We start from the raw sequence: 225,997 nt of genomic DNA, 5'->3' as shown, positions 1-225,997 counted from the left end.
CGCCAGCGCCCAGGTTGATCAGCAGGTCGCGGTGAAGGCCGGCATCCTCGGCGATGCCCAGTGCCACGGTGGCATCAGCGTGCAACTCCGCGAGGTCATGGGGCACGAACGCCTCGCCCTTGAAGCGCCATAGACGTTGGTCCAGTTCGCTGCGTTGCTCGGCGTCCTGGCAGTGCAGGTAGACCCGGTGGCCAAGGCGCCAGGCTTTGTCGCACAGCTTGCAGGCGAAATCGAGCCGCGCCGACAAGGAATCGGTGGGCAGGATGTAGAAATCGACTTTGCTCATGGTGGTGTCTGCCGGCCGGTGGCGCACAAGGCGCCACCGGTCTCACGGCATCAGGCGCCAGCGCGGTCCAGCAGGTACTGGGTCAGCAGCGGGACCGGGCGGCCAGTGGCCCCCTTGTCCTTGCCACCGCTGATCCAGGCCGTGCCGGCGATGTCCATGTGCGCCCAGTTGTAGGCCTTGGCGAAGCGCGACAAGAAGCAGCCTGCGGTGATGGTGCCGGCCTTCGGCCCACCGATGTTGCCCATGTCGGCGAACGGGCTGTCCAGTTGCTCCTGGTATTCGTCGAACAGCGGCAGCTGCCAGGCGCGGTCGTCGGCGCGTTTACCGGCATCGAGCAATTGGCCGACCAGGTCGTCGTTGTTGCCCATCAGGCCCGAAGTGTGGCTGCCCAGGGCAACGATGCAGGCGCCGGTCAGGGTAGCGATGTCGATCACTGCCTGGGGCTTGAAGCGTTCGGCGTAGGTCAGGGTATCGCACAGCACCAGACGGCCTTCGGCATCGGTGTTGAGGATTTCGACGGTCTGGCCGCTCATGGTGGTGACGATGTCACCAGGGCGGGTAGCACCGCCGCTCGGCATGTTCTCGGCGCAGGCCAGCAGGCACACCAGGTTGATCGGCAGCTGCAGTTCGAGTACCGCACGCAAGGTGCCGAACACGCTGGCGGCGCCACACATGTCGTACTTCATTTCGTCCATGCCGGCGCCTGGCTTGAGGCTGATGCCGCCGGTGTCGAAGGTGATGCCCTTGCCCACCAGCACGAACGGTTTGTCGGCCTTCTTGGCGCCCTGGTAGTTGAGCACGATCAGACGTGGCGGCTGGTCGCTGCCCTGGCCCACGGCGTAGAACGCGCCCATGCCCAGGTCCTTGATCTTTTTCTCGTCGAGCACTTCAACCTTGAGGCCTTTGTGCGCTTTGCCCAGCTCCTTGGCCTGCTCGGCGAGGAAGCTTGGGTGGCACAGGTTTGGCGGCAGGTTGCCCAGGTCGCGGGTGAAGGCCATGCCGGTGGCGATGGCGTTGGCGTGCTTGACCGCGCGCTCGACTTCGGCCAGGCCGGCCTTGTCGGCCAGCAGGGTGACCTTTTTCAGGGCGCGCGGCTCGGCTTTCTGGCTTTTGAAACGGTCGAACGCGTATTCGCCGTCGAGTAGGGTCTCGGCCAGCAGGCGGTACTTACCGTAGTGGGCGTCGCGGTTGCTGACGGCGATGTCGTCCAGGGCCAGCACCGCATCACCACCGTTGAGGCCTTTGAGTACGGCAGCGACGCTGGCGACCAGTTTGCGCCAGGCGCGATCGTCCAGGGCTTCGTCCTTGCCGCTGCCGACCAGCAACACACGCTCGGCCTTGAGGCCAGGCAGGCTTTGCAGCAGCAGGGTTTGCCCTGGCTTGCCGGCCAGGTCGCCACGCTTGAGCACGGCGCTGATGGCCCCCTCGCAGGCTTGGTCGACGGCCTTGGCAACAGCGCCGAGCTTGCGGCCTTCACCAACCGGTACCACCAGCGTGGCGGTTTTTACGGATGCAGCAGCTACGCTTTTTACAACCAGTTCCATGTCAGGGTCCCCGAATGATCAATACAGTTGGCGCTTTGTGTTCCAGCGCTCTGGGCGGGCCAGGCCGCGTGGTCGCGTACCCGTGGAAAAGCTGCCAGTTTGAGCCTGCGTCAAGCCTGCTGACAACCCTGTTTTGCGGCTTCATGCGCGGCCAAGTGACAGGGGCGGTCAATCACAGGATAATGCGCGCACTTTACATGGAGGTTCGCCTATGGCGAACCGACATTGGTCTTGGCTGTACTAAGTCATTGTTTGGCGCCAATGTTTGGCAGTCCGCCCTGACAACCCAGGAGTGTCTGGTTTGATCGTCTTTCGTTATCTCTCCCGCGAGGTCCTGGTGACCTTGAGCGCCGTCAGCGCAGTGCTGCTGGTGATCATCATGAGCGGGCGCTTCATCAAGTACCTGGCCCAGGCCGCCCAGGGCGTGCTCGACCCGAGCGTGCTGTTCCTGATCATGGGCTTTCGCCTGCCAGGCTTTCTGCAACTGATCCTGCCGTTGGGGCTGTTTCTCGGCATTCTCCTGGCGTATGGCCGTTTGTACCTTGAAAGCGAGATGACCGTGCTTTCGGCCACGGGCATGAGCCAGCAGCGCCTGCTTGGCATGACCATGGCGCCGGCTGCCCTGGTGGCCTTGCTGGTGGCTTGGCTGAGCCTGAGCCTGGCGCCCCTGGGCGTGGCTCAGGTGCAGCAGATCATCAGCCAGCAGGATGCCCTGACCGAGTTCGATACCCTGGTGCCAGGGCGCTTCCAGACCCTGCGTGATGGCTCGCGGGTGACCTACACCGAAGAGCTGTCGGACGATCGCATCAACCTGGGCGGGGTGTTCATCTCCGAAAAACGCTTCAACCAAGACAAGACCAAGGACCGGGCACCCTCCGTGCTGGTCGCCGAAAAGGGCCACCAGGAAATCCAGGCCGACGGCAACCGCTACCTGATTCTCGAAAACGGCTACCGCTACGACGGCAACCCAGGCCAGGCCGATTACCGCGCGATCAAGTACGACACCTACGGTGTACTGCTGCCCAAGCCTGAAGTCAGCGAGGAAGTGACCGATCGCGAAGCCATCCCCACCTCGCAACTGATCGGCAAGAAGGGCTTGCGTGAACGTGCCGAGCTGCAATGGCGCTTGTCGTTGCCGATTCTGGTCTTCGTCGTGACCCTGCTGGCGGTGCCGCTGTCCCGGGTCAACCCACGCCAGGGCCGCTTCCTCAAATTGCTGCCGGCGATTCTTCTGTACATGGCCTACCTGACAATGCTGATTTCCGTACGCGGCGCCCTCGAGAAGGGCAAATTGCCGATCGCCCTGGGCATGTGGTGGGTACATGGCCTGTTCCTGCTGATCGGCCTTGGGCTGATGTATTGGGAGCCGATGCGCCTCAAGCGTGCCGCACGTCGTGCGGAGGTGGCCCATGGTTAAGCTGGATCGTTACATCGGCATGAGTGTGCTGATGGCCATTCTGGCCGTGCTGGGGATCATCCTCGGTCTGGCTTCGTTGTTCGCCTTCATCGATGAGATGAGCGACCTGAGCGACACCTACACGGTAATGGACGCTGGCTGGTTCACGCTGCTCACCGCGCCGCGCCGTCTGTACGACATGTTGCCAATGGCGGCACTGATTGGCTGCCTGATCGGCCTTGGCAGCCTGGCCAGCAGCAGTGAACTGACCATCATGCGTGCGGCGGGGGTTTCCATCGGGCGCATCGTCTGGGCGGTCATGAAACCGATGCTGGTGCTGATGCTGGTGGGTGTGCTGATTGGCGAGTACGTGGCCCCGGTCACCGAAAACAAAGCCCAGGCGGACCGTTCCCTGGCCCAGGGTGGTGGTGAGGCGCAGAGCTCCAAACGCGGTATGTGGCACCGCCAGGGCGAAGAGTTCGTGCACATCAACGCCGTGCAGCCTAATGGCCTGTTGCTGGGTGTGACCCGCTATCGCTTCGACAGCGAACGCAAGATCGTCACCTCCAGCTTCGCCCGCCGGGCGCAGTACAATGACGACCATTGGATGCTCAGCGATGTGCGCACCACGTATTTCCGTGGCGACCACACCGAAGTGGTGAAAACACCAGAAGAACGTTGGGACGTTTCGGTCACCCCGCAACTGCTCAACACGGTAATCCTGGCGCCGGAATCGCTGTCCATCACCGGGCTGTGGGATTACATCCACTACTTGTCCGACCAGGGCTTGAACAATGCCCGCTACTGGCTGGCGTTCTGGACCAAGGTGCTGCAGCCTGCGGTGACCGCGGCGCTGGTGTTGATGGCGATTTCCTTCATCTTCGGCCCGTTGCGCTCGGTGACCCTGGGCCAGCGGGTATTCACCGGTGTGCTGGTGGGCTTCGTGTTCCGCATCGCCCAGGACTTGCTTGGCCCTTCGAGCCAGGTGTTCGGCTTCCCGCCGCTGCTGGCCGTGGTGATACCGGCTGCGATATGTGCGTTGGCAGGGTTGTGGTTATTGCGCCGGGCAGGTTGATGGCCTGAGCGATGTACAAAAGCCGACCCCAGGGTCGGCTTTTTTATTTCTTCTGCTTCGGCACCCGCACCAGCTGTGTCTCGGAATAGATGTCATGCCAGCCGCGTTTGCGCTTGTCGATCAACGCCCAGAAAAACCCCAGCCCCAGGCATAGCCACGAAGCGATCGAGACCACGAAGCGCAACAGCGCCTGCCACAGGCTGATGGCACTGCCATCGGCGTTCTGCACCCGCAGGCCCCACACCTGCATGCCCAGGGTCTGCCCGCCGTGGGTCCAGAACTTGGCAAAAAAACCGAACAGCGCAAACAGCAGGATCGTCGACAGCAACGGGTCGCCATCGAGTGCCCCGGCATCGGTCAGCGTACGCATGCGGGCCTCGCCGATGATCGCCATCTGGATCATCTTGTAAGCGCCGGCCGTCACGATCAGCAGCGCGGTGCACAGCAGGAAGTCATAGAACATCGCCGCCAGCCGGCGGCCTAGTCCAGCAGGTGGGAAGTTACCCTGAGGCATGAGGGGGGGCTTGGACATTACGCTGCAGCTCCAGATGGCAAAGGCTCATTTTAGGGAACTGCAGGCAAAAAAAAGCCCCTGCGCGTCAACGCAGGGGCTCTTTTTTATGGATTATCAGGCTTCTGGCTGTACTTCGTCAGCCTGCATGCCTTTTTGGCCTTGAACGGCTACGAAGGTAACCTTCTGGCCTTCTTTCAGGCTTTTGAAGCCGTTGCCCTGAATGGCACGGAAGTGTACGAACAGATCCGGACCGCTCTCTGGGGTGATGAAGCCGTAACCTTTTTCGTCATTGAACCACTTGACGGTACCGTTCTGACGCTGTGCCATTTTCTTATTTCCTATGAATCTATTAATTTGATAACAGTTACTTTCACATTGTATTGGGTGAAAGCTTACTGGGCTGGGTTGCTGGAAAGTAAGAGACGTCGAACGGGTTGTAGCAGATCGCGGCTACTGGCCCAGGTCACGAACTGTTGCGACCCATGCAAACACAGTGCAGTGACTCTACGCCAACTCCAGCGCGAAAAACAAGCCCTTGGTCGTATGGAAAACAGGCCTTTCGCCGATAGCCGAACGGTTTGTCTTAAACGGCATGGCGCCTGGGCTGGCGCCATGTTCATTCGTTATTACACAGGTTCGAAATCGAATATGGCAAAGCTGTTCGCACACTTCATGTCATGCATTCAGCCGCGATAGTAACGCTGTGCCACGAAAGGCATTTTGCTGACTTTCAAGGCAACCTTCTTGCCGCGCACCAATGCAAACAGTGGTGTGTCTAGCGCGCCATGTTCGATATCGACATAACCCATTGCAACCGGTGCGCCAAGTGTTGGGCCAAAGCCACCACTGCAGACTTTGCCCACAGGGTTATCGGATGCATCGACAATCTCTGCGCCTTCTCGTACAGGTGTGCGCTCTTGTGGCAGCAAGCCGACGCGCTTGCGTTTAACACCTTGCTGTTGCTGGCCAAAGATGATGTCAGCACCTGGGAAGCCGCCAGCGCGTTCACCGTCGGCGCGGCGCACTTTGGAGATGGCCCAGAGCAGGCTGGCCTGGATCGGCGTGGTCTCGGTGTCCATGTCGTGGCCATACAGGCACAAGCCGGCTTCCAGGCGCAGCGAGTCGCGGGCACCCAGGCCGATCGGTTGCACTTCGGGCTCTGCCAGCAGGCGGCGGGCCAGGGTGTCGGCAGCGTTGGCCGGCACGGAAATTTCATAGCCGTCTTCACCGGTGTAACCCGAACGGCTGACGTAGCACTCTTCACCGAGCAGGGTCACCGGGCGCAACTGCATGAAGGTCATGCCGGCCACTTCCGGGGCCAGGCGTTCCAGCACCTTGACCGCCGCCGGGCCTTGCAGGGCCAGCAGGGCGCGGGCTTCGAACAGTGGCTGAATCTCGCAGCGGCTGCCAATGTGCTTTTGCAGGTGAGCCAGGTCCTGGTCTTTGCAGGCGGCGTTGACCACCAGGAACAGCACGTCATCGCCGAGGTTGGCGACCATCAGGTCGTCGAGGATGCCGCCCTGCTCGTTGGTGAACATGGCATAGCGCTGCATGCCCACTGGCAAGTCGATGATGTCCACCGGCACCAGGCTTTCCAGCGCCTGGGCAGCGTCGCTGCCTCGCAGGATGATCTGGCCCATGTGCGAGACGTCGAACAGGCCAGCCTGTTCGCGGGTGTGCAGGTGCTCCTTGAGCACGCCCAACGGGTACTGCACCGGCATGTCATAGCCGGCGAATGGCACCATGCGCGCACCCAGCTCGAGGTGCAGGGCGTGCAGCGGGGTCTTGAGCAGTGTTTCGGACATCGGTGACTCCTTGGTGTTGTTATCGGGTCAACATTCGATGATGTTGACGGCCAGACCGCCGCGGGCGGTCTCCTTGTATTTGCTTTTCATGTCGGCGCCGGTCTGGCGCATGGTACGGATGACTTTGTCGAGCGACACAAAGTGCTGCCCATCGCCGCGCAGGGCCATGCGCACGGCGTTGATCGCTTTCACCGAGCCCATGGCGTTGCGCTCGATGCAGGGTACCTGGACCAGCCCGCCGATCGGGTCGCAGGTCAGGCCCAGGTTGTGTTCCATGCCGATCTCGGCGGCGTTCTCCACCTGTTGCACGGTGCCGCCCATGACTTCGCACAGGGCGCCGGCAGCCATCGAGCAGGCCACGCCCACCTCGCCTTGGCAGCCGACTTCGGCGCCGGAGATGGAGGCGTTTTCCTTGTAGAGAATGCCGATTGCCGCCGCCGTGAGCAGAAACCGCACCACCCCGTCTTCGCTGGCGCCCGGTACAAAGCGCATGTAGTAGTGCAGCACCGCCGGGACGATGCCAGCGGCGCCATTGGTAGGCGCGGTGACCACACGCCCGCCGTAGGCGTTTTCCTCGTTTACCGCCAATGCATAGAGATTGACCCAGTCGAGCACCGACAGGGCATCGCGCAGGCTGGCTTCCGGGTGTTGGCTGAGCTGTCGATACAATGCCGGTGCCCGGCGCTTGACCTTGAGCCCACCCGGCAGGATGCCTTCATGGCGGTAACCGGCCTCGACACAATCCTGCATCACCTGCCATATACGCAGCAGGCCGGCGCGGGTCTCGGCCTCTGGGCGCCAGGCCGCCTCGTTGGCGAGCATCACCTGGCTGACTGACAGGTGCTGCGCGGTGCAGTGCCCAAGGAGTGCCTTGGCGGTCTTGAACGGGTAGGTGAGCGGTGTGCTGTCCTCGACGATCCGGTCGTGGCCGGCAGCGTCCTCGTCGACCACGAAACCGCCGCCAACCGAGTAGTACTCGCGGCTGCGAATCTGCAGGCCGGCTTGGTCGAAGGCGCGGAAGATCATGCCATTGGGGTGGTAAGCCAGTGGCTTGCGAATCATTGCCAGGTGCTGTTTTTCAACGAAGACGATGTCGTGTTCGCCGAGCAGGCGCAGGTGGCCGCTGTCGCGGATGGCCTGCAGGCGGGCGGGGATGGCTTCGGTGTCGACGGTGTCGGGGTGCTCGCCTTCCAGGCCGAGCAACACCGCTTTGTCGCTGCCGTGGCCTTTACCCGTGGCGCCGAGCGAGCCATACAGCTCGGCCTTGACGCTGACCGTGCTGGCCAGTAGGCCGTCGCGGCGCAGGCCTTCGGCAAAACGTGCGGCGGCGCGCATCGGGCCGACCGTGTGGGAGCTGGAGGGGCCGATGCCGATCTTGAACAGGTCGAAGACGCTCAGTGACATGCTGCTTCCTCCTTTTAAACCGTTGGGGCTGCTGCGCAGCCCTTTCGCGACGCAAGGCCGCTCCCACAAGGGAACTCGGTGCGGCCCCGGTGGGAGCGGCCTTGCGTCGCGAAAGGGCCGCGCAGCGGCCCCAGGGTTCTACAGACCGCCTCAGGCGTCCTGGTAGCTCTCGATCGACGGGCAGGCGCAGACCAGGTTACGGTCGCCGAACACGTTGTCGACGCGGCCGACGGGTGGCCAGTACTTGCTTTCCACCAGGCTCGGCAGCGGGTACACCGCCTGCTCACGGCTGTAGCCGTGGGCCCATTCGCCCACCAACTCCGCTGCCGTGTGCGGTGCGTTTTTCAGCGGGTTGTCGTCCTTGTCCAGGCTGCCGTTTTCGACGGCGCGAATTTCTTCGCGGATCTGGATCATCGCGTCACAGAAGCGGTCCAGCTCTTGCTTGGACTCGCTTTCGGTCGGCTCGATCATCAGCGTGCCGGCCACCGGGAACGACATGGTCGGGGCGTGGAAGCCGAAGTCGATCAGGCGCTTGGCCACATCGTCGACGCTGATGCCGCTGGTGTCCTTGAGCGGGCGCAGGTCGAGGATGCACTCGTGGGCAACCAGGCCATTGCTACCGGTGTATAGAACAGGATAGTGCTCTTCCAGGCGGCGGGCGATGTAATTGGCGTTGAGGATGGCCATTTGCGAGGCGCGCTTGAGGCCGGCACCGCCCATCATGCGGATGTACATCCAGGTGATCGGCAGGATGCTGGCGCTGCCGAAGGGTGCGGCGCACACCGCGCCCTGGTGGTTCTCCAACTGCGCATGGCCTGGCAGGAACGGCGCCAGGTGCGACTTGACGCCGATCGGGCCGACGCCCGGGCCGCCACCCCCATGGGGGATGCAGAAGGTCTTGTGCAGGTTCAGGTGCGAAACGTCGCCGCCGAACTTGCCTGGGGCACACAGGCCGACCATGGCGTTCATGTTAGCGCCGTCGATGTAAACCTGGCCGCCGTTGTCGTGGATGATCGCGCAGATTTCGCCGATCGCTTCCTCGAACACGCCGTGGGTCGACGGGTAGGTGATCATGATGGCCGCCAGGCGCTCGCGGTGTTCGAGGGCTTTGGCACGCAGGTCCTCGACATCGACGTTGCCACGGGCATCACACGCGGTGACGACCACGCGCATGCCTGCCATGTTCGCGGTCGCAGGGTTGGTGCCGTGGGCCGAAGAGGGAATCAGGCAGATATCGCGATGGCCTTCGCCGCGGCTACGGTGGTAGGCGCGAATGGCCAGCAGGCCTGCGTACTCGCCTTGGGAGCCGGCGTTGGGTTGCAGCGATACCGCGTCGTAGCCGGTGGCGGCGCACAGCATGGCTTCCAGCTCGGTGGTCATCTGCAGGTAGCCCTGGCTCTGTTCGGCCGGGGCAAACGGGTGCAGGTTGCCGAACTCGGCCCAGGTGACCGGGATCATTTCACTGGCAGCGTTGAGCTTCATGGTGCACGACCCCAGCGGGATCATGCTGCGATCCAGCGCCAGGTCCTTGTCGGCCAGGCGGCGCAGGTAACGCATCAGCTCGGTTTCGCTGTGGTAGCGGTTGAATACCGGGTGTTCGAGGATCGCCGACTGACGCAGCAGGCCGGTTGGCAGCAGCGAGCCAGTGCTGGCGGCGAGGGCGGCGAAGTCCGGTTGCGGCTGGTCGCCGGCCAGCAGTTGCCAGAGCGCTTCCACGTCAGCCTGGGCGGTGGTCTCGTCGAGCGACAGGCCAACATGGCCAGCATCGATCTGGCGCAGGTTGATGCGCTGGGCGCGGGCGTTGGCATGCAGGCTGGCGGTGGCCTCGCCGGTCGCCAGGGTCAGGGTATCGAACGCGCTGTCGCCGACGACCTGAACGCCCATGGCCTTGAGGCCAGCGGCGAGGATAGCGGTCAGTGCGTGGGTGCGCTGGGCGATGCGCTTGAGGCCGACTGGGCCGTGGTACACGGCGAACATGCTGGCGATGTTGGCCAGCAGCACCTGGGCGGTACAGATGTTGCTGGTGGCCTTTTCACGGCGGATGTGCTGTTCGCGGGTTTGCATGGCCAGGCGCAGGGCGGTCTTGCCAAAGCGGTCGATCGACACGCCGACCAGGCGGCCTGGCATGTCGCGCTTGAACGCGTCACGGGTGGCGAAGTAGGCCGCATGCGGGCCGCCGAAGCCCAACGGCACGCCGAAGCGCTGGGCGCTGCCGATGGCCACGTCGGCCTCGAACTCGCCCGGTGGGGTCAGCAGGGTCAGGGCCAGCAGGTCGGCAGCGACGGCAACCAGGGCATTGGCGGCGTGGAAGCGCTGTACCAGTTCGCGGTAGTCGAACACCTCGCCATTGCTGGCCGGGTATTGCAGCAGCGCACCGAAGAAGGCGCTGACATCGGTCAGTTCACGTTCGTCGCCGACCACGACGTCGATACCCAGCGGCTCGGCGCGGGTGCGCAGCACGTCGAGGGTCTGCGGGTGGCAATGGCTGGAGGCGAAGAAGGCATGGCTGGCCTTGTTCTTCGACAGGCGCTTGCAGAAGGTCATGGCCTCGGCAGCGGCGGTGGCTTCGTCGAGCAGGGAGGCGTTGGCGATCGGCAGGCCGGTCAGGTCGCTGATCAGGGTCTGGAAGTTCAGCAGTGCTTCCAGACGGCCTTGGGAAATCTCTGGCTGGTAAGGGGTGTAGGCGGTGTACCAGGCCGGGTTTTCCAACAGGTTGCGCAGGATCGGTGCCGGGGTGTGGGTGTTGTAGTAGCCCTGGCCAATGTAGCTCTTGAACAACTGATTGGTGCCGGCGATGGCTTTCAGCGCAGCGAGGGCGTCGGCTTCGCTCTGGCCGTCTTCGGCACCGAGCACGCTGGTGCCCTTGATGCTGTCGGGGATGACCGCAGCGGTCATGGCGTCCAGGGAATCGAAACCCAGGGCGGCGAGCATGGCCTGTTCGTCAGCCGCGCGTGGGCCGATGTGACGGGCGATGAATTCGTTGGCGGTGCCGAGGTTGATGGTCATGGTGCGGTTCCTCAGGCGTCGTCGTTGGCTTTGAGCAGGCGGTCGTAAGCGTCCTGGTCGAGCAGGGCGGTGACTTCGCTCATGTCGGCCGGGGTGAAGCGGAAGAACCAGCCTTCGCCCATCGGGTCTTCGTTGACCAGTTCCGGGCTGTCTTCGAGCTGGCCGTTGACTTCGACCACTTCGCCGGTCAGCGGCATGTACACGCCGCTGGCGGCCTTGACCGATTCGACGGTGGAGGCTTCGGCACCTTTTTCGTACTGCTGCAGCTCAGGCAGTTGCACGAAGACCACATCGCCGAGGGCGTTCTGGGCGTAGGCGGTGATGCCCACGGTGACGCTGCCGTCGGCTTCGACGCGCAGCCATTCGTGATCTTCGGTGAAACGCAACTCGCTCATGGGAATTCCTCGGGAAGCAGGGCGTTGGGCGCGGTGGCTCCGCGCTCTTGGGTTGGAATATCCCTAGCAATAATGCGGCCAGTAGGAAAAAGTTCTTATAAATCAATGATTTGATTATATTTTGCGAGAAGGCTTTCATTCTTCTGGAATGAAATCGATACAGAAGGCGGGGGGAGGAAAAGGGTTTGAGGATCAAACCCTTGTGTAGACGCACTCGAGAGGGGTTGTATCGAAATCAGTACGGTGTAGTGATTTCGATACGTTGTTAAAGCTTCAGCCAGCCGTGAAGAACGGCAAGGCCAAATACAACTTGATCACGATCACATTGATGATATCGATGAAGAACGCACCCACCATCGGTACTACCAGAAAGGCGATATGCGAAGGCCCGTAGCGTTGCGTCACGGCTTGCATGTTGGCAATGGCGGTCGGCGTGGCTCCCAGGCCAAAACCGCAATGCCCAGCCGCTAATACAGCTGCGTCATAGTTACTGCCCATGACCCTGAACGTAATGAAGATGGCAAACAATGCCATGACCAGTGCTTGCGTAGCCAAAAGAATAAAGAACGGGAACGCCAGTGCCGCCAAGTCCCATAATTTAAGCGACATCAACGCAATCGCCAAAAACAGTGAAAGACTGACATTACCCAGCACTGAAACTTCACGCTCGAACACACGATACGCGCCCAAGGCTGAAAGCCCATTGCGCAATACTACGCCGACGAACAACACACAAACGAAGGTTGGCAATTCAAGTGCAGTGCCCTTTAACAGGCCGTTCAACAGTGAGCCCGCCAGCAAGCTGACGGCAATCAGCGCGAGGGTTTCGATAAAGCTGGCTGAGGTGATCAGGCGCTCTTCGTTCGGTTGTTCAAAGCCCCTGGGCTGTTGTGGCTGCGCTTGCGCTATGCCGCTGGTTTGTACGCGCTTGACCAGCAAGCGCGCGACCGGGCCACCGATCAGGCCGCCCAACACCAGGCCGAACGTTGCAGCGGCCAGTGCCAGCTCGGAGGCAGAGGCCAGGCCAAACTGCTCACTGAACGTTGCGCCCCAGGCGGCGCCTGTGCCATGGCCACCGGACAGGGTAACCGAACCGGCCAGCAGGCCCATCAGCGGGTCGAGGCCCAATGCCGTGGCCAGCCCGATGCCCATGGCATTCTGAACCAGCAGCAGGCCAGTCACCACCAGCAGGAAGATGGCAACGACACGCCCACCCTTTTTCAGGCTGGCAAAGTCTGCACTCAAACCAATGGTGGCGAAAAACGCCAGCATCAAGGGCGTTTGCAGGGAAGTATCGAACTGCACGTGGATATCAAAGTGCCGCAGCCCTAACAGGCAAAACGCAACGACCAAACCGCCGGCGACGGGCTCTGGTATGTTGTAGGTGCGTAATAAACCCACGCGTGCGACCAGGCCGCGGCCTAATAAAAGTACTAAAGAAGCCGCTACCAAGGTGCCGTAAAAGTCGAGTTCAAACATCAGGGTGCTCTTTTTATATCCACAGGCGAGCGGCCATTCTACGCAAGCACAGTTGGGTAGTATCGGTGCACCCTGTAGGACAATACTGAAGCGCTTCCGGACTTTTCAACAACCTTCATGGCTTTTGGGGAATACCGTACTTGCGCAGCCGCTGCGCAATGGCGGTATGCGAAGTTTGCAGCCTGCCTGCCAATTGCCGTGTCGAGGGGTAGCTTGCATACAAACGCTGCAACAGCTCCCGTTCGAAATCCCCCACGGCCTGCTCCAGGCTTGCCACTTCGCCATCCTGGCCACGGGCCACCGAGGTGCCGGCAATATCCAGGTCGCCAATGTCCACCAGGTTGCTCTCGCAAATGGCCGCAGCGCGGAAAATCACGTTCTGCAGCTGGCGTACGTTGCCCGGCCAGGGGTTGGCCAACAGCGCCGAGTGGGTGGCTGGCGTGAGGCGGCAAGGCGGGCGCTGAATTTGCGTGCAGGCCTGCTGCATGAAGAAATGCGCCAGCATCAGGATGTCCTGGCCACGGTCGCGCAGCGGCGGCACCTGCAGGTTGAGCACGTTGAGGCGGTAGAACAGGTCTTCACGGAAGGTGCCTTCGGCCACCATGTGCTCCAGGTCGCGGTGGGTGGCGCTGATGATGCGTACATCCACCTTCACCTCGCGGTCGCCACCTACGCGGCGGAAGCTGCCGTCGCTGAGAAAACGCAGCAACTTGGCCTGCAGGTAGGGTGACATTTCGCCGATTTCGTCGAGAAACACCGTGCCTTGGTTGGCCAGCTCCATCAACCCCGGTTTGCCACCCCGCTGCGCGCCGGTAAAGGCGCCTGGGGCATAGCCGAACAGCTCGCTTTCGGCCAGGCTCTCGGGTAGCGCGGCGCAGTTCAGGGCAAGGAACGGCGCGGCGTGTCGGCTGCTGATGGCATGGCAGGCGCGGGCCACGAGTTCCTTGCCGGTGCCGGTTTCACCGTGCACCAGCAAGGGGGCATCGAGGGCTGCCACACGCAAGGCGCGGGCCTTGAGGGTACGGATGGCTGGTGATTCACCCAGCAGGGCGTCGAACCCTTCGGCGTGGTCGTGGTGCAAGGCCGACAGGCGCTCACCCATGCGTGTCGGTGGATACAGGGTCAGCAGGCCGCCAGCGTTGGTGATCGGCGTGGCGTCGAGCAGCAGGCTCTGGCCGTTGAGCTGCATCTCACGCATCGGCAGGTGGAAGTTGTTGTCCTGCAGGGCCTGTAGCAGGCCGTTGTCGCCGAACAGTTCGCCCACCGAGCGCCCGGCCGACTCGCGCCCGCACAGGGCGATCAGCGCCGGGTTGGCCAGCAGCACCAGGCCTGCGCTGTCCACGGCCAGTACCGGGTCGCTCATGGCAGCGAGCAGGGCGTCGAGTTGCAGGTGGCGGCGTTGGCCTGGGAGGATGTCGACCACATCCACCGACTGCACGCCGTGCACTTCGAACAAGGCATCGTGCAGCTCTTCGAGCACGGCGGGGCTGAGGGTCGGGGCGTCGATGTAGACGTTCGGCGGGACCATCTCCACGGCGTCCAGGTTGAGGTTGCGGGCACCGAGCAGGGCGAGGACTTCCTGGGTGATGCCGACGCGGTCGATGAAGCTGACGTGGATGCGCATGGGGAGGGTTGGGGTGGTGGCCGGGGAGGGCGGTAGTATGCCTTAACATTGCCGGGGCCGCTTTGCGGCCCTTTCGCGACGCAAGGCCGCTCCCACAAAGTTGACGCATTCTCCTGTGGGAGCGGCCTTGTGTCGCGATAGGGCTGCAAAGCAGCCCCAAAATTCTGAACTCACTCCAGATGTTCAGGCTTGATCGCGTCGCCTGATTTCACGTCCAGCTTTTCGCGAATGTCCGCGAACATATAGTCGTAGAGTTTGTGCGGTGAACTCAGGTTCTCGAATTTCTTCGGCGGGGCCAGGTAAGACTGAGCCTTGCGGGTCAACAGCATGAGGAAGCTGGGCAACACCTGGTCCTTGGGCAGGAAGAACTTCTCCTCCACCGTCTTGCCTTCGATGCTGCCATGCATGTGGAACTGAATGCCTCTGCCTTCCCTGGGATCCGACACTGCCTCGTATTCGATGTTCAGGTCATAGCTGTGGTCATTGGTGTTCAGCGCGGTGCGCTCGATGTGTACATGACCGGGGTGGTACTGGGCCATGGCAAGCTCCTTTGGAAGGTCGAAAATGGCGGGCGCCAGGCGCCCGCCCACTGCATTCAACGGTAGCTGATCCCAGGCTTGGCGGTGGAAACCCGGGTGCCGGCGGTGCCTTTGACGATGTCTTCGATGTTCTCCAGCGAGCTGATCACCGCCACTTTGCCGGTGTTGCGGGCAAAGTCACTGGCAGCTTGCACCTTCGGCCCCATGGAGCCGGCGGCGAAGCCCAGGCGCTCGAGTTCGTCAGGGTGGGCCTGGGCAATGGCTTTTTGCGTAGGCTTGCCCCAGTCAATGTAGGCCGCATCGACGTCGGTGGCGATTATCAGAAGGTCGGCTTCCAGTTGCTCGGCCAGCAGTGCCGAGCACAGGTCCTTGTCGATGACCGCTTCGATGCCTTTGAGCTTGCGGTTTTCATCGTACATGGTGGGGATGCCACCGCCGCCGGCGCAAATCACGATGCTGCTCTTTTCCAGCAGCCACTTGATCGGGCGGATTTCGAAGATGCGCTTGGGTTTGGGGCTGGCCACCACACGGCGGTATTTGTCGCCGTCGGGCTTGACCACCCAGCCTTTTTCCTTGGCCAGGCGCTCGGCTTCTTCCTTGCTGTAGACCGGGCCGATGAACTTGGTCGGGTCTTTGAAGGCCGGGTCGTTGGCGTCCACTTCGACCTGGGTGAGCAGGGTGGCGAACGGCACTTCGAACGCCAGCAGGTTGCCCAGCTCCTGTTCGATCATGTAGCCGATCATGCCTTCGGTCTCGGCGCCGAGCACGTCCAGCGGGTAGGCTTCGTCCGGCTTGTATGACAGCGCCTGCAGCGACAGCAGGCCCACCTGGGGGCCGTTGCCGTGGGCGATGACCAGTTCGTTGCCGGGGTGAATCTTGGCGATCTGTTCGGTGGCGGTGCGGATATTGGCGCGCTGGTTGTCAGCGGTCATGGGCTCGCCGCGACGCAGCAGGGCGTTGCCGCCCAATGCAACAACGATACGCATGGGGAATGTCCTTTATCGGAAATGTTGACGATCGACGCCGACCCTGTGGGAGCGGGCTTGCCCGCGAAGGCGTCAGCTCGGGCAACGAGGTGTTGCGGCTGGCCTATTCGCGGGCAAGCCCGCTCCCACAGAGATCAGGCGTGGCCTTTAAAGGTCAGCCAGGGTCGAAACCAGGATCGCCTTGATGGTATGCATGCGGTTTTCCGCCTGCTCGAAGGCGATGCAGGCCGGCGACTCGAACACGTCATCGGTCACTTCAATGCCATTGGCCAGGTCCGGGTACTGTTCGGCGATCTGTTTGCCGACCTTGGTGTCGGAGTTGTGGAAGGCCGGCAGGCAGTGCATGAACTTGCTGCGCGGGTTGCCGGTGGCCTTCATCAGCTCGGCATTCACCTGATAAGGCTTGAGCTGCTTGATGCGCTCGCCCCAGGCTTCGATCGGCTCGCCCATCGATACCCAGACGTCGGTGTGCACGAAGTCCACGCCCTTGACGGCGGCTTTCGGGTCTTCGGTGAGGGTGATGCGTGCGCCGCTTTCTTCAGCGTACTTCTTGCAGCGCTCGACCAGGTCGTCATGCGGCCACAGCGCCTTGGGCGCGGCGATGCGCACGTCCATGCCGAGCTTGGCGCCGATCAGCAGCAGCGAGTTGCCCATGTTGTTGCGGGCATCGCCCAGGTAGGCGTAGCTGATGTCGTGCAGCGGCTTGTCGCTGTTTTCACGCATGGTCAGCACGTCGGCGATCATCTGGGTTGGGTGGTATTCGTCGGTCAGGCCGTTGAACACCGGCACACCGGCGAACTTGGCCAGTTCTTCGACGATTTCCTGCTTGAAGCCACGGTACTCAATGGCATCGTACATGCGCCCAAGTACGCGGGCGGTGTCCTTCATGCTTTCTTTGTGGCCGATCTGCGAAGAATTGGGGTCGATGTAGGTGACGTTGGCGCCCTGGTCATAGGCGGCGACTTCGAAGGCGCAGCGGGTGCGGGTCGAGGTCTTCTCGAAGATCAGGGCGATGTTGTTGCCCTTCAGGTGCTGCTGTTCGGTACCGGTGTACTTGGCGCGCTTGAGGTCGCGGGACAGGTCCAGCAGGTAGCGCAGCTCGCGCGTGGTGTGATGTTCGAGGCTGAGCAGGTTGCGGTTGTGGATGTTGAACGCCATGACGATTTCTCCTTGAGTTCGGTGATGTGCCCGGCCGCGGTCTTGTGGAGGCGGCCGGGTGTGATGGTCGTTAGTAGTCGATCGGGTCGCGCACGATCGGGCAGGTCATGCAGTGGCCGCCGCCACGGCCTCGGCCCAGTTCGCCGGCGCTGATGGTGATGACCTCGATCCCTGCCTTGCGCAGCAGGGTGTTGGTGTAGGTGTTGCGGTCGTAGCCGATGACCACACCCGGCTCGATGGCCACCACGTTGTTGCCGTCATCCCACTGTTCGCGCTCGGCGGCAAAGCTGTTGCCGCCGGTCTCGACCACGCGCAGCTTGTCTTTCTTGCCCAGCAACTGCTCGGATACCACCTCGAGGAACGAGGCATCCTGCGGCGCGATATTCATGCCATAGGGCTTGCTGGAGTCTGGGGTGATGATGAATGGCTTGATCTCTTTCACCACCTCCGGGAATACCGTTACCAGGTCGCGGTCGCAGAAGCTGAACACGGTGTCCAGGTGCATCGCTGCGCGGGACTTCGGCAGGCCTGCGACGATGACTTTCTCGGCCGCACCTTTCTCGAACAGGTTCTGAGCCAGTTGGCCGATGGCATGGCGCGAGCTGCGCTCGCCCATGCCGATGAGTACGATGCCCTTGCCGATCGGCATCACGTCGCCGCCTTCAAGGGTGGCGTTGCCATGATCCTTGTCCGGGTCGCCATACCAGACCTGGAAGTCGGCACCGGTGAACTCCTTGTGGAACTTGTAAATGGCTGTGGTCAGCAGCGTTTCCTGGCGTCGCGCAGGCCAGTACATCGGGTTGAGCGTCACGCCACCGTAGATCCAGCAGGTGGTGTCACGAGTGAATTGGGTGTTGGGCAGCGGCGGCAGAATGAAGCTGGAGTGACCCAGGTACTTGTTGTACATCTTGATCACTTCGGCGCCTTCGCTTACTGGAAGGTCCTGGCCCGCCACGCCGCCAATCAGGAACTCCGCCAGGTGGCGTGGTTCCAGCCCTTCGAGCCAGTTACGCACCTCGTTGGTCAGGCCGACACCCACGGTGTCAGAGGTGATCTTGCGGTCCAGGATCCACTTGAGGGCTTCTGGTTGCTGCACGATGTCGGTCAGCAGGTTGTGCATTTCCAGCACATCGACGCCGCGCTCGCGCATCTTGGTGACGAAGTCGAAATGGTCGCGCTTGGCCTGGTCGACCCAGATCACGTCGTCGAACAGCAGTTCATCGCAGTTGCTCGGGGTCAGGCGCTTGTGCGCCAGCCCAGGGGAGCAGACCATCACTTTGCGCAATTTGCCGGCTTCGGAGTGGACACCGTACTTCTGTTTTTCAGCGGACATTGTTCATTCCTCCATGTGTGCGAAGACGTGGGTCAAAGGGTCAGGAAGCCGTCGTACAGGCCATAGGCAGCCACCAGGGCGCCGACGACCACGGCCGCGAAGATCAGTTTTTCCACGTTGGTGAAGATAGGTTGGCCAACCTCGCGCTTGGCCTTGGCGAACAGGATGGCCCCAGGGGCGTACAGCAGGGCCGAGAGCAACAGGTACTTCACGCCGCCGGCGTACAGCAGCCAGATGGCGTACAGCAAGGCGATGGCGCCGATGAACAGGTCCTTCTTGCGTTCGGCCAAGGCTTGCTCGTAGGTTTCGCTGCGCAGTGCCAGCAGGAAGGCATAGGCCGCCGACCACAGGTAGGGCACCAGGATCATCGAGGTGGCGAGGTAGATCAGCGACAGGTAGGTACTGCTGGAGAACAGCGTGATGACCAGGAAGATCTGCACCATGGCGTTGGTCAGCCACAGGGCATTGGCCGGCACCTGATTGGCATTTTCGCGGCGCAGGAACTCCGGCATGGTGTGGTCTTTGGCGGCGGCGAACATGATCTCGGCGCACAGCAGCACCCACGACAGCAGGGCCCCGAGCAGCGAGATGATCAGGCCGACGCTGATGAGCACTGCGCCCCAGTGGCCGACCACATGTTCAAGCACGGCGGCCATCGACGGGTTCTGCAGCTTGGCCAGTTCCGGTTGGGTCATGATGCCCAGCGACAGCACGTTGACCAGCACCAGGAACAGCAGCACGGTGACGAAGCCGATGACGGTGGCCTTGCCCACGTCAGCGCGTTTTTCCGCCCGTGACGAGAAGATGCTTGCACCCTCGATACCGATAAACACCCAGACGGTGACCAGCATCATGTTGCGCACCTGGTTCATCACGCTGCCCAGTTCCGGCGTGCCCAAGCCCCAGATATCGGCGGTGAACACGTCGAGTTTGAAGGCGAACAGGCAGATCAGGGCGAACAGCACCAGCGGCACAATCTTGGCTACCGTGGTGACCAGGTTGATGAACGCCGCTTCTTTGATCCCGCGCAGTACCAGGAAGTGCACGGCCCAGAGCAGGATCGAGGCGCCAATGATCGCAGCGGGGGTGTTGCCCTCGCCGAAGATCGGGAAGAAGTAACCGAGGGTGCTGAACAGCAGCACGAAGTAACCGACGTTGCCGAGCCAGGCGCTGATCCAGTAACCCCAGGCCGAAGAGAAGCCCATGTAGTCACCGAAACCGGCCTTGGCGTAGGCGTACACCCCGCCGTCCAGGTCAGGTTTGCGGTTGGCCAGGGTCTGGAACACGAACGCCAGGGTCAGCATGCCGACCGCAGTGATCGCCCAGCCGATCAGCACCGCGCCAACCCCCGCGCTGGCCGCCATGTTTTGCGGCAGCGAGAAGATCCCGCCGCCAATCATTGAACCCACTACAAGTGCAACTAACGCACCGAGCTTTAGTTTTCCGGATGAATCAGACATTTAACAACTCCTGCCAGGAGAAAGTTGACGACAGAGTAAATCCGACGCCTGCGCCATTCGCTGACTTGGGTCAGTTCATGGGCACGTAAAGTAGGAAAATTCCTTCACGTGGCTCCTGGAGAGTGCCGACAGCTCTGCTGCAGGCCTTGCACGCTGGCACCTCCATGTCCTTCTAGAGCAAACGCTCTGTTCGGCCTGCGATGCTTGAAGCTAGCTGTTTTTGCTGCTTTCGCAAATTTTTCACAAAAAAATCGAGTTTTAACAGTTTCTTCCCTAGTTGCTGGGCAGCTGCTAGTTTTTAACAGATTGCTGGCATAGACAAAGCAGTTATGAGTGCTATAGCTTTTAGGGCACTTATCAATATAAGTCACAGCGTTTATATAGCCTTCACGGCTATTTCAAACGCATGACAGGGTGTGAAAAAAGGGAGGCACATGAGCGAACCGGGACAGAAGCTGCGCCTGGGCGCGCTGATCGCACTGGTGGTGGGCTCGATGATCGGTGGCGGGATCTTCTCGCTGCCGCAGAACATGGCAGCACGCGCCGATGTCGGTGCGGTGCTGATCGGCTGGGGCATCACTGCGGTCGGCATGTTGGCCCTGGCGTTCGTGTTCCAGACCCTGGCCAACCGCAAACCCGAGCTGGACTCGGGGGTGTATGCCTACGCCAAGGCGGGCTTTGGCGACTACATGGGCTTCTCTTCGGCCTGGGGATACTGGATCAGCGCCTGGCTCGGCAACGTCGGTTACTTCGTGCTGCTGTTCAGTACCCTGGGTTTTTATTTTCCGGTATTCGGCGAAGGCAACACGCCCATCGCCATCGGCTGCGCCTCGCTGCTGCTGTGGGCGGTGCACTTTCTGGTGCTGCGCGGGATCAAGGAAGCCGCCTTCATCAACCAGGTGACCACCGTGGCCAAGGTGGTGCCGTTGCTGATTTTTATCGTTATCGCAGCCTTCGCCTTCCGTGCCGATATCTTCACCCGTGATATCTGGGGCTTGAGCAACCCGCAGTTCGGCAATGTGCTGGATCAGGTGCGCAACATGATGCTGGTGACTGTGTTCGTGTTCATCGGCATCGAAGGCGCGAGCGTGTATTCCGGGCGTGCGCAGCGCCGCTCGGATGTGGGCAAGGCCACGGTGATCGGCTTTCTGGGCGTGCTGGCGCTGCTGGTGCTGGTCAACGTCCTGTCGCTGGGGGTGATGACCCAACCGGAGCTTGCCGGCTTGCAGAACCCGTCGTTGGCGTCGGTGCTGGAGCACATCGTCGGCCCGTGGGGCGCGTTGCTGATCAGTATCGGCCTGGCCGTTTCGCTGCTCGGCGCCTTGCTTTCATGGGCTCTGCTGTGCGCAGAAATCCTCTTTGCCACCGCACGCGACAAGACCATGCCGCGCTTTCTGGCCAAGGAAAACGCCAACCATGTACCGGCCAATGCCTTATGGCTGACCAACTGCATGATCCAGGGTTTCCTGCTGATCACGCTGTTTTCGGCAGGGACCTACACCAGCCTGATCTACCTGGCCTCGTCGATGATCCTGGTGCCCTACCTGTGGTCGGCGGCTTATGCGGTGCTGTTGGCGCTGCGCGCAGAAACCTACGCAGGGCAAGTGGCCTTGCGGCGCAAGGACCTGCTGGTGGCAATGGTTGCCTTGTTGTATGCGGTCTGGTTGCTGTACGCCGGTGGGCTGAAGTACCTGCTGCTGTCGGCATTGTTGTATGCCCCGGGGGTGATCCTGTTCGCCAGGGCCAAGCACGAGCAAGGGCAGACCCTGTTCACCACATGGGAAAAGCTGATTTTTGCCGCGGTGCTGGCAGGTGCTGCGCTGGCGGCGTACGCGCTGTATTCAGGGCTGTTGAGCTTGTGACCCGGCAGGGCATGCCTGTTCGGGGCGCGACCAGATCCACAGGTTGCCCAGGGCCATGCCGCCGATTGCCAGAAACACCGGCCAGTGATGGTCGAGAAAGGTCAGCATCAGGCCCGCGCACAGCAGCATGCTGATCGTCGCGCTGACTTTGGCACGGCGCTGGATCACCTTGCCATTGCGCCAGTTGAACAGAATCGGCCCGAACAACCGATGGCTCTCCAGCCAGGCCGAAAGGCGCGGTGAACTGCGGGTGGCTGCCCAGGCTGCCAGCAGGATGAATTCGGTGGTCGGCAAGCCGGGAATGACGATCGCGACCAGGCCTATGCCCAAGCTTAAGTAAGCCAGGATTCCATACAGCAGGCGGGCAAGTTTCGAGCGGGCAGGTTGGGTCATGGTCTCACTGCGAAAAACGGTTCGGCCACCGGTGGGGTGGCCGGGCAGAGCGTGTCAGACCAGCGCGGCATTCGCAGCATAGGCGTGTTTGAGCAGCTCGGTGAAGCGCTCGAAGGCGGCGACCGCACCCCGTTCTGCAGCGGCCTCTTCTTCGGCCGACAGCGCCAGGCCATCGAGGATACGGGTGAACTGTTTCCAGCCTTCGGCACGGCCGCCGGCCGGTTCGCCCAGGTGGCGGGCACCGAAGCTGTCGGACAGCTCCAGGGCCACGGCACGCTTGATCAGAAACGCAGCGCCCAGTTTGGAGCCTTCGGAGACGAAGATCCAGCCCATGGCCTCGCCCAGGCTCGGATTTTGTACCGCGCCGGCTACGGGGCCGGGCACGTCGGTGTCGAGGTCGGCGAGGTCCAGGCAGGCCTGCTCGGCGCGGCAGCGCTCGGCCAGGTCGGGGACGATGGCGATCAGTTGTGGGTCGTTGTACAAGGCCTTGAGTTCGGACTGGAACAGGTACTGGGCGACCACGAAGCGGGCAAAGCTTTCACGGCTGTCGAAGGGGGCGTGGGACTTGACCAGGGCATCCAGCTCGGCGTGCGGGGCGTGGGTGATCTGGTTGAGGCGCTGGGAGCGCAGGGCTGGGCGTTCGGTCATGGGGGCAGTCCTTGGAAAAAGGGGCATCTAGATACAAGACGAAATAGCGCGGGCGGGACAGTAAAAAAACTGGGTTTTTGTGTTGAATGTGCCGGCCTCTTTGTGGGGCTACCCGCGAAGAGGCCGGCGCTGGCCAGCTCAGGTCAGATATCCCACACCACATTGATGCCAAAGTTACGCCCCGGCATGGTCAAACGGTCCATGTTGGCTGGCTGGGTCACAGCCGCCTCACCCTGGCCGTCGTAGCTGCGTACCGAATCCCACTGCCAGTATTTCTTGTCGGTGAGGTTGTACAGGCCCGCGTTGATGGTGACGTCGTCGGTCACCTTGTAGAAACCGGTCAGGTCCAGCACGCCATAGCCCGGGGTGCGGAACTTGCTGCTCGAACCGTCGGGTGCGTAGAAGTGGGTGTCGTCCACGCGGGTCTTGCGCTTGACCAGCGTCCAGCTCAGCAGGCCGCCGTAGTTTTGCTGCTCGTAACCCAGGCCGAACACGCCCTTGAGCGGGTTGACGGTGTTCAACGGCTGGCCGGTGTCATCGTTGCGGCCGTAGGCGTAGGCAATCGAGCCTTGGGTGTACAGGCCTTGCGGGGCACCGAAGTGGTCCAGGTTCAGGCGGCCCTTGACCTCAGCGCCCTTGATGGTGGCGTGCTTGATGTTGTTGGCCTGGAAGGTCTGTTCCAGGTTGGCGCTCTGCACGGCGTCTTCATCGATGAAGTCGCGGTACTTGTTGTAGAACACCGCCACATCGAAGTTGCCGGCGTCGAAGTTGCCACGCAGGCCGGTTTCGTAGCTTTTGCTCTTTTCAGGCTCAAGCCCTGGGTTGCCCTCTACGCGGTAGCCTTGCTCCAGGTTCTGGAAGCGGCCGTACATGGACTTGGCAGTGGGCGTGCGGAAGCCTTCGGCGTACTGGCCGTACCAGGTGTAGTTGTCGTTGAACGCGTAGGTCAGGCCAAACTTGGGCGAGACGCGGTGCCACTTCTTGTCCGAGTCGTCCTGGGAGGTGGGCGCGGTGCCGGTGGACTCCAGGCCACGCAGGAAGGCGTCGGTGAACTTGGGCTCCATGTGCGTGTAGTCATAGCGGGCGCCTGGCAGGAAGGTCCAGTTGTTCCAGCGGATCTCGTCCTGGACGAACAGGCTGTAGGTGTTCACGGTCGGGTCCGGGAAATCGCTGACCAGGGCCTGGCCATCGCGGGCGCTGTCCTGGCCGATGGCTGTGCAGCTGCCGCCAACGTTTACGCAGGTGCCCGAGCCACTGCGGGATCCGGTGACTTTTTCATGCTTGAGCGTGGTGCCGTAGGTCAGCAGGTGATCGGTCTCACCGATGCTGAAGGCTTTGTCCAGCTGGGCGTCGAATACCCATTGGCGGTCCTTGTAGGTGGTCTGGCGGTCCCGAAGTACCTGGCGACCTGAGGCGACATACAACTCATCGGTGGTCTGATCGGTCTTGGCAATCTGGTAGTTGAGGCTCCATTTGACATGGTCGGCAACCATGCTATCGAGACCGAACTCATGATTGATACCGAAGCGCTCGCGGGTCACCGTATCGTTGCCTTGGCGCATGCGATAGGAGTTCATAGCGCCGAAACCTGGAATGAACGGCCCACCCACCGCACTGAGAATGTTCTGGTCGCGGTCATCCTTGTAACGCTCGTAGGTGAACCCCAGGCGCGCGTCGTCGGCGTAGTTCCAGCCCAGTTTGGCCAGCACGTTGGTGGTGCGTACGTCTTGTGGGTTGGCTTCGGTGCGGGCCAGGCCGTCACCGCTGTGGCCACCGTAGGACTCGTTCTCATGGCCGTTGCGTTGGCTCAGGTGCAGCAAACCGTCGACGTCGCCTTGGCGGCCGGCCACGGTGGCGGAGGTCAGCCAGCTTTCGTCGGCCGAGCTGTAGCCGGTCTTCAGGCGGGCGCCGACGTCCTTGCCGGGTTTGATGATGTCGTCCGGGTCGAGGGTGAAATAGCTCACCGCACCGCCGATGGCGTTGCTGCCGTACAACACCGATGCCGGGCCGCGCAGGATCTCCACGCGCTTGACGATCTCGGGGTCGACGTAGTTGCGCTGGGTCTGGGCGTAGGGGCCGTAGAAGAAGCTGTCGGGGATCGACACACCGTCGATCTGGGTGAGGATCCGCTCACCGTCGATGCCGCGGATGTTGTAGCCGTTCAGGCCGCTGCGCTGGCCGGTACCGGCCACGGAAACGCCCGGTTCGTAACGCACCAGGTCCTGGATGTTATTGACGTTCTGGCGGTCCAGTTGCTCGCGGGTCTGCACGCTGACGGTGCTCGGCACCTGGCTGACGTCTTGCGCGCTGCGGGTGGCGCTGACGGTCACCTGCTGCAGGGCGATGACTTTGCCGGTGGTCTGGCGTTCGAGCACCACGTTGCCGTTACCGATCTTGCGATAGCCAAGGCCGGTGCCCTGCAGCAGGCGCTTGAGCGCCGCGTCCGGTGGCAGCGAGCCCTGCACCCCTGGCGAGGCCACGCCATCGGCCAGTTCGGCACTGAAACCGACTTGCCAGCCGGTGACCTGGCTGAAGGCATTGATGGCCGATACCAGTGGTTGCTGGCCGATGCTGAAGCGGTAGTCGCCCATGCGCGGGCTGCTGGCCTGGGCCGGTTCGGCGGCCAGGGCCGGCAGGCTGCAGGCGCCGCAGGCGAGCAGGGCCAGGCTCAGCAGGGACAATTGCCCTGTACGGCGGGAAAGTGTGGACGGGCGAGTTGGACCTGTGGACATCGAAAGCGCTCCCAGACGCGCGAACTGTTATAGGTGATGACTGTTCTTGTTATCAAACAAGAATCAGTTGCATTGGCTATAACGAGACGGGCGGGGTAGCGCGATCGCGTAAAAATAAATGATCGCAGTCGCAGCATCTGCAGCGGCAATCAGTTGAGGATGACCACAGCGGGGTATTCGTGCAGCCGGGCAGAGGTGATGTGCGCCAGGGCGCGCAGGGTTTCCAGGGGTTGGTCGAGGCGATAGTTGCCGGTGACCGCGACGTCTTCCAGGCCGGCGTTGCGGTTGATGATCCAGCCCGGGTAGTAGCGCCTGACCTCGGCCAGCACCTGGCTCAACGGGCAGTTCTCGAACACCAGGCGGCCATCGACCCAGGCCAGGTCCTTTTGCATGTCTGCGCGCTGGCGCTGGCCGAAGCCCTGGGGGCCGACGCTGATGCTGTCGCCGGCACTGAGGCGGATGCGCTGGTCGCTGGCGGCTTGCAGGTCGACATCACCGCGCTGTACCCGCACCTGGGCTTCGCCGTCGAGGTAACGTACGGCGAAGTCGGTGTCACGCACCTGTGCTCGGAGTGGGCCAGCCTGGACCTCAAGCGGCACTTGCGCGCCTTCGGGGACCTGGAAGTAGGCCTCGCCCTGGAGCAGGCGGGCGACCTGGCGCCCTTCGCGCAGGTCGCTGGCGAACGCTGAATTGGTGTTGAGCAACACTTTCGCGCCGTCGTCCAGTTGCAGGCGCTGACGTTCGCCCACCACGGTCAGGTGATCGGCCTGCAGCCGCACGGGCAGGTTGCCGAGGGTGAACAGGCCAACCACCAGCACCGCAGCGGTAGCCAGCGGTTTCCAGTGGCGGCGCAGGCGCCCGCGCAAGGAACGACGCTGGCCCTGATGCATCTGCACGGCCGCCTGGTGCAGCGGCATGCCATTCCACAGCGCTTCTGCTTCGACATAGGCTTCGGCGTTTTCCGCTGCGGCACTGAGCCAGGCTTCGAAGGCCTGGGTGTCGTGGGCATCGGCGCATTGCAGGCGTACCAGCCAGTCCAGTGCCTCGTCCATGGCACGGGCACGGGCGTTGGGCCCTGCAGGTGTCGGGGGAGGGACGGGGCGGTGGGTCACGGTGAATCCTTGAAAGGGTTATTCACGAATGATCAAGGCTAAGGCGGGGTGTGGCAAGCGCTTTGCGTTGCCCAGGTGGCCGGCGGTCGCATCACTTGAGCCGGTCGGCGACGCCCATGCAGATGGCCATGATCAGTTTCAGTTCCTTCTGTACCGTGCTGGCCGAGACGTTCAATTGTTCGGCGATTTCCAGGTAGGTGGCGCCATGCAGGCGGCTGAGGATGAAGATGCGCTGTTGGCGCTCGCTCAGTTGGTTGAGGCTGACACTCAGGTGCTTGAGCAATTGTTCGGCGTGGGCGGCGTCTTCGCTGCTGCTGGTGGGCGCAGCGACACTGTGCAGAACCTCGTCGGGCACGTCGTCGACCAGCATGCGCGATTGCACCCGGCGCGCGCGCAAATGGTCGAGGGCAAGGTTGCGGGCGGTCTGGAACACGAAGGGTTCGATATGCTCGATGGGCCGTTCGCTCAAGGCGCGGGAAACCCGCAGGTAGGTTTCCTGCAGCAGGTCCTCGGCTGTGCTGTGGTTACCCACCATGCGTTGCAAGGTACGCAGCAGGGTCAGGCGCTGGACGAGGAAAACGGAGTTGAACCGGGACTGACTCACGGGGGGACCTGGCCGACGAAAGGTTAATGATAATGCTTATCATCTGTACCAAAGGTCAAGTCTGGAAGTGTGTAGAAAAGGTAAAGATTGTCGTGCGGCCCCATCGTCGGCAAGCCGGCGATGGGGCCGAAGGGCTCAACGCGCGCTGCACAACGCCAGGCAGTTATCCAGCATCCGGTTGGAGAACCCCCACTCGTTGTCGTACCAGGCCAGCACCTTGAGCATCCGCCCGGTGGCCCGGGTATGGTTGGCATCGAAGATCGACGACAGTGGGTTGTGGTTGAAATCGCAGGAAACCAATGGCAAGGCGTTGTAGCCCAATACCTTGGAATGTCGGCTGGCCTCCAGGAACAGCTGGTTGACCTCGTCAGCAGTGGCTTCGCGTTTGAGGTTGACGGTGAGGTCCACCAGCGACACGTTGATCACAGGCACCCGTACCGCCATGCCGGTCAGCTTGCCGGCCAGGTCCGGCAATACCAGGCCCACGGCTTCGGCGGCGCCGGTCTTGCTGGGGATCATCGACTGGGTGGCCGAGCGCGCACGGTACGGGTCGCTGTGGTAGACGTCGGTCAGCGCCTGGTCGTTGGTGTAGGCATGGATGGTGGTCATCAGGCCTTGTTCGATGCCGAACTCGCGGTGCAGCACCTGGGCGATTGGCGCCAGGCAGTTGGTGGTGCAGGAGGCGTTGGAAATGATCTGGTGCGAAGCGCGCAGCACGTCGTGGTTAACCCCATAGACCACGGTGGCGTCAGCGCCCTTGGCCGGTGCCGAGATGATCACTTTGCCTGCGCCTGCAGCCAGGTGCGCAGCAGCCTTGGCACGCTCGGTGAACAGCCCGGTGCACTCGAACACCACGTCGATCGCCTCGGCCTTCCAGGGCAGTTCGGCCGGGTTGCGGATGGCACTGACCGCGATACGGTCACCATTGACCGTGAGGCTTTCATGATCGGCTTCGACGCTGGCGTCGAAGGTGCCGTGCACGCTGTCGTACTTGAGCAGATGGGCGTTCATGGCGCTGTCGCCCAGGTCGTTGATGGCGACGACCTGCAGGTCCTGGCGGTAGCCTTGGGTATACAGTGCGCGAAGGACATTGCGCCCAATGCGGCCGAATCCATTGATGGCGATGCGAAGGGTCATGGCATTACCTCTGGCGGTTCGAGTGAGGCCTGTGGCACAAAGGGGCTTCACTGAAACGGTTTTGTTGTTGGAATTACAAGATTATTCACTATCAGATAGAAAACAAGCCTTTTTAGTGGCAGTATTTTGTTTAAACATACAACGAGTGGTTGGGTTGACCTCTCAGCGTTGCATCCAAGGCCCTTTTCTTGAGCCTAGGTCGCAATCGTTTGGAGGGGAAATGCCCGCTAAGCCGCCCATACAGTTAGCCTGGAGTCCAGTACATGCACCCGCGCATCCTTGAGGTCACCCAACGGCTGGTCGAACGCAGCCGTGCCACCCGTGAACGCTACCTGCAGCTGATTCGCGGCGCGGCCAGTGACGGACCCATGCGTGCCAGCCTGCAGTGCGCCAACTTCGCCCATGGCGTGGCCGGTTGCGGCACCCAGGACAAGCAAAGCCTGCGCCTGATGAACGCGGCCAACGTGGCCATCGTCTCGGCCTACAACGACATGCTCTCGGCGCACCAGCCGTACCAGCACTTCCCCGAACAGATCAAGCAGGCCCTGCGCGAGGTTGGCTCGGTCGGCCAGTTCGCCGGCGGCGTGCCGGCCATGTGCGATGGCGTGACCCAGGGCGAGCCGGGCATGGAACTGGCCATCGCCAGCCGTGAAGTGATCGCCATGTCCACCGCCGTCGCCCTGTCGCACAACATGTTCGACGCCGCGCTGATGCTTGGCATCTGCGACAAGATCGTCCCCGGCTTGATGATGGGCGCGTTGCGCTTCGGGCACTTGCCGACCATTTTCGTGCCGGGTGGCCCGATGCTTTCGGGTATCTCCAACAAGCAGAAGGCCGACGTACGCCAGCGCTACGCCGAAGGCAAGGCCAGCCGTGAAGAGCTGCTGGAGTCAGAGATGAACTCCTACCACAGCCCAGGCACCTGCACCTTCTACGGCACTGCCAACACCAACCAGCTGGTGATGGAAGTGATGGGGCTGCACCTGCCGGGCGCTTCGTTCGTCAACCCTTACACTCCCTTGCGTGACGCATTGACCGCCGAGGCGGCGCAGCAGGTCACGCGCATGACCAAGGCCAGTGGCAGTTTCATGCCGCTGGGCGAGATCGTCGACGAGAAGGCACTGGTCAACTCGATCGTCGCCCTGCACGCCACGGGTGGCTCCACCAACCACACCTTGCACATGCCGGCGATCGCCCAGGCGGCAGGCATCCAGTTGACCTGGCAAGACATGGCCGACCTGTCCGAAGTGGTGCCGACGTTGTCCCACGTCTACCCCAACGGCAAGGCCGACATCAACCATTTCCAGGCGGCGGGTGGCATGGCCTTCCTGATCCGCGAGCTGCTCGATGCCGGGTTGCTGCACGAAGACGTCAACACCGTGGCAGGCCACGGCTTGCGCCGCTATACCCAAGAGCCATTCCTCGACAACGGCAAGCTGGTCTGGCGTGAAGGGCCAGAGCAGAGCCTGGACGAAAGCATCCTGCGCCCGGTGGCGCGGCCGTTCTCGGCCGAAGGTGGCCTGCGGGTGATGGAAGGCAACCTGGGGCGCGGGGTGATGAAAGTCTCCGCCGTCGCCCCCGAACACCAGGTGGTGGAAGCCCCGGCGCGGATCTTCCACGACCAGCAGTCGCTGGCCGATGCCTTCAAGGCCGGTGAGCTGGAGCGCGACTTCGTCGCCGTGGTGCGTTTCCAGGGGCCGCGTTGCAACGGCATGCCCGAGCTGCACAAGCTGACACCGTTTCTGGGTGTGCTGCAGGACCGTGGCTACAAGGTTGCGCTGGTCACCGATGGGCGCATGTCTGGCGCCTCGGGCAAGATCCCGGCCGCCATCCATGTTTGCCCCGAGGCCTATGACGGCGGCCCGCTGGCGCGCGTGCGCGAGGGTGATATCGTGCGGGTCGATGGTGTCGCCGGCACGCTGCAGGTGAAAGTGTCGGCCGAAGAACTGGCCAGCCGTGACCTGCCGCCGGCGCCTCAGGGCAACGACCTGGGCTGCGGGCGCGAACTGTTCGGTTTCATGCGCATGGCGTTCAGCCCGGCCGAGCAGGGCGCCAGCGCCTTTACCTCGGCTTTGGAGAACCTCAAATGAAGGACCTGCTGGTTGGCGACATCGGTGGCACCAATGCCCGTTTTGCGTTGTGGCGTGACAACCAGCTGTATCAGGTGAAGGTCTTCGCAACCGCTGACTACACAAGCCCCGAGCAGGCCATCGAGGCCTATCTGAACGATCAGGGCATCGTCCGTGGTGGCCTGTCGGCGGTGTGCCTGGCGGTGGCGGGGCCGGTTGATGGTGATGAGTTCCGTTTCACCAACAACCATTGGCGCCTGAGCCGTAGTGCGTTCTGCAATACGCTGCAGGTCGAGCGATTGATGCTGATCAACGACTTCTCGGCCATGGCGCTGGGCATGACCCGCCTGCAAGAAGGGGAGTTTCGCGAGGTGTGCCCTGGCCATGCCGACCCGCTGCGGCCTGCGCTGGTGATCGGGCCCGGTACCGGCCTTGGCGTCGGTAGCCTGTTGCGCCTGGGCGAGCAGCACTGGCAGGCGCTGCCGGGCGAGGGTGGGCACGTCGATCTGCCGGTGGGCAATGCCCGCGAGGCGGCGATCCATCAGCAGATTCACGGCCAGATCGGTCATGTCAGTGCCGAAACCGTGCTCAGCGGCGGTGGCCTCGTGCGTTTGTATCAGGCCATGTGCGCGCTGGATGGCGACACGCCGCGACACAAGACCCCGGCACAGATTACCGATGCCGCTTTGGGCGGTGAGCCACGGGCGCTGGCGGTGGTCGAGCAGTTTTGCCGGTTCCTTGGGCGCGTGACAGGTAACAATGTGCTGACCCTGGGCGCGAGGGGTGGGGTTTACATTGTCGGAGGTGTGATCCCGCGGTTCGCCGAGCTGTTCCTGCGCAGCGGGTTTGCTGCAAGCTTTGCCGACAAGGGTTGCATGAGTGGGTATTTTGCCGGGGTGCCGGTGTGGTTGGTGACGGCGGAGTTTTCGGGTTTGCTGGGGGCCGGGGTGGCCTTGCAGCAGGCGCTGGATCACTGATGTGTGAATGGGTCGCGAAGCGGCCCCCTCAGCAGGCAAAAGACCTGCGATAAACAAGAGGGCGGGACACCTTGAGTACTGCCGGAAAATCGATCCTGATGGTCGACGACGATCAGGAAATTCGCGAGCTGTTGCAAACCTACCTGAGCCGTTCCGGTTTTCAGGTCCACGCCGAGGCCGATGGGCAGGGCTTTCGTCAGGCCCTGGAAAACACCCCCTGCGACCTGGTGATCCTCGACGTGATGCTGCCCGACGAAGACGGTTTCAGCCTGTGCCGCTGGGTACGCCAGCACCCGCGTCAAGCGCGGGTGCCGATCATCATGCTCACCGCCAGTTCTGACGAAGCCGACCGGGTCATCGGCCTGGAGCTGGGCGCCGACGATTACCTCGGCAAACCCTTCAGCCCGCGTGAACTGCAGGCGCGGATAAAAGCCTTGCTGCGCCGTGCCGAGTTCGGCCAGGCGGCGCCGAGCAGTGCCGTGCTGGCATTCGACGACTGGCGCCTGGACACGGTCAGCCACCGGCTGTTCCACCGTGATGGCGAAGAGGTGATCCTGTCGGGCGCCGATTTCGCCCTGCTGAAACTGTTTCTCGATCACCCCCAGCAGATCCTCGACCGCGACACCATCGGCAATGCCACCCGTGGCCGTGAACCCATGCCGCTGGACCGTATCGTCGACATGGCGGTCAGCCGCCTGCGCCAGCGTCTGCGCGACACCGAAAAACCACCACGGCTGATCCGCACCGTGCGTGGCAGTGGCTACCTGCTGGCTGCCCATGTCTGCTGCGCTTCCTGAGCGGCGCTGGCGCCTGCTGCCGCGCTCGCTGCTGGGGCGCATGCTGCTGCTGACCTTGCTGGTGGTGCTGCTGGCGCAAGGCCTGTCCAGCGTCATCTGGGTCGCCCAGTTGCGGGCCAGCCAGCTGCAAGGGCTGCGTGCCAGTGCCAGCAGTCTGGCCCATTCGATGACAGCCAGTGTCAGTTACTTCCGGTCGCTACCGGTGGCCTATCGGCCGATGGTTCTGGACCAATTACGCAGCATGGGCGGCACGCGCTTTTTCGTGTCGCTCAACGACAAGCCGCTGGACATGCCGGTGCTGCCCATCACCCCGCGCAAGCAGGCGGTGATCGAGGTGTTCCAAGCGGTGCTGCACGAGCGCTTGGGGCCGCAGATGGAAGTCTCGGTGGCATTCGTCGCCCCGGATGACCTGCGGATTTTCAACAGTGGCTTGAAGCTCGATGAGCTGCCGCGCTCCTGGGCGCATTATTCACTGACCCTGGAGCCGCTCAATCCCCCGGTGCTGGTGACACAAATCCGCCTGGGCGAGGGCGAGTGGCTGTACATCGCCTCGCTGCTGCCCGAACCCTACACCAGCCTTGAGGCCGAGCGCCTGCCACGCCAGCAGATCGGTTTCATCGTGCTCACCACGGCTTTGCTGTTGTTGTTCATCGGCCTGCTGGTGCACTGGCAAAGTTGGCCGCTCAAGCGCCTGGCACGGGCCGCGCGGGAGATGTCGCTAGGTGCCGACGTGGCGCCCGTGGCCGAAGGCGGCGGCAGCGAGGTGGTCGAAGTGGGGCGGGCCTTCAACAGCATGCGCGAGCGCATCAGCCGCTACCTGACCGAGCGCAGCCAACTGTTCAGCGCCATTTCCCACGACCTGCGCACGCCGATCACGCGCCTGCGCTTGCGCGTCGAACTGCTGGAGGACGAACGCCTGCAGGCCAAGTTCAGCCAGGACCTGGACGAGCTGGAGCTGTTGGTCAAAGGGGCGTTGCAGTGTGTGAAAGACACCGACATCCACGAGAACATCGAGCCGGTAGACCTCAACCAGGTGCTGGAAATCCTTGCCGAGCCTTATCTGAGGGATGGCCGTATCACCGTGGATGGGCAGGCATTGGCACCCTACTTGGGCAAGCCGCTGGCGTTGCGCCGCTGTATCGGCAACCTGATCGACAACGCCCTCAAGTACGGCGAGCGGGCACGCTTGCGGGTCATCGACAGTGCCGAGGGGTTTGTCTTGCAGGTCGATGACCAAGGGCCGGGTGTACCGCAGCAGCAGATGGAACAGGTATTCGAGCCGCACTTCAGGCTGGCCGGGCAGCAGCAGGGGTATGGGCTGGGCCTGGGCATTGCACGCAATATTGCCCATAGCCATGGCGGTGAAGTGAGCTTGCTCAACCTGCGCGAGGGTGGCTTGCGGGTGACCCTGTATCTGCCGCGAGGGCTGGATTGAGTGCGCTGTCGTTGGTGCCGCCAATGTCACCAAACGATGACATTCACGCATCGCTTCGTTACCTGGCGAGTCGAGCTTGCTGATTAGACTGCAGGTAACGCAAGCGACCGACTTGCACGGCATAACAACAAGAAAGGTGCTTCGATGAATTCCACGCTCCGTCTCGCTGCCGCGATCTCCCTCGCTTCCCTTTTCCCCCTCAGCGCCCTGGCCGCCGATGTCAAAGGCAGCGTCGAGGTCGTGCACTGGTGGACCTCCGGTGGTGAAAAAGCCGCCGTCGATGTGCTCAAGGCGCAAGTCGAGAAAGACGGTTTCACCTGGAAGGACGGCGCTGTCGCCGGTGGCGGCGGTGCCACGGCCATGACCGTGCTCAAGAGCCGCGCGGTGGCTGGCAACCCGCCAGGCGTCGCTCAGATCAAGGGCCCGGACATCCAGGACTGGGCGGCTACCGGGCTGCTCGACAACGACGTGCTCAAGGACGTGGCCATCCAGGAAAAGTGGGACTCGCTGCTCGACAAGAAAGTCGCTGACGTTGTGAAGTACGACGGTGACTACGTCGCCGTGCCGGTCAACATCCACCGCACCAACTGGCTGTGGATCAACCCCGACGTCTTCAAGAAAGCCGGTATCGAAAAGGCCCCCGCGACCCTCGACGAATTCTACGCTGCCGCCGACAAACTCAAGGCCGCCGGCTTCATCGCGCTCGCCCACGGTGGCCAGCCGTGGCAGGACAGCACCGTGTTCGAAAGCGTGGCGCTCTCGGTGATGGGCGTGGAGGGCTACAAGAAGGCCCTGGTCGATCTGGACGGCGCCGCACTGACCGGCCCGGCAATGATCAAGGCGTTGACCGAGCTGAAGAAGATCGCCACCTACATGGACCCGGACGGCAAGGGCCAGGACTGGAACCTGGAAGCGAACAAGGTTATCAACGGCAAGGCCGGCATGCAGATCATGGGTGACTGGGCCAAGAGCGAGTGGACTTTGGCCAACAAAGTCGCCGGCAAGGATTACCAGTGCGTACCGTTCCCCGGTACGGGCAATGGCTTCCTGTACAACATCGACTCATTGGTGGTGTTCAAACAGAACGATGCCGGCACGTCAGCCGGCCAGCAGGACATCGCCCGCAAGGTATTGGGCACGGAATTCCAGAAGGTGTTCAGCAGCAACAAGGGCTCGATCCCGGTGCGCAACGACATGCTTGCTGACATGAGCAAGTACGGCTTCGACGCCTGCGCCCAGACCTCCGCCAAGGACTTCTTGGCCGATGCCAAGACGGGCGGCCTGCAGCCGAGCATGGCACACAACATGGCCACCACGCTTGCCGTACAGGGCGCCTTCTTCGATGTGGTGACCAACTACATCAACGACCCCAAGGCCGATCCGGCCGATGCGGCGAAGAAACTGGCAGCGGCGATCAAAGCCGCCCAATAACCCCCTTCGCGGGCAAGCCCGCTCCCACCGGTTGGGCGCTCTGTCCATGACCTGCGGTGAGCTGGGCCTGTGTGGGAGCGGGCTTGCCCGCGAAGCGGTGCGCAGCGCCGCCCAGACTTCGGGATCATTTTCATGACCACAACTACCGCCCAACTGCGGGCCTCACCCCTGGACGCTCTACAGCGCTGGCTACCCAAATTGGTACTGGCCCCGAGCATGTTCATCGTCCTGGTGGGCTTCTACGGCTACATCCTGTGGACCTTCGTCCTGTCCTTCACTACCTCGACCTTCCTGCCCACCTACAAATGGGCGGGCCTGGCGCAATACGCCCGGCTGTTCGACAACGACCGCTGGTGGGTGGCGAGCAAGAACCTGCTGGTGTTCGGCGGCCTGTTCATCGCCATCAGCCTGGCCATCGGCGTGTTGCTGGCGGTGCTGCTGGACCAGCGCATTCGCCGCGAAGGCTTCATCCGCACCATTTACCTTTACCCCATGGCCCTGTCGATGATCGTCACCGGCACCGCCTGGAAGTGGCTGCTCAACCCCGGCATGGGCCTGGACAAACTGCTGCGTGATTGGGGCTGGGAAGGTTTTCGCCTGGATTGGCTGATCGACCCCGACCGGGTGGTGTATTGCCTGGTGATCGCTGCCGTGTGGCAGGCCTCGGGCTTCATCATGGCGATGTTCCTCGCCGGCCTGCGCGGCGTCGATCAGTCGATCATCCGCGCGGCGCAAATGGATGGCGCCAGCCTGCCGCGCATCTACTGGACCGTGGTGCTGCCGAGCCTGCGCCCGGTGTTCTTCAGCGCGCTGATGATTCTCTCGCACATTGCCATCAAGAGCTTCGACCTGGTGGCGGCGATGACCGCCGGCGGCCCTGGGTACTCGTCGGACCTGCCGGCGATGTTCATGTACTCGTTCACCTTCAGCCGTGGCCAGATGGGCATGGGCTCGGCCAGCGCCATCCTCATGCTCGGGGCGATCCTGGCGATCCTCGTGCCTTACCTGTACTCGGAGCTGCGGAGCAAACGCCATGCATAGCCCTGTCGACAAACCGGCGCTGAGCATCAGCCGCCTCGCCATCCACGCGGTACTGCTGCTTGCCGTGCTGCTGTATCTGGTACCGCTGGTGGTGATGCTGCTGACCAGCTTCAAGACCCCGGAAGACATCAGCACCGGCAACCTGCTGAGCTGGCCGACGGTGGTCAGTGGCATTGGCTGGGTCAAGGCCTGGGGTACGGTAAACGGGTATTTCTGGAACTCGATCATGATCACCGTGCCGGCGGTGCTGATCTCCACCACCCTCGGCGCGCTGAACGGCTATGTGCTGTCGATGTGGCGCTTTCGCGGTTCGCAGCTGTTCTTCGGCCTGCTGCTGTTCGGCTGCTTCCTGCCGTTCCAGACCGTGCTGCTGCCAGCCTCGTTCACCCTCGGCAAACTCGGCCTGGCCAGCACCACTGGCGGCCTGGTGCTGGTGCATGTGGTCTACGGTCTGGCCTTCACCACGCTGTTTTTCCGCAACTTCTACGTGAGCATCCCTGATGCGCTGGTCAAGGCCGCGCGCCTGGACGGTGCCGGGTTCTTCACCATCTTCCGGCGCATCATCCTGCCGATGTCGACACCGATCATCATGGTCTGCCTGATCTGGCAGTTCACTCAGATCTGGAACGACTTCCTGTTCGGCGTGGTGTTCTCCAGTGGCGACTCGCAACCGATCACCGTGGCCCTCAACAACCTGGTCAACACCAGCACCGGGGCCAAGGAATACAACGTCGATATGGCGGCGGCGATGATCGCCGGCCTGCCAACCCTGCTGGTCTATGTGGTAGCAGGCAAGTATTTCGTCCGCGGCCTCACGGCCGGCGCCGTCAAGGGGTAAGTCATGGCAACGCTTGAACTTCGCAATGTGAACAAGACCTACGGCAGCGGCCTGCCGGACACCCTCAAGGACATCCAGCTGTCGATCAAGGACGGCGAGTTCCTGATCCTGGTCGGCCCCTCGGGTTGTGGCAAATCGACCTTGATGAACTGCATCGCCGGCCTTGAGCACATCACCGGCGGCGCGATCCTTATTGATGATCAGGACGTCAGCGGCATGAGCCCCAAGGACCGGGACATCGCCATGGTGTTCCAGTCCTACGCGCTGTACCCGACCATGAGCGTGCGCGAGAACATCGAATTCGGCTTGAAGATCCGCAAGATGCCGCAGGCTGCCATCGACGAGGAAGTGGCGCGTGTGGCCAAGCTGCTGCAGATCGAGCACCTGCTTGCCCGCAAGCCTGCGCAGTTGTCCGGTGGCCAGCAACAGCGCGTGGCCATGGGCCGGGCGCTGGCGCGGCGGCCGAAGATCTACCTGTTCGACGAGCCGCTTTCCAACCTCGACGCCAAGCTGCGGGTCGAGATGCGCACCGAAATGAAGCTGATGCACCAGCGCCTGAAAACCACCACGGTGTACGTCACCCACGACCAGATCGAGGCCATGACCCTGGGCGACAAAGTGGCGGTGATGAAGGACGGCATCATCCAGCAGTTCGGCACACCGCAGCAGATCTACAACGACCCGGCCAACCAGTTCGTCGCCAGTTTCATCGGTTCGCCACCGATGAACTTCATTCCGGTGCGCCTGACCCGTCAGGACGGGCGCCTGCTGGCGCTGCTCGACAGCGGCCAGGCCCGTTGCGAGCTGCCCTTGGGCGTGGTCGACGATGAGTTGGAAGGGCGCGAGATCATCCTTGGCATCCGCCCGGAACAGATTGCCCTGGGCACGGGGGAGGGCAATGGCCTGCCTGGCATTCGCGCCGAGGTGCAGGTGACCGAGCCTACCGGGCCTGACCTGCTGGTGTTCGTCACCCTCAACCAGACCAAGGTCTGCTGCCGTCTGGCACCGGATGTGGCGTGCCGGGTTGGCGACAGCCTCAACCTGCAGTTCGACCCGGCGCGGGTGCTGTTGTTCGACGCAGCCAGCGGCGAGCGCCTGGACGTCAGTACTGCCAACGCTTCTGTGAAAGACAACGTGACTCACTTCAAGAGCCGTTGAATCGTCTACACCATCAATAAGAAAAAAGAGGACGCAAAGGGATGGAACAGCGCAATCGCATCAGGACCTTGGGCTCGTTGGCCTTGCTTGCCTTGGTTGGCAGCAGTGGGGCGCAGGCCGCCGAGGCCTTCTCCAGCGAGTCGAAATGGATGACCGGCGACTGGGGCGGCAGCCGCACCGAACTGCTGGAGAAAGGCTACGACTTCACCCTCGACTACGTGGGTGAAGTGGCCGGTAACCTCAACGGTGGCTATAACGACGACAAGACCGCGCGCTACAGCGACCAGTTCGCCCTTGGCGCGCATTTGGACCTGCAGAAGATCTTTGGCTGGCACGATGCCGAATTCAAATTGGCGATCACCGAACGCAGCGGCCGCAACCTGTCCAACGACCGCATCAGCGACCCGCGTGCCGGGCAGTTCAGCTCGGTGCAGGAAGTGTGGGGGCGCGGCCAGACCTGGCGGCTGACCCAGATGTGGGTCAAGCAGAAGTACTTCGACGGGGCGCTGGACGTCAAATTCGGCCGCTTCGGCGAGGGCGAGGACTTCAACAGCTTCCCTTGCGATTTCCAGAACCTGGCGTTCTGCGGCTCGCAGGTGGGCAACTGGGTCGGCGGCATCTGGTACAACTGGCCGGTCAGCCAGTGGGCGCTGCGGGTCAAGTACAACATCACGCCGGAATTCTTCGTTCAGGTCGGCGCCTTCGAGCAGAACCCCTCGAACCTGGAGACCGGCAACGGCTTCAAGCTCAGCGGCAGCGGCACCAAGGGCGCGATCCTGCCGGTGGAGGCGGTGTGGTCGCCCAAAGTTAATGGCCTGCCGGGTGAGTACCGCCTGGGTTACTACTACAGCACGGCCAAGGCCGACGACGTGTTCGATGATGTCAACGGCAACCCCCAGGCATTGAGCGGTGGGGCGTTTAAATCGCATTCGAGCAAACACGGCTGGTGGGTGGTGGCGCAGCAGCAGGTCACGGCCCATGGCGGCGACGTCAACCGGGGCCTTAGCCTGTTCGCCAACTTCACCGTGCACGACAAGGCCACCAATGTGGTCGACAACTACCAGCAGGTCGGCCTGGTGTACAAAGGCGCCTTCGATGCCCGCCCCAAGGACGACATCGGCTTTGGCGTCGCGCGGATCCACGTCAACGATGACGTGAAAAAGCGCGCCGAGCTGCTCAATGGCCAAAGCGGCATCAACGACTACGACAACCCAGGTTTCGTGCCGCTGCAGCGCACCGAGTACAACGCCGAGCTTTATTACGGCTTCCACGTCACCAACTGGCTGACCGTGCGGCCCAACCTTCAGTACATCAAGAGCCCCGGCGGGGTGGATGAGGTGGACAACGCGCTGGTCGCGGGGTTGAAGATTCAGTCGTCATTCTGAGCCTGTTTGTTGTAAATTTACGCCAATCCATTTTCGGCTCCCGGCATCCACTGGCTTGCAGTGGTTGTCGGGGATAGGCCGAGACAGCGCTATCTCAAACAACAAGAGCTCTGAACCATGCCCGAACATCCGCTCCATCGCTTCTTTGCCTCGCAACGGCCCAGGCCGACATTCGAGTGGGAGCGTTACCAGCAGCGCGATGTGCTGATCATCGACCATCCCCGTTGCCAGGCGGTGTTCAGCCGGCAGGGCGGACAACTGCTGCACTTTCAACCGGCCGGCGAACGGCCCTGGCTATGGTGCGCCGAGCAGTGGCCGCAGGTAGGGGCGATTCGCGGTGGCGTACCGGTGTGCTGGCCGTGGTATGGCCGCCATCCCAGCGAAGACCTGTGGCCGGCCCATGGCTGGGCGCGCCTGCTCGACTGGAAGCTGGTCGACAGCCGGGAGGATGAGGAGGGCGTGACGCTGAAGTGGCGCCTGGACCTGTGCGATTGGCAGGTTGACCTGCATGCGCGGCTAGGCAGCCGTATGGAGCTGAGCTTGAGTACCGAGCACCAAGACAGCGAGCCGTGCCAACTGAGCCATGCGCTGCTGGCCTACTGGCGTATCAGTGACGTGTCCGAGATAGCGCTGTCTGGGCTTGAGGATATCGAAGGTTACGACCGCCTGAACCGGCAGGCCTGCCGCGAGGAAGGTGCGCTGAAGCTCAAGGGCGGGTGCCAGAAAGTCTACCCGGGTACCCCGCGGGTGCAGCTGCAAGACCCGGCTTGGCAGCGCGAATTGTGCATCGACACCGGTGACAGCGATGACACTGTGGTCTGGCACCCCGGCAATCGACCGCTGATGGGGGTGACCGGCCGCGAATGTCAGGGCTTCGTCTGTGTCGAAGCCGCCAGCGGCAGTGGCGAGTTCCTGAGCCTGGCGCCGGGCCAACGCGCCCATTTGCGCTTGCAGGCGCACCGGCTCAGTTGAGTTCGTCGTCCTCGATCGGGTAGCGGCTGGCGTTGAGGCTTTCTTTGATTTTGCGCAGGTGCGGCTGGAAGTCCACGCCCCGGCGCAGGGTCATGCCGGTGGCCAGCACGTCGAGCACGGTCAGCTGGATGATCCGCGAGGTCATCGGCATGTAGATGTCGGTGTCTTCGGGCAGCGGAATGTGCAGGCTCAGGCTGCAGGCTTGGGCCAGTGGCGAACCCGCTGCGGTCAGGCCGAGCACCGAGGCACCGTTTTCACGGGCCACGCGTGCCACTTCGACCAGCTCGCGGGTGCGGCCGGTGTAGGAGATGATCACGAACAGGTCGCCGGTGTGGGCAACCGAGGCCAGCATGCGTTGCATCAGCACGTCGGCGTGGGCCGACACCGCCAGGTTGAAGCGGAAGAACTTGTGCTGGGCATCCAGCGCCACCGGGGCCGAGGCGCCGAGGCCGAAAAAGTGGATCTGTCGGGCCTGGATCATCATGTCCACGGCGCGGCTGACCTGCTGCGGGTCGAGTTGCTGGCAGGCGCTGTCGAGCGAGGCGATGGCGCTGCCGAAAATCTTCTGGGTGTAGGCTGCAGGGTCATCGTCGGCCTCGACGGCGCGGCTGACATAGGCAGCGCCACTGGCCAGGCTCTGCGCCAGTTGCAGCTTGAGCTCGGGGTAGCCGCTGACGCCGAACGAACGGCAGAAGCGGTTGACGGTCGGTTCGCTGACCTTGGCCGCCTGGGCCAGCGCAGCAATGCTGAAGCGGGTGGCTTGTTGCGGGTTGAGCAGGATGACTTCGGCGACTTTGCGTTCGGCCTTGTTCAGCTCGTCGAGGCGTCCCTGGATCTGTTCCAGGAGGTTTCGCACGCGGTCCATGGGTGTGTCCTTGGGTCGGGAAGGCAGCCGGCTGACGGAGCAGCGGGCCTTTTGCACGGTCGTCTATCGTACTGTCGGTGCGGTTGGCGCACCACTTATCTGTAATACTCGTCGGTAATGTTGTTAGTTTTACTACATTACCCCTTGAAAACCGTATGTGAAAGCGGTATTCCTAGACCAACTTTAGGAAAGAACCAACATCATGGCTGCGATCAGTGTCGAACCTTGCACCTTTGCCCTGTTTGGCGCCCTGGGCGACCTGGCATTGCGCAAGCTGTTTCCTGCCCTCTATCAGCTCGACCGTGCCAATCTGTTGCACCCGGACACACGCCTGCTGGCGCTGGCCCGTGAGAGCGGCAGTGCGCAGGATCATCTGCACACCATCGAGGCGCACCTGCGTCGGCATGTCGCCGACGCCGACATCGAGCCCGCTGCGCTGGGCCGCTTCCTGGGCCGACTGAGCTACCAGCATCTGGATTTCCTCCAACCTGAGGGTTACCAGGCGCTGGCCGAGCAGTTACCCGGCGAGCTGCCATTGATTGCCTACTTCGCCACGGCGGCTGCGGTATACGGCGCCATTTGCGAAAACCTCGAGCGGGCCGGCCTGGCACCGCGTACCCGTGTGGTGCTGGAAAAGCCGATCGGCCACGACCTGGAGTCGTCGCGTCGGGTCAACGATGCCGTGGCACGGTTCTTCCCCGAGAGCCGGGTCTATCGCATCGACCACTACCTGGGCAAGGAGACCGTGCAGAACCTGATCGCGCTGCGCTTTGCCAACAGCCTGTTCGAAACCCAGTGGAACCAGAATTCGATCTCCCATGTGGAGATCACCGTGGCCGAAAAAGTCGGCATCGAGGGCCGCTGGGGCTATTTCGACAAGGCCGGCCAGCTGCGCGACATGATTCAGAACCACCTGTTGCAGCTGTTGTGCCTGATTGCCATGGACCCGCCCAGCGAGCTCTCGGCCGACAGCATTCGCGACGAGAAGGTCAAGGTACTCAAGGCCCTCGCGCCGATCACCGGCGAAGGGCTGAGCACCCGTGTGGTGCGCGGTCAGTACATCGCAGGCTACAGCGACGGTAAGCCCGTACCCGGCTACCTCGAAGAAGACAATGCCAACGCCCAGAGCGACACCGAGACCTTCGTCGCCCTGCGCGCCGATATCCGCAACTGGCGCTGGTCTGGCGTGCCGTTCTACCTGCGCACCGGCAAGCGCATGCCGCAGAAGCTCTCGCAGATCGTCATCCACTTCAAGGAAACGCCGCACTATATCTTCGCCCCGGAACAACGTTTGCAGGTCGGTAACAAGTTGATCATCCGCCTGCAACCGGACGAAGGCATTTCTTTAAGGGTGATGACCAAGGAGCAAGGCCTGGACAAGGGCATGCAACTGCGCAGCGGCCCGCTACAACTGAATTTTTCCGATGCCTGGCGCAGTGCGCGGATTCCGGATGCTTACGAACGCCTGTTGCTTGAGGTGATGCGCGGCAACCAGAACCTGTTCGTGCGCAAGGATGAAATCGAATATGCCTGGAAATGGTGCGACCAGTTGATCGCCGGTTGGCAGAGCGCAGGTGATGCGCCCAAGCCTTACGCGGCAGGGTCCTGGGGGCCGATGAGCTCAATCGCACTGATTACACGAGATGGGAGGGCGTGGTATGGCGATATCTAAACTGCAACTGCCAGCGGCGGTGAAAGCGCATGAACTGGCAGATGCCAGGACCCTGGCGGCGACCTTGGCCCGTGACGTGGCCGAGCGGCTGCGGGCGGCGATTGCCGCCAAAGGCCAGGCCTGTGTGGTGTTGTCCGGTGGGCGCAGCCCGGTGCCGTTTCTTGAGCGGTTGGCCGCCGAGGCGCTGGACTGGTCGAAGGTCACCGTGAGCCTGGCCGATGAGCGCTGGGTGCCGGTGGAGCATGCCGACAGCAATGCCGGCTTGCTGGCCCGTCACCTGCTCAAGGGCGCGGCGGCCAAGGCGCGCTTCATTGGCTTGTATCAGCAGGCCGAGAACCTTGAGCGCGCTGCGGCCAGCGCCGACCAGGCACTGGCAGATCTTCCGGCCATCGACGTGTTGGTGCTGGGCATGGGCGACGATGGCCATACCGCCTCGCTGTTCCCTAACAGCCCCAATCTGGACGAAGGCCTGGACCCGAACACCCCGCGCCGCTGCCTGCCAATGCTGGCGCCCAGTGTGCCGCACCAGCGCCTGTCGCTGACCCGCGCGTTGCTGGCCAGTGCCGCGTTTACCGCGCTGGCCGTGCAAGGCCAGGGCAAACTCGCTACCCTGCGCGCCGCGCTGGCGGGCAACGACCTTACCGAAATGCCGATACGCGCCTTTCTTCACGACCCCCTGGACATCTACTGGTGCCCATGAGCCAAGGATCCACTGTCATGACCACCCTTGAATGCCCACAGACTCTGCTCTCGATGGCCGACAAAGCCGCCCGGATCGACGCGATCTGCAACAAGGCGCGCATCCTGCCGGTGATCACCATCGCCCGTGAGGAAGACATCCTGCCCCTGGCCGATGCTTTGGCTGCAGGCGGTATTCGTACCCTTGAGGTGACCCTGCGTTCACAGCACGGCCTGAAGGCCATTCAGGTGCTGCGCGAGCAGCGCCCAGAGCTGTGCATCGGTGCCGGTACCGTGCTCGATCGCAGCATGTTCGCGGCGGTCGAAGCGGCTGGTGCGCAGTTCGTGGTCACCCCAGGCATCACCCAGGACATCCTCGAAGCCGGTGTGGACAGCAACATTCCGCTGCTACCGGGTATCAGCACACCGTCCGAGATCATGATGGGCTACGCCTTGGGGTATCGCCGGTTCAAGCTGTTCCCGGCGGAAATCAGCGGTGGCGTGGCGGCGATCAAGGCGTTTGGCGGCCCGTTTGGCGACATCCGCTTTTGCCCGACTGGTGGGGTCAACCCGGCCAATGTGCGCAACTACATGGCGTTGTCCAATGTGATGTGCGTGGGCGGGACCTGGATGCTCGACAGCAGTTGGATCAAGAACGGCGACTGGGCGCGGATCGAGGCGTGCAGTGCCGAGGCAATGGCGTTGCTGGACGCCAACTGAATTTGTTGTGTGCTTTACGGCTTATGGGGCGCTTGGTCGGCGCCCCTTTTTTTTGCCTGCAGGTTTTGTGTTGATGGTACTGGCCTCTTCGCGGGGCAAGCCCGCTCCCACAGTAAACCTCCGTAGATCCACCATTCCTGTGGGAGCGGGCTTGCCCGCGAAGAGGCCAGTACAGGCATAAAAAAGCCCGCATCAAGGATGCGGGCTTGTGACCATCAAACTACAGCTTACGCCGCTTTAGCCTCTTGCTGGCTCAGCGACCGGTTCAGCGCGCTGAACAGTGCCTTGAAGCTGGCGGTGGTGATGTTTTCATCGATACCCACGCCATGTACCGGACGTCCCCCGGCCACACGCAGCTCGATGTACGCAGCCGCCTTGGCATTGGTGCCTGCACCAATGGCGTGTTCGTTGTAGTCCATGATTTCCACGGCAATCGGCAGGCCGGCCACCAGGGCTTCCAGGGCACCGTTGCCCTTGCCGCGCCAGTGCAGGGTGGTCTCGCCTTCACCGGCGACTTCCACTTCCACGGCGCTGTGGCCGTTTTCTTCCTGCAGGCGGTGGCTGACCAGCGCATACGGGGCGTTGGCCTGCAGGTATTCCTTCTGCAGCAAGCTGTAGATCTGCTTGGCGGTCATTTCCAGGCCCAGGCGGTCGGTTTCACCCTGTACCACCTGGCTGAACTCGATCTGCATGCGGCGTGGCAGGCTGATGCCGTACTCCTGTTCGAGCAGGTAGGTGATGCCGCCTTTGCCCGACTGGCTGTTGACGCGGATCACCGCCTCGTAGCTGCGGCCGATGTCGGCCGGGTCGATCGGCAGGTACGGCACTTCCCACAGCTCGCCTTCCTGCTGCTTGGCGAAACCTTTGCGGATGGCGTCCTGGTGCGAGCCGGAGAACGCGGTGTGGACCAGGTCGCCCACGTACGGGTGACGTGGGTGCACCGGCAGTTGGTTGCACTCTTCGACGACCTTGCGCACGCCATCGATATCGGAGAAGTCCAGCTGCGGGTCGATGCCCTGGGTGTAGAGGTTCAGCGCCAAGGTCACCAGGTCGACGTTGCCGGTGCGCTCGCCATTGCCGAACAGGCAGCCTTCGGCGCGGTCGGCGCCGGCCATCAGGCCCAGCTCGGTGGCGGCGATGCCGGTGCCGCGGTCGTTGTGGCAGTGCAGGCTTATGATCACGCTGTCACGGCGGCTGATGTTGCGGCAGAACCACTCGATCTGGTCGGCGTAGATGTTCGGTGTGGCGACTTCCACGGTGGCCGGCAGGTTGAGGATGAGCTTGTGCTCAGGGGTTGGGTTCCACACCTCAATGACGGCGTCGCAGACTTCTTTGGCGAACTCAAGCTCAGTGGCGCTGAAGGTCTCTGGCGAGTACTGGAAGGTCCAGTGAGTTTCTGGCTGCTGGGCGGCGTACTTGACGAACAGCTTGGCCGCGTTCACCGCGATGTCCTTCACGCCTTGCTTGTCCTGGTTGAAGACGATGCGGCGGAACGACGGGCTGGTGGCGTTGTACAGGTGGACGATGGCTTTTTTGGCACCGCGCAGCGATTCGAAGGTGCGGGCGATGAGGTCTTCACGGGCCTGGGTCAGCACCTGAATGGTGGTGTCGTCCGGGATGTGGCCGTCTTCGATCAAGGTACGCACGAAGTCGAAATCGGTCTGCGAAGCGGAGGGGAACGAGGCTTCGATTTCTTTTACGCCGACCTGCACCAGAGTCTTCCAGAAACGCAGCTTCTTCTCCGCATCCATCGGCTCGATCAGCGACTGGTTGCCATCACGCAGGTCCGAGCTGCACCAGATCGGCGCTGCAGTGATGCTTTTCGACGGCCAGGTGCGGTCAGGCAGGTCGATGGTCGGGAAGGCGCGGTATTTCTTCGAAGGGTCTTTGAGCATGGTCATGGAAGCAATCCTTTTGTATGCGGCCGAGATCGGGCCTGCCGAGCAGTAACGAGATGAAAAGGCGAGGCGACGCGATTCACCCTGGTAGTCGGGCACTGACCAGGCAGAGGCTGCGATGTTGTCGGAGCAGAATGAGGGTGCTGGAGGTTTTCATGCCTCAACCCTAACCAGTGGGGTGAGGGATGGCAAGTGTTCGTAGAAAATTGAGAGGAATGCTTAAAAAAAGTGGGATGGCGAGATTTTGTAGCGCTTTTTACTGCAAGGCTTTGAGGTTTTTGCGCGGTACTTTTTGATGGCGCAAGACGAGGGAAGTCAGGGTGTTTGTGCCAGCCTCTTCGCGGGCAAGCCCGCTCCCACAGGGATCTGCGGCGTCGCTAGCCCTGTGAGAGCGGGCTTGCCCGCGAAGAGGCTGGCGCCGATCTCAGGGTTGAAACGCGCCAATGAAGATGGCTGGATCTACCCGCGCATCATTCAAGCTGACATTCCAATGCATGTGCGGCCCGGTCGCCCGCCCGGTCGAGCCAACCCGGCCCACCACATCCCCGCGACGCAGCGCCTGCCCCACCTTCGCATCGATCTTCGACATGTGGCAGAACATGCTGATAAAACCCTGGCCATGGTCGACAAACACGGTACGGCCATTGAAGAAGTAATCACCCACCAGGATCACCTTGCCATTGGCCGGGGTCTTGATCGGCGTGCCGGCGGGCACGGCGAAGTCCAGCCCGGCATGCGGGTTGCGCTCTTCGCCGTTGAAGAAGCGGCGCACGCCGAACTTGCTCGACAGCGGGCCCGTGACCGGCTTGTCGAGGATCAGGTTGCTTGGCAGGGCCGGGCTGAAGCTGCGGTAGGCCTTGATCTGCTCGGCCAGTTCGCGGTCGATGCGCTTGAGGTCGGCCGGGTTCGGGTTGACCTGGCGCGTGTTCTTCAGGGTGATGCGCTGCTCGGGGTACTGCTTGCTGCCGACTGTGAAGGGCAGGCTGCGGCCACCTTGGCTCAGCACCGCGGTGCCGGGTTTTTGGGTCAGCGGGATGCCGACGATCGCCAGCCAGTTATCCTGTTCCTTGACCACCAGCACCGGCTTGCCGTCAAAGCGCGCGTTTGGCGCTGTGCTGCCGGGCCCCAGGTCGACCACTGCCACGCCGCCGGGCACCGGTTTGTTCAAGGCGCGGGTGATATAGCTGGCCTGGGCGCCGCTGGCCAGCAACAGCAGGGAAAGGGCGAGCAGGGGCGCGAACAGGCGGGGCATGAGTCAGTCCAGTAGTGAGAGGGTGACGGGCGTCAGGTGGTTGTCTTCGACGCGCACCTGCAGTTCGCCCTCATTGAGGCGGGCGGTCAGGCGCTGGCCGTTGTGGGTTTGCTCGGCGCTGCGGATGGCCTGGCCACGCTCATCGAGCAGGATGCTGTAGCCGCGGGCAAGGGTGGCCAGCGGGCTGACCACTTGCAGCGTCTGCAGTTGTGCCTGGAAGCGCTGGCGGCGGTCCTTGAGCACGTCGCGCATGGCCCGCGGCAGGCGTTCGGCGAGGCTGTCCAGGCGCTGGTTCAGGAGCTTCAGGGTACGGCCCGGGTGTTGCGCGGCCAGGCGGGTGTCGAGGCGCCCCAAGCGCTCGCGGCGCTGGTTGAGGTTGAGCATGAAGGCACGGCGCAAGCGCATGTCCAGGTCGTCCAGGCGCTGGGCTTGCTGGCGTAGCCGCTCACCCGGATGGCGCAGGCGTCGGGCCAGCGATTCCACGCGCAGGCGGTCGTGGCTCAGGCGGTTTTGCATGCGCAGCAGCAGGCGCCGTTGCAGGCCGTCGAGGCGCTGCTGCAGGCCACTGTTGTCAGGGGCCAGCAGTTCGGCGGCGGCCGATGGCGTGGGGGCGCGTACGTCGGCGACAAAATCGCAGATCGACACATCGGTCTCATGGCCGACGGCACTGGCGATGGGCGTGACGCAAGCGGCCACGGCACGTGCCACGGCTTCCTCGTTGAAGCTCCACAGGTCTTCCAGCGAGCCGCCGCCACGGGCCAGGATCAGCGCATCGAAACCAAGGCTGTCGGCCAGTTGGACGGCGCGTACGATCTGCGCGATGGACTCGCGGCCCTGTACCGCTGTGGGGATCAGGTTCAGTTCAACCTGCGGGGCACGGCGGCCGAATACGCTGATGATGTCGCGGATCACCGCACCGGTGGGCGAGGTGATGATGCCGATGCGCTGCGGGTGGGCCGGCAGCGGCTTCTTGCGCTCGGCGCTGAATAGGCCCTCGGCGCCAAGTTTTTCTTTCAGTGCCTCGAACGCCAGGCGCAGGGCGCCATCCCCGGCAGGTTCGACACTGTCGAGAATCAGCTGATAGTCGCCACGGCCTTCGAACAGCGAGACCTTGCCGCGTACGCGCACCGCCAGGCCGTCGCGCAGGGCCTGGCGGACGCGGGTGGCGTTCTGGCGGAACAGCGCGCAGCGCACCTGGGCGCCGCTGTCCTTGAGGGTGAAGTACATGTGGCCGGAGGCCGGGCGGGCGAGGTTGGATATCTCGCCTTCCACCCAGACACTGCGGAACACGTCTTCCAGCAGCACACGAGCGCGGCCGTTGAGCTGGCTGACGGTAAGGACCTCGCGGTCCAGGCCGAGTCGTTCGAAGGGGTCTTTGATCATGGCGGGCATCATAAAGGACATCGGGTGGTGGCGGGAATTGGGTTGGGGCTGGCAGGTGTAGGGCGGTGGATTTTTAGCGCCTTTGAGATCGAGCGCCGCCCGCGCGGCGCATCGCGACGCAAGGCCGCTCCCACATTTGTTTCGGGCCAATTATTCCTGACAAATTCGCGCGCGGCCCCTTGGCGCCCACCTCAATATCGAGTTGGACAAACAAGGCGGTCGCGCGCCCATGCCACAGGCCTGACTGGCCCGAAACAAATGTGGGAGCGGCCTTGCGTCGCGATGCGCCGCGCGGGCGGCGCTCGATCTCAAGAGCGCAGAAGATCTACCGTCATGCACCACTGCCTCCCATCACGCCCCCTGCATCGCCGCCAAAAACTGCTGCACCATCACCCCTGCATCCCGCCTGCACGCCAGTGCCACAGTACTCTCACAAACCTCCCCCAGCGCCACGAACCTGACCGATGCCGGCGCAATCTCGCGCATGCATGCCGGCAACAGCGCCACCCCGAACCCCGCCTGAATCAACTGCAACTGCGTAGTCTTGCGTGAAACCACCTGGGCCGCCTGCGGAAAGAACCCTGCATTCATGCACAGCGAGGCCGACAAGTAGCTCAACCCGCCGCGATCGCGGTGAGGAATGGAAATGAACCGTTCCCCACGCAGTTGCTCCAGTTGCACGACCGGCGCTTCAGCCAAGGGGTGCCCGGCGGCGACGGCCAACAATAAAGGCTCGCTGAACAATTCATGCAGCACCACGCCCTCATGCTGGCGCAGCACCGGCAGGCGCAGCAGGCCGATATCCAGCCGCCCAGCTGCGATATCCTCCAACTGCGCCTCCGAGGATTGCTGCGCGATCTCCAGTGCAATCCCTGGGTTGCCTTGCAGGTAGCTGCCCAGGCGAGCCAGCAGTGGCCCGGTCAGCGGCACGGTGCTGGAGTGGTTCAGGCGCAGGCTGCCTTGCAGGCCGTCGCCCATGTCGCGGGTGATGCGCTCGGCCTGTGCCAGGTCGGCCAGCAAGCGGCGGGCACGCTGCAAAAAGGCGTCCCCCGCGAGCGTCAGACGTGGCAGGCGTGCGGTCCGCTCGAACAGCGGCGTGCCCAGGTGCTGCTCCAGCTCCTTGATCTGCCGGCTCAGCGCCGACTGGGCGATGTAAAGCCGCTCGGCGGCGGCGCTGAAACTGCCGCTCTCGGCGATTTCCACGAAGTAACGCAACTGGCGGATCGACGTCATGTCATGCCTTTTCGAGATGGGTGATGGCGCAAACGCATATTAGTCGGCATGGCTCATGGCTGGCTAACCTTTGCATGACTTTTCAGGAACACACGCCATGCTCACCCAATTGTCCTTTTCCGGCCTCGACTGGCTGCCCATCCTGCTCGGTGTTGGCCTGGCCTACATCGTCTTCGGTATTGCCGGTTTCGGCACTGCACTGGTCGCAGCCCCGGTGCTGATCCACTTCATGCCGCTGTCCCGGATCATCCCGCTGTTGGTGCTGCTGGACTTCGTTGCGGCATTCGGCAACCTGCTGCCGTCGCGCCGGGATGTGGTGCGCGGTGAGTTGATGCGCCTGCTGCCCTTCATGGCGATAGGGTGCACCCTGGGGGTGGTGTTTTTGCTGCGGCTCAAGTCCGACCTGCTGCTGTTGCTGATGGGTTTGTTCGTCAGCGCCTATGCGTTCTATAACCTGGCGGTGAAGGTGCGCCCGGCGAACCTGTCCGGCGTCTGGGCGGTGCCCATGGGTACGGTAGGGGGCTTGTTCGGCGCGTTGTTCGGCAGTGGTGGTTTTCTTTATGCGCTGTATCTGAGCGCCCGCCTGGAGGCGAAAGAGCAGGTGCGGGCTACCCAGAGCGCGCTGATCAGTTGCAGCACGGTCGTACGCCTGTCGCTGTTCCTGCTCGCCGGGGTTTACGCCGACAGCAGCCTGCTGCTGCTCGCGGCCTGCCTGTTACCGGTAATGTTCATCGGGCTGTGGGTGGGGCGCCGGCTGACCCTGAAACTGTCCCGCGAGGCCTTTGTGCGCCTGGTCACCTGGCTGGTGCTGGCCAGCGGCTTGGCCATGATCGGTCGCTACCTGAGCCTGTGAGCGGTAGAATTGTTTCATTACCGCAGTTCGCAGGCTTGCTTCCTTAATGAACACCCAGTGCATCATCGTCCCCAAGCTTTCCACCGTCCCGGCCCACGAAGCCCGCGCCCGGGCGATCGTGCGCTGGCTGGTGCGCGAGAAAATCGTCGAAGAGCAACTGACCACCTGTGGCCGCACCGGCAACCGCATGGGCCATGCCTTGGCCGAAGGTGCACGCAAGGTGGCCCTGCATCCTGAGAAGCTGCCATTCGGTGAGCAGGCCAACGGCCTGGAGATCATGCTCAAGCGCTGCATCTACACCCCGACCGACGGTTTTCTTGAAGAAGCCGGCTGCCCGGAGTGCCGCCGTGAAGTCGGCGAGCCGCTGTTCGAGAGCCTCGAAGAGTGGATGCCAAGGGTCAGTGACAATTTCACCTGCCCGCTGTGCGGCTTCGAAGACGACATCAATGGCTTTCTTTACCTGCAGCCATGTGCCTTTTCCAACCTGGGGTTCATCTTCAACAACTGGGGCGAGGCCGGATTTACTCAGGCCTTTCTCGACAGCTTCGCCGACTGGTTGGATCAGCCAGTGGCCGTGGTGCAGGTAAAAGTGCCACAAGGCTGACCGAAGGCCCTTATTTTGCATTGAGCGGCGCGCCGTGGATGAGTATAATGGCGCGCTTCCATTTTTCCCGCCCGGGAGCCCCCGCGATGCTGCGTATCAGCCAAGAAGCCCTGACTTTCGACGATATCCTCCTTGTACCTGGCTACTCCGAGGTACTGCCCAATGAAGTCAGTCTCAAGACCCGTTTGACTCGTGGCATCGAGCTGAACATCCCTCTGGTTTCCGCCGCCATGGATACCGTGACCGAAGCGCGTCTGGCCATTGCCATGGCTCAGGAAGGCGGCATCGGCATCATCCACAAGAACATGACCATCGAACAGCAGGCCGGCGAAGTGCGCAAGGTCAAGAAGTTCGAGGCTGGCGTGGTCAAGGACCCGATCACCATCGAAGCCGACGCCACCGTGCGTGACCTGTTCGACCTGACCCGCCTGAACAACATCTCGGGTGTTCCGGTGCTGGAAAACGGCGACCTGGTCGGTATCGTCACTTCCCGTGACGTGCGCTTCGAAACCCGTCTGGATGCCAAGGTTCGCGACGTGATGACGCCTAAAGAGCGTCTGGTCACCGTGCGCGAAGGCGCCAACAAGAACGAAGTCCGCGAGCTGCTGCACAAGCACCGCCTGGAAAAAGTCCTGATCGTCGACGACAAGTTCAGCCTCAAGGGCATGATGACCGTCAAGGACATCGAAAAAGCCAAGGCCTACCCGCTGGCCAGCAAAGACGACCAAGGTCGTCTGCGCGTCGGCGCGGCAGTCGGCACCGGCAAGGACACCGGCGAGCGCGTAGCCGCGCTGGTTGCCGCCGGCGTTGACGTGGTGGTGGTCGACACCGCCCACGGTCACTCCAAAGGCGTGATTGACCGCGTACGCTGGGTCAAAGAGACCTACCCGCAAGTGCAGGTGATTGGCGGCAACATCGCCACCGGCGCTGCGGCCAAGGCCCTGGCTGAAGCTGGCGCTGACGCCGTCAAGGTCGGTATCGGCCCAGGCTCGATCTGCACCACCCGCATCGTCGCCGGTGTCGGCGTGCCGCAAATCAGCGCCATCGCCAACGTCGCCGCCGCACTGGAAGGCACGGGCGTGCCGCTGATCGCCGACGGTGGCATCCGCTTCTCGGGTGACCTGTCCAAGGCCATCGTTGCCGGTGCTTCCTGCGTGATGATGGGTTCGATGTTCGCCGGTACCGAAGAGGCCCCGGGTGAAGTCGAGCTGTTCCAGGGCCGTTCCTACAAGGCCTACCGCGGCATGGGCTCGCTGGGTGCCATGGCACAGGCGCAGGGCTCTTCCGACCGTTACTTCCAGGACTCCTCGGCCGGCGCCGAGAAGCTGGTACCGGAAGGCATTGAAGGCCGCGTACCGTACAAAGGTGCCCTGGCTGCGATCATCCACCAGCTGATGGGCGGCCTGCGTTCGTCCATGGGTTATACCGGCAGCGCGACCATCGAAGAGATGCGCACCAAGCCGGAATTCGTACGCATCACCGGTGCCGGCATGGCCGAGTCCCACGTGCATGACGTGCAGATTACCAAAGAAGCCCCTAACTACCGCGTAGGCTGAGGCTTCCAGCAACAGTTGCACGCGGGGCTGTCACGACAGCCCCGCGTCGTTTCCGATTTCCACTGACGAGATTGAGTCATGGCCCTCGACATTCACGCTCACCGCATCCTGATCCTCGATTTCGGTTCCCAGTACACCCAACTGATCGCCCGCCGCGTGCGCGAGATCGGTGTCTACTGCGAACTGCATCCGTTCGACATGGACGATGAAGCGATCCGCGAATTCAACCCGCGCGGCATTATCCTCGCTGGCGGCCCCGAGTCGGTCCACGAAGCCAACAGCCCGCGCGCACCGCAGGCGGTGTTCGACCTGAACGTACCGCTGCTGGGCATCTGCTACGGCATGCAGACCATGGCCGAACAGCTGGGCGGCAAGGTTACCGGGTCCGACCTGCGCGAATTCGGTTATGCCCGCGTTGACGTGGTCGGCAAGAGCCGCCTGCTCGACGGCATCGAAGACCATGTGGACGCCGATGGCGTACTGGGCCTGGACGTCTGGATGAGCCACGGTGACAAGGTCACCCAGATGCCTGGCGACTTCCACGTGCTGGCCAGCACCCCGAGCTGCCCAATTGCCGGCATGTTCGATGACGCGCGCGGCTACTACGGCGTGCAGTTCCACCCAGAAGTGACCCACACCAAGCAGGGCGGCCGTATCCTCTCGCGCTTCGTCCAGGACATCTGCGGCTGCGAAGCCTTGTGGACCCCGTCCAACATCGTCGAAGACGCCATCGCCCAGGTGCGTGAGCAAGTCGGTTCGGCCAACGTCCTGCTGGGCCTGTCCGGCGGCGTTGACTCCTCCGTGGTTGCCGCGCTGCTGCACCGCGCCATCGGCGACCAGTTGACCTGCGTATTCGTCGACAACGGCCTGCTGCGCCTGCACGAAGGCGACCAGGTGATGGCCATGTTCAAAGAGAACATGGGCGTCAAGGTGATCCGTGCCGATGCCGAGGAGCAGTTCCTGGGTAACCTGGAAGGCGAAGCGGACCCGGAGAAGAAGCGCAAGATCATCGGCCGCACCTTCATCGACATCTTCGATGCCGAAGCCAGCAAGCTGGACAACATCCAGTTCCTCGCCCAGGGCACCATCTACCCTGACGTGATCGAGTCGGCCGGCGCCAAGAGCGGCAAGGCCCACGTGATCAAGTCGCACCACAACGTCGGTGGCCTGCCAGAGGAAATGAACCTCAAGCTGGTCGAGCCGCTGCGCGAGCTGTTCAAGGACGAAGTCCGCAAGATCGGCTTGGAACTGGGCCTGCCGTACGACATGGTCTACCGCCACCCGTTCCCAGGCCCAGGCCTGGGCGTGCGGATTCTCGGTGAAGTGAAGAAGGAATACGCCGACATCCTGCGTCGCGCTGACCACATCTTCATCGAAGAATTGCGCAAAGCCGACTGGTACCACAAGACCAGCCAGGCCTTCGTGGTGTTCCAGCCGGTCAAATCGGTTGGCGTCGTTGGCGACGGCCGTCGTTACGCCTGGGTCGTGGCCCTGCGTGCCGTCGAGACCGTGGACTTCATGACCGCGCGTTGGGCACACCTGCCGTACGAGCTGCTGGAGACCGTCAGCGGCCGCATCATCAACGAAATCGAAGGCATCTCGCGCGTCACTTACGACGTATCGAGCAAGCCGCCGGCCACGATCGAGTGGGAATGATTTCGCGCCCGGCCACGGCCGGCGTCCGATAGCAGGAAGCTAGCAAAAGCCCGCTTGATTGCGGGCTTTTGCGTTTTACCGAGCGCTGCTATCGATCCCGAGCTGCAAGATCTCATCGCCCGCTTCATCGTGCTCGCCTGTCGACGTCCACCCCAGGTGGCGATAGAACCCATAAGAGCGCGCGTTCGGGTCGCTGGAGCACGCCAGGAACAATCGCTCGAACCCCAGTTCCCCCAGGTGATCGACGACCATCTGGAGCAAGCGTTTGCCGATCCCTTGGTCCTCATATGCCGGCAACAGTGCGAGCACGGTGACCTCGCCGCTGTCCTTGTCAGCGAAGCAGTAGCCCACCATCTGGTCGTCCTTGCAAGCCACGAAGCCTGGGCCGCTGCCATCGCGAATGCTGCTGCTCCAGGAATCGACGGTGATGCCCAGGGCGCGCAGGTCTTCTTCGGTGAACGCGTTTTCTCGGGTCAATGCCCGGAGGGTCATACAGGTTGCGGCATCTTCAGGTGCTGCGGGGCGAAAGGTTATGGCGGTCATACGTCTGGCCTCACGTTGAAAACGCCATTGTGCGTAGACGACTGCCTGCGCGTCTGTGAGCAAACGTAAGCCGCCGGCCGCCATTGAGTGTGAATACGATTGTTCACAGACGTTAAGGCTGCCATTGCGCACACTACGCTTCCTCGGATTTGCGCAAGGACAAACGCAATAGCACGCAACGTTCCTCATGTAGTGGTGGTGGGCGGCGGTATCATCGGCGCCTCCATCGCCTGGCACCTGGCCCGGCGGGGTGCCCCGGTCACCGTGCTTGAACGCGAGCGGGCCATTGCCCGGGGTGTCACCGGGCACTCGTATGGTTGGGTGGGCACCGGCAGCCGCCTCCCTTCCGAGCACCCGGCAGGCTTTGCCCTGGAGCAGCGTGCCCTGGCTCAATTTGCGCAGCTGACGCAAGCGCTCGGGCCGCTGCCGGTGGCAGCGCAAGGTGGTTTGATCTGGCTCGACAGCGAGCAGGAGACCTTGGCCATGCTTGCCGAGCAGCAGGCGGCCGGGGTGTCGATGATGGCGGTGGGGCGCGAGCGCATCCGCGAGCTGGAGCCCGGCTTGGTGCAGCCTCCGGACATGGCAATTTGGTCACCGGACGATTTTGCGGTCGAGCCTGATGCACTGGCTGAGCGTTTGTTGGCGGCAGCCCAGGGCGAAGGCGCCAAGGTGCTTGAGGCGTGCGAGGTACTGGCGCTGGAGGTGCAGGGGGCGCGCATTACCGGTGTGCGTACCCACGCGGGCATCGTGCCGGCGGATGTCGTCGTACTGGCCAATGCCATGGGCGCCCAGAGCCTGGCCCGGCAACTGGGGCAGGCTCTGCCCATCCACGAAGCGCCTGCGGTGCTGCTGCGGTTCGATGCCGCACAGGTGCCGCTGCGCCATCTGCTGTACGGGCAGTCGCTGGAAGTGCGGCCCGGTCGGGGTGGTGGGCTGCTGTCGGCAGCTGACTTCCCGGGTGAAGCGGGGATGGCCGAGCTCGGTCGTAGCAGCCTGCAAGCGGTTGCCAGTTTGTTTCACCCCAGTTGCGAACTGTCGCTGCGATCAATCCAGGCAGTGTACCGGCCAAAAACCGACAGTGGCCTGCCACTGCGTACGTTCCTTGAGGGGTTCGAAGGGCTGTACGTCACGGTCGCTCACCCAGGCGTTATTCTGGCGCCGCTCATGGGCAGCGAGGCCTGCGAAGACATCCTCAAAGGGCAGATGCCATGACGACCCTGCCAGCAGGCTGGCGAGAGGCCCATGGCGTTGTGGCGATGGAGGTTCAGGCGCTTGGCGAGTCTGGGGCCAGTGTCTTGCGCCTGCGCCGGCAATGCGCCGACGATCTGTTCCTCAAGTCCGAGCCCGTTGCGGCGCTGGCGGAGCTCCCAGGGGAGGTCAGCCGCCTGCGCTGGATGGCGGGGCAGGGCATGCCGGCGCCTCGGGTCGTCGATGCCGTTACTGAACAGGGACGGCACTGGTTGTTGATGACAGCAGTGCCAGGCCAGAGCTTGGCCGAGTCGGCTAAGCGTACGCCAGCGGCCACGGTTGCCCTGATGGCCGAGGCACTGCGCCAGCTGCACCAGCGACCGGCCGGGGAGTGCCCGTTCGATCATGCGCTGGCGGCGCGGGTGAGGTTGGCGCAAGCGCGCATGACGGCTGGCCTGGTCGATGAGGCAGACTTCGATGAAGAGCAACTTGGGCGCACGGCCAGTGACGTGTTCGCCGACCTGTTGGCGGCGCGCCCGGCGAAGGAGGACCGGGTGGTGACCCATGGCGATGCCTGTCTACCGAACCTGATGGCTGAGGGCGCACGCTTCAGCGGTTTCATCGACTGTGGCCGCCTGGGTGTGGCCGACCGTTGGCAGGACTTGGCGTTGGCAACCCGGGATATCGCCGCTGACCTGGGGGATGAGTGGGTGGCGCCCTTTCTGGCAAGTTATGGGGTTGAAGCGGATCCTGCCCGGATCCGCTTTTATCGATTGCTGGACGAATTCTTTTGACGCTGCGCGCAGGTATCAGGCCCAGACCTCCCTGCGACAAGACTTCACTTAATCTTTCCCATTTGCAGGTGTATCGTATTCGCCCTTCATCGCCAGCCCTGCTGGCAGCTTGATTGCGCCGAAACGAGGTACCCGCACCGATGTCCTTCACCCGTCGACAAATGCTCAAAGGCCTCACCGGCCTGGTTGTGGTAGGCCTGGGCGCCGGAGGCGCGGCGCGGTACTGGCTGGGCAAGGTCGAGGACGAGAATGCCGGGCATGACTACGAGCTGATCGCCGCACCGCTGGAGGTCGAGCTGGTGCCGGGCTTCAAGACCGAAGCTTGGGCGTTCGGCTCGTCGGCGCCGGGCACCGAGCTGCGGGTACGCCAAGGCACCTGGCTGCGGGTGCGTTTCATCAACCACCTGCCGGTCGAAACCACCATCCACTGGCACGGCATCCGCCTGCCGCTGGAAATGGACGGCGTGCCGTATGTGTCGCAACTGCCGGTCAAGCCGGGCGAGTACTTCGACTACAAGTTCCGTGTGCCGGATGCCGGCAGCTACTGGTACCACCCGCATGTCAGCAGTTCCGAAGAGCTCGGCCGCGGGCTGGTCGGGCCGTTGATCGTCGAGGAGCGCGAGCCTACTGGGTTCTTGCATGAGCGCACGATGAGCCTGAAAAACTGGCACGTGGATGAGCAGGGCGCTTGGCTGCCGTTCAGCATCCCCCGCGAGGCCGCACGTAATGGCACGGCCGGGCGGCTGATTACCATCAACGGCCAGGCCGATTCGGTGACCGAGTTGCCAGCTGGCCAGGTGGTGCGCTTGCGCCTGCTCAACCTGGACAACACCTGGACCTATCGCCTGAACCTTAAGGGCAACTGCGAGGCCCGGATCTACGCGCTCGACGGCAACCCAGTCACCCCGCGCCCGCTGGACGACGATTATTGGCTGGGGCCTGGCATGCGCATCTGCCTGGCTATCCGCATCCCCGAGGCGGGGCAGGAAATCTCTCTGCGCGACGGTTTCGTGCGCCTGGGCACTTTGCGTTCGGTCGCCAGCAGTGACGCCCCCAGCGACTGGCCGCCCGCATTGCCGCCAAACCCAGTGGCCGAGCCGGACCTGGAGAACGCCGAGAAGCTCAACTTCAATTTCGAATGGGTGGGCAAGGTTTCGGTCAACACCGAGAACGGCAAGCCACCAAGCTTGTGGCAAATCAATGGCCAGGCCTGGGACATTACCGACAAGACCTGCGCCGACCGGCCCATCGCCACACTGCAGAAGGGCAAGAGCTACATCTTCGAGCTGAAGAATATGACCCAATACCAGCACCCGATCCATTTGCACGGGATGAGCTTCAAGGTGATCGCCTCCAACCGCCGGGAGATCGTCGAGCCGTGGTTTACCGACACTTACCTGCTGGGCAAGAACGAACGCGCCCAGGTGGCGTTGGTCGCCGATAACCCAGGCACCTGGATGTTCCACTGCCACGTTATCGACCACATGGAAACCGGCCTGATGGCCGCGATTACGGTGGTCTGATGCGCCCGCAGATCATCGATCGCAGCCGCGATCAGGAATTCATGCGCCTGGCCCTGGCACTGGCCGCCGAGGGTGCGGCCATGGGCGAGGTGCCGGTGGGGGCGGTGCTGGTGCAGCATGGCCAGGTGATCGGGCAGGGGTTCAACCGGCCGATTTTCGACAGCGACCCCAGTGCCCATGCCGAAATGGTCGCCATCCGGGCTGCGGCCAAGGCAGCGAGCAATTATCGGCTGCCGGGCAGCACCCTGTACGTGACCCTGGAACCGTGCAGCATGTGCGCGGGGTTGATCGTACATTCGCGGGTGGCGCGGGTGGTGTATGGGGCGCTGGAGCCCAAGGCGGGGATTGTGCAGAGCCAGGGGCAGTTCTTTGGCCAGGCTTTTTTGAATCATCGGGTGATGGTGGAGGGCGGGGTGCTGGCCGAGGAGTGCGGGCAGATCCTCAGTGACTTTTTCAAGGCTCGGCGGGCCAAGGGTTAGCCTGTACCGGCCCCTTCGCGGGGCAAGCCCGCTCCCACAGATACCCTATAACCTCCAGGAAGTCGGGATCCTGTGGGAGCCAGGGGCAGTTCTTTGGCCAGGCTTTTTTGAATCATCGGGTGATGGTGGAGGGCGGGGGTGCTGGCCGAGGAGTGCGGGCAGATCCTCAGTGACTTTTTCAAGGCTCGGCGGGCCAAGGGTTAGCCTGTACCGGCCCCTTCGCGGGGCAAGCCCGCTCCCACAGATACCCTATAACCTCCAGGAAGTCGGGATCCTGTGGGAGCCAGGGGCAGTTCTTTGGTCAGGCTTTTTTGAATCATCGGGTGATGGTGGAGGGCGGGGTGCTGGCCGAGGAGTGCGGGCAGATCCTCAGTGACTTTTTCAAGGCTCGGCGGGCCAAGGGTTAGCCTGTACCGGCCCCTTCGCGGGGCAAGCCCGCTCCCACAGATACCCTATAACCTCCAGGAAGTCGGGATCCTGTGGGAGCCAGGGGCAGTTCTTTGGCCAGGCTTTTTTGAATCATCGGGTGATGGTGGAGGGCGGGGTGCTGGCCGAGGAGTGCGGGCAGATCCTCAGTGACTTTTTCAAGGTTCGGCGGGCCAAGGGTTAGCCTGTACCGGCCCCTTCGCGGGCAAGCCCGCTCCCACAGATACCCTATAACCTCCAGGAAGTCGGGATCCTGTGGGAGCGGGCTTGCCCCGCGAAGAGGCCAGTACAGGCTTACATCGGCGGCGACTGCTCCGCCGGCTTGTCCTTGTTCACACCGGGTACATGCAAATTGCCCTCGGCCATCTGGCCTTCGAGCTGCGGCTGGGTCACCCAGGTGAGGATGTCGTAGTAACGGCGGATGTTGGCCACGAAGTGCACCGGCTCACCACCGCGGGCATAGCCGTACTTGGTCTTGCTGTACCACTGCTTCTGCGCCAGGCGCGGCAGCATCTTCTTCACGTCCAGCCACTTGTTCGGGTTGAGCTTCTCGCGCTTGGCCAGGGTGCGGGCGTCTTCCAGGTGGCCGCTGCCGACGTTGTAGGCGGCCAGGGCGAACCAAGTGCGGTCGGGTTCCTGGATGCTGTCGTCAAGCTGCTGCTTGATCAGCATGAAGTACTTGGCGCCACCCTGGATGCTCTGTTTCGGGTCCAGGCGATTGGACACGCCCATGGCCTGCGCGGTGCGCTGGGTAAGCATCATCAGGCCGCGCACGCCGGTCTTGGAGGTGACTTCCGGCTGCCACATGGATTCCTGATAGCCGATGGCCGCCAGCAGACGCCAATCAACCTGTTCAACCTTGGCGTAGCTCTTGAAGTGCTTCTCGTACTTGGGCAGGCGCTGCTGCAGGTGCTGGGCGAAGGTGTAGGCGCCGACGTAGCCCAGTACATCGACATGGCCGTAGTAGCGGTCTTTCAGGCGCTGCAGGGTGCCGTTCTTCTGCGCTTTGTCGAGGAACTCGTTAACCTCGTTGAGCAGGCTGTTGTCCTCGCCGGCAGCCACTGCCCAGCGCTGGTCGCGGGTGTCGCCCAGGTCGAAGGCGACCCGTACGTTGGGGAAATACACCTGGTTCATCGCCAATTCGTTGGAATCGACCAGGGTCAGGTCGATCTGCCCTTCATCGACCATGCGCAGCAGGTCGACCACCTCGACGGCGTCGGATTCTTCGTATTCCAGGCCCGGGTACTGTTTTTTCAGCGCGGCCAGTTGGTCGGCATGGCTGCTGCCCTGGAGCACCATGATCTTCTTGCCGACCAGGCCCTTGGCTTCGGTGGGGCGGGAGCGGCCGTTGCGGTAGATGACCTGAGGGGTGACTTCCAGGTACGGGTGGGAGAATTTTGCCTGGGTCTTGCGCCGCTCGCTGCTCACAAGGCCCGCGGCCGCCAGCACCGGGCCTGAGGGCTTGCCCAGTTCGTCGAACAGTTGGTCGAGGTTGTCGGCCGTCTCGATCTCCAGCTTCACGCCGAGATCATCGGCGAAATGCTTGACCAGTTCGTACTCGAAACCGGTTTCGCCGTTACGGTCCTGGAAATAGGTCGCCGGGCTGTTGCGGGTGATGACGCGCAGCACGCCATCCTCCTTCACGCGCTCTAGGGTGCTGGGTTTTTCAACACAGGCACCGAGCATCAGAAAGAGTCCGGTTGCGATGAGCCATCTGGCGCAGCGCTGGCGCAAAGCAGTGTGGGCGAACATAGCTTGCAGTATACGCAAAGGACAGGCGGCGCCATATCTCGACAACAGATAGCTTGTCTGGTAGCGGTTTTTTCGCTAGGCGCGTCAGGGCGCCATGGACAGGCTGAAAAACCGGCAATTTTTCTGACCCCGAAGTCCGGTTCCGCCGCCCGGCAGCATTGCCCTCTGGCGGGTGCCGAAAGCCGCGGAATTAGGCTAGAATGCACGGCCTCTAAGCACACCCCTTCCTGAGGCTGTCCCGACGATGTTGATCCTGCGCGGCGCTCCTGCCCTTTCTGCCTTTCGCCACGGTAAATTACTCGAGCAACTGAGCCAGAAAGTCCCCGCTGTTACTGGTTTGTATGCCGAATTCGCCCACTTCGCCGATGTCGACGGCGAGCTGACCGCCGACCAGCAGCAGGTGCTGGGCCGTCTGCTCAAGTACGGCCCGAGCGTCCCGGTACAGGAGCCGACCGGCCGCCTGTTCCTGGTCGTACCGCGCCTGGGCACCATTTCGCCCTGGGCCAGCAAGGCCAGCGACATCGCCCACAACTGCGGCCTGCAGTCGATCCAGCGCCTGGAGCGCGGCATCGCCTACTACGTTGCCGGTAACCTGAGCGAAGCCGATGCCCTGGCCGTCGCCGCCGAGTTGCACGACCGCATGACCCAGCGCGTGCTGGCCCAGCTGGAACAGGCATCCGACCTGTTCAGCCACGCCCAGCCCAAGCCGATGACCTCGGTCGACATCCTGGGCGGTGGCCGCGATGCGCTGGCCAAGGCCAACGTCGACCTGGGCTTGGCCCTGGCCGAAGACGAGATTGACTACCTGGTCGCCGCTTTCCAGAACCTTGCGCGCAACCCGAACGACATCGAACTGATGATGTTCGCCCAGGCCAACTCCGAGCACTGCCGCCACAAGATCTTCAACGCCAGTTGGGACATCGACGGCCAGGCTCAGGAAAAGAGCCTGTTCGGCATGATCAAGAACACCTACCAGATGCACAGCGAAGGCGTATTGTCGGCTTACAAAGACAACGCCTCGGTGATCGTCGGTAACGTTGCCGGCCGCTTCTTCCCGAACCCTGAGACCCGCCAGTACGGCGCGGTGCAGGAGCCGGTGCACATCCTGATGAAGGTCGAGACGCACAACCACCCGACCGCCATCGCGCCGTTCTCCGGTGCATCTACCGGCTCCGGCGGCGAAATCCGTGACGAAGGCGCCACCGGTCGCGGCGCCAAGCCCAAGGCTGGCCTGACCGGCTTCACCGTGTCCAACCTGCGCATCCCAGGCTTCGAACAGCCGTGGGAGCAGGCATACGGCAAGCCTGAGCGCATCGTCGACGCACTCGACATCATGGTCGAGGGCCCACTGGGTGGTGCTGCGTTCAACAACGAATTCGGTCGCCCGGCACTGACCGGCTACTTCCGTACCTTCGAGCAGGCGATCAACACCCCGCACGGCGAAGAAGTGCGCGGCTACCACAAGCCGATCATGCTCGCAGGCGGCATGGGCAACATCCGTGAAGAGCATGTGCAGAAGGCCGAAATCACCGTCGGCGCCAAGCTGATCGTGCTCGGCGGCCCGGCCATGCTCATCGGCCTGGGTGGCGGTGCGGCTTCGTCGGTCGCCACCGGCGCCAGCTCCGCCGACCTGGACTTCGCGTCGGTACAGCGCGAAAACCCGGAAATGGAGCGCCGTTGCCAAGAGGTCATCGACCGCTGCTGGCAGCTGGGTGACAAGAACCCGATCGCCTTCATCCACGACGTCGGCGCCGGTGGTATCTCCAACGCCTTCCCTGAGCTGGTCAACGACGGTGGCCGCGGTGGCCGCTTCGAACTGCGCAACGTGCCCAACGACGAGCCGGGCATGGCCCCGCACGAAATTTGGAGCAACGAGTCGCAGGAACGTTACGTGCTGGCCGTCAGCGCCGTCGATTTCGACCGCTTCCAGGCCATCTGTGAGCGTGAGCGCTGCCCGTTCGCCGTGGTCGGCGAGGCGACTGAAGAGCCGCACCTGACCGTCACCGACAGTCACTTCGGCAATACGCCGGTGGACATGCCGCTGGACGTGCTGCTGGGCAAGCCGCCGCGCATGCACCGTTCGGTCACCCGTGAAGCCGAGCTTGGCGATGAGTTCGACCCAAGCACCCTGTCGCTGGCCGATTCGGTCAAGCGCGTGCTGCACCACCCTGCGGTGGCCAGCAAGAGCTTCCTGATCACCATCGGCGACCGCACCATCACTGGCCTGGTGGCCCGTGACCAAATGGTCGGCCCATGGCAGGTGCCGGTGGCCGACTGCGCCGTCACCGCCACCAGCTTCGACGTCTACACCGGTGAAGCCATGGCCATGGGTGAGCGCACCCCGTTGGCCCTGCTCGACGCCCCGGCGTCTGGCCGCATGGCCATCGGCGAAACCCTGACTAACCTGGCGGCTTCGCGGATCGAAAAGCTGTCCGACATCAAACTGTCGGCCAACTGGATGTCCGCTGCCGGCCACCCAGGTGAAGATGCCCGCCTGTACGACACGGTCAAGGCCGTGGGCATGGAACTGTGCCCTGAGCTGGGTATCACCATCCCGGTCGGCAAAGACTCGATGTCGATGAAGACCAAGTGGAGTGAAGAGGGCGTCGAGAAGAGCGTGACCTCGCCAATGTCGCTGATCATCACCGGCTTTGCCCCGGTCACCGACATCCGCAAGACGCTCACCCCTGAACTGCGCATGGACAAGGGCGAAACCGACCTGATCCTGATCGACCTGGGCCGCGGCAAGAACCGCATGGGCGCCTCGATCCTGGCACAGACCCACGGCAAGCTGGCCAATGCTGCACCGGACGTCGACGATGCCGAAGACCTCAAGGCCTTCTTCGCCGTGATCCAGGGCCTCAACGCCGACGGCCACCTGCTGGCTTACCACGACCGTTCCGATGGTGGCCTGATGACCACCGTGCTGGAAATGGCCTTCGCCGGCCATTGCGGCTTCGACCTTGAACTGGACACCCTGACCAGCAAGCCAGAAAAAGTCGCCGCCATCCTCTTCAACGAAGAGCTGGGTGCGGTGATCCAGGTTCGCCAAGATGCCACCCCGGACGTACTGGCTCAGTTCAGCGCCGCTGGCCTGGGTGAAGACTGCGTCGCGGTGATCGGCCAGCCGATCAACAACAGCGAAGTGGTCGTGCGCCTGAACGGTGAAGAACTGTTCAAGGGCGACCGTCGCCTGCTGCAACGCCAGTGGGCCGAGACCAGCTACCAGGTTCAGCGCCTGCGTGACAACGCCGAATGCGCCGACCAGGAATTCGACGCGCTGCTCGAAGAAGACAACCCTGGCCTGTCGGTCAAGCTGGGCTTTGACGTCAACGACGACATCGCCGCGCCGTACATCAAGAAAGGCGTGCGCCCGCAAGTGGCGATCCTGCGTGAGCAGGGCGTCAATGGCCAGGTCGAGATGGCTGCCGCCTTCGACCGCGCAGGCTTCGCCGCCATCGACGTGCACATGAGCGACATCCTCGCTGGCCGTGTCGATTTCGAAGCCTTCAAGGGCCTGGTTGCCTGCGGTGGGTTCTCCTACGGTGACGTGCTGGGTGCTGGTGAGGGCTGGGCCAAGTCGGCGCTGTTCAACGCCCGTGCCCGCGATGCCTTCCAGGCCTTCTTCGAGCGTACCGACAGCTTCGCCCTGGGCGTGTGCAACGGTTGCCAGATGATGTCCAACCTGCACGAGCTGATCCCGGGCACCGAGTTCTGGCCGCACTTCGTGCGTAACCGTTCCGAGCAGTTCGAAGCCCGTGTGGCCATGGTCGAGGTGCAGAAGTCCAACTCGATCTTCCTGCAGGGCATGGCCGGTTCGCGCATGCCGATCGCCATCGCCCACGGCGAAGGCCATGCCGAGTTCGCCAACGAAGCGGCACTGCTGGAAGCCGACGTGTCCGGTTGCGTGGCCCTGCGCTACGTCGACAACCACGGCAAGGTCACCGAAACCTACCCGGCCAACCCGAACGGCTCGCCGCGTGGTATCACCGGCCTCACCAGCCGCGACGGCCGCGTGACCATCATGATGCCGCACCCGGAGCGTATGTTCCGCGCTGTGCAGAACTCCTGGCGCCCGGATGAGTGGCAGGAAGATGCCGCGCTGATGCGTATGTTCCGCAACGCGCGGGTTTGGGTGAACTAAGGCGTGTACAAGCTCGCCTTCTTCGTCCCGGCCAGCCACGTCGATGTGGTCAAGGCCGCCGTGTTCGCCGCCGGTGGCGGGCGTATCGGCGACTACGACCACTGCGCCTGGCAAACCCTGGGCCAAGGCCAGTTTCGCCCGTTGGACGGCAGCCAGCCGTTTCTCGGGCAAACCGGCCAGGTCGAGGTGGTCGAGGAATGGAAGGTGGAGCTGGTGGTGGCTGACGACCTGATTGCTCAGGTCGTTGCCGCGCTCAAGCAGAGCCACCCGTATGAAACGCCAGCCTATGAAGTCTGGCCACTGGCTGACTTCTAGACCGCATCCAGGCTCTTCGCGGGCAAGCCCGCTCCCACAGGGATATCACAGGGCTTGAAGCTTGTGATATCCCTGTGGGAGCGGGCTTGCCCGCGAAGTGGCCCTACACTCCAGTCACCATTTCTTTGCCAGGCTCGGGCCGCTTCAACCCGCCACACGCCAACAACCCCACCTCGAACAGCACCCACATCGGCACCGCCAGCATCGTCTGCGAAAACACGTCCGGTGGCGTCAGAATCATCCCCACCACAAAGCACCCGACGATCACGTAGGGCCGGCTACGGCGCAGTGTCGCCACATCCGCCAACCCCACCCAGACCACGATGAACGTCGCCACCGGGATCTCGAACGCCAGCCCGAACGCCAGGAACAGCGCCATGATGAAGTCCAGGTACTGGCTGATGTCGGTCATCATCGCCACGCCATCGGGCGTCACGCTGGCGAAGAAGCCGAACATCATCGGGAATACCAGAAAGAACGCGAACGCCATGCCGGCATAAAACAGCAGGATGCTCGACACCAGCAGCGGCAGGGCAATCCGCCGTTCGCGGCGATACAGGCCTGGCGCCAGAAACCCCCAGGCCTGGTGCAACAACAGCGGCATGGCGACAAACAGCGCGCACATCGCGGTCAGCTTGAAGGGTGTCAGAAAGGGTGAGGTGACACTGGTCGCGATCATGCTGGCGCCTTCCGGCAGGAAGCGGCGCAGGGGTTCGGAGATCAGTGTGTAGAGGGTCTGGGCGAAGGGGAACAGGCCGGCGAAAACCAGTGCGATCAACCCCAGGCAACGCACCAGGCGCTTGCGCAGCTCACGCAGGTGCTCGGTCAGCGGCATGCCCGCCGCAGGGTCCATGGCAAGGCTCATGAAACACTCTCCCTGGGTACTGCGACGGTTGCCGCGTCATTGGCCGAGGGGGCGGCAAGGCTGATGCCCTGACGAATCTCCTGTTCCAGGCGCTGCAAGGGCGCGCTGTCGAGGTTGGGCAATTCGATCTCCCGCTCCATCTGCGTGCGCAGGCCATGCATGGCCCTGCGCGCCTGGCCCAGGCCGCGCCCAAGCGTACGTGCCGCTACCGGCAGCCGCTCGGGGCCCAGCACCAGCAGTGCGACGATGCCGACCAGCAGCAACTCGCTGAAGCCTACCTCGAACATCAGGCCTGACGGTCCGGTGGCGTAGCCTGGCCGGCCAGCGGTGCCTGCTGTTGTACGTGAGCCGGGCCGGGCGAGCTGGCGTCGTTGTCACCGCCCATGGACTTGCGAAACCCCTGGATCGCCTCGCCCACATCGCTGCCCAGGCCCTTGAGGCGCTTGGTACCAAACAGCAGGAATACGATCATCAATACGATCACCAGTTGCCAGATTCCAATGCCACCCATTGCGACCACTCCTGTAAGGCCATGAAAAGGAAGGGCAATCCTGCCTCGTGCAGATGACGTGAACATGACGGAACGTGCCATTGCCATCTGCCTGCAACACCCGGCGTGTTGACTGGCGCTTTTACGGGCCATGAGAGGCGCCTGCAGATGGGCGGTAAACGACAGCAGGGTGCGGCCTTGCTGATGGTGATGGTGGTGTTGGCGATGCTCGCGGCAGGCATGGCCTGGCTGGTGGAGGATGGCCGGCGTCAGGTCGATGAAGTGCGCCTGTTGCAGCAGCGGGTGCAGGTCAGGGCCATGGAGCAGGCCGGCTTGGCTTATGCCGAACAGGCGCTGCGCGACCCGGCCTGGCGGCTTAGCCCGTTGTTCTGGCAGGCCTTGCGCGGGCAACCGTTGGACTACGATTTTGGCGCAGGCCAGGCGCAACTGCGGGTGCGCGACCAGCACACGTGCTTCAACGTCAACGCCTTGCTCGGGGCTGATGGCGAGCGCGCCGAGCGCCAGCTGCGCCGCCTGTTGGGCGACGACATGGCGGCAGAGCGCCTGGTCGATGCCCTGGCCGATTGGCTCGACACTGACAGCGATACCCGCCTGCAAGGGGCCGAAAGTGCCCAGTACCTGCGCCAGCAACCAGCGCGCCTGGCGGCTAACCAACCGATGCTCGACACCAGCGAGCTGAACCTGCTGCTGGAGCCGGATGCCACGCGTCAGGCCCGCTACCCGATGCTGTGCGCCCTGCCGCAAACAACCGGCTGGCGCTTGAACGCCAATGCCTTGGGGCTGGAGCATCTGCCCATGCTCGAGGCGTTGTACGAGGGGCGCTACCCACGTGCGCTGCTCAGCCGCATCGTCAGTGGCCGGCCGGCGTCGGGGTATGTGGATGCCGCAGCGCTGCGCCAGGCGTTGGGGGCGGTGGATGATGAGACGTTCGAACGGTTGAGCGAAGGATTGCTGCTCAACAGTGGGCATTTTCTGTTGCAGCTGTCGTTCGAGGAAGAGGGGCGGGTGATGCGCAGCGCGTTTCAGGTCGAGGCGCTGGGGGTGGTGCAGTGGCATGCGCGGGTGCCGGCGCAGCAGGTGCGGGTGAAGAGTCGTGAGCCGATACTCTGGTAAACCTCGCCGGCCTCTTCGCGGGGCAAGCCCGCTCCCACAGGTACCCCACTGCCCTTGAGACTAGCGGGGTACCTCCCACAGGTCCCCCACTGCCCTTGAGACTAGCGGGGTGCCTCCCACAGGTCCCCCACTGCCCTTGAGACTAGCGGGGTGCCTCCCACAGGTCCCCCACTGCCCTTGAGACTAGCGGGGTGCCTCCCACAGGTCCCCCACTGCCCTTGAGACTAGCGGGGTGCCTCCCACAGGTCCCCCACTGCCCTTGAGACTAGCGGGGTGCCTCCCACAGGTCCCCCACTGCCCTTGAGACTAGCGGGGTGCCTCCCACAGGTCCCCCACTGCCCTTGAGACTAGCGGGGTGCCTCCCACAGGTCCCCCACTGCCCTTGAGACTAGTGGGGTACCTCCCACAGGTCCCCCACTGCCCTTGAGACTAGCGGGGTGCCTCCCACAGGTCCCCCACTGCCCTTGAGACTAGCGGGGTACCTCCCACAGGTCCCCCCACTGCCCTTGAGACTAGCGGGGTGCCTGTGGGAGCGGGCTTGCCCCGCGAAGAGGCCGGTACAGCCAGCGCAAGGCTGGCTGACCAGCGCCCGGTCAGACCGTCCCGATCTCCCCGCCATCATCACGCTGAATCACCACTGTCGAAGCCCGCGGCCTTACCGTGCCCCCTGCCGGGGTAGCATCGGTAGCCTTGTCGGTATATGGCCAGTTCTCCGGATGCTGGATGTTCACGAACATCGACTTGTTGTCCGGGCTGAAGGCAATCCCGGTCACCTCGCAGCCGTTCGGCCCGACAAAGAAGCGCCGCAAATCCACCTGGTTTTGCGCGTTGACCGGCACTTGCTTGCCCGTGGCATCCACCAGATCGGTAGGGATCACCGCCAGCAACTGGTCATTGGTGTAATCGGTCAGGGTGGTTTCGCCGTTGTCGGTCTCGAACCACAACACCCCACGGCTATCGAAACTCATGCCGTCGGGGCTGGCGAACTGGTTCAGCTCGGTCAGGCCGGAACGGTTGATGTCAGCAGTACCGGCGGCATTGGCGCCAAACACGAAAATGTCCCAGGTGAAACTCAGCTGATCGTCGCTTTCGTGCCAGCGGATAATGTGGCCGTGACGGTTCGGGCCACGCGGGTTGGCGGCGTCGACTTTTTCCGGGGTACGCGCACTGTTGTTGGTCAGGGTCAGGTAGACATCGCCATTGAGCGGATTGACTGTGGTCCATTCCGGGCGGTCCATTGGGGTCGCGCCCACGGCATCACCAGCACCACGGGTGTTGAGGATGATGCCCGGCAGGTCACCGTACAGCGCGCCAAGGGTGCTGCCGGCGCTGGTGGCGGTGGCCACGTCGAGCAACAGCCATACACCCGTGCCGTCGGCATTGAAGCGGGCCACGTAGAGCTTGCCCTGGTCCATGTATTTGGCACCGGTGGCCAGGCGGTCGGCTGGGCTTGCATCGGCGGCGTCCCACACGGCGGTGGAGACGAACTTGTACAGGTACTCGTTGTTCGAGTCGTCGCCCATGTACCAGACCAGCGGCTTGCCGGCCACCGGCAGGCCTGGGCAGCAGCCTTCGTGGCGGAAGCGGCCTAGCGCCGTGCGCTTGGTGGCCAGGGTGGCGCTGTTGTAGGGGTCGATCTCGACGATGTAACCATAGGTGCTGGCTTCGTTGCGGTAGTCGTCGGCGGCGCTGGCGCCTTTGACGGTCACATCGAAACGGGCGAATTCGTCATTCACCTCGGTGCTGTCACCGGCGGCGCTTTCCCATTTGTACTGGCCGTTGGAAGTGCCGACACCAATACGGCGCTGGTCTTCAGGGCGGGTGCCTTTGTTGACGAAAATGCCCGGCCAGTTCTCTTCGCAGGTCAGGTAAGTGCCCCAGGGGGTGTAGCCGTTGCCGCAGTTGTTGTTGGTGCCGCGGCAGTGAGTGCCGCCAGTGGAGTACTTGGTCTTGACGTGGTCGGTACCGCGCAGCGGGCCGGTGATCTCCATGCGCGAGGCGGTGGTGAAGCGGCGGTTCAGTGGGTCGTTGTCGACCACCTGCCAGCGCCCACTGACTTTTTGCAGGCGTACTACGCCGGCGCCGTGGGCGTTGATCTCTTTGCGGATCTCTTCGGCCGGGCGCTTGCCGTTGACGTCAGTGGTCGGGCCAGCCGGGTGCAGGGCGGCCGCGTCGATGTACTCGAAGTTGATGGCCAGCAAACCGTCTTCGGAGCTGCCATTGATAGGGAAGAAGTGCATGCCGTCGTGGTGCATGCCCATGGCATTGGCCTGGTCGGTCGAGGTGTTGCTGCCATCGGACTTCCACGGGTTGGCATTGCTGTTCAGCGGCGTGCCCCATGGCGCCAGCACGTAGGCGCTGTAGCCTGCCGCGACGACACAGGCATCGGTACGCGAGCCTGGGATGGACTGGAAACCCAGTGCCAGTTTCGGGACTTCCGGTTCGGTTACAGGTGGCTCGGTCACCGGCGGTTCGGTGACAGGATCATCGTGATCGGAACCGCCACCACCGTCGAAGCAGCCTGTCAGGCCGGTACCGGCGATCATGGCGATGGCGGCGCCCAGGCTGCCGCGCATCACGCTGCGGCGGCTCAGGTAAGCGTCCATGACGCTGGCCATCGGCAGATTGCCGCTGTGGTTCCGGTCCAGGTTGTCGCCGGTATCTCGACTCATCAGGGTGTCCTTATGTTGGCTGAGTTGAAAGAAACCGCGACTGTAGAGCGCAAGTATGATGATTCCTTGGCAGAAATGTGAAAGCGCGCTTAAAACTGCACGTTCTTACGTTCGTGCCCGACAGATCGATTTGGAATCGTTGTCGGATTTCTGCCATCAAACTGTCATGCGAACGCCGCAACATCCGGGGCCCAACGTGAACTTGGATAAGGATGGCGGGCTCGATGGCAAGCAGTGTGAACAGGCGCGAAGTGATCAGCTGGATGGGTGTCGGTGCCTTGGCACCGTTGCTCGGCGCCTGTTCCGCCTTGCCAGGGCAGCGCGGTGGCAACGCCAGCCTGGATTTGCTTTATGTCGCTGACACCCTCGATGCCCGCCAGCTCGGCCTGGCCGTAGTCCCGGCGACGCGCCTGGGGCCGGTCAGCCACCTCGGGCGTGCGCCGTGGATGACCGGCACCAGCGCCAGCACCGCTTTCCCGCAACTGGCGCCGCTGCTCGATGCCGGCCGGGCCGATGAGGCCAACCTGGGCGGCTATGCGGTATTGGCAGCGCTGCTGGAACAGTTGCGTGGCGAGGCCGGGGCGGGCAACAGCCTGACCCTGGAGAACGGCCAAGGCTGGAACGGCAGTGGCCTGGCCTACCTGACCCAAGGTGAAAGTGGCGTGCAGGGCAGCCAACTGCTGGGCAGCGAAGTGCGCGTCAGCAGCGACGAGCGGGTGCTCTGGCCGCAGCGCAGCACGGCACTCTACGCTCAGTCTCCTGCCATTACGCTTGGCGCAGGGCTCGCCGATGAACACCGCCAAGGCCTCGGCCTTGAACCCCTGCACTTGTTCGAGCGGGGCGGTGCGCGCATTGCCGTGGTCGGTGTGACCGACCCTTACGCCCAGGACCAGAAAGCCTCCCTTAAACAGTGGTATCAATCTTTGCTGCCGGTGTTCGAACAGGCCCGGCGCGAGGCGGACCTGGTCGTGGCCATGGCCGATGTCGGTACCGGGCCGGGTCTGTGGCTGGCTGAACGGCTGCCGGCAATTGACGTGTTGCTGTGCGCGCGCGGCCAAGACCTGTGGCCGGCGCCAGTGCTGGCCACCCAGGCCAGCGGCCGCCGCGTGCCGGTGTTGTTCGCCGGGTGCCGGGGCAGCGGGGCGTTTCGCTTGCGCTGTCAGCAGGTGGCTGGTCAATGGCAGTTCGAGGGTCGGTTCTTCCCGGCGTTCGAACACCAGCTGGCACCGGCTGCGCAGGTGCGTGCCGGGCAGTTGCAGGCGCAGTTGCGCCAACAGCGCGCTGGCCATGCGGCGTGGCTCGATCAACCGCTGGCCCGGGCGCCCCAGAACTTGTGGCGGCGTGACACCCGTGGCGGCAGCTGGGACCGCCTGCTGCATCAGGCTCTGGCCGATGACGGCAGCATGCCCGTGCTATTGCCGGGCCTGCGTTACGACTGCCCGTTGGCCGCAGGTGCAGCGATTACCCGCGAGCACTTGATCAGCCTGACTGGGAGTTACCCGGCCCCGGTGGTCGAGGCCCCGGCCCGGCAGGTCGAGCAAGTGCTGGAAAATGCCGCTGAACAGCTGTTCGGCGACCCGCTGCTGCTGGATAACAGCCAGGACCTGCCGCGCTGGCAAACCCAAGCCTGGGGCGTCAGCTACAGCCCGCAAGGCAAGCGCATCACCGGCCTGGAGCCGGTCCAGGGGCTGTGCCGCACGTTCGGCCTGCAGTTCGAGTCGCAGGCTGGCGCACCGCTGTGGCAACGGGTAGAAGCCTGGCTGGCGCGTCAGCAGCCGGACTGGCAACTGGCACCGCTGCAATTGCCCCAGGTGCGCTATGTACAGGGCCACCCCGGTTGGCATCCCCGGCAGATGGCTTCGTGAACTTCGCTTCACGGCTGCTCACCGGCGCTTGCCTGACCCTGGCCGGCTGGCTCGCTGCACAGTGCGTGCTGCAACTGGGCCGCCAGCCACAACCGGCCAGCCCCTCCAAGGCGGTTGAAGTTCAACTGCCTGGGTTGATGGTTGGCCTCTGGCAGGCGCCCGCCGACGACGGCGCGATCGCCATGACCCGTTTGCCGCTGCATTACCTCGGCGGCCTCAAGGCCCAGCCGTTGTCGGCCAGCGTGGTGGTACTGCGCTACGGCCAGCAGGTGCGCACCCTGGCTCGCGGCCAGCGCCTGGCGCCAGGGATCGTGCTGCAGGACATCGACAGCGATGGCCTGATTTTCAACAACCAGGGGCGGCGTGAACGCCTGCCCTGGCCGCCACGCCCCGCCGTGACCGGCTTCAAGCGGCAAGGATGAACGATGCCTGTTAGATACTGCATGGCGGCTGCACTGAGCCTGGCCCTGGCCGTGGGCCTGCCCAGCGCTTGCGCTGAAGAGCCGGTGTTCGATGACAACGGCACGCCGATGTATGAGGTGAACTTCGTCGACACCGAACTGGGCGAGTTCATCGACAGTGTGTCGCGCATCACCGGCACCACGTTCATCGTCGACCCGCGGGTCAAGGGCAAGGTCACCGTGCGCACGGTCGATCTGCACGACGCCGATGCCATCTATGACATCTTCCTCGCGCAGCTGCGTGCCCAGGGCTACGCCACGGTCGATCTGCCCAACGGCAGCGTGAAGATCGTTCCCGACCAGGCTGCGCGCCTGGAACCGGTGCCGGTGGAGCCTACCGGGCAGCAGGGCGCGGGCAGCGACAGCGTAGCCACGCGGGTATTCGATTTACGCAACGCCGCCACCGAGCAGGTGCTGGGCATCCTCAAGCCCCTGATCGACCCACGGGTAGGGGTGATCACCCCGTACCCGGCCGCTCACCAGTTGGTGGTTACCGACTGGCGCAGCAACCTCGAACGCATCGCCAGCCTGCTGCGCCAGCTCGACCGCCCCAGCGAAGCAGTGGGCAGCGTCAGCACCCAGGTCATCTACCTGCGGCACGCCACTGCCAGTGAAGTGGTCAAGGTGCTGCGCGGGCTCAGCCAGGAAGGCGTGGCGCCGGCAGAAAGCGCGGGCGAAGGGGAGGTGAAGGACAGGCCGGTGATGGCCAGCGCCGGTGGCTCGGGTATTCGCCTGGAGTACGAAGAGGGTACCAACGCCGTGGTCATGGTCGGCCCCGACAGCGAGCTGGCTGCCTACCGTGCCATCGTCGAGCAACTGGACATCCGCCGTGCCCAGGTGGTGGTCGAGGCGATCATCGCCGAGGTGTCCGACAGCAGTGCCCAGGAGCTGGGTGTGCAGTGGCTGTTCGCCGATGAGAAGTTCGGGGCCGGTATCGTCAACTTCGGCAGCAATGGGGTGAACATCGCCAATATCGCGGGGGCGGCTGCCAGCGACGACAATGAGGCACTGGGCAAGCTGCTGTCTGCCACCACCGGTGCCACCGCCGGCATTGGCCACTTTGGTGGCGGTTTCAACTTCGCCATGCTGGTCAATGCGCTCAAGGGCAAGAGCGGTTTCAACCTGCTGTCCACTCCGACCTTGCTGACCCTGGACAACGCCGAGGCGTCAATCCTGGTCGGCCAGGAAGTGCCCTTCGTCACAGGCTCCGTAACGCAGAACAACGCCAACCCCTACCAGACCATCGAGCGCAAGGAGGTGGGGGTAAAGCTGCGGATCAAACCGCAGATCAACATCGACAACAGCGTGCGCCTGGACATTGTTCAGGAGGTCTCGTCGATTGCCGAATCCAGCGCTGCCAGCGATGTGATCACCAACAAGCGCGAGATCAAGACCAAGGTCATGGTCGAAGACAACGGCCTGGTGATTCTGGGCGGGCTGATCAGCGACGAGCTGAGCACCAGCAACCAGCGGGTACCACTGCTCGGTGACATCCCGTATCTGGGCCGCCTGTTCCGCTCCGATGCCAGCAAGAACACCAAGCAGAACCTGATGGTCTTCATCCGCCCGCGCATCCTGCGCGACGGGCCGAGCCTGGCCGGGCTCAGCGAAGACAAGTACCGCACCCTGCAACAGACCACCCCGCTGCAACTGCCGGACCTTGCTGGCGCTGAAGGCGGCACGCCGCTGCTGCAGGTGTTCCCCGCAAGCAGGGCGCGCCTGGAAGGAGGCACCTGGTGATGCTGCCCTACCGGCTGGCACGCCAGGCGGGCCTGGCCATGACCCCGATGCAGGGCGGCTGGCAATTGTGGCTGCGCCGCGACGCCGACAGCGACCAGTTGCAGGAGCTGCTGCGGGTGCATGGCCAGCCCAGTGCGCTGACCTACCTGGAGCCTGCGGCCTTCGACGAGCAACTGGGCCAGCTCTATCAGGCAGGCGATGCGGCCACCGAAGCGCTGATCGAAGGGATTGGCGACCAGGTTGACCTGGACAGCCTGATGAGCGAAATGCCGCGCATCGAGGACTTGCTCGAAAGCGATGACGAGGCGCCGGTGATCCGCCTGATCAACGGCCTGTTCGGCCAGGCCCTGCGCCTGCGTGCCTCGGACATTCATATCGAGACCTTCGAGCAGAGCCTGGTGGTGCGCCTGCGCGTCGACGGCCACCTGCGCGAGGTGCTGCGCCCGCCACGGGCGCTGTCGGCGATGCTGGTGTCGCGGATCAAGGTCATGGCCCGGCTGGACATCGCCGAAAAACGCCAGCCCCAGGACGGTCGCATCACCTTGCGGGCAGCCGGACGTGAGGTGGACGTGCGCGTCTCGACCCTGCCTGGCATCCACGGCGAGCGGGTGGTGATGCGTGTGCTCGACAAGCAGGCCAGCCTGCTGGCGCTGGACAACCTGGGTATGCCGGCAGCGGTGCTCAATGGCCTGCGCAATTGCCTGGCGCGGCCCAATGGCATCGTGCTGTCCACCGGCCCGACCGGCTCGGGTAAGACCACCACGCTGTACGCCAGCCTCAACAGCCTCAATGATGGCAGCCGCAACATCCTTACCGTCGAAGACCCGGTGGAGTACGCCATCGCCGGTATCGGCCAGACCGCGATCAACCCCCGCGCAGGGCTGACGTTTGCCACTGGCCTGCGCGCCATCCTGCGCCAGGACCCGGATGTGATCATGCTGGGTGAAATCCGCGACCAGGAGACCGCCCAGATTGCCGTGCAGGCCAGCCTTACCGGCCACCTGGTGCTGTCGACCCTGCACACCAACAGTGCCGTGGGCGCGGTGACCCGCTTGCGCGACATGGGCATCGAACCCTTCCTGATCGCATCGTGCCTGCGCGGTGTGCTTGCGCAGCGCCTGGTGCGGCGGCTGTGCCAGTGCGCGGTGGCGCAGCCGCTACAAGCGGCCGAGCGTGACCTGTGGCCTGAACTGTGCGCGCTGGGCAGCAGCTATCACGCCGTGGGTTGCGAGCAGTGCCAAGGCAGCGGCTATGTCGGGCGCCTGGGCCTGTACGAATTCGTCGAGCTGGACGCGGGCCTGATCGCGCTGCTGTACGACGGCGCCAGTGAACAAGCCATGCAGGATTACCTGGCTGATCGTCGGCGCAGCCTGGTCGCCATGGCCAGCGATTGCCTGGCGCGTGGCGAGACCAGCCTGGCCGAAGTGCTGCGCGTGGTGCAGGGCTGAGCCATGCCGACCTATCGTTATCAAGCCATCGACCTGGCCGGCAAGGCCCACAAGGCCAGCTTGCAGGCCGACAGCGAGCGCCATGCGCGCCAGCTGTTACGTGAGCAGGGCCTGTTCGCCCGCCAGTTGCAGCGCCAAGAGGCAGGTACCCGGCAACCCCGCCGCCAGCGCTTGAACCGCGCACAGCTGTGCGAACTGACCCGCCAGTTGGCGACCCTGACCGGTGCGGGCATTCCGTTGGTCGATGCCTTGGCCACCCTCGAACGGCAACTGCGCCAGCCGGCCTTGCACAGCGTGCTGGTGGCCTTGCGCGGCTCGCTCGCCGAAGGCCTGGGGCTGGCACGTAGCTTGGCGCGCCAGGGGGCGCCGTTCAGCGGCCTTTACTGTGCGCTGGTCGAAGCAGGCGAGCGGTCCGGGCGCCTGGCCCAGGTGCTCACGCGGCTGGCCGATCACCTGGAGCAGGTGCAACGGCAACAGCACAAGGCGCGTACCGCGTTGATCTACCCCTGTGTGCTGATGGGCGTGTCGCTTGCCGTGGTGATCGGCCTGATGACCTTCGTGGTGCCCAAGCTCACCGAACAGTTCGCCCACGCCGGGCAGAGCCTGCCGCTGATTACCGCATTGCTGATCGGCGTGAGCCAAGGGCTGGTACACGCTGGGCCCTGGCTGCTGGGGTTGGCGCTGGCAAGTGCGCTGCTTGCCAGCTGGCTGCTACGCAAGCCGCAGTGGTGCCTGCGACGTGACGCGTGGCTGTTGCGCCTGCCCCGTATCGGCGGCCTGTTGCAGGTGCTGGAAAGCGCGCGCTTGGCGCGCAGCCTGGCGATTCTTAGCGGCAGCGGCGTGGCCCTGCTCGAAGCCCTGCAAGTGGCCACCGAGACGGTCGCCAACCGGCGCATCCGCCTGGCCATGGAGCACGTGCGCCAGCAGGTGCAGGGCGGCACCAGCCTGCACCGTGCGCTGGATGCCTGCCAGCAGTTTCCGCCGTTGCTGGTGAACATGGTTGGCAGCGGCGAGGCCAGCGGCACCTTGGCCGACATGCTCGAACGCGTGGCCGACGACCAGGAGCGCGGTTTCGCCCGCCAGGTGGACACCGCCATGGCGCTTTTCGAACCGCTGATGATCCTGGTGATGGGCGCCGTGGTGCTGTTCATCGTACTGGCGGTGCTGCTACCGATCATGCAACTCAATCAGGGCCTGCAACTGTGAACACAAGGAGTACTTCCATGCAGCATCGACGTAACCGTCAGCGTGGCTTCACCCTCATGGAGATCATGGTGGTGATCTTCATCATCGGCCTGCTGATCGCCGTGGTCGCCCCCAGCGTGCTGGGCAACCAGGACAAGGCCATGCGGCAGAAGGTCATGGCCGACCTTGCCACCCTCGAACAGGCGCTGGACATGTACCGGCTGGATAACCTGCGGTTTCCGAGCAGCGAGCAGGGCTTGGCCGCGCTGGTGAAAAAGCCGACCCAGGAGCCATTGCCGCGTTCGTGGCGCAGCGATGGTTATGTACGCCGCTTGCCGGAAGATCCGTGGGGTACTCCCTATCAGTACCGCATGCCGGGTGAGCATGGGCGGGTGGATGTTTATTCGTTAGGCGCCGATGGTGTGCCGGGCGGTGAAGGCCAGGATGCCGACCTGGGTAACTGGGCGCTGTAAAGCATGTTAGATAAGCCTGATATGGCCCTTCGCGGGCAAGCCCGCTCCCACAGGATACATACAGGCTTGAAGACCTGTGCCGAACCTGTGGGAGCGGGCTTGCCCGCGAAGGACCGCATAGCGGTCCCAATAGCACCCGGTCATCAGCAAGGCTTCAGCCTGATCGAACTGCTGGTGGTGCTGGCCATCGCCGGGCTCATGACCGGGCTCGCCGTGGCGTCGCTCGACAGCGGCAAGGCCAGTGCCGATCAGGCCTTGCAGCGGCTGGCTGCGCACATGCACGTGCAGGCCGCCGAGGCGCGGCACGCCGGGCAGTTGCGCGGGCTGCGCTGGACCGGCCAACGCCCGGAGTTCGTGCGGCGTGAGCGCGATGGCTGGGTTGTCGAACAGGTCAGCCTGGGCGATTGGCCCAAGGGTTTGCATCCCGACTGGCCAGCCAGCCCGCAGCCGCGCCTTGTGTTCACGCCGCAGGGTTGGGCGCAGCCGGGTTCCGTGCGCTGGCGCTGGGCTGAGGGCAGTCAGCACTGGGCCTGGCGCCGTGATGGCCGCCTGCAGACGGCGGCTGTGCCATGAAACGCCAGCAGCGTGGTTTCACCCTGCTGGAAGTGACCGTTGCCCTGGCCATTGCCGCAGTGTTGGCGGTGATCACCAGCCAGGTCCTGCGCCAGCGTCTGGCGGTGCAGGACAACCTGCAGCAGCACCGCCTTGGCCTGCTCTGCGCCCGCGAGCTGCAGGCCCGTTTCACCGTCGAGCAGTACTGGCCGGCCAGCAATCAAGTGGGCGGCGAACTGAACCAGGGCGGCCAGGTGTGCCATTGGCAACTGAAACTGCGCCGCACCGGCGTGCGCGACCTGCGCAGGGGTGAACTGTTGCTGTTCGGCGACCGCGACCAGCGGCTGCCGCTTGGCCAATACAGTGTGTTTCTGGAGCGCCCATGAAGCGGCAGCAGGCAGGCCTGACCCTGATCGAACTGATGGTGGCTCTGGCCCTCACCGCGCTGCTCGGCGTCATGCTGGCAGCGTTGGTCAATGGCTGGCTGAAGGTGCGTGAGCGGTTGCAGGTGAGCAGCCAGGAAACCTCGGTGCTGGACTTTTGCCTGGCGCTGGAGCGGCGCTTCGACAGCCCGGTCCTGCGCCGTGTGTATGAGCAGCGGCTGCCCTTGGCCAGCCGTTGGTTGGACTGGCAACCGGCGAGCCGGCAACTGCTGTGGGTGGCCGCGACAGGCCTGCCGGAAGCCGAAGGCGGGTCGCGTTTGCAGCGCCAGCGCTTGCGCTTCGAGGCGCGGGAGCAACGCTTGCTGCTGGAAAGCTCGGCGGACTTGTATGCCGCCTCGGCGCCACGCTGGGTGCTGCGTGAACAGCTTGGGCGGGTGAGCGCGATGAACATTCTTTACCACCAGAGTGGCCGCTGGCTGCCTTGGCCTTCCGATCAACCCGCGCACCCCGGCCGTGGCGTGCGCCTGGAACTGCAACGTGATGGAGCACCGTATGCCTGCACCTTCGTTCTTCCCTGGGGGCGCTCATGAACGTTGACTGGCGTCGACGCTCACCGGCACGACCTTGGCTGCTGTTGCGTCCAGGCAGCCCTTGGGACTGGTTACTGGTCGGGGGCGATGGCGTGCAACGCCAGGGGCAGGGCGAACCGCCGGCGAATCTACAAGCGCGGGTGGCGTTGATCGTGCCTGCCGAGCGCTGCAGCCATTTCCAGTTGGCCGCGCCGCCAGGGCTCAAGCGTGAAGAGTGGCCGCTGCTGCTTGAAGACCGTTTGCTGCAAGGCGCGGATGAGGTGGTGTGTGGGTATCTGGGCCATGCGGCCGGGCAAGCCCGGTTACTGGCCGTGGCGCGTGAGCAGTTGGACGGCTGGCGTGGGCAATGTGCCGAGTGGGGGCTGGTGGTCGAGCGGTGCTGGGCCGAATTCCAGTTGCTGCCTGTACCCGAGCCGGGTGCAGCCTGGTGGTGGCAGAAAGAAGGTGGGGTCAGCCTACTCAAGGGGCTGAGCGAAGACGCTGCTGAGCACTGGCTGGCCTGGCCTGAGTCGATGGGCGAGGTGTTGCTCGAACCCTGGCCCCAGCTACGCAGGCTCCCCCTGGAAGGCAGGTGGCCGGCAGCATTGGCAGCGCTGGACAGCGTGCCTGGCCTGTTCGAGCAGAGGCGGCGCCGTTCGCTGGCGGGGCCGTCACGGCAGCAGTGCCAGCTTATTGCTGCATGCCTGCTGCTAGCGTGCACCTGGGGCGGCTTGTGGTTGGCCCAGCAATGGCGCCAGGCCCAGCTTTGGCAGGCCCAGGTGATTGCCGTGACAGGTGAGCAGGCGGGGCCCAGGCAGGCCGCTCAGTCGCTCAAGCGCCTGCGCGAGGCCGACCTGCAGCAGCAAGTGCGCCTGCGTCAGCTCGACGACTTACAGCAACGCTTGCACGCCTGGCTGCGTGAGCATCCCGGCTGGCGCCTGCAAGCGGTGCGCTTTGATGGCCAGCGTTGGCATGTGCGGCTGGAGGGGGAGGGCGCCGCACCACCTTGGCGCGAGATGGCCAGTGCTGTAGGGGCTCAGTTGCAGGTCAGTGGCGGCGAGTCGTCGCCAAACGTGGTGTTCGACCTGGAGGTGGCGGCATGAGCAGGGCCTGGATGCCGCGGCACCGTTTGCCGTTGGCCGTGTGCCTCATCGCGCTGCTGTCGAGCGTGCTGGTGGTGCGCGAAGGTGTGGCGCAATGGCGCGTGCTGAGCCAATGGCGGGCGCTGGCGGAAGCTGCGGTGGGTTTGCAGGGTGGCGCGACGTTGAACCTTGAGCGCCTGCGCGCGTCGGCACAGGCCCGGCGGATCGAGTTACTGGAGGTGGTCACGCAGGGCGAGGCCTGGCAAATGCGCGGTCAGGTAGGCGATGAGCAGGCCCTGCTGGATTGGGTACGCGCGCTGCAGGCCGAAGGCGCGCTGCCCTTGCAGTGGGGGTTGGAGCAAGACCCTCAGGGGATGCGCTTCGACCTGGTGCTTCGACCATGAGCCGGGGCGGCGTGGCGTGGTTGCTACTGGTGTTTGGCCTGACCTTGCTGGTGCACTTGCCGGCCAGTTGGCTGGTGCGTGGCTTTGGGTTACCGGCGGCGGGTGTGAGCGGCAGCCTGTGGCAAGGGCAGGCTGCCCAGTTGGGGCCGTTCGGGCCCTTGCAGTGGGCCGTGCAGCCTTGGCGTTTGCAGGGGCAGGGCGCGCTGGGGTTTCAGGGGCAGGCGTGGCACGTGCACGTTCACGGCTGGCCCTGGCGCTGGGCGCTAGAGGTGCGGCCAGCAGCGGCGCAGGCGACTGTGCCTGCAGCGTATCGTCTGGATGGACAGTGGCAGGGTTCGGTGCGGGTGCAGGGTTCGGGGTTGCAATGCCTGGCCAGCGATGGACGCCTCACGGTGGCGGACCTGGCATTGAGTGAGCCTTGGTCGCTGGGGTTGGGGCAAGGCTGGGTCGAGGTGCAGTGCCGAGGGGGCTGGCGCCTGCTGGGGCAGTTGCTGCAGCCAGGGCAGCATCAGCTCGATATGGATGCAGATGTGCGCGGGCGGCAGGCGCAAATCGCCATCGCGTTGCAACCCGATGCTGCCCTGACCCCGCTGCTGCGCGGCGCGCAGTGGCTGGGGCCGGAGGCAACGACAGGGCAGCGGCGGGTCAGTTGGTGATCAGGTCAGTCCGCCTTGCCGCCTTTGGCCGACTGCAACCGCGCGCCCACCTGGCGAGCGTCAGCATCAGTACGCCGCCTATGCGGATGTCAGGCGGGTTAGCATTTGAATGTGCGAAAGCTCCTACACGGTGAGTGGGTTTGTAGGACGTCAGGGACGAATCTCGATCAACGTCCCGTCCTTGACCAGTTCCCAGACTTCCTGCATGTCGCGGTTACGCATGGCGATGCAACCATCCGTCCAGTCCAGGGTATGGAAGTACCACTCCGGGTAGTCGTCGTTGATCGGCGTTCCATGGATCATGATCATGCTGCCGGCGCTCACGCCCTCGCGGGTGGCGCGGGCGGCGTCGCTGATGTTCGGGTAGTCGATGTGCATGGCCAGGTTGAAACGGTCGCTCTGCTTGCGCCAGTCCAGCCAGTAGAGGCCCTCTGGGGTTTTCTTGTCGCCTTCGCGCTCCTTGGCGCCCTTGGGCTGCTTGCCCAGGGAAATTCGGTAGGTCTTCAGCGGTTCGCCACGGCTGATCAGTTGCAGGCGGCGCTCGGACTTGATCACCAGCACCTTGTCGATGAGTGGCTGCATGGCGGCCTGCGATTGCGATTGCGCAGGCACCGGTGGTTGCGGCTTGCGAATGATGGTCTCGGTGAAGGCAGCCTGGGACACCGAGGTAACGCAAAGGCAGAAAAAGGCAAACAACCAGCGCATGAAGCAGCACCTGCAGGCTTAAGTAGTGGGCGAGACGTTCATCGGCGGCAGGTACTCATGGCCTATGGGGTAGTGCTGCCCGATGCGGTCGCGATAGTAGCATTCTAGTGTGCGTGTGACGGTGCGGAAAGCCAGCTCGCCCCACGGTATCTCATGTTCTTCGAACAGCCGCACTTCCAGGCTTTCGACGCCCACATCGAAGCGCAGGTCGGCAAGTTCGGCGCGGAAGAACACATGCACCTGGTTGATGTGCGGCAGGTCGAACAATTGGTAGAGGCTCATTGGCCCGACCTGGGCACAGGCTTCCTCGACAGTTTCACGACGGGCGGCCTGATCGAGGGTCTCGCCGTTCTCCATGAACCCGGCGGGCAGGGTCCAGTAGCCACGGCGTGGCTCGATGGCGCGGCGGCACAGCAGCACCTGGCTGCCCCAGGTCGGCAGCACCCCGGCGACGATGTTTGGGTTCTGGTAGTGGATGGTCTGGCAATACGCGCAGACATACCGCAGGCGGCTGTCGCCCTCGGGGATCTGCTGAATGACCGGCTGGCCGCACGCGCTGCAGAATTTCATGCTTAGCTTCCCTTATGACAGGGCTATCTTGGCGCGATGGCCCGGTGGCCGCAAGCGTACGGGACTTGGGTGCTTCGCGGCTTTGGTGCATCATGCAAGACAGGCCTTGGATACGAGAGTGCGCAATGCTGGACGAGCTTCTTCGCCGAATGAGCAACCATGAACCCGCATCACTGGAAACCGACCGAAGGTTTCCCGAAGCGGCGGTACTCTTGCCCATTACCCGCAGCGAAGCGCCCGAACTGGTCTTGACCCTGCGCGCCAAGGGGCTGTCGACCCACGGTGGCGAAGTGGCCTTCCCGGGTGGCCGCCGCGACCCCGAAGACCCGGACCTGGTGTTTACCGCCCTGCGCGAGGCCGAAGAAGAAATCGGCCTGCCGCCAGGGCTGGTGGAAGTGATCGGCCCGCTGAGCCCGCTGATCTCGCTGCATGGCCTGAAAGTGACGCCATTCGTCGGGCTTATTCCCGATTACGTCGAATACCGCGCCAACGATGCGGAGATCGCGGCAGTATTCACCGTGCCGCTGGAATTCTTTCGCCAAGACCCGCGTGACCACACCCACCGTATCGATTACCAGGGGCGTAGCTGGTACGTGCCCAGTTACCGTTACGGCGAATACAAGATCTGGGGGCTGTCGGCGATCATGATCGTCGAGCTGGTCAACCTGCTGTACGACGCCGGCATCAGCCTGCATCAACCCCCGGAGCGTTACATCGAAATCTGAGCGGGGCCCACCCTGCCGTCTGCTTCAAACCGCCGCCGTTTATCCTGAGGAGCGAGCATGAAATATCGCCTGGGCGACCTGCGGGTCGACAGCCATCCCACCAGTTGGATCGCACCCAACGCCACTGTGATCGGCAATGTGCGCCTGCAGGCCCGTGCCAGCGTATGGTTTGGTGCTGTATTGCGGGGTGACAACGAACTGATCGACATCGGCGAGGACAGCAATGTCCAGGACGGCACTGTGATGCACACCGACATGGGTTCGCCGTTGACCTTGGGCAAGGGGGTGACGGTCGGCCATAACGCCATGCTGCATGGTTGTACGGTCGGCGATTACAGCCTGATCGGCATCAACGCGGTGATCCTGAACGGGGCACGCATCGGCAAGCATTGCATCATCGGCGCCAACGCGCTTATCCCCGAGGGCAAGGAAATCCCCGACGGGTCGTTGGTGATGGGTTCGCCAGGCAAGGTGGTGCGCGAGTTGAGCGAGCAGCAGATGCGCATGATCGAGGCCGGCGCCGCGCACTATGTGCACAATGCCCAGCGTTATGCGCGTGACCTGGTGGTGGATGATGAGTGAGGCGGTCAAGGTCGAGCGCCCGGTGGCGTCGCCGTGTGTGAGCATCTGCGCGCTGGACGAGCAGGATATCTGCACGGGTTGCCAGCGCACGGTGGCCGAGATTGGCCGCTGGGGGCGGATGGATAACACTGAACGCCGCGCGGTGTTGAAGCTGTGCCATGAACGGGCAGTGGCTGCCGGCATGATTTTGTAGGAGCGGCTGCCGCTGACCCCAAAATCAAGTAACCTGTGCGGCTTGTCTGACGGTTACTGCTCATGTTCTTTCTCATCGCCTATATCAGCAGCGTAGTGCTGATCAACTACGCCTTTTCCAGTGCCCCACACCTGGACATCATCTGGTCCGCCTGGGGCGGCCTGGTGTTCATCCTGCGCGACATGGTCCAGACCCGCTTCGGGCATGGCGCCCTGATCGCCATGCTGGTGGCCCTGGTGCTGTCATACGTCACCTCGGAACCGGCCATCGCACTGGCTAGCGCCACCGCCTTCTTTATCTCCGAACTGATCGACTGGCTGGTGTTCAGTGTCACACGCCGGCCCCTGCGTGACCGCCTGTGGCTGAGCTCGGCGCTGAGCATTCCGGTCGATACCTTCATTTTCTTCGGCATGATCGGTGCCCTGACCCCAGCTGTGATCGGCACGGCGATGGCCTCGAAGTTCGCCGGCGTCACCGCGGTGTGGCTGGCCATGGCATTTCGCGCCCGGCGGGCTGCTGCGGTCGGTTGATGGTGTAGAATACGGGTCCTTTTTCAGCGGGCGGCGCTTAGCCTGGCGCAGCCCCGGACGCCTTCGAGGACCTGAAATGACCCGTATCGGAACCCCATTGTCGCCCACCGCCACCCGTGTACTGCTCTGCGGCTGCGGTGAGTTGGGCAAGGAAGTGGTGATCGAGCTGCAGCGCCTGGGCGTCGAAGTGATCGCCGTGGACCGCTACGCCAATGCCCCGGCCATGCAGGTGGCGCACCGCAGCCATGTGGTCAACATGCTCGATGGCGTCGCCCTGCGCGCAGTGATCGAGGCCGAGAAGCCGCATTACATCGTCCCTGAAATCGAAGCCATTGCCACCGCGACCCTGGTCGAGCTGGAAAACGAAGGCTTCACCGTAGTGCCCACCGCCCGTGCCACCCAGCTGACCATGAACCGTGAAGGCATCCGTCGTCTGGCCGCCGAAGAACTGGACCTGCCGACCTCGCCGTATCATTTCGCCGACACCTATGAAGACTACGCCAAGGCCGTGGCCGACGTCGGCTACCCGTGCGTGGTCAAGCCGGTGATGAGCTCGTCGGGCAAAGGCCAGAGCCTGCTGCGCAGCGATGCCGACCTGCAGAAGTCCTGGGACTACGCCCAGGAAGGCGGCCGCGCCGGCAAGGGCCGAGTGATCATCGAAGGCTTCATCGATTTCGACTACGAAATCACCCTGCTGACCGTGCGTCACGTCGGTGGCACCACTTTCCTGGAGCCAGTCGGCCATCGTCAGGAGAAAGGTGATTATCAGGAGTCATGGCAGCCTCAGGCCATGAGCCCCAAGGCCTTGGCCGAGTCGCAGCGAGTGGCCAAGGCGGTCACCGATGCCTTGGGCGGTCGCGGTCTGTTCGGGGTGGAGCTGTTCGTTAAAGGCGATCAGGTGTGGTTCAGCGAAGTTTCGCCGCGCCCGCACGATACCGGCCTGGTGACGTTGATCTCCCAGGACCTGTCGCAGTTCGCCTTGCATGCCCGCGCTATTCTTGGCCTGCCGATCCCTGTGGTGCGTCAGTTTGGGCCGTCGGCGTCGGCGGTGATTCTGCCGGAAGGCCAGTCGCAACAGACCAGCTTCGCTAACCTGGGGGCCGCGCTGAGCGAGCCGGACACGGCCATTCGTCTGTTCGGCAAGCCGGAAATCAACGGTACCCGTCGCATGGGCGTATGCCTGGCGCGTGATGAGTCGATCGAAGCGGCGCGGGCCAAGGCGACCCGGGCTTCGCAGGCGGTCAAAGTCGAGTTTTGATCTGATTGTGTAAGGGGCTGCTGTGCAGCCCATTCGCGGGGCAAGCCCGCTCCCACAGGAAAGACCGTACCCTCGGGTTCAGCGCTGTGGGAGCAACTGTCTTCTTGTGGAAGCTGGCCTTGCCGGCGATGGGGCGCGTAGCGCCCCAGGCCCGGCTGTGCCGGGCATCGCCAGCAAGGCTTGCTCCTACGAATGAGCTATTTGCTCCTTCCAGGGCGTTCCGGTCTTGAGCATCGCATTTAGCCTCACTATCAATACTCGCATACACGCCACCACCGATACTTTCGCGCACTTCCCCTGGGCTCGCAGTGCTTTGTAGCGCTCGCAGAAGTCCTTGTTGTGCCGTATCACCACCCAGCAGGCCATATAGAGCGCCCGCCTGACTTGTGAGCGCCCCCCCCAGATTGAACGCTTGCCCGACTGCTTGCCGCTGTCCTGGTTGAACGGCGCAACACCGACCAAGGCGGCAATTTCCTTCTTATCCACCTGGCCCAGCTCTGGCAGCAAGGCCATCAGCTTTCCGGCAGTAATCAGACCAATTCCTTTGACTTGAGTGAGCTGTTTAACCCGGTCATCAGGCAAAGCTGCTGCCTGCTGTGCGATCTCTTGTTCCAGCGCTCGAATTTCACCCTTCAGATAGGCGATGTGTTGTTCCAACCGCAAACAAACACTGGGAGCCCGCGCCTGCTTCAGGCGCCGCTTGTCATCGTCGCGCTGTTGGACGAAGCGATCCCGCTGCATAAGCAGTTCGCGCAGCAAGGCCCGCTCGGGTGTCATCACCTGGCAAGGCCGTGGGGGCATAACTTCAGCCAGGTGAGCCAAAACAGCTGCGTCAATGGGATCGGTCTTGGCGCGTTTACCCATCGACTTGGCAAAGTCCCGGGCACGACTGGGATTGATCCGGCAAACCGGAAAATCGGCATCCTGCAGCGCTTTGAGGACATTGCACTCGTAGCCACCGGTAGCTTCGAGCAAGACCATTGAAACTGCATACCCGCCAAGCTTTTCGACGAGCAGTTGGAATCCCTTCAAGTCATTGGAAACACTGAAGTTCACCCCCTCAGGGCGGATGTGAACAGCAAGTGTGGCACTGGAAACATCGATGCCGACAGAGGAAGACATGGCCAAACCCTCTTAAACTCAAGGAGTGAGAGCGCTTTGGCTTGGCCCACGCTTGTGATTCGAGATTACGCCCCTCATCCAACTGTTCGGGCTCTCGCCAAAGTGGAACGGTGAATGGCAGCTTTTGCTCCCACACGTGCTCTGGGCACCTCGGGCTATCAGCTTGCCATTCACCGCTCTCACTTCAGATTCTATTCCCTCTCCAAGACACAAGCGGGCTTGCCCCGCGAATGGGCCGCAAAGCGGCCCCAGAGTCTCACAGCTCTGTATTGCGGGTCTCTTTCAAGCACAGCACCGCAATCAAACTGATCACCGCCGCCACCGACACATACCCGCCCACCCAGCTCAAGCCGCCCATGCTCACCAGCTTCTGAGCAAAGAACGGCGCCGCTGAAGCCCCCACGATTCCCCCCAGGTTGTACGCCGCCGACGCACCGGTGTAGCGCACGTGTGTGGGGAACAACTCGGGCAGCAACGCGCCCATCGGGGCGAAGGTCACACCCATCAGGAACAGCTCGATGGCCAGGAACAGCGCCACGCCCGTGGTCGAGCCCGAGGTCAGCAGCGGCTCCATGGTAAAGCCCGACGCCACGGCCAGCAGGCCGCCGACGATCAGCACCGGCTTGCGCCCGTATCGGTCGCTGAGCCAGGCCGACAGAGGTGTGGCCAGGGCCATGAACACCACCGCGAAGCACAGCAGGCCGAGGAACGTTTCCCGGCTGTAGCCCAGGGTGGTCACGCCGTAGCTCAGCGAGAACACTGTCGAGATGTAGAACAGGGCGTAGCACACCACCATCGCCGCGGCGCCCAGCAGGGTGGGCATCCAGTATTTGGAGAACAGGTCGACCACCGGCATCTTCACGCGCTCATGGCGGGCGATGGCCTTGGCGAATACCGGGCTTTCCTCAAGCTTGAGGCGCACATACAGGCCGACCAGTACCAGTGCGGCGCTGAGCAGGAACGGGATGCGCCAGCCCCACTCACGGAACTGCTCGTCGCTGAGCACCAGGGCCAGGGTCAGGAACAGGCCATTGGCCGTCAGGAAGCCGATCGAGGGGCCCAGTTGCGGGAACATGCCAAACCAGGCGCGCTTGCCCGGCGGTGCGTTCTCGGTGGCCAGTAGCGCCGCACCGCCCCATTCGCCACCCAGGCCCAGGCCTTGGCCGAAGCGCAGCAGGCAGAGAATGATCGGCGCCCAGACGCCAATGCTGTCATAGCCGGGCAGCACGCCGATGGCCGTGGTGGAGACGCCCATCAGTAGCAGCGACGCCACCAGGGTCGATTTACGGCCGATGCGGTCGCCAAAATGGCCGAACAGCGCTGAGCCCAGCGGGCGGGCGAGGAAGGCGATACCGAACGTCAGAAAGGCCGCAAGCATTTGCGCGGTGCCCGACCCGGACGGGAAGAACACCGGGCCGATCACCAGCGCGGCGGCAGTGGCGTAAACGTAGAAGTCGTAGAACTCGATGGCCGTGCCGATGAAGCTGGCGGTGGCCACCCGCGCGGGCGAGTTGACCGGCGCGGCAGGCGCTTGGGCATAGGTGCTGCTGGTGGTCATTAATTAGGTCCCTAACAGTCTGGTCGTGCTCCATGGGCTTGATCCGCGACTGCGCGCGCCATCCAAGGGCAGGCACGGTTGCGCGGACGCCGGAGCGTATTGTTCTTTTGCTCGCCCGACTGACGATAGCCCAAGGGGGATAGGGGCGGGGGCGGGCACTGTTCGGGGTGTTGAAGCAGGACCGCGGGGCGTGTCAGTGGAGCGGACTGGCCGTGTGGCGCCGGGTGCGGGTAGCAGGCGGGACGGCGGGGCTGGGTAAGCGTGACCCGAGTATAGCTATCGGGTCACGGTCCACACCAGTACCTTGCTGGCGCAATTGTCCTCTGTTTCGAGGATTTCCAGGCGATATCGGCCGATCTTCAGGCAAACAGCGCTTTCCGGGATGCTTTCCAGCGCTTCGGTGACCAGCCCGTTGAGGGTCTTCGGCCCGCCATCGCAAGGCAGGTGCCAGCCCAGGGTGCGGTTGATCTCGCGCAGCGAGGCGGTGCCTTCGATGACGAAGGTGCCGTCGCCCTGGGGGTGTACGTGCGGGTTGTCCAGCCCCTGTTCGTCTTCGAATTCGCCGACGATTTCTTCGAGGATGTCTTCCAGTGTGACGATACCCAGCACTTCGCCGTATTCGTCCACCACCACGCCCAGGCGCCGTTGCTGCTTGTGAAAGTTCAGCAACTGCAACTGCAGGGGCGTGCTTTCTGGGACGAAATAGGGTTCGTAACAGGCGCCGTGGAGATTCTCCAGGGTCAACTCTGCCTTGGGCAGCAGGTGGCTGATCAGTTTGGTGTTGAGGATCGCTTCAACCTGGTTGATATCGTTGTGATAGACCGGCAGGCGCGTGTGGCGGCTGACGATCAGCTGCTCAATGATGCGTTCGATCGGGTCATCCAGGTTGATGCCATCGACTTCGTTGCGCGGCACCAGGATGTCGTTGACGGTGATTTTGTCCAGCGACTGCAAGCCGTCGAGCAGGCCATGGCGTGCAGGCTCGTGCTCCTCGTCTTCGTCGAAGTCGTCATCCTGCTCCGGGTGCAGGGCCACCGCCGTAGGTTGTGCGCGGAACGGGCGCAGAATCAGCTTGGCGCAACCGTCGAGCAGGCAGGCCAGTGGCTGCAACAGGGCAAGGGGCACCTTGAGCAGGCTGGCACCCAGGCTGACGAACGCCTGCGGGTTGCGCCGCGCCAGGCGTCGCGGCAGGAACTCGGCAAACACCAGCAAGGCCAGGGTGGCACCCAGGCCGGCCAGCCAGAAGCCGTGTTCGCCGCTGTAGCGCTGGCCGATCAGGCAGGCAAGGCCCAGCACCAGCAGCTTGCCCAGGCTGGCGCACAGCACCAGCGCCTGGGCGGGCAGGGGGGCTTGCCCGTCATCGCCAGAGCGCAACGAACCGTTGAGCTGCAGGCGGGCGGCATCCACGGCGCTGAAAAGCGCCGACCAGAGCAGTGCCAGTGCCAGAGTGCCGAGTAGCGGTGCGTACGGCAGGGTGTCCATGGGCGGCCGTCAGATATGCAAGATGAATTCGCGAACCAGCTTGCTGCCGAAATAGGCCAGCATCAGCAGGCAGAAACCGGCCAGCGTCCAGCGGATCGCCTTGTGGCCACGCCAGCCCAGGCGGGTGCGGCCCCACAGCAGAACACTGAACACCACCCAGGCGACGCAGGCCAGCAAGGTCTTGTGCACCAGGTGCTGGGCGAACAGGTTGTCGAGGAACAGCCAGCCAGAAATCAGGGACAGCGACAGCAGGCACCAACCGGCCCAGAGAAAGCCGAACAGCAGACTTTCCATGGTTTGCAGCGGTGGGAAATTGCGGATCAAGCCGGACGGGTGCTTGTTTTTCAGCTGACGGTCCTGCAGCAACAGCAGCAGCGACTGGAACACGGCAATGGTGAACAGGCCGTAGGCGAGGATCGACAGCAGGATATGCGCAAGGATGCCGGGTTCTTCGTTGACCAGCGGCACGGTACCGGGGGGCGCGAACTGGGCCAGCAACGCGGTGACCGCGCCCAGCGGGAACAGCAGCACCAGCAGGTTTTCTACCGGGATGCGCAGGCAGGCCAGCAGCGTCAGGGTAATGACCGCAACGGCGATCAGGCTGGCGGCGCTGAAAAAGTCCAGGCTCAGGCCCAGCGGGGTGATCAGCTGGAAGAACAGGGCACCGCCCTGGACGATCACCGCGAGGGCGCCGAGCAGGCCGAGCAAGCGTTTGTCGGCTTTGCGGCCCTGGGCCAGGTGCGAACCCTGGTAGAGGGTCGCGGCTATATAAAGGCCGGCGGCGATCAGGTTGGGGATGAGGCTGGGTGAGGAGAACATAAGTCCTGGTTGGCGAGCCTTAAAGAGACGGAGTTTGGCATAGATCGCGCTGCTCTAGGAAGACTGCGGGACAGTACCTGCGAAGCGGCGGGTTTGGTCACCGACTATCCACCAAGGTGTGCGCCGTCGCTGCACTTCGCTATAATCGCCGCCTTGCTGTGCCCAGGGTGTGTACATTTCCCCCTTGGGCGCCTGACAAACCTCGGCTTTTACTGGGCCTGAAAGGATCACCATGTTCGAAAACCTGACCGACCGCCTGTCACAGACGCTGCGCCATGTCACCGGCAAGGCCAAGCTGACTGAAGACAACATCAAGGACACGCTGCGCGAAGTGCGCATGGCGTTGCTCGAGGCCGACGTTGCCTTGCCGGTGGTCAAGGATTTCGTCAACAGCGTCAAGGAACGTGCAGTCGGTACCGAGGTGTCGCGCAGCCTGACACCAGGCCAGGCCTTCGTGAAGATCGTCCAGGCCGAGCTCGAAAGCCTGATGGGCGCGGCCAACGAAGACCTCGCACTGAATGCCGCACCACCTGCCGTGGTGCTGATGGCTGGCTTGCAGGGCGCGGGCAAGACCACCACCGCTGGCAAGCTCGCGCGCTTCCTCAAGGAGCGCAAGAAGAAGAGCGTGATGGTGGTGTCGGCCGACGTCTACCGCCCGGCGGCGATCAAGCAGCTGGAAACCCTGGCCAACGACATTGGCGTGACCTTCTTCCCGTCCGACATCAGCCAGAAGCCGGTCGCCATCGCTGAAGCGGCGATTCGCGAAGCCAAGCTCAAGTTCATCGACGTGGTCATCGTCGACACCGCCGGCCGTCTGCACATCGACACCGACATGATGGCCGAGATCAAGGCGCTGCATGCCGCGGTCAAGCCGGTCGAGACCCTGTTCGTGGTCGACGCCATGACCGGCCAGGACGCCGCCAACACCGCCAAGGCCTTCGGTGAAGCCCTGCCGCTGACCGGTGTGGTGCTGACCAAGGTCGACGGTGATGCCCGTGGTGGTGCGGCCCTGTCGGTACGCGCCATTACCGGCAAGCCGATCAAGTTCATCGGTATGGGTGAGAAGACCGAGGCCCTCGAGCCGTTCCACCCCGACCGCGTCGCCTCGCGCATCCTCGGCATGGGCGACGTGCTCAGCCTGATCGAGCAGGCCGAGCAGACCATCGACAAGGCCAAGGCCGACAAGCTGGCCAAGAAGCTGAAGAAGGGCAAGGGCTTCGACCTCGAAGACTTCCGCGACCAGCTGCAACAGATGAAGAACATGGGCGGCCTGGGTGGCCTGATGGACAAGCTGCCGAGCATCGGCGGGGTCAACCTGTCGCAGATGGGCAATGCCCAGGGCGCGGCCGAAAAGCAGTTCAAGCAGATGGAGGCGATCATCAACTCCATGACCCCGGCCGAGCGCCGTGACCCAGAGCTGCTCAGCGGTTCGCGCAAGCGCCGCATCGCCATTGGCTCCGGCACCCAGGTGCAGGACGTCGGCCGGCTGATCAAGCAGCACAAGCAAATGCAGAAGATGATGAAAAAATTCTCTGCCAAAGGCGGCATGGCCAAGATGATGCGCGGCCTTGGCGGCATGATGCCAGGCGGCGGCATGCCGAAGCTGTAATCCCTATTCCGAGCGCTTGTCTTTTATCGGATAGGCGCTCAGAACCCCCGCCTAGGCGGGGAGCGGCCACGAAAACCGTGGCTTAACCGGCAGATCTGGACGGCATGGCGAGGCCTTGCCGAAAAAGTCATTTGCAAATGTCCGTGTATTCCCCGAGAATATGCGGCCTTTTGGGCACGCATGTGCCTATTTGGCTTTCAGATTTGCAGCACCGACTGCAGTACCAACTGCAGCACCGACTATAGGAACGATGTTCACATGGTAACCATTCGTCTGGCCCGTGGCGGCTCGAAAAAGCGCCCTTTCTACCACCTGACCGTGACCAACTCGCGTAACGCCCGTGACGGCCGTTTCGTTGAGCGCGTTGGCTTCTTCAACCCGATCGCATCGGGCGCCGAAGTCAAGCTGTCGGTCAACCAAGAACGCGTCACCTACTGGCTGAGCCAGGGCGCGCAGCCGTCTGAGCGTGTTGCTCAGCTGCTGAAGGACGCTGCCAAGGCCGCTGCCTAAGATATATGAACGCGACGCCAGAAAAGGCTGACGACCTCATCGTCGTTGGCAAGATTTTTTCGGTTCACGGCGTTCGCGGCGAGGTGAAGGTGTATTCCTTTACCGATCCGATTGAAAACCTGTTGGATTATCCACGCTGGACGCTCAAGCACGAAGGCAAGGTAAAACAGGTAGAGCTGGTCAGCGGTCGTGGCTCCCAAAAGGGCCTGGTCGTGAAACTGAAAGGCCTCGATGATCGTGATGAAGCCCGTCTTCTGAGTGGTTACGAGATCTGCATACCGCGGAGCCTTTTGCCCAACCTGCCCGTCGACGAGTACTACTGGTACCAGTTGCAGGGTTTGAAGGTCATCAACCAGGACGAACAACTGTTCGGCAAGGTCGATCACCTGTTGGAGACCGGTGCGAACGATGTAATGGTGGTCAAGCCGTGCGCAGGCAGCCTGGATGATCGCGAGCGTCTGTTGCCCTATACGGAGCAATGTGTGCTGGCAATCGACCTGGAAGCAGGCGTGATGCGGGTTGAATGGGACGCGGACTTCTAAACGATGGGTAACCTTCGCGTAGACGTCATCACGTTGTTCCCCGAGATGTTCTCGGCCATCACGGAGTACGGCATTACCAGCCGCGCGGTGAAACAGGGGTTGCTTCAGGTGACCTGCTGGAATCCGCGGGACTACACCACAGATCGCCACCATACCGTGGATGATCGGCCGTTTGGCGGTGGTCCGGGCATGGTGATGAAAATCAAGCCTCTGGAAGACGCCCTGGTTAGCGCCAGGCAAGCGACCGGAGCATCGGCAAAGGTGATCTACCTTTCGCCGCAAGGCCGCAAGCTGACTCAGCAGGCGGTCAAAGGCCTGGCCGAACAGGAGTCGTTGATCCTGATCGCCGGTCGTTATGAAGGCATCGACGAGCGCTTTATCGAGGCTCATGTCGATGAGGAGTGGTCGATTGGCGACTATGTGCTTTCCGGTGGCGAGCTGCCGGCCATGGTACTGATCGATGCGGTTACGCGGCTGCTGCCCGGAGCTTTAGGGCATGTGGACTCGGCGGAGGAAGATTCTTTCACCGACGGTCTGCTCGATTGCCCGCACTACACCCGACCTGAGGTGTATGCGGATCAGCGTGTTCCCGACGTGTTGCTAAGTGGCAACCATGCACATATCCGGCGTTGGAGGATGAAGCAGTCCCTTGGTAGGACCTTCGAACGACGCGCCGATCTTCTGGAAAGTCGCTCGCTTTCTGGAGAAGAGAAGAAGCTGCTCGAGGAATATCTCCGCGAGCGGGACGATAGTTAAACGTATCGATGGTGGATCACGTATCCATCTTAGGAGCACAGCATGACCAACAAGATCATCCAGCAGCTCGAAGCCGAGCAGATGAGCAAGGAAATCCCAACCTTCGCACCGGGCGACACCGTTATCGTCCAGGTTAAAGTGAAGGAAGGTGAGCGTTCCCGTCTGCAGGCGTTCGAAGGCGTCGTTATCGCCAAGCGTAACCGCGGTCTGAACAGCGCCTTCACCGTGCGCAAAATCTCCAGCGGCGTTGGCGTAGAGCGTACCTTCCAGACCTACAGCCCGCAGATCGACAGCCTGGCCGTGAAACGTCGTGGTGACGTGCGTAAAGCCAAGCTGTACTACCTGCGCGACCTGTCCGGCAAAGCCGCTCGCATCAAGGAAAAACTGTCCTGAGTGCAGTTTGACCGGTGGCCCAGGCCGCCTTGCGAGAAAAAAAGCAGCCTTCGGGCTGCTTTTTTGCGTTTTGAAACCCAAGCAAAGCGATGTGACCAGACATGACAACCCGAGACCAGGAAATCCAGCGCCGCACCGAACTGTCGGTAACCCGCGTGACCAAGGCGGTGTTCCCCAACACCACCAACCACCACAACACCCTGTTTGGCGGCACCGCGCTGGCCTGGATGGACGAAGTGTCGTTCATCGCTGCCACGCGTTTCTGCCGGTTGCCACTGGTGACCGTGTCTACCGACCGAATCGACTTCAAGCACCCGATCCCGGCAGGCTCGATCGTCGAGCTGGTGGGTACGGTGATCAAGGTGGGCAACACCAGCTTGCAGGTGCAGGTGGATGTGTTCGTCGAGAACATGTACCTGGATGGCCGTGAACGGGCGATCCATGGCGTGTTCAGCTTTGTCGCCATCGACGAAGACAAGCGCCCGGTGCCGGTGCTGCCTGCAGCCTGAGTTTCACCCCTGCGAGGTGACCGTGTCCGTGACCGGTGCTGGTTCGATCAACGCCACCAAGGTCCAGCCGGGTTGCGGGGTGAGCGGGATGTCAGGGCTCGATACATGCACCCAGCCATGGCTGTCACGGGCGAACAGCAGGTGCGCGCGCTCGCCATGCAGCGCCTGGTAGTTCTCCCAGTCAAAGCCCTCAGTCAGGTTTGTGCTGTAAAGCTCGGCGCCGTGGTGTAGGCGGCCGGCCAGTTGCTGATAGGTCATCGGGCTTGCTCCCAGCAATTGGCCACGGTGCTCCTCGCTGGCGCGATGCTTGTCGCTACGCTGCTTCTCCAGGCCGCTGGCCAGCACGTACAGCCGGCCGTGACCGAAATCATGGCGAAAGCGGGCACAGGCCAGCGCATTGATCTCGCCGGCTGGGGATAGCCCCAGCAAATGACCGAGGCCGACCAGATCCAGGTGTGCATCGGCATGCTGCGACGCCGGGTTGCCAAAATAGGTCGGCAGCCCGTCCATGCGCGCGGCGCGGATGTTTTCCCAGCTCGAATCGGTCAGCAACACCCGGCAACCCAATTGCTGCAGGGCTTTGCCTAGGGTGCGAGCAGGCCCATTGGCACCGACGATGAGAAAGCCGCTGGGCGCGGGCTCCGCTACCTTGAGCAGGCGCGCCAGGGGCCTGGCCGTGGCGCTCTGCAGCACCACAGTGCCAATGATCACGGCGAAGGTCAGCGGCACCAGCAGCAACGCATCCTGGTGGCCAGCCTCATGCAGCCGGATGGCGAAGATCGCTGAAACGGCTGCGGCGACGATGCCGCGGGGGGCGATCCAGGCCAGCAGGGCCCGTTCGCGCCAGTTGAGTGAGGAACCCAGCGTTGACAGAAACACATTAAGCGGCCGCGCCAGCAACTGGATCACCAGCAGCAGTGCCAGTACGGCCGGGCCCAGGCCGAGCAAGGCATGCAGGTCGAGGCGTGCGGCCAGCAGGATGAACAGGCCAGAGATCAGCAAGACGCTGAGGTTTTCCTTGAAATGCAGGATCTGCCGCACATCGACCCCGCGCATGTTGGCCAGCCACATGCCCATTACCGTCACTGCCAGCAACCCCGACTCGTGGACGATCTGGTTGGCAGCGATGAAGATGCCCAATACGGCTGCCAGCGAAGCCAGGTTGTGCAGGTACTCCGGTAGCCACTGCTCACGCATGATCTGCCCCAGCAACCAGCCCCCGGCGGCGCCCAGGGCACTGCCGCAGAAGATCACCCCGGCAAAGGTGCTCAGGCTCTGGCTCAGGCCGTTGCCATCGGCACTGGCGATGATGAAGCTGTAGACCACCACGGCCAGCAGGGCGCCAATCGGGTCGATGACAATGCCTTCCCAGCGCAGGATATTGGCGATCGTTGCCTTTGGGCGCACCACGCGCAGCATGGGCACGATCACCGTCGGGCCGGTCACCAGCGTCAAGGTGCCGAAGAGGATTGCCAGCGGCCAGTCAAAACTCAGCAGCCAGTGAGTCGCCAGCGCGATCACCAACCAGGTCGACAGCGCACCGAGGGTGACCAGTCGGTGCACCACGCTGCCGATTTCGCGCCACTGCGATAGGTGCAGGGTCAGGCTGCCCTCGAACAGGATCAGCGCCACTGCCAGCGATACCAGCGGCATGAGCAGCGGGCCGAACAGGGCTTGCGGGTCGAGCCAGCCGAGCAGTGGCCCGACGGTGATGCCGGTCAGCAGCAGAAAGAGGATTGCCGGAAGCTTCAGGCGCCAGGCCAGCCACTGGCAGGCGAGGGCGGCGGCACCGATGCCGCCAACGCTGAGAAGGATCTGCTGTTCGTTCATGCGGGCTCCCTATGCCAGCGTTGTTATGAAAGACTAAGCATCATTTCGTCGTTTGCCACCGAGTTTTCATGCCTGCCCTTGACCACCCCTTGATCGACCAATTTCTTGATGCCCTGTGGCTGGAAAAAGGCCTGTCCGATAACACGCGTGTTTCTTACCGCAGCGACCTGGCGCTGTTCAACGGCTGGCTGCAGGAGCAGGGCGTGGCCTTGCCCGACGCGGGGCGCGAGTTGATCCTCGATCACCTGGCCTGGCGCCTCGACCAAGCCTACAAACCGCGTTCCACTGCGCGCTTTCTCTCTGGTTTGCGTGGTTTCTTTCGCTACCTGCTGCGGGAAAAGATGATCGCTGTCGACCCGACGTTGCAGGTGGAAATGCCTCAACTGGGACGGCCTTTGCCCAAATCCCTGTCGGAAGCCGACGTCGAGGCACTGCTGCTGGCCCCGGACCTTGGCGAAGCCATCGGCCAGCGCGACCGCGCCATGCTCGAAGTCCTGTACGCCTGTGGTCTGCGCGTCACCGAGCTGGTCAGCCTGACGCTGGACCAGGTCAACCTGCGCCAGGGCGTGCTGCGGGTGATGGGCAAGGGCAGCAAGGAGCGCCTGGTGCCGATGGGGGAGGAAGCCGTGGTGTGGCTGGAGCGCTACCTGCGCGATGGCCGCCCCGAGCTGCTGAACGGGCGCCCGAGCGACGTACTGTTCCCCAGCCTGCGCGGCGAACAGATGACCCGCCAGACCTTCTGGCACCGTATCAAGCATCAGGCACAGGTGGCCGGGATCGACAAATCACTGTCGCCGCACACCCTGCGCCACGCCTTCGCGACTCATCTGCTCAACCACGGCGCCGACCTGCGCGTGGTGCAAATGCTGCTGGGCCACAGCGATTTGTCGACCACGCAGATCTACACCCATGTGGCCAAGGCCCGTCTGCAACAGCTGCACGCCCAGCATCACCCGCGTGGATGAATGATTTTCATGTTCCGCCGACCGGTACTCGCAGACCCCTTCACGGCTAGCGTGTTGTGGTAGGCTTGGGCGGTTTGCACCAAGGGCCGCACGGTCGCCGCGTTTTTTCCGCAGGCGACGCCCTCCGGCCCCTGTCCGCCTTCAGGAGTTCCCATGCGCGTGACCCAGATGTTCGCCGCCGCCGCGTTGGCGCTGGCCAGTACTTTTGCCGTTGCCGCGGCAACCGACAGCAATGCCGGTGCCGAGCAGGCCATTCGCAAGTCGTTGCAGAACCTCGAACTGGAAGTGCCGGTAGAAAGCGTTGCCAGTAGCCCGCTCAACGGCCTTTATGAGGTCAAGCTGCAGGGCGGCCGTGTGCTGTACGCCAGTGCTGACGGCCAGTTCGTCATGCAGGGTTACCTGTACCAGATCCAGGACGGCAAGCCGGTCAACCTGACCGAGAAAACCGAGCGCCAGGGTGTTGCCAAGCTCATCAATGGCATTCCAGCCGCCGAGATGGTGGTTTATCCTGCCAAGGGCGAGACCAAGTCGCACATCACCGTGTTCACCGACACCACCTGCCCGTACTGCCACAAGCTGCACGCCGAAGTGCCGGAGCTGAACCGCCGCGGTATCGAAGTGCGCTACGTCGCCTTCCCGCGTCAGGGCCTCGGCTCGCCGGGTGATGAGCAGTTGCAGGCCGTGTGGTGCTCCAGCGACCGCCGTGCGGCGCTGGACAAGATGGTCGAGGGCAAGGAAATCAAGGCCGCCAAGTGCGCCAACCCGGTCAGCAAGCAGTTCCAGCTGGGCCAGTCGATCGGCGTCAACGGCACGCCGGCGATTGTCCTCGAAAGTGGCCAGGTGATCCCGGGCTACCAGCCGGCGCCGCAAGTGGCCAAGCTGGCCCTGGCCGGCCAGCAGCAAGCAGCCAAGTAATCAATTCAGTACGCCGTCGTCATGGGGTGACGGCATGTTTCACGGTCGGCGCAGGTGCCGGCCGTTCAATGGGGAGTTCACAGTGAAACCGGTCAAAGTAGGCATCTGTGGGTTGGGGACCGTCGGTGGCGGAACCTTCAATGTACTTCAGCGCAACGCCGAGGAGATTGCCCGCCGTGCCGGGCGCGGTATTGAAGTGGCACAGATCGCCATGCGCTCGCAGAACCCGAACTGCCAGATTACCGGTACCCCCATTACCGCTGATGTGTTCGACGTTGCGACCAACCCGGAAATTGACATCGTCATCGAGCTGATTGGTGGCTACACCATCGCCCGCGACCTGGTGCTCAAGGCCATTGAGAACGGCAAGCACGTCGTCACCGCCAACAAGGCGCTGATCGCCGTGCACGGCAACGAAATCTTTGCCAAGGCCCGCGAGAAGGGCGTGATCGTCGCCTTCGAAGCCGCGGTTGCCGGTGGTATCCCGGTGATCAAGGCCATCCGCGAAGGCTTGTCGGCCAACCGTATCAACTGGCTGGCCGGCATCATCAACGGCACCGGTAACTTCATCCTTACCGAAATGCGCGAAAAGGGCCGTGCCTTCCCCGACGTCCTGGCCGAGGCCCAGGCCCTGGGGTATGCCGAAGCCGACCCGACCTTCGACGTCGAAGGGATCGACGCTGCACACAAGCTGACCATTCTGGCGTCCATCGCCTTTGGCATCCCGCTGCAGTTCGACAAGGCCTACACCGAGGGCATCACCCAACTGACCACCGCTGACGTGAACTACGCCGAGGCCTTGGGCTACCGCATCAAGCACCTGGGCGTGGCACGTCGCACTGCTGAAGGTATCGAGCTGCGCGTGCACCCGACGCTGATCCCGAGCGACCGTCTGATCGCCAACGTCAACGGCGTGATGAACGCGGTCATGGTCAACGGCGATGCTGCGGGCTCGACCTTGTACTACGGCGCCGGTGCCGGCATGGAGCCGACCGCATCGTCGGTGGTGGCCGACCTGGTCGATGTGGTCCGTGCGATGACCTCCGACCCGGAGAACCGTGTGCCGCACCTGGCCTTCCAGCCGGACTCGCTGTCGTCGCACCCGATCCTGCCGATCGAGGCGTGCGAAAGCGCCTACTACCTGCGCATCCAGGCCAAGGACCACCCCGGTGTTCTGGCCCAGGTGGCCAGCATCCTCTCGGAGCGTGGTATCAACATCGAGTCGATCATGCAGAAGGAAGCCGAGGAACAGGACGGCCTGGTGCCGATGATCCTGCTGACCCATCGTGTGGTCGAGCAAGGCATCAACGACGCCATCGTTGCCCTGGAAGCCCTGCAGGATGTGATCGGCAAGGTCGTGCGCATCCGCGTTGAACAGCTCAATTAACGAATAATGCCGTCGGGCCGCGCACGCGGCTCCGGCCCCAGCATCGAAGGTTTGCACCATGCGCTATATCAGCACCCGTGGCCAGGCACCGGCCCTGAATTTCGAAGATGTCCTGCTGGCTGGCCTGGCCAGCGACGGCGGCCTGTACGTCCCTGAAAACCTGCCACGCTTCACCCAGGAAGAGATCGCCTCCTGGGCTGGCCTGCCGTATCACGAACTGGCCTTCCGCGTGATGCGCCCGTTCGTGGCTGGCAGCATCGCCGATGCCGACTTCAAGAAGATCCTCGAAGAAACCTACGGTGAGTTCGCCCATGCCGCAGTCGCCCCGCTGCGTCAGCTGAACAGCAACGAGTGGGTCATGGAGCTGTTCCACGGCCCGACCCTGGCCTTCAAGGACTTTGCCCTGCAACTGCTCGGGCGCCTGCTCGACCACGTGCTGGCCAAGCGTAACGAGCGCGTGGTGATCGTTGGCGCCACCAGTGGTGACACCGGCTCGGCCGCCATCGAAGGCTGCCGCCGTTGTGACAACGTCGACATCTTCATTCTCCACCCGCACCAACGCGTGTCGGAAGTTCAGCGCCGCCAGATGACCACCATCTTCGGCGACAACATCCACAATATCGCCATCGAAGGCAACTTCGACGACTGCCAGGAGATGGTCAAGGCCAGCTTCGCCGACCAGTCGTTCCTCAAGGGCACCCGCCTGGTGGCGGTCAACTCGATCAACTGGGCGCGGATCATGGCCCAGATCGTCTACTACTTCCACGCAGCCCTGCAGTTGGGCGGCCCGGCCCGTTCGGTGGCGTTCTCGGTGCCAACCGGCAACTTCGGCGACATTTTTGCCGGTTACCTGGCGCGCAACATGGGCCTGCCGATCAGCCAGCTGGTAGTGGCCACCAACCGTAACGACATCCTGCACCGCTTCATGAGCGGCAACCAGTACGTCAAGGACACCCTGCACGCGACCCTGTCGCCGTCGATGGACATCATGGTGTCGTCCAACTTCGAGCGCCTGCTGTTCGACCTGCACGGGCGCAATGGCGCCGCCATCGCCGAATTGATGGCCAACTTCAAGCAGGGTGGCGGTTTCAGCGTCGACGAAGACCGTTGGACCGAAGCACGCAAGCTGTTCGACTCGCTGGCAGTCAGTGACGAGCAGACCTGCGAGACCATCGCCGAAGTGTTCGCCAGCACCGGCGAAGTGCTCGACCCGCACACCGCAATCGGCGTCAAGGCCGCCCGCGAGTGCCGCCGCAGCCTGGACACGCCGATGGTGGTGCTGGGTACCGCGCATCCGGTCAAGTTCCCGGAAGCGGTAGAGAAAGCAGGCGTTGGCAAAGCCCTGGAATTGCCTGCGCACTTGGCCGACCTGTTCAGCCGCGAAGAGCGCTGCACAGTGCTGGCCAATGACCTGAAGACCGTGCAGAACTTTGTCAGCCAACACGGTAATCGCGGTAAGCCGCTTTAAGCGCGTTGATATCCGGGGCCGCTTGGCGGCCCTGGATTATCGAAATTTCCACCAGATTTTTCAGATGTTTCCTATTTAAGCGTTTTGGAATGTTGCCTAGATTTGCCAGTCCTTCCCTCAGGAGTGGCTCATGTCCAGGCCCTACGTGTTGATTCACCAGGCACGCCCTTCCCATCAAATCCTCCTGCACCAGGCATTCAATGCCCAAGGTATTTTCGATGTGCGCATCACCGAAGAGGCTGTTGGCCTGCACGCGTGCCTGAACGCAGACCGTTGCCCTGACTTGCTCATCCTCGACCACGCCATGCCCACAAGAGCGGGGCTTGCGCTCCTGAAAAAGCTTACCGGTACTCGCCCTTTGCGGGGTTTGTTGTTCGTCGGCCAAGCAGCTCCCGGCCAGCAGAACCTTGCTCAGGAAGCGAAACAGCGGGGCTTCTGGGTAGTTGCCGAGCTCCCCTGGCCGTTGTCCATGGCGCAACTGCAGCGTGCGCTTGGGCGCCTGGGCGGGCGTATTCAAACTGTCACGTCTGCCCCGCATGCTCACTGAAACAGCTGCGGCGTCTCGAACTTTGCGCTGCGCTTGTTGGTCAGTACCTCCATAGCCCACCACGCAGCGAGTGATCCGGATGGAAAGAATCTGCAGACTGCTGAACGAAGCCCTGACCCCTTACCAAACCCACCTTGGCATTGCCGATGCCAGTGGCAATCGCCAATTGACCGTCTTTGACAAGCTGGCAGGCATCACCCTGCAGCGCTCGGTCAGCCTGCGCCAGTTACAGGAACAAAGCCTGCTCATTGACGTGGTGGACGGTTTGCACCGTGATCTGCAGATTGCCGAAGGGCGCTTGCAGCCCTGTGTGATTGCAGCGTTGCAGCAGCGACAGCAACCCCAGGGAACCTTTGCCTGAGTGAGTTATCAGACACCGTAAGGGCAGCCAGCCAGCACTTTGCTCCGGTGGTGGCAGGCTGTCACGGGAAGCCCTCCAGGGCTTTCGATTGGCCCCGGGCGTCCTCCCCAGCGTTCCGGGGTTTCTTTTTTCTGGAGCGCTACGGTTGTTTGAAAAACTGCTTGCTCTGTTCCAGATACTCTTCCTGCAACGCAGGGTCCAGCCACCGTGCATACAGCCCCGGCAAGGTGTCCCGTCGCAGCGCGGGCAACAGTTGGTCGATATGGGCAATGGCCTCGCGCCCCAGTGCCGAGGCCGAGCAGCCCACATGCAGAAACTGATAGCGCTTCACCCCCTGCACAGGATGAAAATGGTAGTCAGCCAGTGATCCACCTTGCTGCTGGATCAGGTAACGCACTTCTGGCCAGTACCCCATCACCATGGGCAGGCGTCCCAGTTGCTGCATCTGCAACTGGTTGGCGGTGGCATCGTTGCCGTAGTGGCGGCTGAGCACCGACTCTGGCAACTGGCGCAGGATGTCGTCAATCTGGGTACCATAGCTGCGCTCGGCGACGATACCGAGCTTCAACGGGGTATGGCTCATCAGGCCGTGCAGATCGACCTCGTTGTCGGTAAGAAACGGCGCAACCAGTGCCTCACCTTCTTTGCGCACCACCAGGCCGCCGCTCACCACACCCAACGACGGCATGGAAAAGTGCACGTATCGGGCCCGTTCCGGCGTCCATAGCAGGGTCGGGTCGCAGGTGAAGCTGCTCTGGTCCTGAAGCATCTGGATGCCGCGGGCACGGTTCACCCGCACGATACTGTGATCGTACTCAGGCATCTGTTCGATCAGCAGCGGCAGCAGGCGATCAACGACCCCCTGGCCTTTTTCCGGGCCTTCGAAAATGGTGAAGGGCGGCAGGTCTCGAACCAGCCACAATATGCGCTCTTTGGCAGTGACGTGCGGCACGGCCAGTGCAGGCAGCAGCCCGCACAGCAAAAGCAGGGTGCGTGACCAGCGGGCAGTTCGCATCGGCGGCGGCAGGCGTCAGACCGCGCCTGCTTCGCGCAGGCCGGCAATGGCGGCCGCGTCGTAGCCCAGGGCGGTGAGCAGTGCGTCGGTGTGTTCTCCTAGCGCGGGCCCGACCCATTCGGCAGACCCGGGTGTTTCAGAAAGCTTGGGCACGATACCCGGCATCTTGAACGGTTTGCCGTCTGGCAGGCGGGCCTGCAGGAACATCTCCCGCGCCAGGTATTGCGGGTCGTTGAACATGTCCTCGGCCGAATAAATGCGGCTGGCCGGCACTTCGGCGGCGGTGAGCACCTGCATGAGCTGCTCCAGCGGCAGGCTGTTGGCCCAGCGGTCGATTACCCCGTAGAGCTCGTCTCGGCGCAGGTCGCGGCCATCGTTGGTGGCCAGTGTGGGGTCATCGGCCAGGTCGGCGCGGCCAATGGCCTGCATGAAGCGTTTGAAAATCGCATCGCCGTTGGCGCCGATCTGCACATGTTTGCCATCGGCACTGGTGTGGATGGAGGAGGGCGTGATGCCCGGCATGATGTTGCCAGTGCGCTCGCGGATGAAACCGAAGACATCGAACTCCGGGACCATGCTTTCCATCATGGCGAAGATGGCCTCGTACAGCGCCACATCCACCACCTGGCCCTGGCCACCATTGACTTCACGATGACGCAAGGCCATCAAGGCACCGATCACGCCCCACAACGCGGCGATCGAGTCACCGATGGAGATGCCCGTGCGCACGGGCGGGCGGTCGTCGAAGCCGGTGATGTAGCGCAGGCCGCCCATGGACTCACCCACGGCGCCAAAGCCTGGCTGGTCCTTCATCGGCCCGGTCTGGCCGAAGCCCGACAGGCGCACCATCACCAGGCGCGGGTTGAGGGCGTGCAGCACATCCCAGCCCAGGCCGAGTTTTTCCAGCACGCCGGGGCGGAAGTTCTCGATCAGGATGTCGGCCTCGGCCAGCAAGCGCTTGAGGATCTCGCGGCCGTCCGGGTGCTTGAGGTTGAGGGTGAGAGACTGTTTGTTGCGAGCCTGCACGAACCACCACAGCGACGTGCCTTCGTACATCTTGCGCCATTTACGCAGCGGGTCGCCGCCGTCAGGGGACTCGACCTTGATCACCTCGGCGCCGAATTCGGCACAGATGCGCGACGCGAACGGGCCAGCGATCAGGGTCCCGAGTTCGATGACTTTCAGGCCGGCGAGGGGTTTGCTGGGCGTAGACATGGGGCATCCGTGGCAACTGGGCAGAGCCGTGGTTTTATCATAGCTCCGAAGCGGCAGATACTGCCGCGGCGCAACGAGGGGCAGGATCGGTTAGACTGTGTCACTTTTCTTTGCGCAAGAAGCCCGTCGACATGGCCCAGCCGTCCACTACCTACAAATTCGAACTGAATCTGACCGACCTCGATCGCAACGTATACCAAAGCGTCAAGCAGACCATCGCTCGTCATCCTTCGGAAACCGAAGAGCGCATGGCCGTTCGTCTGTTGGCCTACGCGCTTTGGTACAACGAGAACCTGTCGTTTGGTCGCGGTCTGTCGGATGTCGATGAGCCGGCGTTGTGGGAAAAGAGCCTCGACGACCGTGTGCTGCACTGGATCGAAGTCGGCCAACCCGACGCCGACCGCCTGACCTGGTGCTCCCGTCGCACCGAGCGCACCAGCCTGCTGGCCTACGGCAGCCTGCGCGTGTGGGAAGGCAAGGTGGTGCCAGCGGTCAAGGGCCTGAAAAACCTGAACATCGCCGCAGTCCCCCAGGAGGTGCTGGAGACCCTGGCCACCGACATGCCGCGCAGCATCAAGTGGGACGTGATGATCAGCGAAGGCACGGTGTTCGTCACCGACGACCGCGGCCAGCACGAAGTGCAGCTGGAGTGGCTGCTCGGTGAGCGTGGCTGACCTTACCCTTTCCTGATTGCCGAAGACCTCATGCGTATCGAACCTCGCCCCCTGCCGTCGACCCTGCCATTGCTGGGTAACCTGCCACCCTTGCTGACCCGCCTGTATGCCGCCCGTGGTGTGCAGAGCGAGGCCGAGCTGGACAAGAGCCTGGCGCGGTTACTGCCGTACCAGCAGCTCAAAGGCATCGAGGCGGGGGTGGACCTGCTGGTCGAAGCCCTCGACCAGCGCCAGCGCATCCTCATCGTCGGCGACTTCGACGCCGATGGCGCCACCGCCAGTACCGTTGGCGTGCTGGGCCTGCGCTTGCTGGGTGCTGCCCACGTCGACTACCTGGTGCCCAACCGCTTTGAGTTCGGTTATGGCCTGACGCCGGAGATCGTCGAGGTCGCGTTGCAGCGCCAGCCGCAGTTGCTGATCACCGTCGACAACGGCATCTCCAGTGTCGATGGAGTGGCGGCAGCCAAGGCGGCCGGGCTCAAGGTGCTGGTCACCGACCACCACTTGCCGGGTGAGCAGTTGCCCGACGCCGATGCGATCATCAACCCGAACCAGCCGGGCTGTGACTTCCCGAGCAAGTCGCTGGCCGGGGTCGGGGTGATCTTCTATGTACTTATGGCCTTGCGCGCACGCCTGCGCAGCCTGGGGCGCTACGACACGCAAGCACAGCCGAACATCGGCGAACTGCTCGACCTGGTCGCGCTGGGCAGTGTCGCCGACGTGGTGCCGCTGGACGCCAACAACCGCATTCTGGTGCACCAGGGGCTTGAACGTATTCGCGCCGGCCGCGCTCGGCCGGGGCTCAAGGCGATTCTTGAAGTGGCCCGCCGTGATCACCGGCGTATCACCTCGACCGACCTGGGTTTCATCCTTGGCCCGCGTTTGAACGCGGCGGGGCGCTTGGACGACATGAGCCTGGGCATCGAGTGCCTGCTGTGCGAGGACGCGACCCTGGCCCAGGACATGGCCCAGCAGTTGGATGACCTTAACCAGGATCGCAAGTCCATCGAGCAGGGCATGCAACGTGAGGCGCTGGCCCAGCTCAAGGACCTGCCGGTCGAATCCATGCCCTACGGCTTGTGCTTGTTCGATGCCGACTGGCACCAGGGCGTGATCGGGATCCTCGCTTCACGCCTGAAGGAGCGTTACCACCGGCCGACCATCGCCTTTGCCGATGCCGGCGATGGCATGCTCAAAGGTTCGGCACGTTCGGTGCCAGGGTTTCATATCCGTGATGCGCTGGATGCGGTGGCGGCGCGCCATCCGCAACTGATCAGCAAGTTCGGCGGTCATGCCATGGCGGCAGGGTTGTCGCTGCCTGAGGGCAACTTCCCGGCCTTTGCCGAGGCGTTTGACCAGGAAGTGCGGCGTCAGCTGCGCGAAGAAGACCTTACCGGGCGACTTCTGTCGGATGGCAGCCTGGCCGTGGAGGAGTTCCACCTCGACCTGGCCAAAGCCCTGCGCCAAGCCGGGCCATGGGGGCAGCATTTCCCTGAGCCGCTGTTCCATGGTGTGTTCCAGCTGGTCGAGCAGCGTGTCGTCGGCGAGCGGCACCTGAAGGTAGTGCTCAAGAGCGAGTGTGGTTCGGTCCGGCTTGATGGCATTGCCTTCGGCATCGACCGCGAGGTGTGGCCGAATCCGACGGTTCGCTGGGTGGAACTGGCCTACAAGCTGGATGTGAACGAGTTTCGTGGCAATGAAAGTGTGCAGTTGATGATTGCCCACATGGAGCCGCGCTGAGGGTCTCGCGGGGTTCGCCTTGATTTTTGTGGTGTGGCGGAGATCGAGCGCCGCGCGGGCGGCGCTCAATCTCACAGGCGCCGCTCCATCAAGCCAAACCCCAGGGAACCTTCCCCCCTACCAATCTGGTCTAGTCTGATTAATGACCGGTACCGGGCCACGGACGTGCAATTGAGTGTTCGGGCCGGATCACCATTGGAGTCCTTGGGAGGTGCCCTCATGAGCCTGCTGCTCGAGCCTTACACCCTGCGTAAGCTGACGTTGCCCAACCGCATCGCGGTCTCGCCGATGTGCCAGTATTCCGCAGTCGATGGCCTGGCCAACGACTGGCATCTTGTCCATTTGGGGTGCCGCGCCGTCGGTGGTGCCGGGTTGGTGATCACTGAAGCCGTGGCGGTGACCGCCGATGGCCGCATTACCGCCGAAGACCTTGGCCTGTGGAACGACGGGCAGATCGCCCCGTTGCAACGTATCACCCGTTTCATCACCGCCCAGGGGGCCGTGCCGGGCATCCAGCTGGCGCACGCCGGGCGCAAAGCCAGCACTTATCGCCCATGGCTGGGCAAACAGGGCAGTGTGAAGTTCGAAGACGGAGGCTGGCAGCCAGTAGGCCCTTCTAAGATCGCTTTCGACCCGCAACACACACCGCCACACGAGCTGACCCAGGACGAGATCCAGGGCGTGATCGCGGCCTTCGTCGCCTCGACCGAACGCGCCTTGAAGGCCGGTTTCAAGGTGGTCGAAATCCATGCCGCCCATGGCTACCTGTTGCACCAGTTCCTGTCACCGTTAAGCAACCAGCGCCGCGACGAGTACGGCAGTTGCTTCGAAAACCGCATCCGCCTGACCCTGCAGGTGGTTGAGGCGGTGCGCAATGTCTGGCCTGCCGAGTTGCCGCTGTTGGTGCGGGTATCGGCAACCGATTGGGTCGAGGACGGTTGGAACCCGGATGAAACCGTCGAACTGGCCCGTCGCCTGAGAGGGTTGGGTGTGGACCTCATCGATGTGTCCTCTGGCGGTACCTCGGTAAACGCCGAGATCCCCACCGGCCCCGGCTACCAGACCCGCTTCGCCGAACGCGTGCGCAAGGAATCGGAAATCGCTACCGGTACTGTGGGCATGATCACCGAGCCGGCCCAGGCCGAGCACATCTTGCGTACCGGCCAGGCCGACGTCATTTTCCTCGCCCGCGAACTGCTGCGCGACCCGTACTGGCCGCTGCATGCCGACGACGACCTGGGCGGCAACAAGGCCACCTGGCCGGCGCAGTATCAACGGGCTACCAGCCGGGCTAACCCGATTCATGAGTCGGATTTGCGGGATTGACGTGCAGCTTCAGCTGTAAGCGGCATTGCTGAGGATGTCGCTTACCCATTGATTGATGCTTTTCTCCGCAAGCTCGGCTTTTGCTGCCACGCTGGCATGAAGAGAGGGCTCCAGGCGCAAGCTGAGCTTACCGGAGTAGGTTTTCTGCGGTTCGCGGCCGAGGCGTTCGCAAGTTTCAAGATAGTCGTCAACGGCTTCTTCGAATGCCTGGCGCAACTCGTGGATCGATTCGCCATGAAAACCGATTACGTCGCGTATGCCTGCAACGTGGCCGATCAGCAACTGGTCTTCGTCGCTATATTCGATGCGAGCGGCATAGCCGCGGTAGGTCATGACATTCATGGTATTACTCCTGCCTGCTCAAGGAACTGGCGGGCGCCTCTTAATTGATAGGGCTTGGCGTGCTTGTCCGGGTGAGGGCGGTGGAAGGTCGCAACCGCTCCATTGAGTTCAAAACGAACGCGTGAGCCCCTTCCCTCAATCACTCGAGCGCCAAGCGAGATCAACAGTGATTCCAGGCGGGCCCACTCCAGTGTCTTGGAGACCGGTTTTTTGAGAACCGTCTCGAGCGTACTTTTTTGATGGTTATTCATGGTATCAGGCTATGATACCACTCGGCCAGGTTCAACGGATGGGATGTAGGAGCGGGGAGATCGCCATTGAAGGACAATTCTGTATGTGACTATTGGCATTGATCGAGGGAGCGGTGAGGCCACCCCGATCAACGCATCAGTTCAATGCTTGATCATCACATGCCGCACACAGGTGTAGTCCTCCAGCCCATACACCGACATATCCTTCCCATACCCCGAATGCTTCTGCCCGCCATGGGGCATTTCGCTGACCAGCATGAAGTGGGTGTTCACCCAGGTGCAGCCATACTGCAGGCGCGCCGCCAGGCGATGGGCGCGGCCCGTGTCGCGGGTCCACACTGATGACGCCAGGCCATAGTTGGAGTCGTTGGCCCACTCCAGTGCCTGAGCCTCGTCGGTGAAGCGGGTTACCGAGACCACCGGGCCAAATACCTCGTTGCGCACGATCTCGTCATCCTGCAGGGCGTCGGCCAGTACCGTCGGCTCGAAAAAGAACCCGTCGCCAGCAATCGGCTTGCCGCCGGTCACCAGGCGAATATGCGCTTGGGCAATGGCGCGTTGCACCAGGCCGGCGACCTTGTCGCGGTGCTGCGCGCTGATCAGTGGGCCCAGTTCAGTGTCTTCGGCATCCTGCAGGCCAGGCTTGAGGCTGGCCACCGCTTCGCCCAGGCGCTGCACGAATTGCTCATAGATGCCGTCCTGCACATACAGGCGGCAGGCTGCGGTGCAGTCTTGGCCTGCGTTGTAGAAACCGAACGTGCGGATGCCGTCGATGGCGGCGTCGATGTCGGCATCGTCGAACACCAGCACCGGTGCTTTGCCGCCCAGTTCCATGTGCATGCGCTTCACGCTGTCGGCGGTGGCGCTGATGATGTGCGCGCCGGTGGGGATCGAGCCGGTCAGTGACACCATGCGCACTTTCGGGTGAGTGATCAGTGGGGTGCCGACGGTTTGGCCACGGCCGAAGAGGATGTTGAGCACACCGGGTGGCAGCAGGCCTTGGGCCAGCTCGCCCAGACGCAACGCGGTCAGCGGCGTCAGTTCGGACGGTTTGATCACCACGGTGTTACCGGCTGCCAGCGCGGGTGCGACCTTCCAGGCCAGCATCATCAGCGGGTAGTTCCACGGCGCGATCGAGGCGACCACGCCCAGCGGGTCGCGGCGGATCATTGAGGTGTGCCCCGGCAGGTACTCGCCGGCCGCCGAACCGCCCAGGCAGCGCGCCGCGCCGGCGAAAAAGCGGAAGACATCGGCGATCGCCGGGATTTCGTCATTCAGCGCAGCGCTGTAGGGCTTGCCACAATTCTGCGATTCGAGCCGGGCCAGTTCCTCGCCATGTTGCTCGATGGTGTCGGCCAGTGCCAACAGTGCCTGGGCGCGGTCCTTGGGGCTGGCCTGCGACCAGCTGTCGAAGGCCAGATCGGCGGCGCGCACGGCGCTGTCGACCTGCGCTTCGGTGGCTTCGTTAATCTGCGCCAGGGCGCTGCCCAGGGCGGGGTTGAGTACGGTCCAGGCTGGCCCGTCGCCAGCGACCAGATGACCGTTGATCAGCATGTGCGTTTGCATGGGGGACTCCTCCAGGGTCATTTGCCACTGCCCGCCACGCTTTCTCCGCCGCGGGTCAGGTAATAGGCGCCAAGGATCGGCAGCATGGTCACCAGCATCACCAGCATGGCGACCACATTGGTCACGGGCACGTCGCGTGGTCGGCTGAGCTGGTTGAGCAACCAGATCGGCAGCGTGCGTTCGTGGCCGGCGGTAAAGGTGGTGACGATGATTTCGTCGAACGACAGGGCAAAGGCCAGCATGCCGCCCGCCAGCAACGCCGAGCCGAGATTGGGCAGGATGATGTAGCGGAAGGTCTGCCAGCCATCCGCTCCAAGGTCCATCGAGGCTTCGATCAGGCTCTGCGAGGTCCGCCGCAGGCGGGCGATGACGTTGTTGTAGACGATCACCACGCAAAAGGTCGCGTGGCCGACCACGATGGTGAACAGGCCAGGCTCGATGCCCAGGCTCTTGAACGCCGAGAGCAGGGCGATACCGGTGATGATGCCGGGCAGGGCAATCGGTAGGATCAGCATCAGCGAAATGCCCTCCTTGCCAAAAAAGCTGCGCCGGTACAGCGCCGCCGAGGCCAGGGTGCCGAGCACCAGGGCAATCAACGTGGCCAGGCAGGCGACCTGCAGCGACAGCTTGATGGATTCGAGCACATCCGGGCGCGCGAAGGCCACGGCGAACCATTTGAGGGTGAACCCTTTGGGGGGGAAGCTGAACGCCGCATCTTCGGTATTGAACGCGTAGAGGACGATGATCAGGATCGGGAAGTGCAGGAACAGCAACCCGCCCCAGGCCGCCAGGCGCAGGCCCGTTGATGCTTTTTCAGAGTGCATCGAATGCCCCCAGGCGCTTGACGATGGACAGGTAGACCGCAATCAGCACGATGGGCACCAGGGTGAACGCGGCGGCCATCGGCATGTTGCCGATCGCCCCCTGTTGGGCGTAGACCATGCTGCCGATGAAGTAACCGGGCGGGCCGACCAGCTGTGGCACGATGAAGTCGCCCAAGGTCAGGGAGAAGGTGAAGATCGAGCCTGCGGCAATGCCTGGGATCGACAGCGGCAGGATCACCTGCCAGAACGTTTGCCCAGGCCTGGCCCCCAGGTCCGCCGACGCCTGCAGCAGGGACGGTGGCAGGCGTTCGAGCGAGGCCTGGATCGGCAGGATCATGAACGGCAGCCAGATGTACACGAACACCATGAAGCGCCCCAGGTGCGATGTCGACAGGGTGCTGCCGCCTACGCCTGGCACCGTCAGCACCGCTTGCAGCAGGCCATCCAGGTGCAGCACCTGGACGAACCACTGGGCCACGCCGCCCTTGGCCAGCAGCAGGGTCCAGGCATAGGTCTTGACGATGTAGCTGGCCCACATCGGCATCATCACCGCGATGTAGAAAAATGCCTTGGTCTTGCCGCTGGTATAGCGCGCCATGTAGTAGGCGATAGGGAAGGCCAGTACCGCGCTGGCCAGCGACACCGCCACTGCCATGCCCAAGGTGCGCAGGATGATGTCGAAGTTCGACGGGTTGAACAGCGCCGCAAAGTTGCCCAGGGTCAGGTCCGGGGTCACCGCCATGGTGAAGTCGTCGAAGGTATAGAAACCCTGCCACAGCAGGTTCAGCAACGAGCCCAGATAGATCGCCCCGAACCAGGTCAGCGGCGGGATCAGCAACAGCATCAGGTAGAGGTTGGGGCGCCGGTACAACAGGTTGGAAAACCGGCGCAGCGGACCTGGGTTGGCACGGGGCGCGGTCATCTTAGCGGCCCTCGTCGAGCACGGTTTCCTGGAGTGCCGTCATTGCTTCACGGGGCCAGCGCGCCAACACCCGCTGGCCGGCCTGCCAGGTGTGCGCCTGTGCCTGCCAGCGGTCGTTGGCCTGGCTCACCGTCAGCAGTTGGCCGCTGTCCAGCAGCAGTTCGAAGCGGGTGGCACTGCCTTGGTACTGCACATCGTGCAGCAGGCCGCTGACCTGCACCTCATGGTTGGCGGCGGCCTGTTCGCCCAGGCGGATATGTTCGGGGCGGATGGAAAACGGTGCGCAGCTGCCGTTGAGTTGCTCGGCCAGCTCGCCACGCACCACGTTCGAGGTGCCGACGAACTCGGCAACGAAGGTAGTGGCCGGCTTCATGTACAGGTTACGCGGGGTGTCGACCTGTTCGATGCGGCCGCGGTTGAACACCGCGACCCGGTCGGACATCGACAGCGCTTCGGTCTGGTCGTGGGTGACGAAGATGAAGGTGATACCCAGCTGGCGCTGGAGCTTTTTCAGTTCGCCCTGCATCTGCTCGCGAAGTTTCAGGTCCAGCGCCCCGAGCGGTTCGTCGAGCAGCAGCACCCGTGGGCGGTTGACCAGGGCGCGGGCGAGGGCGACGCGCTGGCGCTGGCCGCCGGACAGCTGCGCCGGTTTGCGCGCACCGTAACCGGCCAGCGCCACCATCGCCAGAGCCTCGTCGGCGCGAGCATGGCGCTCGGCCTTGGCCACGCCCTTGACCTTGAGGCCATAAGCGATGTTGTCGCGCACGTTCATGTGCGGGAACAGGGCGTAGTCCTGGAACACGGTGTTGACGTCACGCTGGTAGGGCGGCACACCTGCGGCTTCGACGCCATGGATGCGGATCGAACCACTGTTGGGGTGCTCGAAGCCTGCGATCAGGCGCAGGCAGGTGGTCTTGCCCGAGCCGGAAGGGCCGAGCATGGAGAAGAACTCGCCATCTTCGATGTCGATGCTGACCTGATCGACGGCCTTGACCTCGCCGAAGGTGCGTGAGACTTGGGTGAACTGGACGGCTAGGGGCATGGGCGGTACTCAGCTGTGCTTGTAGTGCCTGCACCGGCCCCTTCGCGGGGCAAGCCCGCTCCCACATGGACCGTAGCGACGCTGCCCTTGTGGGAGCGGGCTTGCCCCGCGAAGGGGCCGGGACAGGCTCATTCGACCTTAGCGCCCGCCCATGATCGCAATATAATCCTGCGTCCAGCGGCTGTACGGCACGAACTTGCCGCCCTGGGCCTGCGGGGTCTTCCAGAAAGCGATCTTGTCGAAGTTGTCGAAGCCATTGGTCTTGCACCCTTCGGCACCCAGCAGTTCGCTGCCGGTGCATGCTGCAGGCACTGCCGGCAACGAGCCGAACCAGGCGGCCACATCGCCCTGCACCTTCGGTTGCAGCGACCAGTCCATCCATTTGTAGGCACAGTTGGGGTGTTTGGCCTCGCTGTGCAGCATGGTGGTGTCGGCCCAGCCCGTGGCGCCTTCCTTGGGAATGGTCGAGGCCACCGGCTGGTTCTCGGCTTTCAGGCCGTTGACCATGTAGCCCCAGGAGCTGGAAGCGACCACGCCTTCGTTCTTCACATCGCTCATCTGCACCGTGGCGTCATGCCAGTAGCGGTGGATCAGCGGCTGTTGCTGGCGCAGCAGTTCGAGCACGGCCTTGTACTGGGCCTCGTTCAGTTCGTAAGGGTCCTGGATGCCCAGTTCCGGCTTGGCCGATTTCAGGTACAGCGCCGCATCGGCGATGTAGATCGGCCCGTCATAGGCTTGCACGCGGCCCTTGTTGGGCTTGCCGTCGGGCAGGTTTTGCGGTTCGAAGACCACGCCCCAGCTGGTCGGCGCCTGGTTGAATACGCTGGTGTTGTACAGCAGCACGTTCGGCCCCCACTGGTACGGGGTGCCGTAGGCCTGCTTGTCGACCACGTACCAGCCGCCGTTCTGCAGGCGCGGGTCGATGTTTTTCCAGTTGGGAATCAACGCGGTGTTGATCGGCTGTACCCGCTTGCCGGCGATCAGCCGCAGCGACGCATCGCCCGAGGCGGTGACCAGGTCGTAGCCGCCCTTGGTCATCAGGCTGACCATCTCGTCCGAGGTGGCGGCCGTCTTGACGCTGACCTTGCAGCCGGTTTCCTTTTCAAAACCGGTGACCCAATCGTAGGCCTTGTCGCTTTCACCGCGCTCGATGTAGCCGGGCCAGGCGACGATATCCAGGCGCCCTTCGCCGGCCCCCAGGGCTTTTAGCGGTTCGGCGGCCTGCAGGCTGGCGCTGGCCAGCAACGCGCCGGTCACGGCGCCGAGCAATGCGGTCTTGTGCGCTGACATGGTGTTCCCTCTTCGTGGAGATCGGGCAGTCATCAAGAAAGCAGTGAAGCGAGTGTTATAAGCGTAGTGCGATTGCGCGAGGTATTGGCGAAATCGAGTCTAGTTGGCTTTTTGCTGGCCAATGCAACATCCGGAAGCAAATCCCCCCGTGGCGATCCCTTGAGCAAGGCTTAATCTGGGCGCTCCTTTGCAACGTCTGGAGGCACCTGAATGAACACCCGCGGATTGCTCGACCAACTGCTCAAGTCCGGCCAGCAACTGCTTGAAAAACAGGCCGGTAAAGGCGGCTCAAACAAGCCAGGCACCAGTGCCGGTGGCCTTGGCGGGCTGCTTTCTGGCGTGGGTGGCGGCGCGTTGGGGGCAGGGGCACTGGGCCTGTTGCTGGGTAGCAAGAAGGCCCGCAAGTACGGCGGCAAAGCCCTGACTTACGGCGGCCTTGCCGCACTCGGCGTGCTGGCCTACAAGGCCTATGGCAACTGGCAGGCGCGCCAGCAGGGGGCAGGGCAGGCGTCAGAGCCGCAGACCCTCGACCGTCTGCCGCCGGCCCAGGCCGAGCAGCACAGCCAGGCGGTGCTGCGCGCACTGGTGGCTGCGGCCAAGTCCGATGGCCATATCGATGAGCGCGAGCGTGCCTTGATCGAAGGCGAATTCACCCGCCTGGACACGGATCGCGAACTGCAACACTGGCTGCACGCCGAACTCAACAAACCGTTGGACCCGGCAGAGGTGGCGCGTGTCGCGCAAACGCCGGAAATGGCCGCCGAGATGTACCTGGCCAGTGTGATGATGGTCGATCAGGAGAACTTCATGGAGCGCGCCTACCTGGACGAACTGGCCCGCCAGCTGCGCCTGGACCCCGCCTTGCGCCAGGAACTGGAGAGCCAGGTCCGGCTGGCTGCAGGCCAATAGCACGCTACTTGGCTTGTCCATCAGGCAAGGATGCCTGAATACCCGCATTTCAGCCGCAAAAGCGTAGGATGCCTGGGCTATACTTCGGCGATTTTTCCCGCTCGTTGTGAATTCCTGAGGGCTGAATGTGAAAAACTGGACCTTGCGCCAACGGATCCTGGCAAGTTTCGCCGTGATCATCGCCATCATGCTGCTGATGATCGTGGCCGCCTACTCGCGGTTGGTGGCGATCGAAAGTGCCGAGGAGGCAGTGGGGACCGACAGCATCCCTGGGGTCTACTACAGCTCGATGATCCGCAGTGCCTGGGTCGACAGCTACGTTACCAGCCAGCAGCTGGTGGGCCTGTCCAACCGTCGCGACATCACGTCGGCGGACATGGAGCTGTTCAAGAGCTTCGAGGACCGCCTCAAGCAACACATGGCCAGCTACCAGAGCACTATCAAGGACAGCGCGGACCAGACCCGCTTCGACAGCTTCGTGCAGCTGGAAGAGAACTACATCAAGATCGTCGGCCAGGTGCTGGAGACCTACCGTCAGCACAACTATGTCGAAGCCGAACGGCTGATCAACGAGGTGCTGACCCCGGCCTGGATCGATGGCCGCAAGCACCTGAACGAGGTGATCGAGAACAACCGAGCCTCCGCCGATGCCGCCACCCACGACATCGTCAGCGCCGTGAGCACGGCCAAGGGCAGCATGATGGTGTCGCTGCTGCTGGCAATCGTGGCCGCCGGGGTCTGCGGGTTGCTGCTGATGCGTGCCATCAGTGCGCCCATGCAGCGCATCGTCCACGCCCTCGACCGGTTGCGTTCGGGTGACCTGAGCATGCGCCTGAGCCTGGACCGCAAGGACGAGTTCGGCGCCATTGAAAGCGGTTTCAACGAAATGGCCGAGGCACTGGCCAACCTGGTGTCCCAGGCCCAGCGTTCGTCGGTGCAGGTGACCACCTCGGTGACTGAGATCGCCGCCACGTCCAAGCAGCAGCAGGCCACCGCCACCGAGACCGCCGCGACCACCACAGAGATTGGCGCTACCTCGCGGGAAATCGCCGCCACCTCGCGTGACCTGGTACGCACCATGACCGAGGTCACGTCTGCCGCCGATCAGGCCTCGAGCCTGGCCGGCTCCGGCCAGCAAGGCCTGGCCCGCATGGAAGAGACCATGCACCAGGTGATGGGCGCCGCCGACCTGGTCAATGCCAAGCTTGGCATCCTCAATGAAAAGGCCAGCAATATCACCCAGATGGTGGTGACCATCGTCAAGGTCGCCGACCAGACCAACCTGTTGTCGCTCAATGCCGCCATCGAAGCCGAAAAGGCCGGCGAGTATGGCCGGGGCTTCGCCGTGGTGGCGACCGAGGTACGGCGCCTGGCCGACCAGACTGCCGTGGCCACCTACGACATCGAGCAGATGGTGCGTGAGATCCAGTCGGCCGTGTCGGCCGGGGTCATGGGCATGGACAAGTTTTCCGAAGAAGTGCGCCGCGGCATGTTCGAGGTGCAGCAGGTGGGCGAGCAGCTCAGCCAGATCATCAATCAGGTGCAGGCCCTGGCGCCGCGTGTGCTGATGGTCAACGAAGGCATGCAGGCCCAGGCCACCGGCGCCGAGCAGATCAACCAGGCGCTGGCCCAGCTCAGCGATGCCAGTACCCAGACGGTAGAATCGCTGCGCCAGGCCAGTTTTGCCATTGACGAGCTCAGCCAAGTGGCAGCAGGCCTGCGCGGCGGCGTGTCGCGCTTCAAAGTCTGACGGCGATGAACGACTTGCAACCCCACGCAGCGCAGGCGGGCGACGTCAAGGGCACGTTGTACCTGCTGTTTCGCATCGCAGACCAGCGTTTCGCCCTGGACGTGCACGAAGTGATCGAGGTGCTGCCGCGCCGGGCGCTCAAGCCGATCGCCCAGGCGCCGTCGTGGGTCGCGGGCATTCTCGCGCACCGTGGCGCGCTGGTGCCGGTGGTCGACCTGTCGGCGCTGAGCTTTGGCCAGGCAGCGGCGCAACGTACCAGTACGCGCCTGGTGCTGGTGCGCTACAGGGGCAACCTGCAACTCGGGCTGATCCTTGAGCAGGCGACCGAGACCTTGCGCTGCCGCCCCGAAGAATTCCAACCGTATGGCCTGGACAACGCCGACGCCCCCTACCTGGGCCCCGTGCGCCAGGATGCCCAGGGCCTGTTGCAGCGAATCGAAGTCGATGACCTGCTGACGGATGCCGTGCGCGAGCTGTTGTTTGCCGAACACTGCGGTGCCCCTGAGCAAGGACTGCCGACATGAATGAACAGCGTTTCTTCCGCTACCTGCGCGAGCGTATCGGCCTGGACGTGGAGTCGGTGGGGGCGCCCATGGTCGAGCGCGCCTTGCGCCAGCGTTGCACGGCCGTGAACGCGGTGGACCTGGACGATTACTGGCTGCGCCTGCAGCAGTCGGCGGGCGAGCAACAGGCACTGATCGAGGCGGTCATCGTCCCGGAGACCTGGTTCTTCCGTTACCCCGAATCCTTCACGGCCCTGGTCGGCCTGGCCCAGAAACGCCTCGCGGAACTGGCCGGCGCGCGTCCGGTGCGGCTGCTCAGCCTGCCGTGCTCGACTGGTGAGGAGCCCTATTCATTGGCCATGGCGCTGCTTGACGGCGGCATGAGCCCTGGCTCGTTCATCATCGACGGTATCGACATCAGCCCCATTTCGGTGGCCAAAGGTGAGCAGGCAGTTTACGGGCGCAATGCCTTTCGCGGCAGCAACCTGAGTTTTCGCGAGCGCTTTTTCGATGCGCTCGATGACGGCCACCGCTTGCATGACCGAGTCCGCCAGCAAGTCAGCCTGCAGGTAGGCAATGTGCTGGACCCGGCGCTTGCCAGCCGTGATGGCCTGTACGATTTCGTGTTCTGTCGCAACCTGTTGATCTATTTCGACGTGCCCACCCAGCAGCGCGTCTTCGAAGTGCTCAAGCGCCTGGCCCACGCCCAGGGCGTGCTGTTCATCGGGCCTGCCGAAGGCAGCTTGCTGGCCCGGCTGGGGATGCGTCCGCTGGGTATCGCGCAGTCGTTTGCCTATGTGCGCCAGGAGGGCGGCATCGCGCCGGCCGCCACGGCGCCCGAGCCAGCCAGGCGCGCGCTGCCGCCTCTGGCCATGCCAGCGTACCCACCGCCGACCCCGCCACTGGCGCGGCCACTGCGAGCGCTGCCGGCCACTGCCAAGGCGCCGCTGCCGCGCGAAAGCCAGGCTGAGCATGCAGCCGAGCTGCTGGCCAGCATTGCCCAGCATGCCAATGCAGGGGCCAGTGCGCAGGCGCGCGCCGCCTGCCAGCGCTACTTGAGCCAGTTCGCGCCGACCGCGCAGGTTTACTACTGGCTGGGGTTGCTCAGCGACACCGAAGGCGATGCCGGCGAGGCGCTGACCCATTATCGCAAGGCTTTGTATCTTGAGCCGCAGCATCCCGAGGCCCTGGTGCACCTGGCCGCTTTGCTCGCGGCCCAGGGCGACCTGGCCGGTGCCCAGCGTTTGCAGGCGCGTGCTGCGCGGGCGAGTCGGGAGTCTGAACGATGAGGGGTAAATCTGCGATGCAGCTGCTTGCCCAGGCCGACGAGGGCATCGACGACTGCTGGAACCGCATCGGCGTGCACGGTGACAAACAGTGCCCGCTGCTGGAGCGGCACATCCACTGCCGCAATTGTGAAGTCTATGCCAGCGCCGCCACGCGCCTGCTCGACCGTTATGCCCTGCTACAGGATGACCAGGCCGTGGTGGCTGAGGCTGCCGAGGAAGCGCTCGGCCACTCCATGCTGTTGTTCAGGCTCGGCGAAGAATGGCTGGCCCTGGCGACCGCATGCCTGGCGGAAATCGCGCCCTTGCAGGCAGTACACTCGCTACCGCACCAGCGTTCCCGAGTGTTGCAAGGCGTCGCCAACGTTCGCGGTGCCTTGGTGCCGTGCCTTTCGCTGGCTGACCTGCTGGGGGTGCAGCCGACCGCCGGCCAGCAGCGCAGCGGCCGCGAGATGCCGCGCATGCTGATTCTGGCTGCCGAAGGGGGGCCAGTGGTGATGGCGGTCGAAGAGATCGACGGCATTCATCGGCTTGACCCGGCACTGCTGAACAGTGGCCAGGACGCTAGGCACTTCACCGCAGCGGTGCTGCAGTGGCGTGGTCGCAGCGTGCGGGTGCTGGACGATCAACAATTACTGTCTGCGGTGCAGCGGAGCCTGACATGACCCCAGAGCAAATGCGCGACGCATCGTTGCTCGAGCTGTTCAGCCTGGAAGCCGAGGCGCAGACCCAGGTACTCAGCGCTGGCCTGATGGCGCTGGAGCGCAACCCCACCCAGGCCGACCAGCTGGAGGCCTGCATGCGTGCGGCCCACTCCCTGAAGGGGGCGGCGCGCATTGTCGGGGTCGACGCTGGCGTCAGTGTTGCCCACGTCATGGAAGACTGCCTGGTGGCTGCCCAGGAAGGCCGCTTGCGGCTGAACGCCGAGCATATCGATGCGCTGCTGCAGGGCACCGACCTGTTGATGCGAATCGCAACGCCAGGCGACACTGCCGCGCAAGCGACGCTGCCAGTGTTTCTCGCGCAGATGGCCAGCTTGCTGGACCCAGGCGCTGCGCCTGTGCCTGTGGCCCCGATTCTGCCGGCAGCACCCGTGCAAACCATGCCGGTCGAAGCCATGCGGGTGCAAGCCATGCCGATGGCCCCCGAGGCCGTGGAGGCAGAATTCGAGCTTGAGCCCGCGCCACGGCGCAAGGCTGGCAAACGCGCTGGCGAAGGCGCGGAGCGTGTGCTGCGGGTCACCGCCGACCGCCTCAACAGCTTGCTCGACCTGTCCAGCAAGTCGCTGGTGGAAACCCAGCGGCTCAAGCCTTACCTGGCCACTTTGCAGCGCCTCAAGCGCATGCACGGCCAGGGCATGCAGGCTCTCGATGGTTTGCGTATGCAACTGGAAGACAGTGGCCAGAGCAGTGAAGTGCTCGAAGCCCTGGCCCAGACCCAGCGTCTGCTGGCAGAAACCCAGCAGATCCTGCAGCAGCAGGCCGCCGACCTTGACGAATTCGGCTGGCAGGCCAGCCAACGCGCACAATTGCTTTACGACACGGCCCTGGCCTGCCGGATGCGGCCTTTTGCCGACGTACTGGCCGGGCAAAGCCGCATGGTCCGTGATCTGGGGCGGTCCCTGAACAAGCCGGTGCGCTTGGTCATCGAAGGGGAAAAAACCCAGGTTGACCGCGATGTGCTGGAAAAACTCGAAGCACCGCTGACCCACCTGCTGCGCAATGCGGTCGACCATGGCATCGAACTGCCAGAGCGGCGCCTGCTGGCAGGCAAGGCGCAGGAGGGCGTGATTCGCCTGCGCGCCTCGCACCAAGCCGGCATGCTCAGCCTTGAGCTGATCGACGATGGCGCCGGCATCGACCTGGAACGCCTGCGTAGCGCCATCGTCGAGCGTGCCATGTCGCCTGCCGACACCGTGGCGCGGATGAGCGAGGCGGAGCTGATGACGTTCCTGTTCCTGCCCGGTTTCAGCCTGCGCGACAAGGTGACCGAGGTGTCGGGGCGCGGGGTTGGCCTGGACGCTGTGCAACACATGATCCGCGAGCTGCGTGGGTCGATCGAATTGACGCAGGTCGCCGGGCAGGGTTGCCGTTTCCATCTGCAAGTACCGCTGACCCTGTCGGTGGTGCGCAGCCTGGTGGTGGAGGTGGGCGGCGAAGCGTATGCCTTCCCGCTTGCGCATATCGAACGCACTCTGGAGGTGACGGCCGAGCAGATCGTGCAGATCGAAGGGCGCCAGCACTTCTGGCACGAAGGTCGGCATATCGGCCTGGTGGCGGCAAGCCAGTTGCTCAACCGCCCTGCAGGGCAGGACGATGAGCGCAGCCTGCGGGTGGTGGTGATTCGTGAGCGCGAGCAACTTTATGGGGTTGCCGTGGAGCGCTTGATCGGTGAGCGGGTGCTGGTGGTGATGCCGCTGGATCAGCGCCTGGGCAAGGTTCAGGACATCTCCTCCGGCGCCTTGCTCGATGACGGTTCGGTGGTGTTGATCGTCGACGTCGAAGACTTGCTGCGCTCAGTGGAAAAACTGCTCAGTACCGGCAGCTTGGAACGTATCGAGCGGGGTAGCAGTGGCGCCCGTGGCGTGGTCCGCAAACGTATCCTGGTGGTCGACGACTCGCTCACCGTGCGCGAGCTGCAGCGCAAACTGCTGAGCAACCGTGGTTACGACGTGGCCGTGGCGGTGGATGGCATGGACGGCTGGAATGCCTTGCGCGGCGATGATTTCGACTTGTTGATCACCGACATCGACATGCCCCGCATGGATGGCATCGAGCTGGTCACCCTGGTGCGCCGGGACCAGCGCTTGCAATCGCTGCCGGTGATGGTGGTGTCGTACAAGGACCGTGAGGAAGACCGACGGCGTGGCCTGGATGCTGGCGCCGACTATTATTTGGCAAAGGCCAGTTTCCACGACGATGCGTTGCTGGATGCGGTGGTGGAGCTGATTGGGGGTGCTCAGGGATGAAGATCGCCATTGTCAACGATATGCCCATGGCGGTGGAGGCGTTGCGCCGGGCGCTGGCTTTCGAGCCCGCGCACCAGGTGATCTGGGTGGCAGGCAACGGCGCCGAGGCGGTGCAACTGTGCGCTGAGCAGCAGCCTGACTTGATCCTGATGGACCTGATCATGCCGGTGATGGACGGGGTCGAGGCGACGCGGCGGATCATGGCCGAAACCCCCTGCGCCATCGTGATCGTCACGGTCGATCGCAAGCAGAACGTGCACCGGGTGTTCGAGGCCATGGGCCATGGCGCTCTGGATGTAGTCGATACCCCGGCCCTGGGGGCGGGTGATGCCCGAGAGGCGGCGGCACCCTTGCTGCGCAAGATCCTCAATATCGGCTGGCTGATCGGCCAGCAGCGCACGCCTGCCGAGCGCCCGGTCGCCACGCCATTGCGCGAAGCGTCGCAGCGTCGTGGGCTGGTGGCAATCGGTTCGTCGGCGGGCGGCCCGGCTGCGCTCGAGCTCCTGCTCAGGGGCTTGCCCCCGGCGTTTCCGGCGGCCATCGTGCTGGTCCAGCATGTTGACCAGGTGTTTGCCGCTGGCATGGCTGAATGGCTCAGCAGTGCGGCCGGCCTGCCGGTGCGCCTGGCCCGTGAAGGTGAGCCGCCGCAACCGGGGCAGGTGTTACTGGCGGGTACCAACCACCATATTCGCCTGCTGCAAAACGGCCAACTGGCCTACACTGCCGAACCCGTCAACGAAATCTACCGGCCCTCGATCGATGTGTTCTTTGAGAGCGTGGCGCGCTACTGGCGCGGCGATGCCGTGGGCGTGCTGCTCACGGGCATGGGCCGCGACGGCGCCCAGGGCCTGAAACTGATGCGCCAGCAGGGCTTTCTGACCATCGCCCAGGACCAGGCCAGCAGCGCCGTCTACGGCATGCCCAAGGCCGCCGCGGCGATCGACGCAGCGGTGGAAATCCGCCCGCTGGAGCGAATAGCTGGGCGCTTGATGGAATTCTTTGCAAAATGACGATATGTATTGAATCACGCCGCCTGGCCGGTAGTGATCGGGTGAACAGGTATGAATGATTTACCGATCGAAGGTTTCGCGACCGCCCACCAAAATTCGGCGATGGTTTTGTTGGTCGACGATCAGGCAATGATCGGCGAAGCGGTGCGTCGTGGCCTGGCCCATGAAGACAACATCGACTTCCATTTTTGCGCCGACCCGCACCAGGCGGTAGCCCAGGCCATGCGCATCAAGCCGACGGTCATCCTGCAGGATCTGATCATGCCGGGCCTGGATGGGCTGACCCTGGTGCGTGAGTATCGGAACAATCCGGCTACGCAGGATATTCCGATCATCGTCCTGTCTACCAAAGAAGACCCGCTGGTCAAGAGTGCGGCGTTTGCTGCGGGGGCCAACGACTACTTGGTCAAGTTGCCGGACAACATCGAACTGGTTGCGCGTATTCGCTACCACTCGCGCTCGTACTTGACTTTGCTCCAGCGTGACGAGGCGTACCGCGCCTTGCGGGTCAGTCAGCAACAGTTGCTTGATTCCAATCTGATGCTGCAGCGGTTGATGAATTCCGATGGCCTGACTGGGCTTTCCAACCGGCGTCATTTCGATGAGTACCTGGAGTTGGAGTGGCGTCGGGCGATGCGTGAGCAGCAGCAGTTGTCGTTGCTGATGATCGATGTCGACTACTTCAAGGCTTATAACGACAGCTTCGGGCATCTGGCGGGGGATGAGGCGTTGCGTCAGGTGGCTGAAGCGATCCGTGGTTCGTGCTCGCGGCCGACTGATTTGCCGGCGCGCTATGGGGGCGAGGAGTTTGCCTTGGTGTTGCCCAATACGTCTCCGGGTGGGGCGCGGTTGATTGCTGAGAAACTGCGCCAGACGGTGTTGGGGTTGGGGATTCCGCATAATGCGCCGGTGGCGGATTCGCGGTTGACCGTGAGCATTGGTTTGGCGACCCAGACGCCGGCTGTTGGTGGGCATTGTCGGCAGCTGATTTCGGCGGCGGATAAGGGGTTGTATCAGGCCAAGGACAGCGGGCGTAACCAGGTGGGTATTGCCTGAACTAGCCGCTGCATCAGCTTTTGATCTTGTTTTTGATCTTGTTTTTGATCTTGATCTTGATCTTCTGCGACTTCAGGAGGCCGAGTGGAGGTGACTGGAGGGCCAGGTGCGCAGCACCCTTCGGCGCAGCCGAAGGCGCGAGATGTAGGTTTGCGGAGCAAACCGTAGGCCGCGCGGGCCCGGAAGGCGCCGGAGCGAGGGGACCCCGAAGCGTAGCGTAGGGGCCGTATGATGGAGCAAGCGGTTTTTGGTTACTTTTTTCCAAGAAAAAAAGTGACCCGCCGTAAGGGCGGAAAGGTGAGTGTGCGCCGCTATCGTAAATGAATGTCTACGCGGTGTGTCCGCCCATAGTTGTGCTTTGTGCTTTGTGCTCCAACCGCTGGTATTGAGATCTGGCAAAGTCCATTTGCGATGGCGACGCTTAATCACCTTTCCGCTCTTACAGCGGGTCACTTTTTGGCAAACGCCCCAAAAAGTAACCAAAAAGGTCTGCGCTCCATCATACGGCCCCTACGCTACGCTTCGGGGTCCCCTCGCTCCGGCGTCTTCCGGGCCCGCGCGGCCTACGGTTTGCTCCGCAAACCTACATCTCGCGCCTTCGGCTACGCCGAAGGGTGCTGCGCACCTGGCCCTACAGACGCCTACGCTCGGCCTCCTGAGTCGCTGAAGATCAAAAGCCAGATCAAGATCAAGATCAAAAGCCAAATCAAAAGCCAAATCAAAAGCCGGATCAAGAGCCAGATCAAGAGCATGAGTGTGGGTTTGGTTTTTAGGCGGTATTGGGGCCACCACACAGGACAGGTGGGGCTGGGCCCCACCGCGCCGACTCAGTTATACTCGCAGGCTTTTCACCGAATTCGCACGAGAACCCCCGCCCATGGAAATCCAACCGATCCTGAACACCATCAAGGACCTCACCGAGCGTTCCCAGTCCATTCGGGGGTATCTTTGACTACGATCACAAGCATGACCGCCTGATCGAAGTTAATCGCGAGCTGGAAGATCCAAACGTCTGGAACAAGCCCGAATATGCCCAGGAACTGGGCCGCGAGCTCGCTGCCCTCAAGCAGATCGTCGAGACCCTGGATGAACTGTCCGGTGGCCTGAACGACTGCCGCGACCTGCTGGACATGGCCGTCGAAGAGAACGACGAAGGCGCCGTTGACGACGTGATCGCCGAGCTGCAGCGCCTCGAAGAATCCCTGGCCAAGCTCGAATTCCGCCGCATGTTCAGCGGTGAGATGGACATGAACAACGCCTACCTGGACATCCAGGCCGGCTCTGGCGGCACCGAAGCCCAGGACTGGGCCAACATCCTGCTGCGCATGTACCTGCGCTGGGCGGACAAGCGCGGTTTCGACGCCACCATCATGGAACTCTCCGAAGGTGAAGTCGCCGGCATCAAGGGCGCTACCGTGCACATCAAGGGCGAATACGCCTTCGGCTGGCTGCGTACCGAAATCGGCGTGCATCGCCTGGTGCGCAAGAGCCCGTTCGACTCCGGTGCCCGTCGCCACACTTCGTTCTCGGCCGTCTTCGTATCGCCCGAGATCGACGACAAGGTCGAGATCGAGATCAACCCGTCCGACCTGCGTATCGACACCTACCGCTCCTCCGGCGCCGGCGGCCAGCACGTCAACACCACCGACTCCGCGGTGCGTATCACCCACGTGCCGACCAATACCGTAGTCAGCTGCCAGAACGAACGTTCCCAGCACGCCAACAAAGACACCGCCATGAAAATGCTGCGGGCCAAGTTGTACGAGCTGGAAATGCAGAAGCGTAGCGCCGCCTCCCAAGCCTTGGAAGACAGCAAATCGGACATCGGCTGGGGCCACCAGATTCGCTCGTACGTGCTCGACGCGTCGCGGATCAAGGACCTGCGCACCAACGTTGAACGCAGCGACTGCAACAAGGTGCTCGACGGCGATATCGACGAATACCTGGAAGCCAGCCTGAAACAGGGCTTGTAAGCTTCACACCTGCTGAGAAGACCCTCGCCTGCGGGCGAGGGCAATGAATTCCCTGATGGAAGATGTGACCACATGAGCGACCTCAATAGCGCACCGCAAGACCTGCAACAGGAAGAAAACACCCTGATCGCCCTGCGCAAGGAAAAACTTGCCGCTGAGCGCGCCAAGGGCAATGCCTTCCCCAATGACTTCCGTCGCGACAGCTACTGCAACGACCTGCAGAAGCAGTACGCCGACAAGACCAAGGAAGAACTGGAAGCTGCAGCGATTCCGGTCAAGGTTGCCGGGCGCATCATGCTCAATCGTGGCTCGTTCATGGTCATCCAGGACATGACCGGTCGCATCCAGGTCTACGTCAACCGCAAGACCCTGCCGGAAGAAACCCTGGCCGCCGTCAAGACCTGGGACCTGGGCGACATCATCAGCGCCGAGGGCACCCTGGCCCGCTCCGGCAAAGGCGACCTGTACGTCGAGATGACCAACGTGCGCCTGCTGACCAAGTCGCTGCGCCCGCTGCCTGACAAGCACCACGGCCTGACCGACACCGAGCAGCGCTACCGTCAGCGTTACGTCGACCTGATGGTCAACGAAGAAACCCGCCACACCTTCCGCGTCCGCTCGCAGGTGATCTCGCACATCCGCAAGTTCCTGATCGAGCGTGACTTCCTCGAAGTCGAAACGCCGATGCTGCAGACCATCCCCGGCGGCGCCGCGGCCAAGCCGTTCGAAACCCACCACAACGCCCTGGACATGGCCATGTTCCTGCGTATCGCGCCGGAGCTGTACCTCAAGCGCCTGGTGGTCGGTGGTTTCGAGAAAGTCTTCGAGATCAACCGCAACTTCCGTAACGAAGGTGTATCGACCCGGCACAACCCCGAGTTCACCATGCTCGAGTTCTACCAGGCCTACGCCGACTACAACGACAACATGGACCTCACCGAAGAGCTGTTCCGCGAGCTGGCGCAGCTGGTGCTGGGCAGCACCGACGTGCCGTACGGCGACAAGGTGTTCCACTTCGGCGAGCCGTTCGTGCGCCTGTCGGTGTTCGACTCGATCCTCAAGTACAACCCCGAGCTGACCGCCGCCGACCTGCAGGACGTCGACAAGGCCCGTGACATCGCCAAGAAAGCCGGTGCCAAGGTGCTGGGCCATGAAGGCCTGGGCAAGCTGCAGGTGATGATTTTCGAAGAGCTGGTCGAGCACAAGCTGGAGCAGCCGCACTTCATCACCGAGTACCCGTTCGAAGTGTCGCCGCTGGCCCGTCGCAACGACGACAACCCGGCTGTGACCGACCGCTTCGAGCTGTTCATCGGTGGCCGCGAAATCGCCAACGCCTACTCCGAGCTTAACGATGCCGAAGACCAGGCCGAGCGCTTCCTGGCCCAGGTGGCCGAGAAGGATGCCGGTGACGACGAAGCCATGCACTACGATGCCGACTTCGTCCGCGCCCTGGAATACGGCATGCCGCCGACAGCCGGTGAAGGCATCGGTATCGACCGCCTGGTAATGCTGCTGACCAACTCGCCGTCGATTCGCGATGTGATCCTGTTCCCACATATGCGTCCGCAGGCCTGAGCCAATTGAACAAGCCGCCTTTCGAGGCGGCTTTTTCTTGCCTGAAGCCTGATGTTGTCTGTACCGGCCCTTTCGCGGGCAAGCCCGCTCCCACAGGTACTCCTCAGCCCTCAGCGCCTGTGCCAAACCCTGTGGGAGCGGGCTTGCCCGCGAAGAGGCCGGTGCTGCCACCCCTGTTCATGAGGTACCCCCGTGACCCCTGCAATCGCCGAGCAAGGCGCCGCCGGCATCGCCACCGCCGTCGCCGAAAGTGTGCAGTACCAAGGCCGCAAGACTGCCCGTCAAGGCAGCGAACAGCGTCGCCAGCTGATCCTCGACGCCGCCATGCGCATCGTCGTGCGCGACGGTGTGCGCGGTGTGCGCCACCGTGCCGTGGCCGCCGAGGCGGGTGTGCCCCTGTCGGCCACCACCTATTACTTCAAGGACATCGAGGACCTGCTCACCGATACCTTCGCCCAGTACGTCGAGCGCAGTGCCGCCTACATGGCCAAGCTCTGGGCCAACACCGAGGTGGTTCTGCGCCAGCTGCTCGCCCAGGGCGATGGCAGCCCGCAGGCCAGGGCGCGGCTGGCCGACGAGGTGGCGCGCATGACGGCGGATTATGTATCCCGTCAGTTGCTCAATCGCCGCGACTTTCTCATGGCCGAACAAGCCTTCCGCCAGGAGGCACTGTTGTGCCCGCGCCTGGCCGAACTGGTATGCGCCCACGAGCAGATCCTGCTGCACGGGACCCGACAGTTACTGCAGGTAGTCGGATCGCGGCAACCGGAACAAGACGCGCAAATGTTGACGGCGATTATCGAGCAGATGGAATATCAGGGCCTGCTCAAGGATGCGAACGTGCAAGCCGATGGGCAGATGCTCGCTATGCTTACCCGTTACCTGCACCTGGTGCTGGCATCGGCCTGAGCCGAGACCTGAATTTTCAAGGAGAACCTGATGAAAGCCTGGCGTGTGGTGTTGTTGACGCTGTCATTCCTGCTGCTGGGCGGTTGTCTGGTGACCTTTCATGAGCCATTGCCGAGCAACCAGGCCGCGCCCAAGGCCCTGCTCGGCAAGTGGAGCAGCAAGGATGCCTGGGGCGAGCCGCTGAAGCTGGTCATCAGCCGCAGCGGCGGCGATGCCTACAAGGCGGTGGCCACGGCCAAGGGCAAGGCCCCGGAAGAGTACGTCTTCACCGTGTCGCGCCACGGCAATCGCTGGTACCTCTCAGCCGGCGTGCCCAAGCGCCTGGGCGGCAATTTCCTGATTGGCGGTTTCGAAGTCGTCGATGGCAAGGAACTGGTGGTATACAACCTCGATGTCGAACAGGTGCAGCAGGCAGTGAAGAACAAAGAGCTGACCGGGCGCAATACCGAAGTGCCGGAAGACAACGGCGAGGGCGTGCTGATCGACAGCCCCTCGGCGCGGGTGCTGGCGTACCTGGACGACCCGGCCAACTCCGACCTGTTCGTCGAGGTGGCACGCTTCCAGCGCAGCGGCAAGTAGTTGCCTGTACTGGCCTCTTCGCGGGCAAGCCCGCTCACACAGGGGTGGCACCGTACCTGAGGGCAGCGCAGTACCTGTAGGAGCGGGCTTGCCCGCGAAGAGGCCCTTGAGTAAGGATTCGAAGTGGACGAGTACCAGCAAACCATACGCGCACTGTCAGACCGCATCGTCGCGGCGCAGACCCCCATTCGTGTGCTCGATGCGGTGAAATGGGACGACAACATCCGCCACGGCTTCCTCAAGGCCAAGGGCAAGGAGCCACCCGCCGTAGACCGCGCCTACTACCAGTCGCGCCCGCTGTCGTTCGATTCCAATGCCGTAAAGGCCGAATTCCAGAACATCGAGCGCGACATCACCCGCCAGTTGGGCCAGTTCAACCCGGTCGGGCAGATCATGCGGCGTATGTGCAAGGAATACCGCATGGTGGTGCGCATGCTCGAAGCGCGCGGCACCGAGGACTTCGGGCTGATCTCGCAGGAGCTCTACGGCGCGGCGTCCGACGCCTTCCACGCCGGTGACCCGACCCTGGCCGACCTGGGCCTGATGCTCTCGGACTACCTGAACAACATCGATGGCCGTGGCGACCTCAAGGACGAGCCAAAGAACCTGACCGCCAAGGAGGCCGTGGACATCCTCCAGCGCCGCCTGAACAAGGTGTTCGGCGAGGCCGAGGAAACCATCCGCGTGTTCGAGTCCGACGGCATCGTCGCCGATGCGGCGGCAGGTGCCGACTACATCAAGGTGCGCGCCGATGCCATGTTCAACAGCCGCGATGTGCGTGCGCTGGAGGTGCATGAGGGGCTGGTGCATGTGGGGACTACGTTGAACGGTCTCAATCAGCCGATCTGCACCTTCCTGGCCAAAGGGCCACCCTCGTCGACGGTGACTCAGGAAGGGCTGGCGATTCTCATGGAGGTGATCGCCTTCGCGTCCTACCCTAGCCGGCTGCGCAAGCTCACCAACCGTACACGCGCCATCCACATGGTCGAGGAGGGCGCCGATTTCCTCCAGGTGTTCGAGTTTTTCCGTGCCCAGGGCTTTGAAATGGCGCAGAGCTACAGCAACGCCAGCCGGGTATTCCGCGGCTCGGTGCCCAACGGGTTGCCATTCACCAAGGACTTGTCCTACCTCAAGGGCTTCATCATGGTTTACAACTATATTCAGTTGGCCGTGAAGAAGGGCAAGCTCGAGCAGATCCCGCTGCTGTTCTGTGGCAAGACCACCCTGGAAGACATGCGCACCCTTCGCCAACTGGTCGAGGAAGGGCTGGTCGAGCCACCCAAGTACCTGCCCGAACAGTTCCGTGACCTCAACGCGCTGTCGGCCTGGATGTGCTTCTCCAACTTCCTCAACCACCTGAGCCTGGATCGCATTGAAGCCGACTACGCGAACATTCTCTGAATGCTGCCGCCTGCTGGCCCTCGGGGTACTCCTGCTGGGCCTGGCCGGTTGCAGTAGCCTGCTGTTCTACCCTGAGCCCGGCCAACCCTTTACCCCGGAACGGGCCAAGCTCGACTACCGTGACGTCGCCCTGACCACCGCCGATGGCGTGCGCCTGCATGGTTGGTGGCTGCCGGCCAAGGCCGGCGTCGAGCTCAAGGGCACCGTGCTGCACTTGCATGGTAACGGCGGCAACCTGGCGGGCCATCTGGGGGGCAGCTACTGGCTGCCGGAGCAGGGCTACCAGGTGCTGATGATCGATTACCGGGGCTATGGGCTGTCCCACGGCAAGCCGAGCTTGCCCGAGGTCTATGAAGACATTGCGGCGGCCATAGCCTGGTTGGACAAAGCGCCCGAGGTCCAGGGCAAGCCGCTGGTGCTGCTGGGGCAGAGCCTGGGCGGCGCCATGGCCATTCACTACCTGGCGGCCCACCCCGAGCAGCGCCAGCGCTTCAGTGCGCTGGTGTTCGATGGCGTGCCGGCCAGTTACCGTGCGGTCGGGCGCTTTGCCCTGAGTACCTCGTGGATGACCTGGCCACTGCAAGTGCCCCTGTCGTGGCTGGTGCCGGACGGCGACAGCGCGATTGGTTCGGTCGAGCGACTGGACAGCCCGCCGAAGCTGTTCTTCCACAGCATCGACGACCGCCTGGTGCCACTGGACAACGGCATCCGCCTGTACCAGCACGCGCCGCCGCCGCGGGTCCTGCAACTGACCCGTGGTGGCCATGTGCAGACCTTCGCCGACCCGGTGTGGCGCCAGGTGATGCTGCGCTTTCTTGATGACCCGAGTCATTTCAACGGCCTGCGGCGGCTTGCCGAAGTGCCCAATTACCCTGACGAGAAGAACAAGCAATGAGTGAAGAACGCAACGCCATCCCGCTGATCCTGACCGGCGTCGGCAGCATCATCGTGACGGTGGGGGCTTTGTGGTACTACGGTTACCTGCATTTCGCCAAGCCTGAAGACGCCCTGTTGCTGCAGGATTTCACCATGCTCAAGACCGTGCCGGGCGAGGATTACAAGGTTTCCCTGGAGCCTGCGCCGCAGGTGGCCCAGTGCGTGGATGGCGTGCTGGTGTTGTTCGACATGCAACAGAAAGGCCTGACTGGCGTGTTGGTCGACAACCGCAAGCGTGCGGTGCGCTGCATGGGGGAGGAGACGCCGCAGCAGGTGCAGTAACCTGAATTCTGTCGTTGCCGTTCCGGCCCTTTCGCGGGCAAGCCCGCTCCCACAGGTACCCCGTTGATCTCACGAACAACGCATAGCCCGCGAAAGGGCCGGAACAGTCAAAACATCAGATCAAGCGAGACTTTGCCGCATCGTACACATCGCTTCTTTCTCGCTTGCCTACAGCGATGACGATGACCACCACTCGCTCATCGATAACCTGATAAACCAGGCGATAGCCCGATGACCTCAGCTTGATCTTGTAGCAGTCGGGCATGCTGGACAATTTGTCCTTGTCCACCCTGGGCTGCGCCAAGCGCTCTTTGAGCTTTCGCGCAAACTGGATTTGCAGTTGGCTATCCAGTTTTCTGAATTCCCTCTGTGCCCGAATATTGAATTCAAGGCTGTGGTTTTTTGCTGCCTTCGGCTTGGGCGATGAGCTCATCAATATCCACTTTCACGGTGGGCTCGCCACGTCGCTGGCGTACCAGCTCAGCCAGTTGCATGTCGTCGATCAACTCCATCATCGCTTCGTAACGTTCTGGTGGTACTGCATAGAACGCCGGCTCGTTGCGATTTAGGATGACCACCGTTTCACCAGCCGCTTCACGGATCGTGCCCATGGGGTCCTTTTTCAGGTCAGTGATGGATGCTGCCAGATCGGCTAGAACCGGGTAGGTCATAGTTGTATCAACCCGTGAATGCAGTTATTGATGACACGACTATAGATCTTTAAAGAGTGCTTTTAAAGGTGCCTTTTATTTTGTCGACAAATGAAAAACCCCGCCATCACGGCGGGGTTTTTCTTTGAATCGAGTCAGCTTACTGCACCTGGCTCACCGAACGCGGTGCCACTGGCTGGTTGTCATTGGAGATGGTCACCTCCACCCGACGGTTCTGCGCACGGCCCGAGTTGCTGCCGTTGTCAGCCACCGGGTACTCCTTGCCATAACCCTGGGCGACGATCCGCGCCGGGTCGACACCCGCGCGTACCAGTGCCATGCGCACCGCACCGGCGCGACGCTCGGAGAGGGTTTGGTTGTAGTTGGACGAGCCGACGCTGTCGGTGTAGCCCTCTACGATCACCTTGCGTTCCGGGTTTTCCTGAAGGAACTGGGCCAGCTTGGTGACGTTGGGGTAGGCGTTGCTCTTGAGCTCGGCCTTGTTGAAGTCGAACAGGACGTCGCCGAAGGTCACCAGCGTACCGCGGTCGGTCTGCTTGGCATTGAGGCTGTCCTGCAGCTTGGCGATCTGCGCATCACGGGCATCCAGTTTGGCCTGGGCGCGCTGGGCAGAGGCGTTTTTCAGTTCGCCTTCGGCGGTGCGCAGGGCAATGGTCTGCTTGGCGACTTCAACACGCTGGTTGGTCAGGTAGGCGAGTTGATCGACCTTTTTCTGGTCCTCGCGATCCATGTAGGCCTTGTCGGCCTTGTTCAGCCAGTCCTGGGCATCCTTGGTCTCCAGCGCGGCGACCTTGCTCGACTGCGGGTCGCTCTGCAGCGCGGAGAAGTTGGTGCGGGCCGACTCAAGGTTGGCGTTCGGGTCGTGCGAGCAGGCTGCAAGACCGACGCTCAGGGCCAGCAGGGCGGGAATCATGACGTGTTTGCGCATAGTGTTCATCCTTTGATCGAGTGCGAAGGCTAAGGGTGGCGGGGCAGGGCTCACTGAGCGCTGCGCAGGCCTTCCTCACGTACGTCCTGAACGCCCTGACGGGCATCCTGCACAGCCTTCTGGGCCTTGGCCGCCTGAGCCTTGCGTTCCGCGAGGCGGGCGTCCCATTCAGCCTGTTCGGCCAGACGCTTGGCGTCGTCGTACTGCTTGTCGTGCATGGCGATTTCGGCTTGCTTGAACTTGTCCTGGGCCGCTTTCATCTCCACGGCGGCGTACTCGGTACCGCCAGCACTGACGGCAGAGTTCACGGCGGATTGGGTAACGGCATACTGCTCGGTGGGCGGGTTGCCCGCACAGCCGGCCAGGACCAGGCTACTGCCCAGGGCCAGCGCGGCCAGCTTGAACCCGCGCACATGAGTGGATGACGGTTTGAAAGTGCGGGTCTTCATGGTGGTCAGCTCCATTGGATCACTCCTGATAACGACGATGTCCGTAGCAGTCCATCGCTCAATCCCTGACAGTTGCCGTTGCTTCAGCTGAACGGTGCACGAGGGCAGTGTGCAGGGTTTTAGCGTGATGGCTATTTGCTCGGACTCGGGCGTTTTTCGAATAGTTCAGAAAAAAATGCCGTAAACGGATAAGTTTTTCTGACTGATTGGTCAGTGAGTTTTGCCCGGAACTTTCAGCGTCATGCGGGGTATTCCGGGCCTTGCAGGCCCGGAATAATGTGCTGGGTGGTTATTTTTCGCTGTCGCCAGCGGTGCTGCTCAGGTCGTGCAGGTGGCGGCGGGACAAGGACAGAAAGCGCGGGGTAGGGCCAATGTCTTCGAACAGAGGGTCGCCCTCTTCATCGGTGGCGATGACCTGGCGCCCCTGCACATAAGGGAAGCTGGCTTCCAGTTCCTCCAGGGCCGCCGCCACCAGTTCGCCAAGCAATTCTTCGGCGGTACGCTTGGGGTACATGTCGATCAGCGCGGCCAGGCGCGCCTCGGACTCCAAGTCCAGATGCAGCACATGGCCGGTGCGGCTCAGGGTACCTGCGGCATTCTGTTCCCAGTGCTGGGCGAGTTCACGGATTTTCATGATGACCTCTGTCAACGCCTCGAAAGGCTGCATTGCATCGGAGTGCTCTGCTTGCACTTTAGTTTGCTTTGCCGATCACGGCTTGCCATGGCCGCTCGGCTGGGGGCACTCTTGGCCCAGTGCTGTTTCCTGAACGGGTGCGCCAAAGCTGCGCGACAGAGAGGGCCAATGACCGATATCGATGTGCGTTTGCGTGAAGATGTCCATGTGTTGGGGGAGCTGCTCGGCGAGACCATTCGTCAGCAGCATGGCGATGCGTTTTTGCAGAAGATCGAGGACATCCGGCACAGCGCCAAGGCCGACCGCCGCGTCGCCGGTGAGCAATTGAGCTCGACCTTGGCGGACCTGGCCGATGAAGACTTGCTGCCGGTGGCCAGGGCGTTCAACCAGTTTCTCAACCTGGCCAACATGGCCGAGCAGTATCAGTTGATCCGCCGTCGCGATGCCGGCCAGCCAGAGCCCTTCGAGGCACGCGTGCTGCCTGAGCTGCTGGCACGCCTGAAGCAGGCCGGGCATGGCAACGACGCCCTGGCCCGGCAACTGGCCAAGCTGGACATCCAACTGGTACTGACCGCGCACCCCACCGAGGTTGCGCGGCGCACCTTGATCCAGAAATACGACGCCATCGCCGCGCAGTTGGCGGCCCAGGACCATCGCGACCTGACCCCCGCCGAACGCCAGCAGGTGCGTGAACGCCTGCGCCGGCTGATCGCCGAAGCCTGGCACACCGAAGAGATCCGCCGCACCCGGCCAACCCCCGTGGACGAGGCCAAGTGGGGCTTCGCGGTGATCGAACATTCCTTGTGGCAGGCCATCCCCAACCACCTGCGCAAGGTCGATAAGGCGCTGCACGACGCCACCGGTCTGCGCCTGCCGCTGGAGGCCGCGCCCATCCGCTTTGCCTCGTGGATGGGCGGCGACCGGGACGGCAACCCCAATGTCACGGCGGCGGTAACCCGTGAAGTCCTGTTGCTGGCGCGCTGGATGGCTGCCGACCTGTTCCTGCGTGATATCGACGCCCTGGCTGCTGAGCTGTCCATGCAACAGGCCAGCAGCGCGCTGCGCGAGCGTGTCGGCGACAGCGCCGAACCCTACCGCGCCGTGCTCAAGCAATTGCGCGAGCGCCTGCGCGCGACCCGTGCCTGGGCGCAGCTCGCCTTGACCAGCAGCCAGCCCGCCAGTGCCGACGTGTTGGTGGACAACCGCGACCTGATCGCACCGTTGGAGCTGTGTTACCAGTCGCTGCATGAATGCGGCATGGGCGTGATCGCTGAAGGCCCGCTACTCGACTGCCTGCGCCGTGCTGTGACGTTCGGCCTGTACCTGGGGCGCCTGGACGTGCGCCAGGACGCCGCCCGCCACCGTGATGCGCTGACCGAGATCACCGATTACCTGGGCTTGGGGCGCTATGCCGATTGGGATGAAGAGCAACGCATCGCGTTTCTCCTGGCCGAACTGAAAAACCGTCGGCCGTTGCTGCCTGGGCATTTCCAGCCCCAGGCGGAAACTGCCGAAGTGCTGGCCACCTGCCGGGAAATTGCCGCTGCCCCGGCGGCTTCGCTGGGCTCTTATGTCATCTCCATGGCCGGTGCTGCTTCGGATGTGCTGGCCGTGCAGCTGCTGCTCAAGGAAGCCGGGTTGACCCGGCCGATGCGCGTGGTGCCGCTGTTCGAGACCTTGGCCGACCTGGATAACGCAGGCCCGGTGATGCAGCGCCTGCTTGGCCTGCCGGGCTATCGCGCCGGGCTGCGCGGGCCGCAGGAAGTGATGATCGGCTATTCCGACTCGGCCAAGGACGCCGGCACCACGGCGGCAGCCTGGGCGCAGTACCGGGCTCAGGAAACCCTGGTACGCATCTGCCGCGAGCATCAGGTCGAGCTGCTGCTGTTCCACGGCCGTGGCGGCACCGTTGGCCGTGGCGGCGGCCCAGCCCACGCGGCGATCCTGTCACAGCCTCCAGGTTCGGTGGCCGGGCGTTTCCGTACCACTGAGCAGGGCGAAATGATCCGCTTCAAGTTCGGTTTGCCTGGCATCGCTGAGCAAAACCTCAACTTGTATTTGGCAGCGGTGCTTGAGGCCACCTTGTTACCGCCGCCGCCACCTCAGCCTGCCTGGCGTGAGGTCATGGACCAACTGGCAAGCGATGGCGTGCAGGCGTACCGCAGTGTGGTGCGGGACAACCCCGATTTCGTCGAGTATTTCCGCCAGTCGACGCCGGAGCAGGAGTTGGGCCGCCTGCCGCTGGGCAGCCGCCCGGCCAAGCGCCGCGCTGGCGGTATCGAGAGCTTGCGGGCCATTCCGTGGATCTTCGGCTGGACCCAGACGCGCCTGATGCTACCCGCCTGGCTGGGCTGGGAAACCGCCTTGAACAATGCCTTGCAACGCGGCCAGGGCGAGCTGTTGGCGCAGATGCGCGAGCAATGGCCGTTCTTCCGTACCCGCATCGATATGCTGGAGATGGTACTGGCCAAGGCCGATGCACAAATCGCCGAGGCCTACGACGAACGTCTAGTGCAACCGGATCTGCTTCCTTTAGGTGTGCATCTGCGCGACCTATTGTCGCAGTCTTGCCAAGTGGTACTGGGCTTGACCGGGCAGCCGGTGCTACTGGCGCACAGCCCCGAGACCCTGGAATTCATCAGCCTGCGCAACACTTACCTGGACCCGCTGCACCGCCTTCAGGCCGAGCTGCTGGCGCGCTCGCGCAGCCGCGAAGCCGCTCTGGACAGCCCGTTGGAACAGGCCTTGCTGGTTACCGTGGCGGGCATTGCCGCAGGCCTGCGCAACACAGGCTAAGGCTACCCGTGGCTCGCTTAGGGTGGCTGCAGCCAGGGAGGTAACAAAGGACGGGCAGGGCGGTTGCGCCGAGCGCAACCGCCTGCCGCGCAGGTCGCAAGTGGCGCATTCCTGCAACTTTGGGACGCTTGTATGGCTGCCGGGCGCTGTGTATCTTGAGCAGCCTTCTGACCGATTTATGGTCATACCCGATTTTCCGGACTTGGCCCTGTTTGCCGAATCCATTGAATTTCATAAAAAAATTTGAGGAGCACGAGATGCGCGTAATTCTGCTGGGAGCTCCCGGGGCCGGTAAAGGTACTCAGGCAAAGTTCATCACCGAAAAGTTCGGTATTCCCCAGATCTCCACCGGTGACATGCTGCGTGCTGCCGTCAAGGCCGGCACCCCCCTGGGCCTGGAGCTGAAGAAAGTCATGGATGCTGGCCAGCTGGTCTCCGACGAGCTGATCATCAGCCTGGTCAAGGAGCGCATCGCCCAGCCGGATTGCGCCAACGGCTGCCTGTTCGACGGTTTCCCACGCACGATTCCGCAGGCCGAAGCGATGGTCGCCGCCGGTGTCGACATTGATGCCGTGGTCGAAATCGCTGTTGACGATGAAGAAATCGTCGGCCGTATGGCCGGTCGCCGCGTGCACCTGGCCTCGGGCCGCACCTACCACATTCAGTACAACCCGCCGAAAGTGGAAGGCAAGGACGATGTGACGGGCGAAGACCTGATCCAGCGCGACGACGACAAGGAAGAAACCGTGCGTCATCGCCTGTCGGTCTACCACACCCAGACCAAACCGCTGGTCGAGTTCTACCAGACGCTGTCGGCTGCCAATGCTGGCAAGCCCAAGTACAGCCACATCGAAGGTGTCGGCTCGGTCGACGCCATCACTGCCAAGGTGCTGGCAGCCCTGAGCTGATCCACGCCTTGCATCACAACGGCCCGCTTGCGGGCCGTTGTCGTTTATACTGGCGCTCTTTTCCCTGCACCTGGAAACCCGTTCGATGACCACCCTGCTGGCCCTGGATACCGCCACCGAAGCCTGTTCCGTCGCCCTGTTGCATGACGGCAAGGTAACCAGCCATTACGAGGTGATCCCGCGTCAGCATGCGCAAAAGCTGCTGCCGATGATCAAGCAACTGCTGGCTGATTCGGGCGTAGGTTTGAATGCACTGGATGCCATCGCATTTGGCCGTGGCCCAGGCGCCTTCACAGGTGTGCGGATCGCCATCGGTGTGGTTCAGGGCCTGGCGTTCGCGCTTGAGCGCCCGGTACTGCCGGTATCCAACCTGGCCGCGTTGGCGCAAGGGGCATTTCGTGAACAGGGCGTGCAGCAGGTGGCTGCCGCCATCGATGCGCGCATGGATGAGGTGTACTGGGGCTGCTACCAGGCAACCGCCGGCGAAATGCGCCTGATCGGCCAGGAAGCGGTACTGCCGCCCGAGCGCGTGGCGCTGCCCGACGCCAGCACGGGCGAGTGGTTCGGTGCAGGCACCGGCTGGGGGTACGCCGAGCGCCTGGCAGTGCAGGTCGCTGCCAGCAATGCCGCGGCCTTGCCCAATGCTCTGGACATCCTCAGCCTGGCCCGCTTTGCCTGGGCGCGCGGCGAGGCAATCAGCGCCGAGCAGGCGCAACCGGTGTACTTGCGCGATAATGTCGCCACACCCAAGAAGCGCTGAGTGTTGTTCGTCGGTTATCGCCACTGACGATAAAACCTTTCGCGCGAACTGTGGTCCAGTTATCACTCGAGCATTAGCGACGGAACTCTGATGCTGCTAAATTGCCATCATTGGTCCTGAGTGTTCACGCCATGCGTATCGACGGTTTCTCATCGCAGTCCTATCCGGTCAAGCGCACACCGCGCAAAGCGGCGGTGCGCGACGAGGCAATCGAAGATGCCGACGTTATCGAAAACGTCGAGCAAGGCGAAGTTGCCCATGAGGCCGCCATTCGCCGTCGCAGCGGTGGCCTGCCAGCCCGTCAGCAAGACATGATCTTCCCTCGCGCCCGTGACCGGCGCACTGCAACCGCACTGGCCAGCTACCTGAGCACAGCCGGTTTCAACGATTGGGACATGGAAGTACTGGGGCTCGACCTGTACATTTGAGGGATGAATCCCTCACCTCTGCCTTATTTTCTGGGTTGTCCGTCGTGGAGCGAAAACGCCTGGCGCGATTACCTGTACCCCGCCGATGCCCGAGCCAGTGAATACCTGGGCCTCTACAGCCAGGTGTTCAACGCGGTCGAGGGCAACACCACCTTCTACGCCAGCCCAGCCCCCGCCACCGTGGCGCGCTGGGCACAGGCCATGCCGGCGCACTTTCGTTTCACCGCCAAGTTCCCCCGCGAGGTCAGCCACGCAGCGGACCTGCGCGATCAACTGGACGCGGCGATCACCTTCACCCGTTTGATGGCGCCGCTGGGTGAGCGGGTATCGCCCTACTGGTTGCAACTGCCTGCCGTGTTCGGGCCTTCGCGTTTGGCAGAACTCAGCCACTTCCTGGATGAAATACGCGTACCTGTGGCCGTTGAAGTGCGTAACGACGCCTTTTTTGCGCGGGCAGAGGAGGAGCGGCTGCTGAATCGGCTACTGCTCGAACGGGGTGTCGAGCGCATCTGCCTCGACCCACGGGCCTTGTTCAGTTGCACATCGCGCGAACCCGCCGTGCTGCATGCCCAGGCCAAGAAACCCAAGGTGCCGCCGCGCCCGGCCGCGTTCAGCCAGCATCCGCAGGTTCGTTTCATCGGCCACCCGCAACTTGAAGCCAACGAAGCCTTTCTGACGCCCTGGGTAGCCAAGGTGGCCAGCTGGATCGAAGAAGGCCGCAGCCCCTACATCTTTCTGCACACCTCGGATAACCGTTTGGCCGCGGCTTTGGCCCAGCGTTTTCACCAGCGTCTGATGCAGCGCCTGCCTGGCCTTGCACCGTTACCGGAATTGCCACGCGCCCCCGAGGTCGAACAACTGGGACTACTCTGACCACTCCTGACTGCCTGAGGTTGAGACCATGGATGTGCAAACCCTGCGAGCCGAAGCCTTCAAGGCCCTGCACGAGCGCGATAGCGCCTTCGTCATCCCCAATCCGTGGGATGCCGGTTCTGCCAAGCTGCTGGCCAGCCTGGGCTTCGAGGCGCTGGCCACGACCAGCGCGGGCCTGGCGTTCTGCTTGGGCCGGCCGGATGCCGAAGGTGCCTTGAGCCTGGACGAAACCCTGGATAACGCCGGGGCAATCGTCGATGCCACGGCCCTGCCGGTTGCCGCCGACCTTGAGAACGGCTTTGGCGACCTGCCTGAAGACTGTGCACAGACCATCCTGCGGGCCGCCGAGGCGGGTCTTGTGGGGGGCTCTATCGAGGACGCCACCGGGCGCAACGACGCGCCTATCTACGACCACGGCCTGGCGGTCGAGCGCGTTCGCGCGGCGGTTCAGGCTGCGCGCAGCCTGCCCTTTCCGTTCACCCTCTGCGCCCGTGCAGAAAACCTGCTGCATGGGCGCCTGGACCTGGACGACACCATCCTGCGCCTGCAAGCCTATGCCGAGGCGGGTGCTGATGTGCTCTACGCGCCTGGGCTGCGCACCGTCGAAGAAATCCGCGCGGTGGTGCAGGCGGTGGCACCCAAACCGGTTAACGTGCTGATGGGGTTGGCAGGCGTGACGCTGAGCGTCAATCAGTTGCAAGACCTGGGTGTTCGGCGCATCAGCGTCGGCTCGTCGCTGGCCCGTGCGGCACTGGGGGCCTTCCATCGGGCCGCGCTGGAGATTCGCGATGAGGGCACGTTCGGCTATGGCGAACAGGCGCTGCCCTTCGCTCAGCTCAACGACCTGTTCCGCCGCTGATTCGCCGTGCGTGCCTTGCTGGCGCTGCTACTGGGCCTGGCAGATCTGCCGCTGAGCCCCTGCAGCTTCACGCGTACGCGCGAACGTTGTTCAGCACCACCGGGCGCGCCCAGTGGATGTCGAACTCCAGGTCGTTTTGCTGCTTGGCCAGGGTGGTTTCGTCGAAGGGTTCGGGGGCCGGGTCCAGCAGGTTGCTCTCGAACTCGGCGATAGGCAGGAACAGCGGGCGCGGGGAGGGGCCTGGACCAGGCTCGGCAAGCGGGTGGCCCTGGCTCATGACCACCGGGCGCAACCAGCTGTTGCTCAGGTCCAGGTCGCGCTGTTGTTCGATCAGTTCGATGGCGCTGAACGGTTCGGCGGCGGGCTCCAGCAAATGCGCTTCCAGCTCGGCCTTGGGCAGGAACAACGGCTCGGGCGGTGCGACTTCGGTGTCCTGCACTTTGCAGGCACGCTGGGCATCGATCAGCGCCAGCGCTCTGGCACCCCCAATTGGCTCGCCGCTGTCCTGATCGTACTGGACGAACGACTGGCTGATAGTGTCTGCGGGCTCTTCCTGCTGCTCGGCCATGGCGCGGGCAAAGAAATCCTGCCACAGGTGGCTGACGCCCCCGAGTGTCTGGGTATTCTGTTGACCGTAGTGGCCGACAGGCGACAGGTAGGTCAAACCGATGGGAAGAGTATCTGTCATGGCAGTCGCGCGCGTTGTGCTCTGGCAGAATAGCGGGATATTGCCTGTATCGGCCGTGGTTGCCGATTCATTAAGGCTTGGTTTGATTTTTTAGGTGTGGACGATGGAAGAGCAAGGCGCAGGTATCAGGGTCGAAGCGATGTCGGCTGAGTATGCGGAAAAAGCCACGGCGTGGGCCGAGCGCCTGGGCCTGCCGCTGCAGGACGATGCCGCCGGCTTTGCCGTGCAGGTGGGCGCTGAAGGCTTGCAGGTCCAGCAGTTGGGCCCACAGGCACCTGGGCCGGTGCGTGTCGACTTCGTCGAAGGCCAGGCCGCGCACCGGCGCCAGTTTGGCGGTGGCAACGGGCAGATGATCGCCAAGGCGGTCGGTATTGCCCAAGGTGTTCGGCCGCAAGTGCTCGACGCGACTGCGGGGCTTGGCAAGGATGCCTTCGTGCTGGCCAGCCTGGGCTGCCAGATGACCCTGATCGAGCGCCAGCCGCTGATTGCTGCGTTGTTGGAAGACGGCCTGGCGCGGGGCCGTGCGGATGAAGAGGTGGGCCCGATCGTCGGGCGCATGCGCCTGCTGACCGGCAATGCCATCGAGCGCATGCGCACCTGGGAAGGGGAGCCGCCGCAGGTGATCTACCTCGACCCGATGTTCCCGCACAGGGACAAAAGCGCACTGGTGAAGAAGGAGATGCGCGTATTCCGGCCATTGGTCGGTGATGACCTGGATGCCCCGGCGTTGCTCGAAGCCGCCCTGGCGCTGGCCAGCCACCGGGTAGTGGTGAAGCGGCCGCGCAAGGCGCCGATCATCGACGGGCCGAAGCCGAGCCACAGCCTGGAAGGCAAGTCGAGCCGGTATGACATTTATCCGAAGAAAACGCTGAAGGCCTAAGGCCGGAACGCCCGCATGAACACCCCCACTACCTCACGCACATGCGCCTCGGCCTCATCCCCTTCCAGCGGCCCGGCGCACCCCAGCAGCAACCGGTAATCCGGCGCGCCCTTGACCAGGCAGAAGAAGTGCTCCGCGGCGCGCAACGGGTTGTCGATGTGTAGCAATCCGCGCTGATCCACCCCGCGCAGCAGCGCTTCCATCCCCGCCAGCACGCGCTTGGGCCCGGCTTCGTAGAAGTACTCGCCAAACCCTGGGTCCTGGCTGCCAAGCGCGAAGATCAGCCGGCTCAGCTTGACTGACTCGTCGCTGCTGATCAGCGCCTGGAAGCCGCGGGCGATGGTCAGCAGCACATCCTCCAGCGCAGCACCCTCGGGGTACTCGAACAACAGGTCCGGCAGTTGGCCCTGGCAGGTCGCCATGACCGCCGAGCCGAACAGCGTCTGCTTGTCGTTGAAGTGGCTGTAGACCGTAAGTTTTGAAACACCTGCCGCCGCAGCGACCGCATCCATGCTGGTGTTGGCGTAGCCAAGGCTGAGGAACAGCGTCTTGGCCGCTTCGAGGATCGCCTCGCGCTTGGCCAGGTCCTTGGGGCGACCTGGTCCGATGGGTGCGTCGTTGTGCATTGGAGTCTGTATCTGGTTGAAGAGTCGCTCATCTTAGCGGGTCGGACGCGTTGGGGCGAAAGCCTCCATGCAATACGTGCTGTCTGTCACTGGACAGTTGATCAGCAGTGATGTCGTCATACGGCCACACGATCCGCTTATGTTCGCCCTAAATCATTGAAATTAAACAAATATTTTATTGGCATGAATTGTGTTGATAGCCCCTCAAGGGCGCCGGACAGGTGCCAAGCCTATCGAACAGGAGTGACCATGCCACGCGAAATCCGTTTCAACGCCTTCGAGATGAACTGTGTCGGCCACCAGTCTCCCGGCCTTTGGCGACACCCCAAGGACCGTGCGTGGGAGTACAAGGACCTGGACTACTGGACCGACCTTGCAAAGCTGCTGGAGCGCGGCAAGTTCGACGGTATCTTCATTGCCGATGTCATCGGCATCTACGATGTGCTTGGCGGCAATGGCGACGCGGCCATTCGCCAGGCCGCCCAGGTACCGGTCAACGATCCGCTGGCGCTGATCACGCCAATGGCGCTGGTTACCGAGCACCTCGGGTTTGGCCTGACCGCCTCGCTGACTTTCGAGCACCCTTACCCCTTCGCTCGCCGTCTTTCGACGTTGGACCACCTCACCAAGGGCCGCATCGGTTGGAACATCGTCACCTCCTACCTCGACAGCGGCGCCCGCAACCTGGGGCAGAAGGCACTGAGCGACCACGATGCGCGCTACGACTACGCCGACGAATACCTGCAAGTGCTGTACAAGCTGTTTGAAGGCAGCTGGGAGGACGACGCCGTGCTGCGCGACCGTGAGCGCGGTGTGTTCAGCGACCCGCGCAAAGTCCACGAGATCCGCCACCACGGCAAGCATTTTCAGGTCCCTGGTATCCACCTCTGCGAGCCATCGCCCCAGCGTACACCGGTGCTCTACCAGGCCGGCGCATCGAGCCGTGGCAAGGGTTTTGCCGCCGGTCATGCCGAGTGCGTGTTTGTCGCCGCGCCTTCCAAGGTGACCTTGAAAAAGACCGTGGCCGACATCCGCCGTCGCGCGGCTGAGGCGGGGCGCGACCCGCGCAAGGTGCTGATCTTCAACTTGCAGACGGTAATCGTAGACGAAACCGATGCCAAGGCGCAGGCCAAGTGGCAGGAGCTCAAGTCGTACACCAGTTACGAAGGCGCGCTGGCACTGATCTCCGGCTGGACCGGCATCGACTTCAGCCAGTACCAGCCCGACCAGGTGCTCAAGCATATCCATACCAACGCCATCCAGTCGGCGGTTGAAACGTTCTCCACCGCCGACCCGAACAAGCAGTGGACGGTGCAGGAACTGGCCGACTGGGTGGGCATCGGTGGCTTCGGCCCGTTGATCGTCGGCAGTGCGCAAACGGTCGCCGACGCGTTGCAAGCCTGGGTCGAGGAAACCGACGTCGATGGGTTCAACCTGGCGTATGCCCTGGCCCACGAGACCTTCCGCGACGTGGTCGACCTGCTGGTGCCCGAGCTGCAGCAGCGAGGCGCCTACAAGACCGAATACCGCCCGGGTACGCTGCGCGAAAAACTGTTCGGCGATGGCCCGCGCCTGCCTGCCAGTCACCCGGCTGCCGGTTATCGCGACCTGAGCCGCCTGGCCGAACAGGCCAGCATCAGCGAACCGGCCTGAGCAAACAGTACCCTAGGTTGCACTGTTACGCAGAGAGCAGTGGTCATTGTGGGAGCGGCGATGCGGCGGTCCGACTTGCCCCGCGAATGAGGCCACGCGGTGCATGGCACCGGCTTCGCCGGTGTTCGCGGGCCAAGCCCGCTCCCACCGAGTCTCTACATTTGTTTCGGGCCAGTTACGCCTGTGAAGGCGGCGCGCGACCGCCTTGTTGGCCCGACGCGATATTGAGGCGGGTGCCAAGGGACCGCGCGCCCATGCCCCAGGAATAATTGGCCCGAAACAAATGTCGGAACGACGGTCCGGCGCCCCGACTTGCTCGCGATGCGCCGCGCGGGCGGCGCTCGATCTGAAAGGCGCAACAAGCCTCGAACCCTACCCTGGAAAAACCACCGCACACCCTTCCCGGCACCGAATCCCTGATTTAATATACCCGTCAGTATAAATATTCGACGTGCTCTTCGCGAAAGGATTCATCATGTTGCGCCATGCCTTGTCCATCGCTCTGCCTGCTGCTCTCGCCGTGTTCCTGGCGGCGTGCGGCCAGGAAGCCGCAGCCCCTGCCGCGCCGCGCCCGGCACTGGTGATTCAGCCGCAGCCGGCCGAAGCGGCAGCCGACAGTTACCCCGGCGAAGTGCGTGCGCGCTTCGAGCCGGAGCTGGCCTTCCGCATTGCTGGCAAGGTCAGCAAGCGCCTGGTCGAAGAAGGGCAGCGGGTCAAGGCCGGGCAGCCGCTGGCCGAGCTGGACCCACAGGATGTGCGCTTGCAACTGGAAGCCAATCGCGCCCAACTGGCCGCCGCCGAAGCCAATCTTTCGCTGGTGCGCGCCGAGCGTGATCGCTACCAGAAGCTGCTGGACCGGCAGATGGTCAGCCACTCCCAGTACGATAATGCCGAGAACCTTTACCGCGCCGGCATGGCCCGCCTGAAGCAAGCCAAGGCCGAGTTCGATGTGGCCGGCAACCAGGCCGAGTACGCGGTACTGCGTGCACCGCAGGCTGGGGTGATCGCCAAGCGCCAGGTCGAAGTCGGCCAGGTCGTCGCCACCGGGCAAACCGTGTTCACCCTGGCCGCAGATGGCGAGCGTGAGGTGGTCATCGGCCTGCCGGAGCAGCAATTCGCCCGTTTCGCCGTGGGCCAGGCCGTCAGCGTGGAGCTGTGGTCGCACCCTGGCGAGCGCTTCGACGGGCGCATCCGTGAACTCTCGCCCGCTGCCGACCCACGTTCGCGCACCTTCGCGGCGCGCATCGCGTTCACCTCGGCCAAGGCGCCGGCCGAACTGGGCCAGAGCGCACGCATTTTCATCGCCCATGAGGGGCTGATCCCCCTGGCTGTGCCGCTGTCTGCGGTCACTGCAGAAAACGGCCAGGCCTATGTCTGGCGGGTCAACCAGGACAGCCGCCTGGAGCGCACGGTGGTACGCCTGGGGCCTTATGGCACCGACAGCGTCCCAGTGCTCGAAGGCTTGAAACCCGGCGACTGGGTGGTCGCCGCCGGTGGCCATGTGCTGCGCGAGGGGCAGGCGGTGCGCCCCGTGGACCGCACCAACCGTGTAGTGAACCTGACGGCCAAGGAGTAAGTCCCGATGGGTTTCAACCTTTCCGCCTGGGCGCTGCGCAATCGCCAGATCGTACTGTTCCTGATGATCCTGCTGGCTGCCATTGGCGCCATGTCCTACACCAAGCTGGGCCAGAGCGAGGACCCGCCGTTTACCTTCAAGGCCATGGTCGTTCGCACCGTATGGCCCGGCGCCACGGCCGAGGAAGTGTCGCGCCAGGTCACCGAACGCATCGAGAAGAAGCTGATGGAAACCGGCGAGTACGAGAAGATCGTCTCGTTCTCCCGCCCAGGCGAGTCGCAGGTGACCTTCATGGCCCGCGATTCGCTACATTCCAAGGATATCCCCGAGCTGTGGTATCAGATTCGCAAGAAAGTCGCGGACATCCGCCACACGCTGCCACCGGAAATCCAGGGCCCGTTCTTCAATGACGAATTCGGCACTACGTTCGGCAATATCTATGCGCTGACCGGCGCGGGCTTCGACTATGCGGTGCTCAAGGACTACGCCGACCGCATCCAGATCCAGCTGCAACGGGTCAAGGACGTCGGCAAGGTCGAGCTGGTTGGGCTGCAGGACGAGAAAATCTGGATCGAGCTGTCCAACCTCAAGCTGGCGACCCTTGGCGTGCCACTGGAGGCCGTCCAGCAGGCGCTGCAAGAGCAGAACGCGGTGAGCACCGCCGGCTTCTTCGAGACGCCCAGCGAGCGCCTGCAACTGCGGGTGAGCGGGCGCTTCGACAGTGTCGAGCAGATCCGCCAGTTCCCGATTCGGGTAGGCGATCGCACCTTCCGTATTGGTGACGTGGCCGAGGTGCACCGGGGCTTCAACGACCCACCCGCACCGCGCATGCGCTTCATGGGTGAGGACGCCATCGGCCTGGCGGTCTCGATGAAGGACGGCGGCGATATCCTGGTGCTGGGTAAGGCCTTGGAGGGCGAGTTCGAGCGCCTGGCGCACAACCTGCCGGCCGGTATGGAACTGCGCAAGGTCTCGGACCAGCCTGCGGCGGTCAAGGCTGGCGTTGGCGAGTTCGTCCAGGTGCTGGTCGAGGCGTTGATCATCGTGCTGCTGGTGAGCTTCTTCTCCCTGGGCCTGCGCACCGGGTTGGTCGTGGCGTTGGCCATCCCGCTGGTATTGGCCATGACCTTTGCCGCCATGCACTACTTCGGCATCGGTTTGCACAAGATCTCGCTCGGTGCCCTGGTACTGGCGCTGGGCTTGCTGGTGGACGACGCGATCATTGCCGTGGAAATGATGGCGATCAAGATGGAGCAAGGCTACGACCGGTTCAAGGCCGCGAGCTATGCCTGGAGCAGCACGGCCTTCCCGATGCTCACCGGCACCCTGATCACGGCGGCGGGCTTCCTGCCTATCGCCACGGCGGCCTCCAGTACGGGCGAGTACACCCGCTCGATCTTCCAGGTGGTGACCATCGCGCTGCTGACCTCATGGGTTGCCGCGGTGGTGTTCGTGCCGTACCTGGGCGAGCGGCTGCTGCCGGACCTGGCCAAGCTGCATGCAGCGCGCCATGGCAGTGACGGGCACGCGCCAGACCCCTATGCCACGCCGTTTTACCAGCGCGTGCGGCGTGTGGTGGAGTGGTGCGTACGGCGACGCAAGACGGTCATCCTGCTGACCATCGCGGCGTTTGTCGGCAGCATTCTGCTGTTCCGTTTCGTGCCGCAACAGTTCTTCCCGGCCTCCGGGCGCCCAGAGCTGATGGTCGACCTGAAACTGGCCGAAGGTGCATCGCTGGCCAACACCGCCGAACGGGTCAAGCAACTTGAGGCCCTGCTCAAGCAGCAGGAGGGCATCGACAATTACGTGGCCTACGTCGGTACCGGTTCCCCGCGCTTCTACCTGCCTCTGGACCAGCAACTGCCGGCCGCCAGCTTTGCCCAGTTCGTCGTACTGGCCAAGTCGATGGAAGACCGTGAGCGCCTGCGCAGTTGGCTGATCAACACCATGGACCAGCAGTTCCCCGACTTGCGGGGCCGTGTCACGCGCTTGGAGAACGGCCCACCGGTGGGCTACCCAGTGCAGTTCAGGGTGACCGGCGAGCACATCGAGGTAGCCCGTGCCCTGGCCCGCGAAGTGGCGGACAAGGTGCGTGAAAACCCGCATGTGGTGAACGTGCACCTGGACTGGGAAGAGCCAAGCAAGGCGGTGTTCCTGGAAATCGACCAGGACCGTGCGCGTGCCCTCGGGGTGAGCACCACGCAGTTGTCGACCTTCCTGCAGAGCTCGCTGACCGGCACCACGGTCAGCCAGTACCGCGAAGACAACGAATTGATCGAAATCCTGCTGCGCGGCACCCACAAGGAACGCAGCGAGCTGGCTAACCTCGGCAGCCTGGCGTTGCCCACCGACAATGGTCAGAGCGTGGCGCTTTCGCAGGTGGCGACGCTGGAGTACGGCTTCGAGGAAGGCATCATCTGGCATCGCAACCGCTTGCCAACCGTGACCGTGCGCGCTGACATCTATGACAAGGAGCAGCCCGCGACGCTGGTACGCCAGATCGAACCGACGCTGCAGGCCATCAAGGCCAAACTGCCGGATGGTTACCTGCTTGAGGTAGGCGGCACGGTGGAGGACTCCGAGCGTGGGCAGAAATCGGTGAACGCCGGCATGCCGCTGTTCATCGTGGTGGTGTTGAGTTTGCTGATGATCCAGCTGCGCAGCTTCTCGCGCACGGTGATGGTGTTCCTGACCGCGCCCCTGGGCCTGATTGGCGTGACCTTGTTCCTGCTGGTGTTCCGCCAGCCGTTCGGCTTCGTCGCCATGCTCGGCACCATTGCCCTGGCGGGGATGATCATGCGCAACTCGGTGATTCTGGTGGACCAGATCGAACAGGACATCGCGGCGGGGATGGAGCGTTGGCAGGCGATCATCGAGGCCACGGTGCGGCGTTTCCGCCCGATCGTGCTGACCGCGCTGGCGGCAGTGCTGGCGATGATTCCGCTGTCGCGCAGTGTGTTCTACGGACCGATGGCGGTGGCGATCATGGGCGGGTTGATTGTGGCGACCGCGTTGACCCTGCTGTTCTTGCCGGCGTTGTATGCGGCGTGGTTCAGGGTCAGGAAAGACTGAAGATCGCAGGGGAGGGCGTTGCCCTCCATTCGCGGGACAAGCCCGCTCCCACAGATATCCCACTGCTCTCAGGAACAGTGGGATATCTGTGGGAGCGTGCTTGCCCCGCGAATGGGCTGCAAAGCAGCCCCCGGGGCCATCACAGCACGCCAAATACCTTCTTGGCCAAGCTGGTAGCCGCCTCGGCCGGGTTCTGGCGAATGCTCTGCTCCTGCTTGCCAATCATCTCGAACAGGCCGTCCAGCGCCTTCTCGGTCACGTAGTTTTCGATGCTGGCGCTTTTGGCGTCGACCACGCCCAATGCCACCGCCTGCCCGGCAAAGCTGTTGTACTGCTGGGCCAGGCCCACCTTGTCGGTGGCTTGCTTGACGATGGGCAGGAACTTGGCGCGGATCTGTTCGCGGCTGCTCTTGTTCAGGTACTGGGTGGCCGAGTCGTCGCCACCGCTGAGGATGCCCTTGGCATCGGTCACGCTCATCTTCTTGACGGCATCGACCAGGATTGCCTGTGCTTGTGGCACGGCAGCCTCAGCGGCTTTGTTCATGCTGGTTTCCAGCGCGTCGACCTGATCACCCTTGCCGAACATCTTCATGGCCTTGGCGGCCTTGCCGAGGTTGCCCGGCAGTTCGATGCGCACATCCGGGTTGTTGTTGAAGCCGCCAGGGGTGCTCAGTTGCTTGACGGCAATTTGCGCGCCTTGGGTCAGGGCGTCTTTCAGGCCACCGGTGGCGTCCTTCTGGGTCAGGTCGCCCAGCGACAGGGCCAGGGCGCTGGCCGACAGCAGCAGGCCGGCGCAGAGGGTGGTGAAGCGCAGGGAGGAGCGGATCATGAAGCGTTCCTTGTGAACAGAAATGTACGGGTGTCAGCGAACCGGATCGACTTTGATCCGCACGGGCTGCGGGTCGCTGCCGTCGAGCTTCACGCCGTGGTGTTCGGTGTTGATGAACAGCAGTTTGCCGTCCAGCTCGATACGCGCGCTGACCGCATAGCGGTGGCCAGGCTTGACCTGGGCTGGGTCGTAGGTGAGGTGGAACGGCAGCGGCACGTTGCCTTTGATCGGGCCGGCCTGGCTGGCCAGGGGCACTGCCGGTGCGTCCATCAGCGACACGTCCTGCAAGCTCACGCTCAGGGTGGCGGCAGGGGGCAGGGCGATGCGCTGCAGGTAGAAGACTTCGCCATCCAGGCTAGCCTGGGTCGACGGGGTGTGGCTGGAGCAGGCTGCGAGCAGGGATGCACAACACAGCATAAAGAGCTTTTTCATGGATTCTCCGTAGTCCTTGGCGCTGGCTTGTGGCCAACCCCAGGGACTTTAGCGGATTTGCGCGGCAGATGAAGCCTCAGAGCGTGGAAGTTTCCAGGGAGTCGTCGCGGTGCAAGGCCACCTGGCGGATCGACAGGCGCAGTTCCGCCGACAGCACGCGTTTGGCCACGCCTTCGGCCAGCTCGGCAAGTTTGTCGTGGTAGCCCAGCTTGCCCTGCGCGTCCGCTTGCAGCACACCTTGCTCGATCAACGTCTGGATGAAGTGGCGGAACAGGGCCTTGTCGAAGAATTCCGGGGCATTCAGGCCATGCAGAATCGACAGGCGCTGGGCCATCATCACGCAGAGGTCTTCCAGTTCTTCGGCACTCAAGGTGTGTTGGCCGCTGTTGAGCAGCAGCGAGGTGGCCATGTAGAACCGCTGCAAGGTCTGGGTGATGTTGCGGGCCAGCAAGGTCAGCAACACGAACGGGCGCGAGCTGGGAGCCGGGCGCAGGTACATATCGTTTTCCTGGCGCAACAAGCCTTGTTCGACCAGTGCCGCGAGCCACTGGTCGATCACCTCGTCCAGCTGTTCTGGTGTCCAGCGCAGGAACAGCTCGGTCTGCAAGTACGGGTACAGCGCCTTGACATACTGGCCCAGCAGTTCGCGGCTCATGCGTGAGCTGCTGAGGAAGAAGCTGGCCAGCAGGGCTGGCAGGGCGAAGATGTGCAAGACGTTGTTGCGGTAATAGGTCATCAGCACTGCATCGGCTTCATCCAGATAAAGGATGCGGCCCAGGGCGTCCTTCTGTTCGGCCAGCAGCTTCATGCCTTTCACATGCTCGATCAGCGCCAGGCCGTCACCTTCCGGCAAGGTGGTATGGGGCGAGTAGGGCACCTTGCGCAACAGCGCCAGGTACAGGTCCAGTACGCGGCTCAGGGCGCGTTCGTCGAGGGCGTGGCGGCTGGTGGACAGCAGCGCCAGGGCCACCAGGTTGACCGGGTTGATCGCCGCGGCCTCATTGAGGCGACGGGCCACGGTTTCGCCCAGACGTGTGGTGGTTTCGTTCAGCCAGGCCGGGCGGAACTGTGGGCCGTGCTCTTGCTCACGCCAGCCGGGTTGCTGTTCGTCGAGGAAACCGGCCAGGCGGATGGGCTCGCCGAAGTTGACGTAGACCTGGCCGAACCGCTGTTTGAGCGCACTGAAGACCTTGAAGATGTCGAAGATCGATTCCTTCTTCTTGCTCGCGCCGCGCAATTCGCCCAGGTAGGTGCGGCCTTCGAGTACGCGCTCATAGCCGATGTACACCGGCACAAAGACGATAGGCGTGCGTGATGAGCGCAAGAAGCTGCGCAAGGTGATCGCCAGCATGCCGGTGCGCGGTTGCAGCATGCGCCCGGTACGCGAGCGGCCGCCTTCGACGAAGTACTCCACTGGGAACCCTTTGCTGAACAACGTGTGCAGGTATTCGTTGAACACGGCGGTATAGAGCGGGTTGCCCTTGAAGGTGCGGCGCATGAAAAAGGCCCCGCCCCGGCGTAGCAGGCTGCCGACCACCGGCATGTTGAGGTTGATGCCGGCAGCCACGTGTGGAGGGGTGAGGCCATTGCGGAACAGCAGGTACGACAGCAGCAAGTAATCGATATGGCTACGGTGGCAGGGTACGTAGATCACTTCGTGGCCAGGGGCGATGCCTTGCACCTGCTCGATGTGGTTGACCTTGATGCCGTCGTAGATCTTGTTCCAGAACCAGCTCAGTACCACTTCGAGGAAGCGGATCGCGGTGTAGGTGTAGTCCGAGGCGATTTCATTGCCATAGCGCAGCGCTTGGGCCTCGGCCTTGGCCAGTGGGATGCCCTCGCGCTCGGCCTCGTCGCTGATGGCTTGGCGCACTTGTGGCGCATGCACCAGGCCCTTGACCAGGTTGCGTCGGTGCGAGATGTCCGGGCCGATCACTGCCGTCTTGAGGTTACGGAAGTGCACGCGCATCAGGCGCTGGGCCATGCGCACGGTGCGCTCATGGCCTTTGTTGTGCTGCACGAGTTCACGCAGGTGGATGGGTGCGGAGAACTGTACCCGGGTCTTGCGCCCCAGAATCAGCACGGTCAGTAGCCGGCGCAGGCGCCCGGTGACTGCCCAGCTGTCGGCGAACAGCAACTTCCACGGGCTGGACTCACTGGCCGGGCTCTGGCCCCAGAACACGCTCACCGGGATGATCTGCGCATCTTCCTCGGCATGCTGGGTCACGGCCGCGACCAGGCGTTCTAGGGTGGGTGGGGCACCGCTTTTGTCCTGACGGCCTAGCCAATCGGGGTCGGGTGTCAGGTAGAAGAACCCGGCCGGCTCGTGCAGGGTGCCCACAGCGACCGGCAGCACGGGGCGTGGCAGCCCTGCTTTGGTGCATTCGCGGTCGAGTACCGCCAGGTCGGTCAACGAGGGCGAGGGCAGGGCATAGAACACCGGGCGGCTGCGGTCGAGCTTGAGCGTCAGCGACGACTGGTTGATGGTCTCGGAGCGCACCCACAGGTACAACAGGCGACGCAGGGCGCCGAAGATCAGGCGGCGCAGGGGGGAACGGGTCATGAGGTGTGTGCCCTGGGAATGATTTTCAGGTGAGTATCCAGCCATTTAGTCTGCTGTATGTGCGTAAGTTCAGCAAAAACCGGCAAAAAGCGGGAGCGTCATCAATTTTTTTTAATCTGTGTCATATACTCGGCCTGCCACTTGCAGGATATTTCGGCAAGCGGCGTCGGCACGTGGTGATGACTGCGTGCCTACAAGGCGATCTTCACAATAAAAATCCGGAGTAGTTCAGATGTCGTCTCGTGAGACTGGGAATGTAAAGTGGTTCAACGATGCCAAGGGCTATGGCTTCATTCAGCGCGAAGGTGGTGCGGATGTGTTCGTCCACTATCGGGCGATCCGCGGTGAGGGGCATCGTACCCTGGTCGAAGGGCAGCAGGTCGAGTACGCCTGCGTGCAGGGCCAGAAAGGCCTGCAAGCCGAGGACGTAGTAGGGCTCTGAGCCTCATGTGGTAAGCCTCAAGCTGCAAGTCCGTGTCACTTGCAGCCTGATGCGATCTTTCCAGCCCGTTCAGCTGGTGCGCCAGGTGATTTCCTCTTCACCGTCGGCGCTGATGCGGATCCAGCGATCGGCATCTTCTTCACCGTCTTCCTCGACCCAGCCACCCGGTGCGCAGCGTACTTCGACGCCAAGTGCGGCATGGGCGGCGCGGGCGCAGGCAACGTCATCAGCCCATGGCGTCTGGTCGCTTTCCAAATAAAGGCTGTTCCATTTCCCTACAGCCTTGGGTAACCAGGTGACTGGAATGTTACCGGCCTTGCACTTGAAGGTCTGGCCTTTCTGCTGCCATTCGCTGCAAGGGCCGACGGCCTGGGTGAGCCACTCGGCAATCTGCTTGTGGTCGACGTCGGCGTCCTTCAGGTAAATCTCGATATCAGGTTGGCGCATAAGGGCTCCGGGTGTACTCAGTCTTGGCGCACGAAATAGTCATAACGCATGGAAACCGTGACCTCGAACGGCTCGGGCTGGTCGATCACCTGTGCCCGTTTTTCGGCGCTGGCGCGCCAGCCGTGTGGGGTCATGGCCAGCAGGTCGGCACGTGCCTTGGGCGCAACCAGGCTCAGGCGGAACTCGAGGGTTTCGCTGTGCACATGGGCCATGCCTTCCGGCACCAGGGCCAGGTGCTTGTCGTCGGCGTACGGACGCACTTCATCGTAGAGCACTTCGCGCAGCTCCATCAGGTGGCCGCTGGTCGGGCCGACCCGCATCAGGCCACCGCCGGGGCTGAGCAGCCGTTTGGCTTCGTCCCAGTCCAGCGGGCTGAACACGCTGGCGATGAACTGGCAGCTGGCGTCTGCCAGGGGGACGCGGGCCATGCTGGCGACCATCCAGGTCACCGACGAATCACGCCGACAGGCGCGTTTGACCGCTTCGCGCGAGATGTCCAGGGCGTAGCCGTCGGCGTCGGGCAGGGCGTGGGCGAGCTGCGCGGTGTAATAACCTTCACCGCAGCCGATGTCCAGCCAGGCGCCAGGCTGGCGCTCGGCGGCCAGCTCGGCCAGGCGACGGGCCACCGGGGCGTAGTGGCCGGCGTCGAGGAAGTCGCGTCGGGCCTCGACCATGGCCTGATTGTCACCGGGGTCACGGCTGTTCTTGTGCTGCACTGGCAGCAGGTTCAGGTACCCCTGGCGGGCGCGGTCGAAGCGGTGGCCGGCAGGGCACACCACGCCGTTGTCGAGCCGCGACAGGGCTGCCTGGCAGAGGGGGCAGGCAAGCATCAGGCGAGCAACCGGACCAGGGTCTGGTAGTAGATCTCGGTCAGCAGGTCGAGGTCACTGGCCAGGATCCGCTCATCGACCTGGTGAATGGTGGCGTTGACCGGGCCGAGCTCAACCACCTGGGTGCCCATGGTGGCGATGAAACGGCCGTCCGAGGTACCGCCGCTGGTGGACGGCTGTGTATCACGGTCGGTGACCGCCTTGATGCTGGCCGCCACGGCATCGAGCAACTCGCCCGGCTCGGTGAGGAAGGGCAAGCCGGACAGCGCCCAGTCAACGCTCCAGTCAAGCTGGTGCTTGTCGAGGATCGCCGCCACCCGCTGCTGCAAGCCTTCGACGGTCGACTCGGTGGAGAAGCGGAAGTTGAATAGCGCGGTCAGCTCGCCGGGCACCACATTGGTGGCGCCAGTGCCGGAATTGAGGTTGGAGATCTGGAAGCTGGTCGGTGGGAAGAACGCGTTGCCTTCGTCCCAGTGCTCGGCTGCCAGCTCTGCCAGAGCAGGGGCGGCCAGGTGGATCGGGTTGCGCGCCAGGTGCGGGTAGGCCACATGGCCTTGCTTGCCACGCACGGTCAGCTTGGCGCCCAGCGAGCCACGGCGGCCGTTCTTGACCACATCGCCGAGCAGAGTAGTGCTCGATGGCTCGCCGACGATGCACCAGTCCAGGCGCTCGTTGCGCGCTTTCAGGCGCTCTACCACAGCCTTGGTGCCATGGTGGGCCGGGCCTTCTTCGTCGCTGGTGATCAGGAACGCGACCTTGCCACGGTGATCAGGGTAATCACGTACGAAGCGCTCGCTGGCCACCACCATCGACGCCAGGCTGCCTTTCATGTCGGCAGCGCCACGGCCGCAGAGCATGCCATCGGCATCGATCAGTGCTTCAAACGGCTCGTGTTGCCACTGCTGCACCGGGCCGGTCGGCACTACGTCGGTGTGGCCGGCGAAGCACAGCACCGGACCGTCCTGGTGGCCATGGGTGGCCCAGAAGTTGTCGACGTCCTCGATGCGCATGGGTTCGAGCTGGAAACCTACGGCGCCCAGGCGGTTCATCATCTGCGCCTGGCAGTCGGCATCGACGGGGGTGACCGAGGGGCGACGGATCAGGTCGCAGGCCAGTTGAAGGGTAGGCGAGAGCTCGGCAGGGGCCGTCATGGGGAACTCCGGAAGCGGGCAAGGCTGGCAAAGGGGCGATAGTTTAAAGCAAAACCTTCAATGAAGAGTGCTGAGTCGACGCATTCACTTCGCCGGGGCAGTGCTTGGGGAACATGGATGGATTTCTCTCTGAGATTGTGGCCGGTGAGCCGCTAAGTTCTGCTCCGCCCTTGCGGGCTTACCTAAACATAGAGAGCAGAAAACAACCATGAGCATCAAACAGTGGATTGTCCTTACGGCGGCCTTGAGTTCAAGTAGCGTTGCGCTTGCGACCACGACCGACATCATCGTCACCGGGGTTATCAAACCGGGGGCCTGCACGCCGTCATTGAGTGGGGGTGGAGTTTTTGATTTCGGCGTCATTACGCCCGACCAGCTTGCCCAGTTACGTCAAACGCAGTTCAGGTCGCCGACTCAGCAATTGAACGTGAACTGTGATGCGCCTACCCGGTTCGCCTTGCGTGCTATCGACAACCGTGCTGGCAGTGCGAGCTGGACCGAAGGCGACCCCCGTGCCTTCGGCCTGGGGCTAAACGATGGGCAACGGATCGGTACGTACTTCATACAAACCCTAGCCAACAGCTATATCGCCGATGGCAGCAGCTCAGTACGGCGACTGGTTACCTCGGACAGTGGCGCCACCTGGCAGCCTGATAGCAACACTTCGTTTTCCCACATCTATAACGGTAGTGAGGGCCGATTTCATGGCTTTGCGGTAGGCGCTGAAGTCCCTACTGCCATTCGCCATTTGAGTGCAGATCTGCAAATCGACATGCGTGTAAATGGTTTGGCCGCTCTCTCTCTGGCGGACGATATCCACATCGATGGCGCTTCGACCCTCGAAGTAACCTACCTCTAGCGGGCGTCCAGGCCTTGCGCCTGCCGATCCGTTGGTAGGCGTTTATGTCTGTTGCCAAAAACAGAGCATGACCATGAGTTTGCCAACGAGTTTGTCACTTTGTCTGTGCGCCATGCTGATGGCCGCCGCCGGTGCGGTGCATGCCGATGGCATGATCCCTGAGACTTCCGTGGTGATCGTCAATGAGGCCGATGGCGAGGCGTCGATCACCGTGCGCAACGACGACCCATTCCCTGCGCTGTTGTTGGTGACGCTGCAGAACGTACCCGAAGACGAGGAACCGCTGCTGTTTCTGACTCAGCCTGTATGGCGTGTGGAGGCCGGCCAGGAACAGCGCGTGCGGTTTTTGCTGCGTTCAGGCGTGCCCCTGCAGACACAGCGGCTGAAACGCGTGGTATTCGAAGGCGTACGCCAGCAACCGGGCGGCAGCAACGAGGTGGCCCGTGTTGGCGTAAGCGTGCGGCAAAACTTGCCGGTGATCATTCACCCCAAGGGCCTTGCGCGCCATCGTTCCCCCTGGGAGGGCTTGCAGTGGCGCGTTGGTCCAGAGACGTTGCAGGTCAAAAACCCCACGCCCTACGTGGTACGCCTGGCCCAGGAAGTCAGGCTGATGCCGGGCAACCAGCCGGGATACCTGCCGCGGACCTACGTGCTGCCCGGTGAGTCGCTCGACGTGCGGCTGGCGTCGCCAATCGACGCAGGCACCGATCAGGTTCGCTTGTTCCCCGCCACGGTCTACGGCTACGCGGTTGACGATTTCCATGCCCCGGTACTCAGGGGCGATCAGTGAATGGGGGCATTCATGCGGCCGTCAGACGTTGCCTATTGACACTCTGTTGCGCTTTGCCGATAGCTGATAGCAGGGCCAGTGCAGGCGCCACTTTTGACCCTGAACTGTTGCGCCAGCGAGGTTTGAGCGCCGAGCTGGCAGCCTACTTTCAGGATGCGCCTCGCTTTACGCCAGGCCAGCACAAGGTGAGCCTGCAGGTGAATGGCAAACGTGCTGGGCAGGTTTACGCAGCGTTTCTCGAAGGGGGCGACCTGTGCCTTGATGCAGCCCTGTTCGAAGCGGCCGGCATGCAAGCACCGCCAGTGGGGAGCGAGCACTCGCCATCAGGCTGCATCGACTTGGCCGGCCTTTATCCGCAAAGCGAGCTGCAGGTAAACCCGCAGACCGCTACCGTCAGCCTGATCGTGCCCACGCAGGCGTTGTTGCCGATCGGTCGGGATGCTGGCCTTGCACCTTATGACACCGGGGGCGTGGCAGGCCTTGTTAATTATGATGTCTCGCTGCTGGACAGCCGCGCTGTGGGTGCCAAGCACCAGGCCTGGACGGCGCGCACCGAACTGGGGGCCAACATGGGTGACTGGATAGTGCGAAGCCGCCAGCTGGGCAGTTACAACAGCCAAACCAGGCAGTTCGTTGCACTGGATGCCTATGCCCAGCGTACCCTCGCAACGCACGCTGCCGTGTTGCAGGCCGGCCAGATTCACTTGTTCAACCCTGTGCTCTCGGGGGTATCGGTACAGGGTGTGCAGGTGTTTTCCGAGAAAGCGTTGAGCCACCTGCGTCAGCGGCGCGAAATCCAGGGGATTGCGCGGACCCAGGCACGGGTGGAGGTCCGTCAACGCAACCGCCTGGTTTACACAAGCGTGGTTCCGCCCGGGCCATTCTCTTTCGAGAGCCCCGAACAGGCCGATGCGTTCGCAGACCTGGAAATGACCGTGCACGAAGCCGACGGTGAGCAACGTCATGTCACCCTGCCTGCCACGCCCCTGAGTGACGGCCTGTCTGACGGCTTCCAGTTCGGGGCTGGGCAGTTGCGAGACAGCGAGCGTTCGCCTGGGCCTTGGGCCCTGGGTGCGGGGTGGAGCGGGGGCCTGTTCAAGGGGGTGACCGTGGCCAGTGGCCTGTTGGCGACCGAGCAGTATCATGCCAGCGGTTTTGCCCTTGGCATGCAACCGTGGCCGCAAGCGCAGGCACAGTGGACCTTGCGCCATTCGCGGGCCGCCAATGGCGGAACAGGTCTTCAAGGCCAGTTCGCAGTCACTCAGCGAGTGAGCGATGGCGTACGGGCCAACGCTGCTTATGGGGTGCAGGGCCGTGCCTACCGCGATATCCTCGAGACGGCGGAAGGGGCCAGCGAGTCCGCTCGACAGCGCGACCAGGTCAGTGTCGGGTTTTCCTGGAGCGGGACCAGGGCAGGTGCCTTCAGTACCGGCATCAGCCAGTCGCGCGTTCGAAATGGTCAACCTGTCGGCCGTGGTTACCTCAATTGGGCAGGGGGTATTGGCCAACTGTCGCTGTCGGCAGGTGTCGACTGGCAACTGAAGGGGGCTGGGCATGATGGCCGACTCGCCTACCTGAGCATGAGCCTGCCGCTGGGAGGGAACCGTAGGCTGCATACCTCGTCAAGGGGTGCGCGAGGTGACTACCGTTCGTCCGCGGTGTTGCGGGAGCGTGTCAACGAGCGCTTTTCCTATCGAGTGGGTGGGAACCACGACAGCCGCCATCAGGCTGTGCAATCGGCCGTGGGTGCATCGTTGACGACAGGCTTCAATCAGGCGCAAGTGGATTACTCAAGCCGTGGCGAAGGTGCCCGTGTCTTCAGTGCCAACCTGCGCGGTGGGGCGCTCGCGCATGAACAAGGGGTGACTTTTTCTCCCTACCCACTTCAGGACACGTTCGCATTGATAAACGTCGGTGGGCTGGCGGGGGTGCAACTGGATACACCTGGCGGGCCCGTGCAAACCGATGGCAAGGGCCGGGCAGTGGCCGCGCAGGTGCGGCCTTATTCCGACAGCCGGGTGCAGGTGCGCACCCAAAGCCTGCCACGCAACGTAGAAATAGCGAACAGCCTGGGCATCATTCGGGCCGGGCGCGGCGCTGTCGCCCAGCTGGACTTCCAGGTCGAGCAGACGCGTAGGGCCTTGTTGCAGGCGATGCGCAGCGACGGCCAGGCCCTGCGGGATGGGGCGTCGGTAGTGAACGCGGCGGGCAGTTTCGTCACCACGGTTCAGTCAGGCGGGCTGATCTTCTTGCATGACTACCAGGCCGATGAGCGTTATCACGTCACGTTGGCGGATGATGCGGGCTGCGCCTTGGAGTTCGAGCTCAGCGACCGCCCGGACCCGGATCAATACTACGAATCCGTCTCGGCACTTTGCCATGTGACCTGAGGCGTAACCAGGGCCGCAAGGCGGCCCCGGCCTGTTTCACGTGGCTTGTGCTTCGACGTTGTTCTCGGCAGGTTTTGGCAACGACGACAGCAATGCCATCACCAATGCCGCCAGGTACGGCAACGACTGCACCAGCAGCATCGCGACCCAGAAGCGCATGTCCGAGCTTGGCAGCCCTTGCACCAGATAGATGCCCAGCGCCGCGCCCCACAACAGCAGCATGATGAACAGTTCTTCGCGTGCTTCGGAGAGCGCCACCAGCACACCATGGCTGTCGGCATTCTTGGGCGTGCGGAAGAATGGCATGCTGCTGGTGAAGAACCCGTACAACACCGCCTTGGCAATGGTGTGCGACAACGCCAGCCCCGCCAGCGCGGCGGCGAAGGCATCCTTGAGGTTGACCCCGACCGCCCGGCGGTACAGGAAGATGATCTTGCCGACCTTGAAGAAGAACAGCGCCAGCGGCGGGATGGCGAAGATCATCAGCGGCGGGTCGACCCGGTGTGGGACGATGATCATCGCCGCCGACCACAGCAGTGCGCCGACGGTGAAGAAGATGTTCATGCCGTCGGCGATCCACGGCAGCCAGCCGGCCAGGAAGTGGTAGCGCTGGCCGCGAGTCAGTTCGCTGCCCTTGCCACGCAGCAGGGCGCCGGCATGGTGCTTGATGATCTGGATGGCGCCGTAGGCCCAGCGGAAGCGCTGCTTCTTGAAGTCGATGAAGGTGTCGGGCATAAGGCCCTTGCCGTAGCTGTTGTGGGCGTAGGCGGCCGACAGGCCTTTTTCGAACACCCGCAGGCCCAGCTCGGCATCCTCGCAGATGCACCACTCGGCCCAGCCGAGCTCTTCCAGGACCGAGCGCCGGGTCATGGTCATGGTGCCGTGCTGGATGATCGCGTCACGGTCGTTGCGGGTGACCATGCCGATGTGGAAAAAGCCCTTGTACTCGCTGTAGCACAGCTTCTTGAAGGCACTTTCGTGCTGGTCGCGGTAGTCCTGCGGTGACTGCACCACCGCGATCTTCGGGTCGGCGAAATGCGGCACCATGTGCTTGAGCCAGTTGCGGTCGACGCAGTAGTCCGAGTCGATCACCGCGATCACTTCGGCGTCCTTGGCAGTGTGTGGGATCAGGTAATTGAGCGCACCCCCCTTGAAGCCGGCCAGGGGTGCGACATGGAAGAACTTGAAACGCTCGCCGAGCTTCTCGCAGTGCGCCTTCAGTGGCTCCCACACGGCCGGGTCTTTGGTGTTGTTGTCGATCACCAGCACTTCATAGTCGGGGTAGTCCAGCGCGGCCAGGGCGTCGAGGGTCTGCTTGACCATTTCCGGTGGCTCGTTGTAGCACGGTACATGCACCGACACTTTGGGCCGGTAGGCGCTGTCGGTCTGCACGGGCAGGAATTCACGACGGCGTTTGTGTATCCATACCGCCTCGGCCAGTTCGTGGGCCTCTGTGAGCAGGACGATGAACACGCCCAACGCACCCAGGGCCAGTAGCACGCCCACGGTCAGGCTGAACCAGGTGCTGTATTGCTGGCTGTAGTCGTAGGCAATCCACACCAGCACCGATCCGCACAGGAAGGTGATGAAGGTCAGGAAGGTCCGGCCGCGTTGGCGCAAGGCCGAGCCGTCGATGAACAGCACCATCAGGGCAATCATCGCCAGCACCACCGAAGCGACCGCCAGGGCACGCCACTGTGGGATGGCGACCACCGGCCCATCGAAGTTGAACTTCTGCTGGCGCTCGGCGTTGAACACGCCCCAGTACGCCCCCACCGAACCTTCGTCACTGGCTTTCCAGGGCTGGTCGTAGGCCTCGATGACAAAGTAGTTGTAGCCACGGCGGTTGAGGGTGTTGACCAGGGTGCGCAGGTAGATGGCCTGGTCGGCCTGGGTGGCATCGGCGCCACCGCGCATGCGGCCGTTGCTCGGCCAGCCGACTTCCGAGAGCAGCAGTGGCTTGCGCGGGAACTGCTGCTTGAGGTCGCGGGCGCGGTCGAGCACGAACTCCACCGAGTCCTGCATCGGCACGAACTCCCAGTAAGGCAGAATGTGCGCGGCGATCAGGTCGACGTGCTTGGCCAACTCCGGGTGTTCCTTCCAGATATGCCATTGCTCACTGGTGGTGACCGGGACCTTGACGGCTGCGCGTACCCGGTCCAGGTACTGAATCAGCGCTTCGGGGGTGACTTCTTCGCGGAACAGGGCCTCGTTGCCAACCACCACCCGCACCACACTGCGCGAGGTGTTGGCCAGTTCGATGGCGGTGGCGATTTCACGCTCGTTGCGTTCAAGGTCGGGGCTGATCCAGATACCCAAGGTCACCCGCAGGCCGAATTCCTCGGCCAGGCGCGGGATGTCCGCCTGGGTGCCTTCCACGGTATAGATGCGGATGCTGTCGGTCAGCTTGCTCATCTGTTCCAGGTCTTGGCGCATCTCGTCGTCGCTGGGGTATTGGCCCTTTTGCGGGCTTTCCCCCAGGCGGAACGGCGAGTACGAGAAGCCGGAGATCTGTTCCGGCCAGGCTGGCGCGGAAACGGGGCGGTTGATCAGCGCCCAGAACCCGGTGAACAGCGCAGCGATGGCCAGGACCACAACCAGGTTGAGGCCGAATTTGCGTGATGACATTGTCTTCCAGATCTGTCGAATTGATTGAATATTAAAGCAGGATTGGCCGGCACTTTCCTAACGATGGAGGCCACTGGCGCCGTTGGCATATAATGCGCGCCGATTTTTGAGGTATGAGCTTCGGGGTAGCAAGATGAGCACAGAAGATCCACGCTTTGCCGGCGTTGCCCGGTTGTATGGCGACGATGGCCTGCAACGGCTGAAACAGGCCCATGTAGCGATCGTCGGTATCGGCGGGGTGGGCTCGTGGGCGGCCGAGGCGTTGGCGCGCAGTGGCGTGGGCGAGATTACCCTGTTCGACCTTGACGATGTCTGCGTCAGCAATACCAATCGTCAGGCCCATGCCTTGGAAGGGCAAGTGGGTCGGCCCAAGGTCGAGGTCATGGCCGAGCGCCTGCGGGCGATCAACCCGGCTTGCACGGTGCATGCGGTAGCTGACTTCGTTACCCGCGATACCATGGCCGAGTACATCACCGAGGAGCTCGACTTCGTCATCGACTGCATCGACAGTGTGATGGCCAAGGCTGCACTGATTGGCTGGTGCAAGCGGCGCAAGATCGGCATCGTCACCACCGGTGGCGCAGGTGGGCAGATCGACCCGACGCAAATCCAGGTCGGTGACCTCAACAAGACCTTCAACGACCCGCTGGCCTCGCGGGTGCGCTCTACCTTGCGCCGCGACTACAACTTTTCGCGCAATGTCAGCCGTAACTACGCCGTGCCGTGTGTGTTTTCCAGCGAGCAGCTGCGATACCCCAAGGGCGATGGCAGCGTTTGCCTGCAGAAGAGCTTCGTCGGTGAGGGCGTGCGCTTGGACTGCTCGGGTGGTTTTGGCGCGGTGATGATGGTGACCGCGACATTTGGCATGGTCGCGGCCAGCAAGGCGGTGGAAAAACTGGTGGCGGGGGCCAGGCGGCCTTCTGAACGGGTCAAAGCCGAGTAAACCTGTTCCCTTTTCGCGGGCAAGCTCGCTCCCACAGAGGCTGTGCACTACTCAGGGCCTGTGCAGTTCCTGTAGGAGCGGGCTTGCCCGCGAAGAAAGTCCCACCATTCAGTGGCTGGAAGTGAGTTCTGCCATCCGCAGCAACACCGCATGCAGCCCATTGCTGCGCGAGGGTGACAGTTGCCGCTCCAGCCCTAGCTGGTTGAACCAGTCGCGCAAATCCAGATCAGCCAGCTCGCTAGTGGCCAAGCCTTGCACCCGTATCAGCAGCAACGCCAGCAGCCCGCGCAGCAACCGCGCATCGCTGCTGGCCTTGAACTGCCACTGGCCGTCATGCTGTTCAGCCACCAGCCACACCAAGCTTTCGCAGCCATGTACGCGGTTGCTGTCGCATTTGTCGGCGTCGCTCAGCGGTTCAAGACGATCACCCCACTGCATCAGTAGCCGCGCACGTTGCTCCCAGCCTCGGGCCTGTTCGAAACTGTCCAGCGCCGCTTGGGCGGCCACGGGCAGGTTCACCGCAGCAACTCCAGGCCTTGATCGAGGGCGACGAAGAAACGCTGCAGGTCGTCGCTGTCGTTGTACAGCCCCAGCGACACCCGAATCGCCCCTTCCAGCCCCAGCCCTTTGAGCAATGGCATGGCGCAGTGATGGCCGGCGCGCACCGCAATGCCCTGTTCGGTCAGCAGATGAGCGATGTCGGCATTGTGCACGCCGTCGATGACGAAGCTGGCCAGGGCCGCCTGGGGTGAGCCCAGCACCCGCACACCCTCACGGTCGGCCAACCCGCGCAACAGGTGCTGATGAAGGCTGGATTCATGATTGTTGACCGCCATGGCATCCAGGCTGGCCAGGTAATCAAGGGTCGCGCCCAGGCCGATCACACCAGCGATGGGCGGAGTACCTGCCTCGAAGCCCAGCGGGGCCGGGCGGAAGCTGGCGTTGTGGTAGTCGGCCAGTTGCACCATTTCGCCGCCGAACTGCCAGTGGCGCAGCAGCTCCAGCGCCTGCGGGCGGCCATAGAGCACGCCGACGCCCTCAGGGCCGTACAACTTATGGCTGGAGAACACGTAGAAGTCACAGCCCAACTGCTGCACATCGTGGCGCCCGTGCACCACACCCTGGGCGCCATCGACCACGGTCAGCGCGCCTTGCGCGCGAGCATGGGCGAGCAAAGCTGGCAGCGGCTGCCACGTGCCCAGCACATTGGACAACTGGCTGACGGCAAGCACGCGCGTGCGCGGGCCAATCAGCTGCAAGGCCTGGTCGAGGTCGATGCGGCCATGCGCGTCCACTGGCAGCACGACCAGACGCATGTTGCGCCGCTGCGCCAGTTGCTGCCAGGGCAGTAGGTTGGCGTGGTGCTCCAGGGCGCTGACGGCAATTTCTTCGCCTGCTTCGAAACGGTGTTCAAGGCCATAGGCCAGCAGGTTCAGCGCCGAGGTGGCGCCGTGGGTGAAGATGATCTGCCGCGATTCGGCGGCATTGAGCCAGGCGGCAACCTTGTCACGGCTGGTTTCGAACGCCTGGGTTGCCAGCGCGCCGGGCAGGTGCTGGGCACGGTGTACGTTGGCGGCGCCGTGGCCGTAGTAGTGGCTCAAGGCATCGAGCAGGGCCTGGGGCTTCTGGGTGGTGGCGGCGCTGTCCAGGTAGGTCTGGTGCTGCCGTTGCAGGGCGGCGATGGCGGGGAAGTCGGCACGCCAGGGGGAGGGCTGGAACATGATCACGGGGCCTGGAATGAAAATCGGGTCTGGCGTGAGTGCGCCAGACCCGATCTTAACACTTCGAACCCGTGGGGAGTTCTCAGTTGTGGGCGTGCAACGCCTCGTTCAGCTCGATGGCCGACTTGTGGGTCTTGCATTCCACCGCGCCGTTCAGCGAGTTGCGACGGAACAGCAGGTCGGTCTGGCCGGCCAGGTCGCGGGCCTTGACCACTTTAACCAGCTCGTTGTTTTCGTCGAGCAGGTTCACCTTGGTGCCAGCAGTGATGTACAGGCCGGCTTCGACGGTGTTGCGGTCGCCCAGCGGGATGCCGATACCGGCGTTGGCGCCGATCAGGCAGCCTTCGCCGACCTTGATGACGATGTTGCCGCCACCGGAAAGGGTGCCCATGGTCGAGCAGCCGCCGCCCAGGTCCGAACCCTTGCCGACGAACACGCCCGCCGAGACACGGCCTTCGATCATGCCTGGGCCTTCGGTGCCGGCGTTAAAGTTGACGAAGCCCTCGTGCATGATGGTGGTGCCTTCGCCGATATAGGCGCCCAGGCGCACACGGGCGGTGTCGGCGATACGCACGCCAGCCGGGACCACGTAGTCGGTCATCTTCGGGAACTTGTCCACCGAGAACACTTCCAGCAGCTCGCCTTTCAGGCGCGCTTCCAGTTGCAGCTCGGCCAGCTCGGCCAGGTCGACGGCGCCCTGGTTGGTCCAGGCAACGTTTGGCAGCAGTGGGAAGATACCGGCCAGGCTCACACCGTGCGGCTTGACCAGGCGGTGCGACAGCAGGTGCAGCTTGAGGTAGGCCTCTGGGGTCGAGGTCAGGGCCGCGTCTTCGGCCAGCAGGGTGGCGACCAGCGGCTTGTGGCTTTCGGCCAGGCGGGTCAGCAGGGCAGCCTGGGCGGCATCGATGCCTTTCACGGCTTCGGCCAGTTGCGCCGCTTGAGCGTTGCTGAACGCAATGGCCTGGTTGCCGCCTTCGTAGCCGAGGATCGGGGCAACGGCCGCGATCAGTTCGGCGCTCGGGTTGACCAGCGGTTGTGCGTAGAAGACTTCAAGCCAGGTGCCCTGGCGGTTCTGGGAGCCGACACCGAAGGCCAGGCTGAACAGGGTATTGGACATGTGATTACCTCGTGCGAAATAGGGTGGAGGCGCAGACGGGCTCAGGCCAGTGCTGCGGCATACAATTCAGGTTTGAAACCAACCAGGGTGCGCTCGCCCAGGTCGAGTACCGGGCGCTTGATCATCGAGGGCTGGGCAAGCATCAACTCGACAGCCTTGGCCTGGTCGATATCGGCCTTGCTGGCATCGTCGAGCTTGCGAAAGGTGGTACCGGCACGGTTGAGGATGACTTCCCAGCCGTGCTCGTCGCACCAGCGGTTCAGGCTGTCACGGTCGATGCCCTGGGTCTTGTAGTCGTGGAATTCGTAGCCGATGGCTTTGTCTTCTAGCCAGGTGCGCGCCTTTTTCATGGTGTCACAGGCTTTGATGCCGTAGAGCGTGTAAGTCATTGTGCACATTGGGGCAAAGGTTCCCCAATTTCTCCATTTTTCGAAGGTCAGTCGCGGGATTATGCGGGAACGATTCGGTGAGCGCCACGGGGTGTGGGCGAATGGGTAGGGCTTGGGAGGTGTAGCGCCTATGAGATCGAGCGCCGCGCGGGCGGCGCTCGATCTCATAGGCGCCGGAGCGCTTCAGCCATGCTCCCCGTCACTGAAACACATGCATCATTGTGTTACATATTCACGCCGGGCCTGCGACTATCGTGCAGCGGCCCTACGTTGCCATACGCCGCTAACATATTGTTTCAATGGCGATGTTTCGCCTCGCTATGGTTATTGATTCACAAAGGAAGCTTTCACGGATGCAGTCAGCCTATACCGTCCTCATTCTGCTCACGCTGGTCAGCGTGTCGAAGCTGGTCGGGCGGATGATCCCGCTGCCCCTGCCACTGGTGCAGATCGCCGCCGGTGCGCTGTTGGCCTGGCCGACCCTGGGGCTGCACGTGGCCCTGGACCCGGAGCTGTTCCTCTTCCTGTTCCTGCCACCGCTGCTGTTCGCCGATGGCTGGCGTATTCCCAAGCGCGAATTGTGGCGCATTCGCGGGCCGGTGGTCGCGCTGGCGGTGGGGCTGGTGCTGTTTACCGTGGTCGGCGCCGGATACTTCATTCACTGGCTGCTGCCAAGCATCCCGCTGCCGGTGGCCTTCGCCCTGGCGGCGGTGCTGTCGCCTACCGACGCCGTTGCGGTGTCGGCCATCACCCAGGACCGTTTGCCCACGCCGCTGATGCACATGCTGCAGGGCGAAGCGCTGATGAACGACGCCTCGGGCCTGGTGACGTTCAAGTTTGCCCTGGCAGCGGCGATCACCGGTGTGTTCTCGTTGGCTGATGCCAGCTTCAGTTTCGTCCTGGTGGCCCTGGGCGGCCTGGCGGTTGGCGTGGCGCTGAGCTGGCTGATTGGCCGTCTGCGCGCCTGGATGATCGCCCGAGGTTGGGACGACCCCGCCACGCACGTGGTCTTCATGCTGTTGCTGCCCTTTGCCGCCTACGTGCTGGCCGAGCGCCTGGGGGTGTCTGGCATCCTTTCGGCGGTGGCTGCCGGCATGATGCAGAGCTGGCTCGACCTGCTGCCGCGCCAGACCAGTACCCGCTTGCTCAACCGCAGTGTGTGGTCGTTGCTGGAGTTTGCCTTCAATGGCCTGATTTTCCTGCTGCTCGGCCTGCAGTTGCCGGACATCATCAAGGCTGTCGTGAGCCACGAAGCCACTGTGTGGCCGACGTTGGCCTGGCGTTGCCTGGATGTGCTGGCGATCTTCGCGGCGTTGATCCTGCTGCGCTTCATCTGGGTGCAGAGCATCTGGCGGGCAATTGGTGTGGTGCGCCGTTGGCGAGGCAAGCCTGCGCTGGTGCTGATGCCCACGGCGCGTTCCTGCTGGCTACTGACCCTCGGCGGCGTGCGAGGTGCGGTTACGTTGGCCGGTGTGATGTCGGTGCCACTGTTGATGGGGGCCGGCAAGGCGTTTCCCGAACGCGACTTGCTGATTTTCATTGCAGCCGGTGTGATCCTGTTGTCGCTGATCAGTGCTTGTATCGCCCTGCCTATCTTGCTTCGCGGGATTACCAAGAGCCCGGACGAGCGACTGCATCAGGAGGTACAGGAAGCCTGGCGGCGTACGGCGGAGGCCGCGATTCATGCTTTGGAAGCTGAAGAAGTGATCGATGCCAATGCACCCCAGGATGCCGCGCAGGCGACCTTGGCGACCGAGCTAAAGGCACGCTTGATGGCTGAATACCGGGACGAGTTGGACAGTTACAACGATACAGCGGAGGCAAGGGCATTGGCCGAGCAGATGGATTTGCTTGAGCGGCGTTTGCGCTTGCGCGCGCTGCGGGCGCAGCGGCTGGAGCTGTATAACCTGCATCGCCAGCACCTGGTGGGCGATGAAGTGGTGCGTCAGGTGCTGGGGGAACTGGACATGAGCGAGGCGAACCTGGGCGCGGTCCGCTAGAACGCGAGGGGCCGCCAAGCGGCCCCGCGGCGCTATCAGCGGTTTTGCAGAAACGCGCGAATCCGCTCGGCCGCCTCGATGCACTCGGCCAGCGGCGCAACCAACGCCATGCGCACGCGGCCAGCGCCTGGGTTCACGCCATCCACTTCACGCGACAGGTACGACCCCGGCACTACGGTCACATGCTGGGCTTCGAACAGGTCACGGGTGAACTCGGCATCGCAGCCCGGCACCTTGGCCCACAGGTAAAAGCTGCCATCCGGGCGTTGCACATCCATCACCGGCTGCAGGATATCCAGCACGGCATCGTACTTGGCGCGGTACTGGTCACGGTTTTCGCGCACGTGCGCTTCGTCCTGCCAGGCGGCGATGCTGGCCAACTGGGTCTGCACCGGCATGGCGCAGCCGTGGTAGGTGCGGTACAGCAGGAAGGGTTTGATGATTTCGGCATCACCCGCGACAAAGCCCGAACGCAGGCCCGGCAGGTTGGAGCGCTTGGACAGGCTGTGGAACACCACGCAACGTTTGAAGTCGCTGCGGCCAAGCTCGGCGCAGGCGCTAAGCAGGCCCGGTGGTGGCGCGTCTTCGTCGAAGTACAGCTCGCTGTAGCACTCGTCGGCGGCAATCACGAAATCGTGCTCGTCGGCCAGGGCGATCAGTTTCTTCAGGGTGTCCATCGGCACCAGCGCGCCGGTGGGGTTGCCCGGCGAGCACAGGAACAGGATCTGGCAGCGCTTCCAGACGTCAGCGGGTACCGCATCGAAATCCGGGTTGAAGCCGTTGTTTTCCAGGCACGGCAGGTAATGCGGGGTGGCACCTGCGAGCAGGGCCGCACCTTCGTAGATCTGGTAGAAGGGGTTGGGGCTGACCACCAGGCCGTTATCGGCGCGGTTGACCACGGCCTGGGTGAAGGCGAACAGCGCTTCACGGGTACCGTTGACCGGCAGGATGTGGCGGTCGGCATCCAGCCAGCCGGTTGGCACGCCGAAACGGCGCTCGCACCACTGGCCGATGGCCTGGCGCAAGGCTGGCAGGCCGATGGTGCTGGGGTACACCGCCAGCTTGTCGAGGTTGTCGGTCATGGCCTGGGCGACGAACGCCGGCGAGGCGTGCTTCGGCTCACCGATCGACAGGGCGATGGCGCGTTTGTCCGCCGCAGGCTTTACGCTGCCCAGCAGGGCACGGAGTTTCTCGAACGGGTAGGGCTGAAGCTGGGTCAGGGCATGGTTCATCGGCGCAAGGTCTCGTCAATCGTCTAATCGTTAAAAGGTCACGCGGGTCGGGCTGGTGTCGCTCGCCTGGCCTGCCTGCAGTTGTTGCACGATGGCTTCCTGCAGGCGGCTGCATAATTGCGGGTCTGACAGCGGCTGGTTGTCGGCGTCGGTGATGAAGAACACGTCTTCCACGCGCTCGCCTAGGGTGGCGATCTTGGCGTTTTGCAGCGACAGGTCGAACTCCAGGAAGATGCGCCCGATCCTGGCCAGCAGGCCCGGGCGGTCAGGCGCGGTGATCTCAAGGATGGTCACCGGCCGCTGGGCATCGTTGAGGATGGTCACCTGGGGCGGGAAATTGAAGTGCTTGAGCTGGCGCGGTACCCGGCGCTGAATGATCGTCGGGTAGTCCTCGGGGTTGCGCAGCGCTTCGGTGAGGCCATCGCGAATCTGCTTGACCCGCTGCGGGTTGTCGCCGATAGAGCCGCCGTCGTTGTCGAGCACGATGTAGGTGTCGAGGGTGAACTGGCTGCTTGAAGTGATGATCCGCGCGTCATGGATGTTCAGGTTGAGCTGCGACATGGCCGCCACGGTCACGGCGAAGAAGTCGTGCTGGTCAGGGGCATAGATGAAGATCTGCGTACCGCCCTCGAACTCGCGCTGGGTGGTTTCCTTGATCAGTACCAGCGGCCCGCCGTCGGCGGGCTGCTGGAGGATGGCATCCGTGTGCCAGGCCACATCGGCGGCGTTGTGCTTGAGGAAGTAGTCGTCGCCCAACTGAGACCAGAGTTGCTCGACGTCGTCCGGGTCGATGCCTTCGCGCACGAGAATGTCCAGCGCGGCGCTTTGCGTCTGGCGGATCTGCTCTTCGCGGTCCAACGGGTTTTCCAGGCCACGGCGCAGGGCGCGCTTGGTCTCGGTGTACAGCTGGCGCAGCAGGCTGGCGCGCCAGGAGTTCCATAGGCTGGGGTTGGTCGCGTTGATGTCGGCCACGGTCAGCACGTAGAGGTAGTCCAGGCGCGTCTCGTCACCCACGTGCAGGGCAAAGTCGTTGATCACCTGCGGGTCGGACAGGTCCTTGCGCTGGGCGGTGGTGGACATCACCAGGTGGTTCAGCACCAGCCAGACGATCAGGCGGCTGTCCCAGGCGGGCAGCTGGTGGCGTTCGCAGAACGTTTGCGCGTCCACCGCGCCCAGCTCCGAATGGTCGCCTTGGCGGCCCTTGCCGATGTCATGGTAAAGCCCGGCCAGGTAGATCAGCTCGGGTTTGGGCAGGCGGCCCATGAGCTTGCTGGCCAGCGGGAATTTTTCGGAAACCGGCGTGTATTGCAGTTTGCGCAGGTGCTTGATCAGGTTGAGCGTGTGCGCATCGACGGTATAGATGTGGAACAGGTCATGCTGCATTTGCCCGACGATCAGGCCGAACTCGGGCAAGTAGCGACCAAGGATGCCGTAGCGGTTCATCCGGCGCAGGTTGCGGTGGATGCCGATCTCGCACTTGAACAGCTCGATGAACAGGCTGGTGTTGCGGATGTCATGGCGGAAGGTTTCGTCGATCAGGTGCCGGTGTTCGCGCAGCAAGCGCACGGTATCGGCGCGTACCCCTTTGATCTCTGGGTGCTGGGCCATCAGCACGAAGATCTCCAGCATGGCGAACGGCGTGCGTTTGAACACGTTCGGCGTGGCCGCTTCTATGTAGCCGTCATGCAGGCGAAAGCGCGCATTCAAGGGTTGGGTGGTGCCACTGTCCTCGTCGGCGAGGATGACTTCCTCGAAGTGCTGGATGATCAGGTCGCACAGTTGGCTGATGCTCATCACCACCCGGTAGTACTGCTGCATGAACTGCTCGATCGCGCGCTTGGGGTTCTCGTCGCTGTAGCCCAGCAGGGCGGCGATGCTGCGCTGGTGATCGAACAGCAAGCGGTCTTCGGAGCGCCCGGCCAGCATGTGCAGGGCATAGCGCACCTTCCACAGGAAGTCCTGGGAGGAGGCCAGCAGTTCGTTCTCGCTTTCCAGCAAAAAACCTTCGCCGGCCAGGGCGTGCAGGTTCAGGGTGCCGTATTGGCGGCGGGCCACCCAGAGCACGGTCTGGATGTCGCGAAGGCCACCGGGCGAGCCCTTGACGTTGGGTTCAAGGTTGTATTCGGTGTCGTTGTACTTGTGGTGGCGCGCCTTGAGTTCGGCGCGCTTGGCCAGGAAGAACTCCTTGCTCGGCCACATGTGCTCGGTGCTGGTAACTTCCAGCATGCGCTGGCGCAAGGCTTCGGGGCCGGCGACGGTGCGGCTTTCCATCATGTTGGTAATAACCGTCAGGTCGGCACGCGCCTGTTCGGCACATTCGTCGACGGTGCGCACGCTCTGGCCCACTTCCAGGCCGATGTCCCAGAGCAGGGTGAGAAAGCGTTCGATGGCCTCTCGGTAGTGTTCGTGCTCGGCGGCGCCCAGCAAAATCAGCAGGTCGATGTCCGAGTGTGGGTGCAGTTCACCGCGCCCGTAACCGCCCACCGCGACCAGGGCGATGCCGCTCTGGTCGCCCCAGTCGAACTGGTTCCAGGCTTGTTGCAGGATGTTGTCGACGAGCCAGGCGCGGTCCTCGATCAGTCGGCGGATTTCGCGGCCATCGCGAAAACGCTTGTCGAGCACCTCGCCCGCCTGGCGGATGGCTTTCTTGAAGGCGGCGATGGGGCTCGCCTTGAGGGCCAGTTCCGCCTGGAACTGGCCGCGGTCGAACAGCTCGGGATCCACCTGGGGCATTGCGTCGCGTTCCTGTCGTGGGGTGCCTGGCGCGGACTCAGGCCGAGGTGCGCGCGATGGTGTCGTCCTTGCGCAGGGTGAAGATCTCGTAGCCGGTCGCGGTCACCACCAGGGTGTGCTCCCACTGGGCCGAGAGCTTGCGGTCCTTGGTGATGGCGGTCCAGCCGTCGCCCAGGACCTTGGTGTCGGCCTTGCCCTGGTTGATCATCGGCTCGATGGTGAAGGTCATGCCTTCTTTGAGTTCCATGCCGGTGCCGGCGCGGCCGTAGTGCAGAATCTGCGGCTCTTCGTGGAACACCTTGCCGATGCCGTGGCCGCAGAACTCGCGCACCACCGAGAAGCCGTTCTTTTCAGCGTGCTTCTGGATCACTTCGCCGATGTCGCCCAGGCGGCAGCCAGGCTTGACCAGTTCGATGGCCTTGTACATGCATTCCTGGGTGACCTTGGACAGGCGCTCGGCCCAGACCGGCACGTTGCCGACGTGGAACATGCGGCTGGTGTCGCCGTGGTAGCCGTCCTTGATCACGGTGACGTCGATGTTGAGCGTGTCACCGTCCTTGAGCGGCTTGTCGTTGGGGATGCCGTGGCAGACCACATGGTTGATCGAGGTGCAGATCGACTTGGGGTAGCCCTTGTAGTTGAGCGGCGCCGGGATGGCCTGCTGGACGTTGACGATGTAGTCATGGCACAGGCGGTCCAGTTCTTCGGTGGTGACACCGGGCTTGACGTGCTCTTCGATCATTTCCAGCACGTCGGCGGCCAGGCGGCCGGCGATGCGCATCTTCTCGATGTCTTCTGCGGTCTTGATGGTGACGGTCATTACAGGCTCTCTACGGCGCCGTGCACGGCGCGAACAAACGGGAAAGGCCGGATTCTAGCAGAGCAGGGCGGCAATCGGTCGGGATAAAGCCGGCCAAGCTGCTGTCTATAGAGGGCATTCTGGCCTGAAAGCCTGGGTGCTGCAAAAGCCGCTGACGGACGCGACAGTATTCGGGTTCCGTTCGCTCGCGGTCTGTGGTATAAAATGCGCCGCTTTCGGGGACGACCCCGTAAGCCTAAACCCACACACGTGTCGACACGATGACCTGGGTGCCCCGAATTGCAAAATTTGTGGGTTGGTCATTGGGATGCGTGGAGGCCCAACCCGACTTATCAAGGAACTATCATGTCCCAAGTCAACATGCGCGATATGCTGAAGGCCGGTGTGCACTTCGGCCACCAGACCCGTTACTGGAACCCGAAAATGGGCAAGTACATTTTCGGCGCGCGTAACAAGATCCACATCATCAACCTGGAAAAAACCCTGCCAATGTTCAACGAGGCTCTGGCCTTCGTAGAGCGTCTGGCCCAGGGCAAGAACAAGATCATGTTCGTCGGCACCAAGCGTTCCGCCGGCAAGATCGTTGCCGAGCAAGCTGCTCGTGCCGGTTCGCCATACGTTGACCACCGCTGGTTGGGCGGCATGCTGACCAACTACAAAACCATCCGTGCTTCGATCAAGCGTCTGCGCGACCTGGAAACTCAGGCCGAAGATGGCACCTTTGCCAAGCTGACCAAGAAAGAAGCCCTGATGCGTTCGCGCGATCTGGAAAAGCTGGACCGCAGCCTGGGTGGTATCAAGGACATGGGCGGTCTGCCTGATGCCCTGTTCGTGATCGACGTTGACCACGAGCGCATTGCTATCACCGAAGCCAACAAGCTGGGCATCCCGGTTATCGGCGTTGTCGATACCAACAGCAGCCCGGAAGGTGTTGACTACATCATCCCAGGTAACGATGACGCCATTCGCGCTATCGAGCTGTACATGACTTCGATGGCCGACGCCATCATCCGCGGCCGCAACAATGTTGCTGGCGGCACCGAAGTCTACGCTGAAGAAGCGGCTGCACCTGCTGCTGAGTAATAGGCGCTAGCGTCTACTTGGCACGCGAAAAGGGGGCTTTGCCCCCTTTTTGCCACCTTGAAATCCTGCTGTCAGCTACCGCCCCGCATTATGGGCTGGCTGAGATAACAACAGCGGATTTGCAGAATTGAACGCCCGTGACGAGCGGGTGGAATGGTTGAAAAACTTTCCAAGAGGATTTTGAAATGGCAGCAATTACTGCAGCGCTGGTCAAAGAACTGCGCGAGCGTACCGGCGAAGGCATGATGGATTGCAAAAAGGCCCTGGAAAAGGCCGGCGGCGACATCGAAAAAGCCATTGACGACATGCGTGCCTCGGGCGCCATCAAGGCCGCCAAAAAGGCTGGCAACGTCGCTGCTGAAGGCGCTATCGCCGTCAAGACCGACGGCAAAACCGCCGTCCTGCTGGAAGTCAACTCGCAGACCGACTTCCTGGCCCTGCAAGACGACTTCAAGAACTTCGTAGCCGAAAGCCTGGAAGAAGCCTTCGCTCAGAAGCTGACCGACGCAGCCCCGCTGATCGCTTCGCGCGAAACTGCTCGTGAAGCCCTGGTCGCCAAGTGCGGCGAAAACGTCAACATCCGCCGCCTGGCGCGCGTTGAAGGTGACGTTGTTGGTGCTTACCTGCACGGCAACAAGATCGGTGCCGTTGTTGTCCTGAAAGGCGGCGACGTCGAGCTGGCCAAGAACATCGCCATGCACGTTGCAGCTTCGAACCCGGAGTTCCTGGATGCATCGGAAATCTCCGCCGAGGCCATCGAGCGCGAGAAGAATGTCTTCCTGCAGCTGAACGCCGACAAGATCGCCGGCAAGCCGGAAAACATCGTTGAGAACATGATCAACGGCCGTATCACCAAGTTCAAGGCCGAAGCCTCGCTGAAAGAGCAAGCCTTCGTCATGAACCCGGAAGTCAAGGTTGGCGAGCTGGCCAAGAAAGCCGGTGCTGAAATCGTTTCCTTCACCTACTTCAAGGTCGGCGAAGGCATCGAGAAGCCAGTCGACAACTTCGCTGAAGAAGTTGCCGCTCAGGTAGCTGCTGCCAAGCAGTAAGACAGACACGTCTGTCGCCCCAAAGAGGCTGCCCGCTCACGCGCGCAGCCTCTTTGTCAAAGCGGGAGCGGTTTTCGAAGCCGTTACTCGCTGACGCAGTCGCTGCGTCACGTTAGAGTTACACGCAGGCTCAAGCAGCCCGCCAGAATTTTACAAACGCCGCAGGAGAGATTCGCAATGGCTCAGCAGGGCAGTGGTTATCAGGCTCGCTATAAACGCATTCTACTCAAACTTAGCGGCGAGGCCCTGATGGGCTCGGAAGAGTTCGGGATCGACCCCAAGGTCCTGGATCGCATGGCGCTGGAAGTCGGCCAACTGGTCGGCATCGGTGTTCAGGTCGGTTTGGTAATCGGCGGTGGCAACCTGTTCCGTGGTGCGGCGCTCAGTGCAGCCGGCATGGACCGCGTCACCGGTGACCACATGGGCATGCTGGCGACCGTAATGAATGCCCTGGCCATGCGCGATGCGCTGGAACGGGCGAACATTACCGCCATTGTCATGTCGGCCATCTCCATGGTTGGCGTGACCGATCACTATGATCGCCGCAAAGCCATGCGCCACCTGAATGCTAAAGAAGTCGTAATCTTCGCTGCCGGTACCGGCAACCCGTTCTTCACCACCGATTCCGCCGCTTGCCTGCGCGCCATCGAAATCGATGCCGACGTGGTATTGAAGGCAACCAAGGTCGATGGTGTATACACTGCAGATCCATTCAAGGACCCGCATGCCGAGAAGTTCGATCATCTGACCTACGATGAAGTGCTGGATCGCAAGCTGGGAGTGATGGACCTGACGGCAATCTGTCTGTGCCGCGACCACAAGATGCCGCTGCGCGTCTTCAACATGAACAAGCCCGGCGCCCTGCTGAACATCGTGCATGGCGGCGCGGAAGGAACTCTGATCGAGGAAGTTCAAAAATGATCAACGCTATCAAGAAAGATGCCCAGGATCGCATGGGTAAGTCCATCGAGGCGCTGGGTCGCCACCTGGCTGCCATCCGCACCGGTCGTGCCCACCCGAGCATCCTGGACAGCGTCAAGGTCTCTGCCTGGGGTAGCGACATGCCGCTGAACCAGGTAGCCGCGATTACTGTCGAGGACGCGCGTACCCTGAAGATCGTTGCGCACGACAAGAACCTCAGCGCAGCCATCGAGAAGGCCATCCTGACCTCTGATCTGGGCCTGAACCCGTCCAGCGCCGGTACCACCATCCGTGTACCGATGCCTGCCCTGACCGAGGAAACCCGCAAGGGTTACACCAAGCAGGCCAGCGGCGTTGCCGAAGATGCCAAGGTTGCCGTGCGTAACGTGCGCCGTGACGCGCTCGCCGACCTCAAGAAGCTGACCAAGGACAAGGAAATCAGCGAAGACGAAGAACGTCGCGCCGCTGACGAAATCCAGAAGCTGACCGACAAGTTCGTCGCCGAAATCGACGCTGCGTTCAAGGCCAAGGAAAAGGACCTGTTGGCCGTCTAAGGCCGAGGTTTTTTAATGGAAAAGACCAAGCCAGCGGCGCCGTCCTCGGTGCCGCGACACGTCGCGATCATCATGGATGGCAACAACCGCTGGGCGAAGAAGCGCCTGCTGCCCGGCGTTGCCGGGCACAAGGCTGGCGTCGATGCCGTTCGCGCGGTTATCGAAGTCTGCGCCGAATCCGGGGTCGAGGTACTGACCCTGTTCGCCTTCTCCAGCGAGAACTGGCAGCGCCCCGCCGAAGAGGTCGGTGCGCTGATGGAGCTGTTCTTCTCGGCCCTGCGCCGTGAGGCGCGTCGCCTCAACGAGAACAACATCAGTTTGCGCATCATCGGCGATCGTTCACGTTTCCATCCCGAGCTGCAGGCTGCCATGCGTGAGGCCGAAGCGCTGACCGCCGGCAATAACCGCTTCATCCTGCAGATCGCGGCCAACTACGGTGGCCAGTGGGATATCGCCCAGGCTGCCCAGCGCCTGGCGCGGGAAGTACAGGCAGGCCATCTGCGTCCGGACGATATTACGCCGGGGCTGCTGCAAACGTGCCTGTCCACCGGCGAGTTGCCGTTGCCGGACCTGTGCATCCGCACCGGTGGCGAGCGGCGCATCAGCAATTTCCTGCTGTGGCAGCTGGCCTACGCCGAGCTGTATTTCTCCGACCTGTACTGGCCGGACTTCAAACACGAGGCCATGCGCAATGCCCTGGCCGATTTCGCTTCGCGCCAGCGCCGCTTCGGTAAGACCAGCGAGCAGGTCGAGGCTGGAGCTCGTGCTTAATGCTTAAACAACGCATCATTACTGCGCTGATCCTGCTGCCGGTCGCGCTGGGTGGCTTTTTCCTGCTCAACGGTGGGGATTTCGCCCTGTTCATCGGCTTCGTGGTCACCCTCGGCGCCTGGGAGTGGGCGCGCCTGGCTGGGTTGATGACCCAGCCACTGCGCATTGCCTACGCCGCGGTCGTCGCCGGAGCGCTGATGCTGCTGCACCTGATGCCCGACCTGGCACCCTGGGTGCTCGGTGCGTCGGTGATCTGGTGGGGGCTTGCCACCTGGCTGGTGCTGACCTATCCGCGCAGCAGTGAACTGTGGGCCAGTGCGGCCTGCCGCTTGCTGATCGGCCTGCTGGTATTGCTGCCAGCGTGGCAGGGGCTGGTGCTGCTCAAGCACTGGCCGCTGGGCAACTGGCTGATTCTGTCGGTCATGGTGCTGGTATGGGCTGCCGACATCGGTGCCTACTTCTCCGGGCGTGCCTTCGGCAAGCGCAAGCTGGCCCCGCAGGTCAGTCCGGGCAAGAGTTGGGAGGGCGTCTACGGCGGTCTGGCCGTCAGCCTGATCATCACGCTGGCGGTCGGTATCAGTCGCGAGTGGGGCTTCGGTCAGATTCTGCTGGGCCTGCTGGGCGCCGCGTTGGTGGTGATGGCCTCGGTGATCGGTGACCTGACCGAAAGCATGTTCAAGCGCCGTTCCGGCATCAAGGACAGCAGCAATCTGCTGCCCGGCCATGGTGGTGTGCTTGACCGCATCGACAGCCTGACCGCAGCCATCCCGCTCTTTGCGGTGCTGTTGTGGGCTGCCGAATGGGGTGTGATGTGAGTGCGGTCCAGCGCATTACCGTGCTGGGTGCCACGGGCTCCATTGGCCTGAGCACGCTGGATGTGATTGCACGTCACCCTGAGCGTTATTCGGTATTCGCCCTGAGCGGTTACTCGCGCATCGATGAGCTGCTGGCGCTGTGCGTCCAGCATCGCCCCGAGTACGCGGTAGTGCCAAACGCCGAAGGGGCTGCGCGCTTGCGCGAAGGCCTGGCGGCAGCCGCTTGCGCCACTCAGGTGCTGGAAGGTGAGGCGGGGCTTTGCCAGGTTGCCGCAGCGCCCGAGGTGGATGCGGTGATGGCTGCTATCGTTGGTGCGGCAGGGTTGCGCCCGACCTTGGCTGCCGTCGAGGCGGGCAAGAAGGTGCTGCTGGCCAATAAAGAGGCGCTGGTGATGTCCGGCGCGCTGTTCATGGAGGCTGTGCGGCGCAGCGGTGCGGTGCTGCTGCCGATCGACAGCGAGCACAATGCGATCTTCCAGTGCCTGCCCGGCGACTATGCCCGTGGCCTGAGCCAGGTAGGGGTGCGCCGCATCCTGCTGACGGCATCGGGTGGCCCGTTTCGCGAAACACCGTCCGCAGCGCTGGCCGATGTCACCCCGGAGCAGGCGTGCGCGCACCCCAATTGGTCCATGGGGCGCAAGATCTCCGTGGATTCGGCAAGCATGATGAACAAGGGCCTTGAGTTGATCGAGGCCTGCTGGTTGTTCGATGCCTCGCCCGCCAAGGTCGAGGTGGTGGTGCACCCGCAGAGCGTGATCCATTCGTTGGTGGACTACGTGGACGGTTCGGTGCTTGCCCAACTGGGTAACCCGGACATGCGCACGCCTATCGCCAATGCCCTGGCCTGGCCGGAGCGCATTGATTCCGGGGTTGCTCCGCTGGACCTGTTCGCCATCGCGCGCCTGGATTTCCAGGCACCCGACGAACAGCGCTTCCCGTGTCTGCGCCTGGCGCGCGAGGCTGCCGAGGCCGGCAACAGCGCGCCCGCCGTGCTCAACGCGGCCAACGAAGTGGCGGTCGAGGCATTTCTCCAGCGGCGTATCCGCTTCCCGGAGATCGCGGGTATGATCGAACAGGTGCTCGATCAGGAGCCTGTAGTGCCACTGGCGTCGCTGGATGCGGTATTTGCCGCCGACCAGCGTGCCCGGGAGCTGTCCCGTGAGTGGTTGAGGCGTCACGGCCGTTGATGCAGGCCTGCCAGGGCTTGTGCGAAAAGTCGTTCTGCTGAACGTCATCTGGAGAAAGATATGACTGCGCTCTACATGATTGTCGGCACCCTGGTGGCCTTGGGTGTTCTGGTCACGTTTCACGAATTCGGCCACTTCTGGGTAGCCCGCCGTTGCGGCGTCAAGGTGCTGCGTTTTTCGGTGGGTTTCGGCACGCCGTTGTTGCGTTGGCATGACCGCCATGGCACCGAGTTCGTGATCGCAGCGCTCCCGCTGGGCGGCTACGTCAAGATGCTCGATGAGCGCGAAGGCGATGTACCGCCAGCGCTGCTTGATCAGTCGTTCACCCGCAAGACCGTGCGTCAGCGCATCGCCATCGTCGCTGCCGGCCCGATTGCCAACTTCTTGCTGGCCATCGTGTTCTTCTGGCTGCTGGCCATGCTCGGCACCCAGCAGATCCGCCCGGTCATCGGTGGGGTCGAAGCGGGCAGTCTGGCAGCCTCGGCCGGCCTGGCCGCAGGTCAGGAAATTGTTTCCATCGATGGCAAACCGACCAGCGGTTGGTCAGCAGTCAACCTGCAACTGGTTCGCCGCCTGGGCGAGAGCGGCACGCTGCAGGTGGGCGTGCGCGACGACGGCGCCAGCGCCGAGCACCAGTTGCAGATCAAGCTGGACCGCTGGCTGAAGAACGCCGATGAGCCGGACCCTATCCAGTCCCTGGGCTTGCGCCCATGGCGGCCGGTGATCACCCCGGTACTGGCCGAGATTGATTCGAAAGGGCCGGCCGCCGCTGCTGGCCTCAAGACAGGCGACAAGCTGCTGGCCCTTGACGGTGTGTCTGTGACCGACTGGCAGCAGGTGGTCGACACCGTGCGTGCCCATCCGCAAACCAAGGTCGTGGTGCGTGTCGAGCGCGATGGTGCTGCGCTGGATGTGCCGGTAACCCTGGCCCGCAAGGGTGAGGGCAAGGCTGCGGGCGGTTATCTGGGCGCAGGGGTAAAAGGTGGCGAATGGCCTGCCAACATGCTCCGCGAAGTCAGCTTTGGCCCGCTGGAAGCGGTGGGCGAGGCCTTGTCGCGCACCTGGAACATGAGCGTCCTGACCCTCGAGTCGCTGAAGAAAATGCTGTTCGGAGAGCTCTCGGTAAAAAACTTGAGCGGACCGATAACCATTGCTAAAGTGGCGGGCGCTTCAGCCCAGTCCGGCGTGGGGGATTTCCTGAATTTCCTGGCCTACCTGAGCATTAGCCTGGGGGTTCTTAACCTGCTGCCCATTCCAGTACTGGATGGGGGGCATTTGCTGTTTTACCTGGTCGAGTGGGCGCGCGGTCGTCCGCTCTCGGATCGGGTGCAAGGTTGGGGGGTCCAGATCGGTATCAGTTTGGTCATAGGGGTGATGTTGCTCGCCCTGATCAACGATCTGGGTCGACTTTAAAAGCTTCGCTCAATTGCGAACCTGCCGTCTTTTCGCGGCGGGTTGTTTATTGCCAGTTGGAATAAAAGGACTTCATGAAACGTCTGCTGCTAACTGCGGTCCTCTCCGCACTGATGATCGCTGAAGTTCACGCCGAGTCCTTCACCATCTCCGATATTCGTGTCAACGGCCTGCAGCGGGTATCCGCTGGCAGCGTCTTCGGTGCCTTGCCCCTGAACGTGGGTGACCAGGCCGACGATCGGCGCCTCGTGGATTCGACCCGTTCCCTGTTCAAGACTGGCTTCTTCCAGGACATCCAGCTCAACCGCGATGGCAATGTCCTGATCATCAACGTGGTCGAGCGCCCGTCGGTGTCGAGCATCGAGATCGAAGGCAACAAGGCGATCAGCACCGAAGACCTGATGAAAGGCCTGAAGCAGTCGGGCCTGGCCGAAGGTGAAATTTTCCAGCGCGCCACCCTCGAAGGTGTGCGTAACGAGCTGCAGCGCCAGTACGTGGCCCAGGGCCGCTACTCGGCCGAGGTTGACGCTGAAGTCGTGCCGCAGCCGCGCAACCGCGTCGCGCTGAAAATCAAGATCAACGAAGGCACCGTCGCCGCCATCCAGCACATCAACGTGGTGGGCAACAACGTCTTCGACGACGAAGAGCTGTCGCAGCTGTTCGAGCTGAAAACCACCAACTGGCTGTCGTTCTTCAAGAACGACGACAAGTACGCCCGTGAAAAACTCTCCGGTGACCTGGAGCGTCTGCGTTCCTACTACCTGGACCGCGGCTACATCAACATGGATATCGCCTCCACCCAGGTATCCATCACGCCGGACAAGAAGCACGTCTACATCACCGTCAACATCAACGAAGGCGAGAAGTACACCGTCCGTGACGTGAAGCTCTCCGGTGACCTCAAGGTACCGGAAGACCAGGTCAAGTCGCTGCTGCTGGTGCAGCCGGGCCAGGTATTCTCGCGCAAGGTGATGACCACCACGTCCGAGCTGATCACCCGTCGTCTGGGTAACGAAGGCTATACCTTCGCCAACGTCAACGGCGTGCCACAGCCGAACGACCAGGATCACACCGTCGATATCATGTTCGTGGTCGACCCGGGCAAGCGTGCCTACGTCAACCGCATCAACTATCGCGGCAACACCAAGACCGAAGACGAAGTGCTGCGTCGCGAGATGCGTCAGATGGAAGGCGGCTGGGCTTCGACCTACCTGATCGACCAGTCCAAGACCCGTCTGGAGCGTCTGGGCTTCTTCAAGGAAGTCAACGTCGAGACCCCACCGGTGCCAGGCACCGATGACCAGGTCGACGTCAACTACAGCGTCGAGGAACAAGCCTCCGGTTCGATCACCGCCAGCGTCGGTTTCGCCCAGAGCGCCGGTCTGATCCTCGGTGGCTCGATCAGCCAGAGCAACTTCCTGGGTACCGGTAACAAGGTCTCCATCGGCCTGACCCGCTCCGAATACCAGACCCGATACAACTTCGGCTTCGTGGACCCCTACTTCACCGCCGACGGCGTCAGCCTGGGCTACAACGCCTTCTACCGTAGCACCGACTATGACGACCTCGATGTCGACGTTGCCAGCTATGCGGTCGACAGCCTTGGTGCCGGTGTCAGCCTTGGTTACCCGATCAGCGAAACCTCGCGCCTGACCTATGGCCTGAGCGTTCAGCAGGACAAGATCAAGACCGGTAAATACACCGTCGACGAGATCTTCAACTTCCTGAAAGATGAGGGCGACAACTTCCTGAACTTCAAGGCGTCCATCGGCTGGTCCGAATCGACCTTGAACAAAGGCGTACTGGCAACCCGTGGTCACTCCCAGAGCCTGACCCTTGAGTCGACCATTCCAGGCAGCGACTTGTCGTTCTACAAGCTCGACTACCGTGGCCAGCTGTTCAAGCCAATCAATAACGACTACACCCTGCGCCTGCACACCGAACTGGGCTATGGTGATGGTTTCGGTGGCACTTCCGGCCTGCCGTTCTACGAGAACTACTACGCGGGTGGCTTCAACTCTGTCCGTGGTTTCAAGGACAGCAGCCTGGGCCCGCGCAGCACGCCGAGTCAGGGCACTAACCCGGGTACCATCCGCGACCCGGACCAGGATCCGCTGCCGTTCGGTGGCAACGTGCTGGTCCAAGGTGGTGTCGAATTGCTGTTCCCGCTGCCGTTCGTCAAGGACCAGCGTTCGCTGCGCACTTCCGTGTTCTGGGACGTGGGTAACGTGTTTGACACCAATTGTGGCAGCAAACCCGATTGCGAGAAGGTCGGTTTCTCGGGCATGGCCAGCTCGGTGGGTCTGGGTGTGACCTGGATCACTGCGCTGGGCCCACTGAGCTTCAGCCTGGCAATGCCGATCAAGAAGCCGGACGACGCCGATACCCAGGTGTTCCAATTCTCTCTGGGCCAGACCTTCTAAGGTCGGCCCTTGCATAACGACAACGGTTTATCCAGGAGTGCATCGTGCGTAAGTTGACTCAACTGGCCATCTTGGCCGCGGCGCTGGTCGCCACCCCGGCTTTCGCCGAAATGAAGGTTGCCGTCCTGAACTATCAGATGGCCCTGCTTGAATCGGATGCCGCCAAGAAGTACGCGGTCGATGCCGAGAAGAAGTTCGGCCCGCAACTGACCAAGCTCAAGAGCCTGGAAAGCAGCGCCAAGGGCATCCAGGACCGCCTGATCAAAGGCGGCGACAAGATGCAGCAGCAGGAGCGTGAGCGCCTGGAGCTCGAATTCAAGCAAAAGGCCCGCGACTTCCAGTTCCAGTCCAAGGAACTCAACGAAGCCAAGGCCGTTGCTGACCGCGACATGCTCAAGCAGCTCAAGCCGAAGCTGGATGGCGCTGTCGAGGAAGTGATCAAGAAGGGCGGTTTCGACCTGGTTCTCGAGCGTGGCGCGGTCATCGATGTCAAACCTCAGTACGACATCACCCGCCAAGTTATCGAGCGTATGAACCAAGCCCGTTGATATGACCTTGACCATGACGCTTGGCCAGCTGGCCGAAGCCCTCGGTGCCACCCTCAAGGGGCCCGAGACGCTGAAAATTACCGGACTGGCCACCTTGCAGGAGGCCGGGCCCGGTCAATTGAGCTTCCTCGCCAACCCGCAGTACCGCAAATTCCTGGATAACAGCCAGGCGGCAGCGGTGCTGCTCAAGGCGGCGGATGCCGAAGGCTTTGCGGGCAACGCACTGATCGTCGCTGATCCGTACCTGGCCTATGCACGCATTTCCCACCTGTTCGATCCCAAGCCCAAGGCTGTGGCGGGAATTCATCCCAGCGCCGTAGTGGCTGAAGATGCACAAGTGGATGCCAGTGCGAGCATCGGCCCGTTCGTCGTCATCGAAAGTGGTGCGCAGATTGCTGCCAACGTCAGCATCGGTGCCCACTGTGTTGTCGGTGCCCGCTGCGTCATCGGTGAGGGTGGCTGGCTGGCGCCACGGGTCACCCTGTACCATGACGTGACCATCGGCAAGCGTGTCGTCATCCAGTCGGGTGCGGTGATCGGTGGCGAGGGCTTCGGCTTCGCCAACGAGAAGGGCATTTGGCGCAAGATCGCCCAGATCGGCGGCGTGACCATCGGCGATGATGTGGAAATCGGCGTCAACACGGCAGTGGACCGTGGTGCGCTGTCGGACACGCGTATTGCCGACGGGGTCAAACTCGACAACCAGATCCAGATCGCCCATAACGTCCAGATCGGTGAGCACACCGCCATGGCTGCCTGTGTCGGTATTTCCGGCAGCACGCGCATTGGCAAGCATTGCACCATCGCGGGCGGTGTCGGCATGGTCGGTCATATTGATGTCTGTGATAACGTTTTCGTGTCCGGGATGACCATGGTGACCCGATCGATCACCGAACCGGGTGCCTATTCTTCCGGCACAGCCATGCAGCCGTTGGCTGATTGGCGCAAGAGCGCCGCGCGTATCCGCCACCTGGACGACATCGCCAAGCGTCTCCAGCAGGTGGAAAAGCGCATCGATACCGTGACCTCAGGCGGCCAGCCGGCATCAGAAGGCTGATACCATTCCCTGAGCAAGAGTGAACAGACGCTAGCTGGCTCTCTTTGGACTGCAAAAGGAGCGCGTGGTCAGCACCTGCGCTCCCTATTCTTATTACAGGCTTCCCCCCGAAATGATGGACATCAACGAGATTCGCGAATACCTGCCTCACCGTTACCCGTTCCTGCTGGTGGATCGCGTGACGGATCTGGACTTCGAGGCCCAGAGCATTCGTGCCTACAAGAATGTCAGCATCAACGAGCCGTTCTTCAATGGCCATTTCCCGGCCCACCCGATCATGCCGGGCGTTCTGATCATCGAGGCCATGGCCCAGGCGGCCGGTATCCTCGGTTTCAAGATGCTCGATGCCAAGCCGGCTGATGGCACCCTGTACTACTTTGTCGGTTCCGACAAACTGCGTTTCCGTCAGCCGGTATTGCCGGGTGACCAGCTTGTGCTGGAAGCTAAGTTCCTCAGCCGCAAGAGCATGATCTGGAAATTCGAATGCCGCGCCCTGGTCGACGGCAAACCGGTCTGCTCGGCACAGATCACTTGCGCGGAACGCTCCCTATGAATTCGATTGATCCTCGGGCCATCATCGACCCCTCGGCCAAGCTGGCCGAGGGCGTCGAGGTCGGCCCGTGGTCGATCGTTGGCCCCGACGTCGAAGTCGGGGAGGGCACCATCATTGGCCCGCATGTGGTGCTCAAAGGGCCGACCCGTATCGGCAAGCACAACCGCATCTACCAGTTTTCCTCGATTGGCGAAGATACCCCTGACCTCAAGTACAAGGGGGAACCGACCCGTCTGGTGATCGGCGATCACAACGTGATCCGCGAAGGCGTGACCATTCACCGCGGGACCGTTCAGGACCGTGCCGAAACCACCCTCGGCGATCACAACCTGATCATGGCCTACGCGCACATCGGTCACGACAGTGTCATCGGCAATCATTGCATTCTGGTGAACAACACCGCGCTGGCCGGGCATGTTCACGTGGGCGACTGGGCGATTCTGTCCGGGTACACCCTGGTGCACCAGTACTGCCACATCGGTGCTCATGCGTTTTCTGGCATGGGTACGGCGATCGGCAAGGATGTGCCTGCCTTTGTCACGGTGTTTGGCAGCCCGGCCGAAGCCCGTAGCATGAACTTCGAAGGCATGCGCCGCCGAGGGTTCAGCGACGAGGTCATTCATATCCTGCGTCGTTGCTACAAGATCGTCTACCGTCAGGGCCTGACCGTCGAAGACGCGATCAAGGCGTTGGACGAACTGGCAGCCCAACACCCTGAGGTCGATTTGTTCCGTCAGTCGATCCTGAATTCCGCACGCGGCATCACGCGCTGACATGGCCCAGCTTTGCGTAGCCCTGGTCGCGGGTGAGGCCAGCGGCGATATTCTCGGTTCCGGCTTGATGCGCGCCCTCAAGGCGCGCCATCCCGACGTACGTTTCATCGGCGTTGGCGGCCCCTTGATGGAAGCCGAAGGCCTGCAATCCTACTTCCCCATGGAACGTCTGGCCGTCATGGGCCTGGTCGAGGTGCTGGGGCGCCTGCGTGAGCTGCTCAAGCGCCGCAAGCTGCTGATCCAGACCCTGATCGCCGAAAAACCCGACGTGTTCATCGGCATCGATGCCCCTGATTTCACCCTCAATATCGAATTGAAGCTGCGTCAGGCCGGCATCAAGACCGTGCACTACGTCAGCCCATCCGTGTGGGCCTGGCGGCAGAAGCGCGTGCTGAAGATCCGCGAAGGTTGCGACCTGATGCTGACGCTGCTGCCTTTCGAGGCGCGGTTCTACGAAGAGCAGGGCGTACCGGTGCGGTTCGTCGGCCATCCGCTGGCCGACACCATCCCCCTTGAGGCGGATCGACAAGCGGCGCGCAGCGCGCTTGGCCTGGGTCAAGGCCCGGTGGTGGCGCTGATGCCAGGAAGCCGTGGCGGTGAGGTTGGGCGCCTGGGGGCGCTGTTCCTCGATGCCGCCGAGCGTTTGCGCGAGCGGGTGCCCGGTGTGCGCTTCGTGCTGCCTTGTGCCAATGCCACGCGACGCGCCCAGCTCGAGCAGATGCTCGAAGGGCGCGAGCTGCCGCTGACGCTGCTCGATGGCCAGTCGCACCAGGCCCTGGCGGCCTGCGATGCAGTACTGATTGCTTCGGGTACCGCCACCTTGGAGGCACTGCTGTACAAGCGGCCCATGGTGGTGGCCTACCGCCTGGCCCCGTTGACCTACTGGATTCTCAAGCGTCTGGTGAAAAGCCCTTACGTGTCGTTGCCCAACCTGCTGGCCCAGCGCGAGCTGGTGCCCGAACTGCTGCAGGATGACGCCACCAGCGAAGCCTTGGCGCAGACCTTGGCCCCCTTGGTGGCCGATGGCAGCCAGCAGACCGAACGTTTCGACGAGATTCACCGCACCCTGCGCCGGGATGCTTCCAACCAGGCCGCCGAGGCGGTTCTGGCCTTGCTCAAGGACCGCTGACATGCAAATAGGACTGGATTTCAACCTGGTCGAAGACCTGGTCGCCGGTGTCGATGAAGTCGGCCGTGGCCCGCTGTGCGGCGCGGTGGTCACTGCCGCGGTGATCCTCGACCCGGCACGGCCGATCCTGGGCCTCAACGATTCGAAGAAACTCACCGAAGCCAAGCGCGAAGCGCTGTTCGACGAAATCTGCGAGAAGGCGCTGAGCTTTTGCATTGCCCGCGCCGAGGTCGAGGAAATCGACCGCCTGAACATCCTTCAGGCCACCATGCTGGCCATGCAGCGTGCGGTTGAGGGTTTGCATGTCACGCCCAAGCTTGCCCTGATCGATGGCAACCGTTGCCCCAAGCTGGCGGTACCTGCGGCGCCGGTGATCAAGGGTGATAGCCAGGTACCGGCCATTGCGGCGGCATCGATCCTGGCCAAGGTGACGCGTGATCGGGAGATGAGCGCGTTTGAGCTGATCTATCCAGGCTACGGCATGGGTGGGCACAAGGGCTACCCGACGCCGGTGCACCTTGAAGCCCTGGCACGGCTTGGGCCTACGCCCATTCATCGGCGCTCCTTTGCGCCTGTGCGGGCGGCTTGGGAGGCCCGTGAGGGCGTTGTTGACTCCTTGATTTAGCCTAATTGGGCCGCTGTGCGGCCCATTCGCGGGGCAAGCCCGCTCCCACAGGTCTGACACAGTATTCAAGCTGGGCGCAGAACCTGTGGGAGTGGGCTTGCCCCGCGAATGGGCTGCACAGCAGCCCCAAAATCCCCTCGCTTTTACGCTACAATCCCGCCCTTGTCGTTCTGCTACAGGATCATCCATGTCGGTTCCCTTCGTTCACCTTCGCGTGCACTCCGAATTCTCGCTGGTCGACGGTCTGGTGCGGATCAAGCCGCTGGCCAAGGCGTTGGCGGGGATGAACATGCCGGCGGTGGCGATCACCGACCAGAGCAACATGTGCTCGCTGGTGAAGTTCTACAAGACCGCCATGGGTGCCGGCATCAAGCCGATCTGTGGTGCCGACTTGTGGCTGGCCGGGGCCGACCCGGAAGCACCGTTGTCGCGCATCTGTTTCCTGGCGATGAACCCCAAGGGGTATCGCAACCTCACCGAGCTGATTTCACGTGGCTGGGTCGAAGGCCAGCGTAACGGCCTGGTGATTCTGCAGCGTGAATGGATCGCCCCTGCCAGCGAAGGCCTGATCGCGTTGTCCGCAGGCAAGGAAGGCGACATCGGCGCGGCGCTGCTGGGCGGCAGGATGGAGGAGGCCGAAGCCCTGCTGCGCGACTGGCTGGGCATGTTCCCCGAGCGTTTTTACGTAGAAGTGCAGCGCACCAACCGTGCCCGCGACGAAGAATACGTGCACGCCGCCGTGGCCCTGGCCGACAAGGTCGGCGCGCCGCTGGTGGCGACCAACGATGTGCGCTTCATCAAGCAGTCCGACTACGACGCCCACGAAACCCGTGTCTGCATCGGCGAAGGCTGGACCCTGGATGACCCACGTCGCCCGCGTAACTACAGCGACCAGCAATACCTCAAGAGCTCGGACGAAATGGCCGAGCTGTTCAGCGACCTGCCCGACGCCATCGCCAACACCGTCGAGATTGCCAAGCGCTGCAACATTCAGGTGCAACTGGGCAAGCACTTCCTGCCTGACTTTCCGACGCCCAATGGCATGGGCATCGACGATTACCTGCGCCATGTCTCCCATGAAGGCCTGGAAGAGCGCCTGGCGGTGCTCTGGCCCAAGGAGACCACCCCGGACTATGAAGAGAAGCGCCAGACCTACCTGGACCGCCTGAAGTTCGAGCTGGACATCATCATCCAGATGGGCTTCCCCGGCTACTTCCTGATCGTTATGGACTTCATCAAGTGGGCCAAGAACAACGGTGTGCCGGTAGGCCCAGGCCGAGGCTCGGGTGCGGGTTCCCTGGTGGCCTACGTGCTGAAGATCACCGACCTCGATCCGCTGGCCTATGACCTGCTGTTCGAGCGCTTCCTCAACCCTGAACGTGTATCCATGCCCGACTTCGACGTCGACTTCTGCATGGATGGCCGTGACCGGGTCATCGAATACGTGGCCGATGCCTACGGGCGTAACGCGGTCAGCCAGATCATCACCTTCGGCACCATGGCTGCCAAGGCGGTGGTGCGTGACGTGGCGCGGGTGCAGGGCAAGTCCTACGGCCTGGCCGACCGTCTGTCGAAGATGATTCCCTTCGAAGTCGGCATGACCCTGGAAAAGGCGTACGAGCAGGAAGAAATCCTGCGCGACTTCCTGAAGGGCGACGAAGATGGTCGCGAGATCTGGGACATGGCCCTCAAGCTCGAGGGTGTCACGCGGGGTACCGGCAAGCACGCCGGTGGCGTGGTAATCGCGCCAACCAAACTGACTGACTTCTCGCCGATCGCCTGTGACGAAGAGGGCGGCGGCCTGGTAACCCAGTTCGACAAGGACGATGTCGAGGCCGCCGGGCTGGTCAAGTTCGACTTCCTCGGCCTGCGCACGCTGACCATCATCAAATGGGCGATGGAGACGATCAACCGCGAGCAGGCCAAGCAGGACCTGCCGGACCTGAACATCGACTTCATTCCGCTGGATGACCGCAAGACTTACGAGTTGCTGCAAAAAGCCGAGACCACGGCGGTGTTCCAGCTCGAATCGCGCGGCATGAAGGAGCTGATCAAAAAGCTCAAGCCGGACTGCCTGGAAGACCTCATCGCACTGGTGGCGCTGTTCCGCCCAGGCCCGTTGCAGTCGGGCATGGTGGACGACTTCATCAACCGCAAGCACGGCCGCGCTGAGCTGGCCTATCCGCACCCCGACTACCAGTATGACGGCCTGCAGCCGGTACTGGCGCCCACCTACGGCATCATCTTGTATCAAGAGCAGGTGATGCAGATTGCCCAGGTCATGGCCGGCTATACCCTGGGTGGTGCCGACATGCTGCGTCGCGCCATGGGTAAGAAAAAACCCGAAGAGATGGCCAAGCAGCGTGGCGGTTTCATCGAAGGGTGTGCCAATAACGGCATCGATGGCGATCTTGCAGGCAACATCTTTGACCTGGTAGAGAAATTTGCCGGTTACGGCTTCAACAAATCTCACTCTGCCGCCTACGGTCTGGTGTCCTACCAGACTGCCTGGCTGAAAACCCACTACCCGGCGCCGTTCATGGCCGCGGTACTGTCGGCGGATATGCACAACACCGACAAGGTGGTGGTGCTGATCGAGGAAGTGCGCAGCATGAAGCTGCGCCTCGACGCGCCCGATGTGAACACCTCCGACTTCAAGTTCACCGTCAATGACGATGGCCGTATTGTCTATGGCTTGGGTGCGATCAAGGGCGTGGGCGAGGGGCCGGTGGAGGCCATCGTCGAAGTGCGTGCCCAGGGCGGCCCGTTCAAGGACTTGTTCGATTTCTGCGATCGCGTCGACCTCAAGCGCGTCAACAAGCGCACCCTCGATGCACTGATCCGCAGTGGTGCGCTGGACCGCCTCGGCCCGTATTTCCATGACGAAATCAAGGCGTACCAAGCCAACATCGACCGCAACCGTGCGACTTTGCTGGCGGCGCTGGAAGAGGCGATCAAGTCGGCAGAGCAGACCGCACGTACCGCCGACAGCGGCCATGTCGATCTGTTTGGCGGCTTGTTCGTCGAGGCAGACTCGGACGTCTATGCCAACCACCGCAAGGTCCGCGAGCTGACCCTCAAAGAGCGGCTCAAAGGCGAGAAAGACACGCTGGGCCTGTACCTGACCGGTCACCCGATCGACGAATACGAAAGCGAGATTCGCCGTTTTGCCCGTCAGCGCATCATCGACCTGAAGCCGTCCCGAGAGTCTCAGACGATCGCTGGCATGATCGTTGCGTTGCGGGTCATGAAGAACAAAAAGGGTGACAAGATGGGCTTCGTCACCCTCGATGACCGCTCCGGGCGTATCGAGGCTTCGCTGTTTGCCGACTCCTTCATGGCGGCTCAGTCACTGCTGCAGAACGATGCCATGGTGGTGGTCGAAGGTGAGGTCAGTAACGATGACTTCTCTGGTGGCCTGCGCCTGCGGGTCAAGCAGGTAATGACCATGGAGGATGCACGCACGCGCCTGGCCGAAAGCCTGCGCTTGAAAGTCGCCCATGACGCGCTCAAGGGCGACCGCCTGAACTGGCTGGGTGAGCTGATCACCCGTCACCGCGGCGGCTGCCCGATCACCCTGGAATACACCGGCAGTGACGCCAAGGCCATGCTGCAGTTTGCCGATGAGTGGTCGATCGACCCGGCCGACGGCCTGATTCAGGCGCTGCGTGACCAGTTCGGGCGTGAGAACGTCTTCCTGCAATATCGTTGAATCGACGAATTTTAATCTCGACCTGAATGCGCCCGATCCCTTAAGGTAGGGCGCCAAACGGATCAACCGGCCGGCCGCCTGGCCGTAGACCCAAGACGGATGCCTATGAACCCGAATTTCCTCGATTTCGAACAGCCGATTGCCGACCTGCAAGCCAAGATCGAAGGCCTGCGCCTGGTGGGTAACGACAACTCGCTGAACATCAGCGATGAAATTGCCCGTCTGCAAGACAAGAGCAATACCCTGACCGAAAGCATCTTCGGCAACCTGACCAGCTGGCAGATCGCCCGCCTGGCCCGTCACCCGCGTCGTCCTTACACCCTGGACTACCTGCAGCACATCTTCACCGAATTCGAAGAGCTGCACGGTGACCGTCACTTCTCCGACGATGCTGCGATCGTGGGCGGTACCGCCCGTCTGGATGGCAAGGCGGTCATGGTCATCGGCCACCAGAAGGGCCGTGAAGTGCGTGAGAAGGTACGCCGCAACTTCGGCATGCCGCGCCCTGAGGGTTACCGTAAGGCGTGCCGCCTGATGGAAATGGCCGAACGCTTCAAGATGCCGATCCTGACCTTCATCGACACCCCGGGTGCTTACCCAGGTATCGATGCCGAAGAGCGCAACCAGAGTGAGGCTATCGCCTGGAACCTGCGCGTAATGGCGCGCCTGAAAACGCCAATCATCGCCACCGTGATCGGTGAGGGTGGTTCTGGCGGTGCGCTGGCCATTGGTGTGTGCGATCAGCTGAACATGCTGCAGTACTCCACCTACTCGGTAATCTCGCCGGAAGGTTGCGCCTCGATCCTGTGGAAGACCGCCGACAAGGCTGCCGACGCTGCCGAGGCCATGGGCATCACGGCCGAGCGCCTGAAGAGCCTGAACATCGTCGACAAGGTCATCCCGGAGCCGCTGGGCGGCGCCCACCGCGACCCGGCCGCCATGGCTGAAAGCATCCGTGCCGACCTGGTGCAGCAGTTGGACATGCTGGGCAAGTTCGACAATGACGCGCTGCTGGCCCGTCGTTACGAGCGCCTGATGAGCTACGGCCTCTGATACACCCCGGGGCCGCTTTGCGGCCCCTGTGGGAGCGGGCTCGCCCCGCGAAGAGGGCGGCTCTGGCAACGGAGTCGTATGGCAAGGGCTTCGCCCTTGTTCGCGGGGCAAGCCCGCTCCCACAGTGCCCCGGCGATTCCGAATCATGTGAGGCGCCCTTGATCAACCTCACCCCCTGGCTCCAAGCCCCTGCCTGGCACATCGCCTTCTCTGGCGGCCTGGACTCTACCGTCCTGCTGCACCTGCTGGCCGATTACGCCCGTACCCACCCCGCACCCCCGCTGCGCGCCATCCATATCCATCACGGCCTGCAGCCCGCCGCTGACGCCTGGCCATCCCATTGCCGGCACATCTGCGCCAACCTAGGCATCGAACTGCGTGTGATCCACGTCCAGGTCGCGCCCGGCGCCAGCCTCGAACAAGCTGCCCGCGATGCCCGTTACACGGCATTCAAGGAGGTGCTCGGCCCCGGTGAAGTACTCTTCACTGGCCAACACCGCGAAGACCAGGCCGAAACCTTGCTCTTCCGCCTGCTGCGCGGCGCCGGGTTGCGTGGCTTGGCCGCGATGCCGGTACAGCGTCCGCTGGGGCAGGGCTGCCTGGCCAGGCCGTTGCTGGCCGTTGCGCAGCAACAGTTGCAAGCGTACGCCCAAGCCCAGGGCCTGACCTGGATCGAAGACCCCTCCAACCGCGACACCGCCTTTGCCCGTAACTATTTGCGCGGCGAAGTGTTCCCTGTGTTGCAGCAGCGCTGGCCGCAGGCCAGCCAGAACCTGGCCCGTTGCGCAGAGCACCTGGGCGAAGCACAGGGTTTGCTGGATGACGTGGCTCAGGCCGATCTGGCCCTGGCCGAGGAGGGCGCTGCTGCGGCTTGGGTGGGGCTCGATTCCTTAGCGCTTGCGGTGCTCGCGGCGTTGTCACCCGCTCGTCAGCGCAATGCCCTGCAATACTGGCTCAGCCGCCGCACTCGGCTGCCGGATACGCGCCACTGGGCTGGCTGGGCCGACCTGCGCGATGCCGCAGCCGACGCGCAGCCGAGCTGGCGTCTGGCCGACGGCCGGTTGGTGCGCAGCAACGGCCGTATCTGGTGGCTGAGCGGTGACTGGCTGCAGACGCCGCAAGGCGAGTTCGCCTGGGCAGACTCGGCCTGCGAGCTGGCGTTACCGGGCAACGGCAGCGTTCGGTTGACTGCGCCCAAGCCCCTGGCGGGCCTGACTATTCGCTATCGCCAGGGTGGTGAAGTGCTTGAGTTTGCAGGGCGCGGCCGACGCGACCTCAAGCGCCTGCTCAACGAGCTGCAGGTGCCGCATTTCGTGCGTTCACGCCTGCCATTGCTGTACCAAGGCGAGCGTTTGCTGGCAGTGGCCAGTCTGCCCGAGCTCGGGCAGGCAAATTGCCAACTGCACTGGCAGCCTCCGACGAACGCGCAAGGTTTGAGCTGAAGGGTACATTCCGGTAGACTACCCTCCCTTCTTGATACAACTTCTGTGCGTTCCTCGGAAACACGGCAGTTGCCGATTACCACGCAGTTTTTTGCTGGGCTGATTCTGGAAATGACGAGCGAGCTCCATGCCGGGGATACCCCTGGTTTGTACAGACGCGGCAGTTTTTCGAGATGCACTGTGATTGACGCAGGTGATCGGGGGCTTCGGCCTTCCTTCGCTTTCTCCGGCGGCGCTGGCCGCCTTAACGCAGACTTCTAGGGTTTTTCATGACGCGCTACATATTCGTCACGGGCGGTGTTGTTTCTTCATTGGGGAAAGGCATTGCCTCGGCTTCCCTGGCGGCCATCCTGGAAGCGCGGGGACTCAAGGTCACCATGCTCAAGCTGGATCCGTACATCAACGTCGATCCTGGCACCATGAGTCCGTTCCAGCACGGTGAAGTCTTCGTCACCCATGACGGCGCCGAGACTGACCTTGACCTGGGCCACTACGAGCGGTTCATCCGCACGACCATGACCCAGAACAACAACTTCACCACCGGCCGTATCTACGAGCACGTGCTGCGCAAGGAGCGCCGTGGTGACTACCTGGGCGCGACCATCCAGGTCATCCCGCACATCACCGACGAGATCAAGCGTCGCATCATCAAGGGCGCCGGCGATGCCGACGTGGCCCTGGTTGAAATCGGCGGCACCGTCGGCGACATCGAGTCGCAGCCGTTCCTCGAGGCCATCCGCCAGTTGCGTTTCGAAGTCGGCGCCAAGCGCGCGATGCTGATGCACCTGACCCTGGTCCCATACATCGCCACCGCGGGCGAGACCAAGACCAAGCCAACCCAGCACTCGGTCAAGGAGCTGCGCTCCATCGGCCTGCAGCCTGACGTGCTGGTATGCCGCTCCGATCACCCGATCGACAGCTCGTCGCGCCGCAAGATCGCCCAGTTCACCAACGTTGAAGAGCGTGCGGTGATTGCGCTGGAAGACGCCGATACCATCTACAAGATCCCGGGCATCCTGCATGCTCAGGGCCTGGATGATTTCGTCACCGAGCGCTTCGGTTTGCAGTGCGATAGCGCCGACCTGTCCGAGTGGGACAAGGTCGTCGACGCTAAGCTCAACCCAGAGCACGAAGTGACCATCGCCATGGTCGGCAAGTACATGGAGCTGCTGGATGCGTACAAGTCGCTGATCGAAGCGATGAGCCACGCCGGCATCACCAACCGCACTAAGGTCAACCTGCGCTACATCGATTCCGAAGACATCGAGAACCAGGGCACCAGCCTGCTCGAAGGCGCCGATGCCATTCTGGTACCGGGCGGTTTCGGCCTGCGCGGCGTCGAAGGCAAGATCACCGCGGTGCAGTACGCCCGTGAGAACAAGGTGCCATACCTGGGTATCTGCCTGGGCATGCAGGTTGCCGTGATCGAATTCGCCCGTAACGTGATGGGCTGGAAAGACGCCAACTCCACCGAGTTCGACCGCAGCAGCGGCCACCCGGTCGTCGGCCTGATCACCGAGTGGGCGGATGCCACCGGTGCCGTCGAGACCCGTACCGAAGCTTCCGACCTGGGCGGTACCATGCGCCTGGGCGCACAGGACTGCCAGATCGTCTCGGGTTCCAAGGTTCACGACTGCTACGGCAAGGACGTGATCACCGAGCGTCACCGCCACCGTTACGAAGTGAACAACAACCTGCTGCCACAGATGCTCGACGCAGGCCTGGTGGTCTCCGGTCGTTCCGAAGACGGCGCGCTGGTAGAAGTGGTCGAGTCCAAGGACCACCCATGGTTCGTCGCCTGCCAGTTCCACCCGGAGTTCACCTCGACCCCGCGTGACGGCCACCCGCTGTTCAGTGGTTTCGTCAAGGCAGCCCTGGCTCAGAAGAACAAGGCCTGATCAATGACCCAGAAGATCATTCGCGTCGGTAACATCGAGATCGCCAACGACAAGCCGTTCGTCCTGTTCGGCGGCATGAACGTTCTGGAGTCCCGTGACCTGGCAATGAAGGTCTGCGAAGAGTACGTGCGGGTGACCGAGAAGCTCGGCATCCCGTACGTGTTCAAGGCCAGCTTCGACAAGGCTAACCGTTCGTCGGTGTCGTCCTACCGTGGCCCAGGCATGGAAGAGGGGCTGAAGATCTTCGAAGAGATCAAGCGTACCTTCAACGTGCCGGTGATCACCGATGTGCACGAGCCCTACCAGGCCGAGCCGGTGGCCAAGGTCTGCGACATCATCCAGTTGCCGGCCTTCCTGTCGCGCCAGACCGACCTGGTGGTGGCCATGGCCAAGACCGGCGCGGTGATCAACATCAAGAAGGCCCAGTTCCTCGCGCCCCAGGAAATGAAACACATCCTGGCCAAGTGCGAAGAGGCCGGTAACGATCAGTTGATCCTCTGCGAGCGTGGTTCGAGCTTCGGCTACAACAACCTGGTAGTGGACATGCTCGGCTTCGGCATCATGAAGCAGTTCGAGTACCCGGTATTCTTCGATGTGACCCACGCCCTGCAGATGCCGGGCGGTCGCTCGGACTCTGCCGGTGGCCGCCGCGCCCAGGTTACCGACCTGGCCAAGGCCGGCATGAGCCAGGGCCTGGCCGGTCTGTTCCTCGAGGCCCACCCCGATCCGGACAACGCCAAGTGCGATGGTCCATGCGCCCTGCGCCTGGACAAGCTGGAGCCGTTCCTGGCTCAGCTCAAGCAATTGGACGACCTGGTGAAAAGTTTTCCGACGGTAGAAACCGCGTAAAGCTCATTTCTCGGGTAAAGTACCGCCCGTTCTCTCCCTGACCGTTTGGTCAGGGAGTGCTTCATCAGGCCTGCCTGCTGCATACCCCGCCTGGTGAAGTGCAAGGATTTCCTAAGCTGCGTTGTTTTCGTCAATTCTGGAGTGCTTACAACAATGGCAAAAATCGTCGACATCAAAGGTCGTGAAGTTCTCGATTCGCGTGGCAACCCCACCGTGGAAGCCGATGTACTGCTCGACAACGGCATCATCGGTAGCGCTTGCGCGCCGTCCGGTGCTTCCACCGGCTCGCGCGAAGCGCTGGAGCTGCGTGATGGCGACAAGAGCCGTTACCTGGGCAAGGGCGTGCTCAAAGCCGTCGCCAACATCAACGGCCCGATCCGTGACCTGCTGCTGGGCAAGGATCCTTCTGACCAGAAGGCCCTGGACCATGCCATGATCGCCCTGGACGGTACCGAAAACAAAGCCAAGCTGGGTGCAAACGCCATCCTGGCCGTTTCCCTGGCTGCTGCCAAGGCCGCTGCCCAGGACCAGGACCTGCCGCTGTACGCGCACATCGCCAACCTGAACGGCACTCCGGGCCAGTACTCGATGCCGGTTCCGATGATGAACATCATCAACGGTGGCGAGCACGCCGACAATAACGTCGACATCCAGGAGTTCATGGTGCAGCCGGTTGGCGCCAAGACCTTCTCTGATGGCCTGCGCATGGGCACCGAAATCTTCCATCACCTGAAGGCTGTACTGAAGGCTCGCGGCCTGAACACTGCCGTGGGTGACGAAGGTGGCTTCGCGCCGAACCTGGCGTCCAACGAAGACGCGCTGGCCGCCATCGCCGAAGCTGTTGAAAAAGCCGGCTACAAGCTGGGCACCGACGTGACCCTGGCCCTGGACTGCGCGGCTTCCGAGTTCTATGAAGACGGCAAGTACAACCTGTCTGGCGAAGGCAAGTCGTTCGACGCCGAAGGCTTTGCCGAGTACCTGAAAGGCCTGACCGAGCGCTTCCCGATCATTTCGATCGAAGACGGCCTGGACGAGTCCGACTGGGCTGGCTGGAAGATCCTCACCGACAAGATCGGCGAGAAGGTGCAACTGGTCGGCGACGACCTGTTCGTGACCAACACCAAGATCCTCAAGGAAGGCATCGAGAAGGGCATCGGTAACTCGATCCTGATCAAGTTCAACCAGATCGGCTCGCTGACCGAAACCCTGGAAGCCATCCAGATGGCCAAGGCTGCCGGCTACACCGCGGTGATTTCGCACCGTTCCGGTGAAACCGAAGACTCGACCATCGCCGACCTGGCCGTGGGTACCGCTGCTGGCCAGATCAAGACCGGCTCGCTGTGCCGTTCCGACCGCGTATCCAAGTACAACCAACTGCTGCGCATCGAAGAGCAACTGGGTGCCAAGGCGGTTTACCGTGGCCGTACCGAGTTTCGCGGTTAAGCAAGAGATGGTAAAAAGACAGCAGCCGGAGCTGTCGGAACACTCGTACTGAATGTTCCTACACTTCCAACGGGTTTCTGTCGACGAAGCCTGGCCTCGGCCAGGCTTCGTGCTATTCGAGGCCCCGAAGTAAACAGTACGCGGCGGTCTTTTTAACCTGGATACCTTGATGCGCAGTCCCTATTGGTTGTTCCTCGTTCTGCTTCTGCTGTTGGGTGGCCTGCAGTACCGCCTTTGGGTGGGTAACGGCAGCCTGGCGCAAGTGACCGAGCTCAAGCAGCAGATCGCCGAGCAGCATGCCGAAAACGAGCGTCTGCTTGAGCGTAACCGTGTGCTTGACGCAGAAGTCCTGGAGTTGAAGAAAGGTATGGAGACCGTGGAAGAACGGGCTCGTCATGAATTGGGGATGGTCAAAGAGGGCGAAACCCTCTTCCAGTTGCCGCAAAAATGACTGACACATTACCGGCCTTCTGGGCCGTGATTCCTGCTGCGGGCGTAGGTGCCCGCATGGCTGCCGACCGCCCCAAGCAGTACTTGCAATTGGGTGGGCAGACCCTTCTCGAGCATAGCCTCGACTGTTTTCTTGGCCATCCGTCGCTCAAGGGCGTGGTGGTCAGCGTTGCCGAGCACGACCCTTACTGGCCAGGCCTGCGCTGTGCCAGCGACCCGCGTATCCAGCGCGCGGCGGGTGGTCGTGAGCGAGCTGACTCGGTGCTCAACGCCTTGCTGCTGCTGCATGCCCAAGGGGCAGCAGACAGCGATTGGGTGCTGGTTCACGATGCCGCGCGGCCGAACCTTGCGCGTACCGACCTGGACAAGCTGTTGACGGAGTTGGCCAATGACCCGGTGGGTGGCCTGCTGGCGGTGCCGGCGCGCGATACCCTCAAGCGAGCCGACAGCAAGGGGCGGGTCAGCGCTACTGTGGATCGCAGCACCATCTGGCAGGCGTATACGCCGCAGATGTTTCGCCTGGGGGCCTTGCACCGGGCGCTGGCCGAATGCCTGGTTTCCGATGTGGTGGTCACCGACGAGGCGTCAGCCATCGAATGGTCCGGCCAGGCGCCGAGGTTGGTCGAAGGGCGTAGCGACAACATCAAGGTGACCCGGCCGGAAGACCTTGAGTGGTTGCGTCAGCGCTGGGCCGGGCGCCGCTGACACAGTACTTCTGTACTGGCCTCTTCGCGGGCAAGCCCGCTCCCACAGGTAAAGCACAAGTTTCAAGCCCTGTGCAGTACCTGTGGGGGCGGGCTTGCCCGCGAAGAGGCCAGCACAACCAGCTCATCCCCTCAGCCCAGTCGATACTCCGGCAACCCCGCCAACCCTTCCTTCAGATAATCCACCAGCCGCCGCACCTTCGGCGACAGATGCCGCTGCTGCGGATACAACGCCCACACCGCCGTATTCGGCGGCTGATGCCCTTCCAGCAGCGATACCAGTGCCCCGGTGTTCAGGTGCTCAAGCACGTAATAGTCCGGCAGCTGGCACAAGCCCATCCCCAGCAATGCCGCGTCGAGCACGGCCTGCCCGCTGTTGCAGCGCCAGTTGCCCTGCACCCGCTGACTGATCTCGCGACCGTCCTGCTGTAGCGCCCACAGGTCCGAACTCCCCACCAGGCAATTGTGCCGTGCCAGTTCCGACAGGCTGTGCGGCCGACCGTAACGTTCCAGATAAGCCGGCGAGGCGCACAGATACATGCGCCGTGGCGCCAGGCGGGCGGCAACCAGCCTGGAATCGGCGAGCCGGCCGAGGCGAATGGCCAGGTCCATGCCTTCGTGCAGCAAGTCCAGCGTGCGGTTGCTCAACTCCACTTCCACCCTCAGTTGCGGGTACAACGCCATGAAGCGCGTCACCAGTGGCACGATGAAGCGCTCGCCATAGGCCACCGCACACGTCATGCGCAGCAACCCCTTGGGTTCGCTGGCCAGGTCGCCCATCGCCCGCAGGGCTTCTTCACGGCCATCCTGCAGGCGCTGGCAATGCTGCAAAAACGTCTGCCCGGCCTCGCTCAAGGTGACACGCCGGGTACTGCGGTACAGCAGGCGGGTCTGCAGGCGCTCCTCCAGCCGGGCGATCTGGCGGCTGATATGCGATGACGACACGCCCAGGCGCTCGGCCGCCGCAGTGAACTGGCCAGACTCGGCCACCGCGACGAATTCGTCGATGCCTTCCCAGCGGCTGCTCATTGATTATCCCTGAGTGGCAATAATGTTTTGTCTTCGCCTTGATTATTCATCAAAAAAGCATGAATTACACTGTCAGCCTGAACTGACCCTCTGTCTGGAGACCTTTGATGATCAAGTCCCGTGCTGCTGTAGCCTTCGAAGCCAAGAAACCCCTGGAAATTGTCGAAGTGGACGTAGCCATGCCCAAGGCCGGCGAAGTGCTGCTGCGGGTGGTTGCCAGCGGTGTCTGCCACACCGACGCCTACACCCTGTCCGGCGCCGACCCAGAGGGCATCTTCCCTTCGATCCTGGGTCATGAAGGCGGCGCGATCGTCGAGGCAGTGGGCGAGGGCGTGACCTCGGTGGCCGTGGGTGACCATGTCATTCCGCTGTACACCCCTGAATGCGGCCAGTGCAAATTCTGCCGCTCCGGCAAAACCAACCTGTGCCAGGCCATCCGCGCCACCCAGGGCAAGGGCCTGATGCCCGACGGCACCACGCGCTTCTCCTATAAAGGCCAGCAGCTGTTCCACTACATGGGCACTTCGACCTTCTCCGAGTACACCGTGCTGCCGGAAATCTCCGTGGCCAAGATCCAGAAGGAAGCCCCGCTGGAGAAGGTCTGCCTGCTCGGCTGCGGCGTTACCACCGGTATCGGTGCGGTCATCAATACCGCCAAAGTCAAACCGGGGGACACCGTGGCCATCTTCGGCCTCGGCGGCATCGGCCTGTCGGCGATCATTGGTGCAGTCAAGGCCAAAGCCTCGCGCATCATTGCCATCGACATCAACCCGGCCAAGTTCGAGATCGCCCGTCAGCTGGGTGCCACCGATTGCATCAACCCGAAAGAGTACGACCGCCCGATCCAGGACGTGATCGTCGACCTCACCGACGGTGGCGTGGACTTCTCCTTCGAGTGCATCGGCAACGTTCAGCTGATGCGTGCGGCGCTGGAATGCTGCCACAAGGGTTGGGGTGAGTCGGTCATCATCGGTGTTGCCGGTGCTGGCCAGGAAATCGCCACCCGTCCGTTCCAGCTGGTCACCGGCCGCGTCTGGCGCGGTTCGGCGTTCGGTGGTGTGCGGGGCCGCAGCGAGCTGCCAAGCTACGTCGAAATGGCCGAGAAGGGCGAGATCCCGCTGGATACGTTCATCACCCACACCATGGGCCTGGAAGACATCAACAAAGCTTTCGACCTGATGCACGAAGGCAAGAGTATCCGCAGCGTGATCCACTTCTGAGGTCTGCCATGAGCCTGGACAACATCTCTTGCCAGAAGAGCTTCGGCGGCTGGCACAAGCGGTACCGGCATCACTCCAAGGTGCTCGGCTGCGACATGGTGTTCGCCGTGTATCTGCCGCCACAGGCCGAACAGGGCGCGAAGCTGCCGGTGCTGTACTGGCTCAGCGGCCTGACCTGCACCGACGAGAACTTCATGCAGAAGGCCGGTGCCCAACGCCTGGCCGCCGAGCTTGGGCTGATCATTGTCGCGCCAGACACCAGCCCGCGTGGCGAGCAGGTGCCGGGCGACCCCGATGGCGCTTGGGACTTCGGCCTGGGTGCCGGCTTCTACCTCAATGCCACCCAGCAACCCTGGGCGCAGCACTACCGTATGCATGATTACGTGGTGGAGGAGCTGCCAGCTCTGATCGAAGCGCACTTCCCAGCGTCTGATCAGCGCAGCATCAGTGGCCATTCGATGGGCGGGCATGGCGCCTTGGTGTGCGCCTTGCGTAACCCTGGGCGCTACCGCTCGATATCGGCGTTCTCGCCCATCAGCAATCCAATGGACTGCCCATGGGGCGAAAAGGCATTCAGCCGCTACCTGGGTGACGACCGTGCACGCTGGCGCGAGTGGGATGCCAGCGTGCTGCTGGCCGAAACGCCAGCGGGCAGCTGCCCACCGTTGCTGGTCGACCAGGGCGACCGTGATGATTTCCTCGAGAAGCAGCTCAAGCCCGAGGCGCTGGAGCAAGCCGCACGCAAAGGGGGGCATGCACTGACCCTGCGCCTGCAGCCGGGTTATGACCACAGCTACTACTTCATCGCCAGCTTCATCGAAGACCACTTGCGCCATCACGCGGTGGCGTTGGGCCGGGTGTAAGGCGCAGCCCCAATACCGCACAAAGCAGGTAGAATCACGCCCTGACTCAATCAGGGCGTTTTTCTATGCGTATTGGCCATGGCTACGATGTGCACCGTTTCTGCGACGGTGATTTCATTACCCTGGGCGGGGTCCGTATCCCCCACAAACATGGCCTTCTGGCCCATTCCGACGGTGACGTGCTGCTGCACGCCCTGAGCGATGCCTTGCTTGGCGCCGCAGCGCTGGGCGACATCGGCAAACACTTCCCTGACACCGATCCGCAATTCAAGGGTGCCGACAGCCGTGCCTTGTTGCGCCATGTGGTCGGTATCGTCCAGGCCAAGGGCTGGAAGGTCGGCAATGTCGACGCCACCATCGTCGCCCAGGCGCCGAAAATGGCCCCGCACATCGAGACCATGCGCCAGCTGATTGCCGAAGACCTGCAGGCTGAGCTCGACCAGGTCAACGTCAAGGCCACCACCACCGAAAAGCTGGGCTTCACCGGCCGTGAGGAGGGTATCGCCGTGCACGCGGTGGCCCTGTTGCTGCCAGCATGACCGAACTGGAACTGCTGGGCCCGCGCGCATCGGGTGAACCACTGGGAACGGCGGTGCTCAAGGCCGTGGCTGAAGATTTCCAGGTCGACGAAGTCCTGGATATTCCGTTGTCGGGCCAGGGTGAGCACCTGTGGTTGTGGGTCGAAAAACGCGATCTCAACACCGAAGAGGCGGCCCGCCGGCTGGCTCGCGCCGCAGGCGTGCCTGCCCGCTCGATCAGCTACGCCGGGCTCAAGGATCGCCAGGCCCTGACTCGGCAGTGGTTCAGCCTGCACCTGCCCGGCAAGGCCGACCCGGACCTGTCGCGAGCCGAGGATGAGAGCCTGCGCGTGCTCAAGCAGGTACGCCACCAGCGCAAACTGCAGCGTGGCGCGCATTCGGCCAACGGTTTTACCCTGCGTCTTACCGCCCTTGCCGCCGATCACCAGGCACTGGACGTACGCCTGGAGGCGCTCAAGCAGCATGGCGTGCCGAACTATTTCGGCAGTCAGCGTTTTGGCCATGCTGGCGGTAATGTTCACGACGCGCTCGACTGGGCCGCCCGCAAGGCCCTGCCTGAACAGCGCAACGTGCGCTCGCGCCTGCTCTCGGCAGGGCGCAGCTACCTGTTCAACCAGATTCTCGCCGCACGAGTTGCTGACGGCAGCTGGGCGCGTGCCCAGGTGGGGGATCTGCTGGCATTCACCGATAGCCGTAGTTTCTTTCCCGCTACCGAGCAGGAATGTTCCGACCCGCGGCTGGCCATTCTCGACCTGCACCCCACCGGTGCGCTATGGGGTGAGGGGCAAACCCCTGCTACCGGTGCCACTGGCGAACTGGAAGCGGCAGTCGGCGCACGGCAGCCAGCACTTTGCCATTGGCTGGCCCTGGCGGGCATGGATCACGAACGGCGCATTCTGCGGCTCCCTATTGGCGGCCTGACGTGGCATTATCCCGAGCCTGATATCCTGCAACTGGAATTCGTCCTTCCGGCCGGATGCTTCGCCACCGTGGTGGTGCGCGAAGTCGTGGATCTGGTGCCGGCAGGGCAGACGGACAGCCCATGCGTATTCTGATTTCGAACGACGACGGTGTCACCGCACCCGGCCTCGCCGCGCTGCATGCTGCGTTGGTGGATTATGCCGAGTGCGTGGTGATTGCCCCGGATCAAGACAAGAGCGGCGCCAGCAGTTCGCTGACGTTGGACCGGCCCCTGCATCCGCAGACCCTGGCCAACGGTTTCATCAGCCTCAACGGTACGCCGACCGACTGCGTGCACCTGGGGCTCAACGGGCTGTTGCCGCAGACCCCTGACATGGTGGTGTCCGGGATCAACCTGGGGGCCAACCTGGGCGATGACGTGCTCTATTCGGGCACCGTCGCCGCTGCATTGGAAGGCCGCTTCCTGGGCAACACGTCGCTGGCGTTTTCGTTGCTGTCGCGCCAGCCGGACAACCTGCCCGCCGCCGCCTACATCGCCCGTCGCCTGGTGGAGGCGCAGTCGCGCCTCGTGTTGCCGCCGCGTACCGTGCTCAACGTCAATATCCCCAACCTGCCGCTGGAACACATCCGTGGCATCCAGCTCACCCGCCTGGGGCACCGGGCGCGGGCGGCGGCGCCGACCAAGGTGGTCAACCCGCGTGGCAAGGAAGGGTACTGGATTGCCGTGGCCGGCGACGCCGAGGACGGTGGCCCAGGCACGGATTTCCACGCGGTGATGCAAGGTTACGTATCGATCACCCCGCTGCAGCTCGACCGCACCTTCAACGATGCTTTCGAACAGCTCGACGGTTGGCTGGAGGGCCTGCTCTGATGCGCGAGGACGATATGCTGCGCCGGGGTATCGGCATGACCTCCCAGCGGACCCGGGAGCGGCTGATCCAGCGCCTGTGCGAAGAGGGCGTGGCGAACACCAAGGTGCTCGACGCGATCCGCCGCACCCCGCGCCACCTGTTCGTCGACGAGGCCCTGGCGCATCGCGCCTACGAAGACACTGCACTGCCGATCGGTCATAACCAGACCATCTCGCAGCCGTTCATGGTGGCGCACATGAGCGAGCTGCTGCTTGAGGCCGGGCCGCTGGACAAGGTGCTGGAGATCGGCACCGGCTCCGGTTACCAGACGGCGATACTTGCCCAGCTGGTCGAGCGGGTGTTCTCGGTGGAGCGAATCAAGGTGCTGCAGGACCGCGCCAAGGAGCGCCTGGTGGAACTGAACCTGCGTAACGTGGTGTTCCGCTGGGGGGACGGTTGCGAGGGCTGGCAGGCGCTGGCACCCTACAACGGCATCATTGTCACCGCCGTGGCGCCAGAGGTGCCGCAAGCATTGCTCGACCAGCTGGCGCCAGGGGGGCGCATGGTGATCCCGGTGGGCCCGGCAGGCGAGACGCAGCAGTTGATGCTGATCGTGCGTGAGGAGCATGGATTCTCCCGGCGCGTGCTTGGGGCCGTGCGCTTCGTGCCGTTGCTCAATGGTCCGTTGGCCTGAGCCACGGAATATTTACGGCAGCGACGAATTCTTGCGCCATCGCCCTGTCTATCTGGCGGGGGATCCACTGTAGCACTGGCCGTGGTGGGCGTTCTTGCCGCCGTCCACCCAATGCGGGTGGGCTCGGTTATAATTGCAACAATATTGCATTTCTTATCGTTATTTCGGTATTCGGCACCATGAGGGGAGCGCGGGTGGGTCACACAGGCATTCGGCAGCGCAAGGATTGGGCGGGTTTCAAGCTTCTGGTGATTGCACTGGCCATGGGCACCCTGCTGGCGGGTTGCTCCAGCACCAGCTCGACGAGCGCTCGCGTGGTCGACCGTAACGCTGCAGCGCCCAAGCGGCCGGCGGTAACCTCCGGTCAATACATCGTCAAGCCGGGCGATACGTTGTTCTCCATCGCCTTCCGTTACGGCTGGGACTACAAGGAACTGGCTGCGCGTAACGGCATCCCGGCGCCTTACACCATTCGCCCTGGTCAGCCGATTCGTTTCAGCAGCGGCTCCACGGGCACCACCACGGTGGTGTCCAGCCCGTCCTCTTCGAGCAAGACAACGGTCATCCGTCGCCCTGTCGGTAGCACCGGCACCGCGCCTGTCAGTAATACCAAGCCGGCGACCACGGCCCCGGCAACCCGTGCGCCGGTGGTGGCTACTGTGCCGGCCGCAGAGCGTGCGGTGGGGGGCTGGACCTGGCCGGCCAACGGCGTGCTGATTGGAAAATTTGCTTCAAACGGTAGTTTGAATAAAGGCATTGATATCGCCGGTGATTTGGGACAGCCTGTTTTTGCTGCGTCTGATGGTGCAGTGGTCTACGCCGGGAGTGGCTTGAGGGGCTACGGCGAGCTGATCATCATCAAGCACAGCGATACCTACGTCAGTGCCTACGGTCACAACCGCAGGCTGTTGGTTCGGGAGGGGCAGCAGGTCAAGGCAGGGCAGTCGATTGCTGAAATGGGGTCCACGGGCACTGATCGGGTGAAGCTGCATTTCGAGATTCGCCGCCAGGGTAAACCCGTCGATCCACTCCAGTTCCTGCCACGCCGTTGATTGTTGTACCCGGCCTGTTCCTGTGATGTAGAGGGGACAGGCTCCAGCGCTGCCAGGGATATAGGTGCCGCTCGAGTCTGAGTTCGAACTCAGCAAAGGACTATAACAATGGCTCTCAATAAAGAAGCGCCGGAGTTTGACATCGACGATGACGTCCTCCTGATGGAGACGGGCATCGTTTTGGAAACGGATGTGGTGTCAGACGAACCTGCTGTACCTTCGGTTCGGACCAGGGCCAAGTCCGGCTCTTCGCTCAAGCAGCACAAGTACATCGATTACACTCGGGCACTTGATGCTACGCAGTTGTACCTTAACGAAATCGGTTTCTCGCCACTGCTGTCGCCGGAAGAGGAAGTTCATTTTGCGCGTCTGTCGCAAAAAGGTGATCCCGCCGGCCGTAAGCGCATGATCGAAAGCAACCTGCGTCTGGTTGTAAAAATTGCCCGTCGTTACGTGAATCGCGGCCTGTCGTTGCTCGACCTGATCGAGGAGGGCAACCTGGGGCTGATCCGTGCGGTCGAGAAGTTCGACCCGGAGCGTGGTTTCCGTTTCTCGACCTATGCGACCTGGTGGATTCGCCAGACCATCGAGCGGGCGATCATGAACCAGACCCGCACCATTCGCCTGCCGATCCATGTGGTCAAGGAGCTCAACGTCTACCTGCGTGCCGCGCGGGAGCTGACCCAAAAGCTCGATCACGAGCCGTCGCCAGAGGAAATCGCCACGCTGCTGGAGAAGCCTGTCGCTGAGGTCAAGCGCATGCTGGGGCTCAATGAGCGGGTCTCTTCGGTGGACGTTTCGCTCGGGCCGGACTCGGACAAGACCCTCCTCGATACCCTCACCGATGACCGCCCGACCGACCCGTGTGAGCTGCTGCAGGATGACGACCTGTCGCAGAGCATCGATCAGTGGCTGGGCGAGCTGACCGACAAGCAGCGTGAGGTGGTGGTACGCCGCTTTGGCCTGCGCGGTCACGAGAGTAGCACCCTGGAGGATGTTGGCCTGGAGATTGGCCTAACCCGTGAGCGTGTGCGGCAGATCCAGGTAGAAGGGCTCAAGCGCTTGCGTGAGATCCTTGAGAAGAACGGCCTGTCCAGTGAGTCGTTGTTCCAGTAGTCAGCTGTTCGCTAGCACAAGACGCCCCGATAGCCTCGGGGCGTTTTTGTGTGTGCGCGTCGCAGCGCTGCCGTTGTGGGGTGCACCTCGCATTGTGTAATGCGCCACCCCAGTAACATTGCGTGTAAGAGATCGCTTACTGGTTTTGTAAGCTATCTATGCAACCAACAGTAAATCATTGTCGTTTTCAGATTCGGTGTAATCTTAACTCACTGAAAATCATAGGTTATTCGGGCATGAGGAAATGTGTCCGCGGCAATATCTTGTGATATGGGTCGGTTGTCTGGCCCGCTGAAGTCGCTAGTATTCGAACTGTGCACACGGACATGCACAGGCTTTCAAGGAGAAGGCCAAGGACATCGCAAAGACGCGATTTCATCAGGATGATGTTTGGGACAATCAGGGACTACGGAAAAAAATGTGGGCGGGTCATACCGCCCCTTTTTTTTGCCTGCCGAAAATGAAAAAAGGCCCGAATGGGCCTTTTTCGTATCTGGGCGCTATCAGCGCTCCAGATCTGCAATCTTGCCGGTCTTGCCATCCCACTCTTCAGCGTCGGGCAGGGCGTCCTTACGCTCGGTGATGTTTGGCCAGATTTCCGCCAACTCGGCGTTCAGCTCGATGAAGTTCTCCATGCCCGATGGCACTTCGTCTTCCGAGAAGATGGCTTGCGCTGGGCATTCTGGCTCGCACAGTGCGCAGTCGATGCACTCGTCCGGGTGGATGACCAGGAAGTTCGGGCCTTCGTAGAAGCAGTCCACCGGACAGACTTCCACGCAGTCGGTGTATTTGCATTTGATGCAGTTGTCGGTGACGACGAAGGTCATTTCTAGTTCTCTCCTCAGGCGACGGCGGCGGCCCTTCCTCTCGGGGCCGCGCGATTTGCGGGTATGTGGCTGCAGGCCAGGCTAATAACCTGCAGCACCAGCAAACCGCGGCGGATTCTACCAGCTTGTAGTGGGCGCCGTTATAACAGGTTCTTTAGTTGATATAGCATTTCGATAGCTTGGCGCGGGGTCATGTCGTCCAGGTCCAGCTTGCCCAGCCTCTCGATGGCCGGGTGCGGCAAGCTGGCGAACAGATCGCTCTGGTGCGGGACGTGTGGCTCGTCCTTGGCCTTTTTGCCCAGCGGCTGCTCGTGTGGCAGGCTCGCGGTTTCCAGGCGGCCCAGGTGTTCGCGGGCACGCTGGATGACTGCGCTGGGCACGCCGGCCAGTTGCGCCACGGCCAGGCCGTAGCTTTGGCTGGCAGGGCCTGGCAGCACGTGGTGCAGGAAGACGATACGCTCGTTGTGTTCGGTGGCGTTCAGGTGAACGTTGGCCACCAGCGGCTCGTTTTCCGGCAGTACGGTGAGCTCGAAGTAGTGCGTGGCGAACAGCGTGTAGGCACGCAGCTGGGCCAGGCGCTCGGCGGCGGCCCAGGCCAGCGACAGGCCGTCGAAGGTGCTGGTGCCGCGGCCGACTTCGTCCATCAACACCAAGCTGCGGTCGGTGGCGTTGTGCAGGATGTTGGCGGTTTCACTCATCTCGACCATGAAGGTCGAGCGCCCGCCCGCCAGGTCATCGCTGGAGCCGATACGGGTGAAGATACGGTCGACCAGCGACAGCTCGCATTGCGCTGCCGGCACGAAGCTGCCGATGTGCGCCATCAGCACGATCAGTGCGGTCTGACGCATGTAGGTGGACTTACCGCCCATGTTCGGGCCGGTGATGATCAGCATGCGGGTGCTGTTGTCCAGGCTCAGGTCGTTGGCCACGAACGGCGTGGTCAGCACCTGCTCGACCACCGGATGTCGGCCTTGGTCGATGCGCAGGCAGGGCTCGTCGACGAAGCGTGGGCAATTCAGGTCGAGGTTCAGTGCGCGCTCGGCGAGGTTGCTCAGCACGTCCAGCTCGGCCAGGGCGGCTGCGCTGTCCTGCAGCGGTGCCAGGTGGCTGATCAGGGTTTCGAGCAGGGCATCGTAGAGCATCTTCTCGCGGGCCAGGGCACGGCTCTTGGCCGACAGCGCCTTGTCCTCGAATGCCTTGAGCTCCGGGGTGATGAAGCGCTCCGCACCTTTGAGGGTCTGGCGGCGAATGTAGTCGCCCGGAGCCTGCTCGGCCTGCTTGGTCGGCAGCTCGATGAAGTAGCCGTGAACGCGGTTGTAGCCAACCTTGAGGTTGGCGAGGCCGGTACGGGCCTTTTCGCGGGCTTCCAGGTCGATCAGGAACTGGCCGGCGTTCTCGCTGATCGCCAGCAGCTCGTCCAGCTCGTTGTCGTAGCCGGCCTTGAGCACGCCGCCGTCACGGATCACCGCTGGCGGGTTGTCGATGACTGCCCGCTCCAGCAGGCTGCTCAGCTCCGGGTAAGTGCCGGTAATGGCCGCCAGGCGCGCCAGGTGCGGGGCTTCCAGCTCGGCCATGGCGTTTTGCAATTCGGGCAGGGCGCCGAGGGCATCACGCAGGCGCGCGAGGTCGCGTGGGCGGGCATTGCGCAGGCCGATACGGGCGAGGATCCGCTCGATATCGCCAATTTCCTTGAGCTGCGGCTGCAGTTTTTCGAAACGATAGCCATCGAGCAGGCAGCGGATCGAGTCCTGGCGCGCCTGCAAAACTTTGAGGTCACGCAGCGGGCGGTTCAGCCAGCGGGTCAGCAAACGGCTGGCCATGGCGGTCTGGCAGCGGTCGATCACTGACTGCAGGGTGTTGTCGCGCCCGCCTGCCAGGTTGATGTCCAGCTCCAGGTTGCGACGGCTGGCGCCGTCGAGGATGACCGTGTCGTCCAGGCGTTCGTGGCGCAGGCTGCGCAGGTGCGGCAGGGCAGTGCGCTGGGTTTCCTTGGCGTAGGTCAGCAGGCAACCGGCGGCGCCGATGGCCAGGGTCAGCTTGTCGCAGCCAAAGCCTTTGAGGTCCTTGGTTGCGAACTGCTGGCACAGGGCTTTGCGTGCCGAGTCCCGGTCGAAGTCCCAAGGGGCACGGCGGCGTGCGCCCGGGCGCTTCTCGGCGGGCAGGTCGCGTGGCCAGTCATCGGGGATCAGCAGCTCGACCGGGTTGATGCGTTCGAGCTCGGCCAGCAGGTTTTCCCAGCCCTTGATTTCCTGCACGCTGAAGTTGCCACTGGTGATATCCAGCACCGCCAGGCCAAACAGGCGCTCATCGCCCAGTAGCGCGGCGATCAGGTTGTCGCGGCGCTCGTCGAGCAGCGCTTCGTCGCTGACCGTGCCGGGGGTGATGATGCGCACCACCTGGCGTTCCACCGGGCCTTTGCTGGTAGCAGGGTCGCCAATCTGTTCGCAGATCACCACCGATTCGCCGAGCTTGACCAGTTTGGCCAGGTAGCCTTCGAGCGAATGGAACGGAATGCCGCACATGGGGATGGACTGGCCGGCTGACTGACCGCGCGCGGTCAGGGTGATATCCAGCAGTTTCGCGGCTTTCTTCGCATCTTCGTAGAAGATCTCGTAGAAATCGCCCATGCGGTAGAACATCAGCTGGTCCGGGTGCTGGTTCTTCAGCCTCCAGTACTGCTGCATCATCGGGGTGTGTGCGGAGAGATCGGAGATTGCTTTATTCATCAATGACTTAAAGAGTAGGTCTCAACATTGTGGGGCAAACTTAGGGCGTTCTGTGTTGCGTTCCTGACGCCGAGACCCACCTGATTTTTCAAGCTGGGTAGGTTACCACGCCTGCGGACCACGCAGTACCTGTCCGTCACAAGGGCCGGGCCAGGTAGGCTGGATTGGTTAGAGGCGGATTGACACTACCTCGTCCCTATGGACAATTGCGTACTTTTGACCTCATGGCAGCTCTCACCTGTGGTGATGCGTAGCCCAGTAAATATGTATTGCAATCAGGCTGATTAGTGCAGTGAGCGGAATTCGTTTTGATGTAGATGCCGTGTATTGCATTTCGCTCGACACGCGAAATGACAGGCGCAAGCTGTTCACGGAAACCATTGGCCGACAGCTCGACAATGAAGTCGTCTTCCATGTCGTCGAGAAAGACAGTGACCCGAAACGCGGTTGCTACGAGTCGCACCAGCAGCTAGCGCGCCATGCGCTGGACAATGGTCTGGGTAGGATCCTCATTTTCGAGGACGATGCAAAGGCCTATGAATTAAAGGCTTCGCGTGTCCGCTGGATCAATCGTTTCATGCAGTCTCGACGCTTTGAGGCCTTGCACCTGGGCTACTCCATGGGGCGCACCTGGCTCACCTGGTTCCCATTCGTCGCCCGCGGCCGGGTGGTGGCATTGCACGCCTACGTGCTGTCGCGCGAAGGTTGCCGGATCCTGGCCCAGACGCCCTACGACGGTACACCCGTGGACGTGATGTTCAAGCACAGGATTCGCCAGCATTGCGCGTTCCCCATGATGTTCAGGCAACATGCAGCGGCTGTGACGGGCAGTGACCTCGAACAGGTGGTTTGCAATGAGGACGAGTGGTGGGAGCGCAATTGGGCCAAGCACTGCCGCTCGCCGCTGAAAAACATCTGGCGTACCCTGCTGCGCCTGAACTTCTGAGCCGACGTTGTATCCATGACCAGTGACCGCGCTCGCCCCTTTGTTAAGCCTTCTTTACTAAAGCGTATGGTGTGTCGGCTTTTCAGGCACAAGCCTGTGGCGCTTGAGCGTATTTTCACCGGGGAGATCGTTGTCTCGCGAAACGCCTGCAGCCGCTGTGGGCGAGCCCTGCGCGATACTGCCGAATATCAGTGAGGGGTAGGGGATACCGGTGAGGGTGCCGGGTGGTGAGCTCGGGTGGTAGGGTGTAGCCAGTCTTCAAGGAGCCTGACATGGACCCGATCACCACGCTTTCCGCCCGCCTGGGCGAACACCTGCGCGGCCTCAATGCCCAGGTGACCACCGCTGAGTCCTGCACGGGCGGTGGTATCGCTGAAGCCATCACCCGCATCCCCGGCAGTTCGGCCTGGTTCGAGGCCGGGTACGTGACGTATTCTAATGCCCAGAAAACCCGCCAACTGGGGGTGCCCGAGGCACTGTTCGGCGAGGTGGGTGCGGTCAGCCAGGAAGTGGTCGAAGCCATGGCCCGGGGCGCCCAGGCCGCCAGCGGCGCACGGTTTGCCGTGGCGGTGAGTGGCGTGGCCGGGCCGGATGGCGGCTCGCCGGCCAAGCCGGTGGGCACCGTATGGCTGGCCTGGGCCGATGGCAGCCGCGTCATCAGCGAGCGCCGCCAGTTCGCTGGCGACCGTGATGCAGTGCGCCGACAAACGGTGATCGCCGCGTTAGACGGCTTGTTACAGCTTGGTGCCGAGTAAATCGACGACAGGGGTTTGCTCGCGCGCTTCGCTGTGGAATAATACTGGCTACTTATACAGGTATTCCGGCCATCAGGGCCAAGTCGAACACGTGAGGATTTCAATGGACGACAACAAGAAGCGCGCCTTGGCTGCGGCCCTGGGTCAAATCGAACGCCAATTCGGCAAGGGCGCGGTCATGCGCATGGGCGACCATGAGCGCACAGGCATCCCGGCGATCTCCACCGGTTCCCTGGGCCTGGACATCGCCCTCGGCATCGGCGGCCTGCCAAAAGGCCGTATCGTCGAAATCTACGGCCCGGAGTCCTCGGGTAAAACTACCCTGACCCTGTCGGTCATCGCCGAAGCCCAGAAAAATGGCGCCACGTGCGCCTTCGTCGACGCCGAGCACGCCCTCGATCCGGAATACGCCGGCAAGCTGGGCGTCAACGTCGACGACCTGCTGGTTTCGCAGCCAGATACCGGTGAACAGGCCCTGGAAATCACCGACATGCTGGTGCGTTCCAACGCGGTTGACGTGATTATCGTCGACTCCGTGGCAGCACTGGTGCCCAAGGCCGAGATCGAAGGCGAGATGGGTGACATGCACGTGGGCCTGCAGGCTCGTCTGATGTCGCAAGCGCTGCGCAAGATCACCGGCAACATCAAGAACGCCAACTGCCTGGTCATCTTCATCAACCAGATCCGCATGAAGATCGGCGTGATGTTCGGCAGCCCGGAAACCACCACCGGTGGTAACGCCCTGAAGTTCTACGCCTCTGTGCGCCTGGACATCCGCCGTACCGGCGCGGTCAAGGAAGGCGACGAAGTGGTCGGCAGCGAAACCCGGGTCAAGATCGTCAAGAACAAGGTCTCGCCTCCGTTCCGTCAGGCCGAGTTCCAGATTCTCTACGGCAAGGGTATCTACCGTAACGGCGAAATCATCGACCTGGGTGTTTCTCAGGGGCTGGTGGAGAAGTCCGGTGCCTGGTACGCCTACCAGGGCAACAAGATCGGCCAGGGCAAAGCCAACGCCGCCAAGTACCTGGCTGAGAACCCGGCCATTGGTGCCGAGATCGAGAAGCAGATCCGCGAGAAGCTGCTCAAGGCCGGTGCTGCCGCCGAAGCGGGCAAGGCTGCCGCAGCTGAGGCCAGTGCCGACGACGTGGCTGATGCCGACGCCGGTTATTGATCACTGTTTTAGATAGCGACTATGTCCGCCGTACTCGACACCCCCGTCGCCATTCGGCGGACAGCCATGGACCTGCTCGCGCGACGTGAGCATGGTCGCGTCGAGCTGACGCGCAAGTTGCGTCAGCGCGGCGCTTCGGATGAGTTGATTGAGCCCGAGCTCGATCGGCTCGCCGAAGAAGGGTTGCTCAGCGAAGCCCGCTACCTTGAAAGCTTTATCAGGTACCGCTCCAATTCCGGCTATGGCCCTGCGCGTATACGCGAGGAACTTGGCCAGCGTGGCCTGGATCGTGGCGATATCGATCAGGCGTTGCGTGAAAGCGGTGTGGATTGGGCGCAGCGGCTGAGGGATGTGTGGCAGCGCAAGTTTGCCGGGCAACGCCCCGCTGACCCCCGCAGCCGTGCCCAACAGACCCGATTCCTTGCCTACCGTGGGTTCTCCATGGAAATGATCGGCCGCCTGCTCAGTGGTCGAGATCTCGACGACTATTGAAACCGTGCGCGCCTACGCGGCCGCGTTACGCACGCACAGTGGTGGTTCATCTCAACTGACCTTCAACGCCTCCCTGGCCCGCTGGGTGGTGTGCATGGGCTGAGGCTTGGCCCAGTTCTCCGGCAGGTTGATAAAGTCCACCAGTTCGCGCAGGCGGCCCTGGTCACGGCCGTTGAAGGCAAACGACAGCCGGGTCAGATGGCTGAAATTACCTACCTCGTGCTCCGCGCCGCTGTCGGCATGCTGGTGGTATTTGCCACTTAGGCGCAAATCGGCGAAGCCTTCCTGAATGTCGTAGAGCGCAGCATCGCTGAGGGGGTGATGCATGCGGATCACGAACTGGTTCTTCAGCCAGCGGCTGGAGTGGTAGTTGCTGTAGAACTGGTTGATTTCCGCCACGGCTTCATCGGCGCTGTGCACCAGGCGCAGCAGTTTGAGGTCGCTGGGCAGGATGTAGCGGTTCTCTTCGAGCTGACGGCCGATGAAGTCCAGGCAGTCGCGCCAGAAGCTGCCGCCGGGGGAGTCGAGCAATACCACCGGCACCAATGGGCTCTTGCCGGTCTGGATCAGGGTGAGCACTTCGAGCGCTTCATCCAGCGTGCCGAAGCCACCAGGGCAGAGCACCAGCCCATCGGCCTCCTTGACGAAAAACAGTTTGCGAATGAAGAAAAAGTGGAAAGGCAGGAGTTTGTCGGTGCCGTCCACCGTGGGGTTGGCATGCTGTTCAAACGGCAGGGTGATGTTGAAGCCCAGGCTGTGATCGCTACCGGCCCCTTCATGCGCTGCAGCCATGATGCCGCCACCTGCGCCTGTGATGACCATCAGGTCGGAGCGTGCCAGGGTGGCGCCCAGCTCACGGGCGAGGGCGTACATCGGGTGTTCCAATGGCGTTCGGGCCGAGCCGAACACCGTCACCTTGCGACGGCCCTTGTAGCGCTCCAGGGTGCGGAACGAGTGGTCCAGCTCGCGCAGGGCCTGCAGGGTGATCTTGGCGCTCCAGCGGTCCGTGTCGTCGTGGGCCATGCGCAGGATGGTTAGCATCATGTCGCGGTACAGGGGTAGGTTGGGGCTGTTCGGTGCAACAAGTTGCAGCTGTTGGTCGATCTTGCTCAGGTCGATGTTGTTGTCCCTGAAGTGATTGAACAACAGCTCATTGGGTTGGTAAGGCATTCAACGTCTCCTTCTGCAGCAAAACCTCTGACCGGGTCGATGGTATGTCCCGGCCGCGACGCTGCGTGCGTCGCTGGCTGCTGATGCTCGAGTATGCAGTTCGAGCGTTGCAGTAGGCCTTCAAGGCCATGGTGCAGTGGCAATCAATCCATCTCGTCGATTCGGGTGTGCTCGATATCAATCTAGACCCTCGCGCCAGATCGTGCCGCAGTCATTGCTGCAGCCGCTGGTCGGCGCGCAGCCAATAGCGCTGAGGGTTTGATTAACTGGGAGAGCGAAACGTATCGATGCAGGAGGTGGCGGTATGCATCGCTTGATCATCGAGGTGGACCGGCAGCTCTATCAACTGCTGGAAAATGCGGCGCAGGTGCATCACCTGAGCCTTGAGGCAGAGTGCCGTCGCAGGCTTTCGGGGCTGGAGTGCCAGTCGCGCTACCTGCAGGCGCTACTGGCAGAGTTGCGCGCTGATGCCGAGGAAGAGCAGTGGCGCGCCCCTGATGACGAACGGGTCGTCTAGGTCATTTGCTTACTTTTTCTTGTTACCGGCGACACAGCTGGCGGCGTCGAATGCCTGGTCCATCACCGGCCGATTGGTCTTGTACTCTGTGAAGCGATAGACCATGACAGCGCCTTTGGACATCAGGTTGCGGTAACCGTTGTTACGGCAAACGCTGGCGCCCAACTGGTCGCGGACCTGTTCGGGGTTGGCCTGCATGCGCTCGGCATGGCTTTGGCGCACGCTGAGGTGGTTGACCAGTGCCTTGCCCTCGACGGTGTAACCCTGGTCGAGGATGTCTTCGTTGATGGCGCGGGGCGTGCCGACGCTGCTCTCTTTGGCGACCTTCTGCAGCATCCTGTTCAGATCGTAATCCTGCTTGGACGCCGCCTGGGCCGCCAGGGGCAGGGTGAGCAGAAGGCTCAGGGTCGGGACGATAAGACGCAGCATGTATCTCTCCTGGTTCAATGACTGGCGGTTTGACATGCGCCGGCAGGTGACGTTCCCTGAGTGCAGCTTCACGGCGGCTCAGGTTCGCCAAAGTGTCGATTATACGGGGCCGGCCAGCCCCGCTGCACGGCAAATGACGCCCGCTCTGGTAGACTTGCGTTTTGTGTTTCCGAGCCGTCGCAGTGTCCATCTCCAATCTGTTCAAAGGCCTGCCAGCATGAGCCACGCGGTAGCGCGCTTACGCGCCGAACGCCTGGCCCGCAGCAACAAGCCGTTCATTGCCCGTGGTTCACGGGCCGTCCGTTGCCCGCAATGCAGGGTCATCGCCAGCCATTGCCTGTGTGCCTGGAAGCCCCGCGTGCCGGCAGAGTCGGGTGTGTGCCTGTTGATGCACGACACCGAGCCGCTCAAGCCGACCAACACCGGCTGGCTGATTGCCGACCTGGTCGAGGATACCTCGGCCTTTGGCTGGCAGCGCACAGCAGTGGACGACAACCTGCTGGCGCTGCTCGAACAACCCCAGTGGCAGCCCTACATCGTTTTCCCTGGCGAGTTCGTCGCCCAGGAGCGGGTGGTCAACCAGGTAGAACGCGAGCCAGGCAAGCGCCCGTTGTTCATCCTGCTCGACGCCACCTGGACCGAGGCGCGCAAGATGTTCCGCAAGAGCCCCTACCTGGACCGCTTCCCGGTGTTGAGCCTGGAGGCCGAGCAGATGTCGCGCTACCGCCTGCGCCGTTCCAAGCGTGACGACCACTTCTGCACAGCGGAAGTGGCGGCCATGTGCCTGGAGTTGGCCGGCGACCAGCGCGCCTCCCAGGCCCTGGATGCCTACCTGGATGTATTCAGCCTGCACTACCTGAGCGCCAAGCGGCATTTGCCGCTGGATGAGCAGGACGCTGCGCATCAGCGTTTGCATACCTTCCTATAGTCCAAGGGGCAGTTGCGCGGGATTGGTTCATAATGACGGGGCTGGCAGCCAGGGTGGGCGAGGACGGCAGGGCAATTGGCTTGACCACCCCGACCGTGCTCGGCATCCTTGGCGCCGATTCGGGCACGCCGAAGGTGCCGTTACCCCGGCTTCGCCGTGCCTTTCCGCCAAGCGCCCTTACTACCTCGCACGCGCCTGGCACAGAACAGGATCCTTAGATCGATGGCCACTTACGAAATCCTGATTGCCGATGACCACCCGCTGTTTCGTGGCGCCCTGCGCCAGGCTGTTACCCTGGGCCTTGGCGCCGATGTGCGCCTGGTTGAGGTCGCGAGCATTGCCGAGCTGGAAACCCGTCTGAGCGAAAAAGCCGACTGGGATCTGGTCCTGCTGGACCTGAACATGCCGGGCGCCTACGGGTTCTCCGGGTTGGTCCTGCTGCGTGGGCAATACCCGCAGATCCCCGTGGTGATGGTATCGGCGCAGGAAGAGGCAGCAGTCGTGGTCAAGTCCCGCGAGTTTGGTGCCAGTGGTTTCATCCCCAAGTCCAGCCCGCTGGAAGTGATTCAGGACGCCGTGCGCAAGGTGCTGGACGGCGAGGTCTGGTGGCCACCGCAAGCGTTTGAGAAAGTCGATGTTTCGGCCGAAGCCAAGGCTGCCAGCGAAGGGCTGGCCAGCCTCACACCGCAGCAGTTCCGGGTGCTGACCATGGTCTGTGAAGGCTTGTTGAACAAGCAGATCGCCTATGAGCTGAGTGTCTCGGAGGCCACCATCAAGGCCCACGTGACGGCGATCTTCCGCAAGCTGGGCGTGCGTACGCGTACCCAGGCAGCCTTGCTGCTGCAACAACTTGAATCGGTAGCCAGCAACTAACTGCCTGCTTCTTCACGCTTTTTTGACCCACGCTGGATTAGTCTGCCGGCCTTTCTTCGGTGAAGTGACGCACATGTCGCCATTCAAAGGCCAGACCGGCCTCAAACGCATCTTCAACGCCGCCGGCTACTCGCTGGACGGCTTGCGCGCCGCCTTCAAGGGCGAGGCCGCGTTCCGTCAACTGGTGCTGCTCAACGTGCTGCTGATCCCGACTGCCTTCTGGCTGCCGGTCAGCCGCGCGGAGCGGGCGATCATGATTGCGGTGTGTCTGCTGGGCTTGATCGTCGAGTTGTTCAACTCGGCGGTGGAAGCCGCCATCGACCGTATTTCGCTGGAACGCCACCCCTTGTCGAAAAATGCCAAGGACATGGGCAGCGCCGCGCAACTGGTGGCGCTGACCATGGTTGCGCTGGTCTGGGGCGTGATTCTGCTCTAGGCGATTGCCGGCAGCACGATTTCATCACTGCGGGTGAAGCCTGCGGTGAAGTTGCGGCATAGCTCAAGAAACTCGCGCATGGCCGAGGTCTGGTATTTCTGCTTGTGCCAGATGAAGTAGAACTGGCGCATCAAGTCCAGCTCCGGGGTTTCGACCGGTACCAGGCTGCCACGGCGGAAGGCATCGCGCAGGGCCAGGCGCGAGATGCAGCCGATGCCCAGGCCCGACTCCACCGCCCGCTTGATCGCCTCGGTGTGTTCGAGCTCCAGGCGGATGTTGAGGTTGGCGCGATGATGACGCATGGCCTGGTCAAAGGTCAGGCGCGTGCCGGAGCCTTGCTCGCGAAGAATCCAGGCTTCCTGGGACAATGTCTGAATGTCTGCGTGGCCCAGCGTGGCCAGTGGGTGCTGTGGCGCGCAGAACACGACCAGTTCGTCCTCGACCCAGGGCTGAACCTCCAGGTCTGGGTGGTTGCAATCGCCTTCGATCAGACCCAGATCAATTTCGTAGTGAGCGACTTGTTGCACAATGTGCGCCGTGTTCTGCACGTGCAGCTTGACCTGGCTTTCCGGGTGTACCTGCATGAAGCTGCCGATCAGCAGGGTCGCCAGGTAGTTGCCAATGGTCAGCGTGGCGCCGACCGCCAGCGAGCCGAAGGCCGACTTGCCATTGAGCAGGTCTTCGATTTCCTTGGCCTGGTCGAGCAAGGCGACAGCCTGTGGCAGCAGTTGATGGCCCAGGGCGTTGAGGCTCAGGCGCTTGCCGGCGCGATCGAACAGCTGGCAGCTGGATTGGCGCTCAAGCTCGGTGATGGAAGTGCTGGCAGCCGACTGCGACAGCGACAGCAGGCCGGCGGCCCGAGAGACGCTTTGATGCTGGGCCACGGCGACGAAGACCTGGAGCTGACGAAGTGTGAATCGCATATCTATATAACCGATAACACATATCTTGATAATTCAGTTAACAGATATTGTCGCTGCCCCTAAACTATCGCGCAACTGCGCGTTTTGCGCGCGCTGCGTCTTTCTTCAGGAGCCCCATCGATGAGCAACATGAACCACGAACGTGTCCTCAGTGTGCACCACTGGAACGACACCCTGTTCAGCTTCAAGTGCACCCGGGATCCGGGCCTGCGCTTCGAGAACGGTCAGTTCGTGATGATCGGCCTGCAGCAGGAAAGCGGCCGCCCGCTCATGCGCGCCTATTCCATCGCCTCGCCGAACTGGGAAGAGCACCTGGAATTCTTCAGCATCAAGGTGCCGGACGGCCCGCTGACTTCCCAGTTGCAGCACCTGAAGGAAGGCGACGAGATCATCATCAGCAAGAAGCCTACCGGCACCCTGGTGCTCGATGACCTGAACCCGGGCAAGCACCTGTACCTGCTGAGCACTGGCACTGGCCTGGCGCCCTTCATGAGCGTCATCCAGGACCCGGAAACCTACGAGCGCTTCGAGAAAGTGATCCTGGTTCACGGCGTGCGTTATGTGAACGAAGTGGCTTACCGCGAGTTCATCACCGAGCACCTGCCGCAGAACGAGTTCTTCGGTGAGTCGGTACGCGACAAGCTGATCTACTACCCGACCGTGACGCGCGAGCCGTTCGAGAACCAGGGCCGCCTGACCGACCTGATGCGCAGCGGCAAGCTGTTCAGCGACATCGGCCTGCCACCGATCAACCCGCAGGACGACCGCGCGATGATCTGCGGCAGCCCAAGCATGCTGGACGAGACCAGCGAAGTGCTCGACAGCTTCGGCCTGAAAGTCTCCGCCCGCATGCGCGAGCCGGGTGACTACCTGATCGAGCGCGCCTTCGTCGAGAAATAAGGCGCAGGCTGCTACGAGAAAGGCGACCCTTGGGTCGCCTTTCTAATGCCTGGGATCATTCAACGCGCGTCTCACCGCTGTATTCCAGAATCGCCCGGCACCGCCTGCACAGGTAGCGCCGCCCCTGGCGCACCAGCTTGTGCCGCTGCGCGGTAAACGCAAAGTCACTTTGCGGGCAGGGGCAGCGATAGATGTAGCGCGTCACCACCCGCCGTTGCACTTCGTAGTTGTGGCAGCGATTGGGTGGCAATTCGTACACACCCCGCATGATCAATTGCCATTCCTCGCCATGGGCCTGGATGCGCTCGCCAAACAGCTGGTGAGCCACCAGGTGCGCCACCTCGTGGGCCACGGTCTGGCGCAGGAAGTCTTCCTGGTTTTCGCGGTACAGCTGCAGGTTGAAGCGCAGCAGGTTCTCGTGCAGGTGGGCGACGCCGGCCTTTTGGCCGCGCAGCTTGAAGCTGACTTCCGGGCGCGGGAAGGGGCGTTTGAAGAAGGTTTCGGCTTGCTGGTAACAGGTTTCGACGCGTTGTCTGAGCAGCTCGGGCATGGCGGGGTAATTCTCCTGACCCGGCATTATGCCGCAAGCCTTGGCGGCTTGCCGAGCCACCGGTCAGCGCACAGCCAGAGGCCGCCTTGCGGCGGCCTCTGGTTGATGCCCCTGTGTTGGTTGGATCTCGTTGGACTGTTCTAGTTGGTGTAAACGGGCCCCACGCCCAGTCCCCAGATGATCACGGTCGCGGCCATGATCGCCACCAGTACCACAAGGCCCACTGCCAGCACCGAGCTGGAAAACAGGAAGCCTTCATCGGGTGGAATGTTCATGAACGTCGGCAAGCCGACATACAACAGGTACACCGTGTAGCAGATCGCTGCAGTGCCGATCAGCATGCCCAGCCACAGGTGCGGGTAAAGCGCCGCCAGGCCGCCGAGGAACAGCGGGGTGGCGGTGTAGGTGGCAAAGGCAATGCATTGCGCCATGGAGGGGTTGGCGTCGTAGGTGCGTGCCATCCAGTGGATGAACGCGCCCATCACCGCCACCCCGGCGAGCATCGCCAGGTAAGACATGATGCTCATCCAGATTGCGCTTTCCATGGTCAGCATCACCGCTGGCCGGTCGCCAATCACCCAGCCGACCTGGGTCGTACCGATAAATGCAGAAACGGCAGGGATCGCCGCCAGGATCAAGGTGTGCGTCAGGTACATGTGGCTGATGGATTCTTCTTCGCCACGAATTTCCCGCCATTCCTGATCGGGATGGGTAAACAGCCCCACAACGTGATGAATCATGCCGATCACTCCTCTCAATGTTGCCAAACGCCCCCCAGATGGAGCGCAAGCGGCCCGAGGCCCGAACCTTGATGCAAGCGGTAATGTGGCCTTATGTCGCAGTATAGGAAGCCGTTACCTGCACAAACGGCGCTTTTTAGAGCAAATTGCGCTGTCAGGCGTACTGTTGATTACCTTGAAGTCTTTATCGGAATGCCTACAGCGCCGCGCGGTTTGTGCGTAAAATAGCCGGCTTTTGTCACACCTCGCGGATCCAAGCGCTATGGGCACCCTCTCGGTCAACCAGAACAAACTGCAAAAACGCCTGCGTCGTCTCGCCGGCGAAGCCATCACCGACTACAACATGATCGAGGATGGCGACAAGGTCATGGTCTGCCTGTCTGGCGGCAAGGACAGCTACACCATGCTCGACGTTCTGTTGCACCTGCAGAAGGTGGCACCGATCCAGTTCGAGATCGTGGCGGTGAACATGGACCAGAAGCAGCCCGGCTTCCCCGAGCACGTGCTGCCGGCCTACCTCAAAGAGCTGGGCGTCGAGTATCACATCGTCGAGAAAGACACCTACTCGGTGGTCAAGGAGCTGGTGCCCGAGGGCAAGACCACCTGCTCGCTGTGCTCGCGCCTGCGCCGTGGCACCCTGTACACCTTCGCCGACGAAATCGGCGCGACCAAGATGGCCTTGGGGCACCACCGCGACGATATCGTCGAGACGTTCTTCCTCAACATGTTCTTCAACGGCTCGCTCAAGGGCATGCCGCCCAAGCTGCGTGCCGACGATGGCCGTAACGTGGTGATTCGCCCGCTGGCCTATTGCAGCGAGAAGGACATCCAGGCTTATTCGGACATGCGCGAATTCCCGATCATTCCGTGCAACCTGTGCGGCTCGCAGGAGAACCTGCAGCGCCAGGTGGTCAAGGACATGCTGGTGGAGTGGGAGCGCAAGCACCCGGGCCGTACCGAGAGCATTTTCCGCGCGCTGCAGAATGTGGCGCCGTCGCAGTTGGCGGACCGCAATCTGTTCGACTTCACCAGCCTGAAGATCGACGAAAACGCCACCCCGCGTTTCCTCGACGTGCTGAACATCTGACCCCATGCGCGATTACCAGTGGCTGCATGAGTACTGCCTGAACCGCTTCGGCTCGGCGCAGGCCCTTGAGGCCTTTCTGCCGCAGCCGCGCACGCCTGCGCAACTGCGCGACATCAGCGATGATCGCTACCTGTCGACCCTGGCCTTGCGCGTGTTCCGCGCCGGGCTCAAGCACAGCCTGGTGGATGCCAAGTGGCCGGCGTTCGAGCAGGTGTTCTTCGGTTTCGACCCCGAGAAGGTGGTGCTGATGGGCGCCGAGCACCTGGAGCGGTTGATGCAGGACGAGCGCATCATCCGCCACCTGGGCAAACTCAAGAGCGTGCCGCGCAATGCGCAGATGGTGCTGGATGTGGCGAAGGAGAAGGGCAGTTTCGGCGCGTTCATCGCCGACTGGCCGGTGACCGATATCGTCGGCTTGTGGAAGTACCTGGCCAAGCATGGCAACCAGTTGGGTGGGCTGTCGGCGCCGCGGTTCTTGCGCATGGTCGGCAAGGATACGTTTATCCCGACCGACGACATGGCGGCTGCGTTGATTGCGCAGAAAGTGATCGACAAGCAGCCAACCAGTCAGCGTGACCTGGCGTTGGTGCAGCAGGCGTTCAACCAGTGGCATGCCGAGAGTGGGCGGCCGTTGTGCCAGTTGTCGGTGATGCTGGCGCATACCGTCAACCATTGAGATTGGCGCTGTTGCATTCGCGGGGCAAGCCCGCTCCCACAGGTATGTCACCGATCTAAGGTGCCTTGCAATACCTGTGGGAGCGGGCTTGCCCCGCGAAAGGGCTGCAAGGCAGCCCCGCATTCAACTACCTTCGCCCGCCATGCGCCGCTCATGCTGGAACTTCCAGCGCACAAACAGCAGCCCGCTGACGAACAACCCCAGGCTCA

The 225,997-nt window shown here is 62.9% G+C and carries 210 protein-coding genes and 1 pseudogene (2 of these 211 running past the window's edge); 133 read left to right on the top strand and 78 right to left on the bottom strand.

The genetic code is table 11. The annotated features are described in order from the left end of the window. Positions 1-286 carry the 5' portion of a DNA polymerase III subunit chi gene (locus OGV19_RS18835; RefSeq protein ID WP_264310132.1) on the bottom strand. 143 nt of this gene lie to the left of the window's left edge, so the window shows 286 of its 429 coding nt (coding positions 1-286); its start codon is at positions 284-286; its stop codon lies beyond the left edge, outside the window. A gap of 50 nt (positions 287-336) precedes the next feature. Next, positions 337-1,830: a leucyl aminopeptidase gene (locus tag OGV19_RS18830; RefSeq protein WP_264310131.1), complete on the bottom strand. Its 1,494-nt coding sequence runs from the start codon at positions 1,828-1,830 to the stop codon at positions 337-339. A 301-nt stretch (positions 1,831-2,131) separates the two neighbouring features. Here OGV19_RS18830 and lptF point away from each other — a divergent pair, with 301 nt between their 5' ends. Both lptF and lptG read left to right on the top strand, forming a co-directional pair. Next, positions 2,132-3,247 carry an LPS export ABC transporter permease LptF gene (lptF, locus tag OGV19_RS18825; protein ID WP_264310130.1) on the top strand — a complete coding sequence of 372 codons (1,116 nt, stop codon included), beginning with the start codon at positions 2,132-2,134 and terminating at the stop codon, positions 3,245-3,247. After that, entirely contained in the window at positions 3,240-4,301 is a 1,062-nt protein-coding gene (gene lptG / locus OGV19_RS18820) for an LPS export ABC transporter permease LptG (protein ID WP_264310129.1), read from the top strand. The genes lptF and lptG overlap by 8 nt, the downstream gene beginning before the upstream one ends. Before the next feature lie 43 nt (positions 4,302-4,344). On the opposite strand, the gene OGV19_RS18815 is transcribed toward lptG, so the two are convergent. The 13 genes from OGV19_RS18815 to arcD (OGV19_RS18755) form a co-directional block, all read right to left on the bottom strand. Further along, positions 4,345-4,833: an RDD family protein gene (locus OGV19_RS18815; RefSeq protein ID WP_264310128.1), complete on the bottom strand. Its 489-nt coding sequence runs from the start codon at positions 4,831-4,833 to the stop codon at positions 4,345-4,347. 96 nt (positions 4,834-4,929) lie between these two features. Beyond that, positions 4,930-5,142, bottom strand: a complete 213-nt coding sequence (locus OGV19_RS18810; protein ID WP_033701061.1) for a cold-shock protein — start codon at positions 5,140-5,142, stop codon at positions 4,930-4,932. Between the two features lie 356 nt (positions 5,143-5,498). Further along, entirely contained in the window at positions 5,499-6,620 is a 1,122-nt protein-coding gene (gene gcvT, locus OGV19_RS18805) for a glycine cleavage system aminomethyltransferase GcvT (protein WP_264310127.1), read from the bottom strand. Between the two features lie 27 nt (positions 6,621-6,647). Then, on the bottom strand, positions 6,648-8,024 hold the full coding sequence (locus OGV19_RS18800; protein WP_264310126.1) for an L-serine ammonia-lyase: 1,377 nt from the start codon (positions 8,022-8,024) through the stop codon (positions 6,648-6,650). Positions 8,025-8,174: 150 nt separating this feature from the next. Beyond that, positions 8,175-11,030, bottom strand: coding sequence for an aminomethyl-transferring glycine dehydrogenase (gcvP, locus tag OGV19_RS18795; RefSeq protein WP_264310125.1), 2,856 nt, complete (start codon positions 11,028-11,030; stop codon positions 8,175-8,177). Between the two features lie 11 nt (positions 11,031-11,041). After that, a complete protein-coding gene (gcvH, locus tag OGV19_RS18790; RefSeq protein ID WP_264310124.1) occupies positions 11,042-11,425 on the bottom strand; it encodes a glycine cleavage system protein GcvH in 384 nt (127 codons plus the stop codon). A gap of 273 nt (positions 11,426-11,698) precedes the next feature. After that, a complete protein-coding gene (gltS, locus tag OGV19_RS18785) occupies positions 11,699-12,904 on the bottom strand; it encodes a sodium/glutamate symporter (RefSeq protein ID WP_264310123.1) in 1,206 nt (401 codons plus the stop codon). Positions 12,905-13,019: 115 nt separating this feature from the next. Beyond that, the gene (locus OGV19_RS18780) at positions 13,020-14,528 is read right to left on the bottom strand and encodes a transcriptional regulator GcsR (protein ID WP_264310122.1); all 1,509 of its coding nucleotides are present in this window, start codon (positions 14,526-14,528) and stop codon (positions 13,020-13,022) included. Positions 14,529-14,698: 170 nt separating this feature from the next. Further along, positions 14,699-15,067, bottom strand: a complete 369-nt coding sequence (locus OGV19_RS18775; protein WP_264310121.1) for a DUF5064 family protein — start codon at positions 15,065-15,067, stop codon at positions 14,699-14,701. A 56-nt stretch (positions 15,068-15,123) separates the two neighbouring features. After that, positions 15,124-16,053, bottom strand: a complete 930-nt coding sequence (arcC, locus tag OGV19_RS18770) for a carbamate kinase (RefSeq protein ID WP_027595649.1) — start codon at positions 16,051-16,053, stop codon at positions 15,124-15,126. A 147-nt stretch (positions 16,054-16,200) separates the two neighbouring features. Next, positions 16,201-17,211: an ornithine carbamoyltransferase gene (locus OGV19_RS18765; RefSeq protein ID WP_264310120.1), complete on the bottom strand. Its 1,011-nt coding sequence runs from the start codon at positions 17,209-17,211 to the stop codon at positions 16,201-16,203. A 70-nt stretch (positions 17,212-17,281) separates the two neighbouring features. Next, positions 17,282-18,544 (bottom strand): arginine deiminase, encoded by a 1,263-nt coding sequence (gene arcA / locus OGV19_RS18760; protein ID WP_264310119.1) that lies wholly within the window; start codon positions 18,542-18,544, stop codon positions 17,282-17,284. Positions 18,545-18,576: 32 nt separating this feature from the next. Continuing rightward, the gene (arcD, locus tag OGV19_RS18755; RefSeq protein ID WP_264310118.1) at positions 18,577-20,004 is read right to left on the bottom strand and encodes an arginine-ornithine antiporter; all 1,428 of its coding nucleotides are present in this window, start codon (positions 20,002-20,004) and stop codon (positions 18,577-18,579) included. 434 nt (positions 20,005-20,438) lie between these two features. Here arcD (OGV19_RS18755) and arcD (OGV19_RS18750) point away from each other — a divergent pair, with 434 nt between their 5' ends. Beyond that, positions 20,439-21,866: an arginine-ornithine antiporter gene (arcD, locus tag OGV19_RS18750; protein WP_264310117.1), complete on the top strand. Its 1,428-nt coding sequence runs from the start codon at positions 20,439-20,441 to the stop codon at positions 21,864-21,866. On the opposite strand, the gene OGV19_RS18745 is transcribed toward arcD (OGV19_RS18750), so the two are convergent. The 6 genes from OGV19_RS18745 to gap form a co-directional block, all read right to left on the bottom strand. Continuing rightward, a complete protein-coding gene (locus tag OGV19_RS18745) occupies positions 21,846-22,259 on the bottom strand; it encodes a YbaN family protein (protein ID WP_264310116.1) in 414 nt (137 codons plus the stop codon). The two genes, arcD (OGV19_RS18750) and OGV19_RS18745, sit on opposite strands and share 21 nt — an antisense overlap. Before the next feature lie 54 nt (positions 22,260-22,313). Then, a complete protein-coding gene (locus tag OGV19_RS18740; protein ID WP_264310115.1) occupies positions 22,314-22,907 on the bottom strand; it encodes a biliverdin-producing heme oxygenase in 594 nt (197 codons plus the stop codon). Between the two features lie 143 nt (positions 22,908-23,050). Then, positions 23,051-25,639 (bottom strand): TonB-dependent receptor, encoded by a 2,589-nt coding sequence (locus OGV19_RS18735; RefSeq protein ID WP_264310114.1) that lies wholly within the window; start codon positions 25,637-25,639, stop codon positions 23,051-23,053. Between the two features lie 149 nt (positions 25,640-25,788). After that, a complete protein-coding gene (locus tag OGV19_RS18730) occupies positions 25,789-26,751 on the bottom strand; it encodes a FecR family protein (RefSeq protein WP_264310113.1) in 963 nt (320 codons plus the stop codon). 91 nt (positions 26,752-26,842) lie between these two features. Next, entirely contained in the window at positions 26,843-27,355 is a 513-nt protein-coding gene (locus tag OGV19_RS18725) for an RNA polymerase sigma factor (RefSeq protein ID WP_264310112.1), read from the bottom strand. A 135-nt stretch (positions 27,356-27,490) separates the two neighbouring features. Continuing rightward, positions 27,491-28,492 (bottom strand): type I glyceraldehyde-3-phosphate dehydrogenase, encoded by a 1,002-nt coding sequence (gene gap / locus OGV19_RS18720; protein ID WP_264310111.1) that lies wholly within the window; start codon positions 28,490-28,492, stop codon positions 27,491-27,493. A 263-nt stretch (positions 28,493-28,755) separates the two neighbouring features. On the opposite strand from gap, the gene edd reads away from it, so the two are divergent. From edd to OGV19_RS18670, 10 genes are all read left to right on the top strand, one after another. Continuing rightward, complete coding sequence (edd, locus tag OGV19_RS18715) at positions 28,756-30,582, top strand: phosphogluconate dehydratase (RefSeq protein WP_264310110.1); 1,827 nt, start codon at positions 28,756-28,758, stop codon at positions 30,580-30,582. Then, complete coding sequence (locus tag OGV19_RS18710; protein WP_264310109.1) at positions 30,579-31,538, top strand: glucokinase; 960 nt, start codon at positions 30,579-30,581, stop codon at positions 31,536-31,538. The genes edd and OGV19_RS18710 overlap by 4 nt, the downstream gene beginning before the upstream one ends. 71 nt (positions 31,539-31,609) lie before the next feature. Then, positions 31,610-32,335, top strand: coding sequence for a two-component system response regulator GltR (gltR, locus tag OGV19_RS18705; RefSeq protein ID WP_264310108.1), 726 nt, complete (start codon positions 31,610-31,612; stop codon positions 32,333-32,335). Continuing rightward, a complete protein-coding gene (locus OGV19_RS18700) occupies positions 32,316-33,770 on the top strand; it encodes an ATP-binding protein (protein ID WP_264310107.1) in 1,455 nt (484 codons plus the stop codon). Before gltR ends, OGV19_RS18700 begins: the two co-directional genes overlap by 20 nt. A gap of 144 nt (positions 33,771-33,914) precedes the next feature. Then, complete coding sequence (locus OGV19_RS18695; RefSeq protein WP_264310106.1) at positions 33,915-35,201, top strand: ABC transporter substrate-binding protein; 1,287 nt, start codon at positions 33,915-33,917, stop codon at positions 35,199-35,201. Between the two features lie 132 nt (positions 35,202-35,333). Further along, entirely contained in the window at positions 35,334-36,242 is a 909-nt protein-coding gene (locus OGV19_RS18690; RefSeq protein WP_264310105.1) for a carbohydrate ABC transporter permease, read from the top strand. Then, complete coding sequence (locus OGV19_RS18685) at positions 36,235-37,080, top strand: carbohydrate ABC transporter permease (protein ID WP_264310104.1); 846 nt, start codon at positions 36,235-36,237, stop codon at positions 37,078-37,080. The genes OGV19_RS18690 and OGV19_RS18685 overlap by 8 nt, the downstream gene beginning before the upstream one ends. Positions 37,081-37,083: 3 nt before the next feature. Then, positions 37,084-38,238 (top strand): ABC transporter ATP-binding protein, encoded by a 1,155-nt coding sequence (locus OGV19_RS18680; RefSeq protein WP_264310103.1) that lies wholly within the window; start codon positions 37,084-37,086, stop codon positions 38,236-38,238. Between the two features lie 41 nt (positions 38,239-38,279). Next, positions 38,280-39,623, top strand: a complete 1,344-nt coding sequence (locus tag OGV19_RS18675; protein WP_264310102.1) for a carbohydrate porin — start codon at positions 38,280-38,282, stop codon at positions 39,621-39,623. A 117-nt stretch (positions 39,624-39,740) separates the two neighbouring features. Next, positions 39,741-40,595 (top strand): D-hexose-6-phosphate mutarotase, encoded by an 855-nt coding sequence (locus OGV19_RS18670; RefSeq protein WP_264310101.1) that lies wholly within the window; start codon positions 39,741-39,743, stop codon positions 40,593-40,595. On the opposite strand, the gene hexR is transcribed toward OGV19_RS18670, so the two are convergent. Then, on the bottom strand, positions 40,588-41,451 hold the full coding sequence (gene hexR / locus OGV19_RS18665; protein WP_172960401.1) for a DNA-binding transcriptional regulator HexR: 864 nt from the start codon (positions 41,449-41,451) through the stop codon (positions 40,588-40,590). The two genes, OGV19_RS18670 and hexR, sit on opposite strands and share 8 nt — an antisense overlap. A 211-nt stretch (positions 41,452-41,662) precedes the next feature. Between hexR and zwf the strand changes: the two genes are divergently transcribed. The 3 genes from zwf to OGV19_RS18650 are packed head-to-tail and all read left to right on the top strand — an operon-like array spanning position 41,663 to position 44,530. Further along, positions 41,663-43,132: a glucose-6-phosphate dehydrogenase gene (gene zwf, locus OGV19_RS18660; protein WP_264310100.1), complete on the top strand. Its 1,470-nt coding sequence runs from the start codon at positions 41,663-41,665 to the stop codon at positions 43,130-43,132. Continuing rightward, a complete protein-coding gene (gene pgl / locus OGV19_RS18655) occupies positions 43,119-43,832 on the top strand; it encodes a 6-phosphogluconolactonase (RefSeq protein ID WP_264310099.1) in 714 nt (237 codons plus the stop codon). Before zwf ends, pgl begins: the two co-directional genes overlap by 14 nt. 17 nt (positions 43,833-43,849) lie before the next feature. Further along, positions 43,850-44,530, top strand: a complete 681-nt coding sequence (locus OGV19_RS18650; protein WP_264310098.1) for a bifunctional 4-hydroxy-2-oxoglutarate aldolase/2-dehydro-3-deoxy-phosphogluconate aldolase — start codon at positions 43,850-43,852, stop codon at positions 44,528-44,530. Positions 44,531-44,757: 227 nt separating this feature from the next. On the opposite strand, the gene leuA is transcribed toward OGV19_RS18650, so the two are convergent. The 4 genes from leuA to OGV19_RS18630 form a co-directional block, all read right to left on the bottom strand. After that, positions 44,758-46,431, bottom strand: coding sequence for a 2-isopropylmalate synthase (gene leuA, locus OGV19_RS18645; protein WP_264310097.1), 1,674 nt, complete (start codon positions 46,429-46,431; stop codon positions 44,758-44,760). A 421-nt stretch (positions 46,432-46,852) separates the two neighbouring features. Beyond that, positions 46,853-47,680, bottom strand: a complete 828-nt coding sequence (locus tag OGV19_RS18640; protein WP_264310096.1) for a M23 family metallopeptidase — start codon at positions 47,678-47,680, stop codon at positions 46,853-46,855. Positions 47,681-47,683: 3 nt separating this feature from the next. Continuing rightward, positions 47,684-49,063, bottom strand: coding sequence for an exodeoxyribonuclease VII large subunit (xseA, locus tag OGV19_RS18635; RefSeq protein WP_264310095.1), 1,380 nt, complete (start codon positions 49,061-49,063; stop codon positions 47,684-47,686). 351 nt (positions 49,064-49,414) lie between these two features. Then, positions 49,415-50,296 carry a LysR family transcriptional regulator gene (locus OGV19_RS18630; protein WP_264310094.1) on the bottom strand — a complete coding sequence of 294 codons (882 nt, stop codon included), beginning with the start codon at positions 50,294-50,296 and terminating at the stop codon, positions 49,415-49,417. A gap of 97 nt (positions 50,297-50,393) precedes the next feature. On the opposite strand from OGV19_RS18630, the gene OGV19_RS18625 reads away from it, so the two are divergent. The 4 genes from OGV19_RS18625 (at position 50,394) to guaA (ending at position 54,965) form a co-directional block, all read left to right on the top strand. Next, on the top strand, positions 50,394-51,149 hold the full coding sequence (locus OGV19_RS18625; RefSeq protein WP_264310093.1) for a sulfite exporter TauE/SafE family protein: 756 nt from the start codon (positions 50,394-50,396) through the stop codon (positions 51,147-51,149). 46 nt (positions 51,150-51,195) lie between these two features. Then, complete coding sequence (locus OGV19_RS18620) at positions 51,196-51,753, top strand: sugar ABC transporter ATPase (protein ID WP_264310092.1); 558 nt, start codon at positions 51,196-51,198, stop codon at positions 51,751-51,753. Positions 51,754-51,839: 86 nt separating this feature from the next. Further along, positions 51,840-53,309, top strand: a complete 1,470-nt coding sequence (gene guaB / locus OGV19_RS18615; protein WP_027595680.1) for an IMP dehydrogenase — start codon at positions 51,840-51,842, stop codon at positions 53,307-53,309. A 78-nt stretch (positions 53,310-53,387) separates the two neighbouring features. Next, a complete protein-coding gene (gene guaA / locus OGV19_RS18610) occupies positions 53,388-54,965 on the top strand; it encodes a glutamine-hydrolyzing GMP synthase (protein ID WP_264310091.1) in 1,578 nt (525 codons plus the stop codon). A gap of 75 nt (positions 54,966-55,040) precedes the next feature. On the opposite strand, the gene OGV19_RS18605 is transcribed toward guaA, so the two are convergent. Next, positions 55,041-55,508 carry a GNAT family N-acetyltransferase gene (locus OGV19_RS18605; protein WP_264310090.1) on the bottom strand — a complete coding sequence of 156 codons (468 nt, stop codon included), beginning with the start codon at positions 55,506-55,508 and terminating at the stop codon, positions 55,041-55,043. A gap of 99 nt (positions 55,509-55,607) precedes the next feature. Here OGV19_RS18605 and OGV19_RS18600 point away from each other — a divergent pair, with 99 nt between their 5' ends. The 5 genes and pseudogenes from OGV19_RS18600 to OGV19_RS18575 form a co-directional block, all read left to right on the top strand. After that, a complete protein-coding gene (locus tag OGV19_RS18600) occupies positions 55,608-56,720 on the top strand; it encodes an NAD(P)/FAD-dependent oxidoreductase (RefSeq protein WP_413470105.1) in 1,113 nt (370 codons plus the stop codon). Next, positions 56,717-57,490, top strand: a complete 774-nt coding sequence (locus tag OGV19_RS18595) for an APH(3') family aminoglycoside O-phosphotransferase (protein ID WP_264310088.1) — start codon at positions 56,717-56,719, stop codon at positions 57,488-57,490. The genes OGV19_RS18600 and OGV19_RS18595 overlap by 4 nt, the downstream gene beginning before the upstream one ends. Before the next feature lie 140 nt (positions 57,491-57,630). Next, positions 57,631-59,013 (top strand): multicopper oxidase family protein, encoded by a 1,383-nt coding sequence (locus OGV19_RS18590; RefSeq protein WP_264310087.1) that lies wholly within the window; start codon positions 57,631-57,633, stop codon positions 59,011-59,013. Beyond that, complete coding sequence (gene tadA, locus OGV19_RS18585) at positions 59,013-59,492, top strand: tRNA adenosine(34) deaminase TadA (protein WP_264310086.1); 480 nt, start codon at positions 59,013-59,015, stop codon at positions 59,490-59,492. The genes OGV19_RS18590 and tadA overlap by 1 nt, the downstream gene beginning before the upstream one ends. Positions 59,493-59,755: 263 nt before the next feature. Then, a pseudogene (locus OGV19_RS18575) lies at positions 59,756-59,899 on the top strand (tRNA-specific adenosine deaminase); the annotation flags it as partial. 313 nt (positions 59,900-60,212) lie between these two features. Here OGV19_RS18575 and mltF read toward each other — a convergent pair. Beyond that, a complete protein-coding gene (mltF, locus tag OGV19_RS18565; RefSeq protein WP_264310085.1) occupies positions 60,213-61,670 on the bottom strand; it encodes a membrane-bound lytic murein transglycosylase MltF in 1,458 nt (485 codons plus the stop codon). A 244-nt stretch (positions 61,671-61,914) separates the two neighbouring features. Here mltF and purL point away from each other — a divergent pair, with 244 nt between their 5' ends. Both purL and OGV19_RS18555 read left to right on the top strand, forming a co-directional pair. After that, positions 61,915-65,814 (top strand): phosphoribosylformylglycinamidine synthase, encoded by a 3,900-nt coding sequence (purL, locus tag OGV19_RS18560; protein WP_264310084.1) that lies wholly within the window; start codon positions 61,915-61,917, stop codon positions 65,812-65,814. Between the two features lie 3 nt (positions 65,815-65,817). After that, complete coding sequence (locus OGV19_RS18555; protein ID WP_264310083.1) at positions 65,818-66,129, top strand: YqfO family protein; 312 nt, start codon at positions 65,818-65,820, stop codon at positions 66,127-66,129. 103 nt (positions 66,130-66,232) lie between these two features. Here the strand turns inward: OGV19_RS18555 and tatC are convergent, their stop codons facing one another. From tatC to tatA, 3 genes are read right to left on the bottom strand one after another with little or no spacing between them, the layout of a single operon-like run. Continuing rightward, positions 66,233-66,994, bottom strand: a complete 762-nt coding sequence (gene tatC / locus OGV19_RS18550) for a twin-arginine translocase subunit TatC (RefSeq protein ID WP_264310082.1) — start codon at positions 66,992-66,994, stop codon at positions 66,233-66,235. Then, on the bottom strand, positions 66,991-67,281 hold the full coding sequence (gene tatB / locus OGV19_RS18545) for a Sec-independent protein translocase protein TatB (protein WP_264310081.1): 291 nt from the start codon (positions 67,279-67,281) through the stop codon (positions 66,991-66,993). The genes tatC and tatB overlap by 4 nt, the downstream gene beginning before the upstream one ends. Next, positions 67,281-67,505: a twin-arginine translocase TatA/TatE family subunit gene (gene tatA / locus OGV19_RS18540; RefSeq protein WP_264310080.1), complete on the bottom strand. Its 225-nt coding sequence runs from the start codon at positions 67,503-67,505 to the stop codon at positions 67,281-67,283. The genes tatB and tatA overlap by 1 nt, the downstream gene beginning before the upstream one ends. A 147-nt stretch (positions 67,506-67,652) precedes the next feature. Between tatA and gspK the strand changes: the two genes are divergently transcribed. Next, complete coding sequence (gene gspK / locus OGV19_RS18535) at positions 67,653-68,618, top strand: type II secretion system minor pseudopilin GspK (protein ID WP_264310079.1); 966 nt, start codon at positions 67,653-67,655, stop codon at positions 68,616-68,618. Positions 68,619-69,211: 593 nt separating this feature from the next. Here the strand turns inward: gspK and OGV19_RS18530 are convergent. Next, positions 69,212-71,290 carry a PhoX family protein gene (locus OGV19_RS18530; RefSeq protein ID WP_264310078.1) on the bottom strand — a complete coding sequence of 693 codons (2,079 nt, stop codon included), beginning with the start codon at positions 71,288-71,290 and terminating at the stop codon, positions 69,212-69,214. A 224-nt stretch (positions 71,291-71,514) separates the two neighbouring features. Here OGV19_RS18530 and OGV19_RS18525 point away from each other — a divergent pair, with 224 nt between their 5' ends. The 12 genes from OGV19_RS18525 (at position 71,515) to gspN (ending at position 82,108) form a co-directional block, all read left to right on the top strand. Continuing rightward, on the top strand, positions 71,515-73,155 hold the full coding sequence (locus OGV19_RS18525; protein ID WP_264310077.1) for a bifunctional UDP-sugar hydrolase/5'-nucleotidase: 1,641 nt from the start codon (positions 71,515-71,517) through the stop codon (positions 73,153-73,155). Then, complete coding sequence (locus tag OGV19_RS18520) at positions 73,152-73,577, top strand: pilus assembly protein PilZ (RefSeq protein WP_264310076.1); 426 nt, start codon at positions 73,152-73,154, stop codon at positions 73,575-73,577. Before OGV19_RS18525 ends, OGV19_RS18520 begins: the two co-directional genes overlap by 4 nt. 21 nt (positions 73,578-73,598) lie before the next feature. Further along, positions 73,599-75,356 carry a type II secretion system secretin GspD gene (gspD, locus tag OGV19_RS18515; RefSeq protein WP_264313973.1) on the top strand — a complete coding sequence of 586 codons (1,758 nt, stop codon included), beginning with the start codon at positions 73,599-73,601 and terminating at the stop codon, positions 75,354-75,356. Then, positions 75,356-76,804 carry a GspE/PulE family protein gene (locus OGV19_RS18510; RefSeq protein WP_264313972.1) on the top strand — a complete coding sequence of 483 codons (1,449 nt, stop codon included), beginning with the start codon at positions 75,356-75,358 and terminating at the stop codon, positions 76,802-76,804. The genes gspD and OGV19_RS18510 overlap by 1 nt, the downstream gene beginning before the upstream one ends. 3 nt (positions 76,805-76,807) lie before the next feature. After that, entirely contained in the window at positions 76,808-78,010 is a 1,203-nt protein-coding gene (gene gspF, locus OGV19_RS18505; RefSeq protein ID WP_264310075.1) for a type II secretion system inner membrane protein GspF, read from the top strand. 17 nt (positions 78,011-78,027) lie between these two features. Next, complete coding sequence (gspG, locus tag OGV19_RS18500) at positions 78,028-78,462, top strand: type II secretion system major pseudopilin GspG (protein WP_264310074.1); 435 nt, start codon at positions 78,028-78,030, stop codon at positions 78,460-78,462. Between the two features lie 99 nt (positions 78,463-78,561). Then, positions 78,562-79,035: a type II secretion system minor pseudopilin GspH gene (gene gspH / locus OGV19_RS18495; protein ID WP_264310073.1), complete on the top strand. Its 474-nt coding sequence runs from the start codon at positions 78,562-78,564 to the stop codon at positions 79,033-79,035. Continuing rightward, entirely contained in the window at positions 79,032-79,400 is a 369-nt protein-coding gene (locus OGV19_RS18490; protein WP_264310072.1) for a type II secretion system protein GspI, read from the top strand. Before gspH ends, OGV19_RS18490 begins: the two co-directional genes overlap by 4 nt. Beyond that, on the top strand, positions 79,397-79,987 hold the full coding sequence (locus OGV19_RS18485; protein ID WP_264310071.1) for a PulJ/GspJ family protein: 591 nt from the start codon (positions 79,397-79,399) through the stop codon (positions 79,985-79,987). Before OGV19_RS18490 ends, OGV19_RS18485 begins: the two co-directional genes overlap by 4 nt. After that, positions 79,984-81,069 (top strand): type II secretion system protein GspL, encoded by a 1,086-nt coding sequence (gene gspL, locus OGV19_RS18480; RefSeq protein ID WP_264310070.1) that lies wholly within the window; start codon positions 79,984-79,986, stop codon positions 81,067-81,069. Before OGV19_RS18485 ends, gspL begins: the two co-directional genes overlap by 4 nt. Next, the gene (gspM, locus tag OGV19_RS18475; protein ID WP_264310069.1) at positions 81,066-81,452 is read left to right on the top strand and encodes a type II secretion system protein GspM; all 387 of its coding nucleotides are present in this window, start codon (positions 81,066-81,068) and stop codon (positions 81,450-81,452) included. Before gspL ends, gspM begins: the two co-directional genes overlap by 4 nt. After that, entirely contained in the window at positions 81,449-82,108 is a 660-nt protein-coding gene (gene gspN, locus OGV19_RS18470) for a type II secretion system protein N (RefSeq protein ID WP_264310068.1), read from the top strand. The genes gspM and gspN overlap by 4 nt, the downstream gene beginning before the upstream one ends. 150 nt (positions 82,109-82,258) lie before the next feature. Here the strand turns inward: gspN and OGV19_RS18465 are convergent, their stop codons facing one another. Both OGV19_RS18465 and OGV19_RS18460 read right to left on the bottom strand, forming a co-directional pair. Next, complete coding sequence (locus tag OGV19_RS18465; RefSeq protein ID WP_264310067.1) at positions 82,259-82,813, bottom strand: L,D-transpeptidase family protein; 555 nt, start codon at positions 82,811-82,813, stop codon at positions 82,259-82,261. Positions 82,814-82,831: 18 nt separating this feature from the next. Then, positions 82,832-83,383, bottom strand: coding sequence for an NUDIX hydrolase (locus OGV19_RS18460; RefSeq protein WP_264310066.1), 552 nt, complete (start codon positions 83,381-83,383; stop codon positions 82,832-82,834). A gap of 125 nt (positions 83,384-83,508) precedes the next feature. Here OGV19_RS18460 and OGV19_RS18455 point away from each other — a divergent pair, with 125 nt between their 5' ends. The 5 genes from OGV19_RS18455 to purT all read left to right on the top strand — a co-directional run bounded on the left by OGV19_RS18455 (position 83,509) and on the right by purT (position 86,671). Next, positions 83,509-84,108, top strand: a complete 600-nt coding sequence (locus OGV19_RS18455; protein WP_027595712.1) for a CoA pyrophosphatase — start codon at positions 83,509-83,511, stop codon at positions 84,106-84,108. 57 nt (positions 84,109-84,165) lie between these two features. After that, the gene (locus OGV19_RS18450) at positions 84,166-84,690 is read left to right on the top strand and encodes a gamma carbonic anhydrase family protein (protein WP_264310065.1); all 525 of its coding nucleotides are present in this window, start codon (positions 84,166-84,168) and stop codon (positions 84,688-84,690) included. Next, a complete protein-coding gene (locus tag OGV19_RS18445; RefSeq protein WP_264313971.1) occupies positions 84,680-84,883 on the top strand; it encodes a DUF1289 domain-containing protein in 204 nt (67 codons plus the stop codon). Before OGV19_RS18450 ends, OGV19_RS18445 begins: the two co-directional genes overlap by 11 nt. 62 nt (positions 84,884-84,945) lie before the next feature. Then, positions 84,946-85,413, top strand: a complete 468-nt coding sequence (locus tag OGV19_RS18440) for a VUT family protein (RefSeq protein ID WP_264310064.1) — start codon at positions 84,946-84,948, stop codon at positions 85,411-85,413. 76 nt (positions 85,414-85,489) lie between these two features. Next, a complete protein-coding gene (gene purT / locus OGV19_RS18435; protein ID WP_264310063.1) occupies positions 85,490-86,671 on the top strand; it encodes a formate-dependent phosphoribosylglycinamide formyltransferase in 1,182 nt (393 codons plus the stop codon). A gap of 186 nt (positions 86,672-86,857) precedes the next feature. Here the strand turns inward: purT and OGV19_RS18430 are convergent, their stop codons facing one another. The 4 genes from OGV19_RS18430 to OGV19_RS18415 all read right to left on the bottom strand — a co-directional run bounded on the left by OGV19_RS18430 (position 86,858) and on the right by OGV19_RS18415 (position 91,652). Further along, positions 86,858-87,793 carry an IS110 family transposase gene (locus OGV19_RS18430; RefSeq protein ID WP_264309399.1) on the bottom strand — a complete coding sequence of 312 codons (936 nt, stop codon included), beginning with the start codon at positions 87,791-87,793 and terminating at the stop codon, positions 86,858-86,860. A 256-nt stretch (positions 87,794-88,049) separates the two neighbouring features. Then, a complete protein-coding gene (locus tag OGV19_RS18425) occupies positions 88,050-89,351 on the bottom strand; it encodes an MFS transporter (RefSeq protein ID WP_264310062.1) in 1,302 nt (433 codons plus the stop codon). Positions 89,352-89,627: 276 nt separating this feature from the next. Next, positions 89,628-90,833 (bottom strand): transporter associated domain-containing protein, encoded by a 1,206-nt coding sequence (locus tag OGV19_RS18420; protein ID WP_264310061.1) that lies wholly within the window; start codon positions 90,831-90,833, stop codon positions 89,628-89,630. A 9-nt stretch (positions 90,834-90,842) separates the two neighbouring features. Further along, positions 90,843-91,652: a cytochrome C assembly family protein gene (locus OGV19_RS18415; RefSeq protein ID WP_264310060.1), complete on the bottom strand. Its 810-nt coding sequence runs from the start codon at positions 91,650-91,652 to the stop codon at positions 90,843-90,845. A 232-nt stretch (positions 91,653-91,884) separates the two neighbouring features. Between OGV19_RS18415 and ffh the strand changes: the two genes are divergently transcribed. From ffh to OGV19_RS18385, 6 genes are all read left to right on the top strand, one after another. Beyond that, the gene (gene ffh, locus OGV19_RS18410; protein ID WP_264310059.1) at positions 91,885-93,261 is read left to right on the top strand and encodes a signal recognition particle protein; all 1,377 of its coding nucleotides are present in this window, start codon (positions 91,885-91,887) and stop codon (positions 93,259-93,261) included. 258 nt (positions 93,262-93,519) lie between these two features. Further along, entirely contained in the window at positions 93,520-93,771 is a 252-nt protein-coding gene (rpsP, locus tag OGV19_RS18405) for a 30S ribosomal protein S16 (RefSeq protein ID WP_008094480.1), read from the top strand. A gap of 5 nt (positions 93,772-93,776) precedes the next feature. Further along, complete coding sequence (gene rimM / locus OGV19_RS18400) at positions 93,777-94,313, top strand: ribosome maturation factor RimM (RefSeq protein WP_264310058.1); 537 nt, start codon at positions 93,777-93,779, stop codon at positions 94,311-94,313. Positions 94,314-94,316: 3 nt separating this feature from the next. Continuing rightward, positions 94,317-95,069 carry a tRNA (guanosine(37)-N1)-methyltransferase TrmD gene (trmD, locus tag OGV19_RS18395; protein ID WP_008094486.1) on the top strand — a complete coding sequence of 251 codons (753 nt, stop codon included), beginning with the start codon at positions 94,317-94,319 and terminating at the stop codon, positions 95,067-95,069. A 42-nt stretch (positions 95,070-95,111) separates the two neighbouring features. Further along, positions 95,112-95,462, top strand: a complete 351-nt coding sequence (gene rplS / locus OGV19_RS18390) for a 50S ribosomal protein L19 (protein ID WP_264310057.1) — start codon at positions 95,112-95,114, stop codon at positions 95,460-95,462. A gap of 101 nt (positions 95,463-95,563) precedes the next feature. After that, positions 95,564-95,971: an acyl-CoA thioesterase gene (locus OGV19_RS18385; protein ID WP_027595723.1), complete on the top strand. Its 408-nt coding sequence runs from the start codon at positions 95,564-95,566 to the stop codon at positions 95,969-95,971. Positions 95,972-95,974: 3 nt separating this feature from the next. On the opposite strand, the gene OGV19_RS18380 is transcribed toward OGV19_RS18385, so the two are convergent. Continuing rightward, a complete protein-coding gene (locus OGV19_RS18380; protein WP_264310056.1) occupies positions 95,975-97,801 on the bottom strand; it encodes a cation:proton antiporter in 1,827 nt (608 codons plus the stop codon). A gap of 68 nt (positions 97,802-97,869) precedes the next feature. On the opposite strand from OGV19_RS18380, the gene xerD reads away from it, so the two are divergent. The 6 genes from xerD to OGV19_RS18350 all read left to right on the top strand — a co-directional run bounded on the left by xerD (position 97,870) and on the right by OGV19_RS18350 (position 103,444). Beyond that, positions 97,870-98,766 carry a site-specific tyrosine recombinase XerD gene (gene xerD / locus OGV19_RS18375; protein ID WP_264310055.1) on the top strand — a complete coding sequence of 299 codons (897 nt, stop codon included), beginning with the start codon at positions 97,870-97,872 and terminating at the stop codon, positions 98,764-98,766. Between the two features lie 153 nt (positions 98,767-98,919). Then, positions 98,920-99,681: a thioredoxin fold domain-containing protein gene (locus tag OGV19_RS18370; RefSeq protein ID WP_264310054.1), complete on the top strand. Its 762-nt coding sequence runs from the start codon at positions 98,920-98,922 to the stop codon at positions 99,679-99,681. 82 nt (positions 99,682-99,763) lie between these two features. Continuing rightward, positions 99,764-101,068, top strand: coding sequence for a homoserine dehydrogenase (locus OGV19_RS18365; RefSeq protein ID WP_264310053.1), 1,305 nt, complete (start codon positions 99,764-99,766; stop codon positions 101,066-101,068). Between the two features lie 58 nt (positions 101,069-101,126). Continuing rightward, positions 101,127-102,536: a threonine synthase gene (gene thrC / locus OGV19_RS18360; protein ID WP_264310052.1), complete on the top strand. Its 1,410-nt coding sequence runs from the start codon at positions 101,127-101,129 to the stop codon at positions 102,534-102,536. A gap of 130 nt (positions 102,537-102,666) precedes the next feature. Next, a complete protein-coding gene (locus tag OGV19_RS18355; RefSeq protein ID WP_264310051.1) occupies positions 102,667-103,083 on the top strand; it encodes an ANTAR domain-containing protein in 417 nt (138 codons plus the stop codon). Positions 103,084-103,162: 79 nt separating this feature from the next. Then, on the top strand, positions 103,163-103,444 hold the full coding sequence (locus OGV19_RS18350) for a DUF3509 domain-containing protein (RefSeq protein ID WP_264310050.1): 282 nt from the start codon (positions 103,163-103,165) through the stop codon (positions 103,442-103,444). A 139-nt stretch (positions 103,445-103,583) separates the two neighbouring features. Here OGV19_RS18350 and OGV19_RS18345 read toward each other — a convergent pair whose 3' ends face one another. Both OGV19_RS18345 and OGV19_RS18340 read right to left on the bottom strand, forming a co-directional pair. After that, positions 103,584-104,459, bottom strand: coding sequence for a TIGR02285 family protein (locus OGV19_RS18345; RefSeq protein ID WP_264310049.1), 876 nt, complete (start codon positions 104,457-104,459; stop codon positions 103,584-103,586). A 15-nt stretch (positions 104,460-104,474) separates the two neighbouring features. After that, positions 104,475-105,674, bottom strand: a complete 1,200-nt coding sequence (locus tag OGV19_RS18340; RefSeq protein ID WP_264310048.1) for a CaiB/BaiF CoA transferase family protein — start codon at positions 105,672-105,674, stop codon at positions 104,475-104,477. 131 nt (positions 105,675-105,805) lie between these two features. Here OGV19_RS18340 and OGV19_RS18335 point away from each other — a divergent pair, with 131 nt between their 5' ends. The 3 genes from OGV19_RS18335 to OGV19_RS18325 all read left to right on the top strand — a co-directional run bounded on the left by OGV19_RS18335 (position 105,806) and on the right by OGV19_RS18325 (position 109,414). Next, a complete protein-coding gene (locus tag OGV19_RS18335; RefSeq protein WP_264310047.1) occupies positions 105,806-106,348 on the top strand; it encodes a YaeQ family protein in 543 nt (180 codons plus the stop codon). 30 nt (positions 106,349-106,378) lie between these two features. After that, positions 106,379-108,088 (top strand): single-stranded-DNA-specific exonuclease RecJ, encoded by a 1,710-nt coding sequence (gene recJ / locus OGV19_RS18330; RefSeq protein ID WP_264310046.1) that lies wholly within the window; start codon positions 106,379-106,381, stop codon positions 108,086-108,088. 219 nt (positions 108,089-108,307) lie between these two features. Then, positions 108,308-109,414, top strand: a complete 1,107-nt coding sequence (locus tag OGV19_RS18325; RefSeq protein WP_264310045.1) for an NADH:flavin oxidoreductase/NADH oxidase — start codon at positions 108,308-108,310, stop codon at positions 109,412-109,414. Positions 109,415-109,423: 9 nt separating this feature from the next. Here OGV19_RS18325 and OGV19_RS18320 read toward each other — a convergent pair whose 3' ends face one another. The 7 genes from OGV19_RS18320 to ydcS form a co-directional block, all read right to left on the bottom strand. After that, positions 109,424-109,756, bottom strand: coding sequence for a type II toxin-antitoxin system HicB family antitoxin (locus OGV19_RS18320; protein WP_264310044.1), 333 nt, complete (start codon positions 109,754-109,756; stop codon positions 109,424-109,426). Beyond that, on the bottom strand, positions 109,753-110,007 hold the full coding sequence (locus OGV19_RS18315; RefSeq protein ID WP_264310043.1) for a type II toxin-antitoxin system HicA family toxin: 255 nt from the start codon (positions 110,005-110,007) through the stop codon (positions 109,753-109,755). Before OGV19_RS18315 ends, OGV19_RS18320 begins: the two co-directional genes overlap by 4 nt. Before the next feature lie 141 nt (positions 110,008-110,148). Beyond that, positions 110,149-111,573, bottom strand: a complete 1,425-nt coding sequence (locus tag OGV19_RS18310; RefSeq protein ID WP_264310042.1) for a gamma-aminobutyraldehyde dehydrogenase — start codon at positions 111,571-111,573, stop codon at positions 110,149-110,151. Between the two features lie 17 nt (positions 111,574-111,590). After that, complete coding sequence (locus OGV19_RS18305) at positions 111,591-112,397, bottom strand: ABC transporter permease (protein ID WP_264310041.1); 807 nt, start codon at positions 112,395-112,397, stop codon at positions 111,591-111,593. Further along, a complete protein-coding gene (locus OGV19_RS18300) occupies positions 112,387-113,319 on the bottom strand; it encodes an ABC transporter permease (protein WP_264310040.1) in 933 nt (310 codons plus the stop codon). Before OGV19_RS18300 ends, OGV19_RS18305 begins: the two co-directional genes overlap by 11 nt. 1 nt (position 113,320) lies before the next feature. Beyond that, positions 113,321-114,361: an ABC transporter ATP-binding protein gene (locus OGV19_RS18295; protein WP_264310039.1), complete on the bottom strand. Its 1,041-nt coding sequence runs from the start codon at positions 114,359-114,361 to the stop codon at positions 113,321-113,323. 138 nt (positions 114,362-114,499) lie between these two features. Then, entirely contained in the window at positions 114,500-115,651 is a 1,152-nt protein-coding gene (gene ydcS, locus OGV19_RS18290) for a putative ABC transporter substrate-binding protein YdcS (protein ID WP_264310038.1), read from the bottom strand. 210 nt (positions 115,652-115,861) lie between these two features. Between ydcS and OGV19_RS18285 the strand changes: the two genes are divergently transcribed. The 15 genes from OGV19_RS18285 (at position 115,862) to OGV19_RS18215 (ending at position 132,788) form a co-directional block, all read left to right on the top strand. Beyond that, the gene (locus tag OGV19_RS18285) at positions 115,862-116,560 is read left to right on the top strand and encodes a tellurite resistance TerB family protein (RefSeq protein ID WP_264310037.1); all 699 of its coding nucleotides are present in this window, start codon (positions 115,862-115,864) and stop codon (positions 116,558-116,560) included. 127 nt (positions 116,561-116,687) lie between these two features. Beyond that, positions 116,688-118,310: a methyl-accepting chemotaxis protein gene (locus OGV19_RS18280; protein WP_264310036.1), complete on the top strand. Its 1,623-nt coding sequence runs from the start codon at positions 116,688-116,690 to the stop codon at positions 118,308-118,310. A gap of 5 nt (positions 118,311-118,315) precedes the next feature. Beyond that, on the top strand, positions 118,316-118,834 hold the full coding sequence (locus OGV19_RS18275; RefSeq protein WP_264310035.1) for a chemotaxis protein CheW: 519 nt from the start codon (positions 118,316-118,318) through the stop codon (positions 118,832-118,834). Further along, positions 118,831-120,102, top strand: coding sequence for a CheR family methyltransferase (locus tag OGV19_RS18270; RefSeq protein ID WP_264310034.1), 1,272 nt, complete (start codon positions 118,831-118,833; stop codon positions 120,100-120,102). Before OGV19_RS18275 ends, OGV19_RS18270 begins: the two co-directional genes overlap by 4 nt. Then, entirely contained in the window at positions 120,099-120,764 is a 666-nt protein-coding gene (locus tag OGV19_RS18265; protein ID WP_264310033.1) for a chemotaxis protein CheW, read from the top strand. The genes OGV19_RS18270 and OGV19_RS18265 overlap by 4 nt, the downstream gene beginning before the upstream one ends. Further along, positions 120,761-123,067, top strand: coding sequence for a hybrid sensor histidine kinase/response regulator (locus tag OGV19_RS18260; protein WP_264310032.1), 2,307 nt, complete (start codon positions 120,761-120,763; stop codon positions 123,065-123,067). Before OGV19_RS18265 ends, OGV19_RS18260 begins: the two co-directional genes overlap by 4 nt. After that, on the top strand, positions 123,064-124,077 hold the full coding sequence (wspF, locus tag OGV19_RS18255) for a Wsp signal transduction system protein-glutamate methylesterase WspF (protein ID WP_264310031.1): 1,014 nt from the start codon (positions 123,064-123,066) through the stop codon (positions 124,075-124,077). Before OGV19_RS18260 ends, wspF begins: the two co-directional genes overlap by 4 nt. A 51-nt stretch (positions 124,078-124,128) precedes the next feature. Then, the gene (wspR, locus tag OGV19_RS18250) at positions 124,129-125,133 is read left to right on the top strand and encodes a Wsp signal transduction system regulator diguanylate cyclase WspR (RefSeq protein WP_264310030.1); all 1,005 of its coding nucleotides are present in this window, start codon (positions 124,129-124,131) and stop codon (positions 125,131-125,133) included. An 877-nt stretch (positions 125,134-126,010) separates the two neighbouring features. After that, positions 126,011-127,106, top strand: a protein-coding gene (gene prfB / locus OGV19_RS18245; RefSeq protein WP_264310029.1) for a peptide chain release factor 2 whose coding sequence is annotated in 2 segments (ribosomal slippage) — positions 126,011-126,082 and positions 126,084-127,106 — 1,095 coding nt in all. Because the reading frame shifts where the segments join, the coding sequence is not laid out codon by codon here. 72 nt (positions 127,107-127,178) lie between these two features. Beyond that, positions 127,179-128,681: a lysine--tRNA ligase gene (gene lysS / locus OGV19_RS18240; protein WP_264310028.1), complete on the top strand. Its 1,503-nt coding sequence runs from the start codon at positions 127,179-127,181 to the stop codon at positions 128,679-128,681. A 204-nt stretch (positions 128,682-128,885) separates the two neighbouring features. After that, a complete protein-coding gene (locus OGV19_RS18235) occupies positions 128,886-129,590 on the top strand; it encodes a TetR/AcrR family transcriptional regulator (RefSeq protein WP_264313970.1) in 705 nt (234 codons plus the stop codon). 30 nt (positions 129,591-129,620) lie between these two features. After that, positions 129,621-130,169 carry a hypothetical protein gene (locus OGV19_RS18230; RefSeq protein ID WP_264310027.1) on the top strand — a complete coding sequence of 183 codons (549 nt, stop codon included), beginning with the start codon at positions 129,621-129,623 and terminating at the stop codon, positions 130,167-130,169. A 123-nt stretch (positions 130,170-130,292) separates the two neighbouring features. Continuing rightward, positions 130,293-131,570, top strand: a complete 1,278-nt coding sequence (locus OGV19_RS18225) for a flavohemoglobin expression-modulating QEGLA motif protein (RefSeq protein WP_264310026.1) — start codon at positions 130,293-130,295, stop codon at positions 131,568-131,570. Beyond that, positions 131,542-132,465 carry an alpha/beta hydrolase gene (locus OGV19_RS18220; protein ID WP_264310025.1) on the top strand — a complete coding sequence of 308 codons (924 nt, stop codon included), beginning with the start codon at positions 131,542-131,544 and terminating at the stop codon, positions 132,463-132,465. Before OGV19_RS18225 ends, OGV19_RS18220 begins: the two co-directional genes overlap by 29 nt. Beyond that, complete coding sequence (locus OGV19_RS18215; RefSeq protein ID WP_264310024.1) at positions 132,462-132,788, top strand: PA3694 family proteiin; 327 nt, start codon at positions 132,462-132,464, stop codon at positions 132,786-132,788. Before OGV19_RS18220 ends, OGV19_RS18215 begins: the two co-directional genes overlap by 4 nt. Positions 132,789-132,903: 115 nt before the next feature. On the opposite strand, the gene OGV19_RS18210 is transcribed toward OGV19_RS18215, so the two are convergent. The 5 genes from OGV19_RS18210 to OGV19_RS18190 form a co-directional block, all read right to left on the bottom strand. Then, entirely contained in the window at positions 132,904-133,221 is a 318-nt protein-coding gene (locus OGV19_RS18210; protein ID WP_264310023.1) for a type II toxin-antitoxin system RelE family toxin, read from the bottom strand. Further along, positions 133,175-133,459 carry a type II toxin-antitoxin system Phd/YefM family antitoxin gene (locus OGV19_RS18205; protein ID WP_264310022.1) on the bottom strand — a complete coding sequence of 95 codons (285 nt, stop codon included), beginning with the start codon at positions 133,457-133,459 and terminating at the stop codon, positions 133,175-133,177. Before OGV19_RS18205 ends, OGV19_RS18210 begins: the two co-directional genes overlap by 47 nt. Before the next feature lie 139 nt (positions 133,460-133,598). Beyond that, positions 133,599-134,387, bottom strand: coding sequence for a lipotoxin F family OmpA-related lipoprotein LptF (locus tag OGV19_RS18200; protein ID WP_264310021.1), 789 nt, complete (start codon positions 134,385-134,387; stop codon positions 133,599-133,601). A 50-nt stretch (positions 134,388-134,437) separates the two neighbouring features. Continuing rightward, positions 134,438-134,851: a DUF4398 domain-containing protein gene (locus OGV19_RS18195; protein ID WP_264310020.1), complete on the bottom strand. Its 414-nt coding sequence runs from the start codon at positions 134,849-134,851 to the stop codon at positions 134,438-134,440. Between the two features lie 274 nt (positions 134,852-135,125). Beyond that, positions 135,126-135,470, bottom strand: a complete 345-nt coding sequence (locus tag OGV19_RS18190; RefSeq protein ID WP_264310019.1) for a pilin assembly protein — start codon at positions 135,468-135,470, stop codon at positions 135,126-135,128. Positions 135,471-135,638: 168 nt separating this feature from the next. Here OGV19_RS18190 and ppc point away from each other — a divergent pair, with 168 nt between their 5' ends. From ppc to OGV19_RS18160, 6 genes are all read left to right on the top strand, one after another. Next, the gene (gene ppc, locus OGV19_RS18185) at positions 135,639-138,266 is read left to right on the top strand and encodes a phosphoenolpyruvate carboxylase (RefSeq protein ID WP_264310018.1); all 2,628 of its coding nucleotides are present in this window, start codon (positions 135,639-135,641) and stop codon (positions 138,264-138,266) included. 257 nt (positions 138,267-138,523) lie between these two features. Next, positions 138,524-139,174, top strand: a complete 651-nt coding sequence (gene adk, locus OGV19_RS18180) for an adenylate kinase (protein WP_264310017.1) — start codon at positions 138,524-138,526, stop codon at positions 139,172-139,174. An 85-nt stretch (positions 139,175-139,259) separates the two neighbouring features. Next, complete coding sequence (gene tsaB, locus OGV19_RS18175) at positions 139,260-139,934, top strand: tRNA (adenosine(37)-N6)-threonylcarbamoyltransferase complex dimerization subunit type 1 TsaB (protein ID WP_264310016.1); 675 nt, start codon at positions 139,260-139,262, stop codon at positions 139,932-139,934. 131 nt (positions 139,935-140,065) lie between these two features. Beyond that, entirely contained in the window at positions 140,066-140,362 is a 297-nt protein-coding gene (locus OGV19_RS18170) for a hypothetical protein (protein ID WP_264310015.1), read from the top strand. A gap of 3 nt (positions 140,363-140,365) precedes the next feature. Then, positions 140,366-141,235: a DUF72 domain-containing protein gene (locus tag OGV19_RS18165; RefSeq protein ID WP_264310014.1), complete on the top strand. Its 870-nt coding sequence runs from the start codon at positions 140,366-140,368 to the stop codon at positions 141,233-141,235. Between the two features lie 28 nt (positions 141,236-141,263). Next, positions 141,264-142,094 (top strand): isocitrate lyase/PEP mutase family protein, encoded by an 831-nt coding sequence (locus OGV19_RS18160; RefSeq protein ID WP_264310013.1) that lies wholly within the window; start codon positions 141,264-141,266, stop codon positions 142,092-142,094. Positions 142,095-142,161: 67 nt separating this feature from the next. On the opposite strand, the gene OGV19_RS18155 is transcribed toward OGV19_RS18160, so the two are convergent. Then, the gene (locus tag OGV19_RS18155; RefSeq protein WP_264310012.1) at positions 142,162-142,782 is read right to left on the bottom strand and encodes an energy transducer TonB; all 621 of its coding nucleotides are present in this window, start codon (positions 142,780-142,782) and stop codon (positions 142,162-142,164) included. A gap of 103 nt (positions 142,783-142,885) precedes the next feature. Here OGV19_RS18155 and OGV19_RS18150 point away from each other — a divergent pair, with 103 nt between their 5' ends. Beyond that, entirely contained in the window at positions 142,886-143,662 is a 777-nt protein-coding gene (locus tag OGV19_RS18150) for a class I SAM-dependent methyltransferase (RefSeq protein ID WP_264310011.1), read from the top strand. Here the strand turns inward: OGV19_RS18150 and OGV19_RS18145 are convergent. Continuing rightward, on the bottom strand, positions 143,659-144,300 hold the full coding sequence (locus OGV19_RS18145; RefSeq protein WP_319026086.1) for a TetR/AcrR family transcriptional regulator: 642 nt from the start codon (positions 144,298-144,300) through the stop codon (positions 143,659-143,661). The genes OGV19_RS18150 and OGV19_RS18145 overlap by 4 nt on opposite strands. A gap of 237 nt (positions 144,301-144,537) precedes the next feature. Between OGV19_RS18145 and OGV19_RS18140 the strand changes: the two genes are divergently transcribed. The 3 genes from OGV19_RS18140 (at position 144,538) to OGV19_RS18130 (ending at position 150,589) form a co-directional block, all read left to right on the top strand. Continuing rightward, positions 144,538-145,941: an LLM class flavin-dependent oxidoreductase gene (locus tag OGV19_RS18140; RefSeq protein WP_264310009.1), complete on the top strand. Its 1,404-nt coding sequence runs from the start codon at positions 144,538-144,540 to the stop codon at positions 145,939-145,941. 475 nt (positions 145,942-146,416) lie between these two features. Further along, entirely contained in the window at positions 146,417-147,517 is a 1,101-nt protein-coding gene (locus tag OGV19_RS18135) for an efflux RND transporter periplasmic adaptor subunit (protein ID WP_264310008.1), read from the top strand. A 6-nt stretch (positions 147,518-147,523) separates the two neighbouring features. Continuing rightward, the gene (locus OGV19_RS18130; protein WP_264310007.1) at positions 147,524-150,589 is read left to right on the top strand and encodes an efflux RND transporter permease subunit; all 3,066 of its coding nucleotides are present in this window, start codon (positions 147,524-147,526) and stop codon (positions 150,587-150,589) included. 139 nt (positions 150,590-150,728) lie between these two features. Here the strand turns inward: OGV19_RS18130 and OGV19_RS18125 are convergent, their stop codons facing one another. The 3 genes from OGV19_RS18125 to plsB form a co-directional block, all read right to left on the bottom strand. Continuing rightward, positions 150,729-151,418 (bottom strand): DUF4197 domain-containing protein, encoded by a 690-nt coding sequence (locus OGV19_RS18125; protein WP_264310006.1) that lies wholly within the window; start codon positions 151,416-151,418, stop codon positions 150,729-150,731. 33 nt (positions 151,419-151,451) lie between these two features. After that, entirely contained in the window at positions 151,452-151,850 is a 399-nt protein-coding gene (locus OGV19_RS18120) for a YbaY family lipoprotein (RefSeq protein ID WP_264310005.1), read from the bottom strand. A gap of 76 nt (positions 151,851-151,926) precedes the next feature. After that, the gene (plsB, locus tag OGV19_RS18115) at positions 151,927-154,413 is read right to left on the bottom strand and encodes a glycerol-3-phosphate 1-O-acyltransferase PlsB (RefSeq protein ID WP_264310004.1); all 2,487 of its coding nucleotides are present in this window, start codon (positions 154,411-154,413) and stop codon (positions 151,927-151,929) included. A gap of 232 nt (positions 154,414-154,645) precedes the next feature. Here plsB and OGV19_RS18110 point away from each other — a divergent pair, with 232 nt between their 5' ends. Further along, complete coding sequence (locus OGV19_RS18110) at positions 154,646-154,855, top strand: cold-shock protein (protein WP_027595776.1); 210 nt, start codon at positions 154,646-154,648, stop codon at positions 154,853-154,855. Between the two features lie 69 nt (positions 154,856-154,924). Here the strand turns inward: OGV19_RS18110 and OGV19_RS18105 are convergent, their stop codons facing one another. Genes OGV19_RS18105 through dapE form a run of 3 tightly spaced genes read right to left on the bottom strand, consistent with a single transcriptional unit; the run spans position 154,925 to position 157,283 of the window. Further along, the gene (locus OGV19_RS18105; RefSeq protein WP_264310003.1) at positions 154,925-155,302 is read right to left on the bottom strand and encodes a hypothetical protein; all 378 of its coding nucleotides are present in this window, start codon (positions 155,300-155,302) and stop codon (positions 154,925-154,927) included. 17 nt (positions 155,303-155,319) lie between these two features. Further along, the gene (locus OGV19_RS18100) at positions 155,320-156,132 is read right to left on the bottom strand and encodes a putative RNA methyltransferase (protein WP_264310002.1); all 813 of its coding nucleotides are present in this window, start codon (positions 156,130-156,132) and stop codon (positions 155,320-155,322) included. Beyond that, positions 156,132-157,283: a succinyl-diaminopimelate desuccinylase gene (dapE, locus tag OGV19_RS18095; RefSeq protein WP_264310001.1), complete on the bottom strand. Its 1,152-nt coding sequence runs from the start codon at positions 157,281-157,283 to the stop codon at positions 156,132-156,134. The genes OGV19_RS18100 and dapE overlap by 1 nt, the downstream gene beginning before the upstream one ends. 208 nt (positions 157,284-157,491) lie before the next feature. On the opposite strand from dapE, the gene OGV19_RS18090 reads away from it, so the two are divergent. The 3 genes from OGV19_RS18090 to OGV19_RS18080 all read left to right on the top strand — a co-directional run bounded on the left by OGV19_RS18090 (position 157,492) and on the right by OGV19_RS18080 (position 161,322). Then, on the top strand, positions 157,492-158,142 hold the full coding sequence (locus OGV19_RS18090) for a DUF1120 domain-containing protein (RefSeq protein ID WP_264310000.1): 651 nt from the start codon (positions 157,492-157,494) through the stop codon (positions 158,140-158,142). A gap of 73 nt (positions 158,143-158,215) precedes the next feature. Next, the gene (locus tag OGV19_RS18085) at positions 158,216-158,932 is read left to right on the top strand and encodes a fimbria/pilus chaperone family protein (protein ID WP_413470104.1); all 717 of its coding nucleotides are present in this window, start codon (positions 158,216-158,218) and stop codon (positions 158,930-158,932) included. After that, entirely contained in the window at positions 158,929-161,322 is a 2,394-nt protein-coding gene (locus OGV19_RS18080) for a fimbria/pilus outer membrane usher protein (RefSeq protein ID WP_264309998.1), read from the top strand. The genes OGV19_RS18085 and OGV19_RS18080 overlap by 4 nt, the downstream gene beginning before the upstream one ends. 36 nt (positions 161,323-161,358) lie before the next feature. Here OGV19_RS18080 and OGV19_RS18075 read toward each other — a convergent pair whose 3' ends face one another. Then, positions 161,359-163,950 carry a glycosyltransferase gene (locus OGV19_RS18075; protein ID WP_264309997.1) on the bottom strand — a complete coding sequence of 864 codons (2,592 nt, stop codon included), beginning with the start codon at positions 163,948-163,950 and terminating at the stop codon, positions 161,359-161,361. A 133-nt stretch (positions 163,951-164,083) separates the two neighbouring features. On the opposite strand from OGV19_RS18075, the gene tcdA reads away from it, so the two are divergent. Then, entirely contained in the window at positions 164,084-164,893 is an 810-nt protein-coding gene (tcdA, locus tag OGV19_RS18070) for a tRNA cyclic N6-threonylcarbamoyladenosine(37) synthase TcdA (protein WP_264309996.1), read from the top strand. Positions 164,894-165,001: 108 nt separating this feature from the next. Here the strand turns inward: tcdA and OGV19_RS18065 are convergent, their stop codons facing one another. From OGV19_RS18065 to OGV19_RS18050, 4 genes are all read right to left on the bottom strand, one after another. After that, entirely contained in the window at positions 165,002-165,412 is a 411-nt protein-coding gene (locus tag OGV19_RS18065) for a SufE family protein (RefSeq protein ID WP_264309995.1), read from the bottom strand. Continuing rightward, positions 165,409-166,614 (bottom strand): cysteine desulfurase, encoded by a 1,206-nt coding sequence (locus OGV19_RS18060; protein WP_264309994.1) that lies wholly within the window; start codon positions 166,612-166,614, stop codon positions 165,409-165,411. The genes OGV19_RS18065 and OGV19_RS18060 overlap by 4 nt, the downstream gene beginning before the upstream one ends. An 82-nt stretch (positions 166,615-166,696) precedes the next feature. Beyond that, complete coding sequence (gene dapD, locus OGV19_RS18055; protein WP_264309993.1) at positions 166,697-167,731, bottom strand: 2,3,4,5-tetrahydropyridine-2,6-dicarboxylate N-succinyltransferase; 1,035 nt, start codon at positions 167,729-167,731, stop codon at positions 166,697-166,699. A gap of 41 nt (positions 167,732-167,772) precedes the next feature. Further along, positions 167,773-168,120: an ArsC family reductase gene (locus tag OGV19_RS18050; RefSeq protein ID WP_264309992.1), complete on the bottom strand. Its 348-nt coding sequence runs from the start codon at positions 168,118-168,120 to the stop codon at positions 167,773-167,775. 353 nt (positions 168,121-168,473) lie between these two features. Here OGV19_RS18050 and OGV19_RS18045 point away from each other — a divergent pair, with 353 nt between their 5' ends. After that, entirely contained in the window at positions 168,474-170,120 is a 1,647-nt protein-coding gene (locus OGV19_RS18045) for a Na+/H+ antiporter (protein WP_264309991.1), read from the top strand. Positions 170,121-170,155: 35 nt separating this feature from the next. On the opposite strand, the gene dapC is transcribed toward OGV19_RS18045, so the two are convergent. From dapC to map, 3 genes are read right to left on the bottom strand one after another with little or no spacing between them, the layout of a single operon-like run. Then, on the bottom strand, positions 170,156-171,352 hold the full coding sequence (dapC, locus tag OGV19_RS18040; protein ID WP_264309990.1) for a succinyldiaminopimelate transaminase: 1,197 nt from the start codon (positions 171,350-171,352) through the stop codon (positions 170,156-170,158). A 30-nt stretch (positions 171,353-171,382) separates the two neighbouring features. Continuing rightward, the gene (locus tag OGV19_RS18035) at positions 171,383-174,085 is read right to left on the bottom strand and encodes a [protein-PII] uridylyltransferase (RefSeq protein ID WP_264309989.1); all 2,703 of its coding nucleotides are present in this window, start codon (positions 174,083-174,085) and stop codon (positions 171,383-171,385) included. Between the two features lie 37 nt (positions 174,086-174,122). Next, complete coding sequence (gene map / locus OGV19_RS18030; RefSeq protein WP_264309988.1) at positions 174,123-174,905, bottom strand: type I methionyl aminopeptidase; 783 nt, start codon at positions 174,903-174,905, stop codon at positions 174,123-174,125. A gap of 345 nt (positions 174,906-175,250) precedes the next feature. Here map and rpsB point away from each other — a divergent pair, with 345 nt between their 5' ends. From rpsB to ispD, 23 genes are all read left to right on the top strand, one after another. After that, positions 175,251-175,988 (top strand): 30S ribosomal protein S2, encoded by a 738-nt coding sequence (rpsB, locus tag OGV19_RS18025; RefSeq protein ID WP_027595792.1) that lies wholly within the window; start codon positions 175,251-175,253, stop codon positions 175,986-175,988. A 185-nt stretch (positions 175,989-176,173) separates the two neighbouring features. After that, positions 176,174-177,037, top strand: a complete 864-nt coding sequence (tsf, locus tag OGV19_RS18020) for a translation elongation factor Ts (RefSeq protein ID WP_264309987.1) — start codon at positions 176,174-176,176, stop codon at positions 177,035-177,037. 177 nt (positions 177,038-177,214) lie between these two features. Further along, complete coding sequence (gene pyrH, locus OGV19_RS18015; protein WP_016392310.1) at positions 177,215-177,958, top strand: UMP kinase; 744 nt, start codon at positions 177,215-177,217, stop codon at positions 177,956-177,958. Continuing rightward, complete coding sequence (gene frr, locus OGV19_RS18010; protein ID WP_264309986.1) at positions 177,955-178,512, top strand: ribosome recycling factor; 558 nt, start codon at positions 177,955-177,957, stop codon at positions 178,510-178,512. Before pyrH ends, frr begins: the two co-directional genes overlap by 4 nt. Positions 178,513-178,527: 15 nt before the next feature. Beyond that, a complete protein-coding gene (gene uppS, locus OGV19_RS18005) occupies positions 178,528-179,283 on the top strand; it encodes a polyprenyl diphosphate synthase (protein WP_027595795.1) in 756 nt (251 codons plus the stop codon). Further along, positions 179,283-180,098 carry a phosphatidate cytidylyltransferase gene (locus OGV19_RS18000; RefSeq protein ID WP_264309985.1) on the top strand — a complete coding sequence of 272 codons (816 nt, stop codon included), beginning with the start codon at positions 179,283-179,285 and terminating at the stop codon, positions 180,096-180,098. Before uppS ends, OGV19_RS18000 begins: the two co-directional genes overlap by 1 nt. Next, entirely contained in the window at positions 180,095-181,285 is a 1,191-nt protein-coding gene (gene ispC, locus OGV19_RS17995; RefSeq protein ID WP_264309984.1) for a 1-deoxy-D-xylulose-5-phosphate reductoisomerase, read from the top strand. The genes OGV19_RS18000 and ispC overlap by 4 nt, the downstream gene beginning before the upstream one ends. Positions 181,286-181,345: 60 nt before the next feature. After that, positions 181,346-182,698: an RIP metalloprotease RseP gene (gene rseP / locus OGV19_RS17990; protein WP_264309983.1), complete on the top strand. Its 1,353-nt coding sequence runs from the start codon at positions 181,346-181,348 to the stop codon at positions 182,696-182,698. Positions 182,699-182,772: 74 nt separating this feature from the next. Next, a complete protein-coding gene (bamA, locus tag OGV19_RS17985; protein WP_264309982.1) occupies positions 182,773-185,121 on the top strand; it encodes an outer membrane protein assembly factor BamA in 2,349 nt (782 codons plus the stop codon). 44 nt (positions 185,122-185,165) lie between these two features. Beyond that, entirely contained in the window at positions 185,166-185,669 is a 504-nt protein-coding gene (locus OGV19_RS17980; RefSeq protein WP_027595800.1) for an OmpH/Skp family outer membrane protein, read from the top strand. 1 nt (position 185,670) lies between these two features. Beyond that, positions 185,671-186,726, top strand: a complete 1,056-nt coding sequence (gene lpxD / locus OGV19_RS17975; protein ID WP_264309981.1) for a UDP-3-O-(3-hydroxymyristoyl)glucosamine N-acyltransferase — start codon at positions 185,671-185,673, stop codon at positions 186,724-186,726. A gap of 112 nt (positions 186,727-186,838) precedes the next feature. Next, a complete protein-coding gene (gene fabZ / locus OGV19_RS17970; protein WP_008094893.1) occupies positions 186,839-187,279 on the top strand; it encodes a 3-hydroxyacyl-ACP dehydratase FabZ in 441 nt (146 codons plus the stop codon). Then, the gene (gene lpxA / locus OGV19_RS17965) at positions 187,276-188,052 is read left to right on the top strand and encodes an acyl-ACP--UDP-N-acetylglucosamine O-acyltransferase (RefSeq protein ID WP_264309980.1); all 777 of its coding nucleotides are present in this window, start codon (positions 187,276-187,278) and stop codon (positions 188,050-188,052) included. Before fabZ ends, lpxA begins: the two co-directional genes overlap by 4 nt. A 1-nt stretch (position 188,053) precedes the next feature. Beyond that, positions 188,054-189,181: a lipid-A-disaccharide synthase gene (gene lpxB / locus OGV19_RS17960; protein ID WP_264309979.1), complete on the top strand. Its 1,128-nt coding sequence runs from the start codon at positions 188,054-188,056 to the stop codon at positions 189,179-189,181. Between the two features lies 1 nt (position 189,182). Further along, complete coding sequence (rnhB, locus tag OGV19_RS17955) at positions 189,183-189,806, top strand: ribonuclease HII (RefSeq protein WP_264309978.1); 624 nt, start codon at positions 189,183-189,185, stop codon at positions 189,804-189,806. Between the two features lie 187 nt (positions 189,807-189,993). After that, positions 189,994-193,518 carry a DNA polymerase III subunit alpha gene (dnaE, locus tag OGV19_RS17950; RefSeq protein WP_264309977.1) on the top strand — a complete coding sequence of 1,175 codons (3,525 nt, stop codon included), beginning with the start codon at positions 189,994-189,996 and terminating at the stop codon, positions 193,516-193,518. 105 nt (positions 193,519-193,623) lie between these two features. Then, positions 193,624-194,571, top strand: a complete 948-nt coding sequence (locus tag OGV19_RS17945; protein ID WP_264309976.1) for an acetyl-CoA carboxylase carboxyltransferase subunit alpha — start codon at positions 193,624-193,626, stop codon at positions 194,569-194,571. A gap of 158 nt (positions 194,572-194,729) precedes the next feature. After that, positions 194,730-196,013, top strand: coding sequence for a tRNA lysidine(34) synthetase TilS (gene tilS / locus OGV19_RS17940; RefSeq protein ID WP_264309975.1), 1,284 nt, complete (start codon positions 194,730-194,732; stop codon positions 196,011-196,013). 269 nt (positions 196,014-196,282) lie between these two features. Beyond that, positions 196,283-197,911 (top strand): CTP synthase, encoded by a 1,629-nt coding sequence (locus OGV19_RS17935; protein WP_264309974.1) that lies wholly within the window; start codon positions 196,283-196,285, stop codon positions 197,909-197,911. 3 nt (positions 197,912-197,914) lie between these two features. Beyond that, positions 197,915-198,760 carry a 3-deoxy-8-phosphooctulonate synthase gene (gene kdsA / locus OGV19_RS17930; RefSeq protein WP_264309973.1) on the top strand — a complete coding sequence of 282 codons (846 nt, stop codon included), beginning with the start codon at positions 197,915-197,917 and terminating at the stop codon, positions 198,758-198,760. A 153-nt stretch (positions 198,761-198,913) separates the two neighbouring features. Further along, positions 198,914-200,203 carry a phosphopyruvate hydratase gene (gene eno, locus OGV19_RS17925; protein ID WP_264309972.1) on the top strand — a complete coding sequence of 430 codons (1,290 nt, stop codon included), beginning with the start codon at positions 198,914-198,916 and terminating at the stop codon, positions 200,201-200,203. 169 nt (positions 200,204-200,372) lie between these two features. Further along, a complete protein-coding gene (ftsB, locus tag OGV19_RS17920) occupies positions 200,373-200,654 on the top strand; it encodes a cell division protein FtsB (RefSeq protein WP_004375443.1) in 282 nt (93 codons plus the stop codon). Continuing rightward, positions 200,651-201,358 carry a 2-C-methyl-D-erythritol 4-phosphate cytidylyltransferase gene (ispD, locus tag OGV19_RS17915; protein WP_264309971.1) on the top strand — a complete coding sequence of 236 codons (708 nt, stop codon included), beginning with the start codon at positions 200,651-200,653 and terminating at the stop codon, positions 201,356-201,358. Before ftsB ends, ispD begins: the two co-directional genes overlap by 4 nt. Before the next feature lie 131 nt (positions 201,359-201,489). Here the strand turns inward: ispD and OGV19_RS17910 are convergent, their stop codons facing one another. Continuing rightward, positions 201,490-202,386 (bottom strand): LysR substrate-binding domain-containing protein, encoded by an 897-nt coding sequence (locus OGV19_RS17910; RefSeq protein ID WP_264309970.1) that lies wholly within the window; start codon positions 202,384-202,386, stop codon positions 201,490-201,492. Positions 202,387-202,493: 107 nt separating this feature from the next. Here OGV19_RS17910 and OGV19_RS17905 point away from each other — a divergent pair, with 107 nt between their 5' ends. The 8 genes from OGV19_RS17905 to rpoS all read left to right on the top strand — a co-directional run bounded on the left by OGV19_RS17905 (position 202,494) and on the right by rpoS (position 209,642). Next, entirely contained in the window at positions 202,494-203,606 is a 1,113-nt protein-coding gene (locus tag OGV19_RS17905) for an S-(hydroxymethyl)glutathione dehydrogenase/class III alcohol dehydrogenase (protein ID WP_264309969.1), read from the top strand. A gap of 8 nt (positions 203,607-203,614) precedes the next feature. Next, positions 203,615-204,469, top strand: a complete 855-nt coding sequence (gene fghA, locus OGV19_RS17900; RefSeq protein ID WP_264309968.1) for an S-formylglutathione hydrolase — start codon at positions 203,615-203,617, stop codon at positions 204,467-204,469. Between the two features lie 65 nt (positions 204,470-204,534). Continuing rightward, entirely contained in the window at positions 204,535-205,008 is a 474-nt protein-coding gene (gene ispF / locus OGV19_RS17895) for a 2-C-methyl-D-erythritol 2,4-cyclodiphosphate synthase (protein ID WP_264309967.1), read from the top strand. Continuing rightward, on the top strand, positions 205,005-206,063 hold the full coding sequence (truD, locus tag OGV19_RS17890; RefSeq protein ID WP_264309966.1) for a tRNA pseudouridine(13) synthase TruD: 1,059 nt from the start codon (positions 205,005-205,007) through the stop codon (positions 206,061-206,063). Before ispF ends, truD begins: the two co-directional genes overlap by 4 nt. Further along, entirely contained in the window at positions 206,051-206,800 is a 750-nt protein-coding gene (surE, locus tag OGV19_RS17885) for a 5'/3'-nucleotidase SurE (protein WP_264309965.1), read from the top strand. Before truD ends, surE begins: the two co-directional genes overlap by 13 nt. A 35-nt stretch (positions 206,801-206,835) precedes the next feature. After that, complete coding sequence (locus tag OGV19_RS17880) at positions 206,836-207,474, top strand: protein-L-isoaspartate(D-aspartate) O-methyltransferase (RefSeq protein WP_264313969.1); 639 nt, start codon at positions 206,836-206,838, stop codon at positions 207,472-207,474. A gap of 194 nt (positions 207,475-207,668) precedes the next feature. After that, the gene (locus OGV19_RS17875) at positions 207,669-208,526 is read left to right on the top strand and encodes a peptidoglycan DD-metalloendopeptidase family protein (RefSeq protein WP_264309964.1); all 858 of its coding nucleotides are present in this window, start codon (positions 207,669-207,671) and stop codon (positions 208,524-208,526) included. Between the two features lie 108 nt (positions 208,527-208,634). Beyond that, positions 208,635-209,642 (top strand): RNA polymerase sigma factor RpoS, encoded by a 1,008-nt coding sequence (gene rpoS / locus OGV19_RS17870; RefSeq protein WP_033700853.1) that lies wholly within the window; start codon positions 208,635-208,637, stop codon positions 209,640-209,642. 503 nt (positions 209,643-210,145) lie between these two features. Here rpoS and fdxA read toward each other — a convergent pair. Beyond that, the gene (fdxA, locus tag OGV19_RS17865; protein ID WP_027595821.1) at positions 210,146-210,469 is read right to left on the bottom strand and encodes a ferredoxin FdxA; all 324 of its coding nucleotides are present in this window, start codon (positions 210,467-210,469) and stop codon (positions 210,146-210,148) included. A gap of 140 nt (positions 210,470-210,609) precedes the next feature. Further along, positions 210,610-213,183, bottom strand: a complete 2,574-nt coding sequence (mutS, locus tag OGV19_RS17860; RefSeq protein ID WP_264313968.1) for a DNA mismatch repair protein MutS — start codon at positions 213,181-213,183, stop codon at positions 210,610-210,612. Positions 213,184-213,487: 304 nt separating this feature from the next. On the opposite strand from mutS, the gene OGV19_RS17855 reads away from it, so the two are divergent. The 4 genes from OGV19_RS17855 to recX all read left to right on the top strand — a co-directional run bounded on the left by OGV19_RS17855 (position 213,488) and on the right by recX (position 216,559). Beyond that, positions 213,488-214,141, top strand: coding sequence for a glycosyltransferase family protein (locus OGV19_RS17855; protein WP_264309963.1), 654 nt, complete (start codon positions 213,488-213,490; stop codon positions 214,139-214,141). Between the two features lie 272 nt (positions 214,142-214,413). Next, a complete protein-coding gene (locus OGV19_RS17850) occupies positions 214,414-214,896 on the top strand; it encodes a CinA family protein (protein ID WP_264309962.1) in 483 nt (160 codons plus the stop codon). A 103-nt stretch (positions 214,897-214,999) separates the two neighbouring features. Continuing rightward, on the top strand, positions 215,000-216,067 hold the full coding sequence (recA, locus tag OGV19_RS17845; RefSeq protein ID WP_027595825.1) for a recombinase RecA: 1,068 nt from the start codon (positions 215,000-215,002) through the stop codon (positions 216,065-216,067). Positions 216,068-216,088: 21 nt separating this feature from the next. Next, a complete protein-coding gene (gene recX / locus OGV19_RS17840; RefSeq protein WP_264309961.1) occupies positions 216,089-216,559 on the top strand; it encodes a recombination regulator RecX in 471 nt (156 codons plus the stop codon). Between the two features lie 51 nt (positions 216,560-216,610). Here the strand turns inward: recX and OGV19_RS17835 are convergent, their stop codons facing one another. Beyond that, positions 216,611-217,729, bottom strand: a complete 1,119-nt coding sequence (locus OGV19_RS17835) for an LOG family protein (protein WP_264309960.1) — start codon at positions 217,727-217,729, stop codon at positions 216,611-216,613. Between the two features lie 304 nt (positions 217,730-218,033). Here OGV19_RS17835 and OGV19_RS17830 point away from each other — a divergent pair, with 304 nt between their 5' ends. Then, positions 218,034-218,246, top strand: a complete 213-nt coding sequence (locus tag OGV19_RS17830; protein WP_264309959.1) for a hypothetical protein — start codon at positions 218,034-218,036, stop codon at positions 218,244-218,246. Positions 218,247-218,255: 9 nt separating this feature from the next. Here the strand turns inward: OGV19_RS17830 and OGV19_RS17825 are convergent, their stop codons facing one another. Beyond that, on the bottom strand, positions 218,256-218,675 hold the full coding sequence (locus OGV19_RS17825) for a quorum-sensing-regulated virulence factor family protein (RefSeq protein WP_264309958.1): 420 nt from the start codon (positions 218,673-218,675) through the stop codon (positions 218,256-218,258). Between the two features lie 217 nt (positions 218,676-218,892). On the opposite strand from OGV19_RS17825, the gene OGV19_RS17820 reads away from it, so the two are divergent. The 3 genes from OGV19_RS17820 (at position 218,893) to OGV19_RS17810 (ending at position 220,912) form a co-directional block, all read left to right on the top strand. Continuing rightward, positions 218,893-219,603 (top strand): tRNA-uridine aminocarboxypropyltransferase, encoded by a 711-nt coding sequence (locus tag OGV19_RS17820; RefSeq protein ID WP_264309957.1) that lies wholly within the window; start codon positions 218,893-218,895, stop codon positions 219,601-219,603. 222 nt (positions 219,604-219,825) lie between these two features. Then, the gene (gene erdR / locus OGV19_RS17815) at positions 219,826-220,476 is read left to right on the top strand and encodes a response regulator transcription factor ErdR (RefSeq protein WP_264309956.1); all 651 of its coding nucleotides are present in this window, start codon (positions 219,826-219,828) and stop codon (positions 220,474-220,476) included. 73 nt (positions 220,477-220,549) lie between these two features. Beyond that, the gene (locus tag OGV19_RS17810; RefSeq protein WP_027595832.1) at positions 220,550-220,912 is read left to right on the top strand and encodes a diacylglycerol kinase; all 363 of its coding nucleotides are present in this window, start codon (positions 220,550-220,552) and stop codon (positions 220,910-220,912) included. On the opposite strand, the gene finR is transcribed toward OGV19_RS17810, so the two are convergent. After that, positions 220,909-221,835, bottom strand: coding sequence for a LysR family transcriptional regulator FinR (gene finR / locus OGV19_RS17805; protein WP_264309955.1), 927 nt, complete (start codon positions 221,833-221,835; stop codon positions 220,909-220,911). The two genes, OGV19_RS17810 and finR, sit on opposite strands and share 4 nt — an antisense overlap. A 120-nt stretch (positions 221,836-221,955) precedes the next feature. On the opposite strand from finR, the gene fpr reads away from it, so the two are divergent. Beyond that, the gene (gene fpr, locus OGV19_RS17800; RefSeq protein WP_016501130.1) at positions 221,956-222,735 is read left to right on the top strand and encodes a ferredoxin-NADP reductase; all 780 of its coding nucleotides are present in this window, start codon (positions 221,956-221,958) and stop codon (positions 222,733-222,735) included. A 55-nt stretch (positions 222,736-222,790) separates the two neighbouring features. Here fpr and OGV19_RS17795 read toward each other — a convergent pair whose 3' ends face one another. Together OGV19_RS17795 and OGV19_RS17790 are read right to left on the bottom strand one after the other, a co-directional pair. Further along, positions 222,791-223,285, bottom strand: coding sequence for a SprT family zinc-dependent metalloprotease (locus tag OGV19_RS17795; protein ID WP_264309954.1), 495 nt, complete (start codon positions 223,283-223,285; stop codon positions 222,791-222,793). A 140-nt stretch (positions 223,286-223,425) separates the two neighbouring features. After that, the gene (locus OGV19_RS17790; RefSeq protein WP_264309953.1) at positions 223,426-224,025 is read right to left on the bottom strand and encodes a Yip1 family protein; all 600 of its coding nucleotides are present in this window, start codon (positions 224,023-224,025) and stop codon (positions 223,426-223,428) included. A 262-nt stretch (positions 224,026-224,287) separates the two neighbouring features. Between OGV19_RS17790 and ttcA the strand changes: the two genes are divergently transcribed. Together ttcA and OGV19_RS17780 are read left to right on the top strand one after the other, a co-directional pair. Next, complete coding sequence (ttcA, locus tag OGV19_RS17785) at positions 224,288-225,112, top strand: tRNA 2-thiocytidine(32) synthetase TtcA (protein ID WP_264309952.1); 825 nt, start codon at positions 224,288-224,290, stop codon at positions 225,110-225,112. A gap of 4 nt (positions 225,113-225,116) precedes the next feature. After that, the gene (locus OGV19_RS17780; RefSeq protein ID WP_264309951.1) at positions 225,117-225,788 is read left to right on the top strand and encodes a DNA-3-methyladenine glycosylase I; all 672 of its coding nucleotides are present in this window, start codon (positions 225,117-225,119) and stop codon (positions 225,786-225,788) included. Between the two features lie 123 nt (positions 225,789-225,911). Here OGV19_RS17780 and OGV19_RS17775 read toward each other — a convergent pair whose 3' ends face one another. After that, positions 225,912-225,997, bottom strand: partial view of a DUF2069 domain-containing protein gene (locus OGV19_RS17775; RefSeq protein WP_264309950.1) — the 3' portion only. 328 nt of this gene lie beyond the right edge of the window; only the last 86 of its 414 coding nucleotides appear in the window; its start codon lies beyond the right edge, outside the window; the stop codon is at positions 225,912-225,914.

It is taken from the genome of Pseudomonas putida, assembly GCF_025905425.1.
GTDB lineage: Bacteria > Pseudomonadota > Gammaproteobacteria > Pseudomonadales > Pseudomonadaceae > Aquipseudomonas > Aquipseudomonas putida_AF.
Note: the sequence above shows the minus strand (reverse complement) of the source record. Positions and strands in the feature narration are given on the sequence as shown.

Excerpts from the sequence above, each read along its gene's own strand:
- OGV19_RS18830 (WP_264310131.1), bottom strand. The coding sequence starts at position 1,830 with ATGGAACTGGTTGTAAAAAGCGTAGCTGCTGCATCCGTAAAAACCGCC.
- lptG (WP_264310129.1), top strand. The coding sequence starts at position 3,240 with ATGGTTAAGCTGGATCGTTACATCGGCATGAGTGTGCTGATGGCCATT.
- OGV19_RS18815 (WP_264310128.1), bottom strand. The coding sequence starts at position 4,833 with ATGTCCAAGCCCCCCCTCATGCCTCAGGGTAACTTCCCACCTGCTGGA.
- OGV19_RS18810 (WP_033701061.1), bottom strand. The coding sequence starts at position 5,142 with ATGGCACAGCGTCAGAACGGTACCGTCAAGTGGTTCAATGACGAAAAA.
- gcvT (WP_264310127.1), bottom strand. The coding sequence starts at position 6,620 with ATGTCCGAAACACTGCTCAAGACCCCGCTGCACGCCCTGCACCTCGAG.
- OGV19_RS18800 (WP_264310126.1), bottom strand. The coding sequence starts at position 8,024 with ATGTCACTGAGCGTCTTCGACCTGTTCAAGATCGGCATCGGCCCCTCC.
- gcvP (WP_264310125.1), bottom strand. The coding sequence starts at position 11,030 with ATGACCATCAACCTCGGCACCGCCAACGAATTCATCGCCCGTCACATC.
- gcvH (WP_264310124.1), bottom strand. The coding sequence starts at position 11,425 with ATGAGCGAGTTGCGTTTCACCGAAGATCACGAATGGCTGCGCGTCGAA.
- gltS (WP_264310123.1), bottom strand. The coding sequence starts at position 12,904 with ATGTTTGAACTCGACTTTTACGGCACCTTGGTAGCGGCTTCTTTAGTA.
- OGV19_RS18780 (WP_264310122.1), bottom strand. The coding sequence starts at position 14,528 with ATGCGCATCCACGTCAGCTTCATCGACCGCGTCGGCATCACCCAGGAA.
- OGV19_RS18775 (WP_264310121.1), bottom strand. The coding sequence starts at position 15,067 with ATGGCCCAGTACCACCCCGGTCATGTACACATCGAGCGCACCGCGCTG.
- arcC (WP_027595649.1), bottom strand. The coding sequence starts at position 16,053 with ATGCGTATCGTTGTTGCATTGGGCGGCAACGCCCTGCTGCGTCGCGGC.
- OGV19_RS18765 (WP_264310120.1), bottom strand. The coding sequence starts at position 17,211 with ATGGCGTTCAACATCCACAACCGCAACCTGCTCAGCCTCGAACATCAC.
- arcA (WP_264310119.1), bottom strand. The coding sequence starts at position 18,544 with ATGTCCGCTGAAAAACAGAAGTACGGTGTCCACTCCGAAGCCGGCAAA.
- arcD (WP_264310118.1), bottom strand. The coding sequence starts at position 20,004 with ATGTCTGATTCATCCGGAAAACTAAAGCTCGGTGCGTTAGTTGCACTT.
- arcD (WP_264310117.1), top strand. The coding sequence starts at position 20,439 with ATGAGCGAACCGGGACAGAAGCTGCGCCTGGGCGCGCTGATCGCACTG.
- OGV19_RS18745 (WP_264310116.1), bottom strand. The coding sequence starts at position 22,259 with ATGACCCAACCTGCCCGCTCGAAACTTGCCCGCCTGCTGTATGGAATC.
- OGV19_RS18740 (WP_264310115.1), bottom strand. The coding sequence starts at position 22,907 with ATGACCGAACGCCCAGCCCTGCGCTCCCAGCGCCTCAACCAGATCACC.
- OGV19_RS18735 (WP_264310114.1), bottom strand. The coding sequence starts at position 25,639 with ATGTCCACAGGTCCAACTCGCCCGTCCACACTTTCCCGCCGTACAGGG.
- gap (WP_264310111.1), bottom strand. The coding sequence starts at position 28,492 with ATGACCCTTCGCATCGCCATCAATGGATTCGGCCGCATTGGGCGCAAT.
- edd (WP_264310110.1), top strand. The coding sequence starts at position 28,756 with ATGCACCCGCGCATCCTTGAGGTCACCCAACGGCTGGTCGAACGCAGC.
- OGV19_RS18710 (WP_264310109.1), top strand. The coding sequence starts at position 30,579 with ATGAAGGACCTGCTGGTTGGCGACATCGGTGGCACCAATGCCCGTTTT.
- OGV19_RS18700 (WP_264310107.1), top strand. The coding sequence starts at position 32,316 with ATGTCTGCTGCGCTTCCTGAGCGGCGCTGGCGCCTGCTGCCGCGCTCG.
- OGV19_RS18695 (WP_264310106.1), top strand. The coding sequence starts at position 33,915 with ATGAATTCCACGCTCCGTCTCGCTGCCGCGATCTCCCTCGCTTCCCTT.
- OGV19_RS18690 (WP_264310105.1), top strand. The coding sequence starts at position 35,334 with ATGACCACAACTACCGCCCAACTGCGGGCCTCACCCCTGGACGCTCTA.
- OGV19_RS18685 (WP_264310104.1), top strand. The coding sequence starts at position 36,235 with ATGCATAGCCCTGTCGACAAACCGGCGCTGAGCATCAGCCGCCTCGCC.
- OGV19_RS18680 (WP_264310103.1), top strand. The coding sequence starts at position 37,084 with ATGGCAACGCTTGAACTTCGCAATGTGAACAAGACCTACGGCAGCGGC.
- OGV19_RS18675 (WP_264310102.1), top strand. The coding sequence starts at position 38,280 with ATGGAACAGCGCAATCGCATCAGGACCTTGGGCTCGTTGGCCTTGCTT.
- OGV19_RS18670 (WP_264310101.1), top strand. The coding sequence starts at position 39,741 with ATGCCCGAACATCCGCTCCATCGCTTCTTTGCCTCGCAACGGCCCAGG.
- zwf (WP_264310100.1), top strand. The coding sequence starts at position 41,663 with ATGGCTGCGATCAGTGTCGAACCTTGCACCTTTGCCCTGTTTGGCGCC.
- pgl (WP_264310099.1), top strand. The coding sequence starts at position 43,119 with ATGGCGATATCTAAACTGCAACTGCCAGCGGCGGTGAAAGCGCATGAA.
- OGV19_RS18650 (WP_264310098.1), top strand. The coding sequence starts at position 43,850 with ATGACCACCCTTGAATGCCCACAGACTCTGCTCTCGATGGCCGACAAA.
- leuA (WP_264310097.1), bottom strand. The coding sequence starts at position 46,431 with ATGACCATGCTCAAAGACCCTTCGAAGAAATACCGCGCCTTCCCGACC.
- OGV19_RS18640 (WP_264310096.1), bottom strand. The coding sequence starts at position 47,680 with ATGCCCCGCCTGTTCGCGCCCCTGCTCGCCCTTTCCCTGCTGTTGCTG.
- xseA (WP_264310095.1), bottom strand. The coding sequence starts at position 49,063 with ATGATCAAAGACCCCTTCGAACGACTCGGCCTGGACCGCGAGGTCCTT.
- OGV19_RS18630 (WP_264310094.1), bottom strand. The coding sequence starts at position 50,296 with ATGACGTCGATCCGCCAGTTGCGTTACTTCGTGGAAATCGCCGAGAGC.
- OGV19_RS18625 (WP_264310093.1), top strand. The coding sequence starts at position 50,394 with ATGCTCACCCAATTGTCCTTTTCCGGCCTCGACTGGCTGCCCATCCTG.
- OGV19_RS18620 (WP_264310092.1), top strand. The coding sequence starts at position 51,196 with ATGAACACCCAGTGCATCATCGTCCCCAAGCTTTCCACCGTCCCGGCC.
- guaB (WP_027595680.1), top strand. The coding sequence starts at position 51,840 with ATGCTGCGTATCAGCCAAGAAGCCCTGACTTTCGACGATATCCTCCTT.
- guaA (WP_264310091.1), top strand. The coding sequence starts at position 53,388 with ATGGCCCTCGACATTCACGCTCACCGCATCCTGATCCTCGATTTCGGT.
- OGV19_RS18605 (WP_264310090.1), bottom strand. The coding sequence starts at position 55,508 with ATGACCGCCATAACCTTTCGCCCCGCAGCACCTGAAGATGCCGCAACC.
- OGV19_RS18595 (WP_264310088.1), top strand. The coding sequence starts at position 56,717 with ATGACGACCCTGCCAGCAGGCTGGCGAGAGGCCCATGGCGTTGTGGCG.
- OGV19_RS18590 (WP_264310087.1), top strand. The coding sequence starts at position 57,631 with ATGTCCTTCACCCGTCGACAAATGCTCAAAGGCCTCACCGGCCTGGTT.
- tadA (WP_264310086.1), top strand. The coding sequence starts at position 59,013 with ATGCGCCCGCAGATCATCGATCGCAGCCGCGATCAGGAATTCATGCGC.
- mltF (WP_264310085.1), bottom strand. The coding sequence starts at position 61,670 with ATGTTCGCCCACACTGCTTTGCGCCAGCGCTGCGCCAGATGGCTCATC.
- purL (WP_264310084.1), top strand. The coding sequence starts at position 61,915 with ATGTTGATCCTGCGCGGCGCTCCTGCCCTTTCTGCCTTTCGCCACGGT.
- tatC (WP_264310082.1), bottom strand. The coding sequence starts at position 66,994 with ATGAGCCTTGCCATGGACCCTGCGGCGGGCATGCCGCTGACCGAGCAC.
- tatB (WP_264310081.1), bottom strand. The coding sequence starts at position 67,281 with ATGTTCGAGGTAGGCTTCAGCGAGTTGCTGCTGGTCGGCATCGTCGCA.
- tatA (WP_264310080.1), bottom strand. The coding sequence starts at position 67,505 with ATGGGTGGCATTGGAATCTGGCAACTGGTGATCGTATTGATGATCGTA.
- gspK (WP_264310079.1), top strand. The coding sequence starts at position 67,653 with ATGGGCGGTAAACGACAGCAGGGTGCGGCCTTGCTGATGGTGATGGTG.
- OGV19_RS18530 (WP_264310078.1), bottom strand. The coding sequence starts at position 71,290 with ATGAGTCGAGATACCGGCGACAACCTGGACCGGAACCACAGCGGCAAT.
- OGV19_RS18525 (WP_264310077.1), top strand. The coding sequence starts at position 71,515 with ATGGCAAGCAGTGTGAACAGGCGCGAAGTGATCAGCTGGATGGGTGTC.
- gspD (WP_264313973.1), top strand. The coding sequence starts at position 73,599 with ATGGCGGCTGCACTGAGCCTGGCCCTGGCCGTGGGCCTGCCCAGCGCT.
- OGV19_RS18510 (WP_264313972.1), top strand. The coding sequence starts at position 75,356 with ATGCTGCCCTACCGGCTGGCACGCCAGGCGGGCCTGGCCATGACCCCG.
- gspF (WP_264310075.1), top strand. The coding sequence starts at position 76,808 with ATGCCGACCTATCGTTATCAAGCCATCGACCTGGCCGGCAAGGCCCAC.
- gspG (WP_264310074.1), top strand. The coding sequence starts at position 78,028 with ATGCAGCATCGACGTAACCGTCAGCGTGGCTTCACCCTCATGGAGATC.
- OGV19_RS18490 (WP_264310072.1), top strand. The coding sequence starts at position 79,032 with ATGAAACGCCAGCAGCGTGGTTTCACCCTGCTGGAAGTGACCGTTGCC.
- OGV19_RS18485 (WP_264310071.1), top strand. The coding sequence starts at position 79,397 with ATGAAGCGGCAGCAGGCAGGCCTGACCCTGATCGAACTGATGGTGGCT.
- gspL (WP_264310070.1), top strand. The coding sequence starts at position 79,984 with ATGAACGTTGACTGGCGTCGACGCTCACCGGCACGACCTTGGCTGCTG.
- gspM (WP_264310069.1), top strand. The coding sequence starts at position 81,066 with ATGAGCAGGGCCTGGATGCCGCGGCACCGTTTGCCGTTGGCCGTGTGC.
- gspN (WP_264310068.1), top strand. The coding sequence starts at position 81,449 with ATGAGCCGGGGCGGCGTGGCGTGGTTGCTACTGGTGTTTGGCCTGACC.
- OGV19_RS18465 (WP_264310067.1), bottom strand. The coding sequence starts at position 82,813 with ATGCGCTGGTTGTTTGCCTTTTTCTGCCTTTGCGTTACCTCGGTGTCC.
- OGV19_RS18460 (WP_264310066.1), bottom strand. The coding sequence starts at position 83,383 with ATGAAATTCTGCAGCGCGTGCGGCCAGCCGGTCATTCAGCAGATCCCC.
- OGV19_RS18455 (WP_027595712.1), top strand. The coding sequence starts at position 83,509 with ATGCTGGACGAGCTTCTTCGCCGAATGAGCAACCATGAACCCGCATCA.
- OGV19_RS18450 (WP_264310065.1), top strand. The coding sequence starts at position 84,166 with ATGAAATATCGCCTGGGCGACCTGCGGGTCGACAGCCATCCCACCAGT.
- OGV19_RS18445 (WP_264313971.1), top strand. The coding sequence starts at position 84,680 with ATGATGAGTGAGGCGGTCAAGGTCGAGCGCCCGGTGGCGTCGCCGTGT.
- OGV19_RS18440 (WP_264310064.1), top strand. The coding sequence starts at position 84,946 with ATGTTCTTTCTCATCGCCTATATCAGCAGCGTAGTGCTGATCAACTAC.
- purT (WP_264310063.1), top strand. The coding sequence starts at position 85,490 with ATGACCCGTATCGGAACCCCATTGTCGCCCACCGCCACCCGTGTACTG.
- OGV19_RS18430 (WP_264309399.1), bottom strand. The coding sequence starts at position 87,793 with ATGTCTTCCTCTGTCGGCATCGATGTTTCCAGTGCCACACTTGCTGTT.
- OGV19_RS18425 (WP_264310062.1), bottom strand. The coding sequence starts at position 89,351 with ATGACCACCAGCAGCACCTATGCCCAAGCGCCTGCCGCGCCGGTCAAC.
- OGV19_RS18420 (WP_264310061.1), bottom strand. The coding sequence starts at position 90,833 with ATGGACACCCTGCCGTACGCACCGCTACTCGGCACTCTGGCACTGGCA.
- OGV19_RS18415 (WP_264310060.1), bottom strand. The coding sequence starts at position 91,652 with ATGTTCTCCTCACCCAGCCTCATCCCCAACCTGATCGCCGCCGGCCTT.
- ffh (WP_264310059.1), top strand. The coding sequence starts at position 91,885 with ATGTTCGAAAACCTGACCGACCGCCTGTCACAGACGCTGCGCCATGTC.
- rpsP (WP_008094480.1), top strand. The coding sequence starts at position 93,520 with ATGGTAACCATTCGTCTGGCCCGTGGCGGCTCGAAAAAGCGCCCTTTC.
- rimM (WP_264310058.1), top strand. The coding sequence starts at position 93,777 with ATGAACGCGACGCCAGAAAAGGCTGACGACCTCATCGTCGTTGGCAAG.
- trmD (WP_008094486.1), top strand. The coding sequence starts at position 94,317 with ATGGGTAACCTTCGCGTAGACGTCATCACGTTGTTCCCCGAGATGTTC.
- rplS (WP_264310057.1), top strand. The coding sequence starts at position 95,112 with ATGACCAACAAGATCATCCAGCAGCTCGAAGCCGAGCAGATGAGCAAG.
- OGV19_RS18385 (WP_027595723.1), top strand. The coding sequence starts at position 95,564 with ATGACAACCCGAGACCAGGAAATCCAGCGCCGCACCGAACTGTCGGTA.
- OGV19_RS18380 (WP_264310056.1), bottom strand. The coding sequence starts at position 97,801 with ATGAACGAACAGCAGATCCTTCTCAGCGTTGGCGGCATCGGTGCCGCC.
- xerD (WP_264310055.1), top strand. The coding sequence starts at position 97,870 with ATGCCTGCCCTTGACCACCCCTTGATCGACCAATTTCTTGATGCCCTG.
- OGV19_RS18370 (WP_264310054.1), top strand. The coding sequence starts at position 98,920 with ATGCGCGTGACCCAGATGTTCGCCGCCGCCGCGTTGGCGCTGGCCAGT.
- thrC (WP_264310052.1), top strand. The coding sequence starts at position 101,127 with ATGCGCTATATCAGCACCCGTGGCCAGGCACCGGCCCTGAATTTCGAA.
- OGV19_RS18355 (WP_264310051.1), top strand. The coding sequence starts at position 102,667 with ATGTCCAGGCCCTACGTGTTGATTCACCAGGCACGCCCTTCCCATCAA.
- OGV19_RS18350 (WP_264310050.1), top strand. The coding sequence starts at position 103,163 with ATGGAAAGAATCTGCAGACTGCTGAACGAAGCCCTGACCCCTTACCAA.
- OGV19_RS18345 (WP_264310049.1), bottom strand. The coding sequence starts at position 104,459 with ATGCGAACTGCCCGCTGGTCACGCACCCTGCTTTTGCTGTGCGGGCTG.
- OGV19_RS18340 (WP_264310048.1), bottom strand. The coding sequence starts at position 105,674 with ATGTCTACGCCCAGCAAACCCCTCGCCGGCCTGAAAGTCATCGAACTC.
- OGV19_RS18335 (WP_264310047.1), top strand. The coding sequence starts at position 105,806 with ATGGCCCAGCCGTCCACTACCTACAAATTCGAACTGAATCTGACCGAC.
- recJ (WP_264310046.1), top strand. The coding sequence starts at position 106,379 with ATGCGTATCGAACCTCGCCCCCTGCCGTCGACCCTGCCATTGCTGGGT.
- OGV19_RS18325 (WP_264310045.1), top strand. The coding sequence starts at position 108,308 with ATGAGCCTGCTGCTCGAGCCTTACACCCTGCGTAAGCTGACGTTGCCC.
- OGV19_RS18320 (WP_264310044.1), bottom strand. The coding sequence starts at position 109,756 with ATGAATGTCATGACCTACCGCGGCTATGCCGCTCGCATCGAATATAGC.
- OGV19_RS18315 (WP_264310043.1), bottom strand. The coding sequence starts at position 110,007 with ATGAATAACCATCAAAAAAGTACGCTCGAGACGGTTCTCAAAAAACCG.
- OGV19_RS18310 (WP_264310042.1), bottom strand. The coding sequence starts at position 111,573 with ATGCAAACGCACATGCTGATCAACGGTCATCTGGTCGCTGGCGACGGG.
- OGV19_RS18305 (WP_264310041.1), bottom strand. The coding sequence starts at position 112,397 with ATGCACTCTGAAAAAGCATCAACGGGCCTGCGCCTGGCGGCCTGGGGC.
- OGV19_RS18300 (WP_264310040.1), bottom strand. The coding sequence starts at position 113,319 with ATGACCGCGCCCCGTGCCAACCCAGGTCCGCTGCGCCGGTTTTCCAAC.
- OGV19_RS18295 (WP_264310039.1), bottom strand. The coding sequence starts at position 114,361 with ATGCCCCTAGCCGTCCAGTTCACCCAAGTCTCACGCACCTTCGGCGAG.
- ydcS (WP_264310038.1), bottom strand. The coding sequence starts at position 115,651 with ATGTCAGCGCACAAGACCGCATTGCTCGGCGCCGTGACCGGCGCGTTG.
- OGV19_RS18285 (WP_264310037.1), top strand. The coding sequence starts at position 115,862 with ATGAACACCCGCGGATTGCTCGACCAACTGCTCAAGTCCGGCCAGCAA.
- OGV19_RS18275 (WP_264310035.1), top strand. The coding sequence starts at position 118,316 with ATGAACGACTTGCAACCCCACGCAGCGCAGGCGGGCGACGTCAAGGGC.
- OGV19_RS18270 (WP_264310034.1), top strand. The coding sequence starts at position 118,831 with ATGAATGAACAGCGTTTCTTCCGCTACCTGCGCGAGCGTATCGGCCTG.
- OGV19_RS18265 (WP_264310033.1), top strand. The coding sequence starts at position 120,099 with ATGAGGGGTAAATCTGCGATGCAGCTGCTTGCCCAGGCCGACGAGGGC.
- OGV19_RS18260 (WP_264310032.1), top strand. The coding sequence starts at position 120,761 with ATGACCCCAGAGCAAATGCGCGACGCATCGTTGCTCGAGCTGTTCAGC.
- wspF (WP_264310031.1), top strand. The coding sequence starts at position 123,064 with ATGAAGATCGCCATTGTCAACGATATGCCCATGGCGGTGGAGGCGTTG.
- wspR (WP_264310030.1), top strand. The coding sequence starts at position 124,129 with ATGAATGATTTACCGATCGAAGGTTTCGCGACCGCCCACCAAAATTCG.
- lysS (WP_264310028.1), top strand. The coding sequence starts at position 127,179 with ATGAGCGACCTCAATAGCGCACCGCAAGACCTGCAACAGGAAGAAAAC.
- OGV19_RS18230 (WP_264310027.1), top strand. The coding sequence starts at position 129,621 with ATGAAAGCCTGGCGTGTGGTGTTGTTGACGCTGTCATTCCTGCTGCTG.
- OGV19_RS18215 (WP_264310024.1), top strand. The coding sequence starts at position 132,462 with ATGAGTGAAGAACGCAACGCCATCCCGCTGATCCTGACCGGCGTCGGC.
- OGV19_RS18210 (WP_264310023.1), bottom strand. The coding sequence starts at position 133,221 with ATGAGCTCATCGCCCAAGCCGAAGGCAGCAAAAAACCACAGCCTTGAA.
- OGV19_RS18205 (WP_264310022.1), bottom strand. The coding sequence starts at position 133,459 with ATGACCTACCCGGTTCTAGCCGATCTGGCAGCATCCATCACTGACCTG.
- OGV19_RS18200 (WP_264310021.1), bottom strand. The coding sequence starts at position 134,387 with ATGCGCAAACACGTCATGATTCCCGCCCTGCTGGCCCTGAGCGTCGGT.
- OGV19_RS18195 (WP_264310020.1), bottom strand. The coding sequence starts at position 134,851 with ATGGAGCTGACCACCATGAAGACCCGCACTTTCAAACCGTCATCCACT.
- OGV19_RS18190 (WP_264310019.1), bottom strand. The coding sequence starts at position 135,470 with ATGAAAATCCGTGAACTCGCCCAGCACTGGGAACAGAATGCCGCAGGT.
- ppc (WP_264310018.1), top strand. The coding sequence starts at position 135,639 with ATGACCGATATCGATGTGCGTTTGCGTGAAGATGTCCATGTGTTGGGG.
- adk (WP_264310017.1), top strand. The coding sequence starts at position 138,524 with ATGCGCGTAATTCTGCTGGGAGCTCCCGGGGCCGGTAAAGGTACTCAG.
- tsaB (WP_264310016.1), top strand. The coding sequence starts at position 139,260 with ATGACCACCCTGCTGGCCCTGGATACCGCCACCGAAGCCTGTTCCGTC.
- OGV19_RS18170 (WP_264310015.1), top strand. The coding sequence starts at position 140,066 with ATGCGTATCGACGGTTTCTCATCGCAGTCCTATCCGGTCAAGCGCACA.
- OGV19_RS18165 (WP_264310014.1), top strand. The coding sequence starts at position 140,366 with ATGAATCCCTCACCTCTGCCTTATTTTCTGGGTTGTCCGTCGTGGAGC.
- OGV19_RS18160 (WP_264310013.1), top strand. The coding sequence starts at position 141,264 with ATGGATGTGCAAACCCTGCGAGCCGAAGCCTTCAAGGCCCTGCACGAG.
- OGV19_RS18155 (WP_264310012.1), bottom strand. The coding sequence starts at position 142,782 with ATGACAGATACTCTTCCCATCGGTTTGACCTACCTGTCGCCTGTCGGC.
- OGV19_RS18150 (WP_264310011.1), top strand. The coding sequence starts at position 142,886 with ATGGAAGAGCAAGGCGCAGGTATCAGGGTCGAAGCGATGTCGGCTGAG.
- OGV19_RS18140 (WP_264310009.1), top strand. The coding sequence starts at position 144,538 with ATGCCACGCGAAATCCGTTTCAACGCCTTCGAGATGAACTGTGTCGGC.
- OGV19_RS18135 (WP_264310008.1), top strand. The coding sequence starts at position 146,417 with ATGTTGCGCCATGCCTTGTCCATCGCTCTGCCTGCTGCTCTCGCCGTG.
- OGV19_RS18130 (WP_264310007.1), top strand. The coding sequence starts at position 147,524 with ATGGGTTTCAACCTTTCCGCCTGGGCGCTGCGCAATCGCCAGATCGTA.
- OGV19_RS18125 (WP_264310006.1), bottom strand. The coding sequence starts at position 151,418 with ATGATCCGCTCCTCCCTGCGCTTCACCACCCTCTGCGCCGGCCTGCTG.
- OGV19_RS18120 (WP_264310005.1), bottom strand. The coding sequence starts at position 151,850 with ATGAAAAAGCTCTTTATGCTGTGTTGTGCATCCCTGCTCGCAGCCTGC.
- plsB (WP_264310004.1), bottom strand. The coding sequence starts at position 154,413 with ATGACCCGTTCCCCCCTGCGCCGCCTGATCTTCGGCGCCCTGCGTCGC.
- OGV19_RS18110 (WP_027595776.1), top strand. The coding sequence starts at position 154,646 with ATGTCGTCTCGTGAGACTGGGAATGTAAAGTGGTTCAACGATGCCAAG.
- OGV19_RS18105 (WP_264310003.1), bottom strand. The coding sequence starts at position 155,302 with ATGCGCCAACCTGATATCGAGATTTACCTGAAGGACGCCGACGTCGAC.
- OGV19_RS18100 (WP_264310002.1), bottom strand. The coding sequence starts at position 156,132 with ATGCTTGCCTGCCCCCTCTGCCAGGCAGCCCTGTCGCGGCTCGACAAC.
- dapE (WP_264310001.1), bottom strand. The coding sequence starts at position 157,283 with ATGACGGCCCCTGCCGAGCTCTCGCCTACCCTTCAACTGGCCTGCGAC.
- OGV19_RS18090 (WP_264310000.1), top strand. The coding sequence starts at position 157,492 with ATGAGCATCAAACAGTGGATTGTCCTTACGGCGGCCTTGAGTTCAAGT.
- OGV19_RS18085 (WP_413470104.1), top strand. The coding sequence starts at position 158,216 with ATGAGTTTGCCAACGAGTTTGTCACTTTGTCTGTGCGCCATGCTGATG.
- OGV19_RS18075 (WP_264309997.1), bottom strand. The coding sequence starts at position 163,950 with ATGTCATCACGCAAATTCGGCCTCAACCTGGTTGTGGTCCTGGCCATC.
- tcdA (WP_264309996.1), top strand. The coding sequence starts at position 164,084 with ATGAGCACAGAAGATCCACGCTTTGCCGGCGTTGCCCGGTTGTATGGC.
- OGV19_RS18060 (WP_264309994.1), bottom strand. The coding sequence starts at position 166,614 with ATGTTCCAGCCCTCCCCCTGGCGTGCCGACTTCCCCGCCATCGCCGCC.
- dapD (WP_264309993.1), bottom strand. The coding sequence starts at position 167,731 with ATGTCCAATACCCTGTTCAGCCTGGCCTTCGGTGTCGGCTCCCAGAAC.
- OGV19_RS18050 (WP_264309992.1), bottom strand. The coding sequence starts at position 168,120 with ATGACTTACACGCTCTACGGCATCAAAGCCTGTGACACCATGAAAAAG.
- OGV19_RS18045 (WP_264309991.1), top strand. The coding sequence starts at position 168,474 with ATGCAGTCAGCCTATACCGTCCTCATTCTGCTCACGCTGGTCAGCGTG.
- dapC (WP_264309990.1), bottom strand. The coding sequence starts at position 171,352 with ATGAACCATGCCCTGACCCAGCTTCAGCCCTACCCGTTCGAGAAACTC.
- OGV19_RS18035 (WP_264309989.1), bottom strand. The coding sequence starts at position 174,085 with ATGCCCCAGGTGGATCCCGAGCTGTTCGACCGCGGCCAGTTCCAGGCG.
- map (WP_264309988.1), bottom strand. The coding sequence starts at position 174,905 with ATGACCGTCACCATCAAGACCGCAGAAGACATCGAGAAGATGCGCATC.
- rpsB (WP_027595792.1), top strand. The coding sequence starts at position 175,251 with ATGTCCCAAGTCAACATGCGCGATATGCTGAAGGCCGGTGTGCACTTC.
- tsf (WP_264309987.1), top strand. The coding sequence starts at position 176,174 with ATGGCAGCAATTACTGCAGCGCTGGTCAAAGAACTGCGCGAGCGTACC.
- pyrH (WP_016392310.1), top strand. The coding sequence starts at position 177,215 with ATGGCTCAGCAGGGCAGTGGTTATCAGGCTCGCTATAAACGCATTCTA.
- frr (WP_264309986.1), top strand. The coding sequence starts at position 177,955 with ATGATCAACGCTATCAAGAAAGATGCCCAGGATCGCATGGGTAAGTCC.
- uppS (WP_027595795.1), top strand. The coding sequence starts at position 178,528 with ATGGAAAAGACCAAGCCAGCGGCGCCGTCCTCGGTGCCGCGACACGTC.
- OGV19_RS18000 (WP_264309985.1), top strand. The coding sequence starts at position 179,283 with ATGCTTAAACAACGCATCATTACTGCGCTGATCCTGCTGCCGGTCGCG.
- rseP (WP_264309983.1), top strand. The coding sequence starts at position 181,346 with ATGACTGCGCTCTACATGATTGTCGGCACCCTGGTGGCCTTGGGTGTT.
- bamA (WP_264309982.1), top strand. The coding sequence starts at position 182,773 with ATGAAACGTCTGCTGCTAACTGCGGTCCTCTCCGCACTGATGATCGCT.
- lpxD (WP_264309981.1), top strand. The coding sequence starts at position 185,671 with ATGACCTTGACCATGACGCTTGGCCAGCTGGCCGAAGCCCTCGGTGCC.
- fabZ (WP_008094893.1), top strand. The coding sequence starts at position 186,839 with ATGATGGACATCAACGAGATTCGCGAATACCTGCCTCACCGTTACCCG.
- lpxA (WP_264309980.1), top strand. The coding sequence starts at position 187,276 with ATGAATTCGATTGATCCTCGGGCCATCATCGACCCCTCGGCCAAGCTG.
- lpxB (WP_264309979.1), top strand. The coding sequence starts at position 188,054 with ATGGCCCAGCTTTGCGTAGCCCTGGTCGCGGGTGAGGCCAGCGGCGAT.
- rnhB (WP_264309978.1), top strand. The coding sequence starts at position 189,183 with ATGCAAATAGGACTGGATTTCAACCTGGTCGAAGACCTGGTCGCCGGT.
- dnaE (WP_264309977.1), top strand. The coding sequence starts at position 189,994 with ATGTCGGTTCCCTTCGTTCACCTTCGCGTGCACTCCGAATTCTCGCTG.
- OGV19_RS17945 (WP_264309976.1), top strand. The coding sequence starts at position 193,624 with ATGAACCCGAATTTCCTCGATTTCGAACAGCCGATTGCCGACCTGCAA.
- OGV19_RS17935 (WP_264309974.1), top strand. The coding sequence starts at position 196,283 with ATGACGCGCTACATATTCGTCACGGGCGGTGTTGTTTCTTCATTGGGG.
- kdsA (WP_264309973.1), top strand. The coding sequence starts at position 197,915 with ATGACCCAGAAGATCATTCGCGTCGGTAACATCGAGATCGCCAACGAC.
- eno (WP_264309972.1), top strand. The coding sequence starts at position 198,914 with ATGGCAAAAATCGTCGACATCAAAGGTCGTGAAGTTCTCGATTCGCGT.
- ftsB (WP_004375443.1), top strand. The coding sequence starts at position 200,373 with ATGCGCAGTCCCTATTGGTTGTTCCTCGTTCTGCTTCTGCTGTTGGGT.
- ispD (WP_264309971.1), top strand. The coding sequence starts at position 200,651 with ATGACTGACACATTACCGGCCTTCTGGGCCGTGATTCCTGCTGCGGGC.
- OGV19_RS17910 (WP_264309970.1), bottom strand. The coding sequence starts at position 202,386 with ATGAGCAGCCGCTGGGAAGGCATCGACGAATTCGTCGCGGTGGCCGAG.
- OGV19_RS17905 (WP_264309969.1), top strand. The coding sequence starts at position 202,494 with ATGATCAAGTCCCGTGCTGCTGTAGCCTTCGAAGCCAAGAAACCCCTG.
- fghA (WP_264309968.1), top strand. The coding sequence starts at position 203,615 with ATGAGCCTGGACAACATCTCTTGCCAGAAGAGCTTCGGCGGCTGGCAC.
- ispF (WP_264309967.1), top strand. The coding sequence starts at position 204,535 with ATGCGTATTGGCCATGGCTACGATGTGCACCGTTTCTGCGACGGTGAT.
- truD (WP_264309966.1), top strand. The coding sequence starts at position 205,005 with ATGACCGAACTGGAACTGCTGGGCCCGCGCGCATCGGGTGAACCACTG.
- surE (WP_264309965.1), top strand. The coding sequence starts at position 206,051 with ATGCGTATTCTGATTTCGAACGACGACGGTGTCACCGCACCCGGCCTC.
- OGV19_RS17880 (WP_264313969.1), top strand. The coding sequence starts at position 206,836 with ATGACCTCCCAGCGGACCCGGGAGCGGCTGATCCAGCGCCTGTGCGAA.
- rpoS (WP_033700853.1), top strand. The coding sequence starts at position 208,635 with ATGGCTCTCAATAAAGAAGCGCCGGAGTTTGACATCGACGATGACGTC.
- fdxA (WP_027595821.1), bottom strand. The coding sequence starts at position 210,469 with ATGACCTTCGTCGTCACCGACAACTGCATCAAATGCAAATACACCGAC.
- OGV19_RS17850 (WP_264309962.1), top strand. The coding sequence starts at position 214,414 with ATGGACCCGATCACCACGCTTTCCGCCCGCCTGGGCGAACACCTGCGC.
- recA (WP_027595825.1), top strand. The coding sequence starts at position 215,000 with ATGGACGACAACAAGAAGCGCGCCTTGGCTGCGGCCCTGGGTCAAATC.
- recX (WP_264309961.1), top strand. The coding sequence starts at position 216,089 with ATGTCCGCCGTACTCGACACCCCCGTCGCCATTCGGCGGACAGCCATG.
- OGV19_RS17835 (WP_264309960.1), bottom strand. The coding sequence starts at position 217,729 with ATGCCTTACCAACCCAATGAGCTGTTGTTCAATCACTTCAGGGACAAC.
- OGV19_RS17830 (WP_264309959.1), top strand. The coding sequence starts at position 218,034 with ATGCATCGCTTGATCATCGAGGTGGACCGGCAGCTCTATCAACTGCTG.
- OGV19_RS17825 (WP_264309958.1), bottom strand. The coding sequence starts at position 218,675 with ATGCTGCGTCTTATCGTCCCGACCCTGAGCCTTCTGCTCACCCTGCCC.
- OGV19_RS17820 (WP_264309957.1), top strand. The coding sequence starts at position 218,893 with ATGAGCCACGCGGTAGCGCGCTTACGCGCCGAACGCCTGGCCCGCAGC.
- erdR (WP_264309956.1), top strand. The coding sequence starts at position 219,826 with ATGGCCACTTACGAAATCCTGATTGCCGATGACCACCCGCTGTTTCGT.
- OGV19_RS17810 (WP_027595832.1), top strand. The coding sequence starts at position 220,550 with ATGTCGCCATTCAAAGGCCAGACCGGCCTCAAACGCATCTTCAACGCC.
- finR (WP_264309955.1), bottom strand. The coding sequence starts at position 221,835 with ATGCGATTCACACTTCGTCAGCTCCAGGTCTTCGTCGCCGTGGCCCAG.
- fpr (WP_016501130.1), top strand. The coding sequence starts at position 221,956 with ATGAGCAACATGAACCACGAACGTGTCCTCAGTGTGCACCACTGGAAC.
- OGV19_RS17795 (WP_264309954.1), bottom strand. The coding sequence starts at position 223,285 with ATGCCCGAGCTGCTCAGACAACGCGTCGAAACCTGTTACCAGCAAGCC.
- OGV19_RS17790 (WP_264309953.1), bottom strand. The coding sequence starts at position 224,025 with ATGATTCATCACGTTGTGGGGCTGTTTACCCATCCCGATCAGGAATGG.
- ttcA (WP_264309952.1), top strand. The coding sequence starts at position 224,288 with ATGGGCACCCTCTCGGTCAACCAGAACAAACTGCAAAAACGCCTGCGT.
- OGV19_RS17780 (WP_264309951.1), top strand. The coding sequence starts at position 225,117 with ATGCGCGATTACCAGTGGCTGCATGAGTACTGCCTGAACCGCTTCGGC.